Here is a 230,686-nt window from a genome sequence, read left to right on the forward strand (position 1 = left end):
GCCTTCGCCATTCGGGACTCACACCCTATAGATAGCGCCCATGCTGGGCGCACAATAAGAGCGGATCTCCTACGTATAAGGAGACCGCTCTTATTCTAATTTACTATCATAGCGAATAACTATCTAGAATTGTAAATTACCTATAGGTAACATAACTCTTACGATTGTTCCTTCACCTAGAGTACTATGAATCTCTAATGTGCCTTGATGTTGTTCCACAAGTTGCTGTGATATCGCAAGACCCAAACCTGTTCCACCGTTCAATGGATTCACTTGGAAGAATCGATCTCTTACTCGGTTTAGATGTTCTTCACTAATTCCCAACCCTGAGTCTTGTACATCCACTTCAACTTGTTCAGGGTAACAATGAACGATAATATGAATAACACTGTTCTCTTCAGAGAATTTAATAGCGTTATCAACAAGATTCAAGAATACTTGTTTCAGTCGATTGCCATCTGCATAAATAACCGGATTCTCAGCGGATTCCAACGTCAACTTAATGTATTTCTTCTCTGCTTTTGTCCATAAGTTCAACATGATTTCCTGAAGCAATTCTTTCAGTTCGACCTCACCAACGACAAGCTTCATCTCATTTTGTTGCAGCTTAGAGAAATCTAATATTTCTTCAACTAGACCAATTAATCGCTGTGTTTCTTTGGATATAATCTGCATCCCAATCTTAGTCTCTTCAGGATCATAACCACCCGAACTAACTGTCTCACTCCACCCTTTAATACTCGTTAGAGGAGTTCTTAACTCATGGGATATGGATGAGATGAAATCATCTTTGATCTGGTTACTTCGAATGATCTCTTCAGCCATATGATTCAAAGTACTCGCTAATTCACCTAGTTCATACTTGTAATCACCTTTCACTCTCACCTTGTATTTCCCTTTGGCCATTAGAGCAGATACGGCTGTAATATTATTCAATGGTTTAACGATAGAATTCGCCAGACCTAAGCTGAATGCTAATACAACCGCTAATACGGAAATACCTATACCAACGGATAGCAAAGTAACATTTAACAGCTTATCATTCACGGTTTCTAATGATGTTGTATACCTTAGAATAAAGGTATCTTCACTACCAATTTGAATTAGTTTGGATACAGACATCACATCTTCATTCGTAGCAAGCTGCCGTCCCACCCATCTACCGGTATTACCTGAGATCGCTTGTGGAATATCGCTAGTTGTTATAATGGTATCTGGGTTGAATTCCGTTGTATTAATGAGCACTTTTCCTTTGGGATCTAAAATTTGGAGTTCTGTGCTTGTTAACTTGAAATTAGAGAGCATGTCGGTCAGTAGATCATTATTATCTTCTTCATAAAGTAGAAATTTTTGATAATATCTTTCAGAACTTTTGACTGAGTTCGAAATATGGCTGAATACACTATCGTAATAATATGTTCTTAATACTAATAGGAAGATAACTTCCACAATGAGCAGCGCCGTGAACACTACTATGAAATAGTGTAGAACGATCTGTCTGCGTATGCCCTTCTTACTCATTAAACGTTGCCTTTCCACTTATACCCATGCCCCCATACCGTTTGTAAGTACTCTGGTTCTGATGGGTTTTCCTCAATTTTTTGACGCAAACGACGAATATTGACATCTACAATCTTCGGGTCTCCCATATATTCTTTTCCCCACACATGATCTAACAATACATCTCGACTTAGCGGTGTCGTCTCTTTCTCTATAAAAAATTGAATCAGTGAGAACTCCGTAGGTGTAAGTTCGATAAGAGTTCCGTTCTTTTTAAATTGTTTGGCAATGAGATCAAGTGAAAATGGGCCTGAATTAAAGGTGATTTGTGCAGAATTCTGACGATGAACACTTACACGTCTTAATAAGGATTGAATTCTAGCAATAAGTTCAGTCGGACTGAAAGGTTTACTGATATGGTCGTCAGCACCTACTGATAATGCATAGACTTTGTCTTGTTCTTGTACCTTAGCCGTTAAGAATATAATTCCGATCCGTTCATTGGTTTCTCTAATTCTTCGACATACCTCAAATCCATCTATGCCAGGAACCATGACATCTAGAAGTGCAATATCTATGTCAGGTATTGTTGATAATTTATCTATCGCCTCATATCCATCCGCAGCCTCAACCACATCAAATCCATTACGTTTTAAGTTGATCACGATAAAACTGCGAATAGATTCTTCATCCTCCAGAATTAGTACCTTACTCATGAATGCTACCTTTCCTTTCTATCGGAGCTACATCTGTCTCCAGTTTTTTGTTCTTATTAAGTTCAAGATCAATATCATTTCCTTTATATGCAATTACTTTATCGTTAGCACGAACTAATAACTCCCAAGTGTTATGGTTATTATCCCATTCTTGTTGTGTGAAGAACTTAATCTCAGCAATTGTTTTATCCGTATCCAACATTTTAAAGCGTAGATACGAATCTTTATCCGACATCGTGTCGATTGTGATATTATCATGCCATTCAGGCGAGAAGAAATTAAGCATAAATCGATTCTTATGATCATGATATTGTTGTTTAACGAATCTCATTCCATCTTTCTCATCCCACTGATAGTATGAGAAGAACCAAGGTATTTCTTCATAACCAAAGTGTTCCCATCCTTTGGGTGTTTCGAGAATTCCTACTTCAATAATACCATCCTTATCCACATCTTCGCTATAAATCTGGATGTCTTTGTACGTTTGATCCATATTTAATACTGGAATGAGTTTATTCTCGTCCATAACGATCACTTCAGAATAATAATAGCCAGAACCAGAACCACTTTCCGCATCTAATACGATCCCTTTTTTGTCTTTGGATACATTTCCAGCTATCACATTGTAGTAATTATTAAGTAGGGGTTCCATGTCTAATTTATCAATCTCTATAAAGTCATCTTTTAAATATTGAAAGACCGTCATTCTTGCATATTCATTCTTCTTCAATGACACGAGCGTGAGATCGTTCAGAGTATCTCCATTTAGATCATTGATAATGAAATGTGTATATGAGAAATCACGGACCTTATCCAGTTTGCCATCATTATAACTATAAATCACGAGACCGTTCTGCTGTTCTTCTTCTCCTCTGGAGTAGCCAGCAATAATATTCATATTACCATCATTTGTGATATCTATAAATTGCAGTGATTCAAGAACCTTCCCTTCACCTTCAAAGGTTAATTGCTGTAGCCAAGTTCCATTTTCAATAGCAAAAACAGATCCATATAATGGAACCGCTGAATCATTCGTCTGATAAAAGACGACGACTTCTTTTTGCCCATCATTATTCAAATCAACGAAACGAATTAGACTTGTGTTATCATTCTCTTTCGCACGAATCAAATCCGCACCTACCGGAAGTTGTGATGTAATAAAGGAACGTAATGACTCATTCTCAGCGGAAATCTGTGGTGTCTTCATAAGTGAGACTGGATCACTGATGATGCTGCAACCTCCAAGAATTAAAAGGGTCAAGCAAGCAGCACATACTCGAATTAAGCTTGATTGGTACACCTACATCACTCTTTTCTATATTAAAACTTATTCAATCAGATCATATTCTTTTCTTGTTGTGTGAGTCGTCGACCTTTTACATCGAATACGACCTCACCTTTAGATAGACCGATAATTCGAGTCCCGTATCTCTCCGCAAGTTCAAGTGGAATGACGGTCAGTACAGTAACTCTTTCTTCTTTACATAAGGAACGCATCTGTTCAAGGACACTTTCTACTGATTTAGGATCAAGACCAACAACCGGTTCATCAGCAAGTATGACTTTTGCTCCATGTGCAATAGCCCGTGCAATCGCCACTCGTTGCTTCTCCCCACCACTTAATTCCCCCATCTTGCGATGAGCTTTATCGAGAAGCCCCATGCTTTGAATCACATCCATAGCTCCCATATAATCATCAGAACGAACCATGCCTGTTAGCATACGCCACCAAGGTGTCTGATTCGATTGACCAATTAGAACATTTTTGAGTGCTGTTTTTTTGGGATTAAATTGAGGGCTTTGTTCCAAGTATGCCCATTCTCTTTTGAATTTCATCTTTTGGAAGAAACCAAATCGTAGAGCATCTTCTCCATCTACATTAAAAGACCCTTCGTCCCATTTCGTATTTAATGAAAGGCATTGAAGCAATACACTTTTTCCGCTTCCACTAGCCCCAACTATGGTAATCAATTCTCCCTTATGGAATTGAATATTAACGTCACGAAGAACAGGATTCTTCTCAATCCCAATTAACTTACTAAGATGTTGTACTGTGATCATTCAGATGACACTCCTTTAAATAGCATATTCTTTAAGTGTATTGGAAAAGAGAATATAATTCCATGCAAACAAATGTTCCTACCATATATACTATTTCGACGAACGATAACGAAACCCTGCTAGTCCAAACAATAAGTAGGATAATCCTAGGACAATAAATAGTCCTTCTTTCCAATGATAGAATATCATTAAGCCACTGATACTGGGTCCAATGACACTTCCAATATTGAATTGAAATGATGCTACAACGTTAGCAGCTGGAAGTAATGTGCGTGGTAAGACATCTGCGGCATAAGCTAGTCCCAATGAGAAGAAGGAACCAACTAATCCTCCCGCAATGGTCAACAGTACCATTGTCCACCAGAAGTGATCTCCTGCAATAGGTATGAGTGTAAATATTAACCCTCCCAGTATTCCACAGAACATCAATATTCTTTTTCTACCATAACGGTCACTCCACATACCCAATGGAAGTTGCAGTAGCAATCCACCAATACCTATTGCTGGTAATAAGGAAGAAATCTGATTCTCGTTATAACCAATTTGCAACCCATATAACGGAAAGCTACTGTTCATGCTAGCTTCCATATATCCGTATAGTAGTGCTGGAATAAGAGCATACCATGCAATCATATAACTACGACGAAAGCGACGACTCTCATGCTCACTTTCGGCAACTTTTATAGGTCGCTCATTTGGAAGCATTGTAATAACGATGATCAATACGACGAGAAGGCACAGACTTAGTATAAAGAAAGGTACTTGTTGCCCGTATTTTATAAGCTGGATACCAAGAGGCCCAATACTAAATCCAAGGCCATAGGACATACCATATATGGAAAGATTCCTTCCTCTTTGTGTAGATGGCGAGAACATCATTACCCATAATTGAGAAGTGTAATGTAGTGCGCTATTCCCTATGCCAATTAACACGCGGAGTATAAACCATACTCTCAAATCGGGAATGAAAGGGAACATAATTGTAGTGAGCAGTATAAGCACCAATCCACCAACAATCAACTTTTTGAAGCCTAATGCTCCTAATAATTTCTCCGCCACGATCATAATGCCGAAGGATCCTATATATAGTGCGGCTGAATTCAGCCCATTCATCATTTCTGAGACACCCATTTGATCCAATAGAATCGCTAATAATGGAAGTAGCATTCCTTGTGTTATTCCTGCCACTACAATGACAGCGATGAGTATGAGATAATGAGAACTTGTACTTTTGTGATGCGTAAGTTTAGTCATGTTAGTATCGTTTGACACGTTGAAGCCCCCTTAAACTATTCCACATTATAGTAGACAATAATGATCAAAACAAGCCATAATAAAAGAAGTTGATTAACCGAAGGTGAGGTATGATGAAGATGAACTATAATGTGAAAGTTGATGTTTCATCGATATATGAATTGATGGCAAGTTTTATGGTCTACACTTCCAAGAAGTGGACGGATAATATGGATATCGGTCCAGATTGGATTAATCAAGTAGAAGCTCAACTGCCCTCAAGTGTACGTGAAACATTATCTCCCGCCTCATCTTGGCCATTCTCTGACTTTGATTTGTTATATATGTGGATCATTCATAGACATACAGGTGATGATGTTGGATCTTTTCTCGCATATTTAGAACAGTCTAGCGTCGATTCTTTATTCACAGTAGCATCACCCTTTTTACCAACCATGACTACGGATGACGTACAACGGATACGCCATGATTATGTTCCACTTCTTCATCTATGGTATGAACATTATTTCAAGACGATTGAACAAGATATTATACCCCTTCTTGAAGAGGATGCGTTAGAAAAGAAATCACTACTAAACAAAATGGACCCTGAACAATTGATTGAATACGCATCTGGTGGTCTTGTTGTTGAAGACCTACAAGATCTGAAGACTGTGGTACTCTTCCCAACCGTTCATAACCGGCCTATTAATACCTATTGTTTCTATACGGGTATTCTACTTATTCAGTATCCCGTAGATGTACCTGAAGAGAATGAAGAGATTCCGCCGACGTGCCTTACTCGTATGACACATGCATTAACGGATCAGACTCGCCTTCGGTTACTTCGATATATTACAAATCAACCGAAATCACTCACAGAAATGCACATTGATCTCGATCAACCCATGGAGACATTAAAGCACCATCTTATGATCCTAAGAGTCGCTGGATTTCTTCGTATTCATATAGATGATCACAACAATGAGAAGTTCAGTATCCGCACCGATGGTGTAGCAGAACTTCGGATGTTCTTAGAATCATATATTCAGTTATAGGAGTGAATCCCAATGAACACCAGGCAACAAATACTCTTTGATTTGGATGATACACTCATTCATTGCAATAAATATTTCGGATTAATCTTGGATCGTTTCTTCGAATTAACACATGATTGGTTCAGCGATTACGAACTAACGACAAACGAAATACGTCAAAAACAAATTGAAATTGATATCGCGTCCGTTCATGATCTAGGGTTCAAAAGTATAAATTTCCCTCAGTCCTTAATCAATACGTACCGTTACTTTTGTTCTAAATTTCAACGCCGTACTCATGTTCAAGAAGAGCATCACTTGATGGAATTAGGACTTAGCGTATATGATCTTCCCGTTGAAGCATATCCTGGCATGGTCGAGACGCTGGAGACCCTTAAGATGAGTGGTCATCAGCTATATCTCTATACAGGTGGAGAAACCGCCATTCAACAGCGTAAGATTGATCAAATGAACTTGACTATGTATTTTGACGAGCGAATCTATATTCGGGAACATAAGAATACAGCCTGTCTGGAACAAATTCTACGAGAAGGAAATTTTGATCGTACTTCTACATGGATGATTGGAAATTCTCTAAGAACAGATGTCATGCCAGCTCTTACTGCCGGAATCTGTAGTATTTACATTCAAATATCAAATGAATGGGAATATAACATTATAGAACTAGATGATTCCCCTGAACATATTCTCTATAGAGCCCATTCAATTGATGAAGTACCTGATTTAATTAATCATAAAATAGAGATAGAAATGAAACAACGGACCCTCAACTAAAGGGTTCCGTTGTTTTTTTATGACTCGATCATCAGTTCGCCCGATTCTACGTTTTTGATCAATAGTCTTCCTTCACTCGGTGTGCCATCCTCTAATGTTATCTTTAATTTCGCTGTTTTCCCTTTCTCAACAAGCGCCTTCACTTGAGTATCACTTAAAGTCCGACCGAAGCTTTCCTTCCATATGACGAACTTACAGCCCTCTTTATAATGTGAGCAACCATAGCCTTTCTTCCCCATGAATATCATTCCGCCACAACCAGGCCGAGGACAATTCGCAATCATTTGAGGTGACATGGACGTTTTCTCAGTAGCAGTGTTATTAGGCTTAACTCTGGGTTTCGGGCTAGTCTTCTTTGTTGGCGTCTCACTTTCAAAAGAAGTCTTATCTGCTCTAGATTGGACACGAACTTTATCCACAATCATCGTAGCGAATTTCTTCACATTCCCCATGAATTGGGCATCAGATGCGGTACCACGGGAGATTTCATTCAATCGACGCTCCCATTGTCCTGTCATTTCAGGTGATGTGAGTAGATCTATACCTGCACCACGTATTAATTCAATAGCCATCCGACCCTTTTGCGTCAGTTGTATCCTCTTTCCTTGCATCTCAACATAACCTACATTTTTCAAACGTTCGATCGTTGCTGCACGCGTTGCAGGCGTACCCAGTCCCGAATCTTTCATGGCATCTCTTAGCTCTTCGTTCTCAATTTGCTTCCCTGCACTTTCCATCGCTTTCAGAAGTGTACCTTCCGTGAAATGCTTTGGTGGTTGTGTATCCTTTTCCTTCACAATCGCATCTATGCATATGACAGGTTCATTCGGAAGTACTGTGAATGGTTCACTCACTTCATTCTCTTCTTCTTCCTCTTCTTCCTTATCTTTTGCATTTGTCTTCTTCACGACATCCTTCTTCTGATCATGATAGATGATCTTCCAGCCCATACTTAACAATTCTTTAACCGTTGTCTTAAACATTTCGCCTTCGATTTCAGTCATTACCGTATGAACTTTATATTCAGCGGCTGGATAGAATTGGGATAGGAACCGTCTAACAATTAGATCATATAATTTCTGCTCATCTGGATTTAGATTGTTAGCCTTGCGATGAGTAGGCATAATAGCATGATGATCTTCTACTTTGGAAGGATTACAAATGGCCTTATTACCAATATGTACTAAGCTACGATCTGCTCCAGCTGCTAATTCAGAGTACGTTGTACCTTGTAATACAGATAATGTCTTATGCATTTCAGGAATATTCTGTTCCGTGACGTAGTTGGAATTCGTACGCGGGTACGAGATCACCTTGTGCTTCTCATAAAGGGCTTGCGCTACGTCCAATGTTTTCTTTGCCGAGAAAGAATATTTCCCGTTAGCTTCACGCTGCAAAAGTGTAAGATCATATAACTTATTGGGATGTTCTTTCGTTTCTTTCACATCATAAGAAGCTATGCGGCCTTGCTTACCTTTTACTTTGGCAGCTACTGCCTCTATCTTGATTGGATCCGTCATACGTTCACCTTGCCACATGCCTTTATAAGTTAAATCTTGTTGCGTAAAGTGTGACTCAAGATCAAAGAATTTCAATGATGAGAAAGCTTCAATCTGCTTCTGTCTATCATAGATTAGTGCTAGGACAGGGGTCTGAACTCTGCCTACAGATAACAATACATTGTGCTTAGTTGTAAAAGCTCGAGAGCCATTCATACCAATTAACCAATCTGCTTCACTACGCGCCCTCGCTGCTTTGGTTAGATTATCATATTCCGATCCTTCTTTTAACTCTGCAAATCCTTTTCTGATCGTCTCAGGGGTTAAATCTGATATCCATAGTCGCTTCACGGGCTGTGTTAGCTTCAAATGTCGCTGTATCAATGAGAATATATGTTGACCTTCTCGCCCAGCATCACATGAGTTAATAAGCAAATCACTACGTTTAGCTAATTCATCTATCACTTTAAGTTGATCCACTGTTCTCTTATTGGGGATTAGTTTAAATGCTTCTGGAATGATAGGAAGATCCCTAATATTCCACTTTTTATATTTCTCATCATATGCTTCCGGTTCTGCTAACCCAATTAAATGACCAATGGCCCATGTAATAATATATTGTTCACCCTCTAGATAGGTACGATAGTTCTTCGCTTTAGGTTCAATGGCTGCAGCTATATTTCGACCCATATCAGGTTTTTCCGCGATGATGAGTGTCTTCATTACATTCTCACTCCTTACTTGCCAATACATTATCAGTATCGTTCATTAAGATATATCGTATCATATCATACCATAGTAAAATATTATATTTATCAAACTATGAAAACCTAATTTTTAGTAACCTATGGTAATCTATTCATATATTCACTGTTCCTGTACTTCTATTTGATGTTTTTGGCATAAAATGTCGAATGATTCTCAAATGATTCTGGAACATATTAGGAAAATTTCTTTTCGTTAGTGTTATTGCGATAAATTTTAGTGGTTATTATTGACTAATTAGTTGACAAGAGTCATTAACTAGGAATAAAATTCAAATGAAAGAATGTCGTAACGAGTCGAAATTTACTAATTTTTGTCGAAATGTTCGATCTATTATAAGGGGGAAAATAATATGTTAAAAGCAACAGGTATTGTGAGAAAAGTCGATGAATTGGGTCGCATAGTATTACCAATAGAGTTACGTAGAACGCTAGGCATTGAAATTAAGGATGGTCTAGAAATCTATGTTGATGGTGATCGCATTGTTCTAAAGAAATATGAGCCATCATGTATCTTCACTGGTGATGCAGAGAACCTAGTCTATTTCAAAGGTAAAATGATTAGTAAAGCTGCTTTGGAAGAAATGTTGGAAGTCTATAATCAGAATTTCGTTAAATAATTCAATTTTATCTTAAAAGCTAGACACATAATAACGGGGCAACTCCTCTATGGGATATCTTTCAATCCTAGAGGTTTGCCCCATTTATTATTCCTATGGTTTACTTCGCTATCTCCTAATATAGGTACAAAAAGCATACTCATATGGATTTCTCTCATCTTGAATCCCCTGTACTTCCTCTGTTAACGTCCAATCCGACCATTCGATATCAGGAAAAACCGTATCACCTTCGAAATCAGCATTTATCCTTGTAACGAGTAAACGATCCGCACGAGTAATCCAATCCTTGTATATCTGTGCCCCACCAATAATCATTAATTCCTGATCTTTAGCATACGCTAACGCCTCTTGCATCGTATGGATGACCAGCCCGTCTTGTACGGTGTAATTCGGGTCACGTGTCATGATGATATTCGTACGCTCCTTCAATGGCTTTCCACCAAAGGATTCCCAAGTCTTTCTGCCCATGACAACAGGTTTACCTATAGTCTGTTCCTTGAAGAAAGCCATGTCTCTTGGTAAGCGCCACGGTAAGCCTCCATCTTTCCCTACCACGCCATTGCTACCCATTGCCCATATCAAAGTAACACTCATACCTGTTCCTCCTTATATTGCGACTGGAGCTTTAATCCCCGGATGATGATTGTAATTCACAAATTTGAAATCTTCAAATTTATAATCAAAGATGGAATCTGGCTTTCTTGTAATTTCTAATTGTGGTAGATCAAATGGTTCTCGTTGCAGTTGAGTTGCAACTTGTTCCATATGGTTGCTGTAGATATGCACATCTCCACCAGACCAAATAAACTCTCCTACCTCTAGACCACACTGTTGGGCCACCATATGTGTTAATAATGCATAACTGGCAATGTTAAAAGGAAGACCTAGGAACGTATCTACAGATCGCATGGTGAGCATGCAGGATAACTTCCCATCTGCGACATAGAATTGAAACACAAAATGACAGGGTGGTAACTTCATATTGTCTATCTCCCCTACATTCCATGCACTAACAATATGACGACGTGAATCAGGATTACTCTTAATAGCTTCAATAACGTTAGCTAATTGATCTATTTTTTGTCCACTAGTTGATTCCCAAGCTCTCCACTGTGAACCATATACCGGTCCTAAGTCGCCGTTCTCATCTGCCCATTCATCCCAAATGCTTACACCATTTTCTTTCAAATATTTCGTGTTCGTATCTCCGCTAATGAACCATAACAATTCATGAACGACTGATTTTAGATGAACTCTTTTAGTTGTAAGTAACGGAAATCCTTTGGCTAGATCGAATCGAAGCTGACGACCAAATACGGATAACGTACCTGTACCTGTGCGATCACCTTTAGGCGTACCATGATCTAATATATCTTGTAACAAATCTAAATAATTCTTCACGTATAATGACACCTCACTATTATTCTATATCTGCAATCAATAACACAACTATTCCTTTTCTTTATCATTATATACTTACTTCTATTCTAACTACAATCTGAGTCCAATACCACATTATTAACCTCTTCAGATTACTCAAGCTAAACGTACGTAGTGATCCAGTCTTAAGACAGGTCGCTTTAATCAGTCTCTTTCTTATTGCGTTGTTCTGAATCCTATGCTGCGTGATCTTTGCTGATTAATCCATATAGATAATCTCGACAACTTGATCACTATATTTAGCTTGCATAGTATTCACTCCATTGAGAACATTTGCTATCACCATATAAGAACAAGTATTCCTTATTCAAGTAGAAATAAATCAAAACCCCACTGACCGATTAAGGTTGGCGGGGTGTCTGTTATTCCCAAGCGCTTGCAAAGTTTTATAACTTCTTTACTGATTAATTCCAAGTGCGTTGTATATTACGAAAATTGGTATAACTTTTCCGAATTGGTCTATAACTGTCACATCTCCTACAATAGGTTTTGGAGTTGCCACTTTAGCCACGTTCTTCGAGTATATATTATATCCGTCATAAATTCCTGCCTCACCCAAATACTCGCCCTCAACGTAGATGTTGATTGAGAAGTCATCCAAGTTGTTGAATACGTATTCTTTAGTAGGCTCTATATTTGTTACTTTACCTATTCTTGGGTTTGATCCTTCCACAACCTTAAATATCATTGTCTTACCCTCAATCTCCGGCACATTAACCTTCAACGTTTTATTCACCTTATCATAATGAATACCATTTGCCATTAACCCGTTTAGTACCAGAGTTGTCTACTAATACCTGTGCGTTACCTGCGACAACTTTCTGTGAATCGGAGGACATTGTGTCAATTTCATTTGGGTCCTTTAATCCAATTCTACCGGTTACGTTTCTATCGGAGTAACCGTAAGCAGTGTATTCAAATTCAACACCATTAACAGTCTTGCCGTTTATTTGTCTAGTAGATATTCTAGCTTTACCAGGATTATCAAACTTAGGATATGGAGTCATGTGATAAATTGTGTAAGCGTTGTAATCATCGTCCTTGTGCTTACCAGGGAATGCTCCATCCTTTTCGTAAATTCCCCCTAGTTTTTGTACTAGTGCGGGTACGTGGAAATATGTGTCGTTGTACTTAGCTGACCCAGGCGATGTGTCCGTTACCTCAAATAGTCCGTTAGATGTTTTTCCATCTGAGTTTACTAGAGGACCATCGTCAGGCATGGAATACTTAGCCATACTATCGTAACCGTCTAGAGTTCTATCTATTCTTTTTTCTATTCGTTTAGCATCTTCCTTAGTGTATAACTTACTACCTAAACCGGAATATGCGGATATGAACTCCTGGAAGTTAAATGTTACATCGAAGAGTGCTGCTACCATAGGCGTGTTCATAGAATCTCTTCGTAGCAATGTATAACCTGTCCCAGCTTCGTTTTTACCGTCTACTTTCTCCCTATCCACATCATAAGCCTGTAATTCTACTATGATTTCTTTTCCTGAACCTAGTGTTGATGATCCGGGTCCGTTTAATTCTCCGTGACTGTTGAACTCATTAAGGAATACACCTGCCATTTTGGTTAGCGAAGCTTTTCTTTTTATTTGTTGGTTATCTTTAACATCTGCGTTAGGTCCTTTTGCACGGTTGTGCATCTGCCCCCCGTTAACTCCTGCCGCTCCCCATCCGCCTAATCCGGAGAATGCTCCCCGTAACATGTAGTTGTCTTTATTGGTGTATTTATTATACTCCAGACTTAGGTAATCCCCAGTGTAGTGGTTGTATCCTGAGAACCCTACTCCAATCGACTTTAATTTATTAGCTACACTGTCGGCACTCTCAGCTTTTATATTAATTGGGAATGCAGTTACTATAAGCGCTGTAGATAATAATGTGGCTATTATTTTTTTAATATTCAATTTGATATCTCTCCTTTACTGTTTAATTCCCAGTGCGTTGTATATTACTGTGATTGGTATTACTTTTCCGAATTGGTCTATTACAGTAATGTCACCTACAATAGGTTTTGGAGTGGCTACCTTAGCAACATTCTCTGAATATATGTTGTAGCTGTCGTAGATACCTGCCTCACCTAGATACTCCCCTTCAATGTAAATATTAATTGAGAAGTCTTCTAAATTACTAATAGTATACTCCTTACCCCACTCTAAATCCGTTACTTTTCCTTTTCTAGGGTTCGGTCCCTCCACTATTGCTCCAATCAAATTTTTACCCTTAATCTCAGGTAGTTTAACCTTCAACGTCTTAGTCGCCTTATCATACTTAATACCATTGAAAATCTTAGGTGCGACATCCTTCTGAGGAATATTTCCAGGTTTCCAATTCATATTCCCCTCAGTTCCACCAGTAATTCCGCCCGGTACAACAACTGGTGGCGTAACAACAGGAGGTTTGGTGTCCGGCTTTTCCGGAACCCCAGTATCCCAAGTCGTAGTAATTTCTACTGTTCTCTCTGCAACATTGTAATTTACCTTTGCTCCTAATCCTTCACTGATTGCACGAAGGGGAACCATAGTACGTGGATACTTATATCCAGGTGTTACCTTCAATACAGCAGGTGCGTTCAGTGTTTTAGTCAATCCGTTCACCTTGATAGTCTTTTTACCAACGGTTACGGATACATCAGACTTCGGATTATCCATTGCTACACTGGCAGTCTCTGTTTTAGCATCCCAACCTACCTTTGCATTTAGTGCTTCGGATACGAACCTTAGTGGTACATAAGTCGTATCTGTTGCTCCATCTATATATGCTTTTCCTTCTGCGATTACTACCTCATATCCATTTACCTTAACTGCGATGCTGTGCTCTGATGCGGCAAACGATGTTTGTGTAAAACCTGCAAGTGAAGCGAATAATAAGGTACCGATAACTACCCTTTTAAATATTCCTGCGAAGATGTCCTTCAATTCAATCTTCCTCTCGTCTATATGTAATTTTACTATAATCGGCTGTAACTTATATGTAACCCATTGTAGAAACACCGTCAAATGCTCCCCAGGATGCTACGGCACTCTCTTTACTTCTGATTTGACCGAACATGTCAGCCGTAGCACCTATAACCATTGGTCCTGAGGGTGTTCCACCAATTCGGATTTCTTTGGATTCTTCGAGTTTTGCCATGTATACGATGTCGAATGGGAGGGGGTATGTTATCTGATACTTTGTTGTTGATCCACCCATTAGTCCGTAATCCGAGTGAGGGAAACTCTCACCAACCTCAACCCCAGCCAGTACTGCTTTGTCTCCACTAAAGTTTATGTCTACAATACGTGCGGACATACCAGTGTGAACTACGTGAACAGCTTTATATGATTGTATTTTTGATAGTTGTATATTACCACCCAAACTGTCAGTGAATCCATTTGGAATATATGCGGGGTCAGACAGATCAATCAGCAGGTTCAGAACAGCATTTACTGGTTTATTGCTTCCGTTGTCCGCTATATCTAGTGGAGAACCATTTACAGCTCTCCACTTACCGTTATCTAACTGAAATAACTCTGCTTTGGCTCGTACTTTACCTTCCCCTTTCCCCTCAGTTATCTTTTTCTGCATAGTTGCTGGTGATGAGGGTTCAAAGTAGGGTGCTTTTGGTGTGAATGGCGCCCCCACTGAGTTTGCGCTCAAACTACTGTAGTTACCCCGTGCTATTGCTATACATACTACGATAGCTACCATAGCCATAACTCTATATTTAATAGTCAACTTCAATTTTATACACCTCGCTTATTGGAGTCTGTATTCCTTAGTTACTCCTACCCGCATCCAATCACCATCTACAGTCATAATTGTCATACCTACCATAAGATTGTATCCTGTATCCCCTAACTTAGGCTTTAAAAAGTCACCGTACCCCCAGTATCTTACAGCAACATCTTTCTTCAATAGATTTCTCGCAGGCATATCAATCCCAACGTGAGTTAATCCGTACTGCTTAGGCGCTAAGTGCTGTATAGACATATTGTCTAAAACTCTATCCGTATTTCTAAAGTTAGCTACCGTAATACTATCTACCTTATCATTTCCTTTATAGTTTACAGTTTGTTCTGAGAATGTGAGGAACCTGTCGTTCATCATACTTGTCGCTTCAACACTTTTATCCATGAATACCTTTTTGTAAATACTCTGATACCCTACATCGGAAGGATCAACTACAATTAAGTTGTGTAATTTCATGTCCGCATTATTCTTCATTGTCTTAATACTTCTATTTAACATAGGTTTAAACTCTTCAACTACATTATAATCCTCTCTCATCCCATCCACCAACTTACCTCTCATAACCTCCAACGGCGCCACCACAAACATATTAGTCCCAATCTTACCAACCTCACGCATTTCCGTTAAACCTTTAAAGTCGGTAGCCTTTTTCGTAGCTACTTCACTATACCGTGATAACAACGTAGCAACCTCTGCACGTGTAGTTGTTCGTGTAACTCCAATTGTCTTATCTTCGGCAACACTCATTAATCCTGTTCCCATGACTACCGCGATTCCTGATACATCCTTAGCAGGAAGTGTCTTTGCGAAATACTCCTTAGCTGGAACAACTGTATTTTGTGAATCAGTCATTGCTAATGTGTAGTCGTTATCTACTACGGTTAATCCATTAGCAAACCACTTTGCCATCTCACCACGTGTTAATGACTTAGTTGCATCCAACTTTGTACCGTATTCTCTAGTATTAATGAACCCTTTTTCAATCGCTCCGGTAATTCCTGATGTAGCCCACGCTGGAATATCAGTAAAGTTACTATTTCCCGATCCTACCTTATTAGGTTGATTCTCTAGTCGTGATAGAATAACTGCCATTTCTGTTTTCGTTACAGGATTATTAGGCTTAAATGTACCATCTGGATACCCTTTGAAGTAACCCATTGTTACTGCCTCGTCGATTGCTGTCTTAGCCCAATGCTTGTCCGTTACGTCTTTAAATCCAGCTGGTGCCGCCCCAACAATTCCTGCAAACATTACCATTGACATTGCTACTGTTAACATACTTGTAATTACTTTCTTCATTCTTCATCGCTCCTTATTTGTAATTCATCGAATACTTGATTATCTTCAGTTGATGGCACCTGCAAGGGATCTATCTGATAATAGTAGTTCATTAGATATTCATACGTCTTATTATCGTTCCTAACAAACCATACCATCTTACCAAATATTCGGATATGTATCTATTAATTCTTTTATATTCTTTTTACAACAATTAGAAGATTCAGAACTAGCGAAACTAAAAGACTGTCATATTGCACTTAACTATGGATCAACTTACGTTCAGAATATATCATTCTTCTTTTTTGTGTTTTTATCTCTCCTATTTTAATCCCTTCTTTTTAAATTCATTTCTGTTCTCTTATAAATTATTGAGTCTAGAATCCCTCTACAAAAGTATTAGGTAGAACTTCAACATACAGAGGGGAGCTACTTAATATGAAATTGATCTCAATATTCATTACGAGAACTACAGAAGTGAGTGATAGAATATTTATTCAATCTATTTCGAAAAGACCCGTAATTCTTCTGATCTGGAACCACAAAAATCATCTATGTTTAGTTGTACAACATTTCATCAACATACTCTTAAATTAATACACGTTCGAATAACTCCCTTTTATCAAAGGGAGTTGTTTTTGTTACTCCGGTTTACCGTTTAGATCTAAATACTTTACATATTGTCACTACTATCATCTAATCCAGTCATTATCATATTCAAATAAAACTCATAGGCTTATGTAAATTCATATCTGTAATATACACTACAAGTGAAAGCCTACCTAGCCCAAGCGAAACCTTCTTAACTTCGGTAATGACGTTTTCAAATTTCAAATCCACTAAGTTAAAATTCTTCCTTTTCAGATAAGCGTATTTTGCTTCGGATAGAAATAGAAAACCGACAGTAAATACAATTTCGAGGACATCCCTATTTATTTCGGAACAGAAACGGTTAAAAAGTTGCAGAATTCTGCTTAAAGTAGCGCAAAGGACGGAACGATTTCGTAAAAGCGATAGCGGTCGCCTTGGTCTCTGAATTTCAACCGCTGAAAGGTTTAATCTAGAAATTTGGAGACCACAGCGATTGAAGAAATGTTCCGTCCTTGGAGCGTCCTCTCAGCCTCTAGTTTTCATCCTTGAAAAAAAAAAAAAAGGGTGCCCCTAGCCATTTACATGACTATGGGACAGCCCTCTTATAAATTCATTTCTTTTACTTCTTGCGTGGAGCCATAGCGTGAATTGGATTTCCAAGACCTAACTCAGCGGCTTCCATCACAATTTCACCCAATGTAGGATGGGCATGTATAGTCAATGCGATATCTTCTAGTGTAGCACCCATCTCAATAGCTAAACCAAGTTCAGCAATTAAGTTAGAAGCTTCAATACCTGCAATATGACATCCTAATACAAGATCTGTACCTTCTTCAGATATCAACTTCACGAAGCCATCTGGGCTATTCAGAGATAGTGCACGACCATTACCAGCGAATGGGAATTTAGCTACGACAACTTTGTAGCCTTTCTCTTTCGCTTCATTCTCTGTGTAACCTACACTAGCACATTCAGGATCTGTAAATGCAACTGCTGGAATACATTTGTAATCAACAACAGATGTAAGACCTGAAATAACTTCTGCAGCTACTTTACCTTCATATGAAGCTTTATGAGCTAGAGCTGGACCTGCAACAATATCACCAATAGCAAAGATATGTGGATAATTCGTACGTCCTTGATGATCGACTTTAATTAATCCACGCTCATCCATCTCAATACCTACAAGATCAAGTCCTAGTTCACCATCTGTATTCGGACGACGTCCAACGGTTACAAGCAAGTAATCCGCAGTAATCTCTTTTGTTTCTCCACCAACAGAATATTTAACGGTTACGTCTTTATCTGTTTGAGAAGCACTTTCTGCCTTAGCATTAGTAACGATCTCAATTCCTGTTTTCTCCATGCTCTTCACAACAAGCTTAGTCATATCAGGATCGAAACCATTAAGTACAGAGTCCATACCTTCAATAATTGTGATCTTGGTACCGAACTTCGAATACATTTGACCAAGTTCTGCTCCGATGTATCCTCCACCAATAACGATCATTGATTTAGGAATCTCTGGCAGATCCAAAGCTTCCGTGGAAGACATGATACGACCACCGAATGGGAATGGTTTAAGTTCGATTGGACGAGAACCCGTAGCAATAATACAGTTCTTGAAACGGTAACGTGGAGATTCGTGTTCATTGAATACACGAGCCTCGTTCTCATTGATGAACATACACTCACCATTGAAAATTTCCACTTTGTTACCTTTAAGTAAGCCTGCAACGCCACCTGTTAATTTCTTAATAACGCCATTCTTGAACTCTTGCGTCTTCGTGAAATCAACCTTAACGTCCTTAGCTGTAACACCGAAAGCTTCTCCATGCTGAGCGGACTCATACTGGTGAGCTGCTGCGATCAAAGCTTTGGAAGGAATACATCCACGGTTCAGACAGACACCGCCTACCTCTGATTTATCTACGATAAGTACCTTTTGTCCAAGTTGAGCAGCACGAATTGCTGCTACATAACCACCAGGACCAGCACCAATGACTAGTGTATCGATATCTAAAGAAGCGTCTCCAACTACCATGATTATACCTCCATTACAAGCGACTCAGGATTATTGAGTAGCGATTTAATATAGTTCATGAAATGTTGTGCAGTTGCTCCATCAATAATACGATGGTCGAAGCTTAGTGATAATGCCATAACTTGTGCTGCAACCACTTCACCGTTCTTGATCACTGCTTTCTCAGAAATACGACCTGTACCCAAGATTGCAACTTCTGGGAAGTTGATAATCGGAGTAAAGAACATACCGCCTGCAGAACCAATGTTGGAAATAGAAATGGTGCTACCTTTCATTTCGTTCGCACTTAATTTACCATCACGGCCACGAACAGCAAGGTCAGTAATAGCTTCAGCAATCATCCAAATGCTCTTACGATCAGCATCTTTAATGACTGGAACGATCAAGCCGTTAGGTGTATCTGTTGCAATACCAACGTTGTAGTATTTTTTGTATACCACTTCATTACTATCTTCATCGATCATAGCATTAAGTGCTGGATATTGACGACTTGCAGCAACTAAAGCTTTAACGATAAATGGTAAGTAAGTCACTTTAATACCTTTTTTCTCTGCAATTGGTTTCATACGCGTACGGAATGCTACCAAATCAGTTACATCTACCTCATCCATAATGGTTACGTGTGGAGCAGTGTATGCTGACTTAACCATTGCGTTTGCAATTGCTTTACGTATTCCCTTGAATGGAACACGTTCCTCTTCAAGATTAGCATTACCTGAAGAAGTTACCGTTGTAGAAGTAGAAGTTGTCTCTTCTGCTTGTGCATTTTCAGCAACTGGCTCAGAAGTCTTTTGACCACCATTCTTGAACGATTCAACATCTTCTTTCGTAATTTTACCATTTGTACCTGTACCCGTTACATTAGATATATCAATGCCATGCTCACGCGCTAATTTGCGAACGCTTGGTGTAGCAAGAACATCTTTGTTCGGTGCAACAGGAGTTGCAGATGATGTTGGTGCTTCATTAGCTTGATCTTTAGCAGGTGAAGAAGTTGTATCCGCACTACCTTGTGCCGCATCCGCTTCTTGACTAGATTGTTCTTCTGCATGAATCTCTTGATCAGGAATGTCGCCTTCAGCTTCAATAACGGCTACAACGTCCCCGATTCGACATACTTGTCCGTCCTTCGTACGTACTTCGATAACTGTTCCGTTTACTGGACTTGGCACTTCGATGACTGCTTTGTCATTCTGAACTTCCATGATAATATCGTCATCTGTGATTTTGTCACCTTGCTTAATGTGCATCTTAATGATTTCACCTTCGTGTAAGCCTTCGCCTAATTCCGGGAAACGATATTCAAATTTAGCCAATGTTCTTACCTCCTAATTTATGACTGAGAGAAATTAAAATTCCATTACTTTATTAACTGCAGTTATGATCCGAGCAGGTGTTGGAAGCCATGTGTCTTCAATTTGTGCAAATGGATATATTGTATCTGGACCAGCAACACGAAGAACTGGTGCTTCCAAATGTAAAAGAGCCTTCTCATTAATTTGCGCAATAACTTCTGCTGCGATACCCGCACTCTTTTGTGCTTCTTGTACAACTATGGCACGATTTGTCTTCTTAACAGAAGTAATAATTGTATCTATATCAAGTGGGCTTAGAGTACGAAGATCAATAATTTCAGCCTTAATGCCACTCTTCTCTAACTCATCTGCTGCCTTAGTCGCTGTATGAACTGTCATACCATAAGAAATAATGGTCACATCAGATCCTTCACGAACAATGTTAGCTTTACCAATCTCTACTGTATATTCACCTTCTGGAACCTCTGCACGGAATGCGTGATACAGATTCAAGTGTTCCATAAAGAATACTGGATCATTATCACGAATCGCAGCAATCAAAAGACCTTTTGCATCGTACGGGTTAGAAGGTACAACCACTTTGATACCAGGAGTCTGTGCAATCAACCCTTCTAATGAGTCCGTGTGAAGCTCAGCTGCTTTAACACCGCCACCAAATGGTGTACGGAAAACGATAGGGGAATTATAACGTCCGCCCGAACGATAACGCATACGAGCAGCTTGAATTAACATTTGATCTAGTGCCTCAAATATAAATCCAATGAACTGAATTTCTGCAATAGGGCGAAAACCTTGAATTCCAAGTCCAACCGCCATACCACCGATCGCAGATTCAGCAAGTGGTGTATCAAACACACGCTCTTCACCGAATTCTTTCTGCAAGCCTTCTGTTACACGGAAAACACCACCAACATTACCTACATCTTCACCGAAGAGCAATACATTCGGATCACGTTCTAATTCAACGCGCATTGCGTCGCGAATTGCTTCTTTCATGTTCATTTGTGCCATCGCTTCATTATCCTCCTTAAACATTCACATTCAAATAAAAGTCATTCAAGAATGAGTACGTATTTACTATAATTTATATTAAAAATCCGCCTTTTGTTCTTCAAGGTGTTTCGGTGTATGTTCGAACATACTATCAATCAGACCAGGGATCGTCATCTTCTCGACTTGCTCTGCTTTCTTGATCTGTTCGTTTACTTTTGCTTTAGCTTCTTCTCTTACACGAGCCGTATCTTCTTCAGTCCAAAGCCCTTTTTTATCTAAGTATTTAGCAAAGCGAGCAATTGGATCTTTGACAGCCCATTCCGCTTCTTCATCTTTCGTACGGTATTTAGACGTATCATCAGATAAGGAATGCGGACGGAAACGATATGTTACTGCTTCGATCAACGTAGCACCTTCACCATTACGACCACGCTCAGCCGCTTCTTGAACAGCCTTGATAACTGCAAAAATATCCATTCCATCGACTTGGATACCTTTAATACCTGCTGCAATTGCTTTGTGTGCAATCGAAAGTGCAGCCGTCTGTTTAGCGAATGGTGTAGTAATCGCGTAACCATTGTTCTGAACAAAGAAAATAACAGGAAGTTTGTATACGCCTGCGAAGTTCAAGCCTTCATAGAAGTCTCCTTCAGACGAACCACCATCACCTGTGTACGTAATTGCTACTTGCTTTTGTTTCTTTAATTTGAATCCCATAGCTATACCCATAGCATGAAGGATTTGCGCACCAATGATAATTTGTGGCATTAATACGTTAACACCTTCTGGAATTTGACCGCCATGTTGATGTCCACGAGAATAAAGGAAAGCTTGATATAATGGAAGACCATGCCATACCAACTGTGGAATATCACGATATCCAGGACACAAGAAATCTTCTTTCTCAAGAGCGAATTCACTACCTACCATTGTTGCTTCTTGACCAGATACAGGAGCGTAGAAACCAAGTCGGCCCTGACGTCCTAGATTTACTGCACGATCATCCCATGTACGAGTAAATACCATGCGATACATAATTTCTTTCAATTGATCATCGGTTAAGTCCGGCATCATATCTTTATTTACAATTTCACCATCTGGAGAAAGTACAGATAATGCCTCAACTTCCTCTGTATACACTTCGTAAGGAACCTTACTCATTTTCTTCACCTCGACAAAATAATTTGATATATCATTTGATTTATCATGTGCACCTGTTATAGAATTATTATACACCTGTTCTATACGTTCGTCAAAGGAAAATGCCAGTTAATTTAAAGTTCCTCGGGTTTTTGTATGTATAACAGGACATGATAATTACTATAACAGAAAACGGCAACTCCGATATTAATTCAAGTCAATTTTAGCTTATTCCTATTCGTATTGCAAAATTAAAAGATAAGGAAAGGGGATCAATCATGACAGATTCACGTTACTTGAAAAGAACAATCATTAAAGATCAAATAAAGAGTCAATTTTTAAATGAAAATCGTAACCTCCGTATTTATTTTCCTCCTGGTTATAATGAAGTTCTAAGCTATCCTGTTGTATATTGCCAAGATGGAGAAGAATTCTTCAATTTCGGCAGAATTGCAACGATTGCAAATCGTCTAATCCTAGATGAAGGAGCAGAACCTTTCATTATTGTGGGTGTTGAGGTGGATACATCCGTAAGAACTGCTGAATATGCACCTTTTGGAGACAGATTCCACAACTATTTGAAATGCTTCGCTGAAGAAATTATACCCTATGTAAGTGAGAAATATCCCGTAAGAACAGACCCCTCTGACGTTGTGATTGCCGGTGATTCTCTAGGTGGAAGTGTATCTCTTCATATTGCCATTCAATACCCACATCTGTTCACTAGAGTCCTTAGTCTATCTGGTGCTTATTATGAAGAATCACAAGCCATTATTGCTTCACAACAAGATTTATCTTGGTTAAATATCTTCATGATCGTGGGACTTCAAGAAAATGCATACCAAACAGATACAGGTATATATAACTTCGTACAACTGAATCAAGACACTCATGATTTGTTACAATCTCGCGGTGCGCAAATTCATTACGAAGAGAAAGAAGGCCAACATCTTTGGGGATTCTGGCAGAAGGAATTACCAGAAGCATTGTTATATTTCTTTAGAGAATAATATTCACGATTAAAAAGTAAACCCCAATGCTATGAATCCTATTTTTACTATCAATCACATAAATAGTAAAGGCAGGATTCATTATGCTGTGTTAAGTGCTGTGTATACGTATACATTTTCTTCTAAAAAGAAAGGCATGATGACACATGCCCATTCGTAAATTATAACTTCTCTCTTTCAATCTTGTCTAGTAACACAGTACATCCTTCGTTCATAAGTTCATATACCTCTTCAAAGTTTCCTGTGAAATAAGGATCTGGCACTTCACGAAGTGTTGCATTAGGTAATAGGTCCATATAGCTGATGATCTGCGCTTCTTCCCCTCCTGTTAGCTTCCGAAGGTTAGATAAATTAGACTCATCCATACAAATGACATAATCAAAATCCGAAAAGTCTTTACCTGTAACCTGTCTTGCCATCATTCCTTCATAACTGATTCCACGTTGATCTAAAATGTTTCTAGTTCCTTCATGAGGGGGTTTTCCTATATGCCAATCCCCCGTCCCAGCAGAATCGATAGATATCTGATTATCCAATCCCTTGCTTTTCACTTTATCCCTTAATACTGCTTCTGCCATAGGAGATCGACAAATGTTGCCTAGACATACAAATAAAACATTAATCATTCCATCTCATCCTTTATAATCATTCTAGTTGATCTTATATACACCATATATACGATCAATTGTACCAACAATACGTCATGTTTGTACAACCTAGTAATCTCAACTATAATTATTCGTAGGTTTCCCGCTTCAAGATAACGTTGACTATATTGGAGGAACAAGAGTAGATATGACACATAAACGAGTAATCATTTTTTCGGGAGGTCACCTTCATTCCGATTTTTTACAAGAGATTCAAAGGAATGACTTCATTATTGGTGCGGATAAAGGAGCATTATTTTTGATACAACATGATATACGACCTCATCTATCTGTCGGTGATTTCGATTCCATTAGCTTACAAGAAAAAGAGATTGTGTCTTTACATAGCGAAAGAATGATTGCCTGTGATACTTATGATAAGGATCTTACGGATACTGAATTAGCATTTGAGATGGCTATTGAGCAACAACCTAGTGGGATTCTACTTGTCGGAGGAACTGGAACACGCCTTGATCATACTCTAGCCAATATTCACTTATTCTATAGAGCTTTGGATGAACACATCCCATTCGCCATTCTTGATACTCATAATTATATGACGATGACAAATTCTACTATAGAAGTGAAAGATCTAGGTTATACCTACGTATCTTTATTACCCATGACAACTGAAGTGACAGGCGTTACATTACAAGGATTCCTGTATCCTCTAGATAATGGCACCTTACAACAAGGGCAATCTCTTGCCATTAGCAATCAGCTTTCTAATACTATAGGAAATATCTCGATTGAATCTGGATTACTTCTCGTTATTCAAAGTAAAGATTAATAGATACAATTTTGTAACTATTTTTAACCTTTTTAAAATTAGCTGATATTCCTTGATACATTAGGGTTTATCGGCCTTTTTATTGCAACTTTATGAGATTAACTTAATCTCTCAACCATTCTAATTTAATTTTAATAAGGGGGCTGTAACCATTGATATGATGCTCTCTTTCTATTGAATACTAATTATTAGGAGATTACAAAGCTGTTATACTTGGTTTCGAACCCAGAACAACAACACTAGAAACCAACTAACGGAGGTACAACAACATGAACAAACACAGATGGACTCATAGATTAGCAATCGTAGGAATTTGCTCGTCATTAGCACTTACAGCAGCGGTAACTGTCGCTAGTCCAATAGCCGAAGCAGCTACAACATCTACAGTATCCATATCTAAAGCAACCAAAATCGCTAACTATGGAAAAACCTTTCTTAAAACACCTTACAAATTCGGCGCTTCCACTTCAACAACGAGATACTTCGATTGCTCTTCATTAATGAAAAGAATCTACGGCAAGTACGGAGTGAATCTACCTCGTACATCCGTTTCACAATCTAAGATGGGTGTTGCTGTTTCAAAAGCAAATCTTAAAAATGGAGATTTAGTATTCTTCTCAACGGGTAATCGATCTAATGGTAAGAACATAACACATGTCGGTATGTATGTTGGAAATGGTAAAATGCTTCATACGTATGGCTCTCCTGGTGTAATGTACTCAGATATTAATAAAGGTCATTGGAAGAATACTTATGTAAAGGCTCGTCGTGTGCTCTAGTTCTAATTCCAAACATATTAAATAAGATAGACTTAAACATGCTGACAGTTTCCTTAACTGTCAGCATTGTTATTTAAGCAGTTCATTATATACCTATTAATATATATCCAACACCCCGTGATGTATGAATCATCTTATGCCGATGCCCCTTATCAATCTTCAACCTCAAATAACGGATATAGACATCTACCACATTAGTTCCAAAGGAGTAATCATACTTCCACACTAACCTTAGTATCTCATCTCTAGAACATACCTGATTGACATGTCTTGCTAAATATAATAATAGATCGTATTCCTTTGGTGTTAATTCAATCATCAGATCATCACGGCTCACTTGATGACGATTCGGATCAATATAAAGATCACCAATCGTGATGGGCACATACATATCTATGTTAACCATACCTACCAAGAGGAATATATTGCGTATTCTCACTATTAAGATTCTTGGATCTACGGGCATGGCGATATAGTCATTCGCTCCTGCATTGAACCCTTTTATAATAGAATCACTTGAAGTATCGTATGAGATGATGAGGATAGGGCCATAAACCATTGTCTTGCGTATCTCTTTCATAGCTTTCAAGTCATTACCCATATGGCCGAAATCAATAATAATTAGATCTATTTTTTGATTCTGTATACACTTTATAATTTCGATAGTATGAGCAACTTCGATCACTTCAAATCCATCTATTCGTAACGCTTGTATGTTGGCTTCATCAGCTTCATCTTCATAATGTATATACAGTATGATTTGGTTCACAGACTCTCACCTACTCACTGTTAAAATGAACACCGTAGTGACGCTTACCCTTATCTTTCTCCAAAAATAAAAATCCATCCCATTATTATTGGGATGGACGAAATAACAACTATAATTCTCTACGATATCTTTACTCTTATCAAACTTTACTGGATGCCCACTCTTCTACATTCCACTCTTTGGTTACCCAGTCGGCGTAAAACTCTGGTTCGTGGGATACGAGAACAACCGTGCCCTTAAATTCCGTAAGAGCTCTTTTTAATTCAGCTTTGGCAACAATATCTAGATGATTCGTAGGCTCATCGAATAGAATCCAGTTCGCATCACGCATCATTAATTTACATATTCGTACCTTTGCTTGCTCCCCACCACTCAACATACTTAAGGGACGTGTAATATGATCATTCTTCAGTCCTACACGTGCTAGATGTCCGCGGACTTCACTCTGAGTAAGCGAAGAGAATTCATTCCACACATCATCTAGTGGCGTAATCTTACCCGCAATGGCTTCTTGCTCGAAATAGGCAGGTTGCAGATATTCCCCTAAGTATGTTCTACCGCTTAAAGTAGGTATTTTACCAAGAATAGTTTTGAGTAAGGTTGATTTACCCACACCGTTACAACCAACAATCGCAATTTTATCGCCACGTTCAATCAACATACTCATCTTAGGTAGTAAAGGATAACTATAACCAATTTCGAAATCAATTCCTTCAAATACAGTCTTGGCACTTGCTCTAGATTCTTTGAATTGGAATGTTGGTTTCATAGCTTCTTCAGGCTTCTCAATACGATCCATTCGACCTAACTGTTTCTCACGGCTCTTCGCTCGGGTGGATGTAGAAGCACGTGCCTTATTACGATTAATGAAATCTTCCTGCTTCTTAATGTAATCCTGCTGTTTCTCATACGCTTCAACATGTTGATTCTTATTCATATCTGCCATCTCAAGGAATTTCTCGTAATTCGCTGTATATCTAGTTAATTTGGTGAATTCCAAATGATAGATAATATTGACAATTTGATTCATGAAGTCTGTATCATGTGATATCAGCATAAAAGCATGTGGGTAGTTCTTCAGATACTGTGTTAACCACTCAATATGCTCTACGTCCAAATAGTTCGTAGGCTCATCAAGCAGTAATACCGTCGGTTTCTCAAGCAACAACTTGGCAAGTAATACCTTCGTACGCTGTCCACCACTCAAAGAAGCTACATCCCGATCTAACCCAATTGCAGTAAGTCCTAATCCTTGGCTCATTTCTTCAACTTTTACATCAAGCATATAGAAATCGCCTATCTCTAACTGCTCTTGAATATCTCCCATTTGCTCTAGAAGCATATCCAATTCTTCCGGTGTCGCATCACCCATCTTGTTGGTGATCACTGTCAATTCTTCTTCAAGTACCAACAAAGGTAAGAATGCATCTTTTAGAACATCTCTAACTGTCTTCCCTGGGGTTAACTTCGTATGTTGATCCAGATAACCATAATGAACGCGCGGGGTCCATTCAACCTTTCCACTATCTCGAAGCAACGTACCTGTTAGAATATTCATTAAAGTAGATTTACCCACTCCATTAGCACCAACAAAACCTACATGTTCTCCTTCCAACAAACGGAAAGAGACATCTTTAAATAACGTACGTCCACCAAAATTATGGGATAAATCCTCTACTGTTAATAAACTCATTTTTACTCGTTAACCCCTATCTATAATAAAAATCATTTGATCATTTGATCTCATCTTTTTAACCGTCAAGATGACATTATATCATAAATAGGGGGTGTGACGGAACTAACAACAACATTTTTTATACTGCCTTAGTGCGTTCCGCTTATACCATAATTATTCGATCTCTCAAGCCATCCAAACTATCGAACCATTCCATGTCCTAATATTGGTTATTAAGTAACACAAGTTGGTGTCCATATCACTTTGTCTCATTCTGGATACTTGCCTTGTTATAGACACCAATAAGTTCCCAGTGTCAAACGTTAAGGTCTATATCCAACCTTACATTCCAACGGAATATAACCATTGGCAGCAGCATCACGTTCAGAGGTGAATACCTCTACTGTTGTAAAAGAAGAACTACACGCTTTACGTGAGTAATAGTATTTACGTCCGTTCGCCATTATCCCATGGTATTGCTGTTGTTTCACAACTCTGCTGCCCCCCAAAGCATAATTGTTATAATACTTACCACCCAATGGAATACCTTGAATAAAAGCTAATACACCTACATCATCTATTGTATTGTGCCATTCTTCTTGACTAATGAGGGGAAGGGTAAAGGTATATGCTACTCCGTAACGCTTGGTATAATTGTTATATTGATTAATCTGATATTCAAGGTCTTGTTGTATCGTATTTACGATAGCGGTTCTACGTACCTGATCGTATGTGTCAGCATGATCTAGTAAAGGAATGTTAGCGTGTGTCGAAATTTCACTGCGAAAGCCTTTTAACCAGCTATTATCCTCATTGCGATTTACAATGACATAATCATCTAATGTAAACGCAAATGTATTTCCATATGAATCTGAATATGAATATGGCTTTTTAGGGCTCCATACATGTTGTAGTTCCTTTTCACCAGCGGCATTTGTATATTCATCCCAGGAATACAGATAGTAACCGTCATATCCCACGATAACAATCGCTGGAACATAACTTTTCAATACCCCTTGTCCATCTACATCATGAAATACGCCAAAATTTAAATACATCGTATGAAAGAATGCTTGTACGGCATCCTCTTTATTGATCTTCATTTTTTTGACCACTTCATAGTTCATTTCATCTTGATGTTCACTATTCGTTAATAGAGCCTTGGCAGCATCTTGTGTTGCCGTATCGATCGCCCGATTATAGCGAATTTCAAATAGTAGGTTCTGACGATGTTGATCAAGATGAATACTATTGAACACACTATAGGGTAGAAGAATCGCAACAGATAATATCGCGAATTTAATAATAGTCTTCATTGAGGACCATGCCTCCATACGGAATAACGATTCTCTCATTAGGATTATGAATGCCAGCTGTAAGGAAATCATTCATCAGTGTTCCGAGCGTTCGATTGGTGTTTTTGACCGTCACATCGAATAAGTCGCCCATTGTAAATGTGTAGACCCGATCTGCAGAATCTACAGGTTCATTAGAATCATTGGGAAATATTCTCTTGTGGATATCAGCATTGAAGAATTCCTCATAATGAACGTTGAATTCATCTTGGAACACGCCATCATCATTGTACACAGGATCATATCTTTTGTGGCGATGAACCATTTGAATATCATAACTGTTTCCTGTCAAAGCCATTTGCTCCTCAAATACTGTATACATCGTAGGTGTGATATATCCCTTATCCCGGACAGAATCTACGAACTGGGTGATGGAATGGAGTACGATAACCTCAGATACATCATCTTGTTTATTCAATGCACTGGATACAGGCCATATTAATAGAAGAGCAATTGCTATAATCGCAGCAAATACGTTAGCAAATGAATTAGACAAGATATAACAACCCCTTTTAATTAAAACGTAACATGGTTAATGCGCCCTTATCGTCTCTTATATATGTAGGTGTATATTTCTTGTTGAGGTTAATTGATGACACATCGAGAGTTGTTGGATCTATTGATGTCGAATACATTACACCATTCACTTCAATATCAACACCAATATCACGTATCACATAAAGAGATTGTCTTACTTGCGCACCGCTTACAGAAAATGCAATAGGAACCTTAAGCGTAGTATGTATATTTTTATCGAGTTGCGTATTCATATCGACCATTTTTTGTATCGTATCTCCAGTCGTTGTGAATAAGTATAAAGACATGGAGACCGAGACGATGAATGCAGATATAACGCAACTAAGACCAATGGCATCGGCAGTATTATTTTCAATAGCGATAAACATCAACTACTTTCTCGTTAGAAAAGAGATGTAATATTTACATCCCTCTCCTACTATGAAATCTAATCTATTATTTCTGTTTAAAAGTGATTGCACGAATAACGTTACTATTGTCTTTAACAACCTGAGCTTCGAACTTGCCGGATGGATTCACGTAATCATTCTCAGATTCATTACTAGCACGTGTAATCTGCCCTGTAGCTCCAGTATTCATAACAGATCCGTAATCAGATTCTCCTGGATTATTTAGCGTATTTATTCTTTCAAAATACCAAGAACCAGTCGTATTCTTACCTGTTCTCACTTCAACACCAAATTGTTCTTTGTCCTTGAACTTACGAAGTGCATTTAATACTTGACTACCAGATACGGTTGTATTGTCATATACGGTGAACGATGCTTGGGACATCTCTGTTTGAATATCCGCAAAGCTACTTTGAGCCGTCTTCGTAGCCTCTTGTGCAGAAATAAATAAGACTACAACAATCGTAATTAGAGCAATCGTCAAAAAAATACCTGCAGATACTTTCAAAGCGGATGAAGCATTATTCATAATAGTTCCTCCTAAGTGTTGTGGTTAAATAAATTATTTATAATCTATTGATTTGTTCATAGTAAATACCCATCTGGTTGATACTCACGTAGATCAGTGGAATAACTAAGTAGAGAAAAATAACAGCATACATTGGCGAGAACCCGATCATTCTGCCCCAATTGGCTTTCGATTCCAAGGTTCGTTCATAATTCTGTTTACGCTGCTCATAATTGTAGTTTCTCTCAGATTCCAGATCATCAAAGGCAAGTTTGATAGGAATTCTCTCCACAGCTAACTGAAGCCGTTCTATCGTTCTTACCAATGGTATATAAGGAGCATCATTCATCAATTTACTAAGGGCAGCATTTGCTCCACTCTCATAATTGATGACACATGTATGGAGAGGTTGTTTGAAGATAGATGCGAATCGTTCCATCCATTCCAGAATAATCTCAACAGATACACGGTCAATTTCTGATAACATCGCAATAATCGTATGGAACTGATCCACTTCATTCTGCATATCCATAGCTCTCATTCGCTTCTGGAAGCACAATATCCAATAAGGAATTTGGTATCCAATCCACCCCATCCATATACAGATTAATACTTCCCACCATTTCAAATATTCGGATTCGATCTTATGAATCTTGGATAGAATTCTTACTACAGATGTATTAAGTAATGTCACATCAGAGGAAACACTTTCTATACTCGTCATTTCACGAACGATTCGATTCTGGATCTGATCTTTGGGCACTCCTTTAAGCTGTACCATCATATTTCGATCGAAATCCGTTATAGATTGGGCTTGTTGTAGATCTTTATCTGACATTCTGCCAAATAAAGTGCCACTCGTCGTAGGCGCCTCCATCACATTCTTCACCGTGATCGCATGCATTGTAATAAATGAAGTTAACATTCCTATCGTGAGAACAATACATAGAATTAGACGATGAAGCATATGCCAATTCATGGGATAACCAGCGTTGGCATCTTTTAATAATCTACCTATCTTAAAATGCTGTGGTGATCGCTTGGTAGGTGTTACACGAAATACAAACCAATCCACAAATGGAATTCGAAGAACCAACCTTTCCCATGGCCTTTTTCTCTCCACAACGACATACGTTCCATCTTGTTGATCCTTCATTTTTTTAATCAATATATAAGATAACAACACAATGGCGAAGCAGATCATTTGAATAATGAACCCAAGCTTACTACTATAGAACTCTTGCATCGCTGGAAACATTTTACCTGCCCATAGTTGGATCGGTTTCGTAAATAAGACCGGTGCAATGGCAATAACTGAAAGTCCTGATAACAAATAATTTAGTTTCGATCTTTTTAGAATTTCCAAGTTAATTTCCTCGTTAAGTCTATTAAGATTAATTAAATATAAAGAACCCCCATCCATCTCCTTATCTCCAAATTCTTTCACCAAGTAAGATAGACCAGCAAATGATTTCAAGAATCTATTGGGTGCTGTATGATAGTATTTCTCAAGTTTATCTTCTGGAAGTTCATCATCATCTTTAATAATCTGATAGACTTTCCTTGCATGAAGACTAGCTTCAGAATTGGATGCATCTGCTGCTTCAATAAGCGCTTCCTCGATCATTCCATACTGGTGATAATGGTACCTTATATCCTTATTAAGATCTCTTAATTGAATCAGTAATCGATCCTCCACTTTGTGTATAAAAGTATCTATCAACATACCATTAACAATCACGGCACCTAATAACAACATAAAGATGTATGTCACGTCTTGATGAAGGGTCATTAGAAGTAATACAGTGACAGATATGATGCCGAATGTTGAAAAGACAATCTTCATGGTCTCTCTTCGCATTCTTATTTCATCATAGGAATGAATGGCTTGTAATCTACGCCTGATGGATAGAACATATGTGCGAAGAAAAGGTATTCTGTAGTAAGCAAGATAAGAATCTTGCATAATATAGTCGAACTTTCTTCTCCAATTCGATTTATTTGAACCAACAAGGTCTTCATAACTCTTGATGGCCTGGCTTGTCCCATTACTATTTGCTCTACGATTAATACAGGTAACGATCATATACAACACAGCACTGAGGAAGATAGAACTTATGAATATCATCCATGCGACCGTTTTAACATCCATTTCTTCTTACCCCCAGAATCTGTTGATACATTGCTGAAATTCCTCTTGTTCAGAAGATGACATTAAGTCCATCATTTCATTCATATTTCTCTGTGATATAGGATTGACCGCCATATATTCTCCATTCTTGTACTCAACGATATTAGATTCCTTGAACACTTTGCGATCTGTACTACGTTCGAAGTATTCTGTCGTTGCTTGAAATAAAGCTTGTAGGGTTTGATCTGGATGATTCATTTGAGAGAAATCAATCTGATTCTGATGTTGTTCCAATGGTATACATTCCGTGATTCGAGCGATATATCTGGTTCCATCCGGATCCTTGGATAAATGGATGTTAAAGTTAATGACTCGAACGACTTCCTCCTCTGCAATCTTTTCATTCTGAAACACATTCGTTTTTAACAAGGAATTACGAAGGGAATAGATCAGATTCTGAAAAGTCTTGGCGTGATGCGTGAATATTGTAAATAAACTTGCCACTTGCGTCATCTGAATCATCCATGCCGCAACTTTATCTGTTGCAACTTCTCCCAGGATATTGACCGTCCCATCTGTTTTCTTTTGAATATCAAGTCCTTCCTGGCCAGTAATAGAATCCGTTTCCCTAAAAGTAAGGATGTTTCTTTGTCTATAAATCTTCCGCAGATGTAATTCAAATGACATTTCTTGAACTCGCAACGTATAGGTTGCATGAATATATTGTACAAGTGCCATTAATAGTGTTGTCTTTCCGCTTCCTTGTGAACCTGTAATAGCTGTCACCCGCCCACCTCTAACAAGAGCAATGAGCAGTTGTATGACCAAGTCACGATTGATCATATTCGAACTAACCCATTGTTCTAAGGTCGCACTTTGGGTATCGAACTTTCTTACGAAGAATGCCCATGATTCTGCAAAAGGGGGGCGCACCACGACAATTCTAGATCCATCTTTCATTTCGTTCACCTTAAATCCGTTGTGTTCCGAGAGTTGACCAGGATTCTTGTATTTGTATATATTCTGACACACCCGGATAAGTTCACTCTCAGTACCAAAGCTTAGAAATGACAAGTGAATAGATTTACCTCTGAAAAATATCCATACACTATCATGTGCCATCAAGTGTTCATGATGATTAATCTGGTCTGCGAAATAGTTCATACCATCGTCGGGGTCAAGTTGATTAATAGGTGTCCCTGAGACGCCACCTGAGACACCATCGATTCTCATTTCACGAATCTCATCGATCACACTAAATCCCTTGAATTGTTGATAAATCCTCTGAACGATAATATAAAGCTTATCCTCGAATGTTAATGGCACCCATTCTTGTCTGAATACATCATCTATCTCTTCTGAAGTAATAATGTATGATTCGCAACGACCGTCTTCAATGACCGCTTTTAGCTCAGCTAATCTATGTGTGTCAATCCATTTGGCAAGTGCATCATATCGATGTTGTTTCTTGTAGTGATATAACATAATCTCAAATTTATCTTGGGAAGTTAATGACCTATGATCTTCAAAGGAAATAATCCAATTGATATTGTCATCATTCAAACTATAGTTCTTCATAAATAGATCAAACATCGTTTCTTTTACGTAGAGCTTGTCTTGTAAATCGCCGTGTGTGCTTCCCTTTAGTGACTTTTTGAGAAGTAGCATTTGATTCGTTCGACGAATAAATTCCTCTTCTGATAACCCTAGATGTTCAAGGTTTGTCTTCGTCATGTCATCGAGTGCTGCTCTTAAATACGCTATCATGCCATCAATGGTATATTTCTTATCTAATGCATGCGGATCAATTCTAGACTGTCGCTTTTCTGTAAGCTTAAACAACACAACACTTCCCACAAGAAATACTATGAATACGATGAGGGCGAAGTTAAGAATATAACCTAGACTCATGGCTTCATGAAGCCCCCTTCTCACTAAAGATCCTTACATCTATGTCCACGGCTTCCATAATTCCTATACTTAATTTTCTAACTTCTGTCATGAAAAGGTTGTTCTCATCGGTTGTTTTCACATTCTTATTCTTCAAAAAGAATTCAACAACTTTTTGATCATTACACCCATCCATAAATCCTGTGGAATGAGGAACGGTGTATATCGGAACCTTACATTGATACATACGTACAATATTGGCTACCGTGTATTTTGAATATCGATCATATTTCCCTAATACGATGATGTATTTCTTATCCTTCAGACATGTTGGTGTTTCCTGAAAAAACTCATTCAGGACGTATACATTCTGGTTAAGGTTAACTACGATTAAGTCTGAAGATGCAAGGACTGAATTCGTTAATGGATTGTAGGTTCCACTGTTCACATCAACGAATGAAATATCATAATACGATTTAGCTACATGAAGAATAACATCCAATATTGTAGGCATAATATCTGACGTTTCTTCGTAACGTTTGGATGTGCCTGGAATGAGATCTAGTCGATTTCTCAAGATGGGTATGGCATAATCTTGTACATTATTAGGTACAAGACGATTACTCTTTACTAATCTCTGAAGTGCATCCATTCCAATGTTCGTATATTCATCACGGTATTCATAATTTGATTTACTCTCTCTTACCAAGGATTTCTCTAAGGTAGATATTTCCGATTGTGTATGCGCTAACATGACCCTAGTGACATATTCTGTTCCTATCAACATAGCAACAGCAATCATATTCGCAGTGTTTCCCGCTTGTCCTTGACGATTGCTCCAAAATGCAACTTGTCCCATGCTAAGACCTCCTCATGACTAGTTTCATCGCTGTTCTAATAGGCTTATCTTCTATCCCAGTAATCTCTTTCGTTATCCGATGAAGATTGTGCTTGTAATGTTTAGATAACTTTCTTATGTTGATCAATCCATGATGTTGATTATTAATTTTTGTAGCGTAATCTACTTCATCATAGATAAATTCGAAAGACTTGTCCGACCATCTTAAAGGGTTATTGGCTAATATATGCTCTAAGAAGTCATCAGCAATATTCGTTTCTACACGATTCAGAATGACTTTTGTAAACTCTTCATCACCTGATTTATCTGGATAATCCAAGTAACCCTCTAACAATTCAACTGTCTTCTCGATATTCCATTTCTCCATCGTTGACACTACGTATTTTTTCTCCACCTTATTCAGATCATCTTTATTCACAAAATGCGGAAGATTGCTATGAATGATGACATGTTCATATGGATCATTATCCATAAGCGAAGATTCTAATTCTGATAAAGTAGCATACCCTGAAGCAACATCAAATCCCTCGAAATCGATCAATCTCATGTCCGACTGAGGCGTCGGTGTAGCATATTGAATGAATCTCTCTTTGGTAGCGTCTACAAGAAGAGTTCTTCGACCTAAGCTTGTAACGACTTTACATGTGTATTGAAGTAAGTCACTAATATCGCACACACCTATAAACAAAGCATATTTCAATTCAAAGCTCCTTTCTTTCCTTATTTGATTAATTGTTGATCAAATACATCCCTATTGTCTGATTCAGTTATAGCTTGATTATTGGATTGATTATAGGGTTGGATGATGTCTTCTTTTGGAGGTAACAACATACTGTTGTTTTTAACTTGCATTTTGTCGGTTTCATTCATCTTAGAAAGGTTTAGCTCTAAATTTTTTCTAGCAGCCATTTGTAGTTGTTCTCGTGCTTTTAACAATATATTGGGATTAGATTCAATTAAATTGATCACTTCTACCTTAAGTGGATAATTTATAATGGCCTTTTCTTGAATGTATGGATCAACATAAGTGTTGGCATAAATCTTTGCACTGTTAAGATATGCGTCTACCATAGCGCTTGACATCGCGAGGATTTCTGACTCATTGACGTTATACCAGACTGTTGTTCCTGACACATTATTCACTTTTTTCTTTGATAAGACGATGAAGTCCTCCCCTGTTGGAAAGGAAATTCGTACATCAACAAACTGTCCTTTTCGTATGGTTGTTGGTAATTGCATCACATTATATTCTTGTGCACGTAGATCCTGTGGCGTTATTCCCTCTTCAAATACCATAGAATGTATAATGGGCGTGTTTAATCCTACTTCTAACTTCATAATTTTACCTACCAGTTCATCCTGAGTATGAATGATGTTGTCAGGTGATTGCGTATCAGGGATCTGAATAATCTTTAAATCATCCTTGGTTAGTGTCACACCTGCTGGGACCTTTCTCGATGTCACGACAACCTTTTGTAAAAGAGATTGTTGATCATAAATATTCTCTTTTATTTCGTTCAATTCACGTTCATATGCTATTCGTAATAATTGATGATCCTTCGCTTGTTTATTAAATATATATATCGCAATGATTGAAGCTAAGATACCCATAACCAACGCGCCGATCATACCTGATAAGATTAACTTCTTAGTACGTTGCCTTAGCTTAGACATCTAAATACACACCCCTTACTTCACAATTCAATAATCATATTCTTGATAAATACAATATCTTTTATGCTCCTTTAATGATGTCCTTCCATGTGTTCGCTAAATTCATTTGATTCATAATATCTCTAGATAATGATCGAATACTCTCATAGAATGGGTAGGCTGATTGATGTGTATTCTTATGACGACTTCGATGCATGAATGGCAACACCGCTCTCATATTCCATGCATCCAGTAAGTCTGTTGAATACGGTATGCCATGAATTGAACCATGATACCCAAATCTCCTTTTGATATGCTGAATTGTAGTATGAGAATGTCGATCATACTTTCCAATTACCAACATGTAAGGCTTATGTTGAAGTTCTGGTGGTAGATTTGATCCGGAAAAGAAGGCTTCTAACGTTTGAATATTTTGTGTAAGACTTACGACAATCAGATCTGCAGAAGAGAGAATTGCTCCATCGCCCCTCTTATCTAGTTCATCACATCCACATCCTGCATCCATTAGATTGAGATCATAATATTGATTAGCCATGGATAGAATCGAGGGTATTAATGTACAACGATAACCTGGCAGTGTTCCTTCCTTTTTGGCATTCCCAGTAATGAAATCTATCCCTCCATACATTAAAGGAGTCGTATAATCACGGATATTCTCTTTATTGAGTCTCCGATTTAAACACAATCGTTCTAACGCATCCATTCCGCATTCTTTATATGTTGTTACCAATCTGTCATCCAATCTCATAGTTGTTTCTTGAATACCCTTTTCAATACGCTCTTCCCATTTACCACCATGACCGAGCAACAATTTTGTCCGATATTCTAAACCAATCATCGATGCAACAGTAAGAGCGTGCGCAGTATTACCACTTCCCCCAAGTAGTGGACTCCAAAATGCCACTGTACCCATATCTTCTCCCTTCTGTGCCAAAGAGCACATGTATATTTGTGCATTACATAGACTAAATAAGATAAAACCTTTTACGTCTTTTTAAGTTGGGTATGTATTTATACAACATATCTGTAAGCATGTGATCCATCTCTTCATTCATATCAAAAGGGTCAACATGTAACGGTAGGCTATAAGCCTTCATTGTTCCTACATGTTTGCGAAGTCGCTTGACCGCATCCATAGCCGCTAAAGGCATACAATATATCCACTTCTTCTGAATATATTGCTTTAGGTGAACAAGGGCCTTTTCCATATCCTGATATCGCCACTCTGATCCCCAGCCGACAAGGATAGGGATATCAGCTCGCAGAAATTCCTCCATTGCCTGAACATCCTGGAACCAGCCCATATCCAATACAACATATGAATACTTTCCATCTAACAATTCAACGAATTTAGAACTTGTACACTGACGATAATAATCAACATCTTCTACGAGGAAACACTGCTTTCTTTGATTCTGAAAAGGTATATGCCCATCAACAATTTCTTGGATTCTAACAAAACTCGATACTTGGGTATTAAGTTCAACAATAGCAACCTTATTGTGCTTTCTAGCTAAATAATGTGCGATGCATATCGCGGTATGCGTAGTTCCCGCACCACGACTTGCCCCCATTACTGCGATGACATCGGTTCCTAAATTTTTATTGTCATGTATTGAATTGTTGATTTTGTCTCGGTGGCCTACTAGTTTATCTTGTGATTTCAGCGCTTCTCTAACTTCATTTACGCTTTGATACCGTTGTATTGGAGATAATTGCAATAATTTGCGGATGACTGCAATATCTTCCTTGGAATAGTCAGATCGAATATATGATTCAACCCCATCAGACCACTCACTTCGAGCCCCCTCGGTGACAAGATATAAGAGTAATGCACCTAATCCGTATAGGTCAGACCTCTCGTCGCTTTGACCCCCACCATATTGTTCTGGCGCTGCAAAACCAACCGTACCTAGCTTGACTGTATCCTGATCTTGTTCTCGTTTGTAATTCCTAGCAATTCCGAAGTCAATCAGACACAGCTCTAGTTCAGGTGTTAACATAATATTGGATGGTTTTAGGTCACGAAATACGATCACAGGTTGATGTGTATGCAAATATTCTAGAACATCAAGAATTTGATCTGTTAATTGTAGAATCAAACTTCGCTTTAATATACGATCATGACTGATGAAATATTTCTCTAATGTCATACCATCGATATGATCCATGACCAAATACGTACTCCCATGCTCATATGATGGAAAGAAGTCTACTATCCTTGGTAGACGAGGATGATTTAATGTCGTAAGCAACTTCGCTTCTTCCCCAATTTGATATTCAAGTTGCGGTGACGATATGAAGCATTCTTTCACTGCCCATTGCTTACCTGGTAATTTAAGATCATCAGCCAAATAAACATGACTTGTTCCTCCTGATCCAATGATCCGGTTAATCAAATATCTGTCACCAATAATATGACCCTGACGTAATAATGATGGTTCTTTCAACATTTCACCTCCTTACCTCAACACAAAAAGGGAAAGTACCCTGAAAAGTAAAGAGTCGGTTAAGACCGGTTCTCCTTGAACTTTTCGGGATACTTTCCCTCAGTTGCATTGATTGGTTAATTTTGGAACAAGCATATTACAAAATGACAGTCTTGTAAAGCTATTTTTTAACGTCAGTGCACTTGAATTCTAAAACTGGGTTGTCGCAACCCTTTAAATGACTTTAAACCATTCGTGCATATCGATATCCACTCGTTAATAGATTTAATATTTAATCATATGAAGTGTTATTTCATCTCGATTATGAAATAATTGTTTTGCATATTGCAATTGCAAATGTTCTTCTTCAAACGATGTAATTACCTCTTTGATTAATGCCATTGGCTTTTTATGCATTAGCTTAATTGTTACAATTGCTGTTCCACCTGGTGATAAGCAATATAATAGATCTTTTACAAGCTTGACCATTTGTTTTGGACTCCAGCTCATATCACAAACAAGCAAATCGAATTGGTTATCCTTAAAACGTACCTGGGAAGCATTCTTCCGCATGATCTTTAGTTGTGGATGACCTATTAAAGACGGATGCATCTTCGCTGGATCAACTGCGGTTACATGGATACCACGTTCAAGTAAGAACGACGTCCATCCACCCGGTGCAGCGCCAATATCAAGTGCATGACGAAATACAGAAAAGTCAATTCCAAAAGCTTTTTCTGCTTCAAGCAATTTGAACTTGGCTCTAGATATCTGCCCTTCTTCCCTCTGGAATCGAACAGCCCCACCACTCCAGTCAGATAGATTATCTTCCGCAAGGGATATTCCTGCATAGATATGGTCTTGTGAGACAAACACGGAAAGAATCCAATCCATATTTTGCACAACATATCGAGTGTCTTGGTCTTGCAGATCATGTAAGATCTGTTCCCTCAGGGCTCCCGAGCTAACATCACTTAAGCTTTGTTCTGACTTACGAACTTGCAGTGATACGTTGGAACCTTGAAGTTGTGTTTGGGTTAATACATACTCTTTCAAATCATTCAGGCCACTACGCAACTCTTGAGTAGCAATCTCAATCTCTACCGGTTGTATATGACGAACGAAGATTGGCGGTTCTTGAGCAAGCATTGTTGCTATTTCCTTCCAAGAAAAATCCACCGTCACCAGAAATACTTCACCTGACACGAGGACGCTACTCTTAACACTCCCGAATAAGCGTCTTAATTCTTCTTGAGCAAATGGTGCGAAACCATGATTAGCCGTGCAGATAAATCGACTTTGCTGTTGTTCTTGTATTTCTTCTTCATTTACATTTAATTCATCCAAGTTGGATTAACCTCCAGAAGTTACCTTGATCCAGGGACGTCCACCGTCCCATTCCAGTTCAACTGGAATTTCATAGGTACGCATAATCATTTCCTTATTCAACACTTGTTCTTTAGGTCCTGCAGCTACTAACTCTCCATCTTTTATAAGCGCAACATGTGTAAAGAGTGGTACAATTTCTTCTACATGATGTGTAACATAGACAACATTGATGTTGCTTTGTCTTAATCGATCTACTTCCACTAACATTTTTTCCCGTTCAAACAGATCAAGACCTGCACATGGCTCGTCCATAATGAGAAGCTTGGGGTTACCCATTAAGCATCGAGCTAACAGTACCTTTTTACGTTCTCCTTGCGATAGGGTTCCTAAGGTATGCTCTGCTAATCGAGAGATATTCATCTCTTCCAATAGGCGATATGACTTTTCCTTTACGTCTTGTGGAATAGCTTCATAAAAACGTAAGTAAGCATAGGCACCTGTAGCCACAATTTCCCATACTGTATCCGTCAGAGCCATTCTCTCCAATAGCGAGGGGCTAATATATCCAATATCTTTACGTACTTCTCGAATATCACATTGACCATATATATTCCCCATCACCTCTACTCGACCTTGACTTGGAAATAAATATCCGGTCATCATTTCAAGTAGTGTCGTCTTTCCGGAACCATTACGACCTAATATGACCCAGTTCTCACCACTTTTAATTTCCAAAGATACATCATTGAGTATGATGTCTTTGTCCCTTTGAAGAGAGATATGTTGCATCGAGATCATTCGATCACACTCCTTATCGCGTCTAACAATTCTTCCACTGAGCCCATTCGATAAATAATGGTGGGCAGGCCATCATGCCCCGCGTCCATCAACATTATCGCTGGTACACTTCTGATCTTATACTCTTGTGCAAATAATGGCATCATATTCACGTTTATAGCTGTAATCGTGTCTTCTGGAATTAAATGTTCCACAACCGTAAGCATTCTTTTCGCGGCTGTACAAGTTCCACATAATGGTGTGTATAGAAATAAGACGACTGGTTTATCTTTACGGTGTAATAGATCACGAACTTCTAACTCTTGGAGATCTCTCATCGCGAATCTGCTTCTTTCGCAATACGATGAAGGTTCTCTGCATCCATGGGGCCGTTATGAAGAACCATATCCTTCGGTTTATGTTCAAATAATAATTGATACATCTCATTTTTCCCATGCATGCTAGAAGTATGTAAATATACTTCACGTGGAAACAATCGTTCACGAATCATAGCTATGACTACATCCCTACCACATATTGGACTGTCCCAACCAAGTTCATAATCGAGGGATAATATATCAACGTTACATTCCCGCAACATCATTAGACACTCCTCACCACTACGAGCTAATGAGAACCCCTTAGGACATCTGCGAACATCATCTAAATATAAATGTATTGTCTGCTTACTTTTCATGTTGGCAAGTTGGACATAAGAAGGATTTACGTCCAATCAATTCTACTTTTGTAATGATATCTGTGCATTGAGTACATATTTCTCCTTCGCGACCATACACTTGATACTTATAATTCCCAGTCTGAATATCATCCTGTGTGAACGGCTTATTCATCGACCCGCCTGATTCTATAGCTTGATTCAGTACTGATTTGATACTATGATACAATGCCTCTACCTCTTCTATGGATAGATCCTGCACCTTAGTCGTAGGTGATAATTTGGCATGAAATGAAATCTCATCAGCATATCGATTACCGATCCCAGCGACTACACTTTGATTAACTAGTAATGTCTTTAAAGATCCTCGACGTGCTTTTACCAATTTCACAAAACGATCTCTGTCCAATCTACGATCATTTACTTCAAGACCAAGTTGACCTAACACCTCACCTGCTTCCTTCGCAGATAATAAATGTAGATATCCTGTGCGTGGTAAGATGAAATATAGACTTGATTCACCAAATATTATTTCTATAGATGCTTGGTGATCTAATCCATCCCCATCAGTTCCATATTGTATATACCCACCAGGGATAAGATTAACAAGGATTCTATGACCATTGTCTAAATGAAAGTTCAGAAATCTTCCCCGACGCTCGACAAACACAATTCTAATATTGTTTAGTTGCGATGTGAGTATATCTTCATCAATATTCACTAAATTCTTCTTGTTCACTATCACTTGACTGATGGGTGCATCTAATATTTTTTCGGAAATGCATTTCCGATAATTTTCTAATTCAGGCATTTCAGGCACTGCATTCGCCTCTTCCTATTCATTATTGTGTATACCTCATAGATGCTGAAGTAGTTCTTGAAGATCTTTACATACAATTGAAGGTTCTATACCCGCTAATCGAATGTCCGATGCTAAGCTCTCTTTCGTTGTAATCCCTGTGAGCACTAATATGGTTGAACACCCCGCTGCTACGCCAGCAGAAATATCTGTATGCATATTATCTCCAATAACAGTAACTTCTGTTCTATCTAATTTCAATATATCTATCGCGTAATTCATCAAATGATGAGAAGGCTTCCCTATGATCACAGGCTTCACACCGGTACCTGCTTCGATCGCAGCGGCAATCGTTCCAGCCCCTGGAATTAACCCATGATCGGATGGAAGAAGTAAATCTGGATTCGTAACGATATATTTAGCCCCATCACGTATCCATCGAACGGCGGATGATAATGTCTCATACGTAAAGTTTCGATCAATACCCTGAACGACGTATCGTGGATTGTCTTCTACGATTTGTAATCCCGCTTCGATCAAAGCTTGACGTAACCCATCTTCTCCCACAATAGCGACTCTAGCTGCAGGATCTCTTTGTGCAATATACACAGCAGTTGCTTGTGATGAAGTGCAGATATCCTTCGCTTCCGCTTGAATTCCCATTTCATTCAATAAACACGCAACATCTTCAGATGTACGTGTAGAATTATTGGTTACAAATAAATAAGGGATCTGCTTCGTCTTCAAATGATTAATCAGTGCGTCAGCGCCAGGTATCATATAACGCCCGTGATACATCGTCCCATCTAAGTCTATTAATAATCCTTTGGATTTAGCCAATAATCATGCACTACCTTTCATATCGAACGTTAAATATTTATTGTACATGTTAATGATATTACAGGAGTAATTATCGATTTCCACTTGACAAAAGCGTCTAAAGGGATCACAAGAGATCGTCATTCGTCAGTTTTGATCGAAACCATGTAAGATTATTACACTTATTTGTGAAGTACCATGTCATTTCCTGCGCTTTCCCGGAAAATAATCATATCATTACCCAGTAACCACTCAATGTTTATATTGTACGTATAATTGGAAAAATGGTGAATTCTTCAGCTAATAACGTGTTTGGAAAAATAGACTTTGCTTCATCTAAGAGCAACCCTAGCTGTTGCATATCTTTATATCGAGAGCTGAAATGCGTGAGAATAAGCATCTTCGCTCCGGAATTCCGAGCCGCCTCGGCTGCTTGAATTGTAGTGCTATGGTAATATTCATGAGCAGTATCCACCATCTCATGAAGATAAGTAGATTCATGAACCAATACATCTGCATGGTTAGCAAGTGTAGCAATAGAAGCACATGGTCTAGTATCCCCCAGAATCGTTACGACCCTACCCTTCTTGGGAAGCCCCAGAACATCCTGCGGTCGTATGATTTCTCCACTATCCAGTATAATACTTTCACCACGTTTGATCTTTCCGTATATAGGACCTGGTCTAATACCATAAGACTGAAGCAATGAGAGATCCAGCGTACCCGTGCGATCTTTCTCTACCACTCGATATCCAAAACTATCGATTCGATGTGTTAGAAGGTCAGCATGAACAGCGAATGTCTCATCTTCAAATACAACGCCACCACTATGCTCTACCACATCCAGAACATAATCCATACGTGATTGACTTAATCGCATGGTTGTATCTATATATTCCTTTATACCATGTGGGCCATACACAGTTAGGGGTGAAATTCCCCCTTGATTACTTCGACTTGCAAGTAACCCAGGCAATCCGAATAAATGATCACCATGTAAATGTGTAATAAATATCTTCTCAAGCTTACTTAACCTTAAAGAAGATTTAAGAATCTGATGTTGGGTTGATTCTCCACAATCAAATAACCAGAAACAACTTCTTTCTTCAAATAGTCGAAGGGCAATAGAAGTTACGTTCCTTTGAAGTGTCGGCACACCAGCATTCGTACCTAGAAATAATAATTCCATATTGCCCCCATTTCCCTTCCAACAACACAGCATAAGATCCTTATGAATTCAAAGGATCTTATGCTAGTGTGTGTTGTGGATTCTATTCTAACGCTATGCCTTCTCCACGTTGAAGTATTGTGCTTGCGGATGGCTGAATACCATCGCAGATACCGAAGCTTCCGGTTCCATCATACAACCTTCTGTCAATTCAATCCCAATGTCCTCAGGTGTCATTAACTTAAATAACGGTATTTGATCTTCTAGATCCGGACATGCAGGGTAACCAAACGACACTCTGATACCCTGATATCTAGCACCAAGTCTTTTCTTCATCGTCATATCTGCAGGATCTGGGAATCCCCATGAATCGCGCATCATATGATGAATTCGTTCAGCCAATCCTTCTGCCGTCTCAAGCGCAACAGCTTGTAACACATGTGAACGTAAATAGTCCCCTTCGTCCTTCCATTCTGTCGATAACTTCGACACACCGTGCCCAGCAGTAACTACAAGAAAGCCAACATAGTCCATTATGCCACTCTCAACTGATTTCAAGAAATCAGATAGACATAGGTACGGTTCCACTCTCTGACGTGGGAAAGTGAATGTATGCAATATCTTGGTATGATCTTCAGGATCGTAAACTAAGATATCATTACCTTTAGATTGTGCTGGGAAGAAACGATATACTGCATGTGCTTGAATAATAGCATTCTTTATTGCTTCATTCATAATATCATCTACTGATTCTTTTAGTGACAGGGCTTTATCGTTTCCTTCAGCCAATAGTTGCTCCACGGATCCACGAAGCCCTAAATGATGTCCCATAAGCATCTGCATATTCACATAAGGCATGATATGGGATATAGGGTAATTTCGTAACACATGACGCTCTGTATCTGGCGGAATAAGAACTGGGTTATCTGTAGCAATATTAGATTTCATTGCGCGAGTTAACACAGGTAATTCCTTCACTTCTAATTTAGATGCTTCAAAAGCTTCCAGTTCTTCTTGCATCTTCACACGCATCTCTTCACGTTGTACTGGATCCATGAGTTTATTCGCGATGTCAAGTCCATCCATAGCATCTTTAGCATATACAACCATGCCATCATATTCTGGTTTGATCCGAGTTTTGGTGAATTTACGAGTCAATGCAGCTCCACCTACCATGATTGGAACATCAATCCCAGTGTTCTTCAAATCCTGTGCGGTAATGACCATCTGCTGGGCAGATTTCACGAGAAGCCCTGATAAACCAATAATATCTGCCTTCTCTTCCCGATAAGCTTCAATAATTTTCTCTGGCGGAACCTTAATCCCTAAGTTAATGATCTGGTAACCGTTATTAGATAGTATAATCTCAACCAAGTTCTTTCCGATGTCATGTACATCACCTTTTACGGTAGCTAACATGATTTTACCTTTGATGCTAGTCTCATCCTTCTCCATGAAATCTTCAAGATAGGTAACGGATGCCTTCATCACTTCAGCACTTTGTAGTACCTCTGCTACGATAAGTTCATTATTATTAAATAGTCTACCTACTTCAGCCATACCTACCATAAGCGGACCATTGATGACCTCAAGAGCCGAGTATTTCTTCAATGCTAGGTCTAAATCAGGAATCAGACCTTCCTTCGTACCTTCAACTACATAGGAAGATAGTCTCTCTTCAAGGGTTAGATTGGATATTAGTTCTTTCTTGACCACTTTCTTCTCACGAAATGCTGCTACAAATTCAGCAAGCGTCTCGTCATTAGTATTAAATATAAGCGCTTCTGCTAGACGGCGTTCTTCTAATGAAATCGAAGCATATCTTTCTAGCTTTTCCGTATTTACAATTGCATAATCAAGACCAGCCTTCGTACATTCATACAAATAGACTGAATTTAACACTTCACGGCCCGATTCAGGTAGTCCGAATGAAATATTGCTAAGACCTAGAATGGTTTTCACTTCTGGATACTTTTCTTTAATCAATCGAATTCCTTCAATAGTCTCTACAGCAGACCCGATATATTGAGGGTCACCTGAACCTACAGGGAACATATTAGGATCAAATATAATATCTTCTGGCTTCATACCATACTTATGAACAAGAAGCTCATAGGAACGGGTGGCCACTTCTAATTTCGCTTCACGTGTTACAGCCTGACCCGTTTCATCAATAAGGATGCAGACAACAGCTGCTCCATACTGATGTATCAATGGAACAATTTTCTCGAATTTCGATTCACCATCTTCAAGGTTAATGGAGTTAATTATCGCTTTACCTTGAGAATATTGAAGCCCTAACTCGATGATATGATCATAAGTCGAGTCAATCATGAGAGGAACTTTGACCTTCTTTGCAACTAAAGGCAAAAAGTTATTAACGGCATAGGCCTCATCGATATCTGTATCTTGAAGATTGATGTCAATAATCTGAGCCGCACCCTTTACTTGAGATCTAGCAATCTCCGATGCTTCATCAAATTTACCTTCTTTAATAAGACGTTTGAATTTACGTGAGCCCGAAATATTAGTGCGCTCTCCAATCATAATAGGACGATTGTCTGGTTCAATAAATACAGCATCTATACCCGATATCGCTGGGGGATGTTCACCATATGTACGTCGCGGCTCATATTCGGACATCACCTCTACCATTGCACGGATGTGTTCTGGCGTTGTACCACAACAGCCTCCTGCAATATTAAGCCATCCCTGCTCAGCGAACGCAGCCATTTTCTTGGATAATGACTCTGGAGATTCGTGATAATGTCCATTCTCATCAGGAAGCCCAGCATTTGGATAACAGCTCACAGCCGCACTTGATATAGCCGCTAGTGATCGTATATGATCTCTCATGAATTCAGGTCCTGTAGCACAATTGAGTCCAACCGAAATAGGATTTAAGTGTTCTAATGATATATAAAAGGATTCAATATTCTGACCTGCTAATGTTGTTCCCATCGGCTCAATTGTTCCTGATATCATAATAGGCAGTGTCACACCACTCTGCTCAAATGCGTTGCGGATACCAATGCTACCCGCCTTAACGTTCAATGTGTCTTGGCTAGTCTCTAATAGAAGCAAATCTACCCCGCCCTCAATAAGGGCAAGCGCTTGCTCTTCATATGTATCTACAAGTTCTTTAAATGTTACCCCGCCTGTAACAGACAATGTCTTTGTTGTAGGCCCCATTGCTCCTATAACATAACGTGGCTTCTGTTCCGTACTATATTTATCAACAGCAAGACGTGCTAATTCAGCAGCCTTTAAGTTGATTTCACGTGATTTCTCAGGTATATCATAATCTGCTAACACAACGGATGTTGCGCCAAATGTATTCGTAGAGATCATATCTGCACCTGCATCAAGATAGGATTCATGAATTTGTTGAATAGCGTCTGGTCTTGTCAGAACCAACATTTCGTTACAACCGTCTAACGCCTCTCCCCCAAAGTCTTCTGGTGAAAGATCTAGTTGCTGGATCATGGTACCCATAGCCCCGTCCATAATCATTATTCGTTCTTTCAATGATTCTTCTAATTTTTGTATAGTCAACTTAAATCCCCCCCACTTAAACATTAAATATTAGTTTAACATAGATGTAGTCTATTATAAAAGGATAATGCCGAGTTTAATCGTCATATTTAGCACAGATTTGCAACGGAACTTTAAATGGATAGTTAATGTACTCATTCCTCAATTACGAATATAAATACATAACAGCAGTATTATTGTACGTGTACTGGTGATCAACAATGATTATTTCATTTCAAAGTGTCAACAACAATTATGCAAAACCCCATTCTCTAAATTCAGAGAACAGGGTTATTTAATATCGACTTATATCCATTATTCCGTTACTACGATTTCTTTCTTCGGCATACTATGCATAGCGCCAACCGTGACATGTGATATCACAGTGTATGTATCTGCTTTGTCCAGGCTAGTCTCAAGGACATATTTCCCTTCACCAGCATGTTCTGCATTTAGTTCAACATGTTTACCTTCTTTGTTAGAAGGAACAAATTCAATGACAACTTTATCGGCATTGTTTACATGTTCATTATTTTGCGTCACCAATACTTCAATCATAATTTTATCTTTTACTTTTATCTGCTCTGGTTGAACACTCAAGTCAACAAGAACTGGTGTTAGCGAATCATTACTACCCATATCCATGTTACTGTGACTATTCTTCTCACTATTACATCCAACTAACATCAATAAAGAAATGATTACCAATGCAAATCCAATACGTTCTCTGATCCTCATAATTTCCCTACCTTTCAAAGAAATATTAATGAATCTATCTACAAGCAATGTAAATTGCTATGACATTTATCATACTAGCATAAAAAAGCCAAGTCGTCTGCACATATAGCAGTGAATTGGCTGAACATGTCGATGAAGTTCATCAATTGTTCTTTTTTATAAAAAAGATAGCTTCATGAAAATTCGTCTATAATCTTATGCAACTCCGATAAATGTTCTATCTCGTAATTAGGTGTAATCGCTGGATCCTTAGCTCTATCTGTTCTATTGATCCATACGGTCTGAATTCCTGCCGCAAGTCCACCACGGATATCTGTTGTTAACTTATCTCCAACCATCAACGCTTCATCATGACCAACATCTAATATGGATAATGCATGATTAAATATGGATACATCAGGTTTACCAATTCCGAATTTCCCCGAAATTACGATACCATCGAAGTAAGATGCTAACGTCGGTACACCATCTAACTTCTCTTGTTGTAAAGCCGGACAGCCATTCGTTAGGAGAAGTAACTTCACTTGCCCACGCAATTCATCAAGCACTTGGAATGTTTCTTCATACACATGGGGACGTGCGCGTCTCTCCGAAGCAAATTGTTCAGAAAGTTCATTAGCTAGGTCAACATCATCTATCCCTAATCTTAAAAGACCATTTCGCCAAGCATCTTTACGATATATCTTAGCTATCTGTTCCAATTGACGGAATTCGGATTGATCACCTGCCGTGAAATTAGCCCATAGTCCCTCAAATGGATTGATACCAATCTTCGTAGTAAATGAATAGGTCTCATAAGATTCATACAATGCTCTTGCTTCAATTCTAACCGCTTCTTCCAATTGAACAGGATCAACACCTGTTGCCTGATTAGCTCTTTGGCAAGTTGCTTCAAATGATTCAAGCACGCTTCGTTCATCCCATAGTAACGTATCATCTAAATCGAATATAACTGCTTTAATCGACATATCTCATATTCTCCCCCAACGTTATTACTTTTCAAAAGGAATATTGTTTTCTGTTGCAAACTTTTCTAGCCCTTCACCCATGCTATGGATATTGTAACGGTTAATTAGACGGGTGAAGACCCAATTTGATCCTTTATCTTTGGTCTCAATAACAGCCGAGCCTTTACTTATTTTGATTCTAGCAATGTTAGATGCTGATAATACACGTACTTTACTCAATTTGGTTGTTTGCAGATTATCTTTGTTTACTTGTAAGTAAGGACGTCTCATAAATAAGATAACAGCCAAAACGATATATGATATTGTTACAACCCAAGTCATGACAGGGCTAGTCGTATTCCCTGTATCTGGTAGTGAGCTTGTCGCCCATCCGAGCATACCATATAATGTCCCAAGCATAATAAGTATGAATGGGAATACATATTTACGGCCTTTATATGTATTACTATTCGAGATAACACCTTGATTGCTAATACTTGGTTGGCCTTGCTTCTTACGTTGCTTATTAAGTTCTGTGCGATTCTTCTGAACCTTTCTCTCCCATGAACGTGACATCGTTGGGCCTCCTCTAATGTTTTAATTAATGCATTACTTTGTTGAAACCCTCTGAATCTTCAATTTCAGTACTAACTCTGCCACGTTAAAAAGAGCTTGTCAAGGAATTCACCTCACCAAGCTCTATATTGATATTGTTATTTAATAGGTCGGTAACTTCAATACTTCTCCAGCCAATATCTGACCATCTGTCAATCCATTTAATTTCTTCATTTCCTTAATGAAAATACGAGTATCCATATCTGCTGGTTTCTCTTGGACAGCGATTCCCCACAATGTATCTCCAGACTGTATGATACGATTCTTCGTAATGTGAGGTTCTGGAGCAGAATTCGCGAACGATTGTATGCTAACAGAACAACCTACAATAATGAGTAACAAAACCCATAAAGATTTCTTAGCTATAGGTCGCACTACAAATTCTTTCATACGAATGCCCATCATGTATGTATATGATTCTCTTGTATTTATGGTTGTATGAATACTCTTATATGTACTATATCTTAGCATATTATCTCATCTCCCAAACGTTTGTTCTTGTTTCCGAAATAACTATAACACGAACAAGTGTTTTGTTCAATACATTTTAGAACAAACGTTCTTTTATTTTTAGAACCCCTGTTTGTACGAACGGTAGTTCTATGTTATAATTCCAATAAGTAACTATAACGAGGTGGTTCAATATGTCTAAGGTATCGAGTCGACAACAAGCAATAATAGAATTCATACGTAACGAAGTACGCACCAAAGGATATCCACCCTCTGTACGCGAGATTGGAGAAGCGGTTGGATTAGCTTCAAGTTCAACAGTTCATGGACATTTAGACCGTCTTGAAAAAAAAGGCCTCATTCGTAGAGATCCTACGAAACCTCGAGCAATCGAGATTTTAGGCCAAGTCGAGTCTGACGATCAATATCAATTCTCACATACTGTGTCTCGTGTTCCTATCGTAGGTAAAGTTACCGCTGGTGTACCGATTACTGCAACAGAGAATATTGAAGATTACTTCCCTTTACCGCAACATTATGTAGGTGATGAGAAAGTGTTCATGCTTAACGTTACAGGAGATAGTATGATTGAAGTAGGTATTCATGATGGAGATATGGTCATAGTACGTCAGCAACAGACTGCAGACAATGGGGATATTGTTGTTGCAATGACAGATGAGGATGAAGCGACCGTTAAGACTTTTTATAAAGAGAAGGATCACATAAGACTGCAACCTGAGAATGCTACATATGAACCTTTACGATTGGGGCATGTTACAATACTAGGTAAAGTCGTCGGTCTATTTAGAGACATTCATTAAATTCATGAATTCAATTCAAATAAGAACACATCAATAGAAGGGATACAGTGCAATACTTGCGCTGTATCCCCTTCTATGTCATTGGAGGTTACATAATATGAAATCTAAGAAGACTGTTTCAAAAATAGATCATCCTAAGGTCTCAAAAGACAGGATAGAATCTGTTAATATAACGACATTTCAATCAGAGGACTGCATCGAACGGCAATGGTTCCAGGATTGCTCTATGAATGGTATTTCTTTGGATCATGTGACGTTTGATGAAGTCATCTTTACAAATGTCGATTTCTCTGATATGACCATCACGAATCTTGAACTAACCGATGTTATATTTGAGAAGTGTGACCTGTCTAATACGGATTTCAGTCATGCGAACATACACAGAACACAATTTCTCGATTGCAAAACTATAGGATTAAATCTATCTGAGTCAACTCTCCGCAACATTTCATTTAAGAACTGTATTGGAGATTTCGCTAACTTCCGTTTTGCGAATATGAAATCAGTAATAATGGAAGATTGCTCATTAACTCAATCAGACTATTGTTACTCTACGTTAGAATATGTGGATTTCCTGAGATCGAATATCGATCAATCACAATTTACAGGCTCCAAGCATAAGGGTATCGATTTCAGTACATGTGATTTCTCAACCATTACCATGAGCCTTGCAGATGCGATGAATTGTTCAATTACCAGAGAACAAGCTTATGTGTTTGCTAATTTAATGGGATTGATCATTAAAGAATAATCTATATGTATTTAAAAAGGGTGTTCCAAGTTATTTTCATAACTTGGAACACCCTTTTTAAATTCTAGTACAACGTCATATATTGATCAAGTTCCCATTGATGAACTCGTGTTCTAAACATATCCCACTCAATTTCCTTTAATTCATGGAAGTAAGCAAGTGCATGATCACCTAGAGCTGAAGTGATTACTTCACTGCGCATCATCTCATTAAGAGCTTCCTTCAAGTCTGCAGGTAAACTTGGGATGCCAGCTTCAACGCGCTCTTCTTCTGACATAATATATATATTGCGATCTACCGGATCCGGCAATTTAAGTTCATTCTTAATCCCGTCTAATCCCGCCTTCAACATCACAGCAAGCGCTAGATATGGATTGGCTGCTGGATCCGGATTACGCACTTCCACCCGTGTACTTAACCCACGAGAAGCAGGAATTCGAATCATTGGACTACGATTACTACCTGACCATGCCACATAACAAGGCGCTTCGTATCCAGGAACTAAACGTTTGTATGAGTTAACTGTTGGATTCGTAATTGCTGCAAATGCTCGGGCATGCTTCAGAATACCTGCCATATAGTAACGAGCGGTATCCGTTAATCCGAACTCATCTTTCTCATCATAGAACGCATTCTCTTTACCTTTAAATAGCGATTGATGACAATGCATACCTGAACCACTTACGCCATACAAAGGCTTAGGCATAAATGTTGCATGAAGTCCGTGTTCGCGTGCGATGGTCTTAACAACCAACTTAAACGTCTGAATCTGGTCTGCAGCTTTAATGGCATCTTCATATTTGAAATCAATCTCGTGTTGACCCGGTGCAACTTCATGGTGTGAAGCTTCAACTTCAAAACCCATCTCTTCAAGTGTCAGAACAATTTCACGACGGCAATTCTCACCAAGATCCAAAGGAGCTAGATCGAAGTACCCCGCCTTGTCATTCAACTCCATCGTAGGATTACCTTGTGAATCTGTCTTGAACAAGAAGAATTCAGGCTCTGGTCCTACTTTCATGGATGAATAACCCATATCTTCAGCTTCCTTCAAGCAACGCTTCAAAATGCCGCGTGGATCTCCAGCAAATGGTGTACCATCTGGCATATAAATATCACAAATTAAACGAGCAACTCGTTCTTCTGCTACCCAAGGAAATATTACCCATGTGTCAAGATCAGGATATAAGTACATGTCTGATTCTTCAATTCGAGCATATCCTTCAATGGATGATCCATCAAACATCATTAAGTTATCTAGAGCTTTCTGTAACTGACTCACAGGAATCTCAACATTCTTGATAGATCCTAATAGATCCGTAAATTGTAAACGAATAAATCTCACATTTTCTTCTTTAGCCATTTTAAGAATTGATTCTTTTGTATAACCCACAGTATCCTCACCCTTCGTTGATTGAATTTCACATCTTATTTATTAAAAAACCGAGACAATTCGCCTTGAATCAAGGAGTCACGCCCCGGTCTCCTATTAGCAAGTAATTCTTGTTTAAGAGCACGATGTAGTTGGGAATCGGTTAATCCTTTTCTTGTTAATTCTGTCTCAACCGTGATCACTGTTGCCTCATCAGATTCTCTCTTCATAGGACTCATAACTTGCTTAATTCCAGCTATGTTCACGCCTTTTTCAATTAGCGCTTTAATCTTCAATAATCTTTCTACATCATTAAATGAGAACAATCGTTGATTACCAGCTGTACGTGCTGGAACAATTAACATATGTTGCTCATAGTACCTAATTTGACGAGCAGATAAATCAGTCAATTTCATTACGATACCTATTGGAAATAAAGCCATATTTCTACGAATATCATCGCCCATATCTCATCAGCCTTCCAATGAACTAATACATTTATTTTACATGCCAATGTGTGTCATGTCAACGCCATGTCAGATAACCTCACAACAGATTGCGATCCACCATGTTCTGAAGTGCCTTGAGAACACCATATTTCACATGTGAATACGTTAACCCACCTTGCATGTATGCTATATAAGGTTCTCTTATCGGTGCGTCAGCTGATAACTCTAAACTTCCACCCTGAATAAACGTTCCTGCAGCCATAATGACAGGATGCTCATACCCAGGCATCTCCGATGGTTCAGGTACAACATGACTATCCACTGCTGCAGCACGTTGAATACCTTGAACAAATGCAATTAAATGCTCAGATCCGCTAAAAGAAATAGCTTGAATGAGGTCTGTTCGCTTCTCATGCCAAGCAGGCTTCGTCTCAAATCCGAACTTCTCAAACATCGCAGCAGCGAAGATACTTCCTTTGATAGCCTGTCCTACAATGGTCGGTGCAAGGAATAATCCTTGATATATCGATCTCGTTGTTCCCATCATAGCGCCAACTTCACTACCAATCCCAGGGGCAGTTAAACGGTAAGAAGCTTGTTCAACATATTTACCCTTCCCACATATATACCCACCTGTCTCTGCAATGCCACCACCAGGGTTCTTAATTAGTGAACCTGCAATAAGATCCGCTCCAACATCAGTGGGTTCATATTCCTCGGTAAACTCTCCATAGCAATTATCAACAAATACGATAACATCTGGCTTGATCGCTTTAACTCGTATAATCATTTCACTGATCTGTTCTATTGTGAAAGAAGCGCGCCAATCATACCCTCTTGATCGTTGAATCCCAATTACTTTGGTAGATGCCGTGATCCCTTTCTCCACAGCATCCCAATCGATGCTATCATCCTCTTGAAGCGCTGCTTCTCGATATGTAATACCGAAATCTAATAACGATCCTAGACCGTCTCCAGCTTCACCTATAACCTTATGAAGTGTGTCATAAGGACGACCTGTTATGTAGAATAATTCATCACCTGGTCTTAGAACACCAAATAGGGCCGTAGATATCGTATGTGTGCCTGATGCGAAATGAGGCCGAACTAATGCAGCCTCAGCCCCAAATACATCAGCATATACCAAATCTAGAACCTCTCGACCTCGATCATTATATGCATAACCTGTTGAACCAGCGAAATGAAAATCACTTACTTTGTGTTTTTGGAAGGCATCAATTATTTTCCATTGATTCAGATCAACGATACGATCCACGATCTGTATCTGATCTTGTATCTGATCTTCCACTACATTCATGTCATGTATTAATTCTTCTGTAAATCTTCCCATCACTTACTCAGTTCTCCCTTGATGTCTTCAGTTTCTTCATATCTATTTATCTAAAGACTCTATATATTCTTGAAGAAAATAGCCTTCCTTCTCATAATCTGCCTTGTGAAGCAGGACCGTATAAAGCGAATCACTACCATCGAAGTCTTGGTCAATTACGTCACCAACCCGATAGAGTAATGAGACTAGATCTCCTCGGTTCGCAGGAATTCGGAATGTTATTGTCTCTCCATTTAGTGAATTCTGGATCGCCTCACGTATAGCTAATAAATCAGTGTCATCAAAAGCACTGATCTTCAAATAACCTGGCCCTGAATGAAGCATCTGTAGTTGCGCTGGTGTACACATATCTTTTTTATTATAAAGCACGATTTGCGGTTTGTTAGATGCGCCTAATTCTTCCAATATAGATTGAACCACAGCCATCTGATCTTCTCTCATATCTGACGATGCGTCCACGACATGAAGGATTAACGTAGCCTCATTAACCTCTTCCAGTGTAGAACGAAATGCTGCGATCAGATCATGTGGTAGATTCTGAATAAATCCAACTGTATCCGTTAGGATAACTTCCTTACCCGAAGGCAACTCTAACGCACGTGACGTAGGATCCAGTGTTGCGAACAATTGATCTTGAATATATACATCAGCATCTGTTAATTGATTTAACAAAGTTGATTTACCTGCATTTGTGTAACCGACAAGCGCAACTTGAACGGCATCGCTTTTCTTCCTACGCTCTCGATATAGCTGACGGTGACGGCTAATTTCCGCCAATTGGTGCTTCAGATCATCAACACGACCTCGAATATGCCGTCTATCCGTCTCCAGCTTGCTCTCACCTGGGCCTCTAGTACCGATACCCCCACCTAGACGGGATAGATTCTGTCCTTGCCCCGACAGTCTCGGTAGCAGATACGTTAGCTGTGCAAGCTCAACTTGAATGATGCCTTCGCGAGTATTCGCCCTTTGAGCAAATATATCAAGAATTAACTGCGTTCTATCAATAATCTTGGCATCTAACATCTCCTCTAAGTGTCTCACTTGGGCACCCGATAATTCATGGTCAAAAATAGCAGTGTTTGCCCCAAGAGACTCCATAATTAGACGAAGTTCTTCCACTTTTCCTTTCCCAATGAAGAACCTTGGATCTTTCTTAGCGAGATTCTGACTTAAGGAATCAACAACTTCTACACCCGCTGTTTCGGCTAACTGAATTAACTCCTGAAGTGAATATTGTGGATCGATTCCTTTTCTTTTCACCTCATCCGTTACCAGACTTACTAGAACTGCTCGTGCATGTGTTTCTGTGTCCGTATCAAAAGTGATGGTGTTTGCCATGAATATAATTGCCCCTTTATCTGCTAGATCATATATTGAACTTAAAATCTTCCGTGCGTAAAGTCATGAGCTCCTGCTTCCCAGGATTATTATTCTCGAATTGATTCAACAATCTAACAGCATGATTTCGCATTGACTTTTCAATCATATTACGAACATATCTTGCATTGCTAAATGCATGTAATCCCTCGGTCTTCTCTTGCAAAATACGATTCCTCAATTTAATAACGGCTTGTGGCATTAGAATATAGTCTCTATCCTTTGCCATTAACTCTGCAATCTGAATGAGTTGATCGACAGTATAGTCGGAGAAATCAACCTGTATAGGGAACCGCGATGGAAGACCAGGATTGGTCTGAAGGAAAAAGTCCATTTCATCACAATACCCTGCCAATATGAGTATAAATTGATTCTTATGATCTTCCATAGACTTGACTAATGTGTCAATGGCTTCTTTACCGAAATCTTTCTCGCCACCTCGGGCTAAACTATAAGCTTCATCAATAAATAGTATGCCACCTAAAGACTTTTTTACTAAATCTCTCGTTTTCTGAGCCGTATGACCAATATATTCACCAACTAAATCAGCTCGTTCCACTTCAATCAAATGCCCTTTCGTTAGAACGCCCATCCTCTGGAATAACTTAGCTATAATTCTAGCAACCGTCGTCTTTCCTGTACCTGGGTTACCTCTAAATATCATATGGTAGACTTGAGAGCCTCCAGCTAACCCTGCATCAACACGCATTAGACTGACTTGTAGCAAAGCATAAATTTCGAAAATCAGGTCTTTGATGTTCTCTAATCCAACAAGTTGCTCCATATCCCGAAGAATATCTTGATATAAATCTTGCTCTAGAGTTCCCTTGGATACTTTGGATTTCTCACGTTCAGACACAACTTTCGTTAATACAGGTTGTTCATGACTACTTAGGACAACATTGATTTGTCTAGATGGTCTGCCTCCAGCCTTGTCGTTCGATGCAACGACACGTCCACTCATGCATCCATCACCTCATTATCTACTGGGATGATACCTCTCTTCAATGTATTCTAGTTCACGAATGGTTATTAACAGATTCGACTGATTTCAAGCCAAGCCTAAGTAAAAATTCGTCTAATTTCCATTTGGAATAAGCTAGAATCTCCCGGCTCTTATGATAAGGCATAGATAACACATTCGAATCTGTCGTAGACAAGATAGGTGATTGAAAATCCAAATATTCAGCTATATCTAATGAACGCATGCCATGATATGTATGTGTAATAATCAGTGCGGTAGTCCATCCACGCTGTTCCATAATGTATTGGCTGAATTTTAAATTCTCTAACGTACTTGTTGCCTCGTTCTCCATCACAATAAATGGGTCTAACACACCATGTTCCAATAAATATTGACGCATACCTTCGGCTTCTGTGAAATTAAATTCGGGTTTGTCTAATCCGCCAGATACGATGAATGTCTTAAATTTACCTTTTTTATATTCCTTCAGTCCATGATCTAAACGTTCTTTAAGACTTGGGCTCGGTGTATCTCCCCACATAGAAGAGCCAAGAATAATCCCTACATCAACAGGTTGACTGTCGCTGGTTGATTCAACCGTATTTATCTTCCAGAGTACATACCCTAGCCACATAAGAACGAAGAGGAAAATCATCACAATTGCGACAATAGTCCTCTTAAGTACCATTTTAATTCTACTGTGATTTCTTATCATGAATGCCTCCTGAAATCGCCGTTCTCGAACAATTGCTTATGATCTTCTAAGGACATCTCAAAGAATGGGAATTGTTGATTGTCGATTTCATCCAACAGCCGTTGCGCCGTTGACATTGCTAAGTGATAATCTTGCTGTGTAATATCTTTTCGTTGCAATGCATCATCCAACTCGTCTTGATCAAGAAGAAACACTTCACCATTTGGTATGACGACAACATCCAAATATAAATCATCAAACCATGGTACCCCTTGATCTGTCACTCCTTGTGTTTTACAAGTATCAATATACCATTGAATAATCTCACACCGCTCATCAAACATAGCAGTTACGATATAATGGCAACCCTTGGGATAATATTGTAACCAAGAATAACCCTTATCTGCAATCCGATATGAATGATTGCCATACGCTTTCCACAGCGGTTCTTTAAGGTTATAAATTGTATATAACGTAATATAGCCTGTAAACCTCTCTGATTCCACATAACGGCAGGTGAAGCGGCGGCGCGAAATTCTACGCCAGTTCGCACGATCTCCAAATTTACGTTTCATGGAAATATCCCTCTCCAACTATGTTAGATACAGCTTAACACATTTCGAATCACACTCAAAATGATCATCATGTTGGATTTCTCCTTTAATCTATCTTATGTTCAGTGTTAATAATACATTTATATTACGCCGCTTAAATAAAATAGAAAATCCTGAAGGTCTAAAGACCAACAGGATTTCCTTATCACTACAGTGTATTTATTCTCTATGGTGTAGTCGTTTCTGGTGCTTGTATATTTTCTGTTTCTGCGTCTTTACCTTTACCTTTATCTTTGCCCTTACCAGCACCTGGATCTTCAGGTGTTATAGTATTCTCTTCTTTAGGCGGTTCTACTGGTGTATTCTCGGTGTCTGGAGGAGCTACTTCCCCATTATCCACCGGAGGGATGACTTGATCCGGGTTTTCCGTGCCACTTCCACTTCCATTACCAGTACCATTCTCATTTCCAGTACCATTGCCGTTATCATTACCATTGCCCTGATCATTGCCGTTATCTGGTTGTTCCTCTAGATCTGGTTCAGGGATAACTTCAATTGGCTCTTCAGGGGCAGCTACGACTTGAATGACATTTGACTTATCAGATTCTAAATCTCCATCGACGAGATAGGCGGTAACATAATATTCATACGTCTGACCTTCGATGATATCGAAATCATCTACACCACTGGAAGATGCAGCATCCACAATAACTTTAAATTGGTTCTCCGATGCTTCTTTGCGATATAGACGATACTGGATATTACTGTCTTCCACCGCGTTCCATTGCAAATATACAATTTGAGTGTTCGGATCATAAGAACCGTTTAATCCGTTAACCACTGGAACAGCAGCAGGCTCAGGTTCAATAGGCTGTTGTGCAGATTCAGGCACCTGGAATGCTAACGGTTCGAAATCTTTCACAGCCTGCTCCATAACCTTACCCCAGAACGCAGCCGCAAGTGAACTACTTTTCTTCAGCAAATGTTTGGCATCCGGTTTATCATAACCCATCCACACGGCAGCAGTAAGTTCAGGTGTATAGCCTACAAACCAGACGTCACGGTTCGCACTATTGCCTTTAATTCCACTTTGTGTTGTACCTGTCTTACCTGCAACAGGTCTGCTAATCGCAGCTTTTTTCCCTGTTCCACTATTTACAACGTTCTTCAACATTTCAGTCATTTGATAAGCCGTATCTTCACTCATCACTTTCGTACCTTTAATCTTATGTTCATATTTCACTTTATCATTACTATCCTTAATCATCTTGATAGAATAAGCTTCATTTAATGTACCACCATTTGAGAATGCACTAAAAGCTTGTGTCATTTCAAATGTATTCGTACCTGAATTAAGACCACCAAGGGCTAATGACAAGTTCTTATCTTCTGGTTGCAATTTAATTCCTAGTTTCTCAGCAAATTTAAATCCTGTATTCACACCAATTTCATTCAACAACCACACTGCAGGTATGTTCTCAGACTTCTGAATCGCATCTGGCATACTAATCGTATCTGAATAGCCATGCAAATTACCTGGACAATACTTACCGAAACATTGTTTCTGATTGCTCAGTTGTGAGGCGCTTGTGAATTGCCCTGATTCTAACGCGGGGGCAAAAGAAACAATAGGTTTAATCGCTGAACCCGGTTGTCTCCGACTGCTCGTAACCCGATTGAATCCTTTACTCTCATAATCTCGACCACCCATTAGAGCGACAATTGATCCTGTCTGATTATTCGTAATCATCATAGATGCTTGAACCATCGTATCATCAGGACTTTTCTCAAAGTTGCTATCATCAGCGAACTCTTTTTCAATGACTTTCTGTGCATTTAAATCCATCGTTGTATATATCTTGTATCCACCGAGGTTAAGATCATCTGCTGTTAATCCAGTCTTCTCCTCAGCTTCACTCATGACATAATCAATGAAAGCAAAATATTGTTGTTTCTTAGCCAGTGGCGTGTAGTCGTATACTACAGCCTTTGCAACATTTCGTTCTTCACTCGTAATATACTTTTGTTCTTCCATCAATTGCAGTACGATAGCACGGCGTTCCATCGACACTTCCGGATTCCGTACAGGATTATATTTAGTAGGTCCTTTCGGCATCGCTGCTAATGTCGCCATTTGCCAAACTTCTAATTGATTTAGATCCTTCACACCGAAATAATATTCAGAGGCAGCTTTTATACCATATCGCTGACCACCGAAATTAATTCGATTTAAATACATCGTAATAATTTCATCTTTAGACATCTTGCGTTCTAACGTCATAGCAATAGATAATTCTGTGGCCTTTCGAAAGAATGTCTTCTCTCGCGTAAGGAAAATATTCTTTGCAAGTTGTTGCGTGATTGTACTTCCACCCTCGACCATTGATCTTGCCATAATGTCCTTCACTGCTGCGCGACCGATAGACCAGATATCCACTCCACTATGATCATGGAACCTTTTATCTTCTGTTGCAATAAAGGCATCCTTTAATAGTTGAGGTATTTGATCGCTTTCAACTGGATCACCTTGTTGAATCGATAGTTCATGCATGAGCTTACCATTTCGGTCATACAATTTTGAGCTTTCGTTCATGACAAGCTTATCCTTATTCTCCATGTATAATTTTTCACCATTTAACATGATATATATATAGCCCAGCAATGCACAAAACACAGCAATGGCTATGGTGAAGAACAAGGACCAGAATACCTTCTTCTTTGTTACTTTTTTTCTTTTCTTTACTTTGGGCTGTTTTGTATCTGTTTTTGTATTAGCCCTCGTAGGTCTTTTCTCAGCCAAATTAATTCCCCCCTATAAACTTCTACAATACATACCTAATGAAAAGAACAACCAATAATCGGTTGTTCATGTTTATTTCCTATTCACTTAAACGTAATAAAGAGCCGAAAAGTTTCAAATCGACCTATCCTACTGGAGGAGGGTCTTGCATCAACGAAACATTGCGTTGTGGTGTAATCGTTGATATCGCATGCTTGAACAGCATTTGTTGACGACCTTCACTATCCACAACAACTGTAAAATTATCAAATGCTTTGATCGTTCCTCTGATTTGAAACCCGTTAACCAAGAATATGGTTACAGAAATACTCTCTTTACGTAGTTGATTAAGAAAAGTATCTTGGATGTTGATGGATTTGTTCATTAACGGTACCCCCAATGTTTCATTTATTTTTCTTTTGTTTGGCTCATTCCTTATTTTCTGTAGATGAAAGAAGCTTTCCTGCTATTATATCATGGATCTGAGTGAAGTTCTCGGTAAATTTTTGTTGATCCGTTACATCTACCCAAGAAATATCTTTCATATGTCGGAACCAAGATAATTGTCTCTTAGCAAATCTTCGCGTGTCTCGCTTCAACAGTGTCATCGTATCTTCCCAGCTTAATTCATCATTAAGAAAAGATATAATCTCTTTATAACCCAAACCTTGCATAGATATGAGCTCTTTGCCAAAGCCTTTGTTCATTAAACTAAGAACTTCGTCTAACAAACCTTGTGTAATCATTTTATCAATTCGCTCTTCAATACGGTTATATAGTAATTGTCTATCCATTGTCAAACCAATGATACACAAATCGTAAGGCGATTCTTTCACTTGAGTAGCCATTTGAGCTGATAACGTTGTATTCGTTAAATGATATATTTCCAATGCACGAATGATTCTTCGTTGATCATTGATGTGCAATCTTTGAGCAGTAATAGGATCAATAAGCTTTAAACAATCATGCAATGCTTCTGCACCGTAATTCTGTGCATATGTAAGCTGCTCCTTTCGAAATGCCTCGTCAGCACCTACTTCTGTAAATTGAAATCCATAACAAACCGATTCAATATACAATCCAGTACCGCCAACAATAAGAGGAATACGTCCTCGGTCATGGATTTCTCCAATAAGACGATGACACTGATCTTGAAATTCAGCCACGGAATAAGATTCATCTGGATCGTGGATATCGATTAAGTGATGCGGCACATCATCCATCTCTTCTTCGGTGATTTTGGCAGTCCCAATATCCATCTGACGATAGACTTGCATGGAATCACCAGAAATAATTTCACAGCCAAATGATTTAGCTAATTCAATACTCATCTTTGTTTTACCAACAGCAGTTGGCCCTAAAAGCACGAGTAATAATGGTTTATTCTTTGTTGTCAAGGAACATCACTCCATATGTGATTTTTGATTGTTTACGTTCTAACATGTGGAAGCCAAGTCTAGCAAATTCAGGACTTCCCCATTTCTCTTTAAGCATGACCGTTTTCCTAGCTACACGAGTCGCCTCTTGTATACTCTCTAGACTTAAGGGATCGCCATTTGCAAACTCTCGAAGAGGATTAATAGCTGCTGATTCTATTAATGGTTCTCGAAACATGGGATCAAAATATACAATATCTACACTCTGATCAGGCATATCACGTAACACATCCAAATGATGAGCATGTTTCACTTCTATTCTTCGCATGGCTTGTGTTACTGTCTTCTGATCCGTCACATAATGACCTAATCCTTCTTTCAATAATACAGCCATATCAATCGAGCTTTCTAATGCCGTCACCTGACCATCAACACCAGCCTTTACAGCAAATACGAGTGAATCACTTCCTAATCCAGCTGTGCAATCTAGTACGGAATCACCCGCTTCCATTCTTGCAGCATCTATCATGGGATCGGGTTCTCCCTTTAATACCCGTTTTGCTCGAACATAACCCATACTAGGATGATATGCTATAGATGATCCGTCTTGTCTAACTAATCTTACACCCTCTTCTAGTACAATTAGGGCTACCGATTCACCCGATCTATCCATAAGTTTATTTAAGGAGGTAAACGTTCGCGGAACATAGGTGAACCCAGATTGCTCCGCTATCGTCTTGGCACGATTCACACACACTAGTGCCTCCGACTTTCCTGTTGTAATAATCATGATATCCTCCTTTATTGCTGTAAACAGATTCACTACGCGCGAAACATTTATCACATGACACGCTTAAATAACTTCTCTAGATCATAAGTGGAGAACGAGATAACAATGGGACGTCCATGCGGACATGTATATGGTTGTTTACAAGATGCCAAACGTTCTAATAGTGTGTCAGACTCTACTTCCGTTAATCTTTGATTAGCTTTGATAGAAGCTTTACACGAACATAGAATGGATGACTTCTCTCTTAATTTGGCAAGATCAATCATTCGTTCAGTCAGAACCCACTGTGCCATTTCTTCAATGATTTCTTGTTCTTCCCCTTTGGGGAACCAATACGGATAAGATATAACCCGAAAGGTCTGTCCCCCGAAATGTTCTAAGTATACGCCTACTTGTTCGAACCAATTCAGTTTATGCTTCAACTGCTCCGATTCCATTGGTGTGAATTCTAACGTTATCGGCAATAACAGTTCTTGTGATACATCACTAGGTTGGCCAAATTGTTCATAGTAAAATTCATAATTAATTCGTTCATGTGCAGCATGTTGGTCAATTAGATATAATCCTTCTTCATTCTGAGCGATTAAATATGTCCCATGATGTTGACCAATAAGAGTTAATTCAGGAAATGTAGGAAGTGCTACAGAGCCCTGAATAGGTTCAGCATATATGTCTTGATTAAAAGATTGCTTGTTCGTAGCATAATGATTATCCAATCTTTCTCTTATGGGTGAACTTGCATCCAGACGAACGGGCCTCTGCGTGGCACGTTGTACGTCTCGATGGTCTTTAGGAGCGTTATTTTCATTCACTCTAAAAGAAGTTCCTCCTGAACCCACGGCATTCTGATCTTTCTTAAATTGAAACTGTTCCTGAATGAATGATGAGGTTCCAATCCCGATCGGATGTTTCACAGGCTGAGGAATAAGTACTTGTTGACGTAATACAGCGTAAATAGCTTGTTCCACAAATGGATATAATTCATTCTCTTTACTGAATCGTACTTCCAGCTTCGCAGGGTGTACATTCACATCCACAATGGATGGGTGCATCGTTAGTGACAGTATAGCTAATGGATATCGATTAATAGGTAATAACGTATGATAGGCTCTCATCATGGCTTGATTCAGACCATAACTGCGAATATAACGACCATTTACTATCGTTGATATCCCATTTCGATTCGATCTAGTCCATTCAGGTCGACTAACATACCCTTGTATAGAGAAATCTTGATCCTCTAGTTCCACAGGAAGCATTGCCTTTGCAGCCTGAGTACCATATATTGCAGCAATCACTTGTAGAAGATCACCATTTCCAACGGTCTGTAATAATGTATTCTCATTATGTCTCACAACGATACTTATCTCAGGATGTGATAGCGCAATGCGATACATGTAGTCCGATACATGACCTAATTCTGTCTGAATAGTCTTCATATATTTAAGTCTTGCGGGTGTATTATAGAATAATTCCTTTACGACGAATGTAGTACCCCGTGAGGCGGCAATATCTTCGTTACTAATCAACTTGCCACCCTCAATCACTACCCTTCTACCCAATCCATCATCATTACTGGATGTAGTAAGTGTCAATTTCGATACAGAAGCGATACTTGCCAAAGCTTCTCCTCTGAATCCTAGACTTGTAATGTTGAAAAGGTCGCGGCCATGTTCAATTTTACTTGTTGCATGGCGATAAAAGGCTGCTTCACAGTCATCTGGTTCAATGCCCGATCCGTTATCTATGACACGTATGCTCTGTAGTCCACCTTCTTCGATAATCACTTCTATCTTACTGCTACCAGCATCTATCGAATTCTCAACTAATTCCTTCACAACAGAAGCTGGTCGTTCGACTACTTCTCCTGCAGCTATCTGATTGGCAATATGTTCGTCCAACACATGAATTCTAGCCATAGCTAATCCCTCTCTTGTACATCAAATTGTCGTTCTAATGAATTTCCTTCGCCTTCTCACTTAACTCAAGAAGCATTTGCATCGCTTGGATAGGGGTCATATTCATCAGATCCATATTCTTAACTGAATCAATAATCTCTGTGATCGAAGGGTTTATTGGCACAGCTATATCCTTCTTCTGCGGTCGTAAATCCTCATCGTCAAATATGGATAGTTGAATCACGTCATTGTCCGTTTTATGAGCTTGTCCCTGAATGGGCGGTACCTGTACCACACCTTCTAGCAACATATTGGCACGATGAATTATCGAATCTGGTAATCCCGCTAGACGCGCGCAATACACACCATAACTACTTCCCGCTGCACCTCTTACTAATTTACGTAAGAAATGAACCTTATCTCCACTTTCCTGCACGGACATGGAGTAGTTCCGTAAACCGTCTAGACTATCTTCCATATGGGACAATTCATGGAAATGTGTGGATACCAGAGCTTTACATCCAATTTGATCATGTACAAATTCAATGACAGCTTGAGCAATAGCCATTCCTTCGCTTGTGGAAGTCCCACGACCCAGCTCATCAATAATAATCAAGCTCTTTGCAGTCGCTTTTTCCGTCATCACCTGAATGTCAGCCATCTCAACCATAAACGTACTTTGACCACCTATTAAATCATCAGCAGCGCCAATTCGCGTAAATATACGATCCACCATCGGGATCACTGCTCTACTCGCTGGCACATAACAGCCCATCTGGGCAAGTATGGATATAAGTGCAACCTGGCGCATGTACGTGCTTTTTCCAGCCATATTAGGTCCTGTAATGAGTAGAATATGGGCTGCTTGCTCAGTTAATGCTGTTGCGTTGGCTATGAAATCATAATCCTTCATCATTGCCTCAACAACGGGATGACGTCCTCCTTCAATCGTGAGATCATAGCCATCTGTTAGGTTGGGCTTTACGAAACCATGCTCTACACTAATGGCAGCTAAGGATTGATAGACATCCAACTCAGCAACTTTCTCGGCAAGGAACTGCAATCGTGTTATTTGATCACTCAACAATTCTCTGAGTTCTGTGAAAAGCTCATATTCTAGATCTACCATCTTTTCCTGCGCCTCAAGAATTAGCCCTTCTTTTTCTTTCAGGTCAGGTGTGATATATCGTTCAGCATTAGCTAAAGTCTGCTTTCTTTCATATCTTCCCTCGGGAATGGTAGCTAGATTTGATTTGGTTATTTCAATATAGTAGCCAAACACTTTGTTGAAGCCAACCTTTAGAGATTTAATGCCTGTTGCTACACGCTCTTGGGCCTCTAGATCAGCAATCCATTTCTTACCGTTCATGCTGGCATCTTTGAGCTCATCTAGATGTGAATGATACCCTTTCTTAATCAATCCACCATCTCTAACGGATATCGGCGGCTCATCAACAATAGCTTGTTCAATCGCATCGTATAGATCACTACATGGATCTAGTTCAGAGGCAATCTTTCCTAATGTTATCGAAGTAGAATTCGCACATAGCTCCTTAAGAGCTGGAATTTGTTGTAAGGATAGCTTGAGCGCATTTAAATCCCGTCCGTTCGCATTCCCATATGCTATTCTCCCAACAAGCCTCTCCAAATCATAAATATCACTTAATGAATGTCGTATATCTTCACGTAAAATAAGGTTGTTGTATAGTAGCTCGCAAGCTTCTAACCTCTCTTCAATTCGACTACGATGCAGTAAAGGCTTATCGATTCTCCTACGCAATAGACGCGCTCCCATAGACGTCTCTGTTCTATCTAACAACCATAATAAGGAACCCTTCTTCGATCTGTCACGCACCGTTTCTACTAACTCCAGATTACGGCGGGTAAATGGATCGAGAATCATATAATGTCCCGGCTCGTAAGAGGATATCTGCGTGAATTGACCTAGGGATCTTCGCTGTGTCTCATGAAGATAGGAGATTAATGTAGCCGTACAAATTCTTCGCTCTAGTTCTAGTCGCACCACCGCGGCATCTCCAAATTGATTCCTAACCATCATCTCGTCTTGCTTATCCCAATCCGTATACACGACTGGTCTATTCCCTTGAAGTTGTAGGGAACGAATAGTCTCAAGCATTCCTGCATCTCCAATAATCTCAGATGGTTCATATATATTAATTTCATCTCGCAACCATTCCGTGGAGGAAGGCACGGACGTGACATATAATTCTCCTGTTGTTAGATCACAAGCAGATAAACTCATCATCCCAGCGGACGTCGTTACACATACTAAATAATTATTCGACTTGTCAGACATATTCTTACTATCCATAATCGTACCTGGTGTCACCACTCGTACGATCCCTCGACGTACCATCCCTTTGGTGGTGGCAGCATCCTCTAATTGCTCACAGATCGCCACCTTATAGCCTTTCTCAATCAGTCGATGAATATATCCTTCTGCTGCATGATAAGGAACACCACACATAGGGATCTTCCCATCCCCTCCACCACCACGACTTGTTAGCGTAATTTCGAGCTCACGGGATGCACGGATGGCATCTTCGAAGAACATTTCATAGAAATCGCCTAGTCGAAAGAATAGAAAGGCATCTTGTGCTTGTTCTTTTATTTTCAAATATTGTTCAATCATTGGCGTATATTGGGACATGAGTTACCTCCACAAATTGAATTATGCTATTCATGATTATAACACAGGTACATTCCATAGAGGGCGAATATCCCTCGACTCATCCCAGGTTCTTCCACTTACTATAAGCTCAAATAACGGTTCAATATATTTGGCGTAATCCGAATATTCCTCAAGGGTTCTAATATCCCTTAATAAAGGAGCTATACTTTCTCTAATAGGTTGTTTAACACCTTCATAGAATGCTTTATGTACCACTTCAAGTTCGAGTGGACGATGCGATAAGCTTCGATAATGGCTGACGACGATATATGCAAGACAGACGATCCCTTTGGTAACCATTGGCGACACTAGAAAACTCGGTAAAGTGCGATATTCAAACCCACCGTGTGACTGTCTTCTGAAATCTCCTAGATAGCCATAGCGTGGTCTTCTTACTAAGCTAGATTCGTCCTCAATCAACATGATAGGAAGTGATAAATAATTATCTAATACTTGTAGCATCTTCGAAGTCAGTATAATACCGCTGAAATGCAAATGCCCTCCAAGCGGCATCCCCGGTACGGGCATACCTCCTGCTTTCCATAACAGTCGTCGATCTTTAATGACGAGAGATGCTGACCTCACAGCATGCATAAGCTCTACAAGTAGTCCTCGTGGATGTGAACTAGGTTCAGGACGCAATTCAGCAATTGGGTAGCTTGTCGTACCTTCCATATGAATAGCATCACAACCTACTTCTCCCTCACGTTCTAAGTAATTAGATGCGGGTACAACTTCCATTGAAGATGAATCAATGAGGAGAAATTCTGGGTCCATACCCATCACAAGCTTAATCCCACTGCTGTCCTCTTGTTGTAATGCATGATGTAGATCTGCCTGATGTTGTTGGTATAAGCCTTTAATTCTAGGTGAAAATAATTCTGTGTAAGGTGTGACCTTCTCAATGACATATCGCCGATCACCATAGGTTGCGACAATTGCTTCGCCTTCTTCTATACCTAAAGAATATAAACTTCGAACGGCTACCTTAGCTAATCTTTTCATAAGGGCACTTTGTTCATGATCATGTCTTAGTGTCATCGTTATTCCCGTTCGCATACCACCATTGGCTATCCTTTCAATATGGAATCCACGCAAATCACATACCTGTACAGCATATCTACTACGATATATTGACTCATTGAGAAGTCTTAACCTATCTTGATGAAACTGTGACGATACACCCGAACGAATAAGGCGTGCTTCACGCGTAGAGAGCGACATTGATTCGAAAAAGGACAATTTATGTTCCATCTTAAACAACTCTCCTTTATTCACCATATAAATAAAAACAAAAAAGGAGGGCATCTGCCCTCTACTCAGATACCCTCGGTACATATAATACGTTATAACCTTACCCATTCACCTGTGACGTTACAGATCATCATCCAATAAATCAGGATCTAAATCTTCATAATCACCAGTATCCTGAGCGAAATCAAATTCCTTGTCTTCATAACTCTCGTTGCCGACGAGTACAATCACCTTGGTCTCAGCAATAAGTTCCACTGTGAATTCCCGTTCGACACGAATGATGACACTTCCACCACCTGACGAGACACTTGCTTCAACACAACTTGGTTCCTGCGTTGCATCCGCAGATACTTCAACGGTTGAAACGCGGTGTCTTGGGTCTAAATACGACAGTGCGACAAAATCTACATAGGGTACCGTTTCTTTGGCTACATCAGTCTGCGAGTTCTTGTCATAAGAATACCAGATGTTGATATCGTAAGTACCAATAACTTCAATCCCGTCTCCGGCCGCAACTGCCTCATACTGATGGTTAATAATCCATGCGCCAAGAATACTGGTCGGATTATGCGGCGGAGTTACGGTATGTGTTACGGTAGAGAACTTACGACCTTTGCCACAGATCGCTTTCGTTATGATCTCTCTACTTTGTTGTTTACGACTTATAGACATCTTCGAACCTCCTCCATACAATCATTCACTACTAAGTGTATGCAAGGACTAGGCAAAAGTTGATTAGCCTAGCCTAAATAAATGAAATTTTCTATTCATGTAAGGTTGAGTGCTCATAAATGGGATTGTTTTTTTCCGGAATAGGCGCCTTACTCTTCTTCGCTATCTTCAAATATAATGATAATTCTCGGCATAGCTGCAAGATTGATGATCTGATCTCAAATTCTTCTCTAGTGTTTGGAAGATCCATCTGTTTGAAATCTTGTTCTAATTGCTCCAATAGCACTTCCGTGTTACCTGTATATGCTGACTTCGTCACATCATGGCTCAGTTGTTCCATCAGATCTGCTACTAATTCACCCTGCGGAAGCTTCTGATATACATCAGCAATTCGCTGCACCATGGCCAGAATCAAATCTAATTGTTCTTTTCGCATGTAAAAATAGATATTCCAAGCCGCGTCCGGATGAACCATCTGATTCTCCATCGCTCGTTGTGATGCACGGGAACCTTCTTCAATCGCTTGACTCGCCTCAATTAATTCGGCCCCATCCCATACATGACTTGGATCATGTAATGTAAGACTGATGTGACTGAATATGATGGCGAATAGCCCGTCCACCTTGTGACGTATTTCAATCATCTGAACGCCACCTTTGGGCATATACACCATATTCACGACCATGGCTGAACCCAGACCAATAATCAGTAATTCAATCTGTGTTAATAGAGCTGGGAACGAAAGTACCCCTCCAGCAAAGATCCGAAATACAACAACTGAGCTTGTAACAATCCCTTCCTTAAAGCCTGATCTCACGATTAACGGAAATCCAAATAATACAAACAAACCCAATACCCAATAATGGAATCCAAAGATACTAAACAAGAAACAAGCAAAAAGAAGCCCCACAATAGAGGCGAAAAAACGAGCGGAAATGGTCCTTAGACTTCTTTTACGTGTAACCTCCACGCCTAGAATGGCTAACAATCCCGCACCTTGTGGGCTTGGTATGCCAGCGAAGTCAGCAATAATAATGGAGATAAGTGTAGCAATAGCTGTCTTAATGACACGAATTCCCATGAGAGTACATCTCTTTTCTACATAAATAAATTTACTCTCATGGTACTTTATTTCTTACATGGAAACAATGAAACTTCTAACACTTGAGGAAAAGATGACTTAGAACTGTTAAGAATGAGATAATAATTTACGCTCTAAATATACAACAATGCGGTACATGATTGTCGCAACAACCGCAATTATAAACAAACTGGACATCACTAATGTGAAGTTAAATACTTGAAATCCATAGATAATTAAATAGCCAAGACCCATCTGTGCCACTAGAAATTCTCCAACAATGACACCTACCCAAGCAAGACCCACATTAACTTTCAGTGTGGATATCATCGCAGGAAAAGTTGCTGGAAGTATCACTTTACGAAACACATCATACCGCGAACCACCAAATGTCTTGACCACTTTAATGAGATTGCTATCTACTTCCATGAAGGTATTGTAGACGACTAATGTCGTAATAATGACGATGACCGACAAAGTCGTCACCACAATCGCCGTAAATCCTGCACCAAATACAACGATGAACAAAGGACCTAAGGCGACCTTCGGCATGCTATTAAATACAACCATATAGGGATCTAACACTTTGGATATAAATGGCGACCACCACAGTAAGATAGCCAGTAAAACCCCAAGTAGCGTTCCAAGAAGGAATCCAACAACCGTTTCACCGACTGTCGTACCCATGTGCTTCCATATTTCTCCGCTAACTGTATCCCGCCAGATTTGATTGAATATCTTGGTGGGATAACTAAACAGTAATACATCGATCCACTTGAAATTCCCTGCTGTCTCCCATAGCCCTAGGAATAACAGCAACAAGCCTAACTGCACGGCTAGCACTTTATTACGCAACTTATTCTTTTGAACCTTATATTCTTCATATCGTGTTGTTAACCATTCTTGGCTTGCATCACTTGTACGTTTTGAATCCTCATCTCCTTGATTAATAGGACTCACACGAATCATACCTCCTCATTTACAAGTCACTCGACATCTCCATGGCGCTCCAAATTTCGTGAAATAGAATTTGAAATCCTTCCTGGTCACGAGCATGAAAAGGCAATACGTCACGAATATGGTTCGGAACTTCAAATATCTTTCTAATCCTCCCAGGATTGCTACCTAGCAGGACAATTCGATCACTCATGGCAATTGCCTCCGAAAGATCATGTGTGACTAATATAGCTGTCTTATTGCGTTCACGTAATGTGCGGGAGATCAGGTCTTCCAATTGTAACTTCGTCTGATAATCCAGTGCGGAGAAAGGTTCATCCAACAACAATAGCCCTGGATCTGTAGCTAATGTCCTTACAAGTGCAACACGCTGGCGCATCCCACCTGAGAGTTGATATGGATAATACTTCTCCTTCCCTTCTAGTCCCATTTCTTCAAGTAACAGCGATGTTTTCGTGCTATTCTCAGGTGTAAGTTCTCCTATAAGTTCTAGCCCTAACAAGGCATTATTCAAAATCGTACGCCACGGAAATAAATAGTCTTGTTGCAGCATATAGCCTACCTCAGATGATGGACCATCGAGCTTGTGCCCATATACGAGAACTTCTCCTTGGGTTGGCTTAATCAGCCCTGCGATAATGGATAGAATTGTAGTTTTACCACACCCACTTGGTCCAACAAGACTAACAAATTCTCCTGGGAATATTGAGAGCTCTAGATCATCCACAGCCAGAGAGGCTTCGCGGTCAGTGATATACATATGAGCAACATTATTCAACTCTACAACAGGTAGCATATGCACTCTCCTTTTGACGGGTGATGGTTACTTCACGGTTGATTTAGCCTTTTTGGCAAAAGTATTGTCTACAATGGTTTCTTGTGCCACCCGTTCCTTCAGTTCACCAGCATTGTCCATCACATCTAATAAGTTATTCCATTCTGCTTCATCCAACATTGGATCAGACGCATAGGTCCCTTGATCTTGATAACGCTTCACGGATGAGATAATAATTTCGCGATCTGCATCTTTGAAATATGGCATGATTGTATCTGCTATCTCTTCCGCACTATGCGCTGCAACCCACATTTGTGCCTTTTGTACCGCATTCGTAAATTTCTGAACCGTATCTGTATTTTTCTTTATATAGCTTTGCTTACTCATAAACACGGTGTATGGTAGGTGTCCACTCTCCACTCCAAATGACGCTACGACTTTACCCTTGCCTTCTTTCTCGAAGATCGAAGCTTGTGGTTCGAATAACTGAACATACTTCCCAGTTCCAGATGCAAAAGCAGCTGCAATATTCGCGAATTCGATATTCTGGATTAATTCTAAATCTTGGTGTGGATCAATCCCCTTTTTCTTCAGCGTAAATTCTCCAGCCATTTGAGGCATGCCACCTTTACGCTGCCCAAGGAATACTTCACCTCGTAGTTGCTCCCAGTCAAAATTCGAATCTACATCTCTAGAGACTAAGAAAGTGCCATCCGTTTGTGTTAACTGTGCGAAGTTAATCACCGGATCATCGGAACCTTGTTGATATACATAAATGGATGTTTCTGATCCAACTAAAGCGACATCTATTGCATTCGATAACAAGGCTGTCATTGTCTTGTCTCCGCCAAATGTCGTTTGTAGTTCAACGTCTAGTCCTTCTTCTTTAAAGAAGCCTTTCTCTATCGCTACATACTCTGGCGCATAAAATACGGAGCGTGTCACTTCCCCAATCTTTACTTTTACAGTGGCATCTTTCCCTCCACACGCAGATGCAATGGTAGCAAAGATGAGAAGTGCACCTACAAGCGTTTTAAACTTTTTATTTCCGATCCACATATGAATTCCTCCATTCTAACTATAAACATAATGCATCATATGCCATTGCCCACAAAAGGTTATCTTTAAAAGAGATTTAAGATTCGATATGCACGAAAAAATGCCATGAAGTTTTTCTTGATCACAAGAAAGTTCATGGCATTAAATATTAACTATATGAAAATATTAAATTCAACTATATTTGATAGATCTCTTTATATTTCTCCTCCAAGTAATCCGCCAAGTAATTCGGATTAAGCTCCTCACCCGTCACTTGCATAATGATTTCAGAAGGCGTCAGACTTTTACCATACTGGTATATCTTTGTGGTCAACCACTCTTTAATTGGAAGCAAGTTCCCCTCTGCAATCCACTGATCATAGTGAGGTAACTCTTTACGCATCGTATTTAAGAATTGTGCAGCATACATATTCCCTAAAGAATAGGATGCAAAGTATCCGAAATCCCCACCAGACCAGTGAACGTCTTGGAGTACACCTGCGCCATCATTTGGCGGTTCAATACCGAGATATTCTTTATACTTCGCATTCCATACATCTGGCAAATCTTTAACAGACAATTCTTCATTAAATAGCATCTTCTCAATCTCATAACGAATTATAATATGTAGATTATAGGTTAATTCATCTGCATCAATACGAATAAGCGAATTCTCCACTCGATTAATTGCACGGTAGAAATCTTCTAACACCACATCTGTAAGTTGTGGATCAAAGTACTGTTGTAGATCTTTATAGTATCTTTCCCAGAATCCATAACTACGTCCAATCATATTCTCCCATAATCGAGATTGTGATTCATGAATACCCATAGAAGTACCTTCGGCAAGTGGTGTTCCTGCAAATTTCACATCCACATTCTGCTCATACAGTGCGTGTCCACCTTCGTGTAATGAGCTGAATAAGGCGTTGGTTACATCTTCTTCCACATAATTCGTTGTTATCCGTACATCCCCAATATTTAGACTCGTAGCAAAAGGATGTACACTTTCGTCTTGACGTCCCGCTTCAAAATCATATCCCATTTCTTGAAGGATGAAGAGTCCGAACTTCTCTTGTTGTTCCTTCGAGAATTTCTGTTGAAGGAATTTCTTCTCCGGTTGAACCGGTGAAGATAGAATGGCCTCGACTAGAGGCACTAAACGAGTCCGAAGTTGAGTGAAAATCCGGTCTAACTTCTCCACGGTCATATCGGGTTCATACATGTCGATCAAGGTGTCGTAACGAGTACCTTTTACACCCCAATACTGAATGAACTCTTTCTTCATTTCAACGATTTTACTTAAATAAGGTTCAAACCCTGCAAAATCACTCTTATCCTTCGCTTCTTCCCATAATGTCTGGGCATGTGCCGTTAGAGCAGAATATTCTTGGAACTTATCCGTAGGAATAAGCTTGTTAAGTTCATATTCTTTCTGACATTCCAGAATAATCTTACGATCTACTTCATCTAATTGTTCCATCACATGCTCTTGTGTGAAATATGCCAAATAATCAGCCATGTCTTCTGAGATTTGTAATTTGAACATTTCCGTATCCAACATTCCAATCGTCTCTGAGCGGGCTTCCGCTCCTTTACGTGGCGCACCTGTCCGTAAATCCCAATGCAATAACGCTACAGCTTCATAATAACCTCTAATTTTACGTACTAATTCATGAAATTGAGTTAGTTTGATTTTTACTTGTTCTTCCAATTGAAGTCCACCTCAGATATTTTTTTTGTGTTTCCCTCTTGATGATACTTTTTACAATACGTATAATCAACATTTAAGAACGTAAATCATTCTATACACAGAAGGGAAATGTACTATATGGACCATATTTCTGAAATTCTAGTTTATAATCAACAATTTGTTAAGAATAAGGAATACGAAGCTTACCAAACGAGTAAATTCCCTGATAAAAAGATTGTTGTCCTTAGTTGTATGGACACACGATTAACAGAACTACTACCCAAAGCGATGAATTTCAAAAATGGGGACGTTAAGCTTATTAAAAATGCTGGCGCCATTATCTCCCAACCTTTTGGTAGTGTCATGCGTAGCGTATTAGTAGCTATTTATGAATTGCAAGCGGACGAAGTCTTCATTGTAGGTCACTTAGATTGTGGTATGGCTGCATTGAATTCAGATCATATGATTCAAATGATCAAAGAGCGTGGGATTGAAGATACCGTACTGGATACGTTAGAGAACTCTGGAATTAGATTGTCCAAATGGCTTAGAGGCTTTAACGACGTACATGAAGGTGTTATTCATACGGTAGATCTTATCAATAAACACCCTTTACTTCCAGCTAATGTGCCCGTTCATGGCATGATTATTAATCCAGAAAATGGCGCCCTAGAACTCATTGTGGACGGATATAAAAATCTTTAATAAAAATTTGAAACTTTTAATAGGATCTAACGTATATTCCTAGATTAACAACTATTATTGTATCAACAGGAGGAACTTATTTCGTATGAAAAAGTGGATTATGATTTTCATGGCTTTTACTCTTATCTTTGTAACTATTGCACCAGCAAGTGTTGATGCAAGACGTAGTGGTGGTGGATTTAAATCGGGTACTAAATCATTTACCAGCACTCCGAAGAAATCTACTACAAATAGTAATGTGAACAAATCTAGTGCAACAACGAACAAATCAACTGCTGGAACAATGGGTAACCGTGGATTCTTCAGTGGTGGTAGCTTGATGAAAGGCTTAATGATCGGTGGATTAGCCGGCATGCTCTTCGGAGGAATGTTTGGCAATATGGGATTCCTTGGAGATATAATTGGTCTAGCCATTAATGTTCTAGCCATCTATGTTCTGATATCCCTTGCACTTGCTGGTTATCGAGCGTATAAGAATCGTCGTAAGCCAGATCCACGTGATGGAAGATATTAATCGTATGGAACTATCTATGGATGAAATTATCAACGCAATCTGTCTGCATATGTCGGAACGCAAAGGTGTTCGACCTACAGAAGTTCAAGTAGAATTAAGTTGGGATGAGAACACTGGTTATTCTGCTGAAGTATGGACGCAAGGTCGCAGCCAATATTTGGTGGAAACGAATATGATCGAGGCTATTCTTCGTTATTTACAAAGCGAATATGATGTTCGTGCTTTCTCCGATCAGGTCACACTGGATATCGATGAAGAGATTACTGCGAATATCGTATTGAACTCATAACCTGTTGGATTCATTCACATTACAAAGGCTACCGTCCATATAGACGATAGCCTTTGTTGTTGTTTAGCTTCAAGTATGAAGCATTTAAGTTTTAATATAGTTACTCGGGATTTTCACTAGAACATAGTGGCTAGTCCACATTTGAGTCGTGACTATTAATCTTTCTTTATCTTTTTCGAAAAACAAACCACTGCCTTCTTTGTCTTTAAATTCCCATCCATTGGACACAATCATCTCTTTTATTTTGTCATCCACATTCTTATTGTGTTTGTCATTACTTCTAGTAACATACCAAATGCTATCGCTAGTAGCTGCAACCTCAGCTACCTCACGATCTGATTCGCTCATGATTTTAATAGCCTCTTTAGCAGATACCCCGTCTATAGGAAATGAAGGATAGTATAATTTATTTATAAATACATACAGAGCAATACTCACTATGCATACACCGATAATTACTCCGATTTTCTTCAACAAAAACTCCTCCTTTCTTAGTATCTATGAATCAAATGTATTAAAATATATTTCAAATATTCCTTCTAAAAGTATACATATTTAAAGAAAGTAATACCAATTTAATGATATCGCTTACAAATTATTTGTCTCATTATATTTTCAATTGTAACATGTCTGTAACATTATCGTTCTAACTTCGTAGATATTACGCTTAAAACATTTTATGTTAACAAGTTTCAAACGAAAATCACTCTTGACGAATGCGTTTTTAATAAATATGATGTAGTTAGACATAATAAGTTTGATCGCAAGATCCTTACTTTATGTTTTGATATTCAACTAAGCTTTTTGGCGTGTTACTCAGAGATTGGGGCATAAGCCGAGAATAGGGGATCTTCTAATTCTTATTAGAAAAATTCTCTTTTCTTGGCTTTTTTTCTTGTCTAATGGGGAACCTAATCAACAAAGGAGGGATTGAAAACATGTCTCGTGCTTATCGGATTGAACGTGCAATCGGCAATAATGTCTTATTAACCAACGACTTACAATCTGAGAAAGAGTATGTCATTTTTGGCAAAGGTCTTAGCTTCTCCTTTAAAGCTGGCGAAATGATCGATAGTACGGACAAGCGTATTGAGAAACGTTTCCGTCTTGACGATGCCGAAGAAATGAAACAGTACCACTCTTATCTCGAAGGTATTGATTCAGAAATTATTGAATTGACCGATCGAATCTCTGATTACATTTTAGACAAAGTAGGTGTTCAAGTCAGTCCAAAGCTTCAATTGGCTTTGCCGAGCCATCTCCAATTTGCAGTGTATCGACTCCGAAATGGCATGGAGATTGTAAATCCCTTCATTCGCGAGACCAAAGAGAAGTTTCCAGTAGAGTATGAAATTGCAACACAATTGGCAGAATGGATTGATGAACAATTCCATATCACTGTGCCCGAAGACGAGATCGGTTTTCTAACCTTTCATGTCTACTCAGGTATTCACAATATTCCTGTAGGGGAAGTACTCAAACAAGCAGAACAACATTAGGAGGACAACAAGATGCTAACAAAACTATTTGGAAAATCGAAACAACATATGACTGAAATTTACTCTCCCATATCAGGCCAGGTCATGCCTTTAACTGCTGTTCCTGACGAGGCATTTGCAGGTAAACATATGGGTGATGGTATTGCCATTCAACCAACAGATGGTAAAGTCATAGCACCTTTTGACGGTAAGGTAACTCATCTCATTCATACGAATCATGCGATTGTAGTTGAACATCCTTCTGGTGTGCAATTACTAATCCATATCGGCATTAATACCGTAGCTCTAAAAGGAGAAGCATTTACAGCACATGTAAGCACAGGTGATTCTTTTAAAGCAGGTGACTTGCTTATTGAATTCGATATTGATGCCATCACCAAAGGTGGATATCCTACGATAACTCCTGTAGTCGTAGCGAATGAAGATGAAGTGAAACGACTAGAGCATGCTATCTCAAGTGGTCATGTTACAGCAGGTACAGGTTGCATACTTAAAGTTGAAATGAATGTACAAACCTAATCACAAATACTTAATTATAAGAAAAGAGGACGATCGACTATGCTGGCCTTTCTACAGAAAATAGGTAAAGCATTAATGCTTCCAGTAGCTGCACTCCCTGCAGCTTCCATCCTTCTGCGTTTTGGTAATATTGATTATGTTAAAGACTTCCACATGGGAAGTGCCGGCGAATTTCTTAACCAATACATCGCACCATTTATGGCAGCAGGTGGATCTGCTATTTTTGATAATCTCGCGCTGATATTTGCTGTCGGGGTAGCGATCGGTTTAGCTGGTGATGCTGTTGCAGCACTTGCTGCAGTCATAGCCTACCAGGTGCTTACAACTGTACAAGTTAAAGTGCCACTTGTCTTTCCTGGCATTGTTGGTGAAGATGTTGTTCTTAATATGGGTGTGTTGGGTGGTATCTTCGCCGGACTTGTCTCTGCATTTCTGTATAATAAATATCATAATATCAAGTTGCCTGATTGGCTTGGGTTCTTTAGTGGCAAACGATTCGTCCCAATTATCACCTCTCTAGTCATGGTTATCATTGCACTATTGCTTGGTCTTGTATGGGGTCCTGTTCAAATGGCTCTGGATTCATTTGGTCGTTGGGTTGTTGGGTTCGGAGGTATTGGTTCTTTCGTATTCCTGACAGCGAACAGACTTCTGATTCCAACCGGATTACACCATGTTCTGAACTCCATCGCTTGGTTCCAGATTGGTGATTTCACAGATGCCGCTGGTAAAGTGTTCCACGGAGATTTATATCGTTTCTTTGCTGGTGATAAATCCGCAGGTATGTTCATGACTGGATTCTTCCCAATTATGATGTTTGCATTACCAGCAGGTGCATTAGCTATTATTCATTCTGCTCGTAAAGAGAATCGTAAACTTGTTGCATCCATCTTTATTGGAACCGCCTTCGCTTCTTTCTTAACGGGGATCACGGAACCACTTGAATTTGCATTTATGTTCGCAGCTCCATTCCTATACGTCATTCACGCTGTATTAACGGGTCTGTCTGGTTTTATATTATATCAAATGGATGTCCATCACGGTTTTGGATTCTCCGCAGGATTTATCGACTATGCCGTCAATTTCCAACTTGCAACGAATCCACTCTTAATTATCCCAGTTGGAATTGGATTTGCCGTTGTTTACTACTTCTTGTTCCGATTCATGATCGTGAAATTCAATATTAAAACACCAGGTCGTGAGGACGAATCAACGGAAGAAGAAATTGCACAAGATAATATTATAGCTACGAATACGGACAGTAAAGCTGAAAATGTCCTTAATGCATTGGGTGGATCTTCTAATATTATAGGTATTGATGCTTGTATCACTAGACTTCGTCTCGTAGTTAAAGACGATTCACTTGTGATCGATAAGAAACTCAAAACTTTGGGTGCATCTGGTGTTATCCGATTAGGTAAAGGTGCCGTACAAGTCATATTTGGAACCCAATCTGAGCAACTTAAAGATGAAATCAAAAAAGTAATGTAGAGATAACAATACAAGGAGTGAAATAACCGATGAAAACTAACTTTATAATACAAAATCCATTCGGTATACACGCAAGACCTGCTCGAAAAATTGTTGAGGCTGCTAAATCTTTCTCCAGAACCGTGTCCCTGGAGAAAGAGGGCAAAGCCTTTAATGCTAAAAGCTTAGTATCCGTCATTTCTATTGGAGCAAAATGTGGAGATAGCATTACCGTTATAGCCGAAGGTGATGAAGCTGAAGCTGTCATTCAAGCCATCGGTACGATCTTAAATACAATTGAACCTAATGCTGAAAGTAGTCAATCATGAAGAAAATTAAAGGCATTGGCGCATCCCCTGGCTATGCTATAGGAATTGCAAAAGTATTAACTGTTACAATTGCTCCCATCGAAAGACTCCAACTTGACACAGCACAATTAAATGATGAGATCAAGCGTTTTGAACAAGCTATTATTGCTACTCAACATGACCTTGAACAAATACACGCGATGCTAATTGATCAACAAAAAGATCACGAGGCAGAAATATTTGAAGCACATCTGATGTTATTGGAAGATGAAGAACTCATTGATCGTTCAAAAGATCTGATCCGTTCTGAATCCATCAATGCAGAATTCGCATTCTTCACTGTCTCCGAAGAGGTTGCAGAGATGATTGCTGCGATTGACGACCCCTATCTCAAAGAACGCGCAGCGGATATCCGAGATGTCGCTCGTCGTATTTTGAATAAATTACAGGGCATTGATGACACTTCTTTAGCTGATGAGACAGGACCTATCATTCTATTTGCAAAAGATTTAACACCTTCTGATACCGCACAACTTGACCCTAATCAAGTGATCGGGTTTGTAACAGAAGTTGGCGGTCGTACATCCCACTCTGCTATCATTGCTCGCTCTGTCGGTATCCCTGCTATTGTGGGGACAGGAGATGTATTAGAGGGTACTGTTAAGAATGGTCAATCCGTTATTATAAATGGAACTGACGGTGAACTGATTATCGATCCCGATGAGGGAACTCTCGTACATTACACCGAGTTGCAAAAGTTACAATCGGAACAAAAGGATATCTATCAGACCTATCTGAATAAACCTTCCATTAGTAAAGACGGTGTACAGGTTGAATTGGTAGCTAATATCGGTATCGTCAAGGATGCAGAACTAGCTTCCAACTCTGGAGCAGAAGGTATAGGCTTATTCCGCACAGAGTTTCTCTATATGGATCGTGAAGATCTACCGTCCGAGGAAGTTCAGTTCGAGTCTTATCGTAAGGTCGCAGAAACATTTAATGATGATGCACCTATCGTTATTCGTACCATCGATATCGGTGGAGACAAGGAAGTACCTTATCTTGATCTACCTAAAGAAGATAACCCATTCCTAGGTTATCGCGCTATTCGTATCTGCTTAGATCGGCCGGACATGTTCAAAACACAACTTCGTGCAATTCTAAGAGCCAGCGCATTTGGTAATTTAAAGATCATGTTCCCTATGATTGCAACACTTGGTGAATGGCGTCAGGCAATAGCCATACTTGAGGAAGTAAAGCTGGACTTATCCAAAGCAGATATAGCTTATAACAATAATATTGAGGTTGGTATTATGATTGAAATTCCAGCCGCTGCCCTGCTCGCCGATAAGTTCGCAAAGGAAGTAGACTTCTTCAGTATTGGAACGAATGATTTAGTTCAATATACTTTTGCATCTGACCGAATGAACCCTAAGCTTAGTTATCTAAGCGATCCCTTACACCCTGCGATAATACAACTTGTGAAGATGGTTATTACAGCGGCACATGCCCATGGTAAATGGGTAGGAATGTGCGGTGAGATGGCAGGGCAGAAACACGCTCTACCTATTCTATTGGGACTTGGTCTGGACGAATTCAGCATGAGTGCAAGTGCTATTCTTCCGGCAAGAGCCCTTCTAGCGAAGCTATCACAGCAGGATATGAAGCCCATTGCAGAAGCTGTTCTTGAGTTAAGTTCAGCTGAAGAAGTTCGCGAATATGTTGAGCAACATGTGACTGCAATCCAATAATATGAATATATGATGTTGATATAGCATTCAATTCTAATCATTGACATCAACTTAGCCAAAAAGATCCGCTATTCGAATTCGAATAGCGGATCTTTTTTATTAAACTATACACTTATAATCATTAGCGTATGATGTTCTGCAAGTGAAATCTCTTGCTCTGAAGATAGGTACCGAACGATAGGTCTTTGCATTTGCGATTCAATTTTGGTAACAATTGCTCGTTCTCCATTATTAAGCATCACCTTTGAACCAGGTGGATACGGTGCTATGGCCTTTACAAATGCATCTACAATGGAACTTGTGAATGAAGTTCCATTTAGAGCCATAATTACTTCAACAGCTTCATGTGGGAGCATCTTAACTTTTGATAATAAATTATCGTACGTATCGGCAACAGAACAGATCTGTGCATATTCATGTATATCTTTACCCGATATTCCTCGAGGATAACCCGTACCATCAAATTTCTCATGGTGTTGAAAAGCCACATGTGCTGACAATAAACTAATCTCACGTATATTTCGGATGATATTGAATCCCAATTCAGAATGCTTGCTTTGATCATTTGTAACACATTTCCCAATATCATGAAGTAAACAACCCACCGCTAAATCTCTCAGTTGAAGATCATTGTACCCAAGATGTTTAGCCATTTGTAATGCTAACAATGTGACATTAACCGCATGAGCATACAATTGCAATTCAACGGAAATGGTTGTAATTGGAATTGGAATTAATACGGGGCGAATCTTCACTTCATCAATCAACTTATTCACGCCTTGAAGAATATTCTTTAATGGTAATGGCTTTTTGTGTCCAATGGATTCATAACCTATTTTCACAATCTGTATGATGTCTAACCACGTCGGTAGATCTAACATCTCCTCTAACGTGATCCCTCTCGACTCAGCATCTTCCACGACAATATGAGAAATCCCCATAGTGATCAGCCGATCTACAAATTTGGGATGAATCTTATTGTTGGCAGCAAGTAAAACACGTCCTTGTGCATCATAAATTGATTTACCCAGCTGCATTGACTCTTCGTTGTAGTCTAATAATTTAATTAATCTCACTCTAGATCCTCCCAGTTATATGTCCACATATTACAATGGATTATTGAGTATTATGTATTACGTAATTAGACCTAGTTATTAGGGGGTAATGACGAATTATAGCGAAAAAAATACGAAGACCAAGTTAGTATATACAAAACTCAGATCCTCGTATTATAGATGTACGCTATTACTGCCGCTCTCTAGTCCTGACTTGAAAAGATGAACTTAATCCTCGTCATCCTCATCGTCGTCATCATCGTTATCTATTTCAACTTTAAGTTGTTTACCACTTTTAAATTTCACTTCAAGCTCTAACTCAACAACATCATCCTTCTCAATGTTCAGCCCCGCTAGAATTGCGCTCAAAGCTTCCTTTTGATTCATTTTATCCGTGAGTTTAACTTTAGCTAAAAGCGCTTCGATATAATCAACCGCGTCTTTTCCTTTAAGTTTCTCTTTATCGTTTTTAAATTCTTTCTCAACTTTCGCTTCTGACTTACCTTGTTTGTTCTTATACTCTAGTTCTAATTTTGCCTTTTCAGACAATTCCACTTCCAATTCGAACTCAACAATATCTAGTGAAGTTGTGTCTTTATCTGTCTTGTCTGTATCTTCTTCTTTACCTGGTTCTTTGGACAGAAGTAACTTCCCCTGAATAACCTTACCATCTTGTACAACAAGACTTACGTTATCATTAATAGCTAGTTGGTCTGCACGAATAATTTTGTGTTGAAACGGAACCAATAATTCTGAAGATATTTTATAAGTTCTTAATTCTTTGCTGGCCATTTCAATTTTAATCTCACCATTCAGATTTTTGGATACATCGTTATTTGCAGAATTGTTATGATTAGGTGTGAATTTAATATCTTTAATGATGCCATTAACGGTAATAGCGCCAATATTCTCAAGAATTCCATCGTTCGTTCTTTCTAAAAGAGCAGCCATCTCGGCACGTGTAACATTCTTATTCGGTTTGAACGTTCCATCAGGATAACCACTAACTACCCCACGTTCAACTGCAACGTTAACATAACCAACAGCACCAGCTGGAATAGCATCCTTATCTTTGAAATCAGGAGTTTTGGTCATCTGCTTAAGAGCTTCTGCTTGTAAGCCTAGCGACTTCACAAGTAGACTAGATACCCACACACGACTTGCTGGAGTATTAGGTTGGATTCTATCCTCTGTTGCGTCAAATAGACCGTGTTCCAGTGCCACGATAACATAGCCTTTCGCCCAAGGGAATTGTGAATCTAACAGATGTGCATCTTTGAAATGAAGTTTAGTGTCTGGTGACTTCAATTTCGCTTCATTCTCCAGGTCCATTAAACGAACCGCTGTTACGATAGCTTGGACACGAGTTACTGGTTGATTAGGTCTGAATGTTCCATCTTCAAAACCTTCTATTACTTTTTTTGATTTCATATTTGTTATGTAACCAGCAGCCCATTGTGCATCTTTCAAATCTCCAAATTCCGATATCATATGACCTCGATCACCATTTGAATACTCGTCATTCATATTGTTACTAGCCGTAATTTGTCCTGCAAATCCGAATGTAAGCACCATAATTAGCATCAAACACAATAAACCTTTCAACTTCTTCAAGATTATAATCATCTCCTTATTTGTTGTGACCATTCCTGTACTGATGGGTAAATCAACAGATAATCTTCATCTCTGACTACCCTCCAATAATGTGTCGTAACACACAAGATTATATTACGTCGTACAAGATAGACTTGTGGGGGTTGGTAGAATTTCAATCATCATCGTCATCGTCGTCGTCATCGTCATCGTCTTGTTTTTTATCTTTGTTAGATTTTTCGGACTTATCGGACTTATCTTTTATTAATTCTATTATTTCTTCTTTGATTTTCACTGGTTCTTTCTTTTCTACTGTGTCTTTCTTTTCTACATGTTGTATCTTATTATTCGTTTTGTTATCTTCTTTTTTTTCTATTTCGTCATTATCATCATCTTTATCTTCATCTTTATCTTCATCTTTATCATCGTCATCGTCATCGTTATCGTCTTTTGATGTCTTGTATTTTTTTGTTTTATCCTTGATCTGTACAGGCTTTTCCTTTTTAAAGTCTAGTTTCTCTACATACTCCGTTTTATTCTTCAAAACTTCATTTTTTTGTTTCTTTTTGAGTTCTAATAATGAATCTTTGACAGGTAGAACAGTTGGTTTCGATGATTCGCTTATATGAGGTAACAGCGATCTTTTATGCTCATTATGATTTTGTTTCTCTTTCTTGATATGGGATGAATTCTCAGTTTTTGATTGGTTATCAAATAAACGTTTCGGATCTATTCCTGCTTTTTCAAGTGTAGTAATGATTGATTGTGTACGTAATTGTTCAATATTCAGATCTATCCCTTTTAACTTTGCTTGTTCAGATACAATATATTTGTTCAATGAAATACCCGCATTTACTGCACTATCCATTTCTACGCGACTAGATTCGAACAGTTCGACAACATATTTCTTCTGAGGAACTTGCAATTGTTGAGGATCGATATGGTAATGCTTGTCTCCTAAATCTACAACAGATACCCATACCCACTTCTTTTCCGTTGTCAAATCTAAATATCCTTGTTCTTCTGCTCTTAAGAGAATATATTGCACAGCTTGGTACATTTCTTTTCCTCGAAGTTCCTCTTCATCTATGAATCTAACGGCATCTTCATTCTTCAGTTTTGTTGCTTCAACATGACCCTTTTTATTAATTAACAACTCAATACTTGGATTAATATCAATGGCGAGTAACGTAACAGGTTTCGAAGTGTCTTGAAATGAATTCAATACAAATAGAACACCCAACAACAATAGAAATGAAGCTGCATAAATCCATTGTTTGTTATTAAACCAACGATGAGGCGATTTAGGCTTCGGTGTTATGACTTCGGCAACTGCAATTCTCTCACCTAATTGTGGTAACACCAACGGATGAGGCAAATTGCGAAATGTACCATCTTCGCAAAGGACGACAATACAATCATTTGATATTTTCATGACGGTTCCATGCATCATCATCACTCTCCTACATCCACGAATGAGACCGTATTGCGTATTCGTCCAAATTCATCGTTAGTATAAATAAGAACGAGTGCAATTAAATATTTACGATTTCTTTCAATTGTTTTACGACTCACCTTGAAATGTCGAAGCATTTCTTTGATAGGAAGTCGTTTTGTCTTTTCCAAACTTATGATCCAGTCTGACTGTGCGATGAAATATTTAGCCATTTGAATGAATTGAATTCTTGTATCACGATGCTTGGGGGAACAATCCTCCAACTCTTCCAATGTAATTCCGTAATCTTGGAGCACCTGATCATAAATAATCAGTTCGTCCATCAATGCTGTCGCAGCCTGTTCACGATCAAAAGCTTCCATGGAACTTGCGATTTCAATAACCGTTTGTTCGAACTCTTCTTGTACATCATTAAATATGAGTAATTCAGATGTAAACATCTTACCTTGTCTGCGAAATTCATCAACTAGTCGGTTCCGAATGATCATGTACGCAAAATTATCAAATGTTTTACTATGCGTTTCGTCAAAACGATCGATTGCATCATTAAAAGCAATCAAGCCGATACTCGACTCATCCTGATTCCAGTCAATGGGTCTTTTACAGATATGAGTTACAACTCGAATAATATATGGATGGTACATCTTAATAAGTAATTCCCTATCTACGATCATTCCTTGTTGTGCATTTTTAAGGATATCTTCTATGGGCCTGTCCAACAAAATAAATCACTTCCTAATTACGTGTATATGTATTTGATTTGGGGGGGTTATTTAAACTATTATATCTCCATACTGTAAAGTGCATTGAGATACGATCATATCCATGTCTAATAACGTCGAATAAGAACGAAATATATCGAACCGCATACTACTATATATATTCTACATTCATTCTCCTGAATCCTTCTCGAACTATTCCGTTCATATTGTGTTCATGATTCTATGCTAGAGTTAAATCATAATAAGAGATATTACACGAAGGAGCGATGATTGTGAAGAAACTGTATTACACTTCTTTTGTCTATGCCATTCTAGGTCTATTATCGGGATTAGCTTATCGAGAGATTACAAAGCATAGCGATTACAATGGGGAAACCGTTATGGTTGCGGTACACACACATATTCTGGTGTTAGGATTCCTCTTCTTTCTCATTGCATTGATTCTAGCTAAATTATTTCATATTCATGAAGCTAAGTCATTCGGTGCTTGGTACATCGTCTATAACGTAGGATTACTCATTTCGGTAGGGACTTTGGCTACACGTGGGATGTTACAGATCAATGGAGGAGATATAAGCTTCCTTCCACATATTGCAGGATTAGGGCATACGATATTAAGCGCTTCTTTTATCTGGTTTCTTCTTATTCTTGGTAAACGAATTAAATAATCGATATGATGAATTGGAGATGCTGGATACCCAGCATCTCCTTTATTGATTCTGTATCGTATCAAGCATTCTACCTACACGATCAATATAAGTATGATTCTGATGTGTTGTCCATAACGATCGCCAAGCCATCGCTTGTCGTTCTTGCTCATGTGATAGATAATATTCTATCTTCGCTTGAAGTTCAGCAACATCTTTGAACGTCTCTATATCATAACCCGGACGATAATAAGATGTAAGGTCCTCTCGAATATCTGTTATTTGTAGCGTTCCACATCCGCTAATTTCATACGTACGAGGATTAATTGATCTCCCTATCAGATTTCTTCCATTCATATTGTCTTGACCTGCTACCGTTGTACGATGAATATTCACAACAATTTTGGCTCCATTATAATATGAGACTGTTTCTTCCACTGGAATCCATCCATGCCTTAGATATGGTGACATGAGAGGACATCTTTCCTCCAGACGCTCCCAATACCCTCCCGCAATCAACACCTTTTTATTCTGGAGATACGGTGCCAGTTGATTGAAGATCTCCACTCGATTCCAAAAGGCATTGCCAATGAAACAAACATCATACTGATATTCAGATGTTACTTGTAATGGGCGGAACTTATTTGGATTAACAGCCAAAGGCAAATAATGGACACGGGAACAGCCCGCGTTGTAGTACAAAGATACACATTCTAATTCATGTGTAAACACATCATCATAAGCAAGAGCCAATGACACGGTATAATCACTGAAATAAGGATCATCTACAAACCATATCGCTGTACGTATGCCAATCTCTTTAATTTGCATAATCTGCTCCATATGATCTTCTGGAAAGACGTGCAATGCATTCATCACTATGACTACATCAGGATGATGTAGCCATGTGTCTTGTAACATCAATTCAGGACTAGTAACGATACATTCGGTTGTTAATATGCGTAGAGCTTCAATCACTCCATCATCAATGGCAGCAAAACCTTGGTTCACATATAGAACACGTAAGTTACGACTGTAAGATATGGGCGGTGATAATCTAGATAAGATGGATTGGCATCCACCGTAACGATACCCCTCATCATACCCCGATTGATAGCTCTTACTGGTTGTTAATCTCTTCCCTTTTATACTTCTCAAGGCATTCATCCTATCTTCTTGATTTTATGTGTTTCTATGTTATATGCAATATGGATAATCTCTTCATGGACATCTACTCCAAAATGAATAAATTGGCGAATACCCTTACTATACAATCACGATAGAATTTAATTTCATTACCTAATTTGTCATTTTATTTGACCGAATATTATAAATCTCTCTTTTCTTTCTATCATTCTTTTTTATAACACTTCGATCACAAGAAAAATTTGGATTTTTCCCTTTCATTCAGTTAAGATTCTCGCATATGGTATTACCCTATTATTGATAGCATTATGGTTATTACAATGATCACTAAATAACTGTAAATAAAACGCGGCAGTCTAAGGTAAGCTGATTTCAAAAAAAAAAAAACAAACCTCGTAAGTACATCATAAATGCACTTTCGGGTTTTGTTTCCATAAGAATATTACATCGTGACGACTATCTTAGTCCTAGTGCGATTACTAATACGTATCCAAGGACAGATAGCAAGATCGAACCTAAGCCACCGGCTACAATTGATTTCATACCTAAACGACGGAACGTTGCAATTTCAACACCTAAGCCTAAGCCCGCCATTGCCATAGCAATAAGTAAGTAGGCCAACGTGATGATCTGTCCAGTAAGCACTTTAGGGATAACATCTAGCGTATTCACACCACTCATCAGTAAGAATCCAACGATGAACCATGGAATCGGAATCTCTCTCCAACTCATCTTACTTGCAACCGTGTTGCTGATACGGTTTTCTTGCCGTCTTGTCCAAATCCCAATACATATAGCAATCGGAACAAGCATCCCGACACGCGTTAACTTGACGATTACCGCAAGGTCAACTGCTTCTTGTCCTCCTGGTGCGGCAGCAGCAATGACATGTGCGATCTCATGAAGCGTTCCTCCTGCGAATATACCGTATCCCGCAGGACTTAAATTTAAGAATGGATAAAGCACCGTATAGGCTAGGGTAAATATCGTACCAAGAATGGCAACATTAGCAGCGGCAACAGCTGTTTCATCATCGCTTGCTTTCAATTGTGGCGAAATCGCCACTACAGCAGCGGCACCGCATATCGCTGTTCCACATGCAGTTAAAATACCAAGGTTCTTATCCACTTTAAGCCAACGGGCTAATGCATATACAACAACTAGTGTAAAAGCAATATTAATAATTGCTATGATCAACACTTTAGGACCAGCATGTACAATATCCATCAGATTCAGTCTCATTCCTAGAAATATAATACCTAGACGTAATAACTTCTTACTTGAGAATGAAATCCCAACGCCAGCATTTTTCGGTACGCCGATAAATGCTCTATAAGCGATACCAATGATGATCGCAATCACAAGCTGACCCATAATACTCAAAAATGGTAACAGGGCTAAGTACTTAGCGACAATAGCAATAATGAAGGTAATCAGTAACCCTTGAAGAAAGCCAATCCGTTTCTCTCTAATCTCGTTCATATCCATATTCACCTTCCTTATCTATACTCCCGATCCTGATGTCGTTCATTCAGACTATCTATGCTATTTACTATAAGACATGGCTCAGAAAAATTGAAATACAGATTTGCTATATCAATCATAATAAATACTTATGATTGGACTTGTTCCTATACTTAATTGAGGATAAAATGATGATATTAAGTTAGAAAATCAAATGGTCATGAGGGATAATTATGATTGTAGATTCACTCCGTGTATTCGTAACCGTGACGGAACAGCGTCATTTTTCAAAAGCAGCGAAGTTACTTAACCTTTCTCAGCCCGGTGTTAGTCTTCATATTCGTAATCTAGAAAATGAAATGGGTGCTAAATTATTACATCGATCATCCAAACAAGTGAGATTAACCGAAGCTGGTGAAATTCTTTATAAACGAGCCAAACAAATGATGATACTCTATGATGAAGCAACCCAATTGGTTCATTTACTTCAAAATGAGGTGACTGGAACGTTACAGATTGGTGCTAGCTATACGATCGGCGAGTATATTCTACCTCAAAAATTAGCTGAATTCGCCAATCAATACCCTCAAGTCGAGATACAAGTAAACATTGCTAATACAGAAGAAATTATTCAAGGTGTTCGTTCTGGTGTACTAGATATTGGGATCATTGAGGGACAGACCTATGCAACTGATCTCAGTATTACACCCTATATGAAAGATACGATGATTGTCGTAGCATCAAACGATCATCCACTTTCTACTATTCCTGTTATCGAACCAAAAGCTTTGCAAAATCAAGTGTGGGTCACTAGGGAAGATGGTTCAGGAACACGCAACTTTAGTAATCAATTTATAAAAATGACTAATCTCAACGTTAAGCGTTCTTATATCCTTAATAGTAATCAAGCGATCAAAGAAGCTGTCATGTCAGGGTTGGGTATTGCTATTCTATCTCGTTGGGTTGTTAAAAAAGAGCTCGAAAGCGGTGATATTTCAGAATTACGTATCAAAGATAATACACTAGAGCGAGAACTCAGCATTATCCTACACCAAGAAAGAACAACCACGATGGCAGTAGATGTCTTTATGAAATCACTATTAACCGTTAATTCATATCTAACAGCAGATAAATCATAATTAATATACCCATTCAACGTTCATACATTTATGGATTTGAATGGTAGTTCAACCATGATAATGAGCAATCAGTAATATTAAAATAAGATACTTTTTATAATATTCAATCTGTTCACACGCCATTTCACTTTTGGGTTCATACTACTAGTTGTCTTGTTTAGGAATAAGTTGCGTTTAAATTCAAAGAAAGAAACACCGTAGAGGAAATATCCCCTACAGTGTTCCTTATTAGCATGAGATTACAAATCTATATGATCCTTTTCCTCACGATCATTTCCCTTGAGATAGCTATCTAAGTAAGGCTTCATCTCGGTATTGAAATCCGACAGTGACGGAATCATAATTGATTCACGCTATATTAATTCATTAACTTTTCTTCAAAAACTTTCAACTTATCAAAAACGTCGTTTATCCATTTCTGATTTTGCCACAGATTGGCGTCATTTAACTTTCGATCCGCAGGATGACCTGTAGCAAATGTATCGACTCCATCTTTACTTCCAAAATACATATCTACAATCTTTAAATGTTTATTTTCTGCAGTAATTAGCAAGTTGCAACTCATTCCTGAACCTTCAAATTCAAAAGGTAGTTCAAGATAAGCCAGATTATCATCTATATGTTGTAGCTTAACTTGTTGAAATTCATTGTTTAACCCATAATTTATACCATGTCCACCTTGTAAATCTTGTTTTTGTGTCAGTTCCAGTGTTTTATCTGCAAATTCTCGTAAATTTTCGTTCGAAATATATTGGTCGAAGGATACTTTCTCTTGCTCTTCAACTGCACCATTGTATAGGTTAACAAATGACTTTCCAAAACGAATAATCGTTTCATCATCGTTATTATGAATATCTTCTCCTTGTATCGTAAATTCTTGGGTTTCAAGTTGATTCAATACGTATTTCGCAGATTGTTCAGAAACTATCTCATGACTTTGAACTGAGTCTATTATCGTTTCTTCACTTGATTCATTACCAGTTCCAGCTTGTGATTTGTTACATCCTGACAATATCATAAGAGAAATTATGGCTACAACAAAAATTGTCCTTTTCATTTCAACACTCCTATTATAAATATTAATAAACCAAATGAATAGTAAACTATAACATATAGGAAGCTGTTTACATAAGGTTTTTGCATTTTCCACATACAAATAGATATAGGGATAGTATCAAATGATACCATCCCCATATCTATTATACTGACTTTACATTTGGTGCTCATCTTTTATTCATGTCTATCTTATGATTTCCCTTTTCTTACCACGAGCTCCATAATGACAATCATTAATACGAGCAATTGAATAAGTTGTTCTACGGTCATATCCGTCCGCCTCCATCTTTTATCAGGATGGCTCTTTCGGACGGTTTCTCTCTCCATGTTACCCGGACGTTCCCCTATATATAAATATTCACGTGAATTCGTGATTATGTCACTTCATTATTATTTTAAGAAGTCCTTCACTTGGTTCATGTATTTATTTGTATGGGAATACCCATGGTATAGCCTTTTATTTACGGTATTAGCATCTCCAAAAAAGAATCTCTCATATAATTCTTGACGTCCCCCGAATCCACTTGTACTAAGCTCCCAAGCCAATCTAAATAGCTGCACTTTATCCTGCGCATCACGATCATTTCCTTTGAGATAGGTATCTAAGTAAGACTTCATCTCGGTATTGAAATCCGACTGTGATGGAATCATAATTAATCCACTAGCTCCTATAATTTGAATTATATCCATCATTCGTGGATAGATGGTCGGGAATAATACATTTGCGGACCATAAGGGGTTACGATCAGGCAGCATACTACCCCATCGATCAACGACCGCATTGACCTCCGAAGCCATAAGTAAGGACTTCAGGGTCTCCACATGAACCATGATTTCAGTTACCTTTTCGATAATATTCGGATAGGTTCCAATATCAAGGGATTCAACCATTTGTAATACAACACCCAGACAAAACTCTGATTTGGCGATATATCTACACAATACATGATGTGCTGAATGTGTGTGAAATCCGCTTTCACTGAACAACTGCTGTGACAATCGATCGTTCCCATCCACAAACACTCGATGCCATGGCACTAATACATGATCAAATATGACCAATGTATCCATTTCCTCAAAACGTGAGCTTAATGGATAATCATAATGTGAATCCCCACCAACCATACTCTCCCTACATATCCACTTCATTCCTGGTAGATTATTAGGAACTGCGAATACGAAGGTATTCGGATTATTCTTTTCTTGGAGTTGTGACGATACTGGCGGGTGTACCCATATCTCATCCGCTGTTATTCCTTGTGTTGCTAGAAGAAATGCACCTTTGATTATGATTCCATCTTGATTACGCTCCACGATCTTAGCTGCGGAAGTATCAAACGAACCATCAGCCATCCACTGAACCACTCTACTCGCTTGTGGCTGTACAAATACATGTGAAAGCGTGATATCATTCTCACGGCAATACTCATAATAATTTCTCAGATTACTTTCTAACATAGGTGAATCCTCTGCCAACAATTTCGCACAGGATTGAAAAGCCATAAGCGCTGTATTCATATAATCTGGAGAGCGCCCCATCATCCCATGATGCCGTTCACCCCATAGGGACATCATCACCCGACGTCTAGCCAAATCTTGTTTACTTCTAGGTTGTAAGTATGATAACCCCACGCGATTTCCCGTTGTTGGCGAACGATAACTCATTCGATTGATATACGGTTGCTCATGTTGCATATCGTATAGACTCGCTTGAGTTCTCATAAGACCACGGAATGCCTTGTGATCGGACAGTTTACTCGATATTTTATCACCTTGTAACCATACCTCGGGATGCGCGCGATCAATTTGATTCATATATTGTGAGCCGTTCTTCATTCCCATAACATTCACCCTCTAGGCATTATATAAATACAGCATATTCTTCAGCCCTTAAGTGAGTAACTGGTACATGCCTATTATTTATCCATAACTTTTCAACTTATAGCATTCATCTACACTTAAGTGTAATATTTAATCATTAATTACAGAATCCTCTTCGTATAGAGGGCAATAAGGAGGAGCATCTATATGCTAACCGAACAACAGCTTGAAGATATTCTATCTCTTCAACATATATGTGAGAGTACTGAACGATTAACGCTTAAGCTGAACTGGGACATGTTACGTACTCGACAAGCACATGTCAAATCTGATTATTACCATTATAAAGGTGAAACACTAATCGGTTTCCTTGGTGTTTATAAGTTCGGGAGTAAGCTCGAGATATGTGGTATGGTTCATCCTGATTATCGACGTAAAGGAATTTTCACTTTTTTATTAAAAGAAGCCCTACAAGATTCAGTCATCACTGGTTTCTCTTCGTTATTGCTTAATTCACCAGCCGCATCAATATCAGGAACACAGTTTCTTCATGGCATTCCCTGCCGATATGAGAGTTCAGAATACCAAATGAAGTGGATCTCCACACAAGGGAGAGCGACATTATCCATAGATGAACATATTCAATGCAAACAGATAATGATCCGCAGAGCTATTCATAATGATATGGATACCATAATACGTCTTGATAAAGATGGTTTTGGAATGAGTGATCAGGATGTACTTGATATGTATCAGGAAATAACTTCCGACGGTCTTCAGAATATGTATATGATTGAGTACGATGGTAAATCGGTTGGTAAGATCAATGTGTTGCATTTAGAAACAGAAACGTGGATATACGCTTTCACAGTAGAACAAGCACAACGTGGTCAAGGTATTGGACAAAGCACTCTTCATCTAATTATCGAACAAGAACAGTCTTCCGAGAAGGAATTATGGATTGAAGTTGCTGTTGATAACCCTATAGCCTTGAAATTATATGAATCCTGCGGTTTCGCTACCCAAACGAAGCAAGATTATTATCAATATACGGGATGATAGATCCAACATAATGGAATTAGTCACTAATCTCATTCGATTGGGATGCATTATGCAGGAATAATGATGTACAATATAGACTAAACGACTTATAGACTGAAATGAAGGATGGATAAATGATGTATGTAGCACAAGATTGGAAAGACTATGAATTACTAGACACAGGTGATGGAGATAAATTGGAAAGATGGGGCGATATCTTCTTACGCAGACCCGACCCACAGATTATCTGGCCATTAAAGAATGAATCAGAATCATGGCGTAAAGTTCATGGTCACTACACACGTAGCTCTGCAGGTGGTGGTCAATGGGATATGAAGAAACCGATCCCGGAGCGTTGGACTATTTCATACGATAAATTGAAATTCCATATCAAACCTACCAGCTTCAAACATACAGGACTTTTTCCTGAACAAGCAGTGAATTGGCGTTGGATGATGGATAAAATTGCGGATGCGGGTCGTCCGATAAAAGTATTAAATCTATTCGCATACACAGGTGGTGCTACGGTTGCTGCGGCTTATGCTGGTGCAGAAGTGGTACATGTCGATGCGGCAAAAGGCATGGTACAGTGGGCAAAAGAGAACGTTCAACTGTCCGGTCTTGCCAACCGTCCTGTTCGTTTTATCACAGATGATGTATTTAAATTTGTACAACGCGAACAACGTCGTGGTAATAAATACGATGCCATCATTATGGATCCCCCGTCCTACGGACGAGGACCCGGTGGTGAGATGTGGAAGCTGGAGACAAGCTTGTATCCATTCCTGGAAAGTTGTATGGAGATCATGTCGGACAAGCCTCTCTTTATGCTTATCAATTCCTACACGACTGGAATATCACCAACCGTTCTGAACAATATGTACTCCATGACGATGTCTCAGAAATTTGGGGGAACGTTATCTTCGGGCGAAATTGGATTACCTATTTCATCTTCTGGACTTACACTACCTTGTGGAATACTAGGTCGCTGGGAGGCTTAAGTTCATGAATGATGTAGACACATCGGGTTCACGCATACCTATTCTTTATGAAGATAACCATCTTCTGGGCATCATTAAACCTGTGAATGTACCAACGCAAGAAGACGCATCAGGAGATCCAGATCTCGTTAATATTCTTAAACAGGACATAAAGGATCGTTATCAAAAGCCCGGCAACGTCTATGTTGGTCTTATTCATAGACTGGATCGACCTGTCGGAGGGGCGATGATCTTTGCCAAAACATCTAAAGCCGCTTCCCGTTTATCGGATTGTGTCCGTAGCCGCGACTTTCGCAAAGTCTACTTGGCCGTCATTCATGGCCATCTCAAGTCTACCCAAGGTAGACTTACAGATATGCTATTAAAAGACTCTAAGACGAATACCGTGACCGTTGTTCCTAAAGGTACAGATGGCGCAAAAGAAGCGATTCTGGATTACAAAGTTATCGGTACGACGGAAAAGTTAAGTCTTGTACAAGTCGAACTACTCACGGGTAGATCACATCAGATACGTGTACAGTTTAGCCATGCAGGTCATCCACTCTTTGGGGATCAAAAGTATGGTAGTCAACTCAATAAAGTTGGACAACAAATTGCTTTGTGGTCTGTATTGGTTGGCTTCCCTCATCCGGTGACGAAGGAAGAGGTTACGTTGGTATCCTCCCCTCCATCCGAATACCCTTGGGATTTATGGCCACATGAAATTAACCAGCTATCCTAATACAAATTCTTTGAAAGAGGTGTCATTATGAAACAAATGAATCTAGGTAAAAGTGAGCTTAGTGCATCAGAGATTTCCCTCGGGTGTATGAGAATTGTAGATCTATCTAAACAGGATGCTTCTACACTCATCCATACAGCTATGGATGAAGGCATCGACTTTTTCGATCACGCAGATATTTATGGCGGTGGTAAATCCGAGGAGCTTTTCGCACAAGCCATTGATATGAATGCTAGTATCAGAGAAAAGATGATTATCCAGACCAAATGTGGGATTCGTCCAGGTTACTTCGATTTCTCTAAGGAGCATATTGTAGCCTCTGTTGAGGATAGTCTGAAGCGACTTCAAACCGATTATATTGACGTACTTCTACTACATCGTCCAGATACACTAGTGGAACCCGAAGAAGTTAATGAAGCTTTCACTATTTTGCGAGATAGCGGTAAAGTACGACATTTCGGAATTAGTAATCAGAAACCTATGCAGATTGAATTGCTTCAGAAGCACTTGGATCATGATCTCATCATCAATCAATTGCAGCTAAGTATTACGAATACGGGAATGATCGATTCAGGTCTGAACGTAAACATGCAAGTTGACCGATCTATTGACCGGGACGGAAGTATACTAGATTATTGCAGGCTAAAGAATATTACAATTCAAGCCTGGTCCCCTTTTCAGTACGGGTTCTTTGAAGGTGTCTTCTTAAATAACGATAAATTTCCGGAGCTTAACAAGAAAATCGATGAATTATCTGAACTAAAAGGCGTTTCGAATAGTGCAATAGCCATTGCATGGATACTTCGACACCCTGCTAGAATCCAACCTATCGTTGGAACAACGAATGTAAATCGCTTAAAAGATATTTGTAAAGCATCCACTATTAATCTTACAAGACCAGAGTGGTATGAAATATATAGAGCTGCGGGAAATGTACTTCCATAGGAACAGCATCTTATCACACAAATAATCCCCCTTTGAAGTTAACATTCAGAAGATTCATGTCATCATGAGCGCTGAGTAAACTTTAAGGGGGATATTTGTTATGGGTAACTACTCTAACTTAACGGATTTGCTCTGAATATATCTTTCCTGCTAACGTCTCGACCTCAACCGTATCCCCTTTTTGCAGAACAAAGTTAAGATACTTCACCGTAATCTCTGTCCCGTTTAGCTTCATCGTTTTAATATTCTCTAACTCCCAACCAAATTCATCAAATACATCCATATCAAAAATAACATCACTTAACGTTTGCACAATATCACCCTTATACTCTTTTTGTTAGACATTAGATTTATCTTATCACACTCGATGATACTCATTCTATAAATCTGCAAAAGTTGACTATACCAAGATAGAATCATATACAATTACATAGATTATGATCAGAATATAGCAGAAAATTTATCGTTTGCGCACACACAAAGTGACAATATTTTCTATGAGATAATGATATATTAGATCTACGCTTAGTGAACTAAGTGTATAAACGGAGGGATTATTATGGGAGAATTCGAAAATGAAGTTGTATTAGAAGAGGAAGTAATCGCAGAAGAAGTATCTGAGTCTACAGAAGACTTGACGGAAGAAGTCGTTAACGAAGAATCTGCTGAGGAAGAAGTTGCAGAAGACGTTGTAGATGATGTTGAAGGTCTTGATGAAGAAGTAGAATCAGACATTGAGGATTCCTTAGAAGACGAAGAGGATCTTATCTAATTATCACGTTAGTATGAACTCCCTTCTCCTTGAATATCATACGACACACAACCAACCTGTTCATCATTGAACAGGTTTTTATTTGCGACAATTAGCATTTGGCTGTTGTATTGCTGAGAATTGCTATCCCAACTCCATTTGAGCCTCTTTGCAATGTATCGTTATTGTAGCTTACCGTTATCGCATCACAACGTTTTTTCGAACGTGTTACCATGCTAGTTATCGTACGCGAACCATCTCGCACCATTCGGATTCTTTAACGGAACCCACAGACACTAAACTAACAAATAGCACCAACATGAAATTGTAACGGATATACAGGCCTCTATTTCTTATTAAACAGACTAAACCGCATAAAACAGACCCAATAGAGTTACTCAGTTCCGTTACAATTTCAACAGAGCGGATTTGAGCATAATAAGGTCGCTCATTTCCGTTAGCGTAGAAGCGAAAGCAGAACTAGAACTAGAACTAGCTACCGTTAATGCCACAGGTGCCTATCTAGTTACTCTAGTTATAGCTTAGAGCATACTTAGAGTCACGAACACAGTTACAGCGATAACCCTAGTTACAATCCGGCTACAATTACAAATACACTACGTATGTCCATGCTCGGGCTCCCTCCCCTAACATAACATAGTAGTGTATTATTCAAAGATTTATAAGCCACTATACATCTTCTAGTTCGATACCCTTCGTTTCTTTACCTAGAAAGAGAACGGCAAACGCTCCAATGAGAATCACAACGAAGAACATGCTAAAGATGACGTTTATTGCGATATCACGTGATACTAGTAACCCTACGAGTAATGGTGCAATGACACCACCCACACGTCCCATAGCTGTAGCCAGACCCACACCCGTCGTTCTTACTTTCGTAGGATATAACTCTGGGCTGTACGCATACAGACCTCCCCATGCTCCTAAGTTGAAGAAGGATAAGAAGATACCTGAGGTTATTAACATGCCTACAGATGTTGAATATCCGAACCAAGCAGCACTTACAGCCGTCATAACTAAGTAGGTTACCAACACAAACTTACGTCCGAATTTCTCAATGAAATAGGCTGCTGTGAAGTAACCTGGTAGTTGCGCTAAAGTCATGATTAGAACATATTCGAAACTTTTAACCAAACTAAACCCCTTTAACGTCATAACCGTTGGTAACCACAGAAACATGCCATAATAAGAGAATACGACCGTGAACCATAAGATCCACAACATAATCGTAGAACGTCTATATTGGACAGACCATACTTGAGATAGTTTTTCCCGTAATGTAGGTCTACGTTGACCTTTTTGTTCTAAGAAGCGAGGAGGATCCTCAATTGCCCGTCTTAGATATAGTGCATAGAATGCGGGAAGTGCACCAATAACAAATGCTGCTTGCCAACCGAATTTGGGTATGATGAAGTATGCAATAAGCGCTGCACATATCCATCCTATCGCCCAGAAACTTTCCAATAGAACAACCGCTCGACCACGCTCATTACTAGGAACAGATTCCGATACTAATGTGGATGCAACCGGAAGTTCTCCACCTAATCCAATACCAGATATGAACCGAAACACACACAATACAGCAAACCCAGTAGCCAAGGCAGATAACCCACTCGCAATAGAGAAGATTAACAATGTCCACAATAAAATGGCTTTACGTCCATAACGATCTGCCATGATGCCTGCTAATGCAGCTCCAAGCACCATTCCGACTGAACTTATACTGGTAAGGAATCCGATCTGACCTGGTGAGAGACTCCATTCTTGTTTAAGCGCAGCAACGATAAATGAAATAATTCCAACATCCATGGCATCAAAAAGCCAACTTAATCCAACTGCAATTAATAATTTTCTTTGTTTGGGATTTCTGATAAGCCCCATTTTGTGCATATGTATGACTCCTTTTTATGACATTACGAATTCACATGAAATCATACCACTTTTGCAGTAATCTTACCAAGAAGATAAATTAAAAGTTGCTGATTATGTGATGATATACGGTTTAACATATTGGAGAGAAATGCATCTCGAATTTGCATGCCGCGTTCTGCTTGTTCTTTACCATTCTCAGTAATTGTAACCCAGACAATCCTTCGGTCATCATTATCTCGTTCTCTTGTTAATAGACCCGCCTTCTCCATTCGATCCAGTAACATGGTAACGGCAGCTGGACTTGTGGTTAAATAAGGGATGAAATCCGATGGTTTCATTGTGCCACGCTCGATAATCACTTCTAATACCGTCAATTGGGATTCTGTCAGCATAGGTGTTAGTTCACTATCCATATGTAGTTTATAATCTTTGGTAAGCTGGGACCATAATTTAGCGAATTCAGAAGTCTGCAATGGTATACCTGCCTTTCTATGATTAAACAATAGTAATGAATATTATTCACTTGCCAATCTATCATAACATTAAATTTCGAGATAAATGTTCCATTTCCTTCCTACTTCGACCAAAATTAAAAAAGAAGACATACACGTTACGCACATTTCCGCGGATGTCTTCTTCATAATAGCTGTTTATTTTTTGAATAAGTCAATAATTTGGTCATTTTTATCTAGCTGAACTAATTGTTTACCCGTTGATTTACGTTCTGCAATCGGTGCTTTCTCAGATAAGATGATATTGGAGATTCCCGTTTTACTTACAGCAATAATCTCCATAGGATCTTTGCTATAGAATGCACCTGCTAAATGAATACCATTAGGCTTCACACGTCTACCTTCCTTGAACTCAAAGGTAACTACGCCTTTTCCACCTCTACTTTGTGGTAAATAATCGACCAATAGTGAACGTTTAGCATACCCAATATCACTGACTGTAAGGATCTCTCCTTCATCTTCATCTACCCAAAGCGCAGCAATCACTTGATCGTCGTCACGCAATTGTATGCCTCGGACACCACCAGATACACGACCCATTGGGTTGACCTCTTGTTCTTTGAAGCGAATACTCATTCCAAGTTTACTGACCAATAGAATGTCTTTACTATTGTCACTCATGGTAACAGAGATAATCCTGTCTTCATCTGAAACTTTACAGGCAGCAACTGCATTAGATCGAGTAGTCATATATTCTTTCAACTCAGTACGTTTCACTTGGCCGTTCTTGGTTACAAACACGAGACTCAGAGCAGGATCATCCATCTTGGTTGCATGGATCACACCCACAATGGCATCCTCTTTCGATAAGTTTATAAGATTGACGATAGCAGTACCTGCATCTTTCCACTTAAATTCTGGAATAAGATGAACAGGCAACATGAAATATTGACCCTTTTGTGTGAAAACGAGCAGATTATCAAGTGTGTTAAGCTCCATTACTTTTCTTAAATAGTCACCGTCTTTTACCCCTGAACCATCACGGTCTCCACCTGAACGAGTAAAGGATTGCATGCTTGTACGCTTAATATAACCATCTTTGGATAGCGTTACAATCACATCTTCGGAGCTGACCAACACTTCAAGATTCACCTTGATCTCTTCCACTTCACCTTGAATAGAAGATCTGCGATCTATGCCATATTTATCTCTGATATCCATCAGTTCTTTGCGAATTACTGCAACTAATTTCTTATCACTCTCCAAAATGGCACGAAGTTGAGTCACTTTCTTCTCAATCTCTTCCATTTCCTTCATTAAAGTCGTAATCTCTAGGTTCGTGATCCGATATAGCTGTAACGTTAGAATAGAATCTGCTTGTCTCGCTGTAAAGCCAAACATCCACTCTAAGTTGTTCTGTGCATCCTGACGGTTCTTGGAAGCTTTAATGGCAGCTATGACTTCATCTAAAATGTTAAGAGCCTTAACTAGCCCTTCTAGCACATGTAGACGATCTTCAGCTTTGTTAAGATCAAATTTGGTTCTACGTGTAACCACTTCACGTTGATGGTTAATATATGCTGTCAAAATAGGCTTAAGTCCTAGTTGTTGCGGTGCTTTATTCACTATGGCAACCATATTGAAGTTGTACGTAACCTGCAAATCAGTTTTCTTTAACAAATACGCTAAAATTCCTTGTCCATCTGCTTCTTTCTTCAGCTCTACGACAATACGTAATCCTTCTCGACCACTCTCGTCACGAACTTCAGCAATACCTTCGATCTTCTTCTCCAAACGAATATTCTCCATTGCTGTAACTAAGCGTGATTTGACGACTTGAAAGGGAATCTCTGTAATCACGATCTGTTGCTTCCCACCACGTAGAAATTCAATTTCCGTCTTAGATCTTAAGTAGATGCGACCTTTACCTGTTCTGTAAGCATCCTTGATTCCCTCTCCACCCATAATTGTTCCGCCTAATGGAAAGTCGGGGCCTTTGATGAATGTCATTAATTCTTCAAGTTCAATCTCAGGTTTCTGCATAACGGCGATACAAGCATCAATCACTTCTCGCAAATTATGCGGTGGAATTTCAGTAGCAAAACCAGCGGAAATACCACTGGCACCATTCACAAGTAAGTTCGGATATCTAGAAGGTAACACACTTGGTTCTTGTGTTGTGTTATCGAAGTTATCCTTGAATAGAACCGTGCCTTTCTCGATATCTCTCAGTAATTCTAAGGCAATGGGAGATAATCTAGCTTCTGTATAACGCATTGCTGCTGCAGGATCATCATCAATAGATCCCCAGTTCCCGTGTCCATCAATAAGCGTATGTCCCATCTTCCAAGGTTGAGCCATACGAACCATGCCATCATAAATAGATGAGTCACCGTGAGGGTGATAGTTACCCATCACATCACCGACCGCTTTTGCTGATTTCCGATATGGTTTATCTGGCATATTACCAGAATCGTACATCGAATATAATATTCGGCGTTGAACTGGCTTTAATCCATCTCGCACATCAGGTATAGCACGATCTTGAATAATGTATTTGGAATACCTACCGAAACGATCTCCAACAACTTCTTCTAAATATACGGGTAGAAATTCTTCTGATAAGCCCACATTTTCACCTTCTATTCTACAACATCTGTAAAGTCTACATTATCTACAATCCAACGTTTACGTGGCTCCACTTTATCTCCCATGAGTGTGGATACGCGACGCTCAGCTTTAGCTGTGTCGACGATCTCGACTTTCAGTAATGTTCTTTGTTCTGGATTCATCGTCGTTTCCCACAATTGCTCAGGATTCATTTCTCCAAGTCCTTTATACCGTTGCAATTCATACTTATCTCCGAATTCCTTCAAATAATTGGTAAGTTCCTCATCCGTCCAAGCATATCTCATCGTCTCGAGCTTACCCGATTTACGAGTGATTTTATACAATGGGGGCTGTGCAATATAGACCCGACCTGCATCTATAAGTGGCTTCATATAGCGATAAAAGAACGTCAAAAGCAATGCCTGGATATGTGCCCCATCCGTATCGGCATCCGTCATAATAATAACTTTAGAATAATTGCTATCATTCACATCAAATTCAGTTCCAATGCCAGCACCGATCGCAGATACGATAGCACGATATTCCTCATTCTTAAGGACATCCGCAAGCTTCGCCTTCTCTGGATTCAACGGTTTTCCTTTTAGCGGTAGAATGGCCTGAAGTTTAGAATCACGCCCTTGCTTCGCTGAACCACCAGCGGAATCTCCTTCGACAATAAACAATTCGGTGCGGGTAACGTCTTTTGATTGTGCAGGTGTTAACTTACCATTCAGATTTGAGCTCTCACTACGCTTCTTACCTGTTCTGATATCGTCTCGGGCTTTTCTTGCCGCTTCACGTGCTCTGGAAGCCTGCACAGATTTCTTGATCAATGATTGAGCGACCTGTGGATTCTCTTCTAAAAAGATTTGCATTTTCTCAGAGACGATAGCATCCACCATACTTCGCGCTGATGCACTACCAAGTTGATCCTTCGTCTGACCTACAAATTCAACATCCGACATCTTAATACTGATGACAGCCATCATACCCTCGCGCAAATCTGAACCTTCTAAGTTTTTATCTTTTTCTTTAAGGAGATTAGATTTTCTCGCATAATCATTCAAAACACGCGTATAAGCCGCCTTGAATCCTGTCTCATGCGTTCCCCCACCTCGTGTTGGAATGGAGTTGACGAATGAAGCTAGCGTCTCCGTATAGCCCGCATTATATTGAAGGGCTACCTCAACTTCAACATCATCTTTCTCTGCATTGAAGTGTATCACGTCATGAAGAACATCCTTGCCTTCATTTAAGTATTCGACAAACTGACTCGCGCCACCCTCATAATAGAACTCATCTTCTTTGTCCGCTCTATTATCCTTAAGAACAATTCGAAGCCCCGAATTCAAAAAGGCAAGCTCCATTACACGTTCAGCCAACGTATCATAATTTAGTTGTATTCCTGCAGTAAATACTCGCGTATCAGGCTTGAATGTTACTTTCGTTCCGGTTTTGTTCGTATTCCCTAATACTTCAAGTGTCGTTGAAGGTTCACCGACATGTTCCTTACCATTTGGATCAACCCAATATTCGAAACGTTGGCGGTGAATTTTACCATCGCGATAAATCTCCACTTCAAGCCATTCCGATAAAGCATTCGTTACAGAGGCACCCACACCATGTAGTCCGCCTGACTTCTTATAACCCGAACCGCCGAATTTACCTCCAGCATGTAGAATCGTAAAGACAACTTGTGGTGTTGGTATGCCTGTTTTATGCATTCCTGTTGGGATTCCGCGTCCATTATCAATCACAGTTACAGACCCATCTTTGTTTAGGGTAATTTCAATTCTTGTGCAGTATTTGGCAAGGTGTTCATCCACCGCATTATCTACGATTTCCCATAACAGGTGATGAAGACCCGAGGTACTTGTACTACCAATATACATTCCTGGTCTTTTGCGAACTGCAGCTAGACCTTCGAGCACTTGAATGTCGTCAACATCGTATCCAGCTTGGTCTTTAACGCCTGCTTTGGATGACTTTGCAAACAAATCGATCTGCTCGACCATTCATGCTCCTCCTCTATACATCTTTATGTAGGTTATTATTACATACATGCAAACAAATGTTTCTGCTTCTTAGTCCATTCTAATTCAAGATATCCCGTTTCGTAAAGACAACGAATGAAACAATAACGGCGCCAAGAGCCCAAACCCCTAGTATTATCAACGAAAAATTAAGATTCATCCCTTCAATGGGAGCGGGTGTTCCCGATAAATAGTTGGTTAATTGTAAGTTTACCATAAACAAATATTTAGCGCTTGTCCATGAAGATGCCATATTTGTTAGAATACTTCCAGCAATTAAGGATGCCATCATAACAACAATACTTGCAGCTGTACTTTTGACTAATACAGATACCATAAATGCCAGTAAAGCTACAGTTACAGCAACATACCAGATTAACCCACATTGCATTAATAAATATTCCCACTGTGCAATCGCATGTACAGAGGATGTGTCCACATTAGTACCCGACATTTGAAATCCAGTAAATACAGGCATATCAAATCCTTTATACCCGAAGAACGCCCCAGAAATAAGATAACTAATTACAAATGTAGATAATATGATAAGTGATACGAACATAATCATCGCAATCATCTTACTCAGTAGAATCTTCCACCTTTTGACCGGCCTTGTTAATAACATCTTGATGGTACCTGTCGTTCTTTCACCTGAGACAATGTCTGATGCGATAGCCATAATAAGCAGTGGAATAAACAAGGTTATCGAGTTATCCATGAATTGCCTTGTAAATGTAACCCCATTCGGTTCTTTAGGATTCACATCATGATCTAAATAATACTGAAGTTGTTGTATAAAGATAAGTCTATATTTCTTCCATTCTTCAGGTATACGGTCACTTCCTAGAGAATTCTGATTGTCGGTAATCTGCTGTTGTGTTTCCAATCTCCAATCTCCATTGAACTTATCTTGACTTAGTTGGGATGAACGCATTTGGGCATAGGTAAACATAGGCACGAGTGTTATCAAAATAAGTAGAATAATATAGAATCGTTTCTTTTTGATAAGCTTGATACATTCATTTTTAATCAAAGGAAGTATATTACTCAATGTTGTCACCTGCCGTCATTTGTAGAAATAATTGTTCTAACGTTGGATTGATCTGGTGGACACCTTTTACAGCAATACCTGCATTAACGAGTTGAGTAACCATTGATGATACGCTTTCTTCATCCATTTGTGTAACGACTGAATTCGCAGTCATTCCTGCAATAATAGTATCAGCTAGTATATACTCCGTAGCATCCAATACTTGAACACCTTCACAAGCTAACAACATATTTCGTCCTTCAAATATTGGCTCTACATCCCAGATCACATATCCCGCATTTGCTGATACCAGTTCATTCACTTCCCCTATAGCGAGCACACTACCCTGACTGATGATCGCCACACGATCACATAGCAATTGAATTTCACTCAAAAGATGACTAGATACGAATACACCCATCCCATCCGCTGCCAATTGTCTAATGAATTCACGAAGTTCTTTAATTCCTTTAGGATCTAATCCATTGGTAGGTTCGTCCAATATCAGTAATTTAGGACGACCTAATAAAGCTTGCGCAATACCGAGCCTTTGACGCATACCAAGCGAATAGGTCCGTACTTTATCATGTATGCGTTTATCCAGATTCACAATAGCTACAACTTCATGAATTCTCTTCGCATCTATTCCCTTTTGCATTCGTGCGAAATGCTCAAGATTCTCCCATCCGCTCAAGTATGTATAGACCTCTGGATTCTCGACAATCGATCCTACATAACGTAAGGCATTCTCCTGATCACGATTCACATCGTACCCATATACTTTAATCTGACCACGAGTTGGCTTGATAAGGTCGACTAACATACGTATCGTAGTTGTTTTACCCGCCCCATTTGGACCTAAGAAGCCAAAAATTTCACCAGCAGTCACTTCAAAGGATATATCCTTAATAATCATATGCTTCCCTATCTTCTTACTCACATGTTCTACCGATAGAACGACTTCGTTCGGATTATCATTATCTCTACTCTTTAATTTAGTCATAGGCATTTCTCCCCTTTCGCTAATCTAGATTACTGTATGCCCTGAACAATACGGTTAGCGATTTGTTGATATCCATCCCCATTGGGATGAAAATGGTCTGATGCTAAATATGACTTCATATGTAGTGAGAACAGGTCGTATGTAGGCACTAGAACCATGTTCTTGTCATTATTCACTATGGTTTGGGCAATGGTATTCCAAGTGGATACAACCTCGTTGCCTATGCTCGATAATTGCTTTATATCACTGAATGGGTTGTATAATCCCACGTAAATGATGTATGCCTTTGGATTAATACTTCGTATTTCCTCTACAACAAGCTGAAGTTGCGCTGATGATGTAGGTAGCACACTTCGAAGATTCTCTGCGGTTAACCCTTGTGGAACTTGCTCTGAATCAAAGGATTCAGTCTTTGTAGTGCCCTTGGATGCTACTTGTTGCACACCTTGAAATAGATCATTACCGCCAATTGATAGGATGATGATATCTGATTGTTTCAGCACGTACTGCACACCAACCTCATCTAATTTTGCCAGTAAACCCGTAGTGGTTAGCCCGTTAATACCTAAATTATTTATTAAAGTTGTTTTTTTACCACTTTTATCTGAGAGCAGTTCAACACTTCTTTTCACAAATCCTCTACCTGTGTCGTCACCCGTTCCTTTTGCAAGTGAATCACCAATCGCTGAGATGTTGTATTCCTTCTTCTGATCCAATGGTTGGGACACGCCTGCGCCCAATGATGGAGCCGGTGAAGTTAGCTCTGTTCCTGTCTGTGGGACATTGATATCTATCACTGCATACATGAAGCCAACTAACAACATCACCGTTGTTACGATTGAAATGAGACTTACACTTCGCCAGATCCAATTCGTTCTATTCAATGTTCATCCCTCCACCAATACTTAATAAATTCGTTCATAGCCACATTAGCTATAACTGTTAATCTGTATGGCTTAACTATATTCACATTAAGACTTATATGCTTAATTTGCAAATGGCCAACCAAATGAAGTAACCAAAAAAGGCTATACTATCCCTAAATAGGGACGGTATAGCCGCAAACGGTCATTTCATATTTTATTTACTAATAAACTCTTGCACCCAGTGCCCGTTGAAATAACCAACACCAATGGTAGTGAAATTCGTGCTCAATATATTCGCACGATGTCCCTCACTATTCATCCAAGCTTGCATCACATCTGCTGGAGTCTTCTGACCCTTGGCAATGTTCTCACCTGCATAACTATAAGAGATACCATATTGTTTCATCATATCAAATGGCGAACCAAATGTTGGTGATTGATGTGCAAAGTAATTATTATTACTCATATCTTTGGCTTTATCTAGCGCCATGTTAGCTAACTTAGCATCGCTGACTAATGGCTTCAATCCGGCTTTACTACGTTCCTTATTCACAAGTTCCACGACCTGAGATGTAACACTCGATTTGTCTACTGTTGCATCAATCGGTGGTGTGTTCGGTTTAGTCACTGGTGTGCTTGGCTTTGTAATAGTCTCTACTTTATCGATCGAAACATTTACCTTACCGCCATTATTGTTAATCCAGTCTTGTAGATAGGTTGTAAGGCTATTAAAGTTACTAAACTTTTGAGTTGTGTTGTTATTGATTGCTTCGGAAGCGGCAGATGCAGACCCTGGTAATGAGATCCCTATTGCAATTGCCCCAGCTACTGTTCCCACCATTATTTTTCTTATCACGGTTGTCTTCATATATATATCGCTCCTTAGAATCCATATTTGTGTTCACTTCATCCGGACTATCTATTTAACTGGTTACAATGTTGTCATCAGCAACAAATTCATTGTAACATGTCATATTTCAATTTAAACCCGCAAATACTGGAAGTCACAACTCATTAAACTTTAAAAACACCAAATAACCTATATAAACACACCCATTTATAAGGTGTGTTTATATAGGTTAAGCAATGTTAATTAAATGACATTTTGTTCAGATGTCTTACTTCTTAGCTGCATATTTACGCATATCAAATGCAACTGCAGCAACGATGATTAGACCTTTGATAATCAACTGCCAATATGGACTAATACCGATAAACGTCAATCCATAGTTAATGATTGTGAAGATCAATACTCCAACTACAACACCTGGAACCGTACCAATTCCGCCTGTTGTCGATACACCACCAACAACACACGCCGCAATGGCATCAAGCTCGTACATGTTTCCGTAACTGTTCGTAGCTCCACCCGTTCTTGCTGCCTCTAGCACACCAGCTAGACCATAAAGGGAACCAGCAATTGCATAGATGATAATCAAATATTTAGCTACATTTATTCCGGATACTTTGGCCGCTTGAATGTTACCACCAATAGCATACATATTCTTACCAAGCTTTGTTTTGTTGAAGACAACCCATACGATGAATGATACAAATATTGCAATAAGTACAATATAGGGCAAGGAATATTCACCGCTACCGATTGCTCCTGTACCTAAATTCTTAAAATCATCACGAAGTCCACCAATTGGTTGAGAGTTATTTGGTGCCATATCGAAATATAATGAGTTTACACCAAAAACTGCTACCATCGTTCCTAATGTTGCGATAAATGGTGGTACACTTAACTTAGCAACGATAATTCCATTGACAAGTCCACAGAGTAGACCGACAAATACAGCAAGTGCAATCGGGATAATATAATTTAATTGCGGAAGATCAGGGAAGAATCGAGCGGCATACTCTGCCTTCTGTAACATGGATGCTGCTATAACTGCAGTTAATCCTACGACACGACCAGCGGATAGATCCGTTCCTGCTGTGATAAGTACAAATGCGACCCCAAGTGCGATAATCGTTCTTGTGGATGACTGAATTAAAATATCGCGTAATGAGCTAAAAGAAAGGAATGCTGGATTGTAAGCTGTAATTGCAGCAATTAATACCACCAAGACAAGATAGATTGCATAGTGGGAAGCAAAGTTTTGTAGTTTTTTAGTATTCATTTATTATCCTCCTTCGTTGATGCCTTCATTAATGCTGAGCGGCTAATGTCATGATTTGTTCTTGTGTAGCCACATTACCCTCTACGATTCCTGTGAGACGACCTTCAGACATTACCATAATTCGATCGGACATCCCAAGGAGTTCAGGCATCTCAGAAGAGATCATAATGATGCTTTTCCCTTGTTTCGCCAAGTCAGCGATAATGGTATAAATTTCGTATTTTGCCCCTACATCAATTCCACGTGTTGGTTCATCTAACAATAGAATCTCTGGATTTGTAAGCAACCATCTAGCTAATAATACTTTTTGTTGATTACCACCGGATAGATTCATAATCAACGTTTTGGTTGTTGGTGTCTTCGTACGTAGTTTATAGATCATATCGTCAACTTCTTGTTTCTTACGCTTCTTATCGAGTAAGAAATAAGGCTTTTCGTAACGATCCATATTAGCTATGGCACCATTCTCATGCACTGATAATACAGGGAAGATACCTGATACGCGTCTTTCTTCCGTTAGAAGTGCCATACCTAATCTTTTAGCATCTTCTGCTGATCTTATTTTGACTTCTTTGCCATTAATTGAAATACTTCCTGATGCAAGTTCTCTTAGACCAAATAAAGCTTCAATAAGTTCGGTTCTTTGCGCTCCAACCAATCCACCAATACCTAAAATTTCACCCTTACGTAGTTCAAAGGATACATCCTTAAATGATCTAGGTTGGGTGGAAGTTAAGGCATTTGCCTTCAAAATAACATCTCCCGGTACATTATCCCGTTCCGGGAAACGATTCGTAAGATCACGTCCAACCATCTTCGAAATAATGGAATCCGTAGTTAAATCACTTGCTAGCCACGTACCGATCTTCTTCCCATCTCGCATGATCGTAACATCGTCGGAGATGCGTAGAATCTCTTCCATTTTGTGAGATATATAAATAATGGCTACTCCTCTAGACTTCAAATCACGGATAATACGGAATAAGTGTTCTACTTCAACGCCTGTCAGTGAAGAAGTGGGTTCATCCATCACGATGATCCTAGAATGAAAGGAGACAGCTTTCGCGATTTCGATAGATTGGATTTTGGAAACAGATAACTTCCCAACAATCATGTCTGGCTTCAAATCAATGTCTAAATCAGCAAACAACTCTTCGGTATCCTTATACATCTTCTTATGGTCAATAAACTGAATTGGACCATACCCCATAGTTGGGAATCGGCCTAACCAGATATTCTCCATAACGTTGCGGTGGGGTACTGGATGAAGCTCCTGATGAATCATTGAAATACCTTGATTTAAGGCATCCTTGGAATTGTTTATCTCAACTGGAATGCCATCCAATATAATTTGACCAGCATCTGGCCCGTAAATTCCATAAAGACATTTCATAAGTGTTGATTTCCCAGCACCATTCTCTCCCATGAGAGCATGTACTGTACCAGGACGCACTTGAAAACTAACACCATCTAATGCTTTTACGCCAGGAAATTCCTTTGTAATTTCAATCATTTCTAGCAAAAATTCATGGTCAGCCATGGTTTTCCGCCTCCTCCTACGTGACTCATATGTTGCCTATAATTGGCACTCTATCTCCTCGAACCTCACTATGAACAATGAAAGAGGAGCGAGATGATCGCTTTACACCCGCTCCTCAATAGTTACAATCTTATTTTGCTTCGTTGATATTCTCTTTTGTAATCTTTTTGTACTTAATCCATACAAATTGATTATCAGTAATCTCAAACCCAGCATTTTCACTCGTTGGTGTCTCGCCATTTGCTAATAGTGTCGCTAGAACTACAGATGCTTTACCTTGGTTGTTAGCATCATTTAGTACAGTTCCTAGCATAGTTCCTTCTTCTAGAGCTTCAATCGCAGCAGCTGTAGCATCTACACCAACAACCGGCATGAATTTGTCACCTTTAAAATAACCATTCGCTTTTAATGCTTCGATCGCACCTAAAGCCATATCATCATTATTGCCAAGAACAGCTTCAATTTTGTCACCATGTGCACCTAGGAATGCAGCCATTTTTTCTTGACCTTTAACGCGGTCCCACATACCTGTGTCTTCTGCTACTTTCTCCACTTTGATTCCAGCTGCTTCAATAGCCTCGATAGAGTACTTTGTTCTTAATTCTGCATCTTGGTGTCCAGGCTCACCTTTGAGCATGACATATTGCAGAACACCATCTTTGTTCTTATCTGCATCTGGATTAGCTTTCCAATAGTCAGCAATTAATTGACCTGACATGGTACCAGACTCTTCTGCTTTAGCACCAACATAATATACTTTATCCCATTTTTTCATATCATCAGGAAGTGGTTCACGATTAAGGAATACAACAGGAATGTCTGCTGCCTTCGCTTTATCAATAATAACACCAGCTGCTGTACGGTCTACTGGGTTAATTAAAAGCGCATTCATTTTCTTTGTTACGAACAAATCCACTTTATCATTCTGAGTCGGTTGAGAGTTCTGACTATCTACGATATCCACTTTCGCTTTTCCTTCAGCATTCGTTTTAATTGAATTACGAACACCCGTCATGAAAGTATCGTCGAATTTATAAATCGCTACCCCGATTTGAGGCTCTTTCCCTCCGTCTGCCGAGTTCGAGCATCCTGCCAACATCGATCCTAGCAATGCACCTGCGAGTAGAACTGGTGTAATCTTTTTCATGTTTTTCTTCATTTACAATAGACCTCCCATATATTTATATTTAACATTAAGCATCCTATTGGATAAATCTTATTATCCGTGATTCGCTTCATAAACCAAATATAAAATTCTAATGTCTTATATAAAAATTCTAATGACTTGTTCGTTACCTAACAAATGGAAACAACTGTTTTTGGTTTTCTGGCCATAACATATTGTCAAGATCAATCAATTTCGAACCAGTATCCACTCGTTCTGGCACATGAATCCCTTCAAGTACTTCAACAGCATGCTTCACAGCTAAATATCCATTGCTATAAGGATTCTGAATCACCGTTCCTTGAACGATACCTTCTTGAAGCATTTCCATGACTTCTGGAGGACTATCGAAAGTAACTATTTTCACCTTTCCACCAAGTCCAAGCCTAGATACTTCTTGCGAGACACCAATCCCTGCAATTTCATTCAATGCGATTATTCCTTTGATATGAGGATATTTCCGAATCATTTCATTGGTTAGATTTGCCGCTAGTTGTACATTGGAACCACAATAGACGGTATCTACTACTTCTACCTTTGGAAATCTTGCTATGTAATCCAACATACCAGATGCTCTCTCATCTGCGTTTCGTGCACCTTTAACAAAACTAACTAATCCGATCTGACCTTCCCCATGCATCAATTCAATTAATCTCTCTGCAGCCTTCTGACCGGCTTCATAATTGTTGGTTCCAATGTACGTCTTCACCCGCGCTGAGGCTACTTCCGTATCCATCGACAGCACTGGAATCTTATGAAATCCAGCACGATCTGTGACTTGTGCGAGCTTCATATAATCACCTGCTGACAATATAATCGCATCGGTCTTCTTCAGAATAGCCCCATTCACTAACCTAATCTGTTCCTCTATATCATCTTCACTGTCCGGACCAAGAAATGTTAATTCCACGTTGTACTCTTTGGCAGCGATCTCTGCGCCCATCTTAACGGTGTTCCAAAAAGCACCGCTATCCATCTTAACGATCATGCTCACCTTGTAAGATTTATCTGTCTTGTGTAACTGTGAGGACGTATCTGAACAAGAGACTAGTAATAACATTATAAATATAATGATCAACATGAACTTCTTTAGGGTCTTGGTCATACGTCTCCCTCCATATTTACAACATGATGATCATTTCTAACAACAGGTAAAGTAATGAACACCGTTGTACCTTCTTCTAATTCACTCATAAAGGTCAGACCATATGCCTCACCATAATAGAGTTGGATTCGTTCATGTACATTCTTGACACCTACACCTGATCCCGATGTGTTTTTCACGCTACCAGTTAACAGTTGACTCATTACTTCTTCGCTCATGCCCAGACCATTATCTGTAACCGAGATGACGACGCTATCTCCTTCAACTTTGACAGCGATAGCGATACTTCCTTCATCTGGCATGAGTTCAATGCCATGATAGATAGCATTCTCTACAATGGGTTGTATAATAAGCTTCAGCGTAATACAGGATAAAGCCTCATCTTGTACATCCATCGTGTAATTGAATTTGCTCTTATATCGAATCTTTTGAATAATTAAATAGTGACGTACGTGTTCTAATTCCTCCCCAAGTGTAATCATATTCATCCCTTTACTAAGACTAATACGAAATAACTTGGATAATGAAGTAATGGCTGTCACCACTTCTTCTTTTTCCCCGCGTTCTACCAGTCTTATTACAGAATTTAACGTATTATATAAGAAATGTGGGTTGATCTGTGCTTGAAGAACATCTAGTTCACTCTTTCGTTTGGCTTCTTGCTCTACAATAATCTGACTCATGAGTTGACGAGTCTGATGTAGCATTAGGTTGAATCGTTTGGAGAGTTGTACTACTTCATAGGCACCTTTCACATCAATAGGTGTATTGAAGTCACCTTGACCAACTTGTTTAACCGCCTTCTCTAGCCTACGAATAGGCTGTGATATTTTGGCAGATACATAGATAGAGATCAGAAGGACTACCGTAATGACTACAACGAGAAACCAAGTAAGAAACACTTGAAGATCTCTCTTTGTCGTTACGATTTCATTAGGATAAGCGACACCTACGATTTTCCAACCAATAGGTTTTACTGTACGAATGGTGATATACCTTTCATCTTTGGTAGAGTAATCGATATAGCTTCCAAAGGCATAGTCAAAAACAGGTTCAATATTCTCATATTTAAGACCTGCATAAATGAGTTGCTGTTGTGGATGATAAATGATGTTTCCTGCATCATCAATAATATAGGCATAGCCCTTTTTTCCAAGACTGACTTTACTACTCAATTCATCAATCGTTCTAAAGTTAACGTCTACTAAAAGAATGCCTTTTTTTAAGACACCGTCCTGTTTGTAAGTGATCATTCGACTTAGAGAGACCACCCATTTATATTGTCCTTTATATAAATTTTGGATATGAGGTTGCGAAAAGGATACCGTTTGAGGTTGTTTCAGAGCGGTTTGATACCAGCTTTGCTCCTTTAATTGCGTATTGCGTCGCATCGTTTCATCTGGAACATCTAGCACCATCTGACCATCTGGTGTAAATAGAGCCAGCGAGACCAAGTCCTCCCGCGTATGAAGAAGCGTTGTCAGTTGTTCTTTTAATAATGAATCCGAGATGTTACCTGTCTGTCCGATCTGTTGCTCGACCACTTCATAAATATCCTGCATACCTTTGACATATAGCTCTAAATGAGAATTTACTTGATCAATAATTTGTTGGATATTCAGATAGGCGTTATCTTCCGCAGACTTTACGAACTTGTTATAGAGTAATAAGCTGACCAATAACACCACGACAACCGTAATCATTGTAAATGAAATCGTAATAATTACCTGAATACTTCTTACATTAAAAGAAAGCGGGACTTTGGGGCTTCTGGAACGTTTAAATAACTTACGGTTTCCCGTTTGGATTCTCACTCAGATTGGCTCCTCCCGTATTATTCCTATAGTCTTTTGGTGATATCCCGAATCTCTTACGGAAACAAAAGCTGAAATAATTAGGGTCGGTAAATCCTACTTTGTCTGCCACTTCAAAAGACTTCAAATCCGTTGAACTCAAATAATCTTTCGCTGATTCCATCCGAAGTTGCATGAGGTAGTTGACAAAGGTCATCTTCATTTCTTTCTTGAATACACTACTGAAATACCCCGTACTAATGTGTAAGTGTTTACATACTGTATTTATAGATATGTCACTCTCATGAAAATGAATAGCGATATATGATCTAGCGTTCTCAACTAACTGGTTATAACTAGATTGTCGTCCCTTCGAGATATGATTCATCAGCTTGAGACATACTTGTGTAACCCATAATTTCACTTCGTTTAAATTGTTCAATTTCGTAATCTCACTGAAATACTCCGCTGTACCGAAGGTATCGTCCAATTCCATCCGAAATTCTTTGGCTGTCTTCATAATGGATGTCATAATCTCTAATATATATACCTGACAATCCTTCACACTAAGTTGGATTATTTCTTCACCAGAGAACAAATGATCTACCGTCTCGATCACTTCCACATCTGTTCCTACCTTTAGAGCGCGAATTAAGGTTAGTTGTTTCAACTCATCATAAAGGAGTGGCTCATGCTTGATTCGGTTCGATCTTGATTCCACATCATCAATCCAAATCACACGATTATTGCCAAGCAAAAGTCGATAATCCAACGCCTGCAATGCATCGCGATAAGAATGGTTCACACCTTCTAGTCTGTGCGTTATCGCCCCTGCACCTACGGTTACCGTTAACTTCAGATATTTCTCTACATTTTGTCTGATTTCTTCTAATATCTCTAACATATTCTGAATCATTCTCTCAGAATCCTGATCATCATTCATTAATAGAAGAACCACATCATCATAATGAAGGAATGCCTTACCAACACCATATTTCATACAAATCTCTTCAGCAATATTCAGCACAGCAAATAATTGCAGTTGTCGATTATGTACATCTTTTAAAGATGTTGAAGTGACCATTTGGGAAATGTCAGAAGTATCTTTATCCTGAAGGTTCGCATGAAAATAATCTACCCTTACTATGGAGATCATATATAAGGATGCTCTCAAATTAAGCTCATAGCTAACCATCTTTTCATTAATTTCATGGATTGGAACTCTTCTTGTTAATAAGGAAGATAGAAACTTTCCTCTCATAATAGGTAGACTCTCTCGATAATGTTCACGTAAATTACGCAAATCAGCTTGTTCAGCAGCTTCATTATCTAAATTCATCTTCACTTTTAAAAGTACATCAACAAACTCCTTAGAAGAAAACGGCTTAAGTACATATTCATCAATTTGTAACTTGATTGCTTTCTGTGCATATTCAAACTCATCAAATCCCGTTAATATAATAATCTTGGTGTTCGGAGAATGTTCACGTATCCATTCTGCCAATTCCAGCCCATTCATAAAAGGCATATGTATATCTGTTACTACAACATCTGGTTGATATTTCTCAATTAACTCCGTCGCTTCTCGCCCATTCTCAGCATTATCGACCACTTCAAACCCATAATCATTCCATACTATTTCATCTAATAACCCTTCGCGCACATCTTCTTCATCATCCACTAAAATAAGTCTATACATGATTCTTATACCTCACTTTTATTGTGTAAGCGATACCAAAAATTCTGTCACATCATGATCATACCATGCTTTTCATCCCAGGTTAAAAAAAAGATGGTACCCCTAATCCGACTTGCTGATTAGAGGTACCTTATATGTTCGTTTTACATCAAATGAAATGCCATCCATTCATCATAATTAGCCTATTAAGCTTATAATGGTTTACTGAATTGATAACCTACATTGGTAAAACCGATATGTCTATAGAATGCTCTAGCAGGTGCACGTTCAACACGGTTACCACTTTTCAGAAACAATAGATTGCTGCCCTGCTCTTTGCCCCACTCTTCTGCGCTATGGATCAATCGCTTGCCAAGACCTTGCCTTTGATAATCCTTAGCAACAACTAGTGATGTAATCTGTGTTGTAGGTATAGCACTAGAATACGTTAGAATCTGTCTTAGACTTATTTCACCAACGACTTTTCCGTCCACCTCAGCAACAAGTGTGCAATAAAGTGGGCTCGATTCCATTTCTAACATACGTTCTCTCATCACACTCAATGTTGTTGGGTAGTGCAGTTCTCTCATTAATGCGTTTAGAATTTCTAGGTCATCCCATTGAAACTTTCTGATACATAATGTAGGGGTAGAAATACTACTGTTCATGGTTAAACGCCTCCACTTTCAATAGATTAGCAGCAATAGTTGCTGTCTAACGTGTAATCTGAACATCATTAGTAGTATCAAACGTTACAGCTATTCTTTATCTACGTTTGTTCTCCTATTCCAAAATACTAATATTCCTTGTCCTATATCTTAGGCTTTTGGGAACAATTTCTTGCTGTAATTCTCTACTACCCTAAATCATCCTTTTACTGGAGTGTGCAGAATAAAAGGAGTACTCCCACATCATTTGCACCTCCCTAGAGATCTATCTTCTCTATTTTCATGGATTTACAAATATAATGCAAGAGCACTCTATCATTTTTCAACAATTTTATGCAATTAATTTGATTTATTTGTTACATTTTCATAAAAGACTTGTCATATTTACAAAGAAACAGGAGTATGACCTTCTTCAATCTAGCTTATACGAACCTGTATTGGGCCTCAATGAGTCCGTTATATATTCCTTTTCTCTGAATTAGTTCAGCGTGACTTCCTTCTTCTTTAATTTCCCCATGATCTAACACCACAATTTTATCGGCATGTCGAATGGTAGATAATCTGTGTGCAACGATAAAAGATGTTCGACCTTGAAGTAATACTTTTAAGGCTTCTTGAATCTTGAGCTCGGTTTCCGTATCTATACTAGCCGTTGCTTCATCCAAGATCAACACACGTGGATTGGCAAGTAACGCCCTTGCAAATGAAAGTAATTGACGCTGTCCCATGGACAATGCATTTCCACGCTCTTCTACTTCCGTGTCATAGCCTCGTGGTAGATTCGTAATAAATTCATGCGCATTTACTGCTTTTGCTGCTGCTTCAATATCTTCATCATTAGCATCCAATCGGCCAAATTTTATGTTATCGCGAATGGTGCCAGAGAAAATGAAGGTGTCTTGCAGTACAATACCAATCTGACTACGAAGACTTTCTACTTGTACATCGCGTATATCATAACCATCTATCGTAATCTTACCCGATGTGATGTCATAGAAACGACTTAATAGATTGATAATCGTACTTTTCCCTGATCCGGTATGTCCCACAAGTGCGATCGTCTGTCCAGCTTCAACATCTAAATCTATCCCTTTTAAAGCTTGACGGCCTTTCTCATACTCAAAGACAATATTATCTAAGCGAATGTCACCCTTAATCTGTGGTAAAGGGATTGCATTAATCTTATCATCAATACTAGGCTTCTCATCCATGAACTCAAATATTCGCTCTGAGGATGCCATGGCTACTAACAACTGATTATACATCATGCCAAGACGATTAATCGGCTCCCAGAAGTTACCTACATAACTGGAGAAAGCGACAAGTAGACCAATGGTTAGTTCCCCTGATTGGATCAAATAAGCCCCTAACCAAAATAGAATTAACGTACCGAAACCACCTGTAATTTCAATGAGCGGTCCAAATCCTTGGTTCATTGTGGTTGCCTTATCCCATGATTTCTTAGCATCTTTGTTCATTACTTCGAAGAACTCCATGTTCTCTTTCTCTTGTGTGTAAGCTTGAGTCACACGAATACCCTGGATAGACTCATTCAAATGCGCATTGATCCGAGAACCCTTCATTCGAACTTCTTGCCAAGCTAACCGGATTTTCTTTCGAAGCTTCGTGGAAATAAAGAACATAATGGGCACCGTAACAATCACGGCTAGACCCAGTTTTACATTAATGATCAACAGTATAACGACAATCCCTATCAATTGAACGAAATCAATCATGAGGTTGACGACACCGTTGGTGAACAATTCTTGCAAGGAGTTCACGTCATTCGTGACTCTGACTAACACGGACCCTGCAGGTCGCTTATCAAAGAAATTAAATGACAGCTTTTGAATATGTTTGAATAAATCAGCTCGAAGGTCAAATATGACCCTTTGCCCAATGATGTTCATATATTTAATACGGTATGCAGATGCAACCCATTGCACGATATACAATACAAATATCGAGGCTGCGATCATATAGAGTAATTTGAGGCTTGGTTGCTCTGGGAAGATCGCCTTATCAATCGCCATACTCGTTAAAAAAGGGACGGTTAATTTCGTGACGGTACCGAGGATCATCATTAATCCGATCAAAGGTAATAGCTGTTTAGCGTAGGGCTTCATATATGCGAACAGCCTACGAAATTGGCCCCAGTCAAAAGCCTTATCAATCACATCATCATCTTGATATACGAATCTTGCATTTTTTTTATTCTCTATATTCAGTTCCTTGTTGTCCTTATCACGTTGTATGTCATTATTTATACCGATACTCATGATTTCACCTGCTCTTCTGCTTCGCCGGATAACCGGGAGATATGGTCTGCATACTGGATTTGGTAAACATCGCGATAAGGCCCTTCCATCGCAATTAATTGTTCATGTTTGCCTCTCTGTACGACCTTTCCTTCATCTAACACCAGAATTTCATCTGCATGTCGTAAAGAAGAAATACGATGAGCAATAATAAAGGTGGTACGTCCTCTCATCACTTCCTGGAACCCAGATTGAATCTCATGTTCCGTCTCCATATCTACTGCACTTGTCGCATCATCAAGAATAAGTATCTTCGGATTCTTTAATAGTGCACGCGCAATCGCAATTCTTTGTTTCTGTCCACCGGATAGACCCATCCCACGTTCACCCACAAGGGTGTCGTATCCATCAGCCATCTCCATAATGAATTCATGAGCTTTGGCTAATTTGGCTGCACGTATAATTTCTTCCATAGAGACATCGTTCAAACCATATGAAATATTATTCTGGATGCTTGATGAGAACAAGAAGGTCTCTTGAAATACAGAAGCAATCTGACTACGCAAGCTATGAACAGTGATATCACGAATATCTATTCCATCAAGCTTGATGGAACCTTCATTGACATGATAAGCATGCATAAGCAATTGAATGATGGTAGATTTACCTGAACCAGTGCCACCTAGGAATCCAATAACTGATCCGGAAGGTACATCAAAGCTCACATCCTTGATCGCTGCCATCTTATTACCATACGCAAATGTGACCTGATCAAAGATAACATGCCCTTTTACATCTTCTGCATGTAGTTCCACTGCATCTTCACGGTCTTGAACGTCAATAGGATGATGAAGTAGTTCTAATACCCGCTCACCAGAAGCCTCCGATTGGGTGTAGTTATTAATTAAGAACCCTATATTCCACATAGGTCCAATTATGTACCAGATCAGACTGAAAAATGCTACTAATTCCCCTATGGATAACGTGCCTTTAATTACAAAGGTTCCCCCGACAGTTAAGAGTAGAACGACTGAAATGGATGCTAAGAACTCCATAAATGGGAAGAAACGACTCCAAAGTGTTGCTGTGAATATTTGATTCGTCTTATATCTTTCATTACGAACAGAGAATTTCTCAACCTCATGAGGTTCACGAGCAAAGGATTTAACCGTTCTAACGCCTGTGATATTCTCTTGTACGGAAGTGGTTAAAGAACTTAGTGCTAATCGCATTTCTTGAAAAGCAGGATGGATCTTCCCTTCAAATCGTAACGCCACAGCCATTAAGAATGGAACACTTATCATCGTAACTAACGTTAATTGCCAATTAATGGAGAACATTAAAAATGATCCGAATAATACCATTAACACTGTGTTCATGATTTGTACCAAACCGAATCCAATGAAATTTCGAATGGCTTCCAAGTCACCTGTCAGACGAGACATGAGATCTCCTGTCTTCGCAGTATCATAATAACGAAAAGATAAAAATTGCAACTTCTCGTAACAAGCATTCCGTAATCGATACGCCAAATGATTACCTAATCTACCACCTAATGTACCGCTAATAAATTGCATTACGGCTTTGATGATAACGACAACAATCACCGTAATGGCAAGCATAGGAACTTTGTCGTATTGTCCTGGAATAATAGCTTCATCAATAAGTTTCTTAAGTAACATGGGTGTTACCAACCCTAAGGCGGTTGCGATGGCTAGCGTTAAGAAGGATAAATACAAGAACTTTCGTTTATCCCAAAAGAAGCTCTGCAGTTGCCTGAGTATATTCATATTTCTTCTCCTCTGGATGCATGTGATCCATATCAATTTTGTTTTTTTTGTGAATATCAATGAAGTTTACCACCCTATTTGAAAGGGAGCAAAGTGCGTAACTCATCATATTAAGCCTAGTTCTTTAAGCAATCGCCAACTGGTTCATACAACCATAATTATCTTATCAATTGTTGCTATTTACTCGATATCCCTAGCTTAATGTACATAAAGAAAAGAAAGCCTATAAAAGCGCTTCCTCACTTTAGCAAATCCCTCTAATTTATTGAATTACTTGCTCAAAAAGAGTTAGTTCATCTGCTAATTTCTTCCATTCATCTGGATGATCCGATGTTTGTAACGACTGTTCTAAGGCATTGTAACCTTCCATTAATTGTTCTTGCAGTTTAACCTTGTGGCGTTCAATACCATTTTGGAATTCTTCCCCATACCATTGCGTTAAATGCGGTTGTTGTGCGTTAACGGCATCAGATATCATGTCTTTTAACATCGATTCAACAGCTTGTCGTAATTGTTCACGACCTTTTCCTTCAAAGAATACTTTAGGACTTCTGAAATAAGACCAATATCCCGCCCAATCCAAGGATTGAACGAAGCGACTTAGACGAAGATCAGGCACATTCCAATCTTCATTCTCTTTAAAAGGAACGAGTATAAACCCATCGTTCACATCATGAATCTGATCTTTGATACGAACCGCCACTTCTTCAATTGTAGACTTCGCCTTTTGCTCAAGTCTTAACGTCGTTGCCCATATTTCTTGATCTATCTCACGCAATAATGATTCTTCTAGTTCGCGACCACAATCCACATAGATCTCCTTGAGAGAACGTAACCCATCTCTTAATATCGTTGGATGAAACGACTCCTGAAAGAATGTTCCAAGGCGATAATAAATGCGTTGACGAACATGGAACAATAATTCTATGGTCTCTTGTTCAATGATGCGATGTGCAGATTCAATATCCATGAAATCAATCAATAGTGTTGTAGCTACCTTATACATATTGGATAGCTTCTGTCTTTGATTCTCTCTCGTTGTTTCATCTTGTCTAGAGATTCGATCCCATTCTTCAGCACGCTTACGTGCATGTGTGATCTCTTGTTTGGCCGCTTGAATAGATAATCCTGGCAACTCTTTGCCGGCGAAATCATCAAGTGCTGTCTCAAATATCGTGAATCTAGATTCTAACAACAAGGACTCATCTTTATTACGCTTGCCTTTCAATGCATTCATACTGGATAAAGCATAAATGTGAGGTGAACCAATGCCATTACTTCGTAGATTAGTATGCACATGGTCTACCACTTGCTTCAGTTCATCACTGGATGTGGCTAAGTCCGATGCATTAATAATAAAGAACATTTTATCAAGGGCAAAGCTATCTTTTACTCTTCCCAATTGAGAGAGGAACTGTCGATCTCCTTTGGAGAATGCATGGTTATAATAGGTTACGAACACGATGGCATCCGCATATTTCATATACTGGAAAGTCACACCTGTATGACGTGCGTGCAGAGAATCGGCGCCTGGTGTATCTACGAGAATAATGCCTTGCTCTGTCAGATCACAACTGTAAAATAAATCGATTCGATCGACATAACAGGATTTACTCTCATCTGCTACATAGGAACGGTATTCTTGAAAATCGACCTGTTGCTCAGTGCCCAGAAGAGTCTCTGCCTTACTCCATCCTGCATAGGCAGCCTTTAAGAAGCCGAAATATGGTAAGCCTGCAGGATGAATACCTTCTGAACTTAACTGCGCAACTTTATCGGTCCATTCCTTAGGATGTGGAACACCTAGGTGGAGCATATTAAATGATATCTTTAGATCCTCCATGAACGTGTCATACGATTTCATGATTACTTTGGCGCTACCGTGTGTGTAGTCATCCTGTGGCGCAAGGATGCGATTGATCGCCGCGGTGGTAGGATGCGGCGATACGGGTAGGACATCTTCGCCTAGCAACGCATTGGCGAAGGAGGATTTACCCGCGCTGAAAGCTCCGAACAGCGCGAGTGTGAACGTGCCACCTTCAAGTGCGGTGGCGCGTTCACGGATAGCCCGCGATGCGGATGCCATCGCCGGGTACTGCCCTAGCTTGGCAGATGCGGCATGAAGCTGTGCCGCCGCATCCGCCAAGCGCTGGCGGCGCCCTCCGGTGGCGCCGCGCCGCAGTTGTCCCCCGCCTGCGCTATGCGGCGGGGCAAGTGCAGTTGCGGGCGCAGCGCGAAGCGCGCCCGCGGCCGTGGCCGTGGCCACCCCCGCTTCGGCGGGTGGCCGGAGGGGCATCACCACCGGCAGGATGCCGGGGGTGATGCCCTGCCGTGGCGGCAGCAGCTCCGCTAGAGCTGCTGCGCGCACTGCTTCCTCCCGCTGCAATGCTGCATAGCGGGAGCCTGCGGCCGACTGCTGTTGCAAGTCGGCCATGCGTTGATTGTGGTGCTCTAGATCGCGAGCACCACGCTCTTGCAATTGCAGTAGGAGTTCTTCCGCGAACTCCATCATACTTCTTCTATATAAGCTCTTGATATGTTCAGCTATACTACGGCAATAGTTCAGGACATATTCTCCCGAGAGAATCGCATCACTCTGCAGACCCTGTACAATCACAGACACATCTATTGTAGGAATCGCTCGATCTAATCCTTTCTGCGATTCTTCTGTCCACAAATGATGTCGTTCACCCCATGTGGTTAACATTTGACGAACATGCCACTCTACTTGTGAAGCGACTTGTTCTTGTAGCTTCGTAAGGAACTCCTGTTGTCTATGTTCTTGTTCCACTCGTGTCTTATTCGTCGATAACCATAATCCTTTCTTAAAACCAGGCTTACGGCTCTCCAAGAATAACGCTGCCAAATCTCTAATTTCAGCAGGCATGAGATTCGAATTATCCAACAACTTATTTAACTCCAAGCGAAGGACTTCCCTTTCTTGTTGTGGAAGTTCAACGATTCTGTTGCCTTCTAGTTCCAATAGGCTTAACTGTTCCTCAATCTGTTTCAGAGCTTCTTCTCCACCCATTTCTTCAAGAAGTTCTTCCTTCTTCGTAGATAGGGATTCCTTGAATTGCTCCAAATGATTTTCCGCAATATGATGAACTGAACATGAAATGCTATGACTTAATAGATCTTCCTTCTGTTCAATCAATTCAGATATTAATGACTTCAATCGATCATACTGATTATATGGATGCTGCATATCTTTTAATGAGTTATATAGAATCCCCTCATAATTGACTTGCCAGCGTTGAAATGCGGTAACAACTTCCTCATGATACATAGTAAATGGTAATTCCTGCTCCTTATGCTTATCAATCTGATTCACAATCAAATACAAAGGTTTTCCCCAATCGGATAAGTTTTTAGCGAACATCAAGTTATTCTCAGATTGAACATGGTTGTAATCCATCACATATAGAACCACATCTGCCAAGTGAAGTGCTGAATGTGTTGCCTTCTTATGTCCGTCATCTGTAGAATCCACGCCTGGCGTATCCATTAGAACACCTTCTGTCCCTAACAGCGGTATTTGCTCCCATACTTCAATAGAAGAATACTCGCCACCATTCTTGCAGTAATCATCTAATTGGGAGACCGAGACTTCCATTGGACTAATCCCCTGTATGTCTGCATCTGTACCTTGTGTAGCTACAGGATATATAAGAGCATGGGGCACACCTTGACGAATGGTGACCACATTTGCACTTGTTGGAACAGGACCGGAAGGCAACACCTTCATTCCACACAACGAATTGATTAGACTTGATTTCCCAGCAGAGAAATGACCACACACAGCAATCGTTAGTTCTCCTGAATCCTTCTTCCTCATTAAATCGTTTAGATGATGACTAGATTTAGAGTCTCCCCAAGCAATCAACTTGCTATTTAAATTGTCCACATTGATGTTGTCTTTCTTCATGTTGCTCTGCGTCACTACCCCCATAAATGAATTCTCTCCCTTGTGATCATACTTGTCATCTGATATGTACCCAACATTCTTATATCCAATACCTGTGATTATTATCATATAAATAAGATCATTCTATCATTTTGAAGCCATGAAGGGTATCCTTCAAACGATGCTGATTATGAAAATATAAAATAAAAAAGAAATAAAATCGAAGACAATTCTTCGATTTTATTTCTTTTTAGATGTAACCATGAAGCCTATATCTTAACCTACTTAGACAGATACACTCACAAGGTCAGGAAATAAAATTTCAAATACTGAACCATGTTGTAGAATCGTCACACCACGCGATTTATCTTTCATTACAACGACTTCTGGTTTTACGGACATACGCTCAATGTAGAGTTCTGGAACTTCTGCTGAATGGCTAACAGTAATGCCATCCAACTCTTTCTCTTCATTATCTTCAAATTCACTGTCTACAATATTCTCGAAAATATCAGAAAATTGTTCAAAATTGTTTGTATATACGGAAATACACTTCATCTAATATCCCATCCTTCTCCAGCTCTAATATTCACTATCCACTATTCTCTTTATCTTTCCTTGTTTTCGTCAACTTCATACGTTTTTTGCCTTCACGACATACATCGAGTAATGGACAGACGGGACACTGTGGGCTTTGAGCCTTACAATGGTATCGTCCAAAGAAGATAATCCGATGATGATTCACAGTCCACTCATCTTTGGGAATCTTCTTCATCAGCTTCTTTTCCACCTCAAGCACCGTATCATTCCAACCTGCTAATCCTAGACGTTTAGATACACGCTCAACATGGGTGTCCACGGCTATCGCTGGAATCCCAAATGCATTGGACATGACAACGTTAGCTGTCTTTCGTCCAACCCCTGGAAGCAACACCAATTGTTCATAAGTTCTAGGGACATCTCCATCATATTCATCGATCACCATACGACATAATTGTTGGATATGCTTGGCCTTATTACGATAAAGCCCAATTCTACGAATATCCTGTTCCAATTCTTCTATCGGAACATCAATATAATCTCGGGGTGATCTGTATTTGAGAAAGAGATCCTTCGTCACTTTATTCACGGTCTCATCCGTACATTGCGCAGATAATAGCACAGCAATGGTTAATTCAAATGCATTGCTATGGATCAATTCACAGTAAGCATTAGGGAACATATCCGCCATCGTATCCAATATATGTCGCACGCTCGAAGCTACCATAATGAATACCTCCTGACAAAAAAAACCGTCTTGATCCAGGAAGCACATCCCGTATCAAGACGGTGTAATTCATGACTTATGAACATAGAATTATTGTTTCTGTATTTCCACAACGATATCATTATTAAAATACAGTACAATAATATCACTTTCTTTTAAAGATTGCACGGGTATTGTGGTGTCACTTTGGTGAATATACGCGTTTGGTGATAAAATAAATCGATTATTATCTGAAACATATTGACGTTTCACATAAATTTCTTGTGATCCACTTGTATGCTTCCAGAACTCATGCTTCGATGAGGTTAGCACCTTGATGATGGATGTTCCATCCACATCTTTACGAATTTCAACTCGATCTGTAGCAATTAATCCATTTAAGTTCGTACTTATGTTGCTTCCACGAACTATTTTTAATGCACCATCGACCTTTACTACTTCTGTGGTCCCATTATAAGTTTTTACGCCTACACTAGAAGTTGATGCATCTACCGTAAGCACTTGACCTATTGTCATCTTCGTCAGCTGCACAGATATCGGTGTATTTCCTCGATATACTACATTTACAACTTGTCCAGGTTGAATATCAGAACCTTTTATAATCTGACCACTCTCATTCTTCACCGTGGCTTGATCTAAATAAATATGGCTTAAAGCTATTCCGAATTTCGTTGTAACCCACTTATTACCTGAATCCACCGTTGCCACTTCGTATTGAGCCGTTGATGGAAGAAGAATTTTAGACACCACTTCTTGATTATCCGCAAGTAAGATGGATACCTCGCTACCAATCTTCACATCTGACATCGTTAGATTCCCTTTACCATTCATCTCAATGAAAGGTATTTGATAAGCAAATGTTTTACTTTGACCATCAATTCCTTGGATCGTAATCTTTCTAGCCATGGTGTCCACTGCAGTTACAATTCCATCATATTTATATACGATTTCTATAGATAGAACTCGTCCATTAATATAACTTATATTTACTTTACGACCTTCGGATAATAGCGGCTCAATTCCAGCTAATGTAGGACTAATCGTATTATAACTAACCTTCGTTTTGTCATCTAAAGAATATACAAATCTTTTATGATTGGCATCTTCTATCGTCAACCATCTTTCCTTATCTTTGTTTCGATAATCTACAACAGTAACCCCTTGCTTCTGTTCCACATTTCTACTCAAAACAGCGATTTTAGTTATAACTTCCTTCGCATCCAATGTCAATTCAATCTTATCCCCATCTTTAGGACCTGCGATCAAGTCACTTAGAACAGGCTTGTCTAATCCATTGATCAGGATTTCGACCTTAGAAGATAATAACTTCACATCTAGGTTCCCGTCTGGTTTGGTAAATGTGATGGTTCCGTTGGAACCTACCTCATACAGTGTTCCCGTTACCTTACGTTCAACAGCTTGTGTTACTACAATGGACACCAGATTATTGTTCTTAATTTCATAGTTAATCTGGGAACCTTTCATTAATTCCATGGGTGTAAGGAATTGTCCCTGATAATTAATGGAGGGAACACTCTCCCATTTATACGTTTCCATTGTACCTACTGAGTTCTTTATGATAACGGTCTTATTATTTACATCCATATTCTCTAATGTTCCGGAGTCTTTCTTATTCACAATACCTGTCTTCACTTGAACAATAATTATATTCTTACTCGAAGAGAAATTCTCACGCTTAATAATAATTTGACTACCAGGTGTTATGTCTTTGGCTTCGATCTTCTTCCCATTCACATCAAGGAAGGTTGTATTGGCTTGATATTGATAAGATTCAAATCCAGTATTGGATGATGTCCCAAGAGAATTACCTGGGAATAGACGCTCAAATGTCGTCTCGATAGTCTCCAATTGCTCTTTCGGGTCAATGATTTCTACATATGAGGAACTTCCATTATTATCCACGATCATTACTTTAGAATACAACTTTATATCAGATAATGACATTTTAGCTTCTGATGTCTTGGTATAATAGCTGGTTGTTGGAGTAATTGGAAAATTGCGTATACTACCATTCACAGATAAGCTAATCGAATTATTCGAAATCGCTGTCACAATGCCTTCTGTAGCATTTGCGTACTTCGTATCTGTGTGGTCTTGACCTCGGCTAAAGAATGTCGCTAATTGTGCTCTAGTGACCGAACCCAATGGATCAAATCGATTACCTTCAACACCATTCGTTATTCCTAGTTGAATCGCAGCATTAACAAAACCTAATTTGGACTTAGATATTCTACTGTTATCTACGAATGAAGTTGCTTTTGAGGATAGAGCTATCGCTTCACTTTCTTTTCCAATAGCACGTATCAACAGTTCTGTAATCCATTCTCGACTAGCTTTCTTCGAACCCCAAGCTGCTTTTGTTGTCGCATCATCTGCTTCAACCTTTTTATCTAACAATTTATGCTGAAAAGCCAACGCAAGATATGGTTTATAGTAATTATTCACCGTAAAGTTAGATGGAAATACAATGGATGCATCGTTATTTAGTTGATCCTCTATATTCATAAAACGGATCGCCATCGTTATCGCTTCTTGCTGTGTAACACTATCATTAGGTCTGAATAAACCCTTATCCCCTAGAATGATCTTCAGAGATGCAAGCTTATTAATATGCTTGTCGGCCCAATATCCACTCTTCACATCACTAAATAATCCTGCATAAGACATAGCATTGTTCGCAGTTACATTTGTTGTAGCATCTGCAAATACAGCCGTCCCTGGACTTAAAGCTACCAAGCTTGCAAGAACAGCCGATACTACCTTTTTGGAATGAATTGAATGGTTACGCTTAGACTTCATGTTTGTTCCCCTCTCTTATGAGCACAGATCGAACTGCTGTAATAACAGATAATATTCGTTGTTTATGCTTCAATTCCTGCTTTTCCTACTTTTTCTCTATTTTTTCATCATTGGATGTTCAAGATCAACATGTCCCATGAGCGACTCGATTTGCTCGCCATTCACTAGTAGTTCTATCGCTTTAACTTCATCGAATTGGAACATGGTTTTCTGAAGTGCTTCTATGGCGAACATTTCACCACTAGATCCAAGACGTGCTTCATCTGGGAGATTAATATCTATCGTTACTTCACCATCTTTAAATTTCAAAGAGAGTAATTCCATTCCATTCCATAATGAGATGAACTTGGCGTCATCATTTTTTTGTAAAGCCTTAAAAGCGGCCTCATATTTTTCCGAGTCATTCTTAAACGAGATCTCTGTTTTGTTCTCAACCACTTCCAATGCCTCTGGATCAGTGAAATATACCTTAATGGTCTCTTTCTTTGATGGATCGACAGGTGCTTTATCTTCAACTTCAATCGTATTTCCTCCACCTGATGTATTCGTCGTTGGAATTTCTATCTCTGGTTGTGTTTCATTTGGTTGCGCCGTAGGCTTATCCCCACAGCCAGTTCCAAGCACTACAACTAAGGCTAGAAGCCCCGTACTCCACCATTTTCTGCTCATAATCTCTCCCCCTAAAAGTTTTGTTGTATATACTTCTTGATTAATCTTCTACAAAACTCACTTCGAAAGCGTTACTTAAGTTTTGTTGTATATTACTTCACACCCAAATATTCCTTGATGCCATTCACAATTCCTTGTGCAACACGATTCTGTAAATCTTCCGTGAATAATTTAGATTCATCTGATTTGTTACTTAAATATCCCGCCTCTAGTAATACCGCTGCCATCTTCGTTTCACGAATGACATGGAAGTTACCATAACGTACACCACGATCTTTCAATCCTGTTGCGGGTACTAAATACTTATGCATTATTTTTGCAAATGCAAGACTACTATCATTCTTGTAATAGGTCTCCGTGCCTGTTGCAGCAGCTGATGTCGAACTATTCGCGTGTATGGACACGAATACTGATGCATTTAGATCATTAGCAATTTTAACGCGTTGCTTTAAGTCAAGGAATGTATCATTTCTACGAGTCAATACGACTTCTAATTCAGGTTCATTCTTTAATAACTTCTCCGTTTTTAGAGCCACTGCAAGATTGAAATCTTTCTCTTTCTTACCTGGTTCTTTTTTTCCAATCGCTCCTGATGCCCCAGGGTCATGAGCGCCGTGTCCAGCATCAATGACTACAATCTTCTTGCCATTACCTACATTGGGATAGTTAGTATCGGGCATAGATGCATCCAATTCAATGACAAACATATTATTCTCGGTATATGCGCTATACTTCGGCATATAATTCATATCCATGACAACTCTTACTGTCGCAGGTGAGTTGTTAAACAATGAATATCTGACTTGAGATATTGCTGGAGAACCTAGCACATAGAAGCTACCATTTAAGTTTTTATCCAATGGTTGTGATATCTGATATGTATCAGAGAACTGAGCATAAGGCATATCGATTACTATACGATCTGGTGCAGATAGTATAGATACCTTTGGTTGTGTATTACCCGTTATACCAATCATTAAACGGTTCTCAGTAAAATTCATACTTTTAATTGTCGCCAAGACTGGACTCGATGGTTTATCGTTATCATCTGGATCAGTAACAGATTCCTCTTGATCTGTTTCATCTGGCCCCTTATCTGGTGATAATAAGTATACGGTTTTAGTTTTGTTGTTCCAGTCTACCAATAATCCCATTTCTTCACCTACAAAACGAAGTGGCACCATAACGGTATCATTTTTCAATATGGGAGCTATTGATAAAGTCGCCTTTTTACTATCTACATACGCAGTTTTTTGATTTACGACCAATTTAATAACGGACTGTTTATTCTTTATAGTTACCGTGCGCTCTTTTTGTTGCCACAAGACTTCGAATCCTAGGTTTTCTGAGACGACACGAATAGGAATCATTATATTATTATTAATGTTCTCCATCTTAACATTTGTTGCAAATTCAAGTTCCTTACCGTTCAAATATACATTTGAATGTCCTGAAGCCGCTTGTCCCTTGTTTGGAAATGCCATAACAAAGATGATAATAAACAATAGAAAGCTTAATTTCTTCATCATTCACCCTACCATTCTTTAAATTTTTTAAAATTTGTTATTCTTATCCACTGAATCCATGCACACTCCCTCTCCTTGGACAACTATTAGACGTTTTTAAACTACAAAGGTTGCGAATATCTTCCTTTTTCCTCATTAAAAAAACCTGATAGCAGAATCACCATCAGGTTTCGTATCCATATTTACATAAAAGTACCAACCTATTCTCTTACACTACTTCTTATCTAACCATTGGGTGTTCTAACTCAACATGACCCATAAGACTCTCTACAGACTGACCATCTACTAGAAGATCAATACTCTTAACTTCACTAAATTGAAACCATGTGTTACGGAGTGCCGTTAATGCGAAATCCTCTCCACCTGCACCTAATCTTGCAGCATCTGGGAGATGAATATCCACTGTGATCTGTCCATCTTTAAATGTGATTGTCTTCATTTCTACACCACCCCACAATGGAATCAGCTCTGAATTCCCACTGAACTGCAATGTCCTAAACGCAGCTATATACTTCTCAACATCATTAGAGAATGTGATCGCTAGTTCAACTTTTACCAGTTTTTCAGCTTGTGGATCTGTGAAGTAACTGGAAATTAATTGTTTCATCATTGTGTCTTTTTCGACCTCGGTCGATTTCGAAGGCGTAACCGTTTCTTTTTTATCATCCACTTGCGCATCTTTAATCGATGGAACGGATGCTGTCGTCGCTTCAGGAGTTACTGTCTTGGGTTCTTGATCAACCACAATCACGTCCTCCCTAGTAACAACTTTGGTTACTGGCTTCTGCCCACATGCTGTTACAGTCAGAACAATGAATACAGATAATATTAGGATACATTTCAATTTATTATTCAATATGAGCACATCCCCCAAGAGAAATCAATTCGATCCTACGTTAAGGTAATCTTTAATACCATTTACAATCGCCTGAGCTACTCGATTCTGCAAGTCTTCCGTAAATAATACAGCTTCATCCGCTTTATTACTAAGGAATCCAATTTCTAAAAGCGTTGCAGGCATTGTCGTTTCTCTAATGACATGGAAGTTATCATCCTTCACGCCACGATCCTTCAACCCCGTTGCTTCTATTAAATAATGATGAATATGCTTTGCAAGTTCTTTGCTGTCTTTACGCTTATAATAGTAAGATTCTGTTCCATTGGGACTTGAAGATGGATTACTATTGCCGTGTATGGAGACAAATACATCAGCAGATAATTGATTGGCAAGTTGAGCACGTTGAGACAAGGATACATCCACATCCGTCTCACGCGTCATGACAACATCCAAATTCGATTCTTTCAAAAGAAGTTGTTGTACTTTTAGAGCAATCGACAACGTGAATTTCTTCTCTTGAACACCAGTTATACTCGTAGATCCGGGTGCTGAGCCACCATGTCCTGCATCAATGACCACAACCTTACGACCTGAATCGATAACAGGGATGTCTACATTCCCGATTGGATCTTCCGGAACATTCAGATCCAAAATAAATATATTAGAAACTAGTTCTTCTTTCATTTGGAAGTTCTGTTCACGATCTAGTTCAATTACAACACGAAGCACTTTTTCCTTCTCCGTGTGAATCGAATATCTTACATCTTTCACATTAGGATATATACTCAAATCTAGCTTGTTTAATTCTCCTTGCAATGAAGGCCTCAACGTATGAATCGTCGCAAATGTATCTGCAAATATCGTGTTAGGAAAGTCAACTACAATACGATCTGGATTCGATAGTCTAAATGTATTTGCCTTAGTCGTACCATCCATGGATACAACTAATTGGTTATTCACAAATTCTATTCTATTTACCTTTACGTTCGCATTGACAGTAGGATCAACGACAGGATTAGTGATCGTTGGTTCTTGCTTATTAGGATTTGTTAGAATAGGTAAATCGACCTTCTCGTCCCCGCTTGCTTGTCCATTATCAGTGGAAGAAGATGTATTGCTTGTTAAATAAACCGTCTTATCCAATGCATCCCAGCTTACTAGCAATCCCATCTGCTCACTTACGAAACGAATGGGAACGATAACTGAACTATTAAATAGTTGTGGTGCAGTTCGCAGATTAATTTTCTTCCCGTCAATGATGACTTCATCTTTGTTCACGGTCAGGGTGATCACTTTTGAATTTTGTTGAATTTTCACTTTTTTATCCGTTGGATTCCAGTCGACTTTAAATTTAAGATTCTCGACAACGACTCGAATCGGAATCATCACGTTGTCGTTAACAATCTGGACTTGAACATTATCCGGCATGGTAATTTCTTGACCATCCAGAATGATCTTAGAAGGAGATGGAGCCGCTTGACTATTCGTTGGATAAACGACCAAAAACAGCACACATAACAACAGTAGAAAACTAAATTTCTTCATTTTTCACCTCAGTTGTAATATTTCAAATATGTTGTTGCTTAACAAACCCTATTCGTCATCATTTTTTGCAATATTAACAATATTCTAGCTAATGTTCGGAATTCCTGCTTTTTCTCATCATTTTCTTAGGAAACTAGCTTTAACCCAATGGCTGAGCACACAATCATCGATATACATACCATTCGTTTCCAATCCCTTGATTCTCCATATAACAACATACCTAATATGGCACCACCCGATGCCCCAATACCTGTCCAAATCGCATAGGATGTTCCCATCGGTAATGTCTTCATAGCTAGAGCAAGTAATAAGAAACTCGCACCGAACCCTCCGAATAATATAATCATAGTCTGCCAACGTCTGTCTCGATGCCATTTAGCAATCATAGCCACACCTAACATCTCAAACATCCCCGCACAAATCAAAGAAATCCAAGCCATTACGTATTCGCCTCCTTCTCACTCTTCTCTTCAGTCACTAATTTGAGACCCAATACACCTGCCAGTAATAAGACGATAAGCAGTATAGTCATAAGCTTGATAGGTTCCCCGAAAAGGACAACATCGGCTAGAACCGTACCAGCTGTACCCATCCCAACAAAGACGGCATAGACCGTTCCAATGGGAAGCTTTCTTCCAGCCATAATCAATACATAGAAGCTGACAACGATCGCTATCAGAGTACCCGTCCATGTCCAAACATCATTCGCATGCTTCAACCCAATAACCCACATCACTTCAAAAAAAGCTGCAATGATGACCTTCAACCATTCCCGATTCATGTATCGCACCCCTTATCCTTATTTAGTTACAAAAAAACAAAAAGAACCCAGGAGATCACTGTTCACTCAACAGTATCTCCCAGGCTTTTATCCTTCCGTGGCATAGCAACGCTATGAGTTCTCTCTCGGACCAGACCAACAACGATCGTTGCGGAACCCTAGAGAACATATTTTATGAAATTAGACTACTGCCGCGTTATCTCTATTCTGCTCAAATGCCGTAATGGCATCTTCATGTTGCAGTGTTAGACCGATATCATCCAGACCTTGAAGTAAGAATTGACGACGGTGTTCATCAATCTGGAAATCGATGTGCAGACCATAATCATCCGTTAGCGTCTGGTTCTCTAGATCAACATGCAGTTGATAACCGTCATTCGCAGCCGTTCTTTTAAATATATCATCTACCTGCTCTTCTGAAAGCTTGATCGGTAAGATACTGTTCTTGAAACAGTTATTATAGAAGATATCTGCAAAAGAAGGTGCAATAACGCATTTGAAGCCATAATCTAGAATCGCCCAAGGCGCATGCTCACGTGATGACCCACAACCAAAGTTCGCTCTAGAAACAAGAACGGACGCTCCTTGGTAGCGAGGCTTATTCAGATCGAAACTCTCGATAATGTTACCTTGTTGGTCGAAACGCCATTCATAGAACAGAAATTGACCAAATCCAGTACGCTCGATTCTTTTTAGAAATTGTTTAGGTATAATAGCATCTGTATCTACGTTAACTCGATCTACGGGTCCTACAATTCCTGTTAATTTAGTAAATGCATCCATATTGTTAGCTCCTCTCTTCTCTTTCTTAGTTCGCTATTTCCGTCTTGAAGTTCCACTCACGGATATCTGTGAATCTACCTTTAACCGCAGCCGCTGCTGCCATAGCAGGAGATACAAGATGTGTACGTCCTCCACGTCCTTGACGACCTTCGAAGTTACGATTCGATGTAGATGCACAACGTTGTCCAGGCTCAAGAACATCTGGATTCATGGCTAGACACATACTGCATCCTGCGTCACGCCATTCAAAGCCTGCGTCAGTGAATATTTTATCAAGTCCTTCTTGCTCCGCTTGAATCTTGACTCTACCTGATCCAGGTACGACGATAGCCGTTACTCTACCAGCCACACTATAGCCTTTGGCTACAGCTGCCGCCGCGCGTAAATCTTCAATACGACCATTTGTACAAGATCCAATAAAGACATAATCAATCTCAATATCCGTCATTGGCGTTCCTGGTTTAAGATCCATATATTCGAGTGCATCTTCTGCAGCTTTACGTTCATTCTCCGTTGGTAGTTCGGATGGCACAGGAACCTTAGATGTAATATCTGTTCCCATTCCTGGACTTGTACCCCAAGTCACTTGAGGAATTAATGAATCGACATCGAATTCCAATATCGTATCGAATTCAGCACCATCATCCGTACACAATTGCTTCCAATCTTCAACAGCCTTGTCGAAGTCAGCCCCTTGTGGTACATGTTCACGACCACGTAGATAGTCAAATGTTGTCTGGTCTGGTGCGATCATTCCTGCTCTCGCTCCACCTTCAATAGACATATTACAGATGGTCATACGCTCTTCCATCGTTAACGACACGATAGAGTCACCCGTGTATTCAATAACATATCCCGTTGCGAAATCTGTACCATACTTAGCAATTACGCCTAGAATCATATCTTTAGCGGTAACACCTAGATTACGTTTACCTATAAAACGGATCTCCATTGTTCTAGCTTTGGATTGTTGTAAACATTGCGTAGCTAATACATGTTCAACTTCACTTGTACCAATACCGAATGCTAATGCACCGAAAGCACCGTGAGTTGAAGTATGACTATCCCCACATACGATCGTCTTCCCTGGATTCGTAAGACCAAGTTCAGGCCCCATAACGTGAACTACCCCTTGTTCAATACTATCAAGGTCATATAATTTCACACCGAAATCACGACAGTTCTGTGACAACGTATCAATTTGTTGCTTAGAGATTGGATCTTTAATGTTGAATCGATCTTTTGTTGGTACGTTATGATCCATCGTTGCGAAAGTTCGCTCTGGACGACGTACTTGGCGCCCGCTTAAACGAAGACCTTCAAAAGCCTGCGGAGAAGTCACTTCATGAACAAGATGCAAATCGATATAGATGATACTCGGCTTGCCTTCTTCTTGATGAATGACGTGATTATCCCAAATTTTCTCAAACATTGTCTTTTTACTCATCATATTCACCCCATCTTTAATTCGAACTTTGGAAGATCTGCTTCAATATGAAGCGTCTCTTGATTAATTACAATATTATCACCAAAACACTCATTGTTCCAAGATATAATATCTATTAACTTTATAGGATTTAACTATAACAGGTTTGAATTCAGGTCATTATGAGTAGTCAAACACAAAAAAGGTCAGTTTATGTTTCACTCTGACCCTAACGTTCTGATACATTATCATTCCACGCATGTCAGAATTAGAATGATACTTTTCTCGTTATTCATTTAATAATCCGGAGTTTTTGTTCGTTGAAATCGTTCATCACTTTCGACTGATTGAGTATGATACTATGATCACATATCGCTTCAACATCATTTCGATCATGTGTGACTATAATACAAGTCATATTAGCTTTTTTTAGAATGACCCGAAGTTCCTCCCGAATCAACTCTTTTAAATCCGTATCTAGGTTGCTGAATGGTTCATCCATTAACAACACTTTCGGTTTAGGTGCAAGTGCTCTAGCAAGAGCAACCCTTTGCTGCTGCCCACCACTTAATTCATGTGGATATCTTTTTACATAACTCTCTAGTTGGACAAGATCTAGCATCTCATCTACACGTCGCTTACGATCCTTTCGAGGCATGCGGGATAATCCAAATAAAATATTATCTTTCACCGTCATATGAGGGAAAAGAGCATAGTCTTGAAAAACCATTCCCACTCCTCTTTCCTCAGGATGAATAAATACACCTTCATTTACAACGGTGTCACCGGCAATTTTAATGGTACCTTTTTGCGGCATCTCTAATCCTGATATTAAGCGAAGTAATGTACTTTTCCCACTTCCACTTTCCCCTAATATACCCATAATCTCTAGCTTTTCCATTGAAAATGAAAAATCATTAATCACTGGTTTGTCTTTCCGTGAAAATGAAAAAGTGAGGCCTTCAATTTCGATAATACTCATGGTTTCACCCTCTTACCTATCATTTGAAGAATGATGACTGATATCATGCTAATTGCAATAATTAAAAGAGAAGATATAGATGCTTCATATATTTGCTCATCGTATGCATATTGATAAGTCTTTGTTGCTAGCGTTTCAAAATTAAAAGGTCTTAACAACAATGCCAAGGGTAATTCCTTACAAATTTCAACAAACGTTAAAATAAATCCACTAAATATAGCCCCTTTAATTAATGGAAAATCAACTTTAAAAAAGGTTCTTGTTACACCTAGTCCGAGTAGTCTTGATGCTTCCGTATACTTCGTTCCCACTTTTTCAAATCCCACTTCAATCGCATTAAATCCGGTAGCCATAAAACGAATTGAATACCCAACGATTAACATGACTAAAGATAAACTTAATATGAGAGGTGCTTCACCAAGTCCCATATTAGAATATACCGGAGCGAGCCATTTATCCAGCAAGATAAACATCGCTAGTACACCAATGGCAATAATCGGCCCTGGAACAGAATAACCTGTAGTGACACTTTTCGATAATATGAATGAAAACATAGAATGAGATCTACAAACATTGGCAACAACAACAGAAAGCGTGATGATGATCAATGTAGATATAGCTGCAACATATACGGTTTGATAAAGAAGCGTGAAAAATGAAGTGTCCCAAACTTTATGAAACGTCATTCTTGCCCAAGCGATCAACTGAATAACTGGAATGAGAAATCCAATTAGAAATACGACTCCGCATAACATAAATGCGCCTATCCCAGCCATTCCTTTCAACTTAACAGGTACTAGAGGCCTTGATTTAGTATTGATATGATAACGTCTCCGCTGCCTAAGCAGTCTTTCTATAAAGAACATTCCAACGATAATAACCATAAGCCAAGCAGCAAGTCTCATAGCTGAATTCACATCATACATCCCGAACCACGTTTGAAAAATAGCCGTTGAAATGGTATGAATGCCAAGATAGCTTGTAACACCATAGTCACTTAGCACTTCGTAAATGACCAAAATGGCACCTCCAACAATAGCAGGTCTAGAAAGTGGAAGGACCACTTTAGTAAATATTGCTAACGGATTTCTTCCCAATAATCTTGCATTTTCAATATAAGAAGTACTCTGATTTTCTAAAAAGGATCTAGTGATAATGTATACATATGGAAAAAGGAACATGGTAAAGACGAAGATGGCTCCACGTAATGATGAAACGGATAACAGCTCCGAATCGATCCGATAATTATAATGATTTCGAAAAGTCGTTTGAATGATTCCGGTGTAGCCTAGCATCGTTCGATAGGTATATGCTCCAATATATGGTGGAATCGAAAGAGGCAAAATTAACCCCCAACGGAAAAATCTTTTCAACGGAAAATCATAAGCTGCAACCAGCCATGCCAGTGTTACACCTAAAAAGGCAGTTAGAGCACCCGTTACAACTACAATTATGATCGTATTTGCAACATAATTCTTCAATAAATACTGGCGAATATGAAACCAGTTTTCATTGGGTTCTTGAAATATAGAAGAGAAGATAAATAGGATAGGCAGTAGAATTACTACTGCCCCAATGATACTAATCATCCACCAACCGTTAAACTCTTTTTTTATGCTACGTTTCATCAGTTCTAATCTCATATTATTTCCAACTTGTTTTATTGAAGATTTCAATTGCCTTTTTATTATGCTCCCCTAAAGTATCAAAGTTAAGTTGTTGGATTTTGAAGTCTCCCCAGCTCTTTAGCAACGCTGGTTTTTCTGCATTAGGGTTTACTGGAAACTCATAATTATTTGCTGACAAGATCTCTTGAGCTTCAACAGATGTCATAAACTCAATTAGTTGAATCGCATTTTCCTTATTCTTACTATGTTTCGTTAAGCCAATTCCACTAATATTAACATGAGTACCATTCGTTTCTTGGTTCGGGAAGAAGACTCCGATTTGATCAGCAACTTTTACTTCTTCAGGATCTTCAGAATTTGCAAGCAGACCTACATAATAGGTATTCATAATGGCAATATCTCCAGTGCCTGCAGCAATTGCATGCGCTTGGTCCCGGTCACCGCCATCTGGCTGGCGGGCAAAATTATTAACGATTCCTTGAGACCATTGTTCAGCTTGTTCTTCTCCATTCAACTCAATAAAGGAAGCAAGTAATGATTGGTTATATAAACTTGTTGAAGAACGGACTAACAACTTCCCTTTCCATTTGTCACTTGTTAAATCCTCATAAGTAGACAATTCCTCAGGTGAAACTCTGTCTTTTGAATAGGCAATTATGCGTGCTCTTGTTGCCAACCCAATCCAGTTATTATCAACATCACGAAGGTGTTCAGGTACATTTTCATTAATGATATCCGAAGTAACTGTTTGGAGTATTTCATTTTTCTTAGCGTTAGCAAGGATTCCACCGTCTACTGTAACGAATAAATCAGCTGCAGTACTTTCTCCTTCACGCTTTAATCTCTCGATAAGCTCTTCAGCTTTACCTTTTACAACATTCACTTTAATGCCTGTTTCTTCTGTGAATTTTTTATAAAGCTCATCATCAACTTCATAGTTTCTTCCAGTGAAAATATTTACTTCTTGATTTTTAGTTGTTTCAGGTTTTGAAGCTACTTTCTCCACTTCTGTTTCACTTTGAGTTGTTCCGCACCCGGCTAGAACAATCATCAGCAATGTACTAGTCAATAAAGGTTTGATTAATTTAGTTAAATTCATAATTTGTATCCGCCTATTCTTATTATATTTCAATTGGATGATATTGATAATCGTTATCAAATGATGCTTTTTTTATTTTACATAGCATCCTGCCTAATGTCAACACTTAATAGAACTATTTAAAATAATGCATTCTCTTCTTAACAGACGCTCTTAGTAAAAATATGTCTCTTATGATAGAATTAGATTTCAAATAAACCCACATTGAAGGAGGGTTTCCTATGGAACTAAGACAATTACATTATGCCATACAAATTGCTGCCGAACGAAATTTCTCACGGGCGGCAGAGAAATTACATATTGCTCAACCTTCCCTTAGTCAACAGTTATCCAAGCTAGAGAAGGAAATTGGTGTGCTTCTGTTTCAGCGTAATACGAGTAGTGTTGAGCTTACTCATGCTGGAGAAAAATTTATAGAACAAGCGCAGAAGATCATCGATGCAGTTGAGTTATTACGTCAGGAAATGTCAGACATTTCACAACTTCGTGGAGGTAAAGTCGTTGTGGGAAGCATGCCAATTACGGGGTCTCACTTACTTCCTTATGTGTTACCAAGCTTCAATATAGACTTTCCCGAGATTGAAATCAGTCTACTTGAAGACTCATCGATGAATTTAGAGAAACTGACTGCGGCGGGCAGAACAGATCTAAGCTTGCTCTCCTTACCTTTAGTAGAACCATCACTTGCTTATGAAATTATAGGGGAAGAATTAATTGATCTTGCCGTTCCCCCACAACATCCTCTTGCGATAAGAGCCCAAGATAACCATTCACCCGTACCCGTTCAATTAGAAGAACTACGTGATGAGCCATTCATTGTTCTTAAGAAAGGTCAGGGATTCCGTACAATGACCTTTGATCTGTGTCAACAAGCTGGGTTTGTCCCTCGAGTTGTGTTTGAGAGTAGTAACATGGAGACCATTCAATCCCTAGTAGCCGCAGGTATGGGTGTCACACTTGTCCCGAGATATATCGCACGCGCACCTAGGTCTGAATTCGTTCCGATTTATTTACCATTAGCTGAGCCCATTCCTTATCGAACGCTTGTTGTTGCCTATCGCAAAGGTCGTTATCTGTCTAAGGCAGCTGAAGCTTTTATTGCAACATTTAAAAAGTCGATGCAGAATTTACAGTAGTCTGCCATGTTAAATCTTTTGCAAAGCCATGTCTTCCATGGTATTCTATTTGAAAATAAACATTCTAAAATACATATAAACGTGTCGACGGGCCTCCATAAGTGAAGTAATTTCATGTAATCAGAGAGTAAATTCCTTGGCTGAAAGAATTTACCTTGAATCCTTATGATCCTACCCCTGAGCGGTCTGCCGAAATGGTAGGACAGTCCCTACTGTTACTAGGTAATCAAGTTGGATGAAATTTTCATCAATAAAGGTGGTACCGCGGAAGCTATAACTTTCGTCCTTTGCTCGTCAAGGATGAAGGTTTTTTTGTTATACAATGATTGGTAGAATTAGTATCTATAAAGGAAGTGAATGTTGTGTCATCCCGTATCGTCGTCAAAATTGGAAGTAGCTCTCTTACTTCTGAAGAAGGTGCACTCAATCGAGAAGCCATTCAATTCTTTGCAGGGGAAATGGCCTCCTTACGCGCAATGGGTCACGAAGTCTTATTGGTCACATCAGGTGCAGTAGCCGCAGGCTTCCGTGAGATTGGCTATTCCTCTCGTCCACGTCTATTGCATGAGAAACAAGCAGCAGCCGCGGTAGGCCAAGCATTACTCATGCAAGCTTATCAACAAGCTTTTGGGTCATACGGCATTGTTACCGCTCAATTGCTTCTTACACGAACAGATTTCTGTAGTCGCAAACGAATGAATAATGCTGGCATGACCGTGGATGAATTATTGAAACAAGGCGTCATCCCAATCTTCAACGAGAATGATACCGTCTCTGTAGATGAACTGAAATTTGGAGATAACGATACATTGTCTGCCCTTGTCGCTAATTTAGTAAAGGCCCAACATCTATTCATTCTGACAGACATGGACGGTTTGTATTCGGGCGATCCACGAATCAATCCAGATGCAACAAGGTTCGATCGTATTGGAGAAATTACGGATGAAATATATAGTTATGCAGGTGGTGCTGGCTCAGCACTAGGTACAGGTGGTATGCGTTCCAAAGTCGATGCTGCCAAGATCGCAACTAGAGGGGGTGTTCCTGTCTTTGTTGGCAAGGCGACCACGGAGGGCGATCTACAACGAGTAGTTACAGGCGGAGGACAAGGAACATACTTCGACACAGCGCTATCTTCCCTCTCCATGAAAAAACAATGGCTAGGATTCATGTCCACCCCACTTGGTTCGATCACTGTAGATGAAGGTGCAGAGAAAGCACTTACGCATGGAGGACATAGTCTACTCCCAGTCGGTGTCAAGCTCGTAAAGGGTCATTTCCACGCTGGAGATGTCGTTGAAGTGCTTAATATGGGAGCTGGTGTTATTGGGAGAGGTATCGTCAATTATGATGACGAACAACTAAGAAAAATCCATGGTATGTCTAGTTCAGAAGTATATCAGGTTTTAAGTAATATTCACCGCCTAGAAGTGATCCATCGAGATGAATGGATTACTTTGAAATAAGAGGTTACGGATTATCCTTCCGATCGCTGTTGCCCCCAAATTGTCAGAACATATTGGTATAACGATACAATTTGGGGGCAAAGGCGAACGCTCCGCTTCTTCAGGACAATTCCGTACCCTCTATACAACTTAAAGTGTTTATACCCATTCGAGGAGGTTATCCCATGAACAGTAATGAAGTAATCACAAAAGCGACCCTAGCTAAAACAGCATCCACTGTACTTAATCGGTTGACTACAGAACAGAAGAATGAAGCATTACGACTTATGGCACAAGCGCTTATACAAGAGCAAGATATCATCCTTCAGGCGAACAAAGAGGATCTAGAACGAGGACGCCAACAAGGTACACCCGCTTCTCTTCTTGATCGCTTAGCGCTCAATCCAGAACGAATTCATGCTATGGCTGAAGGACTAGAACAGATTATTGATCTTCCCGATCCCATTGGAGATGTACTAGAAGCTATCGATCGTCCAAATGGGTTAATGATCGATAAAGTCCGTGTACCCCTAGGTGTTATAGGAATTATCTATGAAGCACGTCCGAACGTTACCGTGGATGCTGCAGGTCTTTGTCTAAAGACTGGAAATGCCGTTGTTCTTCGTGGTGGTTCATCTGCTATCTCATCCAACCGTCAAATTATTGAAGTATTACATCGCGCATTAGCCAACTCCGCTATTCCTGTGGATGCTCTACAGATCATAGAAGATCCTAATCGTAGCTCCGTAGATGAAATGTTGAAACTCAAAGGTTTATTAGATGTCCTCATACCTCGTGGTGGCAGATCACTCATCCAGAATGTCGTGGAGAATGCTTCTGTTCCCGTCATTGAGACGGGTGCTGGTGTATGCCATACGTATATCGATGCATCTGCAGATCCGGATATGGCTACGAATATCAGTATAAATGCCAAAGTACAACGTCCTTCGGTGTGTAACGCCATGGAAACACTAATCCTTCATAAGGATTATGCAGCCAACCATCTTGTCCCCCTCGCAGAACAGTTAAAAGATGCTCATGTGGATATCCGTGGTTGTGAGCAGACGGTCGCTCTAGTTCCATGGTCTACTCAAGCAACAGAAGAAGACTATTCTACAGAATATAATGACTATATCCTGAATGTACGAATCGTTGACACGATGCAAGAGGCATTAGATCATATTGCAACACATGGTACGCAACATTCGGAATGTATTGTAACGGAAGACAAAGAACATGCTGCAACCTTCATTCAAGAGGTCGATGCCGCAGCTGTCTACCATAATGCTTCCACTCGCTTTACTGATGGATTCGAATTCGGATTCGGAGCGGAGATCGGTATTAGTACTCAGAAATTACACGCACGGGGTCCTATGGGTCTACCTGCTCTCACAACGACGAAATACCGAATCTATGGCAACGGACAAATCCGTAGTTAATGCGGACAAGGAGGATCAATTAATGATCGAACAACATGAAATATTACACAACCATATTACCTTTCATGGGGCGGGCTCAATGTCAGAAGCGATTGTTCGTGGTCTAATTGAACGTTCGGTAGTCTCCCCTGCTAACATTACGATGCTGAATCGCAGTAATGCTGCCCGGCTGGAAGAACTAACTCAACGTTACGGGGTGCTAACCAGTAACGACGAGAATGGGAAGAAGAAGTTCCTTCAAACTTCCTCGGTCATCGTCTTAGCCATGAAGCCAAAAGATGCAGTTGTCGCCATTCAAGAACTAGCACCGCTATTATCCGATGGGCAGATGATTATTTCCGTGATCGCAGGTCTATCCATCGATACCATTCAGCGTTTATTAGGTCGTAATCTACCTGTCGCACGAACGATGCCGAATACTTCCAGTTCTATTGGTCTTGGTGCTACGGGTATTTCATTCTCCAAAGAAATAACAGAGACACAACGTCAGAAAGTCATGACACTATTTCAAGCCATTGGTACGGTAACCGTCATTAATGAGAGCCAAATGGATGTATTGACAGGCATTTCCGGTAGTGGTCCTGCTTATATTTACTATATGATGGAAGCCATGATGGAAGCTGGTATTCGAGGTGGACTTACGCGAGAACAATGTAAAGACTTAACCGTTCAAACGGTACTTGGTGCAGCGAACATGGTACAACAAACAGGTGAAGAACCTAGCGCATTACGGGCTAAAGTCACATCTCCCAATGGTTCCACCCAAGCGGCTATCGAAAGGTTAGATCAAGGGAACTTCTTCGAAGATGTAATCTCCGCTGTCCAGCGCTGCGCAGAACGATCACAAGAAATGGGCGCTGACTTAGAGAAGCAAACATAGTCAATGTAATGACTCGTATCAACAAGAAGCACCCCATCCTTTATCAAACGGGATGGGGTGCTTCTTGTATAGTTATTGCTTTTGTACTATTTTTCGAATTAAGCCAGGGAACCATGCATTTAAATGTGTAAACACAAATCCCGCTTCCTTCCCCTTGGCATTTCTCATGTAGAATGATTGTTTCACACCATAGGGTGATCGATCTGATTTATCCGTATATTGTTCAATCATTGCCGGCTTACCTACTTCTGTCTCCATTAACACGATCATCTCAGCTAAAGATATTTCACCTGTTGAACAAGCATTTAATGGTCCTGTAATCGATTGATCCTTCAGCCAACATAACAATGTTGCAGCTTCATCCGAAGAAATAAAGTTAATCTTTGCATCTATCGAACGAACACCTATTGTTCTTCCTTCCTTGATCCGATCGATATGAAATTCAAGTCTTCTTGTATAATCGTCTTCCCCAACTACGAACGAGAATCTCACACTACATACTGGGAATGTAGCCTGTTGTGCGAATACCGCTTCTGCTAATGCCTTTCCTCTACCATAATCGAAATCTAAGCGGCTCCCCATTTCAATGGGATATGTGTTCGGATTCACATCCGACTCTGTATGTTCAAATGGTCCTTGCTCGTATACAGCCATACTAGAAGTATTGATATATCGTTTCACCTTACCCGCAAATACTTCACAAGCATTCCGTGCATCTTGGGGCGAATAACAGATGTTATCATAAACGACATCCCATTCATTATCTGATGTAGCTGTTAATAAAGAACGATAGTCCTCTCGATCCACAACGAGTCGCTTCACTCGATCTCCAAATGTATCTGAGGTCATCCCTCTTGTAGCAATGGTCACATCCAACCCTTCATCCAACAACAACTCAACCAACCTCTTACCAAAGAATCTTGTTCCACCTAACACTAATGCTCTCTTCATGAAATCTCCTCCTTAGCGATCATTCTACCTACGACCACCGGCTTGATCTGGATTTTGCTTCATTGTCTTATTACCGATTGCCAATCTCAGTCCACCGACAATGAATACCAGCGAAATAATGAATGGTTGGATATAAGCAAGCGATCTAGAATGAAACTGAATTCGAGGATACATTGTCTCCAATACTGGGATAACAAATTGTGTACCTAAATAATACACGCCTAGTAAAAGTAATCCAATACCTATCCATCTACGATAATTACTTAATCCTTCGACAAGCGGTCGGTCAACTAGCGGTTCTTTGCCATAGCGTGAGGCCTGTTGTAATCCATCAAAGAAACTATAGAACCAGATCACTGGTATAAGGAACATGAAGATGGATAGTCTGAGAATATCTAGAATATAGATGGAACCGAGAAACAATACCATCAGCTGTAATCCTCTCTTTTGCAAGCCAAGATACATATGACCAGCACCTGGGAAGGCTGACAACAGCGTTACTAAGATTGTACTCCGTTTACCATCTGTACGTCCTTCTTCAAATTCCTCGAACAACGTCCGATCCACTAAAGTCTCACCTGCTTGCTTCCGGTTAAGTTGTTGTACGGCATCGAACATGCAATATAACCAAATGACAGGAAGGACACCTAGAAACAATAGAAATGCCGTAGAACTAGTGATCCCCGTAACGAACAACATGATCGTCATAAGTCCAAAGAATGCGACCAAAAAAGATAAACCCCGTTGCATTAATCCTAACTGCAGATGACCAAGTCCAGGAACAAACGATAGAAGAATTGTATAAAATCGCTCACTATGCTCACTGTGTATGGGTTGCTCACTGATCAATTGTCCTTGTTCATTGACTGCATGACCTAATTCGTTACGCATTTGAGATGCGGAGCGTGAGGGTGATCTTAGTATGAATATAATTAGATCCAGCATGCTTACACACCAGAAGAATAGCCCACTCACAACGCCAACTACTAAAAATAAATCTTCATTACTTGCGATGAGTAATAAGATACTCATCCCTACACTTCCAAAAAACAATATCGGATATAATAATCCTCTAGCTTTTCTTCCCAAGAAATAATGTCCTAATCCCGGGAACATATTTAATATAAATGCCAAAAATCCATTTCGGTCATTCTTCATATCAACCCATCCTCTCCATTCATTTATCGTTTCAATTGATCAAGCCAAGTGACTGTCATATTCATGATTTGATCACTATAAGATATCGTCTGTTCCTTTTCCATTACATGTAACTCTCCACTTACCAACGTATCGAATACCCCCGTAGATAGGAACAACAAGGTGATACAGGCAGCAACCGTATAATGAAATAATGAATGTTCGAACCAGCGTTGACGGCTCTTCATTCCATGCTCTTCTAATACATAGAGATGAGTAGGGATCTTGTTCATCACATCGTCGCTAAATTGAACTTCATCCAACATCTTAGGCATCCGCAATTCCATGGAAGATAGGAGTTGAATATGTATTTCCATTGCTTCTTCATCCTCTATTAAAAGAGTCTCCCAGATCAGTTCCTGCTTCTGTGTACAATTTTCATTCAAATAATTCAGCGCCAAATTTCGCTTATCATCGATACTCCAATGATTCATTTCCATTCATCCTCCTTCCATTTCTTGCGAATCCAATCTCTTGCTCGGTACAGCTTAGACTCTACTGTCTTTGGCTTCACTTGAAGCTCTTCGGCAATTTGTTCATAACTCTTCTCTTCGAGATAAAAAGCCGTGAGCACCGCTCTATGATTATCTGGTATGGATTGCAACTTACGATTGAAGAACTCGTGTTTTTCTTCACGAATAGTTAATGTTAATGGATCTTCTTCATCTGAAGCAATACATTCCATGTCATCTACTGAATATTGATTATTCTCGTTTCGCCTTGTTTTCTTACGCTTTAAATCAATGGCCTTGTTGATTGCAATTCGAGTAATCCAAGATTTAAACCCTTGCGATCGGTATTGAGAAAGAGATTTATAGATCTGGATAAACGTCTCTTGGGCAACATCTTCCGCATCTTTCGCATCCCGTAATACCGAGTAGGTTGTATAAAATATATGTTTGCTGTACTCATCTACGATGAGTCGAAAAGCATCCGAGTTGCCTTGGAGTATTTCTTCAATCACTTTATCCTCGTCAATTGCTCTCCTCTCCTTCCCTAATCTTAGACGCATATGGTATCTTTACCCCTGCACTTTTTCGAAAATACACTCTCAATATCAAAAAAACTGAACAAGGTCTCCCTCATCCAGTCTTTATCTCAACTTAGAATTACATTGTGACTGCTGTATCTAACGCTACTTCCATCATGTCATTAAATGTCGTCTGACGCTCTTTCGAAGTGGTCTCTTCACCCGTCAACAAATGATCACTAACCGTTAGAATCGTAAGTGCATTCGCACCGAATTTGGCTGCGATGGTATAGATCGCTGACGTTTCCATCTCCACAGCTAGCACACCATGTTGCATAAGCTTGTCTACCACGGAAGAATCCTCACGGTAGAACATATCCGAACTAAATATATTTCCCACATGGAGATTAAGCCCTTTCGCTTCCCCTAATTCAAAGGCTCTCTTCAGCATCTTAAAGTTAGCAATCGGGGAGAAGTCATATCCACCGAAGTGATGATGATTCATACTGGAATCCGTACAGGAAGCTTGAGCAAGAATGACATCACGCACATGAACATCTTTTTGCATAGCACCACAGGTACCCACCCGAATGAGGTTCTTAACCCCATAATCACGTATCAGTTCATTGACATATATACTCGTAGTTGGAATCCCCATGCCCGTTCCTTGGACAGATACACGTTGTCCCTTGTAGGTCCCTGTGAAACCCAACATTCCTCTAACTTCGTTATAACAAGTCACATCTTGCAAATACGTGTCCGCAATAAACTTTGCACGAAGTGGATCTCCTGGTAAAAGAATGGAATCCGCAATGTCACCCGTTTGTGCACCAATATGAATACTCATTCACATATCCCCCTTGATAGATAGTATGGATCATGCTCCATCCATCATATCATAATTCAAATTCACATTTCAGTTGAATGCTCTATGCTTTTAGGAAGCTTCATGAACCTCACGTGTACCCTTAGCATGTGTTGATTTCCGCTCTAATTTTCCTCGTAATGACATTCTATCGAGTAATTCTGGTGCCATAATACCTAGAACAATTAAGAACATGCCGAACCATTGTAATGGTGTAACCAATTCACCGAGGATAAGGACGGATACGACCATCGCCGATGGTAATTCAGCAGCACACAGAATCGTTCCTAAGCTTGCACCAATCTTAGGCATACTAATGGCAAATAACATAAACGGTACCACCACACCAAACACGCCGAGCAGTAATCCATATCTCCAAAGGCTAGTCTCTGTTAATTGAGTTACCAAGTGGATGGGACTAATGGTAAGTGATATCATCAGCAGCGCACCTGTACTAATGAAGAACAATCGTTTCGGTGCTGTTTCTTGTGTAGCCACCCTTGATGTAAGGACCAAGTATAGCGCGAAGAATAAGGCTGCCAGTAGTCCGAACAATACACCCTTAACACTTAATGAAGATAAAGATTGACCAAAGATTGCACCTGCCAACAATGTACCAACAACCAAGAATGCAATAGCAATCAGCTTACTCTTACTTGGCCATTGTCTAGTCAACACACTTTCAATCACAACACCCATCCAAGTGAATTGGAACAGGAATACCACAGCAATGGAAGCTGGTAGTTCAGACACCGTCACAGAATAAGTAATGCCCACCATCGCTGTCATCATACCCGTAATTAGAAGTAGTCCTGCATTCTTCCATGAGATCTTATAATTAAATGAGAATAAGAATATGGCTGCAATAATGACCCAACCAATGAAGTATTGGCTACCCACTAATTCAGAAGAAGTAAAGCCATCGATAAATCCGAGCTTAATCATCGTGGATAATGTGCCATACGAGATCGCACCAATGATCACAAATATTGAATATTTTAACAAGTTCACTCTAAACACTCCTCTTAAAAAAAATAAAGTCGCCACCCGCCCTAAAAAGGACAAGTGACGACTGAAAAAAAGGTTTCCCTTTTAAAAATTTCGTCTCTCAGATATAACTGAGTTTGTGAGTAATCGCTATGCAACCTTAAAAATTATAATAGAATATCTATGTTTTGTCAAACATAATCCTCGAGGTTCGAAACAGAATAATAGCCCATTCAACCCATTCAAGTAGCAGCTTTCTACTCGCACTTGTTTCAGGTTGCTCTCGACGGTGTAAGAATAGTCAAGATAGTAACAACACTTACTCTCTATATAAGAGGGTCGAAGGAGGAAAATAATATGAATGAACCAATGCGTAACGTCGAGGTAGAAAGAACTGAGGTACAGAAGAAAACAAATTCTAGTATGGTGGCATCTACTTTCATAAAATATGCAGCTTACCTACTCATATTCTTTGGCTTCTTATACTTCTTAGTTGTATATGTATTCCCTAAATTTTAAGATAAATAATTAAGATAAACAATTAAGGAGATGTTTCTTATGACCATTGATCCGAGAACAACGGCAGACTTAACCTATGAGCAGTATGACAAGTCCCGTCCTATCCTTCCAGAAATAGACATCCCTGAAAGTGATTTGCGAGATGTGAATACGATTACTGAACAAAGTGTCAGTGATTTCCCTCCAGAAATTGATCTACCTACGGAACCAAGCGAAGATTTCTACGAGGATGAGCTCGAAGATATTCCAGACGCAGATGATATTCACAAAGATAGCCCAGTCGATCCCGTAGCATTACCTATTGAGGTTGGACACGGCACAGACCTAATCAATGGTTATCATAACAATGACCCTGAATATTGAAATTTCATATAGATAACAAGACATCTATCGCCACCTCCTAACCCAGTAACCTAGAGGGCTTAGGAGGTGGCGATTTTGCATTTTATTTCTTTTTGAGGAAAGAGAATATCATGACCTCCAGCATACCACATTATGATTCCATTTCCTTTGCTAAAGCAACAAGCTCGTTCATGGTTTTCCAGTTGCGTATCGTCGAGGGCACCTCTAATTTTTGAAGATAGTTCACGAGCTTGGAATTTCGAATACTTTGATGGAATAATAGATACACTTCTCGACCTTGTATTTGATACTCCTGATGTACATTTTGATATCCCTTAAGTCCGTCAAGAACTTCATCTGAAGGTTGCTCCAGCATTAACGAGACGTATAGACTCTCGCCAACTGCTGTTACTTCAGCTTGTGATATCTGTTGCTCGGTGAACGGACAGTTGGCAACAATACTATTCATCTGCTCGGCCGTTCTTACAATCACACTAACTGATAATCCAAATACCTTTTTAATCGAATGTTCAATTTTCTCGCGTAACGCATCTTCTTCCTCGCTTGATTCAAAAAGAATATTACCACTTTGAATGTAGGTTTGTACTCGACATAACCCCATTTCCTCACACATATGCCTCAAGTGAGCCATTTTGATTATATTCTTCCCACCGACATTAATACCTCTTAAAAATGCTACATAGATCGTCAACGCTCTCACCTACTCTTTCTTTAATGGGTTCTCTCATTAGGATACAATTCTTGCAGAAATTGAACCGATTGTCTAATTAACTCTTTTAATATCATTACGTTGATATCAGCTACCTTATTGATATACACGCAAGCTTTTCCTGCCGTATGTTTCCCGAACTGCTGTAATAATTCATCACGTTTGGAGTCGCCTGTTGCAAAGTATAGACTAATCTTAGCCTTCCGTGGTGAGTATCCAACGAGCGCTGCATCCCCTTCATGACCCGAATCATATTTATAATGATAAGCCCCAAATCCAATGATGCTAGGTCCCCACATTTTTGCTTGAAATCCCGTTGTCTCCGTGAAAATATCTAATAATCGATAAGCATCTTCACGTTTCTTATGATTATCGATGCTCTCAATATATTCAATAACATTGTTATCATTTTCTTTTGTTTTTAATTCATACATATTGGGATTCCCCACCTATTTCTAATTTGGGCCATATTTCTATCCAATTCTTCTCAATCACTCTAGTCTTATAAAAAGAATCATCCTTAAACAGTGGACTTTTTCTCACTCTAAGTTCAAATAAATCCTCTAGACCATAGGGACAAATTACTGAAATACTATTGTCATTTTCCATTCTAAACCCTACTGCGGTAGCTGTCTCTGGCCAATAACTCATAGCATCTTCAACAGATTGGTAAGGCTTAACTCCATTACGAATATGCATCCTCGCTTGATTCTTAACTGACCATATTAATCTACCTGTAACAAGGTTTAATATTCGTTCATATTCCTTATCTATTTCTTCATCTAATTGATTAGGATTGTAATAAATGATATCAATATCATTTAAAGGTGTTCTGGTTGAATAACCATGTAGGGTATCCCAAATATAGTTACGGACATAACCAGCAGCAACATACCCATCAGGGAGATGTAAAGCTCTGATCACTTTTAGATCTTTCATGATTTCTTCATTATTACTAATTAACGTTATCAAGGTATTCGTATAATTGGACAGCAATATCAATCCTTTGTGTTCATTTAATTGTTCCCCATATTTTAACATAGAGTTATCAGATATTGAAAGAATCACATTGTCCTCACCAACCAAAAAACGCCCCAAGCCATAATCAAGCTTGGGACATTCTCTTCATAACCTATAAACTTAACTTCTCCCACCATTACGGAACTTCTGCGTGTACGCTTTGGCATCTTGGACGTTCTTGACGCGATTGCGACTCCATTCCAGCAAGATACGATCAATATAACGGAAATGAACTTTACCTGCGAATACAGCTTCTTTTAACGCCATTAGAATGAGCTCATCTGGATACTTATCTTGGTCAAGCCATCCCGATATCGTCTCACATTCCATGGGTGATAATGGGCGTCCAAATTCCTTCTCGAAGATCGTGAACATATTACGCTCACCTTCAGGTTCTGATGTGTCTATCAAGGCCTCTTCACGCTGTGCTGCAGCTAGCTTAGCCTTATTCTTTGCATCATTTGCCATACAGATACTTAATTTGTCAAACAAGCCAGATACGTTATACCGTTCGTATTGTATGCCACTGTCTTCATCGATGTCTTCATCGATGCTAAGGAAGCCATTCTTCATCAAGTTCTGCAAAGTCTGCGAAATCGATAGCGTAGATTCTTCAGTTAGCTCTTGTATATCTTCTAAAGTAGGGAATTCCTTCTGCTCCACTTGCTTAAATGTCAACAGGTGCATTAATAATAAGAGTTCATTGTCATTTAATTTCAATCTACGGTAGTAGCGGAATAGAGCATAAGGGAGTACAGCTACACCCGCTCCCATGCTCGCTGAAGCTCCCTCAGCCCATACTTTCCATCCTGAACTTTCCATGAGCTTCACACCACCTTTTACTTAAGGATACAGACGATACAACGTACGTGGGAATGCAATCGTCTCACGAACATGATCTAGGCCACAGATCCAGGCCACCGTACGCTCAAGACCTAGACCGAATCCAGAGTGAGGCACAGAGCCATATTTACGCAGATCCATGTACCATTGGTATGTCTCTAATGATAAGTTATGTTCTTTGAATCGTTCTTCTAGCAATGCCTGATCATCAATACGCTGTGATCCACCAATAATCTCTCCGTAGCCCTCAGGTGCGATCATATCCGCACATAATACCACTTCAGGACGAGTAGGATCTGGCTTCATATAGAATGATTTAATGCCCGCAGGGTAATGTGTAATGAATACAGGCTTATCATAACTCTCAGCGATTGCTGTCTCATGTGGTGCACCGAAATCATCGCCCCAAGGAATCTCGAACCCTTGTCCGTGTAGGAATTCAATCGCTTCATCATAAGTGATACGAGGGAATGGGACTTGGATCTGTTCAAGCTTCGTAACATCACGACCTACCGCTTCCAATTCCGTACGACAATTCTTAAGTACAGATTGAACGACGTGTGTAATGAAGTTCTCTTGCACACATAAGCTTTCTTCATGATCGGTAAACGCCATCTCAGGCTCAATCATCCAGAATTCGATCAAGTGTCGACGTGTCTTGGATTTCTCTGCACGGAACGTAGGTCCGAATGAATATACCTTGCCTAATGCCATCGCAGCTGCTTCCATATACAATTGACCACTTTGCGTTAAATAAGCATCTTCATCAAAGTATTTGGTATGGAACAAGTTCGTTGTTCCTTCCGCAGATGTCGGTGTTAAGATAGGTGGATCTACTAATGTGAAACCATTGGTGTCAAAGAACTCGCGAACTGCACGAATGATCTCCGCACGAATGACTAGAATAGCACGTTGTTTGTTCGAACGAAGCCATAAATGACGGTGATCCATTAAGAAGTCTACACCATGTTCTTTGGGCGTGATCGGATAATTCTCGGTGATATGTATCACTTCAATGCCCGTTACCGTCATTTCATAACCGGAAGCACTTCTAGGCTCTTCACGGATAATACCTGTCACGTACAGAGAACTTTCTTGCGTAAGACTTTTCGCGTCATTCCATACTTCTTCAGACACTTCGCTCTTTACAATGACACCTTGAATATATCCTGAACCATCACGAAGCTGTAGGAATTGTATTTTACCGCTTGAGCGTTTGTTGTTAATCCAGCTTCCGATCGTTACTGTCTCTCCAACATGCTTATTCACATCACGGATCACACTTTTAGTGGACATGCCTAGATCTCTCCCTTATTCACTAATCTTGAATACAACGATGTTATTTCGATCCGTTCACAATACGATACGTATCACGAGCGATAACCAATTCCTCATTCGTTGGAACTACAAGGACCTTCACTTTGGAACTCTCTGTTGAGATTAAGCGTGGTTGACCTGAACGTATCGCATTAAGTGCATCGTCAACATCAACGCCAAGATAAGATAAGTTCTCACATACCTTCTCACGCACGACGGCTGAATTCTCACCAACACCCGCTGTAAATACAATCACATCCACACCATTCATTACAGCGGCATATGCACCAATGTATTTACGTAGACGGTATTCGTACATTTCAAAAGCAAGTGTACAGTTCGGATCACCATTGGCTAAGCCATCTGTGATCTCTCTCATATCGCTACTCACACCCGAGATAGCTAATAATCCACTATGCTTGTTGAGCATGGAGTTCACTTCATTGACAGTTAATTCTTCTTTGTTCATCACAAAGGGTACGATTGCTGGATCAAGATCTCCACTACGCGTTCCCATCATCAATCCCTCAAGAGGTGTCATACCCATCGACGTGTCTACGGAATGCCCACCTTGAACCGCTGTAACGCTACCACCATTACCAATATGACAAGTTATGATCTTCAAATCTTCAATGGGTTGCCCCAGAAACTCAGCTGCTGCCTTACTTACATATTCATGAGAAGTACCATGGAATCCATAGCGACGAACTTTATACTTGTTGTACAGAACTCTTGGGATAGCATACAAATAAGCCTTCTCAGGCATTCCTTGATGGAAGGCAGTATCGAAGACAACGACCATAGGCACACCAGGCATATTCGATTCGGAGGCATTGATCCCCATCATCGCAGCTGGATTATGAAGTGGTGCAAGGTCAATCAGACGACGGATCTCCGACTTCGCGTTACCGTCTACAAGAGCAGATGCCTTGAATGACTCACCCCCGTGAACTACACGGTGTCCAACTGCTTGAATCTCATCAACCGATTTGATCACACCATGCTGTGCATCTGTCAACATGGATAGGACATGACGAATTGCAGTCGTATGCTCAAGAATCTCCCTAACCTCTGTAATTTCCTGTCCACCTGTTGGACTATGCGTCATAATAGATGAATCCATTCCAATTCGTTCAACAAGACCCTTCGCTAGAACAGACTCATCCCTCATGTCGTACAATTGATATTTCAAAGATGAGCTTCCTGCATTAATAACTAATATTTTCATATCCGTTCACCATCCTTATCGTACTTAAAGAATCCTTCGCCTGTTTTGACACCTAGATTACCTGCACGAACCATCTTCTTGAGGATCGTAGACGGGCGATATTTCAACTCTCCGAATTCACGGAACATTCTCTCCAGTGCAGCTTGTACCGAATCTAATCCGAAGCGGTCTGCCATTTCAAGTGGCCCATCTTCGAATTGGTAACCAATCCGCATAGCATCATCGATGTCTTCTGCAGATGCTACACCTTCTTGAAGAACATGTAACGCTTCATTAACTAATAGGCAGAATAATCTTGATGTTACGAATCCCGGGGATTCATATATCATTACACCCTTCTTGCTTACGATTTCTTCAACGAAACGCTTCGTCTCAAGGAATGTAATCTCGGAAGTCTTCAATCCACGAATAATCTCAACAAGGTCAACTTTAGCAACAGGATGAATAAAGTGCATGCCGATGACACGTTCAGGATACATCGTAGAACTGGCTAGTTCCGTTAAGCTTAGCGTAGACGTATTACTTGCTAGGATTATATTATTAGGACACACTTGGTCTAATTGTGAGAACACTATTTTCTTCGCTTCAATATCTTCGTTAATGGTCTCAATGACCATATCACAACTACCAAGCTCAGCGAAATGAACGACTTTATGAATTCTGCTAAGAATCAGCTTCTTCTCCGCTGTCGTAATTCCCCATTTCTCAAGCTGCTTATCGAGATTGGCTTCAATCATATTATAAGAATAATCTAACTTCTCGATATTTTGCTCAACTAATAAGACATCAATACCTTTCGCAGCTAGCATTTCTGCGATTCCTTGTCCCATCGTGCCACCACCGATGACACCTATCTTTTTGAATAACATTCGGTATGCAACTCCCTTTTATCTACTTTATATTCGATAATATACCCTTCTTGTCGAATAATATATTATTCCACTCCAACATCTAATAATATCTTAGCACGGAACAAAAGTAAAAAAAAATAACCAGCATCACTTTTTATGCTGGTAAAAGAGAAGATTCACGGAATAGACATTGAAATTGCTCTCCAGATAGATTCTCCTCTGTAAGAAGAATTTCTAAAGACTGGTCGAAAATATTTCGATGTTGTTCAAGCATATGACGTGTCCGTGCCATGAGTTCTTGTAGTATCGTATTATTCACTTTCATTAACTCTTCTGTCGTAACCATCTTCATGTTAACAATCCCTAATGTGGTTAATCCTGATTTCATCATCGTCTCCACAATATTCAAAGCTTGTTCGAAATCATTCGATGAACCTGTACTTCTACCGCCATAGAATATTTCTTCCGACGCAGCCCCACCAAGTGCAATCATGATTTGCTCTTCTAGGAAAGACTGGGTGTATAGATACTGCTCCTCTTGCGGATTGTGTCGAACATAACCAAGCGCTTGACCGCGCGGACTGAGTGCTACTTGGCTCACACTACCAGGTCGAACGATTTCAGCCATAATGGCATGACCTAATTCATGGATAGCCACTCTCTTCTTCTCTTCTTGAGTGGATTCTCGATCCGTCTTCTCACCCATCATCACTTTGTCAATCGCCATCGATAAATGTCGTTGTTCCATTTCAACTTTATTCTCTCTCATCATATATATGGCGGCTTCATTCATTACACTTTCAAGCTGCGCTCCAGAGAAACCATACGATTCTTGAGCAATCTTATCGAGATTCGTATCCAAAGAGATTGGTTTATTCTTCGCGTATAATTCAAGAATATGCTTGCGTCCCTTCTTATCTGGAAGGTCCACTTGAATATGTCTGTCGAATCGACCCGGTCGAGTTAATGCACTATCCAGCATTTCCTTACGGTTCGTAGCAGCGATAAGTAGAATTCTTGGACTCTCGGAATTATATATCCCATCCATTTCAGTTAATAACTGATTCAATGTTTGATCATACTCACGCTGTTGTCCGCCCTCACGTTTACCACCGATCACATCAATCTCATCGATAAATATGACAGCACTCTTCTTATTTTCTTTCACAGCACGAGTTCTAGCATCACGGAATAAGTCGCGAATTCTTCCTGCACCGACTCCGACATACATCTCAACGAACTCACTTCCAGATGCACCCACAAAGACAGAATCCGTATATTGACTCGCTGCCTTAGCTAGTAACGTCTTCCCTGTTCCTGGAGGACCCGTAAGGAGAATGCCTTTTAAAGGTCGAATACCGAACTTCTGAATTTCTTCGTGTCTGATAAGGAAATCGAGTGCTTCCATCAATTCGCCTTTGGGATGCTCCTGCCCACCAATTTCATCGAATGTAAGCTTACTTGGCATTTTTTTATTACGTTTACGATCGGACATCGTACCCACTGCTATGCCACCACGTTTGTTCGCAAGAAATAATAATCCTGCAATAAGTACCGCACCAATCAATATTGGAATAATATTCAATCCTATAAAAGCAAGAAAGATCAAGAGAATGGGTATAAATCCGATCAATATTTCTTGTGTCCATTTAGGCATTATTCCACACCCCCATTTTTTCTGGTTCACGTGGCAAGATAATAAATTTACTATCGATTCCGTCCGTTAGAGTCACATATACATTCAGATCATCTATTTCCGTAGTCACTTGGATGTTCGTATGTTCTTTCATTCCGTTCAACTTCTCTACAATCTGCGTGTATTGTCTATTCTCCATTGCTTCGGCAACAGGGAACAATGCCTCACTCCAGAACTGTTCTAATGTTTCATTCGAGTGGTCAGCTACATCCAATTTTAAATTCCGATTACCTATAATAGATTTACCTTCCGTTGTCAGTTCTTGAACTAGACCCGATAATTTAGTCCCTGGTTCAACTTGTAACTTCACGATAACGTCTGAACGGTTCATTTCCACTTGGACATGTGTTACCCCTTCATATAATTTAACTATATTCTGTAAGGGATTGTGAAGAGCGACTTGCTGATATCCGAACCATCCACCAAATAAAACAACAGCCGAAATAACTACTGTAAGTGCAACTGGCATCATTCGTATCTTCATATGCTAATCTCCCTTCATATCTCCATATCTACTTCTGATGATTCATAGTATACGAATTCGTATATCACTTCTGACTACATTAGTATATCACATCGTATATACTAGTCTCCTGAAAAATTATGGATTCTTTGAAATATTCATTATAGGATGAACAAATAAAACCAGCGGAATCATTCATTTAGAATGATCCGGCTGGTTTCTTCACTTAACTATTTGGTAATGTAAATTGTTCATCTATCGGTGTGCCATCCGTAAATCGATAGAATCGATAGCGATAGTGATCTACTTCCTTGTAGAACATTTGCCATACAGCAGTTCCATTGAATAGACCAAGTTCTAGATGAACTTTTTTGATCGATTTATCTTCTTTGTTGACAATAGATAACATTTGGTCTTTAGTCATACCATCGACTAACCATTCAGTGTGGATCGCTCCAGGTGTCTCGTCGAGCGCATACTCACTCGTTAAGGGTACCCAGACAATCAGTTGCTTTTCTTCCTGATCCTTACCTTCAATCACCCAGACGACATTATTCCATACAGATTTCGAAGTACGCGTAACTTGAACCAATTCACTATGCTGTTTCGCCGCAACAATAGCCATAGACTCTTGTTTCCATTCATCCGACATAATATATATGTAATACCGAAATAGGCCGAATAGTAATGCTAGAATAATTATAACGCTTAACCATATTAGTCTTTTCTTGTTCTTCTTCAATCCGAACTTCCTTTCTACAGGAATAGGGGTTATCCATTAAGACACAGCTTAACGGCTCAGCAATCCTTCAAAAGCAGACTGCGCTTCATGATGAATACGTTCTTCATCTAAAGTTAAACAATGACCATTCTTCACAACCTGCTGACCATTTACCCATACATGTTCTACATCTTTAGCACTCGCTGAATAGATACAATGAGATATGAAATCCGTGTGTGGTAAGAAATGTGCTTGATCGGTATTAAGCGCTATGAAGTCTGCCTTCATACCCACCGCTAACTTCCCTATAGAATCTAGAAATAATGAACTTGCCCCATATATAGTACCCATTCGAAGTGCTTCCGCAGCAGGTACGGCTGTTGGATCTCCCGAGATCCCTTTATGAATAAGTGCGCTTAATCTCATTTCTTCAAACATATCTAGATTGTTGTTGCTCGCAGGCCCATCGGTCCCAAGGGATACAGGCACACCCGCCTTTAACAGATCGGGTACACGCGCGATTCCACTAGCCAACTTCAAGTTGCTTCCTGGATTATGCGATACACCTACTTGATATTGTGCTAGAATCTGAATCTCTTCATCCGTTAAATGTACACCATGCGCTACAAGCGAAGGTCGTGTAAACATTCCTAATTTCTCCAAGTGTTGAACAGGTCGAAGACCATAGTCTGCCACATTCTGTTCGACTTCACTCTTGGTCTCTGACATATGTGTATGCACAGGAAGATCAAGATCATGTGCCGCCTGTATGAACTTCTCAAAGAATGCTGGTGGACAGGTATAAGGTGCGTGAGGAGACATCATCGTTGTGATTCTTCCTTCGGCTTGTCCATGCCAGTCTTTCGCAAAAGTAATCGCATCATTCAGTTTATGTTGTTGCTCTTCTTGGGTACATAAACCAATGACACCACGGGTAAGCACCCCACGCATACCTGATTCTTGAACAACCTTAGCCACTTGATCCATGTGATCATACATATCTAAGAATGTTGTTGTACCGCCTTTGAGCATTTCTAAGACAGACAGTGAAGTACCCCAATACACATCTTGTGCGGTGAATTTCTCTTCCATTGGCCACATCTTCTCCTGCAACCATACTTGAAGCGCTAGATCATCGCCATAACCTCTTAACAACGACATCGCTGCATGACCATGGGTGTTTACAAGTCCAGGTAAGAATAACAGCTTATTTCCATCTACAATTGGAATATCTTCACTATATTCCGGCTTCTCCTCGCCAATGTACGTAATGAGATCATCCTCTATAACCATATAACCATTCATAACATTCTGTTTATCATTTAGAACAACAAATGTACCATTCTTAATGATCCATTTCTGTCGTTTGTTGTGTTCCATTGTCTGAATCTTCCTTTCCGTTGCTTAAGTAATACGCAAGACTGAGCATATCTGTTGTAAAATCCGCTGCATGTATTCGAACGTTGGCTGGTGATTTTATAACGATTGGGGCGAAGTTCAAGATCGCTTCTATTCCCGCTTCCACCAATGTATCAGCAACCATTTGAGCTTCATGCTCAGGAACGGTAATAATCCCAATTCTAATATGGTGTTTCTTAATCGTATCAGACAATTCTTCCATAGGTTGAACCATTAATGTATTAATACGTGTTCCCACCTTCTGTGGGACAGCATCAAACACAGCTACGATCTTCAGATTCTCTTTCAGATAAGCATTATAATTAGATAACGCTTGCCCTAGATTACCCGCTCCTACAAGCACAACGTTAATTTGTTGGTCTAAATTAAGAATATGTCGTATTTTTTCAATTAAATAAGGCACGTCATATCCAATACCCTTTTTACCGAAATCGCCAAAATAGGCAAGGTCCTTACGGATTTGTGCTGGATTCAGATCTAATTTCTGACCGAGTTCCTGTGAAGAAACGGTACCCACTTCTCTTTTGTATAGCTCTGATAGATATCGTAAATACACAGGTAATCTACGAACAACAGCCTCTGAAATTTTATCAGATTTCATATTTAATCCTCCTATTGGATAACAAATAGATATATTAAGAACGGTCGCCGTCTTCTAACCATTCTGAAATTCTTGGAATCATTTGATTCGTCGGCATATGTTCCATCTTAGGTCCAGGTAATGAATAGAGGAAGTACTTTCCATAATATGAGTCAATTACACGTGTATCATATACAATCACGATCCCCTTATCACTTGCTGTACGAACCAATCTGCCGAACCCCTGTTTGAAACGAATGACCGCTTGGGGAACAGATAGCTTCATGAATGGGTTCTTTTTTTGCTGCTGTAATAACTCACTCTTCGCCTCAACCATCGGATGATTAGGCGGTTGGAATGGCAATCTGACAATCGCTAGACAAGTCAAAGCTTCGCCGGGTATATCTACCCCTTCCCAGAAGCTATTCGTCCCAAGCAGAACAGAGGCACTACTATCTTGGAAGCGACGGACCAACTTACTTCTGCTTCCATTATCAACACCTTGTCCTAGCACGACAATATCTGTTGCAGATAATGCTTTTGTTAACGGTTCATAGACTTGACGAAGCATACGATATGACGTGAACAACACCAACATCCTGCCTTTGGTTATTACGGCTGTTTCTGCAAGCGACTTAACTAACATTTCGACGAATAGTGAATCGCCTACACTTCCCTTTAGGCTCGGGAAATCTCGAGGAATGATTAGCAATGCTTGATCTCGATAACGGAAAGGAGACGGTAATTGAACCGTGACCAAGTTACCTACATCGGCAGCATGCTGTAGCCCCAGATTCTCAATCATGTACTGAAAACTCTTATCAATAGAGAGGGTTGCAGAAGTAAGTATAATACTTTTCTTCTGATCGAAGAACACTTCCTGTAATTGCTTACTCACATCAACAGGAACAGCATACATCTGTATAGATTTACTACGGTAATGACCATTTGCCTCCATCCAGTATACATTTAATGGATCATTTAGTGATATAAAGAAGTGTAGATTCTCCCGTTGGGTTGCTAAATCTTTCACAAGACCACTAATATCTGTAAGAAGGCTCTCTAAACTGGTGTCATCTAGATTCTCTCTAATTTCATTGATCATCTTATCAGAACTGCGAATGACTTCGCCAAGTGTTACATAGATCTGATTCTCGACTTCTTGTAACACTTGCCATTCCTTTGGTTGTTTGGAAGGCTGTAAGCGTAGCACGAATTGCGCCGTATCCCCAGGTGCTGCATCGCTTCTCTCAGGGAGTAAAGCAAATAACATTTCGCTTAACCGATCCCAATGCTCTTTCACTTCAACTAAATCGCCACTCATCCGATCCGTTAAGACAGCCCAATCAGAAGCTTTCTCATCGTTAGAAGAATGTAATTGTTGTCGAAGAGCAGGAAACTGACCATTGCGGTTGTCTTTATAAAGACGAGCTAACGTGTGGATGACATCGAAATACCTCATATGTAATCCTAAATGTTTACCCGCTACTTCTTCCAAATGATGTGCTTCATCGATCACTAGATATTCATAAGCAGGCAATAGTTGATGCCCTGCCTTTACATCCGTGAATAACTTCGAATGATTCGTAATTACGACATCTGCAATACCCGCTTCGTGTTTAGCACGATGGTAATAGCATTTACGGAACCATGGGCATGCACGACCTAGGCAGGAATCCGAATCGCTGGATACGGTCTCCCAAAAGTCTCCACCACGAGCACCTAAATTCAGTTCCTCATCGTCACCTGTTTGTGTCTGTGTTAACCACACGATCATTTGAGCAGCTAAGATCACGTCTTCTTTAGGATTCGCAAAGTCTCTTCTAATTATTTTATGTTCAAATTTTCTCAAACACAAATAATGTTGTCTCCCCTTAAAAATAGCCGCTTTGAAAGGAAAAGGTACCACTTGTGTCAGAAGAGGTATATCTCGTTCTCTTAATTGTTCCTGTAAATTAATTGTATGTGTACTTACCATAACTTTCTGTTCACGCTTCACACTCTGATATATCGAAGGGATTAAGTAACCCAATGATTTCCCGGTTCCCGTACCAGCCTCAATAAGGAGGTGCTTATCATCATCTAAAGCATTCATAACCTCTGTGAACATCATACTTTGGGACTCACGCGCTTCATATTGTGGCATGATGGAGCGAAGTTGATTCTCTATCAGTTCTAGATATTCGGGAAAGTGCATGTTCTTCAGAGGATTCTCATCTGCATCATCTCGAGGCGCAGAAATATCCGTCCAATCCTCCACCGCCAGTGCCAGTTGACGATAGAACGTATGGCTCTCTAGATCCTGTGCAGGTTCCTTTTCTTTCTCTTTACATAATTCATCGAAATACCATGCTAAATCACTATCTTCATCTATGAAAAGTTCGGTAAGTCGCTGTAAGGTAATTAGAGGAAGGCTAATCAATTCATCTATACACTTCAATAATACATGAGCCGTAGCTAATGCATCGCTATCTGCTTGATGAGGTCTTTCATGTAAAATGCCGAAATGTGAAGATACAAGTCCAAGCTGATAAGTCGTTAATGAGGGAAAGCATATTTTAAGGAAATCCATGGTGTCAAGAATACGTCCTGCGTAGGGCATATAACCACATCGATCCAGTGCATTTTGCAAAAAGTTATAATCAAATGCGATATTGTGGCCAACCAAAACAATGTCGTCTAATAGAGGAACTAACTCCATCATCATGTCTTCTAAAGAAGGAGCATGCTCAACGTCACTATTGGTTATTCCAGTTAAATTCGTTATAAAAGAAGGAATCGGAATCCCTGGATTCACAAAAGATCCATATACTTGGGAAATCGAATGATCATCCTCAATGATAGCAAGTCCGACTTGAATTATCTCATCGGCAGCTTGATTGCCTGTCGTTTCAAAATCCAAAACTGCAAATTTCATGTTCTATTATTCCCTTTCGAAACAGTCTCTTTTACAGCATAACAGAAGTATCATATTTATTCATTATTTTAAGAGTCAAAAAAAAGATGCTTTGTCGCTTGCGCTTCATAAGCATCGTCATCTTCCTGCTTCCAAGTAACAACATTTAAATAAGTTGATCCCCGTATTGAAGTTGCCCACAATTGTCATTACATACTTGTTGATTTACTAATGAGTCAGCAAAAGATGGATCATGGTGTAACGCCAATGCGAAGTATTCCTGCGCTTTGACCATATCTGTAAGTTTAACCTGAATGCAACCTAATGCGTTATAGATGATTGCTCTCATCTTATGATGATCCGCCAAAGGAAGAATAGATTGGAAATGCGTATGTGCTTCGGCGGTTTCCTCTAGATGAAGATGCGCCATCGCAACATACATTCTTGCAAGCAAGCTGTTAGGAAAATCCCTAATAATATGGTTGAACTGTGCAATGGATTGTGGATACATCATTAACTTGAAATAACCTAGACCTTTGATAAATTCGTGTAATTCCATTTCAGGTGTTGTCCCTAATGAGGATAGTGGCTGAATTAATGTACATTCTCTGAACACACCCATCTTATCCTCAAATGTAAGCCATTCCTCAATAATGCCATCACTCATCGCTTTTAGCATATCCCAGTTCTGAAGCAAATGTTGTTTCTGACTTTCTTGTGCTGTTGGGTAATGCTTGACAATCTCCTCTAACATGTCGTTCATCTCAGCGAATACATGTTGAAACATGATCTGCATCCCACCTTTAACAATCATGATATTAGTGCGATTGAATTATAAGATTCACATCTAACATTATTTTTTGTAGAAGGGGTCCTTTTCATGCGCTCATCCCATACATTACATCTTATGTCTTTTATCGTGTCCTACATCACTGTTGCATGTACTTCCTTATCCGCTAAATGAACAGGCTTGTTGTTCTCATCTACAAAGACTACCGTTGGTTTATGTGAATTCAATTCCTCCGATGACAATAAACCGTAAGAAATGATGATGACGACATCTCCAGGAGATACTAAACGAGCGGCCGCCCCATTCAGGCAGATGACGCCACTATCACGGGGACCTGGAATCACATACGTCTCCAGACGAGCGCCGTTATTGTTATTGACTATCTGCACCTTTTCATTCACAAGCAAATCAGCAGCTTCCATTAAATTCTCATCTATGGTAATACTTCCAACATAATTTAGATTAGCTTCCGTAACAGTTGCACGGTGTATTTTGGATTTCATTATATGTCTAAACAAGAGAGAGCGCCTCCTTTGGCATGAACAAGCTATTATCAATCAACCGCGTATTCCCAAATTTCACTGCTACAGCCAGAATAACTTGCGTTTCAACGTCAACAACTACATCACGATCTTCTAACGGTGTCATTTGAGGAAAAGATAATACCTGGACATAATCTATATTCGCGAGCGGCGATGTGTTGATGATGCTCATTAGCTTCTCACGGACTTGCGATACAGTTAGAGGCTGACTTCGCATTAATTGTTCGAATACTTCACGCAACGAGCGCGAGATCACCAAGGACTGATTGCGTTCTTCTGGTGTGAGATTTACGTTTCTTGAGCTAAGTGCCAGACCGTCTTGCTCACGTATGATAGGACAAGCAACGATCTCCACATTCATATTCAAATCCAACACCATTTGTTGCAGAACAGCAACCTGTTGGGCATCTTTCATTCCAAAGAATGCATAATGGGGTTGTACAATATTCATTAACTTGCTAACCACTGTGGTTACACCGTCGAAATGACCTGGACGAGATGCCCCGCACAGTACCTTTGTTCTATCAGCAACCATCACTTTGGTCTGTGTAGCTTGTGGATACATTTCGTTAACTGAGGGTATAAATACAATGTCGACACCATGCTGCTTCGCAATCATCACATCTTGCTCTTCATTCCGAGGATAGCTCTCATAATCTTCACCAGGCCCGAATTGGATAGGGTTGACAAAGATACTTACGACCACTACATCACTCATCTCCCGAGCGCGAGTCATTAGGCTAGCATGCCCTTCATGTAAATAACCCATCGTGGGCACGAGCCCTATTGTACATTTCCCTTCGTTCCTATATTTATATGGTGCTAATTCTTGTCTTAATTGTTGGATGCTTCTAATGACTATCATGACTTCTCCACCTTTGTTGTACCATTCCCATATAGCGTGTCCAGCACATGATCATCCGCTAAGAAGACATGCTCTTCGGAAGGAAAGGAACGTTCTTTGACTTCTTTCACATATTCCCCTAAACCTTCACGAATTAATGATCCAATATCGCCATAAGTTTTGACAAATCGTTTGTTTCGGTATGGTGATGCATACTGGAAAATATCATGAAACACAAGGACTTGTCCATCACAATATCGTCCTGCGCCAATACCAATCGTGGGGATACTTAATTCCTTTGAAATGGCTTCTGCCACTTGCTCCGTCACTAATTCCAGCACAATACCGAATGCACCTGCAGCCTCCAAGGCTTTCGCTTCGTTCATCAATCGCTCAGCATCCTGAGGATCTTTCCCTTGAATTCGATATCCACCAATCTGATTGACAGACTGAGGTGTAAGACCAATATGGCCTAACACGGGCACACCTGACTTCACTATAAGTTCAACGGTTGGGCATATTTCGATTCCGCCCTCCATTTTGACAGCATGCGCATGACCTTCTTGCATTAACTGTCTTACGCCACGAAGTGTATCATCGATACTTCCGTGATATGTCATGAACGGCATGTCCGCTACGATAAATGTGTTCTCGGCACCGCGTGCCACGCTACGTGTATGATACACCATGTCTTCTAGCGTGACAGGGATTGTCGAATTATATCCAAGAACTACATTGCCTAGTGAATCCCCTACCAGAATGATATCTACATCCGATTCATCTGTTATTTTAGCTGTAGGATAATCATAAGCAGTGACCATCGTTAAGGGAATCCCTTGTTCTTTCATTTTTTTCATTTTGACAATATTAAGAATTGATTTAGTTGACATATACATGCACTCCTATCTTCTTATCATAACAAAAAAACCTTTTAGTATTTCCACTAAAAAGGTCCGATAATCAAAAAAGAGTCACTTTCGATCGTCCCTTCTGTCTCGGTCCTTTCGGCTCAGAGCAGAATCCAACGTACTCAGATATTTAATGAAATCATTAATATTCATACCGTAGTTCATCACAAGTGCGGTTCGATTAACCGATACCGCCTTCAACAATTATACCAAAAAGATTTTCAAATAACACTATTTAAGTTTGACATCTCCAGATATAACTGGAATAATCTCGCCATTTCCAAAATCGACCAAAAGCGCTCCGCTAGGATCTAATCCGATGACCACTCCATCGCGTATGCCTTGTTGCGTATGGACCACAACCTCTTGTTGTTGACTATTGGATAAGGCTTCCCATAACGAAGCGATGGGCTGAAACCCTTCTTGTTGATACAGATTATATAGCATCTCGAATTCTTCCAACACTGCAGCTATCAATGAATTACGGTCTATTGGCTTACCACACTCAATCATTAAGGATGTTGCAATATCTTGTAATTCCTTCGGATAATCAGTATCATTCACATTCACACTGATACCTATCCCCGCAATACAATATCGAACGGTCTCATCTTCCACTACAGATTCCAATAATATACCACACACTTTACGCTTGTTATATAGGATATCATTAGGCCACTTCAGCTCAACCTTTAATCCCGTTACGCGTCTAATCGCTCTACATACCGCCACGCCTGTGAGTAGTGTTAATTGTGAAGTATACTTCAATGACTGTTGTGGGCGTAGAATAAGACTCATCCATATGCCCTTTCCGCGGGGAGAGAACCACTTGCGCCCCATTCTACCCTTACCACCAGTCTGCTCCTCAGAGATAATTAAGGTCCCCTCAGATGCCCCAAGTTCCGCTCTTGTTCGAGCTTCCTCTTGTGTTGATACTGTTGTTTCTAAAATGTCCACCGTGTGACCCATTGTCCTTGTTAATAATGCATTCTTTAACGTGAGCAGGTCAAGTGAGTCTGGCTTCGCAATAATGCGATATCCCTTTTTGGGTACGGCTTCAAATACATATCCTACATCCCTAAGCTTATTAATCTGTTTCCAGACAGCTGTTCGACTGATCGATAACCGTTGACTGATCTCTTCACCCGAAATAAACGCCTCAGAATTCTCTTGTAAAATATCCAGTAGAGTCTCATTCACCATGAATGGTATTCACCCGCTTCAATTCATCAATTATGCTCTCTTTCTCATTCGCAACAATCCCTGCTGATACAACTAATAACAAGTGTTTGAGCATCTCTGTAAGCCAAGGTCCACCTGGACGATCTAATATCTTCATGACCTCATTGCCACTAATATTCAATTCTTTTACTTGATGGATCCGCATAAGGCTCGTCCACAATTGGACGATATCCAAAGATTGTTCATCAAGAGTTCTACTACTCGAAGGGAGCACGTTCTGCATTGTGATCCACCCCATAACCGTTGTGATATTAAAAGTTAGAACCAACCCTATCCATAATAACCGCTGTGCTTCATCAGATAATTTGATCGTCAGATCAGGGAATAGAAATTCATTTCTTATTTGTTCATCTAATCGTAGCAGACTACATATGGCTTCTTTATCTTGATTGCTAAATGTCCACTGTCTTAATAAAGTTGTCGCTTCACTTGAGGTGTATCGCCCAGCATATAGAAGTAATCCCCATCGAATGTTAGTACTCTCTGGATTCAGACCATGCAACCCACATAGCATTTCTCGATCAAATCGAGAACACGGCACAGGAACCTTGGCGAACTCGATAAGATGGCTCCGACGAATGAATTCAAGTCCACGAAGTGGATTATGACCGCTCATGATCTTCTCCAGCTCCACACGAATTCGTTCCAAAGCGATATATTGTAAGTTCGTTCGCCTTGTTAATAGCCCCTCCCAAGTTGACTTGGTAATGGTATATTCGAATACAGATGCGAATCGAATACAACGAACCATCCGAAGTGCATCCTCATTGAACCGTTCGAGCGGGTCACCTACGGCACGAATAAGACCTTTGTTCGTATCCATCCGACCACCATATGGGTCTATATACGTACCATCGACAGCTCTTGCGATCGCATTCATCGTGAAATCTCGACGTTTCAAATCCTCACGAATATCTGCCACATACGACACAACTTCAGGTCTACGATGATTAATATACGTACCTTCAACACGGTATGTAGTGACTTCAAAGGGGTGACCTTCCATCATAACTGTCACGGTGCCATGTTGTATACCTGTGGGTATCGTATGGGGAAATATATTCATCACTTCTTCTGGCTTAGCAGAAGTGGTAATATCCATATCCGAAATAGAGCGCCCCATGAGTTCATCTCTTACACAGCCACCAACCCAGAACGCTTCAAATCCTTGTTCTAGTAATGTTCTTAGAAGAATCTCGCTTTGTTTCGCCATCCCCTGCTCTGCATGCTTCCATATCACCAATGATACCAACCTCCATACTATCCACAAACCCCACTGACATGATCCATATTCGGGTACTCTCGACCGAGAACACGATAATAGATTTCCTCATATTTCTTCATGATCAACTCATCACAGAAATCTTCTTGTGCACGTCTCATACAGGCATCTTTGAACCTCTGATTCAATGCCGTATTGGATAATAATTGAATACAATAGTCTGCCATTTGCTTCACTTCTCCAATAGGTGCTAAGAAGCCCGTCTCCCCATGAACCACAAGTTCTGGTATACCGCCCGCTTCAGACCCTACGGTAGGAACGCCACAAGCCATTGCTTCTAACGCCACCAAGCCAAAACTCTCTTTAGAAGATGGAAGTAGCAGAACATCCGCTAAGGATATCACATGTGCAATCTCATCTTGTTTACCAAGGAAGTGAACGCTATCTGTTAGTCCTAACTCTTTGATCTTACATTGAACCTTAGGCAGATCTGGACCTTCACCTACTAATAAGAGCTTAGAAGGAATCACCTCATGCACTTGAGCAAATATATCGATAACATCCATGACACGTTTCACTGGACGGAAGTTAGATATATGCATCAAGATCTTCTCATCCGGTTGCGCGAAATCCCCTCTTAAACTTCCTGTATCCCGTGGGTAATATACCCGTTTATCCACGAAATTGTATGTCAAGTCAATATCTCTGGTGATATCTAAGACCTCTCTTGTTTCACGAATCAAGTCTTTCGATACGGCCGTTACGGCATCACTTTCATTGATCGCAAGACGGATTAGATCTTTTAATGTTTCATCTTGCGCTAACACTGTTATGTCCGTGCCATGAAGGGTTGTGACTACTTTTAATTGATCCCCCACCATTTGCTTTGCTAGAAATGCACACACTGCATGTGGCACAGCATAATGAACATGAAGTATGTCTAGATCCTGCATTTTAGCTACTTGTGCCATTTTGGTAGCTAGCGATAAATCATTGGGTGGATATTTAAAAACATAATAATCTGTCACTTCAACTTCGTGGTAGAATATATTCTTCTGAAATGTCGTTCCTAATCGAAAAGGAATACTATGTGTAATGAAGTGTACCTGATGCCCTTTCTCAGCTAGTATCTTTCCTAGTTCAGTAGCAACCACACCAGATCCACCTAGTGATGGGTAACATGTAATTCCAATCTTTAAAGGTCTGTTCATGATTAGCATCTCCTTCCATTCTATACTCACAACCTCATCTAATGCATGGCAGGAGTTCCTAATTAAGACAACAACCATTCTTTACGGAACGATTAGAATCGTTCCACCAAGAATGGTGTTTTTACTGCAAATCCTTCCGCGTAGGAGACAAGTCTACGTTGACCTACCAGTCGATCACGAGACGTCACCCGTTCAATATATCCTTGATTCAGAGGCGTATCTATCGTGTCATCTGTTGATTTTTCAAATTGAGATCGATAGCACGAAAGTGCCAATTCTTTCACTTCATGGTGTTCCGTAATATCTACCATTAAATCGACAGGACCTAGATCATTAATGAAATAATAGAATGTCTGTTGTACATTTACAACCGGTAGTCCTGGTAAGTATCGTCGTAGCTTCGCATTAAAGACAGCTTCGTCCACTAATTGACTACAAGCGACATGATCTGGATGTCTATCTTCCCAATATGGAGCAAATACCATACGTGGAGCATGCCTTCTTATTTCCGCTGTGATGGCTTCAATATTTGCAGGCGTCATCATTAACCCTCGGTCGGGCAATCCCAGATTGCTACGCGAACTCAATTTCAGTACCTGACTCGCTTCATCGGCCTCTTGCTGTCGACTCTCCACTGTACCATTGGAAGACATCTCCGCATACGTAAGATCACATATACCAACACGCAAGCCCGCCTCTACATGCTTAAGTATCGTCCCTGCCATCCCGATCTCTGCGTCATCCGCATGCGCTCCAAACACTAGAATATCGAGTGGTTCTATCATAGATCGTCACTACTAGGCTTGTACTTATGTACGAGATCACGCCACGCGAAATCACCACGATCAAGAGCCTTCACAAGAATCTCAGCAGTAGCAATGTTCGTAGCTAAAGGTATTCCTTGCACATCGCAAAGTCTCAAAAGTGCATTAATATCTGGTTCATGGGGTTGTGCCATCAGTGGATCTCTTAAGAAAATAATAAGATCCATCTCATTCTGGGCAACCATCGCACCAATCTGTTGGTCACCGCCCAAAGGACCCGACATAAATCGATGAATATTCAGATTCGTATTCTGCATAATTTGTAACCCCGTTGTACCTGTTGAGAACAATTCTTGACCTTCAAAAACATGTTCGTATGCGATCACGAAGTTAACCATCTCTTCTTTTTTGCGATCATGTGCTATAAATGCAATCTTCATCATGTCTATCCCCCATCATTAGTCAATAAATTCCTCAAAACCATATACTAATCCAGTGTACTCCAGCACTTTCTGGATCCCAACTTTCACCCCAGGCATATAAGCTGCACGTTCGTATGAATCATGACGAATTTTCAGTGTTTGACCGAATCCACCCATAATCACTTCCTGTTGGGCAAAGATACCAGGCAATCGAACGCTATGGATTCGAAATCCATTGTAATAACCCCCACGCGCTCCTTCAATCGTCTCCGTCTCTTGCGGATTACCTTGACGAAGCTCATTTCGATTCTCAACAATCATTTCTGCTGTTTTAATTGCAGTACCTGAAGGTGCATCCAATTTCTGATCGCCATGATATTCGATAATCTCCAAATGAGGGAAGTATTTACTCGCTTGTGCTGCGAACTTCATCATTAATATCGCGCCAATAGAGAAATTGGGTGCAATTAATCCGCCAATCTCTTTCTCTTGACATAGCTTGTCCAGTTCCTTGATCTCATCCGGTGTAAATCCAGTCGTACCAATAACCGGTCTCACAGCATGCTTAATCGCAATTAATGTATTCATATAAGCAGATTGTGGCGTTGTGAAATCAACCATGACATCTGGCTTAAGCTCCGCGAACGCCGTTTCAATATCCGATGTAACCATTATTCCACTAGCAGGCAATCCTACCAAGCTAGCAGCATCTATATCACCTGCAGAACGATCTATCGCCGCAACCAATTCTAGATCTTGATCTTCCAACACTAATTTCACCACTTCTTTACCCATTCGACCACCTGCACCAACAACGGCTACTCTAATTGGAACTGACATTGGATTAACCCCTCATTTCTTTATCCTATTGTAGAATCATTTATATAATCTTTAAACTTCTTTTTAAGTTGTACTAATAGTTGATCCAACCCTGGATCTGCAGGTAGGAGAAACAACCCTTCTTTGAGCGTTGAAATGGCACTTACATACTCATTCAACTCGCTATATGCTAATGCTAACCATACATAAGCTTCACCATATAATGGGTCGAGTTCAATCGCTTCTTTGAGCGAACTTACCATGTTATATAATTCAACAACAGTTGGACTTTGCAATTGTTCCATCTGTTTCTTGGTCTCTTGGACAAGATACATGGCTTTAAGATGCTGTAAATACAGCGTATAGATCGTATTGTGTGGGTCGAGTTGAAGAGCCCTTTTTGCATATTCAATTCCTTTATGGATCCGGTTATTACGTGCATATGTGATTGAACACTTGTAATAGATCTCTGCATCCAACGGATATAAGGCTATGGCTTCTTCAAAAAGACGGATCGCTTCTATGAAATCATTCTGCAATATAGAACGGTATGCCTTTTGAATATAATCTTCGGAATTCATATGCTGATCACACCTTCAAACAGGTTTTATACAACATATGAGATACTTACCTAATTGGTGTTCTTTTTAGTCCACCGATCAGCATCTCGCGTATTGAATTTATGCATGACGGAATCATGCGCTTTGGTCAGATCAATATCTAATGAATTCGCGAAGCACATCGTTATAAAAAGGATATCCCCTAATTCTAATTCGATTGAATTATGTTCTTCGCTAGGCTTCTTCGGTTTCTCACCAAATTCATGATTCACCTCTCGGGCTAATTCGCCAACTTCCTCTGACATCCTTGCAAGCATCGACAGCGGACTGAAATACCCCTCTTCAAATTGCGAAATATAGCTATGGACCTCTTGTTGCATTTGCGCTAATGTTTTCTCCATATTTTACACTTCACCCCTTTATTACAGACACACAGAACCAACCATTTTCTAGTTATATATTTTACTCTAAAAGAGTTATTAAAGCTATTTTGAATTCAATACTTTATATTTGACGAAACAAGGTATACTAATCATGACATCATCATACGTCTTCATCCAATGTCAGAATCTGTGAGGGATATTATGAACTTATTCAACATAAACAAACAATTGAAATTAATTATACCTATTATTCTAGGTACCTCGATCTATGCATTTGGTCTTCTATACTTCATCATTCCTAACCAACTCATGGAAGGCGGAATAACGGGAATAACCATATTACTGCATTATATCTTTGGCATTCAACCATCTTTATCCACATTCATCTTGAATATCCCACTATTTATATTGGGATGGATCATATTAGGGAGAAAGCAGATCTTATATACAGGAATCGGTATATTGTCTTTAACATTTTTCCTATGGTTTTTTGAGAATCTGATTCAGGGTGGGATGATTACCCCATTCGTCACGCAATATGATTATATTCTTGCTTCACTATATGCCGGTGTAACCTTAGGAGCGGGACTTGGGATTGTGTTCAGGTTCGGAGGAACAACTGGGGGATCGGATATCATTGCAAGAATCTGCAATCGTAAGTTCGGTTGGAGCATGGGGCGAATTATCTTAGCATTAGATGTTATCATTATAGGGGCTTCTATCTTTTTTATTCCAATTGAGAAAATATTGTACACCTTCGTGACCGTATATATCGCATCTAGAGTGATTGACTTCATTCAAGAAGGTGCTTATGCCGCCAAAGCATTCACTATCATCAGCGATCATGCCCCTGATATTGCCGATCTTATCACGCAAGAGATGGACAGAGGTGTCACACTCATCCCCGCCATTGGTGCGTATTCCAAACAAGCTAAATATATGGTCTATTGTGTCGTGTCCAGACAAGAAATTAGAAGGCTTACTCTCATTGTGAAATCGATTGATCCACGAGCCTTTATCATCATTAATGATGTCCATGATGTACACGGTGAAGGATTCCGTGAAGAGCATTCTAAATAAAAGAGTAATCTAAGCAACCTCATGTCCGGTTGCTTAGATTACTCTATAAGAACATCATGATGGCCATAATTTCTGTGTAACTTGATATTTACGATAACCAACATAGACAAGTGCAGTTAATATGAATAATCCACCAATCCATATGCCATTCTGATAGGAATATAGTTCCGATTGTGTGGAAAAGGCAGGTTCATCTCTTTTCTTGCCAAACAATGTATTGAACAGTTCTTCACCTTGATGTATTGCATTTCGCGTAGCACCTACATCCAAAGTGGTTGCGTTAATTAACCCGCCTGCAAAGGATAACCATGAATCCAACATATTGACCTCATAGGGTTTCTTCTGAATAATAATAGCCGGACGAATCAATTCATAATGTCCTTGAAGGCTATCGTAGGCCTTTTTCAAAGCTTGTGTATCATTCTTATCTACCTGTTGTATCATCACACTTAGATCCTCACGTACAACCTTATAATATTGATGCCATAATGGTTGCACTCTATTACTCAAGCTATCTGCCGCCAATCTCAATTTGGCTGCGGCATTAATCCACTGTTGTGGCTGGATTGATGCCTGAGCGGTAGCAGCTTTCATCTCAACAATAGATTCTGCAAGAGCTTGGACACCTTCAACATCCGTTAGCCCTTCAAAAGACACTGAGGTGAAGATTTCTTCCACCTTTTGAATGCCAAGACGAACTTCTGTCAAGTTACCATCAACAACATCACGATATAACCTTTGTGCTACTTCGTTTAACTCGTTAGCATGAAGTGTTGGTTCTGACGATGTTGTGGCCCAAATCACTTGTGGACTACTCATAACAATACATATGAAACTAACCATCAACCATAATAACGGATGAGATTTATTGTTGCATAACATGGGACATCCCTCCTACCGTATATGTATGGTAGAAGGGATGTATATAGAACTATAATTGGCGCATTCTAGCATACTTTAATGTTACCCACGCTACTATAACACTAAATATTGTGAGAGCCATCGTGAAATACTCAACGTCCAATAAGTTATCCTGCAATACACTTGGTAGCCAAGGATATACCCCAAAGCCATAATCTATGAAATCATTCAATAACGTCCATAGAGCTGCACCGATTAACAATCCTTTACTAAATCGGAATAAGCGCACATATATTAAGGCTTCAATAACCATCGCTGTATGGGATACGACGAGCATCCAATCTTGCCAATGCAGCACATCCCCCTGATATTGACCTGCAAAGATCATGCTACTCGCCCACAAGCCGTATTTCACTGATGTGACTACAGCAAGTGATTCGATAATATGGCGAAGCGTTACCCCCCATCCAATACGAGGTGGCATCAACAGACATCCAATAGCAATGGTGAAGAACAAGCTTGCTGTTGGGCTATCTGGAACAAATACAATTAACCATAAAGCATGATGTTCAAGTGTATAATCCATTTGTGCACCATACCACATATAGCCATAAACCGTACCTACAAGGTTACATATAAATAAGAGCCACAAGAAATTACGTTTACTCAAAAAAGTCGTGCTCCAGAAATACGAAATGGACAACGTCGTTCCTCCTTATGTATTTACCATTCAAAAAAACCTGATCTTATAAAAGATTCAGGTTTTTTTCATTTCGTTCATAATACTATTCTGATTTTTGTTTCGCAAGCCATGCCGCTAGCTGATTAACATCTTGATCCGTTAATCCTGCCGCAATCGCACTATCATACATCGGAGACATACGACCTTGCCCATCTTTAATGATTGCTAGAATAGCTGCTTCGTCAAGCGTATCTCCTACTCCTCTTAAAGCAGGACCAGCAGCACCTTTTAGATCCGTAGCATGACAAGAGATACAACCTGCCTTCTTGAATAATTCCATGGCTGGATCATCTTTGTCTACAAGAGCAACCTCTTTGTTTACAATTGCATTGGAGGTAGGAAGACCCTGAGCCTTCTTCTCCCTCGCCTTTTCAACACGTTCAATATGCTCTGGAACCTGGTTCGTTGCTTCTAATTCATGCGTATAATGTGTCCATGCTGAATTCGTTAGGAACACGATTGCAGCAATGGACAGCAACATAAGCGAAGATGTAATCGGTCTGCGATAGAAACGACGTTCTTTACCTGTATCTAAGAATGGAGCCAATAACAACGCAGTGAAGGCTACACCTGTGACACCAATAACACCAAGAGCAATATAATCACCTGACGCATATGGTAGTTTCAGATATTCATATAAGAATAAGAAATACCAGTCAGGCATAGGGATAATCGTTGCACTTGGATTGGCCGGATAACCAAGCGGAGCTGGTTCTGCTATCGTTAACACTAAGAAACCTACAAGAACGACAACCCCAACCATCCATTCTTTTAACAAAAAGTTAGGAATGAAAGCTTCAGATTTACCTGGATAAGCCGTGTAGTCAGGCGGTACTACATATCCTTTACCCTTTTTTACACGCGAATCACCTACAAAAACTACCTTTTCTTTCGAATCTTTTCCGTGTGCCATACGAATACCTCCCTTCTATTATAGTGGACCGGAAATTCCCTGTCTGCGGATCATGATGAAATGTCCAACCAACAGAGTCAACAATACGGCCGGGAGGAAGAATACATGTAATGCGAAGAATCTAGTCAACGTCTCTGCACCAACAATCGTACCGCCTTGCATCAATTCTTTCAACACAGGACCGAGGTATGGAACAGAGTTCGCAATCTCCATCGTAACTCTCGTTGCGAAATAGGCTTTGTTATCCCAAGGTAATAGATACCCTGTAAGACCCAGACCTAACATTACGAAGAAAATAAGCATACCTACTACCCAGTTCATTTCACGTGGCGCTTTATAAGAACCCGTAAAGAATACACGCATGGTATGTAGAAACATCATTACAATGACTAAGCTAGCTCCCCAGTGATGCATCCCTCTTACAATTTGACCAAATGCAACCTGTGTCTGTAAATACTCAACACTGTTATAAGCGTTCATAATATCAGGAACATAATACATGGTCAGGAACATACCTGACAAAATTTGAATGACAGTAATGAAGAATGTCAATCCACCGAAACAATAAACAAATGCAGAGAAGTGATGTGCCGGGTTAACGTGTTCCGGTACTTCGTGATCTGCAACGTCTCTCCAGATCGGCGTGATATCAAGACGTTCGTCAATCCAATTATAGATATTCTTAAACATCCGAAATATTCGCCTCCTATTTGACTACCGTATTTGGTTCTGTACTTCCAAGTAAAATCCAACCATTCTCGATTTTGATCTTGTATGTATCGAGTGGCTTAGGTGATACTGCCAAAGTCTTGCCGACTTTCGTATAACGAGCTCCGTGGCAAGGGCAATGATACTCGTCTGGATATGATTTGTTATTATTCCATCCTACAACGCATCCCAAGTGTTTACAGATGGGAGACAATGCATAAACGTTACCAGATTCATCTTTGCGAATCCATGCAACTAAGTTCGCTGTACTTGGATACCAGCCGTCTTGTTGCTTGAGTTCAAACTTAAACTCTTGTGGCTCTTCCGTAATTTTGCTAAGTTCAGCGACCTTAACATAATCACCATCCGTCTTCTTCTTGAGAATAGGATCGACTGCAAATCGCACCATTGGTAGAATTGCACCTGCAGCCATATAAGCCGTAGCGCCTCCCAACGTATACGTTAGAAATTGTCGCCGGGACATTTCTTTGTTCGTATTCGGTAGGTATTTTACTTCATCATGATCATTTTGGTTGTTCTCCATGTCTTCAACCCCCTTTTCAAACCGTTCATTAAGTAATTCAATGATATTTATCACACCAATTACCAAGACAACTTAATAATATATGAGCCTCTGAATACCGTCAACAATTCCTTGTCATTTTTGTGTCCATAAAAAAATTTCACCTATGAAAAGTGTCGTAATTCTGTCACATTTATGAAAGGTCGTTCCTTTTCCATAACTTTTCTACTCTTTCTTGGATGATCGTTGATAGAGACAAGTTACTATCTACCAGCTCTTCTTGTAAATATGGTTGCGATAATATTAAGTCGGCATGAGTACATTGTGGTGTTTCTAGATATGTATCCGCTGTCATTACCATAACATATTTGAATCCACTTTTCTTCACTTTGTGACATATTTCATTTAAAAGTTCACAATGATCATGATGACCATAATGAAATGCGGGATATGTGACAATTCTGCCATTATAACGAGACTCCACTATATCCAATAAATCACGTAATCTTTCTAATGCAGTTGTTGCTTCGATAGGTGACTCCGATCCTTTTAGTCCAGTGAAAGGAATGAGGCATGTATCTAAGTAGGGTTGTAGCTCTAACCATGTGTCAGCTGAGATGTCAGTAAACTTCATCGCCATCATCCTTTCTAAGAGTTGCTTATAACCTTAAATTTAACCTAAAAAAGAAGAAATGCATAGATGCATTTCTTCAATTCAAATTTCTTAGTTGTTCAGTTAGTTCTGTAAAAGCTCTCTTATCTCTATTCACTAGAGCCTCATCTATCTTCTTATGCACCTCTTCGTTGCGGTACAACCGAACCGCTTCATCCATTACCATTTCAGCAGCTAACCCCAACATCACTTCATAAGTAACTTTCAACTTATCCAATGAAATGCACCTCCAACAATTACATCTATACCATCTGTTGACCCCATACTGTGATCTTAACTACCGTTTCTTCTTCATTCTTACCAATGCGTAATATGCCAAGATGCATCATCATTTGAATAACCCGTTCTTCCATAATCGAATGCGCGGTGTCGTAATAGTATGGCTTTATTAACCATCCTAGAGCCTCATGTAGCGTATTAAGTGTTACCCAATCTCTACAACATTGACCAATCCAATACAATAAGGATGGCAGGTTTGGAATAGCTGATTTATAGGTTTTTGACCAGAAACGTACGATTTGTTCCATTTCTTCACGTTTTCCTTGATTTAATCTTTCTATACCTAGATTCGTTAATGTTAGCTTATGATCTGTCTCATCTAAATATCCTTTATGGTAAGCATAATCATAGATTAGAGATAGTCTATTGGGATAGGCGTGGAAGCATCTTCCATAGCCAAACCGCCAGCCTCCCTTTATTAGGAGTGGTTCATGAATATGTAAACTATCCATGATCTGTTGTTGATTTCTTCGATACATCGTACCATTCTGATTCAATTCAATCTTCTGCTCATGAATGTAACGAAGTACGAAACCTAGATCTTCTAACATCAATCCTTGTTCTTCACGATATACGGAAGGTTCATTGGTATAGGTAATCATACTATTTAGGTAATCACCGAGTTCTGATCGAAATCTATCTTTTAAATCATGCGGGAACGAAAAGAGATACTTGGTATCGTGGGAACGTCCATTAAAGATCCAACCACTTTTCTTAAATCGAGCAATTGTTTCTCTTGGCGTAGTCTTCTTAATCTGCATATGTAATGAATCTGGTTCATTGACTTGAAAGTTGGTCTGACTGATAATAGCGATGAATTCCTCCACATTGAAGTAATGTCTATCATCGAACAGGATCGCATTAAGAAATCGCAGATCATCCGTCGAGAGACAACGAATCTGTTGACTTATAAATTCTTTACGGTTCAAAGTTACGAGTATACTTTGAATTAATTCATTCTTCGAGTTCGGTTTGCACTCACATTCATAATGACTTGCGATCGTTGTTAACTGAGTAATATCGGCAAATGTGAGCATATCAGCTAAATTCATCGTTCGATTCATGATTCATCGCTCCACCGTTTTAGTACCATTATGGCTAACTCTTTGAGAGTTGATACCTAAAGAACAAAAAAAATAGGATGCCTGTGTCAGATGATGACTTCTAGGACAACCTATTATTTGTTTTTTCTAACAGATGAAGACTACAATTATATACTAGAGGGCTCCATTTTTCTTCGTCTTTTTCTAGAATAGTTAAAGATAGGTTTCCAATTCGCTCCATATACATATCGTTATATAATGCAATATATAATTGAGCAAGAAAAGCACCATGGCTTATCACCAGAATATTTCTATTAGGGTATACATTCCACATTTCTTCCAAGAAGTCTAGACCACGTGTTTTGATATCTTCATTCTTTTCTTGACCAAGTTCTAGTTGATTCCAATCTTTACCCCATTTCAGTTCTCGTTCTTCAGCTGTTAGGCCTTCTACTTGACCGAAGGATCTCTCCAGCAAACGCTTATCCGGCTCTAACATTGGGATGGATAATATAGAGGAAATAATAGATCCCGTCTCCTCAGCACGTTGTAGACCACTGCTAATGATGGAATCCCAAGCATAGGGTTCTTGTAGCAACCGTTCACCTAGAATCGCAGCTTGTGCTCTTCCTTCATCATTTAAGGGAATATCGGTTTGACCTTGAATTTTGCCTAACATGTTCCAGTCCGTAATCCCATGACGAATCAATCCTATTCTCACCTTAATATCCTCCTATCCGATGATGACTATGAAATATATCTTAATGACGTATACGACTTAATCTTCTCAAAGAATACAATGCTAATGCAACACTAATAATAGATAGTATCATCCAATAAAATGGGTGTGTAGGTCCCATACTGACAACAAATGGTTCAATAATACCACTATTCAATGCAGGAATTATATATGTGTCCATACCCGGACTACCTGCAATTCCAGTGGGCAGAATTCCATGGGTTGGTATAGTCTCTATATTAGATTTAGACGGCTCAATCGTAATAAGTAATATGGAACTCACAAAGAATAAGATGAGACAACCCACGATCCATATAGCTAATCTGTTTCTAGCAAAACCTGATACGGCAAAAGGTTTGCTCTGATCCTGTATTAACCATGGTGATTCGTTGTATATCCGATCCATCACTTGTCTATTTACAGATTCTGATGCCATCTCTGTCCATTCATCACTTAATTCTTCTAGTAAGAACTGGCTTTCTTCCCAAAGCTCGAATTCGGATGAACACTCGCTGCAGGTAGCTATATGTTGTTCTAACATAAGCCTCTTCGGATCATCCGTGGGAAGATCCCACATCATACCGAATATGTCCTGAGCCTCAGAGCATTTCATCTTCTAGTCATCCCTTCGTTGTCATGATTAATGTCATTATAGTAATAAGGCTCAAGTTGAATCTTGACACTAGAACGTGCACGAAATAATAGCGATTTCACAGAACTCACGCTTTGTCCTAGAATATCAGCTATCTCTTGATAATCCAATTGATCATATTCTCTTAGAATTAATGCTGAACGTTGTTTCTCTGGTAATTTATTGATAGCGGATCTTACCATATTTACTTTCTCATTACGAAGGATAGCTTGTTCAGGGGCTACGTCGGATGGAGCTACAGGAACAAATCCACTCTCATCAAGAGGTATGTTAACATTTCGATGTTTACGCAACTCACTTAATACGGTATTTCGTGCAATCGTATATAACCACGTAGAGAATGAAGCTTCCACTTCCCTGAACGTATCTAGGCTACGGTACGCTTTGTAAAAGGTTTCTGAACAAAGATCCTCGGCCATCAGCTCTAAATTGGAACTCTTAAGCATATGAAAGACAAAAGTTAATATTTTACGCTGATAACGACGCATTAATACAGAGAATAATTCGATATTTCCTTCTTTAATCTCTCGAATCATCTGTGAATCCTGCATTATGTTTAAAACCTCCCCATCAGACAACTACTAATTTGAATAACTATGTATCGACATTTTCCGAGACCATCTAACAAGACTTTTAAGCATTATATCATAAACAACATCTATAGTCAGGTAGATTGATAGATTGCTATATGACGGATTATATTTCGACATACCCATCTTGTAATATCTGCTCCGCAACTCCACCCCATTCATCATCTAGACATATTCTTGCTTGTATTGGTACGTCAGTTGGAACAAAGGTGAATTTGTAGTAGATATTCTCATCCTCACAAACTTCATAATACAAATCATATATTCCCTTCTGTTCAAGAGGCAATTGAATGGGTAATGCTGTTCCGACAGACAACACCTTTAACTCACTATGATCGATCACTTCAAACGGAACAACGAAACATCTTTGCGTATGTGCATCTACTCCAAATGACTCCTTTAAGGTTAACCAAATATCTATGTTCTGGCTACCTTCAAATATTGGATCAAACGTAACGCACCCTGGATGGATAATAACCCCTTGTTCAATATTCCCATTTCCCCATTGACATGCAGCTTCATCAAACACCCTAGAACGAACCTGAATCTGATGATGCGAAATTTGTAACTGTACCTTCTGTGTTTCTTCGATCATCTCAAACCTCCTGACCTATATGTATGCACGTCAAATCAAAGTTATATTAGCATGTTTCGTGTTTTCAGATACTTATATAATACAATCCCTGCGAGAGAACATATAACGGCACACAATCCAATAAATCCATAACCTGCCTGCAATCCACGTAATAAACCTATCTCCGAGTTGACCGCATAAGCATTCTTCACTACATTGATAATCGCTCCTATCAGATAATTACCGATCACACTACCGATACCCATCATGGTCACTGTAAAACTAATTGCAGTATCACTCCCTGTTGGGTACCTCTTAGCAATGAAGGCCATCACCGTTGGATAAATCGGTGCAATACCAATCCCGGCTATAGCAAAGAAAATTGCAGCCTGTTCACCTGCTAGAATAGCGATAAACGTACAAATACCACTAAACGCGGATAGTATGATGATCGAAAGGTTAAACCCTATTTTATCGATGACAGGTCCCAAAAAAAGCCTCGCTCCCGAAAAGAAAAGAAAAAATGACGATAACATGCCTGCTGCGGCTGTTGTATTCCAATCGTAAGACTTCTCCAAAAAATTAACAAGCCAACCGCCCACGGCTAACTCAGAGATTACGCCAAAAGAAAGAATGGCAACTAATAACCATAATGCGGGGTCTCTTATTAATTGCTTCAATGGAATTCGATCGTTCTCTGATAGATCATCCCCTGGGAACTGACCCATAAAAGCTGGTATCATAGGTATAACAGATAAACTTAGCATGATAAGGTACATTCCTCGCCAATCCAATGGTTGATTAAATACCGTTAACGTCATTAATCCAGATGCGATCAAAGGTGCGACCGTCGAACTAAGTCCATAGAAAAAATGTGATAAATTCATCATCGTCCCCGTATTTTTCACGAAGATTCTAGCTCCAAGTATGGCTAACGCGATCTCAAGCATTCCATTACCAATGTACATCAAAAAATAGGATGCTGAGAAAAATGTGTATGTATGTGATATAAAGATAAGGATTCCGGAAATAACCATAGTCCCGAATGCAATCATACTCGCCCACTTGATTCCTATCTTCCTAGTTAACAATGCTGTGAACGAACAGGCAATAAGATAACCTAAGGCGTTCAATGATAACAGTGTTCCTAGCTGGATTTCGTCTATGTTGAAACTCAACTGTATTTTGGGAATAGCAGGTCCCTTAATATTCTCCGAGATACCAAAAATAATGAACCCTATAAATATAGTAGCTAATTGTAAGGAGTAATTCTTATTGAATTTCTTCTTGTTGTGAATATTCATGTATGATCTCCTGCCTTAAAGTTGTTAAAAGAACACTAGAACAATTAACGTAAAGTTTGTATAGTTCTATATAGAGGTTGCTATTTACAATTCGGGTATACAGAAAGGTTGATCTCCATGTTAACTTCCGTTGAAATCCATCGTAACGAATCCCCCACGCAAGTCCGTTGTATGATCATTACCGTCTCAGATACGAGAACATCCGAAACGGATGTGAGTGGTACATTATTAAGAACGCTTATGGAAGCATCTGATTATGACATCACAGACTATCAAATTGTACATGATTCCTATGAACATATTCAAATAATGATCCATAACGGATTAAATAACCCTAATGTAGAGGCTATTCTTCTTCATGGAGGTACTGGCATTGCACTTCGCGATACGACTTATGAAGCTGTTCGAGATCTACTGGATAAAGAGATGCATGGATTCGGTGAATTGTTTCGTTATTTGAGTTACACCGAGGATATTGGAAGCTCTGCTATCCTAAGTCGAGCCATTGCAGGGATAGCCAGCAATAAGGCAATCTTCTCCATGCCAGGATCCTCGGGAGCCGTTAAGCTTGCGGCAACGAAGATCATCATCCCCGAACTTAGACACGTCATGCGTGAGATCTATAAAGATCTTTAAATGTACAATTCAAAAAGTGATTGCCATCAAATGACAATCACTGCAACGATCAAGAAGAATAGGACACTCACAATCTCAATGATTCCCACTTTCATAGGACGCATTTGTTTGCCACCGTACACAAATGAACGAACTAGTGCACAGGCATAAGAGAGCATCATCCAAGGCATACCTACCAACCAAGGTGCAATCATTAAGATCACATGGTAGATGTGATTTGCTGCCAGCCACCGTGCGTTACCCCGTTCACGAAATACAGATTTCACGAAGAAGACGGTGCCTGTGAAATATAAGAAGTTAAATAGAATAACCATGATCATCCGGTAATCCCATGTCCCATCCCCCACCAAGTAGGCCGCAGCTCCCCCTAGTGAAAAGATCAGAATAGCAGATAGATCATTGACGATTTGTCTCTCCGACCTCTGCTTAGCGTGCCAAATATTAACGACTAGTAGGCTGAGAAATGGAATTGAAAAGTAGAATAGCACGGGATACTTATATAATGGAAGTATCACACACAGGAGTGCAATAACCCCATATATGATTCCCCATTGGATAAAACGTCCCCGATTTGATCTTTTCTTGACCGCTTGCAATAACGGGTATGAGGCCAAATATAAGAACAACCAAGCTAAAAATAAAAGTAGATGCAACCATTGTGGATTACTAGCCATCATACCAATAATGAATGGCACACTTACCATTGCCCATCCACCATGTTCATGAGGAATGATAAACCCTTTCTTCGCCAAACCGTCACTCCGTTCCCTGTTATTAATACTATAGATATAATCTTAATCGGTATTTTTCCTACCTGTCAAAAGTAATAGTAGGAAAGACAATAATACCATTGAACCAGCCCAAGCGTAAGCCATGGTATGATTTCCACTATCTACAGCGACATAAATGGCGGTGGGAACGGTCTGCGTCTTCCCCGGAATATTCCCAGCAATCATTAATGTAGCGCCAAACTCACCAAGTCCACGTGCAAAACTTAATATATACGAAGTGATGATCGATTGGCATGCTAGAGGCAAACATATATAACAAAAAACCTGCCATTCGCTAGCACCAGCTGAACGACCTGCGTCTTTCAAATCTTTATCTATGGAACTGAATCCAAGTCTCATCGTTTGATAGACAAGTGGAAATGCAACCACAATGGAAGCAATGACCGCTGCCCACCACGAAAAAATAATGGGCGCAGAAAATATCCATTCGGCAAATCGTCCGAGAAAGCTCCTTCTTCCCAATGTAATAAGTAACAATAGACCCACAACCGTTGGCGGTAATACCAACGGCAACATAAAAGCGGTCTCTAGTAACATTTTTCCTTTGAACTTCACTTTCGACATCCACCATGCCAGAGCAATACCTGCAATGGTTGCTACGATACTCGATATGAAAGCCACTTGTATGGAAAGCCGAATCGGATCCCAATACACCTGCCAATTCATCATGGTTTCACTGATTCAGAAGTTGCAAACCCATATTTCTTAAATACATTCAATGCTTCATCTGATTGCAAGTAGGTTAATAAATCTGTCGCTTCCTTCGGATGTTTCGTAGCTTTCACGATTCCAAATGGGTAATAAGCTGTTGTATATGTGGTGGGATCTACCACATAAGCTATTTTCATTTTAGATGAAGACAATGCATCCGTTTTGTACACAAAACCGATATCCGCATTACCTGTTTCTACGTAATTAAGCACTTGGCGAACATCTTTTGCTTGGACTAGTCTGGGTTGTAACTGATCCCATAGTTGATCATTCGTTAATGCTTCTTTCGCATAGTTGCCCGCGGGGACGCTCTCAGGTATCCCAATCGCTATCTTCTGTACACCATCATTCATTAGATCTATAGACGATTCGATCTTTAACGGACTATCTTCAGGCACAATGACTACCATTTCATTCGTTAGCACATTAAACTGTTGGTCCTCGGCAATCCATTGTCCCTCTACGAGTTCGTTCATGACTTTCTTCGCAGCGGATAGGAATAAATCCACAGGAGCACCTTGTTCAATTTGTTGTTTCAAAGCACCCGAAGCACCAAAATTAAAGTTAAGTTTCACATGGCTATGCTCTGATTCATAGGCAGTTTGAATTTCGGTCAATGCATTCGTTAAACTTGCAGCTGCTGAAATCGTAAGTTCAACTTCCTTTGAAGTTGAAAATGATGAATTACAACCTAACATAGATACGGATAATACCAACATGAGTATAATAAGCAATGCATTTTTCATTGTAACCTTCATCCTTACAACCCCCTTTTATCCACCAATTTGTGACATTCTGCGAGCAGTAGGCGCATGTGTAATCTGCTCTCCCGATAATTGTTTGAACATTTCATGACTCTCAGGTTTGGTACCTAATGCTTCCATAAATAATTGACGAACGGCATCATCATCTCCGATGACCCGACGAACTTGAAATTGTTCAGACCACGCTAGGCACGGCTTAATATAACCATCTGCTGTAAGTCGAAGTCGATTACAAGTTGCACAGAAGTGATTGCTTATGGGATGAATAAGACCGAAGCTACCCACCGCCCCATTCAATTGATAATTATCCGATGGACCATTTCCCTGGAGGGTGGATGCGGATTGATACACCCAATTATGCTGAGTACATACATCGAAGACCTGCTGTAATGGTTGATAGAGGTTCTTCCACTCTGCATCATGATGACCAATGGGCATATATTCAATAAAGCGTACACTGATATCACGTCCAAAGGTTAAGGCCAAGAAATCTGCAATCTCATCATCATTGATACCTTTCATCAGAACCACATTCAACTTAATCGGAGAAAGTCCAACACGTATACACTCATCAATGCTTTTCAGCACTTTATTAATATCGCCACCACGCGTAATGGACTTGAATCGATCGGGGCGTAATGAATCCAGACTGATGTTCACACGTGTCAAACCCGCTTCTTTCAAACGCGCTGCCTTCGAAGCTAGAAAGATACCATTTGTCGTTAAAGCGATATCTTCAATCCCTGGAATACGTGCTAGCTTCTCGACTAGGACATCTAACTCTTTACGAACTAATGGTTCACCGCCCGTTAAACGTAGCTTACGCACACCCATACCAGCCAACACTCTGACCACATCTGTAATTTCCTCATAACTCAGCACTTTATCTGAAGGTTCAAATTCCATCCCTTCTTCGGGCATACAATAGATGCAACGCAAGTTACAACGATCTGTGACAGATATACGTAAGTAATCATGTTTACGACCGAATGGATCCGTTAATGTTTGAACCGCCATGTGCTCACTCCCCTTTCGCGTAGGAATGGTTACCTAATTGATCCCCGATCCACACGGAGCCATCTTCCCATTGTTCTTTTTTCCAGATAGGGACAATTTGTTTGATTCGTTCAATGATGTATTCATTCGCCTCATAAGCTGCCTTACGGTGAGGTGAGGAGACTGCAATCGCAACGGCGATATCTGAAATCTGCAGGTGACCAATTCGATGCGTAATCGCTGCCTCGATATCAGGCCATTTATCCCGTACTTCCTGACTAATAAGTTCTAGTTGAGATATAGCCATCGGTGTATAGGCTTCATAATCTAAATACAGCGTCCTTCTACCGTGTGTGATCTCGCGAACGGTGCCTAAGAATAATGTGATCGCCCCCGCTGCTCGTCGTTTCACTTTACTTGTAACCTCATCTGGAATGATAGGTTGATCCGTTACAACATATAAACTAGCTTCTTGGCGAGCGTAAGTACCACTTTTCCCGCCACTTTTATGTTCCAGATACGTAGGACCCAGAATCATATCCTTATCCACGGCTTTGCACATATCATAGATCGTTAATCCAACGATTTGAGCAGCAGTAAGTGCCTCCATCTCTACCCCAGTAACCCCGGTTGTTTTGGCAATAACGCGGATGGACAACGTTCCCCCATCCACTTCTTCGAAGGTAATGTCAACTCCTGTTAAAGGTAGTGGATGACACATGGGAATCATATCCGCTGTTTTTTTGGCAGCCATAATCCCTGCTACCTGAGCCACGGATAGAACATCCCCTTTACCCATTGAGCCTTCCCTAATTTTATCTAACGTCTGCGGTCGCATCGTTATCTGACTCCTAGCAATAGCCACCCTTTGGGTCACTTTCTTGTCACTAACATCGACCATATGCGCCCTAGCTTGATCATTAAAATGCGTAAGGTCTGAAGAACTCATTGCGCATCCCCCTTTTTTCACAAAACTCGTTGTTGACTGTGCTCGTTAACCACCACTTACTGGTGGAATAAAAGCAATAATATCATCTGGATGTAAAGGATAGTCTTGACCAACGAATTGTTCATTTACTGCTATCATCGATTGACCAATCGTTAAGTTCGGATATCTTCGTTGAAATTCCACCAACATGTCGGCCACCGTCATCGATTCTAGATCAAGCGATATACTTTCGGACCCGTGTTCTTCTCTTAAATGTGCAAATAACAATACCTTCATGACGCCACCTCCGTTACATTCTCAACTTAGGTATCGATAGTACAATTCTTTAGCCACCGATGGATCAGATGTGCCATGAATTAAAGCTCTGCCATCCTTAAAGATAACCATTCGATAACCTTCTTCATGTATTTGAACTAAATGCGGATTATAGGTCACCTGATCACTACGTTTCTGTGCCGTGTTGATCAATTGTTCCATATTCAATGGAGATACACGTGAAGGTCGTACCCACACTGTAGTTCTACCGCATAACACCTCTGTTCTCATCACATCATCTTCTTGTAGGTAAGGATATGTTCGTTGCGGACCACAAGTTAAACAATCCTCTCGGGCTAGACTTGTGCTAACTTTGATAGATTGGGATAGATTGGACCATAGATCAAATACGTGATATTGATTGGACATGCTTGCTTCGTTACCCGTCAGCCATTTCAATGCTTCCGCGGATTGCATCGATACAACCATTTGAACTGCAGGTGCAATAATTCCACCTACCTCACAATTTGCTGCTGCGATGGGCATGCTAGATAATAGACAATGTAAACATGGCGTGGATTGATGGGGTACGAAAGCACACATCACACCATAACTTCCAGAACACGCACCGTAAATCCAGGGGATGTTATAACGATAGCTAATATCATTTATCATGTAACGAATGGAGAAGTTATCTGTAGCATCAATTAGCAAGTCCACCTTCGAATGCTCAACGAATCCGATTAAATCAGCTGCTGTACAATCCAGCACATGTGCTTGAATATCAATGGTGGAATTAATCGCTTGTAATCGCTGAGATGCGGCCACCGCTTTTGGCAATTGCTCCTTGACATCCTGTTCGCAATATAACGATTGTCTTTGTAAATTGCTCCATTCCACATAATCACGATCGATAATCGTTAATTTACCAACACCTGCACGTGCTAGTATTTCTGCATTCCCTGAACCGAGTGCACCAGCCCCCACTATCACTACATGTTTATTCCTTAATTCGTTTTGCCCCGAGGAACCGATTGCGAAGAAGTTTTGTTGTCTACTATATCTCTCATCATGCATAACAGCATCCTCCTCGATCAATCATTCACTCAGTAATCTCAAATATTGTTCAGGTGTATCGATATCCAATGTGAATTCAAGTGGTATGCCTTGTGCACACCATTCCGATTCTTCAATCGCTAACCACTCGATCAAATTCAATAGCGCAGATAGTCGATATTGTTTAGATTCGATCAGACGGATGATCGGATGTATTAACACATCGGTTCGATAGACCCCATGCAGCATTTGATGTATACCACCAATAAAAGGAATGGCAGCCGCATAATGACTCTTACGCAGTCGGCTTACCATCCATTGTGCTGCTTCAGATGATAATATGGGGCAATCGCATCCCATTACCCAAGCAAACTCTGTCTGTATTCTTAGACAAGCTGCATGAATACCCGTTAATGGTCCGCAGCTAGCATATACATCAGGTAAATACACAATGTCGCCAAGTGATAGTTGCGTATATATCGTGGGATCAGGTGTAACTACGATTATCTCTTGGCAAATGCTTCTCATGATTCGTACTTGCCGCTCAATCAGTCGCTCTCCCTTATAGGGTAATAATGCCTTATTGTAACCATGCATCCGTGAATTGCGACCGCTCGCCAATATGACACCCGTTATCAAGAGAACACCACCTTTTTATTTCCGCTTACGGTACACTACATAACTTCTTCTCAAGTATTGAATAGGCATACTCAACATATGCACGAGTCTAGTGAATGGAAATACTGCGAACAAAGCTAGACCCAACATGACATGTATTTTGAAAATAAGGGGTACATCGCTCATTAAGTTGCCATCCGGTGTAAAGGTCAACACGCCACGAATCCAAGGTGATATCGTCTCACGATAATCAAAATCCGTATGACTAGTTGCATTAAATAATGTCGCACCCATACCAACAACGATGATAACCGTTAAGAGAATGATAGATAACATATCTCCGAAGCTACTTGTCTTACGTACTCTTGGATTAGATAAACGACGATACAAAAGGATGAGACAACCCGCTAACGTGAGTACACCAGCAAACCCGCCCACATATATCGCCATCAAATGGTACAGATGATCACTGATTCCAATCGCTATAAGCCAAGCTTTCGGAATGAGAAGTCCACCAATATGCCCGAATAATACAAGCATAATTCCGACGTGAAATAGAATACTTCCGGAACGCAGTAGCTTTTTCTCCAGAATTTCACTGGATTTGGCCGTCCATCCGAATTGATCAGTCTGATAGCGGTAATATAGCCCTATCAAGAATATGACAACAATCAAGTATGGATATATAACCCATATGAATTGACTACCCGATGACATTACAGTTTCCCCCGATCCACTCGATTCACTTCTTGATTCGCATGAGGTGAACCCCCGCCATAACCTGCCGCAGCCCACATTGGACCACAACCTGCTGCAGCTCCAGCTTCATTCCCGACATAAGCGGTTGAAGCATCGAATTCGAATGAGCCTTCTTTCACAGCAGATTGATCTAGCAATGTCAAAATGCAGGTAAGTGCATGTCGATATGGACTATCCTCCGCTACAAGAGCAGCCTGTACGGTTTCTAACGCTTTACGGAAAGAGATAAGTAGTGAAATCCCTTTATCCCCCTCCGCGACAGCTACGTACTCAAGTACAAGTGGTAAATAGTCTGGTAGCTCCTCACTCGTTAGAAGCATGTCTTCCTCTTCATAGACTTGTTTCAATTTGAGCAATGCCGGCCCCCGCTCGCGTTCTTCGCCTAGCTGACCGTAAGTTAAATATAGATTAGATTTCTTACTGAAATCGAAAGTCCTTACGTAATTCTGAGTTATCGTCTGGGAATCCATACCAACGAATTCAGTAATACAATCATTTGCTAAATTCCGGATGATCTCAATGTTAGCTGCATCATCTTCCTCAAGCAGATGACACCAATCCACGAACATTTCATCTGCTGATTCCTGCCATGCAATATCCGGATACTGCAACAGAAATGACATCATCATCCAACTTGAACGCAGTGTCACATCCTTCATTTGTCATCATCCTCCGCAAGGGCCTGGTCCGCCCATCATATTAGTAAATCCACATGCCCCTTGCTCTGAATAGAGGTCCGAGATCTCTTCGCGATGTGCAGATGGAATAACAAATCGATCTTCATATTTAGCAATCGCTAGTAGACGATACATCTCTTGTACTTCCTTCTCCGTTAGACCGAACTTCTCTAACATCTCCAGATTAGGTTCCTTCTTCAAATTGCGGGAACGCATATACGTTCTCATGATAGCCATCTTCTTCAATACGTTCTTGATAATCTCGGTATCACCCGCAGTTAACAGGTTCGCTAAATATTCAACTGGAATTCGCATATCATCAATCGCTGGGAATATATCATCTTCTGTTGCAAGTGAACCCTTACCTTCCACCATATTCGTAATTGGACTAAGCGGTGGAACGTACCACACCATAGGCATTGTTCGATATTCAGGGTGAAGAGGGAGTGCAATCTTCCACTCTACCGCCATCTTATAGATAGGTGAGTTCTGTGCAGCTTCCACCCAATCATGAGGTATCCCTGCTTCACGTGCCGCTGTAATTACCTCTGGGTCAAATGGATCTAAGAAAATATCTAGCTGTGCTTCATAAAGTTTCTTCTCATCTTCAACTGACGCAGCCGCTTCAACCCGGTCCGCATCATAGAACATGACGCCTAGATAACGAATACGCCCTACACAAGTCTCGGAACATACCGTCGGAAGACCTTGTTCAATTCGAGGGAAACAAAGCGTACATTTCTCAGCTTTATTAGTCTCCCAGTTGAAATATACTTTCTTATATGGGCAACTACTTACGCAGAATCTCCAAGAGCGACAAGCATCCTGGTCCACCAAGACGATTCCATCTTCTTCACGCTTATACATTGCACCAGAAGGACAGCTCGAGACGCAAGATGGGTTGATACAGTGTTCACATATTCTTGGAAGGTACATCATGAATACTTGTTCGAACTCCATGCGAACCGATTCTTGAAGCCCGGCCATATTGGGATCTCGAAGACCCGTAACGTGAACACCTGCGAGATCATCTTCCCAGTTCGGTCCCCACTTGATTTCCATGTGCTCGCCTGTTATCTGAGATTTAGGACGGGCGACCGGTTGGTGCTTACGCTCTTTCGTTTGATTCAATTTCTCATATTCATAATCCCAAGGTTCGTAATAATCATCGATCGTAGGTTGATCTGGATTGTGAAAGATATTAATCAATCTTTTGGCTCGACTGCCTGAGCGAAGCTCCAATTTACCATTCTTGAGCACCCAACCGCCTTTGTATTTGTCTTGATTCTCCCATTCTATCGGGTATCCAATACCAGGCTTTGTCTCCACGTTATTGAACCACATGTATTCTGCACCCTTGCGGTTCGTCCACGTATTCTTACAAGTAACGGAGCATGTATGGCACCCGATACATTTGTCTAAGTTCATGACCATTCCAATCTGTGCTTTAATCCTCAAGCCAATTCACCTCCGCAAGTTTACGTATCACAACATTCAGATCACGTTGGTTACCCGTTGGGCCGTAATAATTAAATCCATAGCTTAGTTGCGCATATCCACCAATCATATGTGTTGGCTTGACATGAATTCTTGTAGGGCTGTTATGTGTACCCCCTCGTGTTGATGTCACATCTGTCGCGGGTACGTTAATGGTTCGATCTTGAGCATGGTACATGAAACACATACCACGCGGCATCCGATGTGTAACAACCGCACGAGCAACGACTGCACCATTCTGGTTGAAGCATTCAATCCAATCATTATCTAGAATATCGGTGTCTGCCGCATCATCTTTGTTCATCCATATGGTTGGTCCCCCACGGAATAACGTCAGCATCGGTAACGAATCATAGTACATACTATGAATGGACCACTTACTATGTGGAGTCATGAAATTCAATACAATTTCCTTGCCTTTCACGATCGGTCTGTCTTTTACCGTATGGAAAGGTGCATGCTTCAGTGTTGGCTTGAAGATAGCCATGTTCTCACCAAACTCTGTTAACAACTCATGATCAAGGAAGAAGTGTTGGCGACCGGTCAACGTCCGATAAGGTATCATTCGCTCTACATTTGTTGTAAATGGTGAATATCTTCTACCATGCTGTTCTGAGCCACTAAATGCAGGTGAAGTGATTACCGTCTTCGGTTGAGCCGTAATCTGTGCGAAGGTAAATCGTTCATCTTCTCGATCTTCCGCTAAATCCTTTAATTTAAGAGCTGTCTTTTTCTCCAAAGACTCCCAAGCCTTAACGGCCATTTTTCCATTACTTGTTGAAGATAAGGTCATAATCGCTTCTGCCATATGGAGGTCAGTCACCAATTTCGGACATCCTTCACTTACCCCAACCTCATCCACAACTCCGTTAATACTCTTTAACAATTCATATTCATTCTCGGCCGACCAATTCATGCCCTTAATCCCATAAGGCTTATCCTTCACCTGTCGACCAAGTGAGATCATCTTCTTATACACTTGTGCATAATCCCGTTCTACGACAATAAACTTAGGCATCGTTTTACCTGGAATCGCTTCAATCTCATCCTTACTCCAATCGTGAATTTTACCGTAAGGCTGTGCAAGTTCATCTGGCGTATCATGTAATAACGGTACGGAAACGAGATCTTGTTGCGGCCCATCGAATTGGCCTTCTGCCATTTCAGAGAAGCTCTTGGCGATTGCCTTAAACGTTTCCCAATCCGAACGAGATTCCCACAATGGTGGAACCGCAGGGTTGAAAGGATGTATGAATGGATGCATATCTGTTGAAGATAGGTCGCTCTTCTCATACCATGTCGCAGCAGGTAGAACAATATCAGAATAGACAGCCGTACCAGACATTCGGAAATCGATATTCACCATCAAATCGAGCTTACCTTCTGCCGCCTGCTCTCTCCACGTGATTTCTTCGGGACGGATCGTATGGGTATCTTCATTCAACAGACCATTATGTGCGCCTAAAAGATACTTCAAGAAATACTCATGGCCTTTACCTGAACTTGAGATCAGGTTAGCCCGCCATACGAACATCACCTTCGGATGATTCACTGGCGCATCTGGATCTTCCATCGCAAATCTCATCTTACGATCCTTCAATTGCGTAGCCACATATTGCGAGATTTCTTCTGGCGATGTTGCACCCGCGGCGTTGGCTTTGCTCACTAAATCGAGTGAGTTCTCATCAAACTGAGGATAAGAAGGTAACCAACCTAATCTCGATGCGAGCACATTGTAATCAGCGTAATGTGAATATCGTGCTTTATCGACGAGCGCGGAGGTATGACCTTCCACTGGATTAGATTCAAAACGCCATTGATTCGTTGCAAAATAGAAGAAAGACGTTCCATTCATTTGACGTGCTGGCATCGTCCAGTCTCTCGCAAAGGCAACGGTAGCCCAACCTTCTGCTGGACGTAACTTCTCTTGCCCAACATAGTGAGCCCAGCCCCCGCCATTCACACCTTGACAACCGGTCATAAGAACCAAGTTCAGAATGCTTCGATAGATCGTATCCGAGTTGTACCAGTGGTTAATTCCTGCACCGACAATAATCATGGAACGACCTTCACTCTCAATCGCATTCGTCGCAAATTCACGGGCAATCTGAATGATTGACTCCTTATCCACACCAGTAATGGCTTCCTGCCATGCAGGTGTGTATGCTGTTTCTGCATCGTCATAACTACCATCGCCAGAAGCGTCTACACCATATTGCGCTAACATGAGATCAAATACAGATGTCACTCTGATCGTTGAACCATCAGCAACTGTAACTTCTTTGAATGGAATGCTCCGCGATATAATCGTTTTGCCTTCATCATCGAAGTAAGGAAGGCTGATATCTACTTTTCCGTTCGCTGATTGACCTAATCCCAATTGAGGACTGATGTCTTCACCTGTGATCGTATCCACTGGATTAAGGTTCCATTTCCCATCTTCACCCCAACGAGATCCAATCGATCCGTTTGGTATATGCAGTTGACCTGTGTTTTCATCGATCAATACGGTTTTCCATTCTGCATTATTGGTCGCTATCCCTAAATCCTTAGCAGTTAAGAAACGTTCGGCGGTCATAACGCCCTCTTGTTCTTGCAATATAAGAAGGAACGGAAAGTCTGTGTATTTCTTCGAGTAATTTTCGAAATAGGCTGTGCGTTGTAATACATAGAATTCTTTCAAAATAACGTGACCCATCGCCATAGCTATAGCACCGTCTGTACCTTGCTTCGCTTGAAGCCATTTATCTGCAAATTTAACGAATTCAGCATAATCCGGACTGATGGATACTACCTTCGTTCCACGATACCTTGCCTCTGTCATGAAATGGGCATCTGGCGTTCTTGTCATGGGAAGATTAGATCCCCATACAAGTAGATAACTAGAGTTGTACCAATCGCTACTCTCAGGTACGTCCGTTTGGTCGCCCCAGATTTGTGGAGAAGCTGGCGGTAGATCCGCATACCAATCGTAGAAACTAAGCAATGGCGACCCTAGCAAAGAAAGAAAACGAGAACCCGCTGCATAACTGATCATGGACATCGCGGGGATAGGTGAGAAACCAAAGATACGGTCCGGACCATCCTGTTTGATCGTGTATAGCAAAGACGCAGAAATAATTTCCGTTACCTCTTCCCAACTTGCACGTACCATTCCGCCTTTGCCTCGAGCCGATTTATAAGTTAACTTTTTATCTTCATCTTGAACAATAGAAGCCCATGCCTTGACCGGATCATTCGTTAGTTGACGAGCTTCCCGCCACATATTTAACAACTTTCCTCGAATATATGGATATTTCACACGCAGTGGACTATAAAGATACCAAGAAAAACTTGCACCACGTGGACATCCTCGAGGTTCAAATTCAGGCATATCCGGTCCCGTAGTTGGATAATCTGTCTGTTGAGATTCCCATGTGACAATCCCATTCTTAACGAAGATCTTCCAACTACAAGAGCCCGTACAGTTAACACCATGCGTTGAACGAACAACCTTGTCATGCGACCAACGGTTACGGTACATATCTTCCCAGGACCGATCATCCGTCGTTACTTCACTCCATCCTTCCGCATTTTTTTCTCGTTTGCGAAAGAATGTAAGCTTTTGCAGTAGAGGGTTTTGCTTCTTCATTCATTCATCTCCTTACGCCTTATTCTACTTATTATTGTAGACCTTAATGCCGGCATAATAGAGGGGGGAAAACCCCCATTCCTCGAAGGGTATTCCCTAGTTTTTGAATAAATCTTGCTTTTTTTCTACATTCTCATTGAATTTATGTGTGGGGGGAGTAGTGAAAGGGAGAGTGAGTACACACTGTCTAGGACAGCCTCTTCATCGTGAATGGATATAACTCTCGCAAGTGGAAACTTCTTTGGATTCAACCAACTAATCCATAGGCGGATGTCATTCGCTTCTAGCATCAATATCTCCATGTGATCGGTCTCTCGTATTAGCGCGATCTTAGGATATGATGCATTCTTAAAACCTTCAGCAATCAAGATATCTACTCGGTCAGCCAAAATATCAGCGATCTCTACTAGAGAAGTAGGATTCTGACGCATCCAACGCGTGGCCGTGTTGGATGTAAGAACTGTCTCCACAGCCCCATGTGTTAGATGTTTGCTACTATCTGTTCCAGATTCATCTAATTGAAATCGGTGTGCATCATGTTTCGCGGAACCGACTCGCAAACCAGATGCCGTAAGTTTCGCAATCAATTTGCAAGCAAGTGTTGTTTTACCACTATTCTTGAATCCGATGATTTGCAACACTGGCAAGGTTGTGGGTATTGGATCCAGATTAACATTCACTGACATGAATATCTTTCCCCCTTTACAACAAAATCACTTCGACAAGCGTGCCTGCCTCGTATCCTTTTGGCGATCCCGGGATACAGATTAGACAATTGGCATCGCGTAAAGATACGGTCACACTAGACATATCGTATCCAACTGGTGTTGCTTCTAACATGCCTTCTTTTGAAGAAATCACACCTCGAACGAAGCGTGTGGATCGGTCCGATTTCAAGTAATCCATAGTCAATGTAGCCGTCATGCGTTTCTCTGGTGCAAGTTCAGCCCCCATCATGCCCCGGATAACAGGGCGAAGGAATAATCTACTTCCTACAAAACAAGCTGCTGGATTTCCCGATAATGCGAAGAGGGGCTTACCCTGCCAAAGACCAAACGTTGTTGGACTTCCAGGTCGCATTAACAATTTATTGAATTTCAAATCGCCATCCCATTCTTGTGTCAAGTCATACATAATATCATGATCTCCTACGGATACACCGCCTGTCGTTACGACAATGTCATAGGAAGCTAATGCTTCCATTACTCTCACTGTAGCTAATCTTGTGTCGTCTGGAATGGCGTCTAACATCACCGGAATCCCACCATAATCCTTTACCATAGCTGCAACCATATAACCATTACTATTGCGGATACGTCCAGGTTCAAGTGCATCTTGAACCTCTAACAATTCTGCTCCTGTCGTTAGAATTGCGACTCTTGGTTGCTGAAACACTTCGACGTTGTTCAGACCAAACATAGCCAGCAAAGCCATTTCTCCTGGACCAATACGAACACCCTGACGTAGAACCGTCTCTCCCTCTGCCATCTCGATACCAATTGGGGATACATTATCACCCACATGAACGGCTGCCATCACATGACATGACTCTTGGCCTTCTGAATCTAGACCGCCTTCCGTGGTCATCTCGTATTTAATAACGGCATCTGCGCCATTAGGAACACTTGCCCCCGTCATAATGCGGGCACATTCCCCGCTGTGCAATGTACGATCAGAAGTCTTACCCGCCGGAATATTATCCACCACTTGTAACTTAATAGGATTCTGGAATGTAGCATGTATCGTATCAGAACTCAGAACCGCATAGCCATCCATTCCAGCACGTCGAAAGTGTGGAACAGGCTGTGGGGCAACCACTTCTATGGCTAGATATCTTCCCATACTATTCATAATGGATACCGTTTCTTTATCCATCACATGAACAGATGCTAGCACCATATCCGTTGCTGCTTCTACCGTAATCGCTTTTCTCATGAAATTCTGCTGATGTTTTCTGCCACTCATAAGATGATCCTCCTAGTCCCCATTCCTTCATTATTCGATAGTTTTTCTTGTGTGAATTCCTCCGTATGAGGTTCAACTTCCGTGAATACACCAACATAGTAACTAACTTCGCCAACGTCATTTTCAACTGCATTAATTGTGATGTGTTGTAAAAAGAGTTCACCACTACGTTTTTTGTTCCAAATATCACCGCTCCAAGCACGCTTCTCCTTCAATTGATTCCACATCTCTTCATAGAATGGCTGATCATGTCGACCTGATTTTAGAAATCCAGACTTTTGTCCAATGGCCATCTCTGGCGTATACCCCGTAACCGCTGTATATGCAGGATTGATATTTATAATCGTCCCTTTTTTATTCGTAACAAGGATAGCTTGTGAGGTGCATTGAATAATTTGCTCTGCCAGTTTCACTTGATCCTGCCAATATAAATATAGAACAAGCAACATGCTGGATAGCGCGACCATAGACAGTGCCATGAAGCCAATTGCGTAATGACCCGTGATTGCTAGTAACATGGTTAACATTAATGGCGGGAAGAATCCACCCAATCCCCCAAGGGCCGAGATAAGTCCATTAGCGATACCTGCTTGTTTGGCAAAATACAACGGCACCAATTTGAATAACGTACCATTACCCGTTCCAGCACAGAAACCGATCAGTAGACATCCCATGGAATATAATAGAATGGATGGAGAGAAGGCTAATACAATCCCTCCAATGGTCAATCCACCGAATACATATGCTAATATTTTAAAAGGGTTCAATCGATCACCTAGCCATCCACCAACGGGACGCATAATCGTAGCAATCAACACAAATCCTGCTGTTCGTAATCCTGCATCAATTTTACTGATTTCGAAGTATTGGACGAGATGATTGGGCAAGAACACAGTGAACGCAACGAACGAACCAAATGTTATAAAATAGAAGAAGGAGAGTAACCATAACTTTTCATTTTTATAAATTCCTTTAATCTGCTCCATGAGCGGTGTAGTTAATTTACTTTCTTTACGGTCACCCATGAATAGATTAGCAAATGTAAATACGATAAGTAGGATCATATAGAACTGTACGGTTGCCCTCCACCCGAACTGCGTTGCTAACAAAGGTGCAAAGAATGTACTCATCGCGGAACCGATATTTCCTAATCCATAGATTCCATTAACGAATCCGTGTTTCTCCTGAGGATAATATTTAGGTAATGAAGTGACTCCAACCGAGAATGTCGCACCGGCTATCCCAAGAAATAATCCTCCTGTTATAAGATCTGCGAAGCTGGTAGCTTTACTGATGTAGAACACGGGTACTAATAGAACCACAAAGCTGATGAGAAACATCAGACGAGCACCAAACTTATTGGTCCAATAACCAAATGGGATTCGCAAAATAGAACCTAGCACGATTGGTAATGCCGTAACTAATGACAATTGACCTGGTGTTAACGGGATTCCCTCTTTGATGAAAACGATTAATGATGATAAAATACCCCATACTGCAAAGCCTAGCACAAGACTTAACGTTTGTAGTGGCAGTAATGCCTTTGATGGTTGTTTCATAACCATGCCTCCCATTAGACGAATCGAACTATTATCTATTATCATGGCAGTACGATACGAAACAAAGAAGGGAATTCCCCCATTTATATGTAGGAAATTCCCCATGTGTCATCTTTTTAGTTATACCAATATAATTCATCTAGTAAAAACCGGGTTGGAATGATTAATTTTACGGATTGTTTCTCGAGTTCAATTATAATTTCTAAATCACATTTAAGTGATCTTAGCTGGGATATTACAGGAAGAAAAAGGTCTTGTGTTGCGGGATGAAGAACACCTTCGAATTCGATTAATGTCTGTCCTAACTCATCCTGTCCAATGACCAATTGAGCAGAAGCCTTGGAAACATCACACGCTTGAATCAAGCATGTCAGGATTGCACGAATCTCTTCTTGTCTTTCTATACTTAATCTCGTTATTCGCTGATCTAATAGTTCACAGGTTAGCCCTGCCTTTTTCGCATCATGAAGAAGATTATGGACGGGACCATCCTCTAATTTGGTTGTTAATCCAGCATCGCTACCTTCGATATTACGGTCATTTGCATCCCTAGCATCCATCATACAGATGGGTTCATCATCATATAACTTGGCGAGCACACCAGCAGAATGTTGTACGATCGTTATATCGTTATCTGTAAATTCTCGTCTGCTTCGATGACCAACAAGGAGCACGCCGTAAGGCTCTCTATCCAAATGTAATGGTACCTTTATCGTGATACCAACCCCAGAAGTCAACGATTCCACGAGGAATATTGGAAATTCCAACACTTCATCTTGCACCTCTTCGGGAAATGCCGTGACAATGAGTGGGGAATTGCCTTGAAGCACTTTTCCAGCCATACCTCTGCCCATTCGTACCGCAATCTTTTTATAACGTTCCGATTGCGCTCCAAGTGCGAAACGCCAATATATATCTCGATATAGACCATCCGTCAATGCTACGGCTACGAAATCTAATGCTAACTTCTTCTTAAGTCCTTCCAGCGTCCTTTGAATGCTCAGCTGCAAAGACGTGCTGTTAGTCAATATCAAGCAACCCCCTTCTATATGCCAATTTTATCAGTTCGCGGCGGTTGTCTAACTGTAGCTTCTCCATAATGTTGCCCTTGTGATTCTCCACCGTTTTCACACTAATGAGAAGCAATTCTGCTACTTCCTTATTCGTATATCCTTTTGCAACAAGACTCAGAATCTCCTTTTCCCGTTCTGTTAGAGATTCGAACAAATCCTTCGGTTCCCGTGCTTGACCTTGTAGATATCCTTGAATGACTTTTTTCGTTGCTGATGGATGTAAGTATACAAGCCCTTGTTGTACTTGTGAAATAGCCGTGACAAGTTCAGTTAAAGGTGCAGATTTCAATATGTAACCAGAAGCGCCTGCCTTAAGTGCACGAAATAGATACTGTTCATCATCATGCATAGTTAGAATAACCACCTTCACCTCAGGCATAGATTGCAATAGTTCTCTTGTAGTATATAAACCGTCTCTACCATTAGGGAAACTTAAATCCATCAGTACGATATCTGGGTTCAATTCAAGTGACTGTTTGATGCAGGACAAGCCATCTGCCGCTTCACCAATAACTGTGATATGAGGATGGGCATCGAGAACAGCACGTAATCCACTTCTTACAACGGCATGATCATCTACAATGATAACTTTTATATTCATCTCATTCACTCCCAACTAGATTAACCATGACGTTCTTCAATCGATATATGAACTTGAATTGTAGTTCCTTCTCCAAGTGTAGAATCAATATTAAAAGTACCACCCAGAATTTCTACCCGCTCTTCCATACTATATAATCCGACACCGTCTCGTAATTCAGAGGTCATGACAAAACCAAGTCCATAATCTTTGATAAGTAAATCAGCAGAAGTAGGTTCTAATTTCAATTGAACATCAATGACATCTGTTTGTGAATATTTAGCCGCATTCGTTAGGGCTTCTTGGATAATACGATAGAATGCCGTTTCCATCGCAGTAGGTAATCGCCCGCCATACTCCTCCACTTTGAAATGAACCTGAATACCAAATTTCTGTCCATATGTACGAAAATATTTACGTAGTGCTGCAATCAAACCGATATCATCGAGTGTAGATGGACGTAATTCTGCCGATAAATCGCGAATATCCTCAATTGTATTCCGTATGGCATCTTGCAACGTATCCATAGCGTGATCTGACCATCCCACATCTAACTTCTGTTTCAATACCTCTGTTTGAATAAGAATACTATACAAGGATTGTCCGATTCCATCATGCAATTCACGAGATAATAGCTTTCGCTCATTTTCTTGCGCCATCAGAATAGAATGTGTAATCATCTTCGCAATTTGATGTTGCTCTTGTTGACGTTGTTCTTCCACTTCCCGTATGCGAAGTATACTTAAGGGTCCATGAATCGAATCTACATAATATGACACACTGACATTAACAGCCTTCGTCTCTCCCTTTGGCGTAACTACTTGTAACTCTAATGGTTGTTGTGTTGAATCGAAGGCAAAACAAGTTTGGTACGAACACAACTTATTCAATCCCGGATAGTTAGAACACATTTTGCAGAAGCTTAATGAATTTTCACCTTCATCCAATCTCAACATTGCTTGTGCAGCCGGGTTCATTCGTTTAATATTCATGGAATGATCTACCACAAGGACACCATCTGAGATATGCTCAAATATATTAGCAAGTTGCTCTTGTTCCGATCTGAGCTTTCGTCCTTGTGAATAAATAACAAAGAAGAATACCGTGGTCACGATGAGGACAAAAATAAACATCATCATCGATTGTTGCCAATGAATATCCGTTTTCCCTAACATGCCTCGAATCGAAAATACGATAACAAGTGTCGTGATGATGGTTAACACGCCATTCTTCACCATAAAACCTGCCAATCCAAGCGATCTCCATAACGATGCCATCAATGGTTCTCCTTTCATACTTACCACAATTCTCCTATCTATTCTAACCTATCACATTACAAAAAGGAGTGATCTCAGCCATAAAGATGGCTTCAATCACTCCTAAATATGTCATTTATTTAATGATATCTTTATCCGTCACGGCTCCGTTGGATGCCGAAGATACTAATGCAGCGTACTTCGCTAATACTCCTGTTGTATACTTCGGTGGATGTTTAATCCAGCTCTTACGTCTAACTTCTAATTGCTCTGGCGTAACATTAAATGAAATCTCTTGGGTTATGCTATCAATCGTGATGATATCATCATTCTCCAATAGGGCGATAGGTCCACCAACTTGTGCTTCTGGGGCTACGTGCCCAACTACAAATCCATGTGAACCACCCGAGAAACGACCGTCCGTAATCAGTGCCACATCGCCACCTAATCCCTTACCTACAAGCATGGCTGTTAGTGATAACATCTCCGGCATTCCAGGACCACCCTTCGGACCGGCATAGCGAATGATCACGACATCACCTTTCTTGATCTTATCGTTCACAATCGCTTCAGTTGCTTCATCTTCACTATTGTAGACTCGAGCTGGTCCCTCGAAACGAAGTTTCTTTAATCCACACATTTTAGCTACCGCTCCATCCGGAGCAAGATTTCCTTTTAGTACAACTAACGGTCCACTCGATTTCAGAGGATTATTAAAAGGACGAATGACTTGCTGATCTTTTTTCAAAGAAGGTAATGTTGATAAGTTCTCAGCTATCGTCTTACCCGTAACTGTCATACAGTCTCCATGCAACAATCCCTCTTCTAACAACAATTTCATTACGCCAGGAACGCCACCATTATCATTTAGATCCTGCATAACATATTTACCACTTGGCTTAAGATCTGCTAGATGTGGAACCTTCACTCGGATTCTATCGAAATCATCTAATGACAGATCGACTCCCGCAGAATGGGCGATTGCCAATAGATGAAGAAACGCGTTCGTTGATCCACCAAGTGCCATAACTACCGTGATAGCATTCTCAAAAGCCTTTTTCGTCATAATATCTCTAGGTCTAATATTCTTCTCCAATAGACCTATGACAGCCTCTCCTGCATTTCTACATTCCACTGATTTACCAGAAGAAATCGCTGGTGTAGATGATGAACTCGGTAGAGTCATTCCTAAAGCTTCTGCCGCAGATGCCATTGTATTGGCTGTATACATTCCACCGCATGCCCCCGCTCCAGGACATACGCTACATTCGACTTTGTGTAGTTGTTCTTCGTTGATCGTACCTTCGTGGTAAGCACCAACTGCTTCAAAAGCCGTAACAATATCCACATCTTGTCCATCTAGTCTTCCGGGTTGAATCGTTCCCCCATAAACATAGACGGATGGAATATTCATTCTTCCCATCGCCATCAGACAAGCAGGCGTATTCTTATCACAGCCCCCAATGGCAACTAATCCATCGAAACGTTCTGCATTCGAAACTACTTCGATTGAATCCGCAATAACCTCACGGCTTGGTAGGGAGTATAACATCCCTTCATGGCCCATTGCTATTCCATCAGACACGGTAACGGTATTGAATATTAAGGGCGCGCCGCCATGTTCTTTAATTCCTTCCTTAGCATCTCTTGCTAAGACATCAATGTGCACGTTACATGGTGTGACTTCACTCCAAGTGCTTGCTACACCAACCATCGGTTTTTTGAAATCTTCATCTGTAAATCCAACTGCGCGAAGCATCGCGCGGTTAGGCGTACGATTCACACCTTCACTTATGTCTTTACTACGTGTTCGTAAGTCCTTATACTCCGCCATCTTCCACTCAGCTCCTTTAGTTTGGGGTTGTTCATTATCATCAAATTAATGTATATAGTTCATTCATGGGTCTTAATAAATTTTGTTTCATAATTGCTGACGCTTTCACGGCATCACGTTGTTCCATGGCTTCAATAATTGCCTCATGTTCCTCAACCGATGTATCGGTGTTCGTCTCATGTTGCTTCAGAAACACATATTTAAATCGACGAATATGCGTCTGAATAGTTGAACTAAAGGTTGATACATACAGGTTGTCTGATATTTCCACAATTAAGTTGTGGAATTGCTCATCCATTTCCATCGCTTGATATGGTTGTTTATTCTCAATCGCTTCTGCGAACTTGGCGTTTAACATTTTTAATTGTTCCATTTGATCTGGACCAATCACCGATGTTGCTAATTCCGTTGCCAATGCATGTAAGGTTGCGAACACAGGATACAATTTCAGAATATCATCCTTATTGATATCTTTGACTATGGTAGCTTTCCCAGGATGAACCTCAACCAATCCTTGAACTTCCAACAATAGCAAAGCTTCTCTAATTGGAGTTCGACTGACTCCTAACGCCTCAGCTAATTCAGCATCAATCAATTGTTCTTTAGGTTGAAGTGTTCCATCAATAATCCATCGATGGATCTGCGTGTATGCTCTCTCTTTCGCAGACATTCGTGTAGGCGATGCGTAATCGCTTGGAATCGGCATATCAGCCCTCCTTCATATATGCAATATATCGCATATATGTATTTAATTCAAGAGGTATAAAAAAAGACCACTTTTTTCAAAGTGGTCTTTGCTCAAGCTAGAGCAGAATTATTTGGATAGGAGTGGAGAGAAACCATACTGTAAACCAAGTATATTGTATACGTTTTCATTTGTCAATAACTGTTTCAAAAGTTAATGTAAACACTTTTAAAACTATGAGAATACCGTATATTGTAGTTCTTGTAATATCCTTTTAGCCTTTTCCATATCCTCTTCCACACGAAAAGATAGACGCATAACACCCGGGACTTCTTCTCTACTCTCAATAATCTGTATATTGCTAAGGTTAATTTGTTGAGCACCCAGTTCTGTCGTGATCTTGCCAATAATACCAGGATGGTCAGGTACATTAAGATACAGATCAAACAGCGAAGTAATCATTCCTTTTCTTCCTTCTGGAAGCTCATTACGGAATGCATTCGCTTTGAGGAAGGCATCTTCGATCCCCTGCCCATTATGATTCGTCAACATATCAATAAAGGAAGCAATTCCTTCATTCCAATCTTGCAGTAACCGTAGCATGACCTCATGATTATTCAGAAGAATATCACGCCAAATGACAGGATCGCTAGATGCAATACGAGTGATATCTCTAAATCCTCCAGCTGCTAATCTACGATATAACATATTGGATTCATTATATTCACTAATCTGGTTGACTAAAGCTACAGCGATAATATGAGGCAAATGACTAATGGCACCCACGATTTCGTCATGAAGCTTAGGTTCAACTTTCACAATACGAGCTCTAGTATAAGATATTAGCTTTTCTAACACCTCAACGATATGCGTTGGGACATCTGCTGGTGGACACAATACATAATAGGCGTTCTCGAATAAAAGAATCGATGCAGCATCCACGCCTGATTGTTCCGACCCTGCCATCGGGTGTCCTCCAATGAAATAGACATCCTTAAATGGTAGTGATTTCGCCGCTTCCGATATACTTGCCTTCGTGCTGCCCACATCCGTAATAATACAGCCCTTTTTCAAAGGTAAACGACTTAATTCAGTTAAATATTGTTCTAATTTACCTACTGGAACACAAAGAAATATGACATCCGCATCGGATGCTGCTTCTTCTATCGATTCGGTTGCATAGTCCACAACATCTTTACTCATATATTTATCAATTAATTCAGGGCGGTGGGCATGGCCCACCACCGTGATATCCGGCTCGTCCCTGAAACATAACGCTAATGATCCGCCGATCAACCCCACACCAAAGATAGCTACTTTTGTCTTGTTCATAGTTCTCCACTTCTATTCATCTTAAATTAACATAGCGTCAAATGTTATTTTATACCGAGGCTAGGTTTAATACTTCTTCTAATGTTTGGATAAATATTTGATTCTGTTCTGGCGTACCCACGGTTACTCTAATGTAGTTGGGATATTTCTGATGTCCTGCCCGGACAATGACCCCTTTACGTAACATCGATTGAAACACATTCCCTGACGGCTCAAGAACATCCACCATAATGAAGTTCCCATGTGCAGGTAGATAGGATAGTCCTAGACGGTCAAATTCTTGTTGCAGATAGATTAACCCTTCTGCATTTAATCTTTTGCATTCCTTTATGAACGCTTGATCTTGAAGTGCTGCCATGGCAGCTGCTTGAGCAATACGTGAAGTGTTAAAAGGTTCACGGACCTGATTAATTAATTTAATAACTGCAGCGTTGCCCACACCATAACCTATACGTAAAGAAGCAAGACCATATATTTTGGAGAAGGTACGTAACACAACGATATTTGGATATCTATCTAACAATGTGATGCCATCTGGAAATGAAGAATCGATTACAAATTCACAATAAGCTTCATCTAGTACAACCATTACATGCGGTGGAACAGCATCTAGGAATGTTGTCAATTCGTTCTCCGAAACGATGGTTCCCGTTGGATTGTTAGGATTACAGACCCATACAATCTTCGTCCTTTCATTTACAACAGCTAGCATGGCATCCAGATCATGAACACCATTTTTTAATGGCACTTCAATGCATACAGCACCTTCTATATCTGCGTTACTTTTATATACAGAGAACGTCTGATCAGCCATGATCGTCTCATCACCTGGTACGAAGAAAGCTCGTGTAATCAAGGCAATGATCTCATCAGACCCACAACCAAATATGATTTGATCAGGATTCACATTTAATTGTTGTGCTAATACGGCAGTTAAGTTCACCGAACCACCATCTGGGTAAATACTAATATTGTCGAGTTCTGATAGAATAGCGTCTCTTGTCTTTGGTGATGCACCGTAAGGATTCTCATTAGAAGCTAACTTAATAACCTCGTCCAATCCAAGTTCACGCTTCACTTCTTCAATAGGCTTACCTGGCTGATATACTGGTAGATTAACAATATGGGATTTAGGTTGCATCTTATCCCCCTCACTCTCTGTCTTTTATTCTTTTAATTGTGCCACAAAATCCCGTATTTGCAAGAGACCTTGTTGTCTTGTCTCAACCACATTTAATAATGGGATCACAGATTCAATCTCCCGAACAATAGCACTCCCAACCACTACACCATCACAGATCTGAGAGAAATGGGCTACTTGCTCCTGTGTAGATATGCCAAAACCAACGGCAATCGGAATATCCGTATAATTTCGAACGTTCTGAATAAATTCTTCGACACCTTTATGAAATGTTGCGCGTTCTCCCGTTACCCCTAAAGAGGATACACAGTATATAAACCCACTAGCATTGCTAACAATCTTCTGAATTCTTTCGTTGGATGTCGGGGCTACCAGTGGTATAAAGCTCACTCCCGCTTCATCCGCACGGCGTCTCATATCTTCGGATTCTTCAATGGGAAGATCAGGAATAATTAATCCACTGATCTCATGCGACTTCACCTCTTCAAAGAAAAGATCCAGTCCCATCTGTAAAGCAGGGTTGTAATATGTAAACAATACAAATGGCATCTCCACGCCTGCTTGACGTGCCTTCACTGCCGTCTCCATACAGCTTCTGATTGTTACATGATGCTTCAAAGCCCGCTCTGATGCACGTTGTATTACGGGTCCATCAGCTAATGGATCGGAATACGGTACACCTAACTCGATAATATCTGCTCCTGCAGCCTCGAGTTGGATGATAATATCTACCGTTGTCTCGATATCAGGATCGCCTACGGTCAGAAAAGGCATGAGTGCCGTTTTATTCTGGCTTTTCAGTGCTTGGAATGTTCGTTCCATTCTTTTCATGAAGGGTCTCCTCCCTTATATGCCATGATCGATTCTACGTCTTTGTCCCCACGTCCAGACAGACATATTACGACGATATCATCTTTACTTAAAGTAGGTGCTAACTTGACCACTTGGGCCACAGCATGTGCAGATTCAAGAGCAGGAATGATCCCTTCCGTGCGACACAGGAGTTCCAACGCATCGAGTGCTTCTTGATCGGTGATTGGCACATATTGTACACGTTCAATATCTTTCAGATAAGAGTGCTCTGGTCCAATTCCTGGATAATCTAATCCAGCAGATATAGAATGTGCTTCTTGGATTTGTCCATTGTCATCTTGTAAAAGATAACTCATGGAACCTTGGAATACACCAGGTGTTCCATGTGTCATCGTTGCTGCATGAAAGTCAGTATCCACACCTTTTCCTGCCGCTTCCACGCCAATCATGGCCACTTCCTTGTCTTCAATAAAAGGATAGAACATCCCAATAGCATTACTTCCCCCACCTACGGCAGCAACCAGTACATTAGGTAGTCGTCCTTCACTCTCCAGAATCTGACGTCTTGTCTCATCTCCAATGACTCTTTGGAAATTCCGAACCATCATCGGATAGGGATGAGGCCCCACGGCTGAACCTAGAATATAGAATGTATCTTCTACATGACTAACCCAATAACGAAGTGCCTCATTACAAGCATCTTTCAAAGTACGTGTCCCTGATGTCACTGGAATAACTTCGGCACCCAGAAGTTTCATCCGAAAGACATTCAACGCTTGACGCTTCGTATCTTCTTCACCCATAAATACTTTGCACTCCATACCGAGAAGAGCCGCTACTGTAGCCGTAGCTACACCATGCTGTCCAGCACCGGTCTCCGCAATAACTTTGTTCTTGCCCATACGCTTAGCTAGAATCCCTTGGGCAATCGCATTATTTATCTTGTGAGCGCCTGTATGATTTAAATCCTCACGTTTCAGATAAATTTTAGCTTCACCCAATTGTTGACTAAGTCGTTGCGCATAGTACAGTGGGGTCTCACGCCCGGAGTATTGCTTCAACAAATAATCAATTTCTTCTTGGAAACTTGGCTCTGCTACATTTTCTTTATAGGCCTCCTCTAATTCTAGAAGTGCACTCATTAATGTTTCGGGTACAAAACGACCACCGAATTTACCGAAACGACCATACTCATCTGGCATTTGCGTCATATTTGTTTCACCCTTTCCACAAAAGATTTCATTTTATCTATATCTTTTAAGCCATTGCTTTCAACACCACTAGAAACATCTAGGCCATAAGGATGATACTTCATCACTAATTCGCCTACATTGGATGGATCTAAGCCACCTGCTATCATTAACGGCATGCCATGTGACTCGCACCAAGATTGATATTGTGGAATGACTTCCCAGGAGAACGTGTTCCCTGAGCCCCCACCATAGATTGGGTCGAATGTGTCCAGAAGTATCGCATCGACAGCTCCAACATACTTATCGAGAATATCCTGCATCTTTTGACTAACTCCGTCAAGATTCTCCCTGTCACTTCCTTGTATAGATATCACTTTGAATACTTTCACTCCAAAGCGACGTCTCACCTCATCACAGAATACTGCATCTTCTTGTCCATGCAACTGAATAACATCTAATGGGGCTTGTTCCATCACATGTGCTAACTCGGTTAAGTCTGGGTTGACGAATACCCCCACACTCTTCGGTCTTGTCTCATTCTGCCAATCTTGAAGTTGCTCTATAAGCACTTTTGCTAGTTCTGCCGTCACTTGTCTACGACTATTTGCGAAGACAAATCCAACGAAGTCTAGCGGCAAGTGTAACATAGATTTTAGCACTTCAACGTCCTGAAGTCCACATATTTTTACGATTGTATTTCTCATGTTATCGGCTTTCCTTCAACGCAACAATAGGCCCCATCAACTCATTCACAGCCATTGCAATATCATTGCGACGCATGAAATACTCCCCAATTAACACACCATTTGCTCCCGCTTCTCTTAAATAAGATAAATCATCCACACTAGCTATGCCACTCTCGCTAATCATCGTAATTCCTTTTGGGATCATAGCCATTAATGTAGCGGTCGTCTCCAATGATGTTTCGAAGGTTTGCAGATTACGATTGTTAATTCCAATCAACGAAGCTTGATCTAGTTCTAGTACACCCTCTAATTCCTCCGTATTATGGACTTCAATAAGCGCATCTAATCCAATCGTAGAAGCTGTCTTGATGAAAGTTGATATTTGAGAAGGAGTTAATATACTAGCTATAAGTAGAACAGCATCGGCGCCCAGTAATCGCGCTTCGTAGATTTGATGTTCATCTATGATGAAATCTTTGCGAAGCAATGGTAACTTCACGGCAGCATGAACAGCCTTCAAATATTCACCACTACCTTGAAAATAGTCCACATCTGTTAATACCGATAGACAATCCGCACCGGCCTCTTCATAAGCCAATGCGATCGCTACAGGATCGAAATCCGGACGTATAAGTCCTTTGGACGGGGATGCTTTCTTCACTTCAGCAATCAATCCCATATTTCTACGCTTTCGCGTACTCAATGAGCGTTCAAATCCTCTTGTCTGAGGCATATCAGCAATGATGCCTTCAGCAATCGTTAAATCTAGATTTTTCTTCAATTGTTCTACTTCTTTGATTTTAGTTAGGACGATTTTATCAAGATACATGAGATTCTTCTCCTGTCATTTGGATCAATTGATTTAATTTAGCATAAGCACTACCATTATCTATGGCTTCGGCCGCTAATTTCACACCTTCTTGTATACTGTCTGCAATGCCGGAAATATAAATACAAGCTCCTGCATTTGCTAGAACAACATCACGATATGGACTCTTTTCACCTTGAAGTACAGCACGAGTAATTTCCGCATTCTGATTAGCATCGCCACCCAATACCTTCTCCAGAGGATGCATTTCAAGCCCTAGATCATGCGGAGTTATTTCATACGTTGTCACAACACCTTTTCGCAACTCCGATATTTGTGTAGGGGCTGATATGCTGATCTCATCTAATCCATCAAGACTGGAGACGACTAGGGCTCTCTTCAATCCCAGCTCCTTGAGTACATTCGCAATGGTCTCTGTCATGTTGCGATCATAAATCCCCAACAGTTGACGATCAGCACCAGCGGGATTCGTCAGTGGACCCAGCATATTAAATACCGTACGAATGCCTAGCTCTTGACGCGGTGCTGCTGCATGGCGCATCGATGGATGATAGATTTGAGCGAACAAGAAGCATATACCGATCTCATCCAAACAATGTTTCGCTTGTTCTGCCGTAATATTGATATTCACACCAAGCGCTTCTAGTACATCCGCACTTCCTGCACGACCAGAGGCTGATCGATTGCCATGCTTCGCTACTCGAACAGATACCGCCGACGAAATAATAGCAGACGTTGTTGAAATGTTAAATTTATGGATTCCTGAACCACCTGTACCACAAGTGTCGAGCAATTGGGAACTTTCTGTCAGTATCCGTGAACCTGCTCCCCTCATAGCCTCAGCGAAACCTGTGATTTCCTCCACAGTTTCACCTTTCATCCGAAGCGCTGTTAATAATCCACCGATTTGCGCTTGTGTCACTGATCCTTCCATGATGCGTTCCATAATGGATCTAGCTTCTTCACGTGTAAGATGGTTACCTTGCATCAACTTCGATAAATTTGATTTGATCATCGCTGCATGCTCTATTTGATTACCTTGTTTGTTAACCATACTCAACTGTTCTGTTCTCTTCTCCACTATGCTCATCTCCATATCTTTTATTTGTTTCTGCTCATCTCAACATTTATGGCGTATATTCGTATAAATAATCTTGATTTATCGTATCATCTATTCTCTGCTTAGATGGAAACATCAACTCAGCTGTACGGATTGCTTTTAACAAAGCTTTGGCTTTATTCACGGTTTCTTCGTACTCTTTCTCGGGAACTGAATCCCACACAATCCCTGCTCCTGCCTGAATATATGCCTTCCCTTTGCGGAAAATTAACGTGCGTATTGTAATACATGAATCCATATTCCCTGAGAATCCTAGGTATCCAATAGCACCAGCATAGGCCCCTCGTGCTTCTTTCTCTAACTCAGCTATAATCTCCATGGCTCTAAGCTTAGGTGCTCCTGATACCGTTCCAGCAGGTAAACAAGATATAAATGCATCGAAGAAGTCTTTGTCTTCACGTAACTGTCCAGATACACTTGAGACGATATGCATGACATGGGAGTACTTCTCGATCTCCATCAGTGAATCACATTTCACCGTTCCAAATTGCGAGACCCTTCCTAGATCATTACGTCCAAGATCGACCAACATGAGATGTTCCGCTCGTTCCTTCTCATCTGCCAGCAATTCCTCTGCCAAAGCCCGATCTTCGCTATCTGTGACACCTCGGGGTCTTGTTCCCGCGATGGGCCGAGTCTCTACTCGGTCTCCATCTACCTTGACTAGTGCTTCCGGAGAAGTTCCTACTATAATTTCATCATCCATTTTTAAATAGTACATATATGGAGAAGGATTTAACGTTCTAAGTACACGATATACATGTAATGGTGATACTTCGGTCTCGATATGAAAACGTTGAGACAATACCACTTGAAATATATCTCCCGCTCGAATATATTCTTTCGCTTGTTCGACGTTGGAAATATATTGTTCCTTAGTCATATTTGATTTAATTTCGCCTAATTCTACATCCTGCGGGATGCTATGACGATTTACATTCTCACGTGGACCTTGTTCTTGCAATTGCTCAGCAATGGCTTCCAATTTACGACTAACTTCTTCGTATGATTGCGTGATATCCAGATTGGTGTCTCCATCTTTGACATGCACATTACCTACAAGTAAGATTTGTTGTTTCACATGATCAAACACAATGACTGTATCACAGAACATGAAGCGGATATCATCCATATGGAGGTCATCTACAGCATGTGCAGGTAAATTCTCGTAGTATTGAAGTAAATCATACCCAAAGAATCCGATGGCACCACCTGTGAATGGAGGCATTTCCTCTAGTTTGGGACTACGATAGGAACGTAATACAGCCTTAAGTTCCTCTACTGGCTTCCCCTTCATCACTTCTTCTACACCATTTTTTTCTAGTACAATACGACCTTGTTTACCTGATATCATGAGGAATGGGTTCGTTCCGATAAAAGAATATCTTCCCCATTGACTTCCCCCTTCAACACTTTCCAACAGAAATGCATGGCTTTCTTGAGCATATCTTTGGAATATACGAATCGGTGTCTCCATATCAGATAGAAGTCTTTTCACAACAGGGATCAAATTATATTGCGTGGATAATGATATTATTTTCTCTAAACTAGGGGTCATCATGACCATCCCTCCCTTATCATAAATATAAGAAAAACCTCTACCGTGGTAGAGGTTTATTAGATCATTAAGTATATGGAAGAGTCCGGTCACTTAACCATATATTCTTGATCGTATGCCCCAATAGATATACTAAAGGAATACGTACAAGAATCAGAATATGATTCAGTACCGAATGTAATAACTTATGGACTCTGCTCAACTATACTCATCTCAACTAAACTCTACTCATCTAAGCTCACTATACATGATTCCAATGAACTTTGACAACCCTGAAATTAAATATTTTTCCGTACTTTAGCTTGAAAGATCAGGCCGCAACTTACGTGCATCGTTAAGATACACATGTTGCATTTCTTTTTGGCTCTTCATGGTATTCACTTGAATCATGAACCGAATACACAGAGGAAGACTACCTTGAACAGGAATTTCCATCGAACACATCAATGGAACTAAATCCCATCCTTCTAGTTGGCGAATAGCTCTAGCAGGAAAAGTCGCATCCAAATCATGTGTCATTGTGATCCATACACTACAGATGTCTTCTGGTTCAATCTCATTACGGACGACAATCTCTCGAAGAAGTGTCATTGTCTCTTGCAGTATTTCCTGCTCATCATTTCGCGAAACGCTTGTTGCACCACGAATACCACGGTTATACAAGAGCTTTCCCTCCTTCTCTAAGCTGGTCGATGGTATGCCTAACAAGCTGTTCTGGAATATCCTTCACAATGCTTACCGACCCGATCGACTCAGGTATAATAAAGAGCATCTGCCCTTCCCTAAATTTCTTATCATGTTTCATGGCATTCATAATGTCATCTGTAGATAAATGTGCGGCCATCGTAACGGGTAGACCAATGGATTGCAACATACTCACCGTTTCATTATAGATATCCGCATCTCTTCCCAGACGAACAGCCAATAACGCTGACCCAGCCATGCCGATTGAAATAGCCTCGCCATGCAAGTATTCACCATAACCTGCCACAGCCTCAATCGCATGTCCAATTGTATGTCCAAGATTTAGAATAGCTCGCAGATCATTTTCTCTTTCATCAAGAGAGACGATCTCTGCCTTGATCGAACAACCACGCTCTAATCCGTATCCTAATGTCTCGGGATCAAGTGCCAGCAATTCAGTTGCATGTTCCCTACACCATCTAGCGAAATCACCGTCACGAATAAGACCATGTTTCAACATTTCAGACAGACCTGCGGACACTTCCCTCGCAGGTAACGACTGTAACGTATCCAGATCATATAGGACAAGTTCCGGTTGATGAAATGCACCAATCATATTTTTAGCCAAAGGGTGATTAACGGCTACTTTGCCACCAACACTACTATCGTGGGCAAGAATTGTCGTTGGGATCTGAATGAATTTCACTCCGCGCATATACGATGCAGCGACGAAGCCTGCCAAGTCACCAACGACGCCACCACCTAGGGCAATGACAGCCGAATTCCGATCTAATCCACCCTCAATCGCTGTAGTCATAACATCTTCGAATACGACTAATGATTTGGATGTCTCACCTGATTTGACAACATGTGAGACTGTATTATACCCCGCTTCATTAAGCAATGCTTCTGTCTTGACTAGATAATGCGGAGCAATACGATCATCTGTCACAATCAATAATGGGCTTTGAGTAGATATCCCATGTTGCTTGAAATACTGACCTATACGGCTCAACAGACCTGATCCAATATAAATAGGATATGAACGCTCACCTAGATCGACATTCACAGTTCTCATATTTAGTAACTCTCCAATTGAGCGAGATATTGATTATAATTCGCTTTAATCTCGTCCATCGAATCACCACCGAATTTCTCCATAAATGCTTTAGCAATTTCCCATGCAACGACATGTTCCATCACTACACTAGCAGCTGGAACTGCACATGCATCCGAGCGCTCAACTTGAGCAGTAAAAGCTTCTTTGGTATCGATGTCTACACTTTGAAGTGGTTTATATAATGTAGGTATTGGCTTCATAACCCCACGAACCACAACTGGCATTCCGTTAGTCATACCACCTTCAAATCCACCTAATCGATTGCTTGCCCGGTGATAGCCCTTCTCGTCGTTATACATGATCTCATCATGAACTTGCGAACCACGGAGTACACCTGCTTCAAATCCAATCCCAATCTCTACACCCTTAAATGCGTTGATTGACATCACACCTTGCGCAATACGTGCATCAAGCTTACGATCATATTGGACATAGCTACCTAGACCAATAGGAACGCCTTCTACGATACATTCGACCACACCACCGATAGAATCGCCATCTTCTTTAATCTGATCGATATAAGCTTCCATCTTCTTCTCCGTCTCTGCATCAACTACGCGCACAGAGGACTTCTCAGTCTGCTCTATCAATTCATCTATGGATAAATCATGTGCAGGAGCTTCGATCTCGCCGATACGGATAACTTGGCCAGCGATTTTGATTCCGAATGCCTCTAGAAATTGACGTGCAATAGCACCACATGCCACACGAACGGTTGTCTCTCTTGCACTAGAACGTTCTAGTACATTACGCAAATCTTTCAGATTATACTTGAGTCCACCATTCAGATCCGCATGTCCAGGACGAGGACGGTGTACACGACGTTTCTCTTCGTCAGTACCTTCAATAGGCTCTATATTCATAATGTTACGCCAATGGGTCCAGTCATTATTCGCAACAACGAGTGCCACAGGTGCTCCTGTTGTATACCCGTGTCGAACACCACCGACAATTTGCGCCGTATCTTTCTCGATTTGCATACGTCTTCCGCGACCGTATCCTTTTTGACGACGATGTAATTGAAAGTTAAGCGCTTCGAAATCCAAAGTTAAATTACTTGGCAGACCTTCAATAATGGCGGTCAGTTGGGGTCCGTGAGTCTCCCCTGCTGTTAAATAGCGTAAACTCATGTTATTTTCCCCCTTTATACTTTCATACTGTGAATGGCTAAATTCCGATAATATCTTTGCTTATTATAGTATAGGACATAGACTTTGACAACAATACGTATTCTCATTTATCGTTAATCATAACAAAAACGCCGTTCTCCACAATGAAAGGATACGGCGCATAGGACAGGATACTTCACTACTATTGATCGGTTGAGACTAATGTATCAACCAATATACGATCTTGTGCGAAATCAAATATCAAACGATTGAGTTGCACTTGTTCTAATCCTAGAATCTGACCACATTCTTGAATCGTAATGAATCCTCGCTGATAGGCCTTGATCACCTTACGCTTATCCAATAGTAAATCATCCCTTCACTAACCCATAATGTACTATGAATAGTAGTATCGTGTAGTGGAGAGGATAATATACATTTTTGATCATGCAATCTAGGCTTTTTTACGATAAAAGAAAGTTTCCGTTGGTTCAAGTCCGAATTGCGCTGGAGAGAATATCTGTTCTGTACTACCCACAAACAAGTATCCCCCTGGACGAAGACTCTTAGCAAATTTATGATATAACATATTCTTCGCATCTTCCGTGAAATAGATCATTACGTTACGACAAACAATGAGATCATAGGAATTCTCGAAAGTATCCAGCAATAGATTCTGTTTCTTGAATTGAACAGATTTCTTCAAAGCATCATCGATTCGATACATTAAACCGTCTTGTGTGAAATATCTATTTGCAACATCTTTAGGAACATCCTTCAACGAACGCTCTAGGTAATGTCCTTTGTTCGCCTTATCTAATGCCCCATCATCAATATCTGTAGCAACGAGATTCGTATTTGATAATAGCTTCTTGTCCGATAGAATCATTGCTAACGTATAAGGCTCTTCACCTGTAGAACATGCTGCACTCCACACTTTAAGACGCCCTGTGTTGCTACTAACAAGCTCAGGAAGAATAATATCTCGAAGAACTTCCCAACGGTTCGGATTACGCCAGAACTCAGATACGTTAATAGTCATTCGATCTAAGAATTCATATAACAAGCTTTTATCTTGCTTCATTGCCTGAAAGAATAATTGAAAGGATGTATATCCATGTTTCGTACGGAGTGTCGTTAAGCGGCGCTTCATTTGTCCTTCTTTATACTGCGAAAGGTCTATCCCTGTCGCTTTTTTAATGGATTCTATAAATGAAATATAGTCATGGTCAACGGCTGTACTCTCTGTAACAATGTTTTTCGGGAGTGTTTTGTTCATTATATCCATGTTGTAAGCTCTTTCGTATACTTCACAAGTTCTTCTGCTGTGAAGAAGTTACCAATCTCTCTCTCACTACTCGTTATAGAATCCGATCCATGAATCAAATTATATGGTGTGTGTGCTGCGAAATCTCCCCGAATGGTTCCTGGTTGTGCTTCTTTGACATTGGTTTTACCAATAATCATTCTGGATAATTCGATGATATCATCACCTTCCCATACCATAGCAAAGACAGGTCCAGAAGTAATGAAATGGACTAGATTAGGAAAGAAGTCCTTCCCAATATGTTCTTTATAATGAAATTCTGCTTGCTCTTGTGTTATGTTTGTAAACTTACATGCGACTAGCGTAAATCCCTTATCTTCCAATCGACTTACTATTCTTCCAATTAATCCACGTTGTACACCATCAGGCTTAATCATTAGAAAAGTCTGTTCCATGGTATCACTCTCCGTTTCCACTATTTATGTACGCTGTACATCTTCATTGCATAAGTGGTGCGCCCTTAATACGATCTTCTCGTTACAAAGTGAGCAATATCTTTCAAATTTTTCTTTGTTTTGATATCTGGTAGCTCATCTAGCACATCGAGAGCCTTAGCAATATAACGCGTAGCTAATTTCTCCGCTCTAACAATTCCTGAGCTCTGTTTGATAAGCGTGATTGCATGTGTTACATCACATTCATCATTCAGTTGACGGATGTGTGCTAATTCTTCCAGCAATAATTCCCTTACCTTGAGATCCTCTAACGCATAAATGACCGGTAAAGTTATATTACCTTGACGAATATCACTTCCTGGCGGTTTGCCAATTTGCTTCTCAGTTCCACACAGATCAAGTAAATCATCTTGTATTTGAAAAGCCATCCCCACATAATATCCATATCGGTATAATAGCGAGCTAACTTTAGCATCTGCCTCTGCGGCAACCGCGCCAAGCTGACAACTTACAGCAATCAACAAAGCTGTTTTTCGACGAATACGTAACATATAACGTCTTACACTTTGTCCCGTATTAAAGAAATCTCGAATTTGTTCCATCTCTCCAATAGACATCTCCACCAAAGCTTTGGAGAGGATCTGATGTATCTTGGGATTAGGAAGTTGTGTGACCATCTCCATCGCTCTCGCATAAATGAAATCACCTGTATACATCGCAATTTTGTTATCCCATTTTGATTTGACCGTTAATTGGCCACGCCGGGTATCTGCATCATCTATGACATCATCATGAACGAGAGAAGCCATATGGATGAGTTCTAGTGGAACGGCCACATGCATCAACTTCTCAATATTGTATTCTCCAAATTTCCCGCCCAATAATACAAAGACAGGACGAAGTCTTTTGCCACCCGCTTTGAGAAGATGAAGTGATGTTTCGTGAAGTAGTTCGTCACCACTAATGCTGCGATACAACTCCTGCTCGATGTATTCCATATCTTTTTTCAGTAATCCAAACATGTCTATTCTCTTCATCATTTCACCCGAATTCGCATATTCTCTTCCCACATTTCCATACGTACTTCATGCCCTATAAGCCCTAGCTCATAAGAGTACTGGAAATAGAGTTCTAAGCCCCGTCTTTGTTGTTCGCCATAATCGTAACATAAATTCTTGAAATAACGTTGCCAATATTGCTTAGTTCCACCAATATTAGCTTCTGCTTCCAACACAATAGGTGTCAGATCTGCTAGACTGCGACTCTTACTTTCCTGAAAAGCGTGTACGATTTCTGCAATGATCTCTGGCTTATTTTGAGCCTTTGTACGATGAACGGCCCAGACCGCGAAGGTCATACTAAATCCTGTCCATTTCTTCCAATACTCGCTTAGATCTGTCACATATAACCCATGGTCTATCCATGAAGCCTTAATGGCCTGATCTCCAATTAAGAGTGCTGCATCAGCAACTTCGATCATCGATGTCAAATCGGGTTCCATCTCAATATAATTGGGGGAAACCTTTAATGATTTATTCATGATGATCTTAAGCAAATGAATCGATGTAGCGGAGGTATTCGTCACAGCAATAGTCCCATCTATCATCTGTTCTAGTGGTTCCTTAGAGAATAATAAGATCGATTGTACCGGTCCATCCGCACTTACAGATAAATTAGGAAGTAAATACAACTCATCTGATAACTCACCATAAGCAAATGAGGATAATGCTCCGATTTCAATCCTACCTTCGCTCATGGCCTTATTCAAATAAGAAGGAACGGCTGTAATCATTTCTATAGGACCTTGTAATGCATCTGGATTGAAATAATAAAAGATAGGCCAAGCATTCGTATATTCTATTTTACCTATAATTGTCTTATTATTGTCAGGTAAAGTCATCATCATCCTTCCCATCTTTTAAATAGTTGATGATGAATCTGCATACTATCGAGTACTTTACCCACAACGAAGTGAATTAAGTCGTCCATCGTTTCTGGATGGAAATAAAAAGCCGGCATCGCTGGAATCATGCGAACACCAAGCCTAGAAAGCTTCAGCATATTCTCCAAATGAATAGCGTGCAATGGGGTCTCCCGTGGGACTAATATTAACGGGCGTCCTTCTTTTAACATGACATCTGCCGCACGTGCGATCAAGTTATCGGAGGAGCCATTCGCAACAGCGGATAATGTTCCCATGGAACATGGAATAATAGTCATTCCTTTCACCTGGAAAGAACCGCTCGCAATGGAAGCACCAATATCTCCTATCGGATGATAAATGTAGGAACCTTCATAACTATCGAACTTCTCCTTAAGAATGGCTTCACGATCCACAATACTCCAACCTAGTTCCTCATGAAGAACTCGCCAACCCGCGTTAGAAATTACAATATGTACATCCACCTGACTATCTAATAATATTTCAATTAATCGAATCCCATAAATACAGCCACTAGCTCCAGTTATTCCAACAATCCATCTGTCGTTCTCTTTGATATTCATGTTGTATACACCACCAGGTCAACAAGTGTAAAGACAAATACAACAATACTTAGAACACTGTTCATTGTAAAAAAGGCAATTTGAAGCTTACTCATATCTTTTGGCGATAAAATAAAATGCTCATATATTAATATGCCGCAAGAGATAACAATTCCAATCAAATACCACATATGTAATGACGTTGTGAAATATAGTCCGATAAATCCAATGGCAGTAAGCAGATGAAATACACGTGCAATCACAAGCGCTTTATGAATACCGAACCTTGCGGGAATCGAATAAATGCCTTCTTTTACATCGAACTCCAAATCTTGAATCGCATAAATGATATCAAAGCCAGCTGTCCAGAACGAAAGTGTAAAATAAAATATGAATGCACTAGAATCCACACTATTCGTAACTGCTACCCATCCGCCAAGTGCAGCAAGAGAAGTCGTTAATCCCAATACAACATGACAGAGCCATGTGAACCTTTTGGTATAGGAATAAATCACAAGCATAAACACGGCAATTGGTAATAATTTAACGGAAAGCGGTGTCAGCTCAAAGGCAGCCCAGAATAAAATAATGAAAGATACAATTGTAAACAATAATACTTCCATCGTTTTTAATATACCCGCTGGAATGGCTCTATTAGCCGTTCTGGGATTCTTCTTATCAATTACCTGATCAATCATTCGGTTCAGACCAAATGCTGCACTTCGAGCACCAAATAGAGCTAGCACAATCCAACCAATCTGTGCCCATGAAGGTAGTGTTCCATGGACAGTAACAGATCCCAACAAAGCTCCCATGAATGCAAAAGGAAGTGTAAACAGCGTATGTTCGATTTTGATCATTTCAAGATAGGCACCAATCTTCTTAAACATTCAAATTCTCCTTAATCCCTATATGTAGCGCAGCTATGCCCCCAGTTAGTGGGAAAGCTTCGACGTGCTGTAACTCAACATCCTTAAATATATCTACAAGTTCATCTCTACCAGGAAATATCGCCAGTGAATCCGGCAACCATTTATACTGCTCATAGCGAGATGCGAATAATTTACCTAAGCTTGGTAATACTTTTTGGAAATAGAAATAATAAATGCTTTTGAACGGTTGCCATGTTGGTTTGGATAATTCGAGACATACGATCATCCCACCTGGCTTCACCACACGTTTCATCTCTTGAAGCACCTGAATGAGATCTGGCACATTACGTAATCCAAATCCAATCGTGGCGTAGTCAAATTTATGATCTTCGAAAGGAAGGTTCATTGCGTTTCCTTCAAACAAAGAGATCGTATTCTCTCTATGATTCTTCTTTATTTTTGCACGTCCAACTTCAAGCATACTTGGACTGAAATCTAGCCCGACGATTTCTCCTGTTCCGCTTGCCTCAGCTAGACTTAGTGTCCAATCACATGTGCCACAACACAGATCTATTGCCGTTTCACCTGGCTGGACATTCATTTTAGCCATAGCAAATTTACGCCATGCTTTGTGTCTACGAAAGCTTAGAATATCATTCATCAAGTCATATTTCGTTGCAATACTCTCAAAAACAGATTGTACGAATTGCTCCTTAGGTTTATCATTCTTCATATCAAGAAGATGATCTGCGCGTTCACCAGAGCCATTGTGCTCTAATCCCATCACCTTACCCCTTTCCAGCGACTGTTCTAGCATTATTCAAAAAGGACTCGATTGGCTCCAATATGTGTCCAATATCTTTTGCCAGCTCGTCCATTATCATCGTTTCTTTCATCTGTTGCAATCTTATCACTGCTTCACACAACACATTCATTAAGATTTCATTGGATACATATGGTGTCGTTGCAGCCTGTAGTTCATTGATCACCGTTTCACATAGACTGAACTCCTGTAGCAATGTTCTCCAAGTATCTACTAATGAATCATCCATCATTGGTGTAAATGAAAGAAACAGCTGCATGTTCAGCTGCACTTTTCGCTCCAAATATTGTTCTGGTGTTACCCCATGCAATGGGATAGCACTGTACAGACTCATCTTCATCATATTCAATTGACAGATGGCTTGACTTAATTGTGTAATCACTTCGATCTGACCTTGATCAGATAGGAGCTGATAGAATCGACTGCTATAATAATCACCAGCTAACACTTTCAACTGACGAGAACGCATATCTCGTTCAGCTTGAGCGCCTGGATCTGTATCAATCATCTCATGCGTATCAAGTCCCATTTGGATTAGAGAGGTAACCAGTGTGTAAAGTTCAATATACTCATCAGATACACGTGTACTCCTATTTAAAAAAATATATAATAAATAAACACGGGCTTCCGCAAATTTTGGTAAATTCGTATTTTGATCTATCATGTCATACTCGATATAGCTACTTGCGAGTTGTGGTATTCGGTAAGATTTCATCGTTAGCCTCCGAGCTAATAACATTAAGAGTTTATCCAATAGGTCATATTCCGATTACATCCTATGCCGTATTGAACACGCACTTGAACATTCTTCATGCATTCACAATCTCGATTATTATATCACATGTTAATTCTACGCGCACTGTGGCAATTCGATCTTTTTCGCATGATCAAGGTTGTTGAAATTGATTCTGCCAAAGTTTTGTTTCCGTTATGTGGAAATTCAATTTCAATTGCTCTCTAAGTAGTTTCTCACCATTACCCTTAAGTTCATTCGTCAACTCATCGTTCCAATTCTCTCGAGTAATATCTGCAGCTAACAATAAATAATCTTTATTCACCCACTTGTTCTCTGCCACAATTCGAATCATCAATCGATCCACATTCGAGGTGTCCTGAAAGCAAAAGGATATTGCCTCAGCCATATTCTGATATATCTCGGTCGCATTCGTATCGGATTGTACCACTTTCAAATCCATCGTCAGAATTGACTTACTCCATTCTACGGTTCTGATAGGTAATGTAAAAGCTACCACGCTCAGACGGTCTACTAAATTGTCATCACTTAACCGATCGGTATGTTGAGAATTAAAGACGGAAACATTCCCTATCGATGTTGTCAGAATAGATGAACGATTTGCCATTAATTTAGGAAGAAATATCAATGTCAAAATACAAATCAGTAAAGTACACATGAATATAATCCAACGATTCATCAGATTTACCCCTCTCATCATGCGCTCCATTTCGTAACCTATACGATAAGAGTCCTTCCTTCATTGTATAATCAAAAAAAGCAGGCTATGCCTGCTTTTTCAACTCTCGCTCTCAACTTTTCCGTGTTTAGTTAATACTTCCGCTTTACCACGGATTTTAACGGCTGATGTATGACTTGTGAATTGAGCAATCAACACTTCACCTTTATCCAATTTCTCCGTATGATGAAATTTAGTATCTTGTCCTCGAGTAAGACCAATAACCTGTACACCGTTTTCTTTGGCTTTAATAACGATA

Annotated in this window: 222 protein-coding genes, 2 pseudogenes and 1 riboswitch (1 of these 225 cut by a window edge); of the genes and pseudogenes, 31 read left to right on the top strand and 193 right to left on the bottom strand. The window is 39.9% G+C overall.

The window, feature by feature from the left end; translation table 11 throughout:
* Positions 1-123: 123 nt before the first annotated feature.
* The 5 genes from ACH8E3_RS00005 to ACH8E3_RS00025 all read right to left on the bottom strand — a co-directional run bounded on the left by ACH8E3_RS00005 (position 124) and on the right by ACH8E3_RS00025 (position 5,531).
* Positions 124-1,521 (bottom strand): sensor histidine kinase, encoded by a 1,398-nt coding sequence (locus tag ACH8E3_RS00005; RefSeq protein ID WP_458630879.1) that lies wholly within the window; start codon positions 1,519-1,521, stop codon positions 124-126.
* Positions 1,521-2,216, bottom strand: coding sequence for a response regulator transcription factor (locus tag ACH8E3_RS00010; protein WP_458630535.1), 696 nt, complete (start codon positions 2,214-2,216; stop codon positions 1,521-1,523). Before ACH8E3_RS00010 ends, ACH8E3_RS00005 begins: the two co-directional genes overlap by 1 nt.
* Complete coding sequence (locus tag ACH8E3_RS00015; RefSeq protein WP_458630536.1) at positions 2,209-3,516, bottom strand: hypothetical protein; 1,308 nt, start codon at positions 3,514-3,516, stop codon at positions 2,209-2,211. The genes ACH8E3_RS00010 and ACH8E3_RS00015 overlap by 8 nt, the downstream gene beginning before the upstream one ends.
* Positions 3,517-3,551: 35 nt before the next feature.
* Positions 3,552-4,277, bottom strand: coding sequence for a phosphonate ABC transporter ATP-binding protein (locus ACH8E3_RS00020; protein ID WP_458630537.1), 726 nt, complete (start codon positions 4,275-4,277; stop codon positions 3,552-3,554).
* A 90-nt stretch (positions 4,278-4,367) separates the two neighbouring features.
* The gene (locus tag ACH8E3_RS00025) at positions 4,368-5,531 is read right to left on the bottom strand and encodes an MFS transporter (protein ID WP_458630880.1); all 1,164 of its coding nucleotides are present in this window, start codon (positions 5,529-5,531) and stop codon (positions 4,368-4,370) included.
* A gap of 119 nt (positions 5,532-5,650) precedes the next feature.
* Here ACH8E3_RS00025 and ACH8E3_RS00030 point away from each other — a divergent pair, with 119 nt between their 5' ends.
* A complete protein-coding gene (locus ACH8E3_RS00030; protein ID WP_458630881.1) occupies positions 5,651-6,568 on the top strand; it encodes an ArsR/SmtB family transcription factor in 918 nt (305 codons plus the stop codon).
* A 12-nt stretch (positions 6,569-6,580) separates the two neighbouring features.
* Positions 6,581-7,342 (top strand): HAD family hydrolase, encoded by a 762-nt coding sequence (locus ACH8E3_RS00035; protein ID WP_458630538.1) that lies wholly within the window; start codon positions 6,581-6,583, stop codon positions 7,340-7,342.
* Positions 7,343-7,359: 17 nt separating this feature from the next.
* Here ACH8E3_RS00035 and ACH8E3_RS00040 read toward each other — a convergent pair whose 3' ends face one another.
* On the bottom strand, positions 7,360-9,564 hold the full coding sequence (locus tag ACH8E3_RS00040; RefSeq protein WP_458630539.1) for a type IA DNA topoisomerase: 2,205 nt from the start codon (positions 9,562-9,564) through the stop codon (positions 7,360-7,362).
* 394 nt (positions 9,565-9,958) lie between these two features.
* On the opposite strand from ACH8E3_RS00040, the gene ACH8E3_RS00045 reads away from it, so the two are divergent.
* On the top strand, positions 9,959-10,225 hold the full coding sequence (locus tag ACH8E3_RS00045; RefSeq protein WP_458630540.1) for an AbrB/MazE/SpoVT family DNA-binding domain-containing protein: 267 nt from the start codon (positions 9,959-9,961) through the stop codon (positions 10,223-10,225).
* Between the two features lie 108 nt (positions 10,226-10,333).
* Here ACH8E3_RS00045 and ACH8E3_RS00050 read toward each other — a convergent pair whose 3' ends face one another.
* From ACH8E3_RS00050 to pdhA, 11 genes are all read right to left on the bottom strand, one after another.
* Positions 10,334-10,819, bottom strand: a complete 486-nt coding sequence (locus ACH8E3_RS00050; RefSeq protein WP_458630541.1) for a dihydrofolate reductase — start codon at positions 10,817-10,819, stop codon at positions 10,334-10,336.
* A 12-nt stretch (positions 10,820-10,831) separates the two neighbouring features.
* Complete coding sequence (thyA, locus tag ACH8E3_RS00055) at positions 10,832-11,626, bottom strand: thymidylate synthase (protein ID WP_458630542.1); 795 nt, start codon at positions 11,624-11,626, stop codon at positions 10,832-10,834.
* Between the two features lie 436 nt (positions 11,627-12,062).
* Positions 12,063-12,389, bottom strand: a complete 327-nt coding sequence (locus ACH8E3_RS00060) for a hypothetical protein (RefSeq protein WP_458630543.1) — start codon at positions 12,387-12,389, stop codon at positions 12,063-12,065.
* 16 nt (positions 12,390-12,405) lie between these two features.
* Positions 12,406-13,578, bottom strand: coding sequence for a hypothetical protein (locus tag ACH8E3_RS00065; RefSeq protein WP_458630544.1), 1,173 nt, complete (start codon positions 13,576-13,578; stop codon positions 12,406-12,408).
* Between the two features lie 15 nt (positions 13,579-13,593).
* Entirely contained in the window at positions 13,594-14,664 is a 1,071-nt protein-coding gene (locus ACH8E3_RS00070) for a copper amine oxidase N-terminal domain-containing protein (protein ID WP_458630545.1), read from the bottom strand.
* Positions 14,639-15,310, bottom strand: a complete 672-nt coding sequence (locus ACH8E3_RS00075; protein ID WP_458630546.1) for a hypothetical protein — start codon at positions 15,308-15,310, stop codon at positions 14,639-14,641. The genes ACH8E3_RS00070 and ACH8E3_RS00075 overlap by 26 nt, the downstream gene beginning before the upstream one ends.
* 99 nt (positions 15,311-15,409) lie before the next feature.
* A complete protein-coding gene (locus tag ACH8E3_RS00080) occupies positions 15,410-16,702 on the bottom strand; it encodes an S-layer homology domain-containing protein (protein ID WP_458630547.1) in 1,293 nt (430 codons plus the stop codon).
* Between the two features lie 1,189 nt (positions 16,703-17,891).
* Positions 17,892-19,316: a dihydrolipoyl dehydrogenase gene (gene lpdA / locus ACH8E3_RS00085; RefSeq protein ID WP_458630548.1), complete on the bottom strand. Its 1,425-nt coding sequence runs from the start codon at positions 19,314-19,316 to the stop codon at positions 17,892-17,894.
* 2 nt (positions 19,317-19,318) lie between these two features.
* The gene (locus ACH8E3_RS00090; protein WP_458630549.1) at positions 19,319-20,632 is read right to left on the bottom strand and encodes a dihydrolipoamide acetyltransferase family protein; all 1,314 of its coding nucleotides are present in this window, start codon (positions 20,630-20,632) and stop codon (positions 19,319-19,321) included.
* Between the two features lie 33 nt (positions 20,633-20,665).
* Complete coding sequence (locus ACH8E3_RS00095; RefSeq protein ID WP_458630550.1) at positions 20,666-21,643, bottom strand: alpha-ketoacid dehydrogenase subunit beta; 978 nt, start codon at positions 21,641-21,643, stop codon at positions 20,666-20,668.
* Between the two features lie 78 nt (positions 21,644-21,721).
* Complete coding sequence (gene pdhA / locus ACH8E3_RS00100; RefSeq protein ID WP_458630551.1) at positions 21,722-22,786, bottom strand: pyruvate dehydrogenase (acetyl-transferring) E1 component subunit alpha; 1,065 nt, start codon at positions 22,784-22,786, stop codon at positions 21,722-21,724.
* 257 nt (positions 22,787-23,043) lie between these two features.
* Between pdhA and ACH8E3_RS00105 the strand changes: the two genes are divergently transcribed.
* A complete protein-coding gene (locus tag ACH8E3_RS00105) occupies positions 23,044-23,775 on the top strand; it encodes an alpha/beta hydrolase (protein WP_458630552.1) in 732 nt (243 codons plus the stop codon).
* 161 nt (positions 23,776-23,936) lie between these two features.
* Here the strand turns inward: ACH8E3_RS00105 and ACH8E3_RS00110 are convergent, their stop codons facing one another.
* On the bottom strand, positions 23,937-24,401 hold the full coding sequence (locus ACH8E3_RS00110) for a low molecular weight protein-tyrosine-phosphatase (protein WP_458630553.1): 465 nt from the start codon (positions 24,399-24,401) through the stop codon (positions 23,937-23,939).
* 169 nt (positions 24,402-24,570) lie between these two features.
* Between ACH8E3_RS00110 and ACH8E3_RS00115 the strand changes: the two genes are divergently transcribed.
* Together ACH8E3_RS00115 and ACH8E3_RS00120 are read left to right on the top strand one after the other, a co-directional pair.
* The gene (locus tag ACH8E3_RS00115) at positions 24,571-25,212 is read left to right on the top strand and encodes a thiamine diphosphokinase (RefSeq protein ID WP_458630554.1); all 642 of its coding nucleotides are present in this window, start codon (positions 24,571-24,573) and stop codon (positions 25,210-25,212) included.
* Between the two features lie 269 nt (positions 25,213-25,481).
* Positions 25,482-25,991 carry a C40 family peptidase gene (locus ACH8E3_RS00120; RefSeq protein WP_458630555.1) on the top strand — a complete coding sequence of 170 codons (510 nt, stop codon included), beginning with the start codon at positions 25,482-25,484 and terminating at the stop codon, positions 25,989-25,991.
* 85 nt (positions 25,992-26,076) lie between these two features.
* Here ACH8E3_RS00120 and ACH8E3_RS00125 read toward each other — a convergent pair whose 3' ends face one another.
* From ACH8E3_RS00125 to ACH8E3_RS00245, 25 genes are all read right to left on the bottom strand, one after another.
* Positions 26,077-26,760 carry a response regulator transcription factor gene (locus ACH8E3_RS00125; RefSeq protein WP_458630556.1) on the bottom strand — a complete coding sequence of 228 codons (684 nt, stop codon included), beginning with the start codon at positions 26,758-26,760 and terminating at the stop codon, positions 26,077-26,079.
* Between the two features lie 139 nt (positions 26,761-26,899).
* Entirely contained in the window at positions 26,900-28,453 is a 1,554-nt protein-coding gene (locus tag ACH8E3_RS00130) for an ABC-F family ATP-binding cassette domain-containing protein (protein WP_458630557.1), read from the bottom strand.
* Positions 28,454-28,758: 305 nt separating this feature from the next.
* The gene (locus ACH8E3_RS00135; protein ID WP_458630558.1) at positions 28,759-29,751 is read right to left on the bottom strand and encodes a hypothetical protein; all 993 of its coding nucleotides are present in this window, start codon (positions 29,749-29,751) and stop codon (positions 28,759-28,761) included.
* Positions 29,735-30,286 carry a hypothetical protein gene (locus ACH8E3_RS00140; RefSeq protein ID WP_458630559.1) on the bottom strand — a complete coding sequence of 184 codons (552 nt, stop codon included), beginning with the start codon at positions 30,284-30,286 and terminating at the stop codon, positions 29,735-29,737. The genes ACH8E3_RS00135 and ACH8E3_RS00140 overlap by 17 nt, the downstream gene beginning before the upstream one ends.
* Positions 30,287-30,302: 16 nt before the next feature.
* Positions 30,303-30,695, bottom strand: a complete 393-nt coding sequence (locus ACH8E3_RS00145; protein ID WP_458630560.1) for a hypothetical protein — start codon at positions 30,693-30,695, stop codon at positions 30,303-30,305.
* A gap of 67 nt (positions 30,696-30,762) precedes the next feature.
* Positions 30,763-31,245: an ABC transporter permease gene (locus ACH8E3_RS00150; protein WP_458630561.1), complete on the bottom strand. Its 483-nt coding sequence runs from the start codon at positions 31,243-31,245 to the stop codon at positions 30,763-30,765.
* Positions 31,246-31,282: 37 nt separating this feature from the next.
* Positions 31,283-33,376 carry a hypothetical protein gene (locus tag ACH8E3_RS00155; RefSeq protein ID WP_458630562.1) on the bottom strand — a complete coding sequence of 698 codons (2,094 nt, stop codon included), beginning with the start codon at positions 33,374-33,376 and terminating at the stop codon, positions 31,283-31,285.
* Positions 33,377-33,382: 6 nt separating this feature from the next.
* Positions 33,383-35,266, bottom strand: coding sequence for a pilus assembly protein CpaF (locus ACH8E3_RS00160; RefSeq protein WP_458630563.1), 1,884 nt, complete (start codon positions 35,264-35,266; stop codon positions 33,383-33,385).
* Between the two features lie 4 nt (positions 35,267-35,270).
* The gene (locus tag ACH8E3_RS00165; protein ID WP_458630564.1) at positions 35,271-36,104 is read right to left on the bottom strand and encodes a chromosome partitioning protein ParA; all 834 of its coding nucleotides are present in this window, start codon (positions 36,102-36,104) and stop codon (positions 35,271-35,273) included.
* 1 nt (position 36,105) lies between these two features.
* Entirely contained in the window at positions 36,106-36,804 is a 699-nt protein-coding gene (locus tag ACH8E3_RS00170; protein ID WP_458630565.1) for a hypothetical protein, read from the bottom strand.
* Between the two features lie 20 nt (positions 36,805-36,824).
* Complete coding sequence (locus ACH8E3_RS00175) at positions 36,825-37,778, bottom strand: SAF domain-containing protein (protein WP_458630566.1); 954 nt, start codon at positions 37,776-37,778, stop codon at positions 36,825-36,827.
* A 61-nt stretch (positions 37,779-37,839) separates the two neighbouring features.
* The gene (locus tag ACH8E3_RS00180) at positions 37,840-38,691 is read right to left on the bottom strand and encodes a hypothetical protein (protein WP_458630567.1); all 852 of its coding nucleotides are present in this window, start codon (positions 38,689-38,691) and stop codon (positions 37,840-37,842) included.
* Between the two features lie 52 nt (positions 38,692-38,743).
* Positions 38,744-40,231 (bottom strand): serine/threonine protein kinase, encoded by a 1,488-nt coding sequence (locus tag ACH8E3_RS00185; protein WP_458630568.1) that lies wholly within the window; start codon positions 40,229-40,231, stop codon positions 38,744-38,746.
* Positions 40,232-40,492: 261 nt separating this feature from the next.
* On the bottom strand, positions 40,493-41,554 hold the full coding sequence (locus ACH8E3_RS00190; protein ID WP_458630569.1) for an SAM-dependent methyltransferase: 1,062 nt from the start codon (positions 41,552-41,554) through the stop codon (positions 40,493-40,495).
* Between the two features lie 6 nt (positions 41,555-41,560).
* Positions 41,561-42,334, bottom strand: a complete 774-nt coding sequence (locus ACH8E3_RS00195) for an ABC transporter ATP-binding protein (protein WP_458630570.1) — start codon at positions 42,332-42,334, stop codon at positions 41,561-41,563.
* Positions 42,331-42,651 (bottom strand): thioredoxin family protein, encoded by a 321-nt coding sequence (locus tag ACH8E3_RS00200; RefSeq protein WP_458630571.1) that lies wholly within the window; start codon positions 42,649-42,651, stop codon positions 42,331-42,333. Before ACH8E3_RS00200 ends, ACH8E3_RS00195 begins: the two co-directional genes overlap by 4 nt.
* Positions 42,648-43,010 carry a cyclic-phosphate processing receiver domain-containing protein gene (locus tag ACH8E3_RS00205; protein ID WP_458630572.1) on the bottom strand — a complete coding sequence of 121 codons (363 nt, stop codon included), beginning with the start codon at positions 43,008-43,010 and terminating at the stop codon, positions 42,648-42,650. Before ACH8E3_RS00205 ends, ACH8E3_RS00200 begins: the two co-directional genes overlap by 4 nt.
* Positions 43,000-43,800 (bottom strand): Fpg/Nei family DNA glycosylase, encoded by an 801-nt coding sequence (locus ACH8E3_RS00210; protein WP_458630882.1) that lies wholly within the window; start codon positions 43,798-43,800, stop codon positions 43,000-43,002. Before ACH8E3_RS00210 ends, ACH8E3_RS00205 begins: the two co-directional genes overlap by 11 nt.
* Before the next feature lie 45 nt (positions 43,801-43,845).
* On the bottom strand, positions 43,846-44,628 hold the full coding sequence (locus ACH8E3_RS00215) for a TIGR01457 family HAD-type hydrolase (RefSeq protein ID WP_458630573.1): 783 nt from the start codon (positions 44,626-44,628) through the stop codon (positions 43,846-43,848).
* A 238-nt stretch (positions 44,629-44,866) separates the two neighbouring features.
* The gene (rnz, locus tag ACH8E3_RS00220; RefSeq protein ID WP_458630574.1) at positions 44,867-45,796 is read right to left on the bottom strand and encodes a ribonuclease Z; all 930 of its coding nucleotides are present in this window, start codon (positions 45,794-45,796) and stop codon (positions 44,867-44,869) included.
* 93 nt (positions 45,797-45,889) lie between these two features.
* Complete coding sequence (metH, locus tag ACH8E3_RS00225; protein ID WP_458630883.1) at positions 45,890-49,288, bottom strand: methionine synthase; 3,399 nt, start codon at positions 49,286-49,288, stop codon at positions 45,890-45,892.
* Between the two features lie 336 nt (positions 49,289-49,624).
* Positions 49,625-50,047 (bottom strand): FixH family protein, encoded by a 423-nt coding sequence (locus ACH8E3_RS00230; RefSeq protein WP_458630575.1) that lies wholly within the window; start codon positions 50,045-50,047, stop codon positions 49,625-49,627.
* A gap of 173 nt (positions 50,048-50,220) precedes the next feature.
* Complete coding sequence (locus ACH8E3_RS00235) at positions 50,221-51,015, bottom strand: HAD family hydrolase (RefSeq protein WP_458630576.1); 795 nt, start codon at positions 51,013-51,015, stop codon at positions 50,221-50,223.
* Positions 51,016-51,039: 24 nt separating this feature from the next.
* Entirely contained in the window at positions 51,040-51,570 is a 531-nt protein-coding gene (locus tag ACH8E3_RS00240) for a hypothetical protein (RefSeq protein WP_458630577.1), read from the bottom strand.
* 141 nt (positions 51,571-51,711) lie between these two features.
* Entirely contained in the window at positions 51,712-52,080 is a 369-nt protein-coding gene (locus tag ACH8E3_RS00245) for a LysM peptidoglycan-binding domain-containing protein (RefSeq protein WP_458630578.1), read from the bottom strand.
* A 173-nt stretch (positions 52,081-52,253) separates the two neighbouring features.
* On the opposite strand from ACH8E3_RS00245, the gene lexA reads away from it, so the two are divergent.
* Both lexA and ACH8E3_RS00255 read left to right on the top strand, forming a co-directional pair.
* Positions 52,254-52,880 carry a transcriptional repressor LexA gene (gene lexA / locus ACH8E3_RS00250; protein WP_458630579.1) on the top strand — a complete coding sequence of 209 codons (627 nt, stop codon included), beginning with the start codon at positions 52,254-52,256 and terminating at the stop codon, positions 52,878-52,880.
* A gap of 97 nt (positions 52,881-52,977) precedes the next feature.
* Positions 52,978-53,631, top strand: coding sequence for a pentapeptide repeat-containing protein (locus ACH8E3_RS00255; protein WP_458630580.1), 654 nt, complete (start codon positions 52,978-52,980; stop codon positions 53,629-53,631).
* Positions 53,632-53,695: 64 nt separating this feature from the next.
* Here ACH8E3_RS00255 and glnA read toward each other — a convergent pair whose 3' ends face one another.
* The 20 genes from glnA to ACH8E3_RS00355 all read right to left on the bottom strand — a co-directional run bounded on the left by glnA (position 53,696) and on the right by ACH8E3_RS00355 (position 77,421).
* A complete protein-coding gene (gene glnA / locus ACH8E3_RS00260; protein ID WP_458630581.1) occupies positions 53,696-55,024 on the bottom strand; it encodes a type I glutamate--ammonia ligase in 1,329 nt (442 codons plus the stop codon).
* Positions 55,025-55,059: 35 nt separating this feature from the next.
* On the bottom strand, positions 55,060-55,470 hold the full coding sequence (locus ACH8E3_RS00265; RefSeq protein WP_458630582.1) for a MerR family transcriptional regulator: 411 nt from the start codon (positions 55,468-55,470) through the stop codon (positions 55,060-55,062).
* A gap of 79 nt (positions 55,471-55,549) precedes the next feature.
* Positions 55,550-56,770 (bottom strand): methionine gamma-lyase family protein, encoded by a 1,221-nt coding sequence (locus ACH8E3_RS00270; protein WP_458630884.1) that lies wholly within the window; start codon positions 56,768-56,770, stop codon positions 55,550-55,552.
* 75 nt (positions 56,771-56,845) lie between these two features.
* Positions 56,846-58,144, bottom strand: a complete 1,299-nt coding sequence (hflX, locus tag ACH8E3_RS00275) for a GTPase HflX (protein ID WP_458630583.1) — start codon at positions 58,142-58,144, stop codon at positions 56,846-56,848.
* Between the two features lie 28 nt (positions 58,145-58,172).
* On the bottom strand, positions 58,173-59,147 hold the full coding sequence (locus ACH8E3_RS00280; protein WP_458630584.1) for an AAA family ATPase: 975 nt from the start codon (positions 59,145-59,147) through the stop codon (positions 58,173-58,175).
* 55 nt (positions 59,148-59,202) lie between these two features.
* The gene (locus tag ACH8E3_RS00285; RefSeq protein ID WP_458630585.1) at positions 59,203-59,862 is read right to left on the bottom strand and encodes a YdcF family protein; all 660 of its coding nucleotides are present in this window, start codon (positions 59,860-59,862) and stop codon (positions 59,203-59,205) included.
* Positions 59,859-60,416: a DUF402 domain-containing protein gene (locus ACH8E3_RS00290; RefSeq protein ID WP_458630586.1), complete on the bottom strand. Its 558-nt coding sequence runs from the start codon at positions 60,414-60,416 to the stop codon at positions 59,859-59,861. The genes ACH8E3_RS00285 and ACH8E3_RS00290 overlap by 4 nt, the downstream gene beginning before the upstream one ends.
* Before the next feature lie 205 nt (positions 60,417-60,621).
* On the bottom strand, positions 60,622-63,195 hold the full coding sequence (locus ACH8E3_RS00295; RefSeq protein WP_458630587.1) for a transglycosylase domain-containing protein: 2,574 nt from the start codon (positions 63,193-63,195) through the stop codon (positions 60,622-60,624).
* Positions 63,196-63,319: 124 nt separating this feature from the next.
* Positions 63,320-63,559, bottom strand: coding sequence for an RNA chaperone Hfq (hfq, locus tag ACH8E3_RS00300; RefSeq protein WP_458630588.1), 240 nt, complete (start codon positions 63,557-63,559; stop codon positions 63,320-63,322).
* 43 nt (positions 63,560-63,602) lie between these two features.
* Complete coding sequence (miaA, locus tag ACH8E3_RS00305) at positions 63,603-64,571, bottom strand: tRNA (adenosine(37)-N6)-dimethylallyltransferase MiaA (RefSeq protein ID WP_458630589.1); 969 nt, start codon at positions 64,569-64,571, stop codon at positions 63,603-63,605.
* The gene (locus ACH8E3_RS00310) at positions 64,555-65,340 is read right to left on the bottom strand and encodes a class I SAM-dependent methyltransferase (protein ID WP_458630590.1); all 786 of its coding nucleotides are present in this window, start codon (positions 65,338-65,340) and stop codon (positions 64,555-64,557) included. The genes miaA and ACH8E3_RS00310 overlap by 17 nt, the downstream gene beginning before the upstream one ends.
* A 50-nt stretch (positions 65,341-65,390) precedes the next feature.
* Positions 65,391-67,259 (bottom strand): DNA mismatch repair endonuclease MutL, encoded by a 1,869-nt coding sequence (gene mutL, locus ACH8E3_RS00315; RefSeq protein WP_458630591.1) that lies wholly within the window; start codon positions 67,257-67,259, stop codon positions 65,391-65,393.
* A gap of 34 nt (positions 67,260-67,293) precedes the next feature.
* Positions 67,294-69,909, bottom strand: a complete 2,616-nt coding sequence (mutS, locus tag ACH8E3_RS00320; protein WP_458630592.1) for a DNA mismatch repair protein MutS — start codon at positions 69,907-69,909, stop codon at positions 67,294-67,296.
* A gap of 36 nt (positions 69,910-69,945) precedes the next feature.
* Entirely contained in the window at positions 69,946-71,184 is a 1,239-nt protein-coding gene (locus ACH8E3_RS00325) for a putative amidoligase domain-containing protein (RefSeq protein WP_458630593.1), read from the bottom strand.
* A gap of 120 nt (positions 71,185-71,304) precedes the next feature.
* Entirely contained in the window at positions 71,305-71,856 is a 552-nt protein-coding gene (gene cotE, locus ACH8E3_RS00330; RefSeq protein ID WP_458630594.1) for an outer spore coat protein CotE, read from the bottom strand.
* Between the two features lie 91 nt (positions 71,857-71,947).
* On the bottom strand, positions 71,948-72,937 hold the full coding sequence (locus ACH8E3_RS00335; protein ID WP_458630595.1) for an aromatic acid exporter family protein: 990 nt from the start codon (positions 72,935-72,937) through the stop codon (positions 71,948-71,950).
* 108 nt (positions 72,938-73,045) lie between these two features.
* Positions 73,046-73,792: an ABC transporter permease gene (locus tag ACH8E3_RS00340; protein WP_458630885.1), complete on the bottom strand. Its 747-nt coding sequence runs from the start codon at positions 73,790-73,792 to the stop codon at positions 73,046-73,048.
* A gap of 124 nt (positions 73,793-73,916) precedes the next feature.
* The gene (locus ACH8E3_RS00345; protein WP_458630596.1) at positions 73,917-74,690 is read right to left on the bottom strand and encodes an ABC transporter ATP-binding protein; all 774 of its coding nucleotides are present in this window, start codon (positions 74,688-74,690) and stop codon (positions 73,917-73,919) included.
* A gap of 27 nt (positions 74,691-74,717) precedes the next feature.
* Positions 74,718-75,728 (bottom strand): ABC transporter substrate-binding protein, encoded by a 1,011-nt coding sequence (locus ACH8E3_RS00350; RefSeq protein ID WP_458630597.1) that lies wholly within the window; start codon positions 75,726-75,728, stop codon positions 74,718-74,720.
* Between the two features lie 175 nt (positions 75,729-75,903).
* On the bottom strand, positions 75,904-77,421 hold the full coding sequence (locus tag ACH8E3_RS00355) for a carboxypeptidase M32 (protein ID WP_458630598.1): 1,518 nt from the start codon (positions 77,419-77,421) through the stop codon (positions 75,904-75,906).
* A gap of 117 nt (positions 77,422-77,538) precedes the next feature.
* On the opposite strand from ACH8E3_RS00355, the gene ACH8E3_RS00360 reads away from it, so the two are divergent.
* The 3 genes from ACH8E3_RS00360 to ACH8E3_RS00370 all read left to right on the top strand — a co-directional run bounded on the left by ACH8E3_RS00360 (position 77,539) and on the right by ACH8E3_RS00370 (position 78,908).
* Complete coding sequence (locus ACH8E3_RS00360) at positions 77,539-78,105, top strand: beta-class carbonic anhydrase (protein ID WP_458630599.1); 567 nt, start codon at positions 77,539-77,541, stop codon at positions 78,103-78,105.
* A gap of 85 nt (positions 78,106-78,190) precedes the next feature.
* Positions 78,191-78,619 (top strand): hypothetical protein, encoded by a 429-nt coding sequence (locus tag ACH8E3_RS00365; protein ID WP_458630600.1) that lies wholly within the window; start codon positions 78,191-78,193, stop codon positions 78,617-78,619.
* Positions 78,620-78,623: 4 nt separating this feature from the next.
* Positions 78,624-78,908 (top strand): YxcD family protein, encoded by a 285-nt coding sequence (locus ACH8E3_RS00370; RefSeq protein ID WP_458630601.1) that lies wholly within the window; start codon positions 78,624-78,626, stop codon positions 78,906-78,908.
* Between the two features lie 84 nt (positions 78,909-78,992).
* Here the strand turns inward: ACH8E3_RS00370 and ACH8E3_RS00375 are convergent, their stop codons facing one another.
* Positions 78,993-79,382: a hypothetical protein gene (locus ACH8E3_RS00375; protein WP_458630602.1), complete on the bottom strand. Its 390-nt coding sequence runs from the start codon at positions 79,380-79,382 to the stop codon at positions 78,993-78,995.
* Between the two features lie 464 nt (positions 79,383-79,846).
* On the opposite strand from ACH8E3_RS00375, the gene ACH8E3_RS00380 reads away from it, so the two are divergent.
* From ACH8E3_RS00380 to ptsP, 5 genes are read left to right on the top strand one after another with little or no spacing between them, the layout of a single operon-like run.
* A complete protein-coding gene (locus ACH8E3_RS00380) occupies positions 79,847-80,407 on the top strand; it encodes a PRD domain-containing protein (protein WP_458630603.1) in 561 nt (186 codons plus the stop codon).
* Positions 80,408-80,419: 12 nt separating this feature from the next.
* Positions 80,420-80,926 (top strand): PTS sugar transporter subunit IIA, encoded by a 507-nt coding sequence (locus ACH8E3_RS00385; protein WP_458630604.1) that lies wholly within the window; start codon positions 80,420-80,422, stop codon positions 80,924-80,926.
* 39 nt (positions 80,927-80,965) lie between these two features.
* Complete coding sequence (gene nagE, locus ACH8E3_RS00390; RefSeq protein ID WP_458630605.1) at positions 80,966-82,417, top strand: N-acetylglucosamine-specific PTS transporter subunit IIBC; 1,452 nt, start codon at positions 80,966-80,968, stop codon at positions 82,415-82,417.
* Positions 82,418-82,446: 29 nt separating this feature from the next.
* The gene (locus ACH8E3_RS00395) at positions 82,447-82,725 is read left to right on the top strand and encodes an HPr family phosphocarrier protein (protein WP_458630606.1); all 279 of its coding nucleotides are present in this window, start codon (positions 82,447-82,449) and stop codon (positions 82,723-82,725) included.
* Positions 82,722-84,455, top strand: coding sequence for a phosphoenolpyruvate--protein phosphotransferase (ptsP, locus tag ACH8E3_RS00400; protein WP_458630607.1), 1,734 nt, complete (start codon positions 82,722-82,724; stop codon positions 84,453-84,455). Before ACH8E3_RS00395 ends, ptsP begins: the two co-directional genes overlap by 4 nt.
* Positions 84,456-84,559: 104 nt before the next feature.
* On the opposite strand, the gene ACH8E3_RS00405 is transcribed toward ptsP, so the two are convergent.
* The 4 genes from ACH8E3_RS00405 to sigI form a co-directional block, all read right to left on the bottom strand.
* Positions 84,560-85,531 (bottom strand): HD-GYP domain-containing protein, encoded by a 972-nt coding sequence (locus ACH8E3_RS00405; RefSeq protein WP_458630608.1) that lies wholly within the window; start codon positions 85,529-85,531, stop codon positions 84,560-84,562.
* A gap of 207 nt (positions 85,532-85,738) precedes the next feature.
* Complete coding sequence (locus ACH8E3_RS00410; RefSeq protein ID WP_458630609.1) at positions 85,739-87,124, bottom strand: S-layer homology domain-containing protein; 1,386 nt, start codon at positions 87,122-87,124, stop codon at positions 85,739-85,741.
* A 154-nt stretch (positions 87,125-87,278) separates the two neighbouring features.
* Positions 87,279-88,559 (bottom strand): anti-sigma-I factor RsgI family protein, encoded by a 1,281-nt coding sequence (locus ACH8E3_RS00415; RefSeq protein ID WP_458630886.1) that lies wholly within the window; start codon positions 88,557-88,559, stop codon positions 87,279-87,281.
* Positions 88,559-89,281 carry an RNA polymerase sigma-I factor gene (sigI, locus tag ACH8E3_RS00420; RefSeq protein WP_458630610.1) on the bottom strand — a complete coding sequence of 241 codons (723 nt, stop codon included), beginning with the start codon at positions 89,279-89,281 and terminating at the stop codon, positions 88,559-88,561. Before sigI ends, ACH8E3_RS00415 begins: the two co-directional genes overlap by 1 nt.
* 272 nt (positions 89,282-89,553) lie before the next feature.
* Here sigI and ACH8E3_RS00425 point away from each other — a divergent pair, with 272 nt between their 5' ends.
* Positions 89,554-89,949, top strand: coding sequence for a DUF2871 domain-containing protein (locus ACH8E3_RS00425; protein WP_458630611.1), 396 nt, complete (start codon positions 89,554-89,556; stop codon positions 89,947-89,949).
* Positions 89,950-89,991: 42 nt separating this feature from the next.
* On the opposite strand, the gene ACH8E3_RS00430 is transcribed toward ACH8E3_RS00425, so the two are convergent.
* Complete coding sequence (locus ACH8E3_RS00430) at positions 89,992-91,077, bottom strand: CgeB family protein (protein ID WP_458630887.1); 1,086 nt, start codon at positions 91,075-91,077, stop codon at positions 89,992-89,994.
* A 453-nt stretch (positions 91,078-91,530) separates the two neighbouring features.
* Positions 91,531-92,562, bottom strand: a complete 1,032-nt coding sequence (locus tag ACH8E3_RS00435) for a YeiH family protein (RefSeq protein WP_458630612.1) — start codon at positions 92,560-92,562, stop codon at positions 91,531-91,533.
* A gap of 209 nt (positions 92,563-92,771) precedes the next feature.
* Between ACH8E3_RS00435 and ACH8E3_RS00440 the strand changes: the two genes are divergently transcribed.
* Complete coding sequence (locus ACH8E3_RS00440) at positions 92,772-93,677, top strand: LysR family transcriptional regulator (RefSeq protein ID WP_458630613.1); 906 nt, start codon at positions 92,772-92,774, stop codon at positions 93,675-93,677.
* A gap of 358 nt (positions 93,678-94,035) precedes the next feature.
* On the opposite strand, the gene ACH8E3_RS00445 is transcribed toward ACH8E3_RS00440, so the two are convergent.
* From ACH8E3_RS00445 to hpaB, 3 genes are all read right to left on the bottom strand, one after another.
* A complete protein-coding gene (locus ACH8E3_RS00445; protein WP_458630614.1) occupies positions 94,036-94,734 on the bottom strand; it encodes a hypothetical protein in 699 nt (232 codons plus the stop codon).
* A gap of 188 nt (positions 94,735-94,922) precedes the next feature.
* Positions 94,923-95,060: a hypothetical protein gene (locus ACH8E3_RS00450; protein WP_458630615.1), complete on the bottom strand. Its 138-nt coding sequence runs from the start codon at positions 95,058-95,060 to the stop codon at positions 94,923-94,925.
* A 63-nt stretch (positions 95,061-95,123) separates the two neighbouring features.
* Positions 95,124-96,575 (bottom strand): 4-hydroxyphenylacetate 3-monooxygenase, oxygenase component, encoded by a 1,452-nt coding sequence (gene hpaB / locus ACH8E3_RS00455; RefSeq protein ID WP_458630616.1) that lies wholly within the window; start codon positions 96,573-96,575, stop codon positions 95,124-95,126.
* Between the two features lie 186 nt (positions 96,576-96,761).
* On the opposite strand from hpaB, the gene ACH8E3_RS00460 reads away from it, so the two are divergent.
* The 4 genes from ACH8E3_RS00460 to ACH8E3_RS00475 all read left to right on the top strand — a co-directional run bounded on the left by ACH8E3_RS00460 (position 96,762) and on the right by ACH8E3_RS00475 (position 100,262).
* Positions 96,762-97,613, top strand: coding sequence for a GNAT family N-acetyltransferase (locus ACH8E3_RS00460; RefSeq protein ID WP_458630617.1), 852 nt, complete (start codon positions 96,762-96,764; stop codon positions 97,611-97,613).
* Positions 97,614-97,732: 119 nt separating this feature from the next.
* Positions 97,733-98,596 carry a class I SAM-dependent methyltransferase gene (locus ACH8E3_RS00465; RefSeq protein ID WP_458630888.1) on the top strand — a complete coding sequence of 288 codons (864 nt, stop codon included), beginning with the start codon at positions 97,733-97,735 and terminating at the stop codon, positions 98,594-98,596.
* A gap of 4 nt (positions 98,597-98,600) precedes the next feature.
* A complete protein-coding gene (locus ACH8E3_RS00470) occupies positions 98,601-99,317 on the top strand; it encodes an RluA family pseudouridine synthase (protein ID WP_458630618.1) in 717 nt (238 codons plus the stop codon).
* A gap of 27 nt (positions 99,318-99,344) precedes the next feature.
* Entirely contained in the window at positions 99,345-100,262 is a 918-nt protein-coding gene (locus tag ACH8E3_RS00475; protein WP_458630619.1) for an aldo/keto reductase, read from the top strand.
* A gap of 118 nt (positions 100,263-100,380) precedes the next feature.
* On the opposite strand, the gene ACH8E3_RS00480 is transcribed toward ACH8E3_RS00475, so the two are convergent.
* On the bottom strand, positions 100,381-100,575 hold the full coding sequence (locus tag ACH8E3_RS00480; protein WP_458630620.1) for a hypothetical protein: 195 nt from the start codon (positions 100,573-100,575) through the stop codon (positions 100,381-100,383).
* A 246-nt stretch (positions 100,576-100,821) separates the two neighbouring features.
* Here ACH8E3_RS00480 and ACH8E3_RS00485 point away from each other — a divergent pair, with 246 nt between their 5' ends.
* A complete protein-coding gene (locus ACH8E3_RS00485; RefSeq protein ID WP_458630621.1) occupies positions 100,822-101,034 on the top strand; it encodes a hypothetical protein in 213 nt (70 codons plus the stop codon).
* Positions 101,035-101,703: 669 nt separating this feature from the next.
* On the opposite strand, the gene ACH8E3_RS00490 is transcribed toward ACH8E3_RS00485, so the two are convergent.
* From ACH8E3_RS00490 to ACH8E3_RS00645, 32 genes are all read right to left on the bottom strand, one after another.
* Positions 101,704-102,924, bottom strand: coding sequence for an MFS transporter (locus tag ACH8E3_RS00490; protein WP_458630622.1), 1,221 nt, complete (start codon positions 102,922-102,924; stop codon positions 101,704-101,706).
* Positions 102,925-102,965: 41 nt separating this feature from the next.
* Positions 102,966-103,379: a MarR family winged helix-turn-helix transcriptional regulator gene (locus tag ACH8E3_RS00495; protein WP_458630623.1), complete on the bottom strand. Its 414-nt coding sequence runs from the start codon at positions 103,377-103,379 to the stop codon at positions 102,966-102,968.
* A 177-nt stretch (positions 103,380-103,556) separates the two neighbouring features.
* The gene (parC, locus tag ACH8E3_RS00500) at positions 103,557-105,989 is read right to left on the bottom strand and encodes a DNA topoisomerase IV subunit A (RefSeq protein ID WP_458630624.1); all 2,433 of its coding nucleotides are present in this window, start codon (positions 105,987-105,989) and stop codon (positions 103,557-103,559) included.
* A gap of 11 nt (positions 105,990-106,000) precedes the next feature.
* The gene (parE, locus tag ACH8E3_RS00505; RefSeq protein ID WP_458630625.1) at positions 106,001-107,983 is read right to left on the bottom strand and encodes a DNA topoisomerase IV subunit B; all 1,983 of its coding nucleotides are present in this window, start codon (positions 107,981-107,983) and stop codon (positions 106,001-106,003) included.
* Between the two features lie 79 nt (positions 107,984-108,062).
* On the bottom strand, positions 108,063-109,052 hold the full coding sequence (locus ACH8E3_RS00510; RefSeq protein ID WP_458630626.1) for an ABC transporter permease: 990 nt from the start codon (positions 109,050-109,052) through the stop codon (positions 108,063-108,065).
* The gene (locus ACH8E3_RS00515) at positions 109,045-110,034 is read right to left on the bottom strand and encodes an ABC transporter ATP-binding protein (protein ID WP_458630627.1); all 990 of its coding nucleotides are present in this window, start codon (positions 110,032-110,034) and stop codon (positions 109,045-109,047) included. The genes ACH8E3_RS00510 and ACH8E3_RS00515 overlap by 8 nt, the downstream gene beginning before the upstream one ends.
* 29 nt (positions 110,035-110,063) lie before the next feature.
* Positions 110,064-110,918, bottom strand: a complete 855-nt coding sequence (locus ACH8E3_RS00520) for a GDSL-type esterase/lipase family protein (protein WP_458630628.1) — start codon at positions 110,916-110,918, stop codon at positions 110,064-110,066.
* A 196-nt stretch (positions 110,919-111,114) separates the two neighbouring features.
* Positions 111,115-111,768: a CAP domain-containing protein gene (locus ACH8E3_RS00525; protein WP_458630629.1), complete on the bottom strand. Its 654-nt coding sequence runs from the start codon at positions 111,766-111,768 to the stop codon at positions 111,115-111,117.
* Positions 111,769-112,018: 250 nt separating this feature from the next.
* Entirely contained in the window at positions 112,019-113,026 is a 1,008-nt protein-coding gene (mglC, locus tag ACH8E3_RS00530) for a galactose/methyl galactoside ABC transporter permease MglC (RefSeq protein ID WP_458630630.1), read from the bottom strand.
* 28 nt (positions 113,027-113,054) lie between these two features.
* Positions 113,055-114,566 carry a sugar ABC transporter ATP-binding protein gene (locus ACH8E3_RS00535; protein WP_458630631.1) on the bottom strand — a complete coding sequence of 504 codons (1,512 nt, stop codon included), beginning with the start codon at positions 114,564-114,566 and terminating at the stop codon, positions 113,055-113,057.
* Between the two features lie 130 nt (positions 114,567-114,696).
* Positions 114,697-115,713, bottom strand: coding sequence for a galactose ABC transporter substrate-binding protein (locus ACH8E3_RS00540; protein WP_458630889.1), 1,017 nt, complete (start codon positions 115,711-115,713; stop codon positions 114,697-114,699).
* 145 nt (positions 115,714-115,858) lie between these two features.
* Positions 115,859-116,836 carry a substrate-binding domain-containing protein gene (locus ACH8E3_RS00545; protein WP_458630632.1) on the bottom strand — a complete coding sequence of 326 codons (978 nt, stop codon included), beginning with the start codon at positions 116,834-116,836 and terminating at the stop codon, positions 115,859-115,861.
* The gene (locus tag ACH8E3_RS00550; RefSeq protein WP_458630890.1) at positions 116,833-118,539 is read right to left on the bottom strand and encodes a sensor histidine kinase; all 1,707 of its coding nucleotides are present in this window, start codon (positions 118,537-118,539) and stop codon (positions 116,833-116,835) included. The genes ACH8E3_RS00545 and ACH8E3_RS00550 overlap by 4 nt, the downstream gene beginning before the upstream one ends.
* Positions 118,540-118,624: 85 nt before the next feature.
* The gene (locus ACH8E3_RS00555; RefSeq protein WP_458630633.1) at positions 118,625-120,328 is read right to left on the bottom strand and encodes a response regulator; all 1,704 of its coding nucleotides are present in this window, start codon (positions 120,326-120,328) and stop codon (positions 118,625-118,627) included.
* A 191-nt stretch (positions 120,329-120,519) separates the two neighbouring features.
* A complete protein-coding gene (locus tag ACH8E3_RS00560) occupies positions 120,520-120,975 on the bottom strand; it encodes a GNAT family N-acetyltransferase (RefSeq protein ID WP_458630634.1) in 456 nt (151 codons plus the stop codon).
* A 422-nt stretch (positions 120,976-121,397) separates the two neighbouring features.
* Entirely contained in the window at positions 121,398-123,254 is a 1,857-nt protein-coding gene (locus ACH8E3_RS00565) for an ABC transporter ATP-binding protein (protein WP_458630635.1), read from the bottom strand.
* Entirely contained in the window at positions 123,251-125,023 is a 1,773-nt protein-coding gene (locus ACH8E3_RS00570; RefSeq protein WP_458630636.1) for an ABC transporter ATP-binding protein, read from the bottom strand. Before ACH8E3_RS00570 ends, ACH8E3_RS00565 begins: the two co-directional genes overlap by 4 nt.
* A 262-nt stretch (positions 125,024-125,285) precedes the next feature.
* Entirely contained in the window at positions 125,286-128,975 is a 3,690-nt protein-coding gene (locus tag ACH8E3_RS00575; RefSeq protein ID WP_458630637.1) for a dynamin family protein, read from the bottom strand.
* Positions 128,976-129,215: 240 nt separating this feature from the next.
* Positions 129,216-129,488 (bottom strand): NAD/NADP transhydrogenase alpha subunit, encoded by a 273-nt coding sequence (locus ACH8E3_RS00580; RefSeq protein WP_458630638.1) that lies wholly within the window; start codon positions 129,486-129,488, stop codon positions 129,216-129,218.
* A 34-nt stretch (positions 129,489-129,522) separates the two neighbouring features.
* Entirely contained in the window at positions 129,523-130,197 is a 675-nt protein-coding gene (nth, locus tag ACH8E3_RS00585) for an endonuclease III (RefSeq protein WP_458630639.1), read from the bottom strand.
* Between the two features lie 90 nt (positions 130,198-130,287).
* The gene (locus tag ACH8E3_RS00590; RefSeq protein ID WP_458630640.1) at positions 130,288-133,017 is read right to left on the bottom strand and encodes an S-layer homology domain-containing protein; all 2,730 of its coding nucleotides are present in this window, start codon (positions 133,015-133,017) and stop codon (positions 130,288-130,290) included.
* Positions 133,018-133,113: 96 nt separating this feature from the next.
* Positions 133,114-133,686 (bottom strand): GerMN domain-containing protein, encoded by a 573-nt coding sequence (locus ACH8E3_RS00595; protein WP_458630641.1) that lies wholly within the window; start codon positions 133,684-133,686, stop codon positions 133,114-133,116.
* 92 nt (positions 133,687-133,778) lie between these two features.
* Positions 133,779-135,215: an N-acetylmuramoyl-L-alanine amidase gene (locus tag ACH8E3_RS00600; RefSeq protein WP_458630642.1), complete on the bottom strand. Its 1,437-nt coding sequence runs from the start codon at positions 135,213-135,215 to the stop codon at positions 133,779-133,781.
* A gap of 217 nt (positions 135,216-135,432) precedes the next feature.
* Positions 135,433-136,068 carry a GerMN domain-containing protein gene (locus ACH8E3_RS00605; protein WP_458630643.1) on the bottom strand — a complete coding sequence of 212 codons (636 nt, stop codon included), beginning with the start codon at positions 136,066-136,068 and terminating at the stop codon, positions 135,433-135,435.
* A gap of 24 nt (positions 136,069-136,092) precedes the next feature.
* On the bottom strand, positions 136,093-137,595 hold the full coding sequence (locus ACH8E3_RS00610) for an N-acetylmuramoyl-L-alanine amidase (RefSeq protein WP_458630644.1): 1,503 nt from the start codon (positions 137,593-137,595) through the stop codon (positions 136,093-136,095).
* A gap of 125 nt (positions 137,596-137,720) precedes the next feature.
* Positions 137,721-138,035: a DMT family transporter gene (locus ACH8E3_RS00615; protein ID WP_458630645.1), complete on the bottom strand. Its 315-nt coding sequence runs from the start codon at positions 138,033-138,035 to the stop codon at positions 137,721-137,723.
* Complete coding sequence (locus ACH8E3_RS00620) at positions 138,035-138,376, bottom strand: DMT family transporter (RefSeq protein WP_458630646.1); 342 nt, start codon at positions 138,374-138,376, stop codon at positions 138,035-138,037. The genes ACH8E3_RS00615 and ACH8E3_RS00620 overlap by 1 nt, the downstream gene beginning before the upstream one ends.
* 74 nt (positions 138,377-138,450) lie before the next feature.
* Positions 138,451-138,549: riboswitch (guanidine-I (ykkC/yxkD leader) on the bottom strand.
* 7 nt (positions 138,550-138,556) lie between these two features.
* On the bottom strand, positions 138,557-139,159 hold the full coding sequence (leuD, locus tag ACH8E3_RS00625) for a 3-isopropylmalate dehydratase small subunit (RefSeq protein ID WP_458630647.1): 603 nt from the start codon (positions 139,157-139,159) through the stop codon (positions 138,557-138,559).
* Positions 139,160-139,184: 25 nt separating this feature from the next.
* A complete protein-coding gene (gene leuC, locus ACH8E3_RS00630; protein ID WP_458630891.1) occupies positions 139,185-140,606 on the bottom strand; it encodes a 3-isopropylmalate dehydratase large subunit in 1,422 nt (473 codons plus the stop codon).
* A 271-nt stretch (positions 140,607-140,877) separates the two neighbouring features.
* Positions 140,878-141,567, bottom strand: a complete 690-nt coding sequence (locus ACH8E3_RS00635) for an ABC transporter ATP-binding protein (protein WP_458630648.1) — start codon at positions 141,565-141,567, stop codon at positions 140,878-140,880.
* On the bottom strand, positions 141,564-143,195 hold the full coding sequence (locus ACH8E3_RS00640) for an ABC transporter permease (RefSeq protein WP_458630649.1): 1,632 nt from the start codon (positions 143,193-143,195) through the stop codon (positions 141,564-141,566). Before ACH8E3_RS00640 ends, ACH8E3_RS00635 begins: the two co-directional genes overlap by 4 nt.
* Before the next feature lie 16 nt (positions 143,196-143,211).
* Positions 143,212-144,294: a Fe(3+) ABC transporter substrate-binding protein gene (locus ACH8E3_RS00645; protein WP_458630650.1), complete on the bottom strand. Its 1,083-nt coding sequence runs from the start codon at positions 144,292-144,294 to the stop codon at positions 143,212-143,214.
* A gap of 221 nt (positions 144,295-144,515) precedes the next feature.
* Here ACH8E3_RS00645 and ACH8E3_RS00650 point away from each other — a divergent pair, with 221 nt between their 5' ends.
* The 4 genes from ACH8E3_RS00650 (at position 144,516) to proC (ending at position 149,194) form a co-directional block, all read left to right on the top strand.
* Positions 144,516-145,430: a LysR family transcriptional regulator gene (locus tag ACH8E3_RS00650; protein WP_458630651.1), complete on the top strand. Its 915-nt coding sequence runs from the start codon at positions 144,516-144,518 to the stop codon at positions 145,428-145,430.
* A 362-nt stretch (positions 145,431-145,792) separates the two neighbouring features.
* On the top strand, positions 145,793-146,896 hold the full coding sequence (proB, locus tag ACH8E3_RS00655; RefSeq protein WP_458630652.1) for a glutamate 5-kinase: 1,104 nt from the start codon (positions 145,793-145,795) through the stop codon (positions 146,894-146,896).
* A 164-nt stretch (positions 146,897-147,060) separates the two neighbouring features.
* A complete protein-coding gene (locus ACH8E3_RS00660; RefSeq protein WP_458630653.1) occupies positions 147,061-148,314 on the top strand; it encodes a glutamate-5-semialdehyde dehydrogenase in 1,254 nt (417 codons plus the stop codon).
* A gap of 22 nt (positions 148,315-148,336) precedes the next feature.
* Positions 148,337-149,194 (top strand): pyrroline-5-carboxylate reductase, encoded by an 858-nt coding sequence (gene proC / locus ACH8E3_RS00665; protein WP_458630654.1) that lies wholly within the window; start codon positions 148,337-148,339, stop codon positions 149,192-149,194.
* A 72-nt stretch (positions 149,195-149,266) separates the two neighbouring features.
* Here proC and ACH8E3_RS00670 read toward each other — a convergent pair whose 3' ends face one another.
* From ACH8E3_RS00670 to ACH8E3_RS00695, 6 genes are all read right to left on the bottom strand, one after another.
* A complete protein-coding gene (locus ACH8E3_RS00670; RefSeq protein ID WP_458630655.1) occupies positions 149,267-150,145 on the bottom strand; it encodes an NAD-dependent epimerase/dehydratase family protein in 879 nt (292 codons plus the stop codon).
* Positions 150,146-150,169: 24 nt separating this feature from the next.
* Positions 150,170-151,303, bottom strand: a complete 1,134-nt coding sequence (locus ACH8E3_RS00675) for a hypothetical protein (protein WP_458630656.1) — start codon at positions 151,301-151,303, stop codon at positions 150,170-150,172.
* A 23-nt stretch (positions 151,304-151,326) separates the two neighbouring features.
* Complete coding sequence (locus ACH8E3_RS00680) at positions 151,327-151,776, bottom strand: hypothetical protein (protein ID WP_458630657.1); 450 nt, start codon at positions 151,774-151,776, stop codon at positions 151,327-151,329.
* Positions 151,773-152,354 (bottom strand): RNA polymerase sigma factor, encoded by a 582-nt coding sequence (locus tag ACH8E3_RS00685; RefSeq protein WP_458630658.1) that lies wholly within the window; start codon positions 152,352-152,354, stop codon positions 151,773-151,775. The genes ACH8E3_RS00680 and ACH8E3_RS00685 overlap by 4 nt, the downstream gene beginning before the upstream one ends.
* 97 nt (positions 152,355-152,451) lie before the next feature.
* Positions 152,452-153,159 carry a purine-nucleoside phosphorylase gene (gene deoD / locus ACH8E3_RS00690; protein WP_458630659.1) on the bottom strand — a complete coding sequence of 236 codons (708 nt, stop codon included), beginning with the start codon at positions 153,157-153,159 and terminating at the stop codon, positions 152,452-152,454.
* 90 nt (positions 153,160-153,249) lie between these two features.
* The gene (locus tag ACH8E3_RS00695) at positions 153,250-154,188 is read right to left on the bottom strand and encodes an EamA family transporter (RefSeq protein WP_458630660.1); all 939 of its coding nucleotides are present in this window, start codon (positions 154,186-154,188) and stop codon (positions 153,250-153,252) included.
* 333 nt (positions 154,189-154,521) lie between these two features.
* On the opposite strand from ACH8E3_RS00695, the gene ACH8E3_RS00700 reads away from it, so the two are divergent.
* Both ACH8E3_RS00700 and ACH8E3_RS00705 read left to right on the top strand, forming a co-directional pair.
* The gene (locus ACH8E3_RS00700) at positions 154,522-154,683 is read left to right on the top strand and encodes a hypothetical protein (RefSeq protein ID WP_458630661.1); all 162 of its coding nucleotides are present in this window, start codon (positions 154,522-154,524) and stop codon (positions 154,681-154,683) included.
* Between the two features lie 39 nt (positions 154,684-154,722).
* Positions 154,723-155,046, top strand: coding sequence for a hypothetical protein (locus ACH8E3_RS00705; protein WP_458630662.1), 324 nt, complete (start codon positions 154,723-154,725; stop codon positions 155,044-155,046).
* 130 nt (positions 155,047-155,176) lie between these two features.
* Here the strand turns inward: ACH8E3_RS00705 and ACH8E3_RS00710 are convergent, their stop codons facing one another.
* The 25 genes from ACH8E3_RS00710 to ACH8E3_RS00830 all read right to left on the bottom strand — a co-directional run bounded on the left by ACH8E3_RS00710 (position 155,177) and on the right by ACH8E3_RS00830 (position 178,514).
* Positions 155,177-155,746, bottom strand: a complete 570-nt coding sequence (locus tag ACH8E3_RS00710; protein ID WP_458630663.1) for a DUF1697 domain-containing protein — start codon at positions 155,744-155,746, stop codon at positions 155,177-155,179.
* Positions 155,747-155,757: 11 nt separating this feature from the next.
* Positions 155,758-156,189: a DUF1801 domain-containing protein gene (locus tag ACH8E3_RS00715; RefSeq protein ID WP_458630664.1), complete on the bottom strand. Its 432-nt coding sequence runs from the start codon at positions 156,187-156,189 to the stop codon at positions 155,758-155,760.
* Entirely contained in the window at positions 156,182-156,694 is a 513-nt protein-coding gene (locus ACH8E3_RS00720) for a nucleotidyltransferase family protein (protein WP_458630892.1), read from the bottom strand. The genes ACH8E3_RS00715 and ACH8E3_RS00720 overlap by 8 nt, the downstream gene beginning before the upstream one ends.
* 201 nt (positions 156,695-156,895) lie before the next feature.
* The gene (locus ACH8E3_RS00725) at positions 156,896-157,597 is read right to left on the bottom strand and encodes a DnaD domain-containing protein (RefSeq protein ID WP_458630665.1); all 702 of its coding nucleotides are present in this window, start codon (positions 157,595-157,597) and stop codon (positions 156,896-156,898) included.
* 21 nt (positions 157,598-157,618) lie between these two features.
* Positions 157,619-158,914 (bottom strand): asparagine--tRNA ligase, encoded by a 1,296-nt coding sequence (asnS, locus tag ACH8E3_RS00730; protein ID WP_458630666.1) that lies wholly within the window; start codon positions 158,912-158,914, stop codon positions 157,619-157,621.
* Between the two features lie 43 nt (positions 158,915-158,957).
* Positions 158,958-160,163, bottom strand: a complete 1,206-nt coding sequence (locus ACH8E3_RS00735; protein WP_458630667.1) for an acetate kinase — start codon at positions 160,161-160,163, stop codon at positions 158,958-158,960.
* On the bottom strand, positions 160,160-161,032 hold the full coding sequence (locus tag ACH8E3_RS00740; RefSeq protein WP_458630668.1) for a 3-hydroxyacyl-CoA dehydrogenase family protein: 873 nt from the start codon (positions 161,030-161,032) through the stop codon (positions 160,160-160,162). Before ACH8E3_RS00740 ends, ACH8E3_RS00735 begins: the two co-directional genes overlap by 4 nt.
* Positions 161,033-161,168: 136 nt before the next feature.
* Positions 161,169-162,671: an AAA family ATPase gene (locus ACH8E3_RS00745; protein WP_458630669.1), complete on the bottom strand. Its 1,503-nt coding sequence runs from the start codon at positions 162,669-162,671 to the stop codon at positions 161,169-161,171.
* A complete protein-coding gene (locus tag ACH8E3_RS00750) occupies positions 162,664-163,194 on the bottom strand; it encodes a hypothetical protein (RefSeq protein WP_458630670.1) in 531 nt (176 codons plus the stop codon). Before ACH8E3_RS00750 ends, ACH8E3_RS00745 begins: the two co-directional genes overlap by 8 nt.
* A gap of 205 nt (positions 163,195-163,399) precedes the next feature.
* Complete coding sequence (locus ACH8E3_RS00755) at positions 163,400-163,915, bottom strand: cell wall elongation regulator TseB-like domain-containing protein (RefSeq protein ID WP_458630671.1); 516 nt, start codon at positions 163,913-163,915, stop codon at positions 163,400-163,402.
* Positions 163,916-163,963: 48 nt separating this feature from the next.
* Positions 163,964-165,274: an amidohydrolase gene (locus tag ACH8E3_RS00760; protein WP_458630672.1), complete on the bottom strand. Its 1,311-nt coding sequence runs from the start codon at positions 165,272-165,274 to the stop codon at positions 163,964-163,966.
* On the bottom strand, positions 165,240-165,914 hold the full coding sequence (locus tag ACH8E3_RS00765; protein WP_458630673.1) for a redox-sensing transcriptional repressor Rex: 675 nt from the start codon (positions 165,912-165,914) through the stop codon (positions 165,240-165,242). Before ACH8E3_RS00765 ends, ACH8E3_RS00760 begins: the two co-directional genes overlap by 35 nt.
* Positions 165,915-165,948: 34 nt before the next feature.
* The gene (gene dinG / locus ACH8E3_RS00770) at positions 165,949-168,810 is read right to left on the bottom strand and encodes an ATP-dependent DNA helicase DinG (protein WP_458630674.1); all 2,862 of its coding nucleotides are present in this window, start codon (positions 168,808-168,810) and stop codon (positions 165,949-165,951) included.
* A gap of 145 nt (positions 168,811-168,955) precedes the next feature.
* A complete protein-coding gene (locus tag ACH8E3_RS00775) occupies positions 168,956-169,576 on the bottom strand; it encodes a tetratricopeptide repeat protein (protein WP_458630675.1) in 621 nt (206 codons plus the stop codon).
* Between the two features lie 137 nt (positions 169,577-169,713).
* A complete protein-coding gene (panD, locus tag ACH8E3_RS00780; RefSeq protein WP_458630676.1) occupies positions 169,714-170,097 on the bottom strand; it encodes an aspartate 1-decarboxylase in 384 nt (127 codons plus the stop codon).
* Complete coding sequence (gene panC, locus ACH8E3_RS00785; RefSeq protein WP_458630677.1) at positions 170,090-170,986, bottom strand: pantoate--beta-alanine ligase; 897 nt, start codon at positions 170,984-170,986, stop codon at positions 170,090-170,092. The genes panD and panC overlap by 8 nt, the downstream gene beginning before the upstream one ends.
* The gene (gene panB, locus ACH8E3_RS00790; protein ID WP_458630678.1) at positions 170,983-171,855 is read right to left on the bottom strand and encodes a 3-methyl-2-oxobutanoate hydroxymethyltransferase; all 873 of its coding nucleotides are present in this window, start codon (positions 171,853-171,855) and stop codon (positions 170,983-170,985) included. Before panB ends, panC begins: the two co-directional genes overlap by 4 nt.
* A gap of 249 nt (positions 171,856-172,104) precedes the next feature.
* The gene (locus ACH8E3_RS00795) at positions 172,105-173,076 is read right to left on the bottom strand and encodes a biotin--[acetyl-CoA-carboxylase] ligase (RefSeq protein WP_458630679.1); all 972 of its coding nucleotides are present in this window, start codon (positions 173,074-173,076) and stop codon (positions 172,105-172,107) included.
* Complete coding sequence (locus ACH8E3_RS00800; RefSeq protein ID WP_458630893.1) at positions 173,066-174,355, bottom strand: CCA tRNA nucleotidyltransferase; 1,290 nt, start codon at positions 174,353-174,355, stop codon at positions 173,066-173,068. Before ACH8E3_RS00800 ends, ACH8E3_RS00795 begins: the two co-directional genes overlap by 11 nt.
* Positions 174,356-174,375: 20 nt before the next feature.
* Positions 174,376-175,548: an N-acetyl-alpha-D-glucosaminyl L-malate synthase BshA gene (bshA, locus tag ACH8E3_RS00805; RefSeq protein ID WP_458630680.1), complete on the bottom strand. Its 1,173-nt coding sequence runs from the start codon at positions 175,546-175,548 to the stop codon at positions 174,376-174,378.
* A 92-nt stretch (positions 175,549-175,640) separates the two neighbouring features.
* A complete protein-coding gene (gene bshB1, locus ACH8E3_RS00810; protein WP_458630681.1) occupies positions 175,641-176,333 on the bottom strand; it encodes a bacillithiol biosynthesis deacetylase BshB1 in 693 nt (230 codons plus the stop codon).
* Complete coding sequence (gene mgsA / locus ACH8E3_RS00815; RefSeq protein WP_458630682.1) at positions 176,330-176,755, bottom strand: methylglyoxal synthase; 426 nt, start codon at positions 176,753-176,755, stop codon at positions 176,330-176,332. The genes bshB1 and mgsA overlap by 4 nt, the downstream gene beginning before the upstream one ends.
* Positions 176,756-176,770: 15 nt before the next feature.
* Positions 176,771-177,574, bottom strand: coding sequence for a 4-hydroxy-tetrahydrodipicolinate reductase (gene dapB / locus ACH8E3_RS00820; protein ID WP_458630683.1), 804 nt, complete (start codon positions 177,572-177,574; stop codon positions 176,771-176,773).
* Between the two features lie 20 nt (positions 177,575-177,594).
* Entirely contained in the window at positions 177,595-178,134 is a 540-nt protein-coding gene (locus ACH8E3_RS00825) for a tetratricopeptide repeat protein (RefSeq protein ID WP_458630684.1), read from the bottom strand.
* A gap of 50 nt (positions 178,135-178,184) precedes the next feature.
* Positions 178,185-178,514 (bottom strand): nucleotide pyrophosphohydrolase, encoded by a 330-nt coding sequence (locus ACH8E3_RS00830; protein ID WP_458630685.1) that lies wholly within the window; start codon positions 178,512-178,514, stop codon positions 178,185-178,187.
* A gap of 183 nt (positions 178,515-178,697) precedes the next feature.
* Between ACH8E3_RS00830 and ACH8E3_RS00835 the strand changes: the two genes are divergently transcribed.
* Positions 178,698-179,576, top strand: a complete 879-nt coding sequence (locus ACH8E3_RS00835; protein WP_458630686.1) for a YitT family protein — start codon at positions 178,698-178,700, stop codon at positions 179,574-179,576.
* 54 nt (positions 179,577-179,630) lie between these two features.
* Here the strand turns inward: ACH8E3_RS00835 and ACH8E3_RS00840 are convergent, their stop codons facing one another.
* The 13 genes from ACH8E3_RS00840 to ACH8E3_RS00900 form a co-directional block, all read right to left on the bottom strand.
* Positions 179,631-180,458, bottom strand: a complete 828-nt coding sequence (locus ACH8E3_RS00840) for a sporulation protein YpjB (protein WP_458630687.1) — start codon at positions 180,456-180,458, stop codon at positions 179,631-179,633.
* Positions 180,459-180,507: 49 nt separating this feature from the next.
* Complete coding sequence (locus ACH8E3_RS00845) at positions 180,508-181,140, bottom strand: DUF1405 domain-containing protein (protein ID WP_458630688.1); 633 nt, start codon at positions 181,138-181,140, stop codon at positions 180,508-180,510.
* Positions 181,141-181,222: 82 nt separating this feature from the next.
* Entirely contained in the window at positions 181,223-182,092 is an 870-nt protein-coding gene (locus tag ACH8E3_RS00850; protein WP_458630689.1) for a c-type cytochrome, read from the bottom strand.
* 18 nt (positions 182,093-182,110) lie between these two features.
* Positions 182,111-182,782, bottom strand: coding sequence for a menaquinol-cytochrome c reductase cytochrome b subunit (qcrB, locus tag ACH8E3_RS00855; protein ID WP_458630690.1), 672 nt, complete (start codon positions 182,780-182,782; stop codon positions 182,111-182,113).
* Positions 182,783-182,798: 16 nt separating this feature from the next.
* Positions 182,799-183,344, bottom strand: coding sequence for a QcrA and Rieske domain-containing protein (locus ACH8E3_RS00860; protein ID WP_458630691.1), 546 nt, complete (start codon positions 183,342-183,344; stop codon positions 182,799-182,801).
* A 172-nt stretch (positions 183,345-183,516) separates the two neighbouring features.
* A complete protein-coding gene (locus ACH8E3_RS00865; protein ID WP_458630692.1) occupies positions 183,517-183,957 on the bottom strand; it encodes a DUF2487 family protein in 441 nt (146 codons plus the stop codon).
* A 76-nt stretch (positions 183,958-184,033) separates the two neighbouring features.
* Entirely contained in the window at positions 184,034-184,213 is a 180-nt protein-coding gene (locus tag ACH8E3_RS00870) for an IDEAL domain-containing protein (protein ID WP_458630693.1), read from the bottom strand.
* A 25-nt stretch (positions 184,214-184,238) separates the two neighbouring features.
* Positions 184,239-185,339: a hypothetical protein gene (locus tag ACH8E3_RS00875; protein WP_458630694.1), complete on the bottom strand. Its 1,101-nt coding sequence runs from the start codon at positions 185,337-185,339 to the stop codon at positions 184,239-184,241.
* 100 nt (positions 185,340-185,439) lie between these two features.
* Entirely contained in the window at positions 185,440-186,039 is a 600-nt protein-coding gene (locus ACH8E3_RS00880; protein WP_458630695.1) for a histidine phosphatase family protein, read from the bottom strand.
* Between the two features lie 40 nt (positions 186,040-186,079).
* Positions 186,080-186,670 carry an anti-sigma factor gene (locus tag ACH8E3_RS00885; protein ID WP_458630696.1) on the bottom strand — a complete coding sequence of 197 codons (591 nt, stop codon included), beginning with the start codon at positions 186,668-186,670 and terminating at the stop codon, positions 186,080-186,082.
* The gene (locus tag ACH8E3_RS00890) at positions 186,667-187,260 is read right to left on the bottom strand and encodes an RNA polymerase sigma factor (RefSeq protein WP_458630697.1); all 594 of its coding nucleotides are present in this window, start codon (positions 187,258-187,260) and stop codon (positions 186,667-186,669) included. Before ACH8E3_RS00890 ends, ACH8E3_RS00885 begins: the two co-directional genes overlap by 4 nt.
* A 145-nt stretch (positions 187,261-187,405) precedes the next feature.
* The gene (gene comJ / locus ACH8E3_RS00895) at positions 187,406-187,894 is read right to left on the bottom strand and encodes a competence protein ComJ (protein WP_458630698.1); all 489 of its coding nucleotides are present in this window, start codon (positions 187,892-187,894) and stop codon (positions 187,406-187,408) included.
* A 41-nt stretch (positions 187,895-187,935) separates the two neighbouring features.
* The gene (locus tag ACH8E3_RS00900; protein ID WP_458630699.1) at positions 187,936-189,177 is read right to left on the bottom strand and encodes an MFS transporter; all 1,242 of its coding nucleotides are present in this window, start codon (positions 189,175-189,177) and stop codon (positions 187,936-187,938) included.
* A 117-nt stretch (positions 189,178-189,294) separates the two neighbouring features.
* Between ACH8E3_RS00900 and ACH8E3_RS00905 the strand changes: the two genes are divergently transcribed.
* Entirely contained in the window at positions 189,295-189,813 is a 519-nt protein-coding gene (locus tag ACH8E3_RS00905) for a MogA/MoaB family molybdenum cofactor biosynthesis protein (RefSeq protein WP_458630700.1), read from the top strand.
* Between the two features lie 26 nt (positions 189,814-189,839).
* On the opposite strand, the gene ACH8E3_RS00910 is transcribed toward ACH8E3_RS00905, so the two are convergent.
* The 43 genes and pseudogenes from ACH8E3_RS00910 to mtrB all read right to left on the bottom strand — a co-directional run.
* Positions 189,840-190,565: a YwiC-like family protein gene (locus ACH8E3_RS00910; protein WP_458630701.1), complete on the bottom strand. Its 726-nt coding sequence runs from the start codon at positions 190,563-190,565 to the stop codon at positions 189,840-189,842.
* A 42-nt stretch (positions 190,566-190,607) separates the two neighbouring features.
* Positions 190,608-191,273, bottom strand: coding sequence for a molybdate ABC transporter permease subunit (modB, locus tag ACH8E3_RS00915; RefSeq protein ID WP_458630702.1), 666 nt, complete (start codon positions 191,271-191,273; stop codon positions 190,608-190,610).
* Complete coding sequence (modA, locus tag ACH8E3_RS00920; RefSeq protein ID WP_458630894.1) at positions 191,270-192,034, bottom strand: molybdate ABC transporter substrate-binding protein; 765 nt, start codon at positions 192,032-192,034, stop codon at positions 191,270-191,272. The genes modB and modA overlap by 4 nt, the downstream gene beginning before the upstream one ends.
* Before the next feature lie 54 nt (positions 192,035-192,088).
* Positions 192,089-193,096, bottom strand: a complete 1,008-nt coding sequence (gene moaA, locus ACH8E3_RS00925) for a GTP 3',8-cyclase MoaA (RefSeq protein ID WP_458630703.1) — start codon at positions 193,094-193,096, stop codon at positions 192,089-192,091.
* Between the two features lie 4 nt (positions 193,097-193,100).
* Positions 193,101-193,523, bottom strand: a pseudogene (locus tag ACH8E3_RS00930) (molybdenum cofactor biosynthesis protein MoaE); the annotation flags it as partial.
* 21 nt (positions 193,524-193,544) lie between these two features.
* A pseudogene (gene moaC, locus ACH8E3_RS00935) lies at positions 193,545-194,024 on the bottom strand (cyclic pyranopterin monophosphate synthase MoaC); the annotation flags it as partial.
* Between the two features lie 45 nt (positions 194,025-194,069).
* Positions 194,070-194,300, bottom strand: coding sequence for a MoaD/ThiS family protein (locus ACH8E3_RS00940; protein WP_458630704.1), 231 nt, complete (start codon positions 194,298-194,300; stop codon positions 194,070-194,072).
* Positions 194,301-194,321: 21 nt separating this feature from the next.
* Positions 194,322-195,356, bottom strand: a complete 1,035-nt coding sequence (locus tag ACH8E3_RS00945) for a ThiF family adenylyltransferase (protein WP_458630705.1) — start codon at positions 195,354-195,356, stop codon at positions 194,322-194,324.
* A 21-nt stretch (positions 195,357-195,377) separates the two neighbouring features.
* The gene (gene mobA, locus ACH8E3_RS00950; RefSeq protein WP_458630706.1) at positions 195,378-195,974 is read right to left on the bottom strand and encodes a molybdenum cofactor guanylyltransferase; all 597 of its coding nucleotides are present in this window, start codon (positions 195,972-195,974) and stop codon (positions 195,378-195,380) included.
* 15 nt (positions 195,975-195,989) lie between these two features.
* A complete protein-coding gene (narI, locus tag ACH8E3_RS00955) occupies positions 195,990-196,670 on the bottom strand; it encodes a respiratory nitrate reductase subunit gamma (RefSeq protein ID WP_458630707.1) in 681 nt (226 codons plus the stop codon).
* On the bottom strand, positions 196,670-197,371 hold the full coding sequence (gene narJ / locus ACH8E3_RS00960; RefSeq protein WP_458630708.1) for a nitrate reductase molybdenum cofactor assembly chaperone: 702 nt from the start codon (positions 197,369-197,371) through the stop codon (positions 196,670-196,672). Before narJ ends, narI begins: the two co-directional genes overlap by 1 nt.
* A 6-nt stretch (positions 197,372-197,377) precedes the next feature.
* On the bottom strand, positions 197,378-198,847 hold the full coding sequence (gene narH, locus ACH8E3_RS00965) for a nitrate reductase subunit beta (RefSeq protein WP_458630709.1): 1,470 nt from the start codon (positions 198,845-198,847) through the stop codon (positions 197,378-197,380).
* On the bottom strand, positions 198,837-202,517 hold the full coding sequence (locus ACH8E3_RS00970; protein WP_458630710.1) for a nitrate reductase subunit alpha: 3,681 nt from the start codon (positions 202,515-202,517) through the stop codon (positions 198,837-198,839). Before ACH8E3_RS00970 ends, narH begins: the two co-directional genes overlap by 11 nt.
* Positions 202,518-202,642: 125 nt before the next feature.
* A complete protein-coding gene (gene mobB / locus ACH8E3_RS00975; protein WP_458630711.1) occupies positions 202,643-203,203 on the bottom strand; it encodes a molybdopterin-guanine dinucleotide biosynthesis protein B in 561 nt (186 codons plus the stop codon).
* A 16-nt stretch (positions 203,204-203,219) separates the two neighbouring features.
* Entirely contained in the window at positions 203,220-204,482 is a 1,263-nt protein-coding gene (locus tag ACH8E3_RS00980) for a molybdopterin molybdotransferase MoeA (RefSeq protein ID WP_458630712.1), read from the bottom strand.
* Positions 204,479-206,041 (bottom strand): nitrate/nitrite transporter, encoded by a 1,563-nt coding sequence (locus ACH8E3_RS00985; protein ID WP_458630713.1) that lies wholly within the window; start codon positions 206,039-206,041, stop codon positions 204,479-204,481. Before ACH8E3_RS00985 ends, ACH8E3_RS00980 begins: the two co-directional genes overlap by 4 nt.
* Before the next feature lie 116 nt (positions 206,042-206,157).
* Positions 206,158-207,069 carry a GAF domain-containing protein gene (locus ACH8E3_RS00990; RefSeq protein ID WP_458630714.1) on the bottom strand — a complete coding sequence of 304 codons (912 nt, stop codon included), beginning with the start codon at positions 207,067-207,069 and terminating at the stop codon, positions 206,158-206,160.
* Positions 207,062-207,715: a response regulator gene (locus ACH8E3_RS00995; protein ID WP_458630715.1), complete on the bottom strand. Its 654-nt coding sequence runs from the start codon at positions 207,713-207,715 to the stop codon at positions 207,062-207,064. Before ACH8E3_RS00995 ends, ACH8E3_RS00990 begins: the two co-directional genes overlap by 8 nt.
* Before the next feature lie 20 nt (positions 207,716-207,735).
* On the bottom strand, positions 207,736-208,971 hold the full coding sequence (locus tag ACH8E3_RS01000; RefSeq protein ID WP_458630716.1) for a sensor histidine kinase: 1,236 nt from the start codon (positions 208,969-208,971) through the stop codon (positions 207,736-207,738).
* A 115-nt stretch (positions 208,972-209,086) separates the two neighbouring features.
* Entirely contained in the window at positions 209,087-210,784 is a 1,698-nt protein-coding gene (ilvD, locus tag ACH8E3_RS01005) for a dihydroxy-acid dehydratase (protein ID WP_458630717.1), read from the bottom strand.
* A gap of 40 nt (positions 210,785-210,824) precedes the next feature.
* Entirely contained in the window at positions 210,825-211,490 is a 666-nt protein-coding gene (locus ACH8E3_RS01010) for a GntR family transcriptional regulator (protein WP_458630718.1), read from the bottom strand.
* Positions 211,491-211,703: 213 nt separating this feature from the next.
* Entirely contained in the window at positions 211,704-212,801 is a 1,098-nt protein-coding gene (locus tag ACH8E3_RS01015) for a prephenate dehydrogenase (RefSeq protein ID WP_458630719.1), read from the bottom strand.
* Between the two features lie 49 nt (positions 212,802-212,850).
* Positions 212,851-213,942 carry a histidinol-phosphate transaminase gene (gene hisC / locus ACH8E3_RS01020; RefSeq protein ID WP_458630720.1) on the bottom strand — a complete coding sequence of 364 codons (1,092 nt, stop codon included), beginning with the start codon at positions 213,940-213,942 and terminating at the stop codon, positions 212,851-212,853.
* A gap of 24 nt (positions 213,943-213,966) precedes the next feature.
* Entirely contained in the window at positions 213,967-214,773 is an 807-nt protein-coding gene (gene trpA, locus ACH8E3_RS01025; protein ID WP_458630721.1) for a tryptophan synthase subunit alpha, read from the bottom strand.
* The gene (gene trpB, locus ACH8E3_RS01030) at positions 214,770-215,966 is read right to left on the bottom strand and encodes a tryptophan synthase subunit beta (RefSeq protein ID WP_458630722.1); all 1,197 of its coding nucleotides are present in this window, start codon (positions 215,964-215,966) and stop codon (positions 214,770-214,772) included. The genes trpA and trpB overlap by 4 nt, the downstream gene beginning before the upstream one ends.
* Entirely contained in the window at positions 215,963-216,652 is a 690-nt protein-coding gene (locus ACH8E3_RS01035) for a phosphoribosylanthranilate isomerase (RefSeq protein ID WP_458630723.1), read from the bottom strand. The genes trpB and ACH8E3_RS01035 overlap by 4 nt, the downstream gene beginning before the upstream one ends.
* A 1-nt stretch (position 216,653) precedes the next feature.
* Positions 216,654-217,463, bottom strand: a complete 810-nt coding sequence (gene trpC, locus ACH8E3_RS01040; RefSeq protein WP_458630724.1) for an indole-3-glycerol phosphate synthase TrpC — start codon at positions 217,461-217,463, stop codon at positions 216,654-216,656.
* Positions 217,453-218,493 carry an anthranilate phosphoribosyltransferase gene (trpD, locus tag ACH8E3_RS01045; RefSeq protein ID WP_458630895.1) on the bottom strand — a complete coding sequence of 347 codons (1,041 nt, stop codon included), beginning with the start codon at positions 218,491-218,493 and terminating at the stop codon, positions 217,453-217,455. Before trpD ends, trpC begins: the two co-directional genes overlap by 11 nt.
* A gap of 97 nt (positions 218,494-218,590) precedes the next feature.
* Positions 218,591-220,144 carry an anthranilate synthase component I gene (gene trpE / locus ACH8E3_RS01050; RefSeq protein WP_458630725.1) on the bottom strand — a complete coding sequence of 518 codons (1,554 nt, stop codon included), beginning with the start codon at positions 220,142-220,144 and terminating at the stop codon, positions 218,591-218,593.
* A 294-nt stretch (positions 220,145-220,438) separates the two neighbouring features.
* Positions 220,439-220,804 carry a chorismate mutase gene (gene aroH / locus ACH8E3_RS01055; RefSeq protein ID WP_458630726.1) on the bottom strand — a complete coding sequence of 122 codons (366 nt, stop codon included), beginning with the start codon at positions 220,802-220,804 and terminating at the stop codon, positions 220,439-220,441.
* Positions 220,797-221,903: a 3-dehydroquinate synthase gene (gene aroB, locus ACH8E3_RS01060; RefSeq protein WP_458630727.1), complete on the bottom strand. Its 1,107-nt coding sequence runs from the start codon at positions 221,901-221,903 to the stop codon at positions 220,797-220,799. The genes aroH and aroB overlap by 8 nt, the downstream gene beginning before the upstream one ends.
* A 2-nt stretch (positions 221,904-221,905) precedes the next feature.
* Positions 221,906-223,075: a chorismate synthase gene (aroC, locus tag ACH8E3_RS01065; protein ID WP_458630728.1), complete on the bottom strand. Its 1,170-nt coding sequence runs from the start codon at positions 223,073-223,075 to the stop codon at positions 221,906-221,908.
* A gap of 181 nt (positions 223,076-223,256) precedes the next feature.
* Positions 223,257-223,418, bottom strand: coding sequence for a hypothetical protein (locus ACH8E3_RS01070; protein WP_458630729.1), 162 nt, complete (start codon positions 223,416-223,418; stop codon positions 223,257-223,259).
* Between the two features lie 90 nt (positions 223,419-223,508).
* Positions 223,509-224,342: a CheR family methyltransferase gene (locus ACH8E3_RS01075; protein ID WP_458630730.1), complete on the bottom strand. Its 834-nt coding sequence runs from the start codon at positions 224,340-224,342 to the stop codon at positions 223,509-223,511.
* The gene (gene ndk, locus ACH8E3_RS01080; RefSeq protein WP_458630731.1) at positions 224,333-224,776 is read right to left on the bottom strand and encodes a nucleoside-diphosphate kinase; all 444 of its coding nucleotides are present in this window, start codon (positions 224,774-224,776) and stop codon (positions 224,333-224,335) included. Before ndk ends, ACH8E3_RS01075 begins: the two co-directional genes overlap by 10 nt.
* A 65-nt stretch (positions 224,777-224,841) precedes the next feature.
* The gene (locus ACH8E3_RS01085; protein ID WP_458630896.1) at positions 224,842-225,813 is read right to left on the bottom strand and encodes a polyprenyl synthetase family protein; all 972 of its coding nucleotides are present in this window, start codon (positions 225,811-225,813) and stop codon (positions 224,842-224,844) included.
* Entirely contained in the window at positions 225,813-226,676 is an 864-nt protein-coding gene (locus ACH8E3_RS01090) for a menaquinone biosynthetic enzyme MqnA/MqnD family protein (RefSeq protein ID WP_458630897.1), read from the bottom strand. The genes ACH8E3_RS01085 and ACH8E3_RS01090 overlap by 1 nt, the downstream gene beginning before the upstream one ends.
* Before the next feature lie 2 nt (positions 226,677-226,678).
* Complete coding sequence (locus tag ACH8E3_RS01095; protein ID WP_458630732.1) at positions 226,679-227,281, bottom strand: UbiX family flavin prenyltransferase; 603 nt, start codon at positions 227,279-227,281, stop codon at positions 226,679-226,681.
* Positions 227,278-228,150, bottom strand: a complete 873-nt coding sequence (locus ACH8E3_RS01100; RefSeq protein ID WP_458630733.1) for a UbiA-like polyprenyltransferase — start codon at positions 228,148-228,150, stop codon at positions 227,278-227,280. The genes ACH8E3_RS01095 and ACH8E3_RS01100 overlap by 4 nt, the downstream gene beginning before the upstream one ends.
* The gene (locus tag ACH8E3_RS01105) at positions 228,143-228,865 is read right to left on the bottom strand and encodes a demethylmenaquinone methyltransferase (RefSeq protein ID WP_458630898.1); all 723 of its coding nucleotides are present in this window, start codon (positions 228,863-228,865) and stop codon (positions 228,143-228,145) included. The genes ACH8E3_RS01100 and ACH8E3_RS01105 overlap by 8 nt, the downstream gene beginning before the upstream one ends.
* Before the next feature lie 55 nt (positions 228,866-228,920).
* Positions 228,921-229,670: a heptaprenyl diphosphate synthase component 1 gene (locus tag ACH8E3_RS01110; protein ID WP_458630734.1), complete on the bottom strand. Its 750-nt coding sequence runs from the start codon at positions 229,668-229,670 to the stop codon at positions 228,921-228,923.
* Between the two features lie 172 nt (positions 229,671-229,842).
* Positions 229,843-230,388, bottom strand: a complete 546-nt coding sequence (locus ACH8E3_RS01115; protein ID WP_458630735.1) for a hypothetical protein — start codon at positions 230,386-230,388, stop codon at positions 229,843-229,845.
* A 99-nt stretch (positions 230,389-230,487) separates the two neighbouring features.
* A protein-coding gene (gene mtrB / locus ACH8E3_RS01120) for a trp RNA-binding attenuation protein MtrB (RefSeq protein WP_458630736.1) crosses the window boundary here: on the bottom strand, positions 230,488-230,686 show its 3' portion. It continues 29 nt past the right edge of the window; the window shows 199 of its 228 coding nt (coding positions 30-228); its start codon lies beyond the right edge, outside the window; its stop codon occupies positions 230,488-230,490.

The sequence above is a fragment of the Paenibacillus sp. CMAA1364 genome (assembly GCF_054373195.1).

What these genes read in the sequence shown, in the direction of transcription:
- ACH8E3_RS00005 (WP_458630879.1), bottom strand. Translation starts at nt 1,521, where the DNA reads ATGAGTAAGAAGGGCATACGCAGACAGATCGTTCTACACTATTTCATA.
- ACH8E3_RS00010 (WP_458630535.1), bottom strand. Translation starts at nt 2,216, where the DNA reads ATGAGTAAGGTACTAATTCTGGAGGATGAAGAATCTATTCGCAGTTTT.
- ACH8E3_RS00020 (WP_458630537.1), bottom strand. Translation starts at nt 4,277, where the DNA reads ATGATCACAGTACAACATCTTAGTAAGTTAATTGGGATTGAGAAGAAT.
- ACH8E3_RS00025 (WP_458630880.1), bottom strand. Translation starts at nt 5,531, where the DNA reads ATGACTAAACTTACGCATCACAAAAGTACAAGTTCTCATTATCTCATA.
- ACH8E3_RS00030 (WP_458630881.1), top strand. Translation starts at nt 5,651, where the DNA reads ATGAACTATAATGTGAAAGTTGATGTTTCATCGATATATGAATTGATG.
- ACH8E3_RS00035 (WP_458630538.1), top strand. Translation starts at nt 6,581, where the DNA reads ATGAACACCAGGCAACAAATACTCTTTGATTTGGATGATACACTCATT.
- ACH8E3_RS00040 (WP_458630539.1), bottom strand. Translation starts at nt 9,564, where the DNA reads ATGAAGACACTCATCATCGCGGAAAAACCTGATATGGGTCGAAATATA.
- ACH8E3_RS00045 (WP_458630540.1), top strand. Translation starts at nt 9,959, where the DNA reads ATGTTAAAAGCAACAGGTATTGTGAGAAAAGTCGATGAATTGGGTCGC.
- ACH8E3_RS00050 (WP_458630541.1), bottom strand. Translation starts at nt 10,819, where the DNA reads ATGAGTGTTACTTTGATATGGGCAATGGGTAGCAATGGCGTGGTAGGG.
- ACH8E3_RS00080 (WP_458630547.1), bottom strand. Translation starts at nt 16,702, where the DNA reads ATGAAGAAAGTAATTACAAGTATGTTAACAGTAGCAATGTCAATGGTA.
- lpdA (WP_458630548.1), bottom strand. Translation starts at nt 19,316, where the DNA reads ATGGTAGTTGGAGACGCTTCTTTAGATATCGATACACTAGTCATTGGT.
- ACH8E3_RS00095 (WP_458630550.1), bottom strand. Translation starts at nt 21,643, where the DNA reads ATGGCACAAATGAACATGAAAGAAGCAATTCGCGACGCAATGCGCGTT.
- pdhA (WP_458630551.1), bottom strand. Translation starts at nt 22,786, where the DNA reads ATGAGTAAGGTTCCTTACGAAGTGTATACAGAGGAAGTTGAGGCATTA.
- ACH8E3_RS00105 (WP_458630552.1), top strand. Translation starts at nt 23,044, where the DNA reads ATGACAGATTCACGTTACTTGAAAAGAACAATCATTAAAGATCAAATA.
- ACH8E3_RS00110 (WP_458630553.1), bottom strand. Translation starts at nt 24,401, where the DNA reads ATGATTAATGTTTTATTTGTATGTCTAGGCAACATTTGTCGATCTCCT.
- ACH8E3_RS00115 (WP_458630554.1), top strand. Translation starts at nt 24,571, where the DNA reads ATGACACATAAACGAGTAATCATTTTTTCGGGAGGTCACCTTCATTCC.
- ACH8E3_RS00120 (WP_458630555.1), top strand. Translation starts at nt 25,482, where the DNA reads ATGAACAAACACAGATGGACTCATAGATTAGCAATCGTAGGAATTTGC.
- ACH8E3_RS00130 (WP_458630557.1), bottom strand. Translation starts at nt 28,453, where the DNA reads ATGAGTTTATTAACAGTAGAGGATTTATCCCATAATTTTGGTGGACGT.
- ACH8E3_RS00135 (WP_458630558.1), bottom strand. Translation starts at nt 29,751, where the DNA reads ATGAAGACTATTATTAAATTCGCGATATTATCTGTTGCGATTCTTCTA.
- ACH8E3_RS00145 (WP_458630560.1), bottom strand. Translation starts at nt 30,695, where the DNA reads ATGTTTATCGCTATTGAAAATAATACTGCCGATGCCATTGGTCTTAGT.
- ACH8E3_RS00150 (WP_458630561.1), bottom strand. Translation starts at nt 31,245, where the DNA reads ATGAATAATGCTTCATCCGCTTTGAAAGTATCTGCAGGTATTTTTTTG.
- ACH8E3_RS00155 (WP_458630562.1), bottom strand. Translation starts at nt 33,376, where the DNA reads ATGGATGTTAAAACGGTCGCATGGATGATATTCATAAGTTCTATCTTC.
- ACH8E3_RS00160 (WP_458630563.1), bottom strand. Translation starts at nt 35,266, where the DNA reads ATGAGTCTAGGTTATATTCTTAACTTCGCCCTCATCGTATTCATAGTA.
- ACH8E3_RS00165 (WP_458630564.1), bottom strand. Translation starts at nt 36,104, where the DNA reads ATGGGACAAGTTGCATTTTGGAGCAATCGTCAAGGACAAGCGGGAAAC.
- ACH8E3_RS00175 (WP_458630566.1), bottom strand. Translation starts at nt 37,778, where the DNA reads ATGTCTAAGCTAAGGCAACGTACTAAGAAGTTAATCTTATCAGGTATG.
- ACH8E3_RS00180 (WP_458630567.1), bottom strand. Translation starts at nt 38,691, where the DNA reads ATGGGTACAGTGGCATTTTGGAGTCCACTACTTGGGGGAAGTGGTAAT.
- ACH8E3_RS00185 (WP_458630568.1), bottom strand. Translation starts at nt 40,231, where the DNA reads ATGTTGAAAGAACCATCATTATTACGTCAGGGTCATATTATTGGTGAC.
- ACH8E3_RS00195 (WP_458630570.1), bottom strand. Translation starts at nt 42,334, where the DNA reads ATGATCTCGATGCAACATATCTCTCTTCAAAGGGACAAAGACATCATA.
- ACH8E3_RS00200 (WP_458630571.1), bottom strand. Translation starts at nt 42,651, where the DNA reads ATGAGAGATCTCCAAGAGTTAGAAGTTCGTGATCTATTACACCGTAAA.
- ACH8E3_RS00205 (WP_458630572.1), bottom strand. Translation starts at nt 43,010, where the DNA reads ATGAAAAGTAAGCAGACAATACATTTATATTTAGATGATGTTCGCAGA.
- ACH8E3_RS00210 (WP_458630882.1), bottom strand. Translation starts at nt 43,800, where the DNA reads ATGCCTGAATTAGAAAATTATCGGAAATGCATTTCCGAAAAAATATTA.
- rnz (WP_458630574.1), bottom strand. Translation starts at nt 45,796, where the DNA reads ATGGAATTATTATTTCTAGGTACGAATGCTGGTGTGCCGACACTTCAA.
- metH (WP_458630883.1), bottom strand. Translation starts at nt 49,288, where the DNA reads ATGATTATGGACGGGGCTATGGGTACCATGATCCAGCAACTAGATCTT.
- ACH8E3_RS00230 (WP_458630575.1), bottom strand. Translation starts at nt 50,047, where the DNA reads ATGAGGATCAGAGAACGTATTGGATTTGCATTGGTAATCATTTCTTTA.
- ACH8E3_RS00235 (WP_458630576.1), bottom strand. Translation starts at nt 51,015, where the DNA reads ATGTCGATTAAAGCAGTTATATTCGATTTAGATGATACGTTACTATGG.
- ACH8E3_RS00240 (WP_458630577.1), bottom strand. Translation starts at nt 51,570, where the DNA reads ATGTCACGTTCATGGGAGAGAAAGGTTCAGAAGAATCGCACAGAACTT.
- ACH8E3_RS00245 (WP_458630578.1), bottom strand. Translation starts at nt 52,080, where the DNA reads ATGCTAAGATATAGTACATATAAGAGTATTCATACAACCATAAATACA.
- lexA (WP_458630579.1), top strand. Translation starts at nt 52,254, where the DNA reads ATGTCTAAGGTATCGAGTCGACAACAAGCAATAATAGAATTCATACGT.
- ACH8E3_RS00255 (WP_458630580.1), top strand. Translation starts at nt 52,978, where the DNA reads ATGAAATCTAAGAAGACTGTTTCAAAAATAGATCATCCTAAGGTCTCA.
- ACH8E3_RS00265 (WP_458630582.1), bottom strand. Translation starts at nt 55,470, where the DNA reads ATGGGCGATGATATTCGTAGAAATATGGCTTTATTTCCAATAGGTATC.
- ACH8E3_RS00270 (WP_458630884.1), bottom strand. Translation starts at nt 56,770, where the DNA reads ATGAATGTAGTGGAAGATCAGATACAAGATCAGATACAGATCGTGGAT.
- hflX (WP_458630583.1), bottom strand. Translation starts at nt 58,144, where the DNA reads ATGGCAAACACCATCACTTTTGATACGGACACAGAAACACATGCACGA.
- ACH8E3_RS00280 (WP_458630584.1), bottom strand. Translation starts at nt 59,147, where the DNA reads ATGAGTGGACGTGTCGTTGCATCGAACGACAAGGCTGGAGGCAGACCA.
- ACH8E3_RS00285 (WP_458630585.1), bottom strand. Translation starts at nt 59,862, where the DNA reads ATGATAAGAAATCACAGTAGAATTAAAATGGTACTTAAGAGGACTATT.
- ACH8E3_RS00290 (WP_458630586.1), bottom strand. Translation starts at nt 60,416, where the DNA reads ATGAAACGTAAATTTGGAGATCGTGCGAACTGGCGTAGAATTTCGCGC.
- hfq (WP_458630588.1), bottom strand. Translation starts at nt 63,559, where the DNA reads ATGAACAAATCCATCAACATCCAAGATACTTTTCTTAATCAACTACGT.
- ACH8E3_RS00310 (WP_458630590.1), bottom strand. Translation starts at nt 65,340, where the DNA reads ATGATTATTACAACAGGAAAGTCGGAGGCACTAGTGTGTGTGAATCGT.
- mutL (WP_458630591.1), bottom strand. Translation starts at nt 67,259, where the DNA reads ATGGCTAGAATTCATGTGTTGGACGAACATATTGCCAATCAGATAGCT.
- mutS (WP_458630592.1), bottom strand. Translation starts at nt 69,909, where the DNA reads ATGTCCCAATATACGCCAATGATTGAACAATATTTGAAAATAAAAGAA.
- ACH8E3_RS00325 (WP_458630593.1), bottom strand. Translation starts at nt 71,184, where the DNA reads ATGGAACATAAATTGTCCTTTTTCGAATCAATGTCGCTCTCTACGCGT.
- cotE (WP_458630594.1), bottom strand. Translation starts at nt 71,856, where the DNA reads ATGTCTATAAGTCGTAAACAACAAAGTAGAGAGATCATAACGAAAGCG.
- ACH8E3_RS00335 (WP_458630595.1), bottom strand. Translation starts at nt 72,937, where the DNA reads ATGGGAATTCGTGTCATTAAGACAGCTATTGCTACACTTATCTCCATT.
- ACH8E3_RS00345 (WP_458630596.1), bottom strand. Translation starts at nt 74,690, where the DNA reads ATGCTACCTGTTGTAGAGTTGAATAATGTTGCTCATATGTATATCACT.
- ACH8E3_RS00350 (WP_458630597.1), bottom strand. Translation starts at nt 75,728, where the DNA reads ATGTGGATCGGAAATAAAAAGTTTAAAACGCTTGTAGGTGCACTTCTC.
- ACH8E3_RS00360 (WP_458630599.1), top strand. Translation starts at nt 77,539, where the DNA reads ATGGACCATATTTCTGAAATTCTAGTTTATAATCAACAATTTGTTAAG.
- ACH8E3_RS00365 (WP_458630600.1), top strand. Translation starts at nt 78,191, where the DNA reads ATGAAAAAGTGGATTATGATTTTCATGGCTTTTACTCTTATCTTTGTA.
- ACH8E3_RS00370 (WP_458630601.1), top strand. Translation starts at nt 78,624, where the DNA reads ATGGAACTATCTATGGATGAAATTATCAACGCAATCTGTCTGCATATG.
- ACH8E3_RS00380 (WP_458630603.1), top strand. Translation starts at nt 79,847, where the DNA reads ATGTCTCGTGCTTATCGGATTGAACGTGCAATCGGCAATAATGTCTTA.
- ACH8E3_RS00385 (WP_458630604.1), top strand. Translation starts at nt 80,420, where the DNA reads ATGCTAACAAAACTATTTGGAAAATCGAAACAACATATGACTGAAATT.
- nagE (WP_458630605.1), top strand. Translation starts at nt 80,966, where the DNA reads ATGCTGGCCTTTCTACAGAAAATAGGTAAAGCATTAATGCTTCCAGTA.
- ACH8E3_RS00395 (WP_458630606.1), top strand. Translation starts at nt 82,447, where the DNA reads ATGAAAACTAACTTTATAATACAAAATCCATTCGGTATACACGCAAGA.
- ptsP (WP_458630607.1), top strand. Translation starts at nt 82,722, where the DNA reads ATGAAGAAAATTAAAGGCATTGGCGCATCCCCTGGCTATGCTATAGGA.
- ACH8E3_RS00415 (WP_458630886.1), bottom strand. Translation starts at nt 88,559, where the DNA reads ATGATGATGCATGGAACCGTCATGAAAATATCAAATGATTGTATTGTC.
- ACH8E3_RS00435 (WP_458630612.1), bottom strand. Translation starts at nt 92,562, where the DNA reads ATGGATATGAACGAGATTAGAGAGAAACGGATTGGCTTTCTTCAAGGG.
- ACH8E3_RS00440 (WP_458630613.1), top strand. Translation starts at nt 92,772, where the DNA reads ATGATTGTAGATTCACTCCGTGTATTCGTAACCGTGACGGAACAGCGT.
- ACH8E3_RS00445 (WP_458630614.1), bottom strand. Translation starts at nt 94,734, where the DNA reads ATGAAAAGGACAATTTTTGTTGTAGCCATAATTTCTCTTATGATATTG.
- ACH8E3_RS00450 (WP_458630615.1), bottom strand. Translation starts at nt 95,060, where the DNA reads ATGGAGAGAGAAACCGTCCGAAAGAGCCATCCTGATAAAAGATGGAGG.
- hpaB (WP_458630616.1), bottom strand. Translation starts at nt 96,575, where the DNA reads ATGGGAATGAAGAACGGCTCACAATATATGAATCAAATTGATCGCGCG.
- ACH8E3_RS00460 (WP_458630617.1), top strand. Translation starts at nt 96,762, where the DNA reads ATGCTAACCGAACAACAGCTTGAAGATATTCTATCTCTTCAACATATA.
- ACH8E3_RS00465 (WP_458630888.1), top strand. Translation starts at nt 97,733, where the DNA reads ATGTATGTAGCACAAGATTGGAAAGACTATGAATTACTAGACACAGGT.
- ACH8E3_RS00470 (WP_458630618.1), top strand. Translation starts at nt 98,601, where the DNA reads ATGAATGATGTAGACACATCGGGTTCACGCATACCTATTCTTTATGAA.
- ACH8E3_RS00475 (WP_458630619.1), top strand. Translation starts at nt 99,345, where the DNA reads ATGAAACAAATGAATCTAGGTAAAAGTGAGCTTAGTGCATCAGAGATT.
- ACH8E3_RS00485 (WP_458630621.1), top strand. Translation starts at nt 100,822, where the DNA reads ATGGGAGAATTCGAAAATGAAGTTGTATTAGAAGAGGAAGTAATCGCA.
- ACH8E3_RS00490 (WP_458630622.1), bottom strand. Translation starts at nt 102,924, where the DNA reads ATGCACAAAATGGGGCTTATCAGAAATCCCAAACAAAGAAAATTATTA.
- parE (WP_458630625.1), bottom strand. Translation starts at nt 107,983, where the DNA reads ATGGTCGAGCAGATCGATTTGTTTGCAAAGTCATCCAAAGCAGGCGTT.
- ACH8E3_RS00515 (WP_458630627.1), bottom strand. Translation starts at nt 110,034, where the DNA reads ATGACTAAATTAAAGAGTAGAGATAATGATAATCCGAACGAAGTCGTT.
- ACH8E3_RS00525 (WP_458630629.1), bottom strand. Translation starts at nt 111,768, where the DNA reads ATGAAGACAACCGTGATAAGAAAAATAATGGTGGGAACAGTAGCTGGG.
- mglC (WP_458630630.1), bottom strand. Translation starts at nt 113,026, where the DNA reads ATGAATACTAAAAAACTACAAAACTTTGCTTCCCACTATGCAATCTAT.
- ACH8E3_RS00535 (WP_458630631.1), bottom strand. Translation starts at nt 114,566, where the DNA reads ATGGCTGACCATGAATTTTTGCTAGAAATGATTGAAATTACAAAGGAA.
- ACH8E3_RS00540 (WP_458630889.1), bottom strand. Translation starts at nt 115,713, where the DNA reads ATGAAAAAGATTACACCAGTTCTACTCGCAGGTGCATTGCTAGGATCG.
- ACH8E3_RS00545 (WP_458630632.1), bottom strand. Translation starts at nt 116,836, where the DNA reads ATGACCAAGACCCTAAAGAAGTTCATGTTGATCATTATATTTATAATG.
- ACH8E3_RS00550 (WP_458630890.1), bottom strand. Translation starts at nt 118,539, where the DNA reads ATGATTACGGTTGTCGTGGTGTTATTGGTCAGCTTATTACTCTATAAC.
- ACH8E3_RS00555 (WP_458630633.1), bottom strand. Translation starts at nt 120,328, where the DNA reads ATGTATAGACTTATTTTAGTGGATGATGAAGAAGATGTGCGCGAAGGG.
- ACH8E3_RS00560 (WP_458630634.1), bottom strand. Translation starts at nt 120,975, where the DNA reads ATGAACAGTAGTATTTCTACCCCTACATTATGTATCAGAAAGTTTCAA.
- ACH8E3_RS00565 (WP_458630635.1), bottom strand. Translation starts at nt 123,254, where the DNA reads ATGAGTATCGGTATAAATAATGACATACAACGTGATAAGGACAACAAG.
- ACH8E3_RS00570 (WP_458630636.1), bottom strand. Translation starts at nt 125,023, where the DNA reads ATGAATATACTCAGGCAACTGCAGAGCTTCTTTTGGGATAAACGAAAG.
- ACH8E3_RS00575 (WP_458630637.1), bottom strand. Translation starts at nt 128,975, where the DNA reads ATGGGGGTAGTGACGCAGAGCAACATGAAGAAAGACAACATCAATGTG.
- ACH8E3_RS00580 (WP_458630638.1), bottom strand. Translation starts at nt 129,488, where the DNA reads ATGAAGTGTATTTCCGTATATACAAACAATTTTGAACAATTTTCTGAT.
- nth (WP_458630639.1), bottom strand. Translation starts at nt 130,197, where the DNA reads ATGGTAGCTTCGAGCGTGCGACATATATTGGATACGATGGCGGATATG.
- ACH8E3_RS00590 (WP_458630640.1), bottom strand. Translation starts at nt 133,017, where the DNA reads ATGAAGTCTAAGCGTAACCATTCAATTCATTCCAAAAAGGTAGTATCG.
- ACH8E3_RS00595 (WP_458630641.1), bottom strand. Translation starts at nt 133,686, where the DNA reads ATGAGCAGAAAATGGTGGAGTACGGGGCTTCTAGCCTTAGTTGTAGTG.
- ACH8E3_RS00600 (WP_458630642.1), bottom strand. Translation starts at nt 135,215, where the DNA reads ATGATGAAGAAATTAAGCTTTCTATTGTTTATTATCATCTTTGTTATG.
- ACH8E3_RS00610 (WP_458630644.1), bottom strand. Translation starts at nt 137,595, where the DNA reads ATGAAGAAATTTAGTTTTCTACTGTTGTTATGTGTGCTGTTTTTGGTC.
- ACH8E3_RS00615 (WP_458630645.1), bottom strand. Translation starts at nt 138,035, where the DNA reads ATGGCTTGGATTTCTTTGATTTGTGCGGGGATGTTTGAGATGTTAGGT.
- ACH8E3_RS00620 (WP_458630646.1), bottom strand. Translation starts at nt 138,376, where the DNA reads ATGAATCGGGAATGGTTGAAGGTCATCATTGCAGCTTTTTTTGAAGTG.
- leuD (WP_458630647.1), bottom strand. Translation starts at nt 139,159, where the DNA reads ATGGATGCATTTACTAAATTAACAGGAATTGTAGGACCCGTAGATCGA.
- leuC (WP_458630891.1), bottom strand. Translation starts at nt 140,606, where the DNA reads ATGAGTAAAAAGACAATGTTTGAGAAAATTTGGGATAATCACGTCATT.
- ACH8E3_RS00635 (WP_458630648.1), bottom strand. Translation starts at nt 141,567, where the DNA reads ATGAGTATTATCGAAATTGAAGGCCTCACTTTTTCATTTTCACGGAAA.
- ACH8E3_RS00640 (WP_458630649.1), bottom strand. Translation starts at nt 143,195, where the DNA reads ATGAAACGTAGCATAAAAAAAGAGTTTAACGGTTGGTGGATGATTAGT.
- ACH8E3_RS00645 (WP_458630650.1), bottom strand. Translation starts at nt 144,294, where the DNA reads ATGAATTTAACTAAATTAATCAAACCTTTATTGACTAGTACATTGCTG.
- ACH8E3_RS00650 (WP_458630651.1), top strand. Translation starts at nt 144,516, where the DNA reads ATGGAACTAAGACAATTACATTATGCCATACAAATTGCTGCCGAACGA.
- ACH8E3_RS00660 (WP_458630653.1), top strand. Translation starts at nt 147,061, where the DNA reads ATGAACAGTAATGAAGTAATCACAAAAGCGACCCTAGCTAAAACAGCA.
- proC (WP_458630654.1), top strand. Translation starts at nt 148,337, where the DNA reads ATGATCGAACAACATGAAATATTACACAACCATATTACCTTTCATGGG.
- ACH8E3_RS00670 (WP_458630655.1), bottom strand. Translation starts at nt 150,145, where the DNA reads ATGAAGAGAGCATTAGTGTTAGGTGGAACAAGATTCTTTGGTAAGAGG.
- ACH8E3_RS00675 (WP_458630656.1), bottom strand. Translation starts at nt 151,303, where the DNA reads ATGAAGAATGACCGAAATGGATTTTTGGCATTTATATTAAATATGTTC.
- ACH8E3_RS00680 (WP_458630657.1), bottom strand. Translation starts at nt 151,776, where the DNA reads ATGAATCATTGGAGTATCGATGATAAGCGAAATTTGGCGCTGAATTAT.
- ACH8E3_RS00685 (WP_458630658.1), bottom strand. Translation starts at nt 152,354, where the DNA reads ATGCGTCTAAGATTAGGGAAGGAGAGGAGAGCAATTGACGAGGATAAA.
- deoD (WP_458630659.1), bottom strand. Translation starts at nt 153,159, where the DNA reads ATGAGTATTCATATTGGTGCACAAACGGGTGACATTGCGGATTCCATT.
- ACH8E3_RS00700 (WP_458630661.1), top strand. Translation starts at nt 154,522, where the DNA reads ATGAATGAACCAATGCGTAACGTCGAGGTAGAAAGAACTGAGGTACAG.
- ACH8E3_RS00705 (WP_458630662.1), top strand. Translation starts at nt 154,723, where the DNA reads ATGACCATTGATCCGAGAACAACGGCAGACTTAACCTATGAGCAGTAT.
- ACH8E3_RS00715 (WP_458630664.1), bottom strand. Translation starts at nt 156,189, where the DNA reads ATGTATGAATTAAAAACAAAAGAAAATGATAACAATGTTATTGAATAT.
- ACH8E3_RS00720 (WP_458630892.1), bottom strand. Translation starts at nt 156,694, where the DNA reads ATGAAAGATCTAAAAGTGATCAGAGCTTTACATCTCCCTGATGGGTAT.
- ACH8E3_RS00725 (WP_458630665.1), bottom strand. Translation starts at nt 157,597, where the DNA reads ATGGAAAGTTCAGGATGGAAAGTATGGGCTGAGGGAGCTTCAGCGAGC.
- asnS (WP_458630666.1), bottom strand. Translation starts at nt 158,914, where the DNA reads ATGTCCACTAAAAGTGTGATCCGTGATGTGAATAAGCATGTTGGAGAG.
- ACH8E3_RS00735 (WP_458630667.1), bottom strand. Translation starts at nt 160,163, where the DNA reads ATGAAAATATTAGTTATTAATGCAGGAAGCTCATCTTTGAAATATCAA.
- ACH8E3_RS00740 (WP_458630668.1), bottom strand. Translation starts at nt 161,032, where the DNA reads ATGTTATTCAAAAAGATAGGTGTCATCGGTGGTGGCACGATGGGACAA.
- ACH8E3_RS00745 (WP_458630669.1), bottom strand. Translation starts at nt 162,671, where the DNA reads ATGCCTAAATGGACACAAGAAATATTGATCGGATTTATACCCATTCTC.
- ACH8E3_RS00750 (WP_458630670.1), bottom strand. Translation starts at nt 163,194, where the DNA reads ATGAAGATACGAATGATGCCAGTTGCACTTACAGTAGTTATTTCGGCT.
- ACH8E3_RS00760 (WP_458630672.1), bottom strand. Translation starts at nt 165,274, where the DNA reads ATGGAACACAACAAACGACAGAAATGGATCATTAAGAATGGTACATTT.
- ACH8E3_RS00765 (WP_458630673.1), bottom strand. Translation starts at nt 165,914, where the DNA reads ATGAAATCTGATAAAATTTCAGAGGCTGTTGTTCGTAGATTACCTGTG.
- dinG (WP_458630674.1), bottom strand. Translation starts at nt 168,810, where the DNA reads ATGAAATTTGCAGTTTTGGATTTTGAAACGACAGGCAATCAAGCTGCC.
- ACH8E3_RS00775 (WP_458630675.1), bottom strand. Translation starts at nt 169,576, where the DNA reads ATGTTTCAACATGTATTCGCTGAGATGAACGACATGTTAGAGGAGATT.
- panC (WP_458630677.1), bottom strand. Translation starts at nt 170,986, where the DNA reads ATGATAGTCATTAGAAGCATCCAACAATTAAGACAAGAATTAGCACCA.
- panB (WP_458630678.1), bottom strand. Translation starts at nt 171,855, where the DNA reads ATGTCAACTAAATCAATTCTTAATATTGTCAAAATGAAAAAAATGAAA.
- ACH8E3_RS00795 (WP_458630679.1), bottom strand. Translation starts at nt 173,076, where the DNA reads ATGGTGAATGAGACTCTACTGGATATTTTACAAGAGAATTCTGAGGCG.
- bshA (WP_458630680.1), bottom strand. Translation starts at nt 175,548, where the DNA reads ATGAACAGACCTTTAAAGATTGGAATTACATGTTACCCATCACTAGGT.
- bshB1 (WP_458630681.1), bottom strand. Translation starts at nt 176,333, where the DNA reads ATGATAGAACCACTCGATATTCTAGTGTTTGGAGCGCATGCGGATGAC.
- mgsA (WP_458630682.1), bottom strand. Translation starts at nt 176,755, where the DNA reads ATGATGAAGATTGCATTTATAGCACATGATCGCAAAAAAGAAGAGATG.
- dapB (WP_458630683.1), bottom strand. Translation starts at nt 177,574, where the DNA reads ATGTCAGTTCCAATTAGAGTAGCCGTTGTTGGTGCAGGTGGTCGAATG.
- ACH8E3_RS00825 (WP_458630684.1), bottom strand. Translation starts at nt 178,134, where the DNA reads ATGAATTCCGAAGATTATATTCAAAAGGCATACCGTTCTATATTGCAG.
- ACH8E3_RS00830 (WP_458630685.1), bottom strand. Translation starts at nt 178,514, where the DNA reads ATGGAGAAAACATTAGCGCAAATGCAACAAGAGGTCCATAGCTATATT.
- ACH8E3_RS00835 (WP_458630686.1), top strand. Translation starts at nt 178,698, where the DNA reads ATGAACTTATTCAACATAAACAAACAATTGAAATTAATTATACCTATT.
- ACH8E3_RS00840 (WP_458630687.1), bottom strand. Translation starts at nt 180,458, where the DNA reads ATGTTATGCAACAATAAATCTCATCCGTTATTATGGTTGATGGTTAGT.
- ACH8E3_RS00850 (WP_458630689.1), bottom strand. Translation starts at nt 182,092, where the DNA reads ATGGCACACGGAAAAGATTCGAAAGAAAAGGTAGTTTTTGTAGGTGAT.
- qcrB (WP_458630690.1), bottom strand. Translation starts at nt 182,782, where the DNA reads ATGTTTAAGAATATCTATAATTGGATTGACGAACGTCTTGATATCACG.
- ACH8E3_RS00860 (WP_458630691.1), bottom strand. Translation starts at nt 183,344, where the DNA reads ATGGAGAACAACCAAAATGATCATGATGAAGTAAAATACCTACCGAAT.
- ACH8E3_RS00865 (WP_458630692.1), bottom strand. Translation starts at nt 183,957, where the DNA reads ATGAAGTTTACTGACATCTCAGCTGACACATGGTTAGAGCTACAACCC.
- ACH8E3_RS00875 (WP_458630694.1), bottom strand. Translation starts at nt 185,339, where the DNA reads ATGAATCGAACGATGAATTTAGCTGATATGCTCACATTTGCCGATATT.
- ACH8E3_RS00885 (WP_458630696.1), bottom strand. Translation starts at nt 186,670, where the DNA reads ATGAAATGCTCTGAGGCTCAGGACATATTCGGTATGATGTGGGATCTT.
- ACH8E3_RS00890 (WP_458630697.1), bottom strand. Translation starts at nt 187,260, where the DNA reads ATGCAGGATTCACAGATGATTCGAGAGATTAAAGAAGGAAATATCGAA.
- comJ (WP_458630698.1), bottom strand. Translation starts at nt 187,894, where the DNA reads ATGATCGAAGAAACACAGAAGGTACAGTTACAAATTTCGCATCATCAG.
- ACH8E3_RS00900 (WP_458630699.1), bottom strand. Translation starts at nt 189,177, where the DNA reads ATGAATATTCACAACAAGAAGAAATTCAATAAGAATTACTCCTTACAA.
- ACH8E3_RS00905 (WP_458630700.1), top strand. Translation starts at nt 189,295, where the DNA reads ATGTTAACTTCCGTTGAAATCCATCGTAACGAATCCCCCACGCAAGTC.
- modB (WP_458630702.1), bottom strand. Translation starts at nt 191,273, where the DNA reads ATGATGAATTGGCAGGTGTATTGGGATCCGATTCGGCTTTCCATACAA.
- modA (WP_458630894.1), bottom strand. Translation starts at nt 192,034, where the DNA reads ATGTTGGTATTATCCGTATCTATGTTAGGTTGTAATTCATCATTTTCA.
- moaA (WP_458630703.1), bottom strand. Translation starts at nt 193,096, where the DNA reads ATGGCGGTTCAAACATTAACGGATCCATTCGGTCGTAAACATGATTAC.
- ACH8E3_RS00940 (WP_458630704.1), bottom strand. Translation starts at nt 194,300, where the DNA reads ATGAAGGTATTGTTATTTGCACATTTAAGAGAAGAACACGGGTCCGAA.
- ACH8E3_RS00945 (WP_458630705.1), bottom strand. Translation starts at nt 195,356, where the DNA reads ATGCATGATGAGAGATATAGTAGACAACAAAACTTCTTCGCAATCGGT.
- narI (WP_458630707.1), bottom strand. Translation starts at nt 196,670, where the DNA reads ATGTCATCGGGTAGTCAATTCATATGGGTTATATATCCATACTTGATT.
- narJ (WP_458630708.1), bottom strand. Translation starts at nt 197,371, where the DNA reads ATGAAGGATGTGACACTGCGTTCAAGTTGGATGATGATGTCATTTCTG.
- ACH8E3_RS00970 (WP_458630710.1), bottom strand. Translation starts at nt 202,517, where the DNA reads ATGAAGAAGCAAAACCCTCTACTGCAAAAGCTTACATTCTTTCGCAAA.
- mobB (WP_458630711.1), bottom strand. Translation starts at nt 203,203, where the DNA reads ATGTCAGTGAATGTTAATCTGGATCCAATACCCACAACCTTGCCAGTG.
- ACH8E3_RS00980 (WP_458630712.1), bottom strand. Translation starts at nt 204,482, where the DNA reads ATGAGTGGCAGAAAACATCAGCAGAATTTCATGAGAAAAGCGATTACG.
- ACH8E3_RS00985 (WP_458630713.1), bottom strand. Translation starts at nt 206,041, where the DNA reads ATGAAACAACCATCAAAGGCATTACTGCCACTACAAACGTTAAGTCTT.
- ACH8E3_RS00995 (WP_458630715.1), bottom strand. Translation starts at nt 207,715, where the DNA reads ATGAATATAAAAGTTATCATTGTAGATGATCATGCCGTTGTAAGAAGT.
- ACH8E3_RS01000 (WP_458630716.1), bottom strand. Translation starts at nt 208,971, where the DNA reads ATGGCATCGTTATGGAGATCGCTTGGATTGGCAGGTTTTATGGTGAAG.
- ilvD (WP_458630717.1), bottom strand. Translation starts at nt 210,784, where the DNA reads ATGGCGGAGTATAAGGACTTACGAACACGTAGTAAAGACATAAGTGAA.
- ACH8E3_RS01010 (WP_458630718.1), bottom strand. Translation starts at nt 211,490, where the DNA reads ATGCCGATTCCAAGCGATTACGCATCGCCTACACGAATGTCTGCGAAA.
- ACH8E3_RS01015 (WP_458630719.1), bottom strand. Translation starts at nt 212,801, where the DNA reads ATGAACAAGACAAAAGTAGCTATCTTTGGTGTGGGGTTGATCGGCGGA.
- hisC (WP_458630720.1), bottom strand. Translation starts at nt 213,942, where the DNA reads ATGCAACCTAAATCCCATATTGTTAATCTACCAGTATATCAGCCAGGT.
- trpA (WP_458630721.1), bottom strand. Translation starts at nt 214,773, where the DNA reads ATGAAAAGAATGGAACGAACATTCCAAGCACTGAAAAGCCAGAATAAA.
- trpB (WP_458630722.1), bottom strand. Translation starts at nt 215,966, where the DNA reads ATGACGCAAATGCCAGATGAGTATGGTCGTTTCGGTAAATTCGGTGGT.
- ACH8E3_RS01035 (WP_458630723.1), bottom strand. Translation starts at nt 216,652, where the DNA reads ATGAGAAATACAATCGTAAAAATATGTGGACTTCAGGACGTTGAAGTG.
- trpC (WP_458630724.1), bottom strand. Translation starts at nt 217,463, where the DNA reads ATGTATCTTGATAAAATCGTCCTAACTAAAATCAAAGAAGTAGAACAA.
- trpE (WP_458630725.1), bottom strand. Translation starts at nt 220,144, where the DNA reads ATGATGACCCCTAGTTTAGAGAAAATAATATCATTATCCACGCAATAT.
- aroB (WP_458630727.1), bottom strand. Translation starts at nt 221,903, where the DNA reads ATGAGAACTGTGAATGTCGATCTAGGTGAGCGTTCATATCCTATTTAT.
- aroC (WP_458630728.1), bottom strand. Translation starts at nt 223,075, where the DNA reads ATGAGTTTACGCTATTTAACAGCAGGGGAGACTCACGGACCCCAACTG.
- ACH8E3_RS01075 (WP_458630730.1), bottom strand. Translation starts at nt 224,342, where the DNA reads ATGGATATAATGAACAAAACACTCCCGAAAAACATTGTTACAGAGAGT.
- ndk (WP_458630731.1), bottom strand. Translation starts at nt 224,776, where the DNA reads ATGGAACAGACTTTTCTAATGATTAAGCCTGATGGTGTACAACGTGGA.
- ACH8E3_RS01085 (WP_458630896.1), bottom strand. Translation starts at nt 225,813, where the DNA reads ATGAAGAGAATAGACATGTTTGGATTACTGAAAAAAGATATGGAATAC.
- ACH8E3_RS01090 (WP_458630897.1), bottom strand. Translation starts at nt 226,676, where the DNA reads ATGACTTTACCTGACAATAATAAGACAATTATAGGTAAAATAGAATAT.
- ACH8E3_RS01095 (WP_458630732.1), bottom strand. Translation starts at nt 227,281, where the DNA reads ATGAATATCAAAGAGAACGACAGATGGATTGTTGGAATAACTGGAGCT.
- ACH8E3_RS01100 (WP_458630733.1), bottom strand. Translation starts at nt 228,150, where the DNA reads ATGTTTAAGAAGATTGGTGCCTATCTTGAAATGATCAAAATCGAACAT.
- ACH8E3_RS01105 (WP_458630898.1), bottom strand. Translation starts at nt 228,865, where the DNA reads ATGAAGAATGATAAACCTAAGGAGCAATTCGTACAATCTGTTTTTGAG.
- ACH8E3_RS01110 (WP_458630734.1), bottom strand. Translation starts at nt 229,670, where the DNA reads ATGAAATCTTACCGAATACCACAACTCGCAAGTAGCTATATCGAGTAT.
- ACH8E3_RS01115 (WP_458630735.1), bottom strand. Translation starts at nt 230,388, where the DNA reads ATGAATCGTTGGATTATATTCATGTGTACTTTACTGATTTGTATTTTG.